This is a genomic window from Leucobacter weissii (assembly GCF_017565745.1).
Lineage (GTDB): Bacteria > Actinomycetota > Actinomycetes > Actinomycetales > Microbacteriaceae > Leucobacter > Leucobacter weissii.
This window is the reverse complement of record NZ_JAGDYM010000007.1, coordinates 114887-276369: the sequence shown is the minus strand read 5'-3', so window position 1 is coordinate 276369 and position 161483 is coordinate 114887. Positions and strand designations below refer to the sequence as shown.

General features: G+C 71.0%; 145 protein-coding genes, 4 tRNA genes and 1 riboswitch (1 of these 150 cut by a window edge). Of the genes, 57 read left to right on the top strand and 92 right to left on the bottom strand.

Translation table 11 applies throughout. The annotated features are described in order from the left end of the window. Window positions 1–83: 83 nt before the first annotated feature. From J4H92_RS07510 to mftD, 4 genes are read right to left on the bottom strand one after another with little or no spacing between them, the layout of a single operon-like run. A complete protein-coding gene (locus J4H92_RS07510) occupies window positions 84–1334 on the bottom strand; it encodes an ABC transporter substrate-binding protein (RefSeq protein ID WP_208097552.1) in 1251 nt (416 codons plus the stop codon). Between the two features lie 52 nt (window positions 1335–1386). Next, entirely contained in the window at window positions 1387–2688 is a 1302-nt protein-coding gene (locus tag J4H92_RS07505; protein ID WP_208097551.1) for an aspartate aminotransferase family protein, read from the bottom strand. A 33-nt stretch (window positions 2689–2721) separates the two neighbouring features. Next, window positions 2722–4155 (bottom strand): GMC oxidoreductase, encoded by a 1434-nt coding sequence (locus J4H92_RS15735; protein ID WP_208097550.1) that lies wholly within the window; start codon window positions 4153–4155, stop codon window positions 2722–2724. Between the two features lie 36 nt (window positions 4156–4191). After that, window positions 4192–5376 carry a pre-mycofactocin synthase MftD gene (mftD, locus tag J4H92_RS07495; protein WP_208097549.1) on the bottom strand — a complete coding sequence of 395 codons (1185 nt, stop codon included), beginning with the start codon at window positions 5374–5376 and terminating at the stop codon, window positions 4192–4194. Between the two features lie 215 nt (window positions 5377–5591). On the opposite strand from mftD, the gene J4H92_RS07490 reads away from it, so the two are divergent. After that, the gene (locus J4H92_RS07490) at window positions 5592–7088 is read left to right on the top strand and encodes an aminotransferase class I/II-fold pyridoxal phosphate-dependent enzyme (RefSeq protein WP_208097548.1); all 1497 of its coding nucleotides are present in this window, start codon (window positions 5592–5594) and stop codon (window positions 7086–7088) included. Window positions 7089–7159: 71 nt separating this feature from the next. Here J4H92_RS07490 and J4H92_RS07485 read toward each other — a convergent pair whose 3' ends face one another. Then, window positions 7160–8350, bottom strand: coding sequence for a RimK family alpha-L-glutamate ligase (locus tag J4H92_RS07485; RefSeq protein ID WP_208097547.1), 1191 nt, complete (start codon window positions 8348–8350; stop codon window positions 7160–7162). Between the two features lie 28 nt (window positions 8351–8378). On the opposite strand from J4H92_RS07485, the gene J4H92_RS07480 reads away from it, so the two are divergent. Continuing rightward, on the top strand, window positions 8379–8852 hold the full coding sequence (locus tag J4H92_RS07480) for an ATP-dependent zinc protease family protein (RefSeq protein WP_341783033.1): 474 nt from the start codon (window positions 8379–8381) through the stop codon (window positions 8850–8852). A 31-nt stretch (window positions 8853–8883) separates the two neighbouring features. Here the strand turns inward: J4H92_RS07480 and J4H92_RS07475 are convergent, their stop codons facing one another. After that, window positions 8884–9567: a TetR/AcrR family transcriptional regulator C-terminal domain-containing protein gene (locus tag J4H92_RS07475; protein WP_208097545.1), complete on the bottom strand. Its 684-nt coding sequence runs from the start codon at window positions 9565–9567 to the stop codon at window positions 8884–8886. A 125-nt stretch (window positions 9568–9692) separates the two neighbouring features. Between J4H92_RS07475 and J4H92_RS07470 the strand changes: the two genes are divergently transcribed. The 5 genes from J4H92_RS07470 to J4H92_RS07450 all read left to right on the top strand — a co-directional run bounded on the left by J4H92_RS07470 (window position 9693) and on the right by J4H92_RS07450 (window position 14330). Then, a complete protein-coding gene (locus tag J4H92_RS07470) occupies window positions 9693–10373 on the top strand; it encodes a DUF4386 domain-containing protein (RefSeq protein WP_208097544.1) in 681 nt (226 codons plus the stop codon). A gap of 159 nt (window positions 10374–10532) precedes the next feature. Next, window positions 10533–10967 carry a hypothetical protein gene (locus J4H92_RS07465; protein ID WP_208097543.1) on the top strand — a complete coding sequence of 145 codons (435 nt, stop codon included), beginning with the start codon at window positions 10533–10535 and terminating at the stop codon, window positions 10965–10967. Further along, complete coding sequence (locus J4H92_RS07460) at window positions 10967–11185, top strand: helix-turn-helix transcriptional regulator (RefSeq protein ID WP_208097542.1); 219 nt, start codon at window positions 10967–10969, stop codon at window positions 11183–11185. The genes J4H92_RS07465 and J4H92_RS07460 overlap by 1 nt, the downstream gene beginning before the upstream one ends. Beyond that, on the top strand, window positions 11182–12201 hold the full coding sequence (locus tag J4H92_RS07455; protein ID WP_208097541.1) for an NAD(P)-dependent alcohol dehydrogenase: 1020 nt from the start codon (window positions 11182–11184) through the stop codon (window positions 12199–12201). The genes J4H92_RS07460 and J4H92_RS07455 overlap by 4 nt, the downstream gene beginning before the upstream one ends. A gap of 155 nt (window positions 12202–12356) precedes the next feature. Continuing rightward, the gene (locus J4H92_RS07450) at window positions 12357–14330 is read left to right on the top strand and encodes a GDSL-type esterase/lipase family protein (protein ID WP_208097540.1); all 1974 of its coding nucleotides are present in this window, start codon (window positions 12357–12359) and stop codon (window positions 14328–14330) included. On the opposite strand, the gene J4H92_RS07445 is transcribed toward J4H92_RS07450, so the two are convergent. Continuing rightward, complete coding sequence (locus J4H92_RS07445; protein ID WP_208097539.1) at window positions 14312–14869, bottom strand: helix-turn-helix domain-containing protein; 558 nt, start codon at window positions 14867–14869, stop codon at window positions 14312–14314. The two genes, J4H92_RS07450 and J4H92_RS07445, sit on opposite strands and share 19 nt — an antisense overlap. 67 nt (window positions 14870–14936) lie before the next feature. On the opposite strand from J4H92_RS07445, the gene J4H92_RS07440 reads away from it, so the two are divergent. After that, window positions 14937–16496 (top strand): bifunctional NAD(P)/FAD-dependent oxidoreductase/class I SAM-dependent methyltransferase, encoded by a 1560-nt coding sequence (locus J4H92_RS07440; RefSeq protein WP_208097538.1) that lies wholly within the window; start codon window positions 14937–14939, stop codon window positions 16494–16496. A gap of 9 nt (window positions 16497–16505) precedes the next feature. On the opposite strand, the gene J4H92_RS07435 is transcribed toward J4H92_RS07440, so the two are convergent. After that, window positions 16506–17780, bottom strand: coding sequence for a DUF3500 domain-containing protein (locus J4H92_RS07435; RefSeq protein ID WP_208097537.1), 1275 nt, complete (start codon window positions 17778–17780; stop codon window positions 16506–16508). Between the two features lie 73 nt (window positions 17781–17853). After that, a complete protein-coding gene (locus J4H92_RS07430; RefSeq protein WP_208097536.1) occupies window positions 17854–18831 on the bottom strand; it encodes an intradiol ring-cleavage dioxygenase in 978 nt (325 codons plus the stop codon). Between the two features lie 258 nt (window positions 18832–19089). Between J4H92_RS07430 and J4H92_RS07425 the strand changes: the two genes are divergently transcribed. Then, window positions 19090–20046 (top strand): NADP-dependent oxidoreductase, encoded by a 957-nt coding sequence (locus J4H92_RS07425; protein ID WP_208097535.1) that lies wholly within the window; start codon window positions 19090–19092, stop codon window positions 20044–20046. Between the two features lie 123 nt (window positions 20047–20169). Here the strand turns inward: J4H92_RS07425 and J4H92_RS07420 are convergent, their stop codons facing one another. After that, window positions 20170–21270, bottom strand: a complete 1101-nt coding sequence (locus J4H92_RS07420; RefSeq protein WP_208097534.1) for a serine hydrolase domain-containing protein — start codon at window positions 21268–21270, stop codon at window positions 20170–20172. Between the two features lie 278 nt (window positions 21271–21548). Here J4H92_RS07420 and J4H92_RS07415 point away from each other — a divergent pair, with 278 nt between their 5' ends. Next, window positions 21549–22226 (top strand): alpha/beta fold hydrolase, encoded by a 678-nt coding sequence (locus J4H92_RS07415; protein ID WP_208097533.1) that lies wholly within the window; start codon window positions 21549–21551, stop codon window positions 22224–22226. Here the strand turns inward: J4H92_RS07415 and J4H92_RS07410 are convergent. From J4H92_RS07410 to J4H92_RS07365, 10 genes are all read right to left on the bottom strand, one after another. Further along, window positions 22168–22650 carry a GNAT family N-acetyltransferase gene (locus J4H92_RS07410; protein WP_208097532.1) on the bottom strand — a complete coding sequence of 161 codons (483 nt, stop codon included), beginning with the start codon at window positions 22648–22650 and terminating at the stop codon, window positions 22168–22170. The genes J4H92_RS07415 and J4H92_RS07410 overlap by 59 nt on opposite strands. Beyond that, complete coding sequence (locus J4H92_RS07405) at window positions 22647–22937, bottom strand: cupin domain-containing protein (RefSeq protein WP_208097531.1); 291 nt, start codon at window positions 22935–22937, stop codon at window positions 22647–22649. The genes J4H92_RS07410 and J4H92_RS07405 overlap by 4 nt, the downstream gene beginning before the upstream one ends. Window positions 22938–23133: 196 nt before the next feature. Beyond that, the gene (locus J4H92_RS07400; RefSeq protein WP_208097530.1) at window positions 23134–23898 is read right to left on the bottom strand and encodes an ABC transporter ATP-binding protein; all 765 of its coding nucleotides are present in this window, start codon (window positions 23896–23898) and stop codon (window positions 23134–23136) included. Beyond that, a complete protein-coding gene (locus J4H92_RS07395) occupies window positions 23895–24716 on the bottom strand; it encodes an ABC transporter permease (RefSeq protein ID WP_208097529.1) in 822 nt (273 codons plus the stop codon). The genes J4H92_RS07400 and J4H92_RS07395 overlap by 4 nt, the downstream gene beginning before the upstream one ends. Window positions 24717–24733: 17 nt before the next feature. After that, window positions 24734–25801, bottom strand: a complete 1068-nt coding sequence (locus J4H92_RS07390; protein WP_208097528.1) for an ABC transporter substrate-binding protein — start codon at window positions 25799–25801, stop codon at window positions 24734–24736. A gap of 44 nt (window positions 25802–25845) precedes the next feature. After that, window positions 25846–26697, bottom strand: a complete 852-nt coding sequence (locus tag J4H92_RS07385) for an alpha/beta hydrolase (protein WP_208097527.1) — start codon at window positions 26695–26697, stop codon at window positions 25846–25848. Window positions 26698–26699: 2 nt separating this feature from the next. Next, window positions 26700–28025 carry an NtaA/DmoA family FMN-dependent monooxygenase gene (locus tag J4H92_RS07380; RefSeq protein WP_208097526.1) on the bottom strand — a complete coding sequence of 442 codons (1326 nt, stop codon included), beginning with the start codon at window positions 28023–28025 and terminating at the stop codon, window positions 26700–26702. Window positions 28026–28316: 291 nt separating this feature from the next. Then, window positions 28317–29378: a pyridoxal-phosphate dependent enzyme gene (locus tag J4H92_RS07375; protein WP_208097525.1), complete on the bottom strand. Its 1062-nt coding sequence runs from the start codon at window positions 29376–29378 to the stop codon at window positions 28317–28319. A 171-nt stretch (window positions 29379–29549) separates the two neighbouring features. Further along, window positions 29550–29960: a hypothetical protein gene (locus tag J4H92_RS07370; RefSeq protein ID WP_208097524.1), complete on the bottom strand. Its 411-nt coding sequence runs from the start codon at window positions 29958–29960 to the stop codon at window positions 29550–29552. A 76-nt stretch (window positions 29961–30036) separates the two neighbouring features. Beyond that, window positions 30037–31350, bottom strand: a complete 1314-nt coding sequence (locus J4H92_RS07365) for a phosphotransferase (RefSeq protein ID WP_208097523.1) — start codon at window positions 31348–31350, stop codon at window positions 30037–30039. Between the two features lie 89 nt (window positions 31351–31439). Here J4H92_RS07365 and J4H92_RS15730 point away from each other — a divergent pair, with 89 nt between their 5' ends. Both J4H92_RS15730 and J4H92_RS07355 read left to right on the top strand, forming a co-directional pair. Continuing rightward, complete coding sequence (locus J4H92_RS15730; protein ID WP_208097522.1) at window positions 31440–32984, top strand: ATP-binding protein; 1545 nt, start codon at window positions 31440–31442, stop codon at window positions 32982–32984. A 4-nt stretch (window positions 32985–32988) separates the two neighbouring features. Next, entirely contained in the window at window positions 32989–33657 is a 669-nt protein-coding gene (locus J4H92_RS07355) for a response regulator transcription factor (protein ID WP_208097521.1), read from the top strand. A 21-nt stretch (window positions 33658–33678) separates the two neighbouring features. Here J4H92_RS07355 and J4H92_RS07350 read toward each other — a convergent pair whose 3' ends face one another. The 8 genes from J4H92_RS07350 to J4H92_RS07315 are packed head-to-tail and all read right to left on the bottom strand — an operon-like array spanning window position 33679 to window position 43339. Continuing rightward, window positions 33679–34734 (bottom strand): maleylacetate reductase, encoded by a 1056-nt coding sequence (locus J4H92_RS07350; RefSeq protein WP_208097520.1) that lies wholly within the window; start codon window positions 34732–34734, stop codon window positions 33679–33681. Between the two features lie 4 nt (window positions 34735–34738). Continuing rightward, window positions 34739–35614, bottom strand: a complete 876-nt coding sequence (locus J4H92_RS07345) for a dioxygenase family protein (RefSeq protein WP_208097519.1) — start codon at window positions 35612–35614, stop codon at window positions 34739–34741. Continuing rightward, entirely contained in the window at window positions 35611–36714 is a 1104-nt protein-coding gene (locus J4H92_RS07340; protein ID WP_208097518.1) for an ABC transporter permease, read from the bottom strand. Before J4H92_RS07340 ends, J4H92_RS07345 begins: the two co-directional genes overlap by 4 nt. Continuing rightward, on the bottom strand, window positions 36711–38261 hold the full coding sequence (locus J4H92_RS07335) for a sugar ABC transporter ATP-binding protein (protein WP_208097517.1): 1551 nt from the start codon (window positions 38259–38261) through the stop codon (window positions 36711–36713). The genes J4H92_RS07340 and J4H92_RS07335 overlap by 4 nt, the downstream gene beginning before the upstream one ends. Further along, window positions 38261–39421, bottom strand: coding sequence for a sugar ABC transporter substrate-binding protein (locus J4H92_RS07330; RefSeq protein WP_208097516.1), 1161 nt, complete (start codon window positions 39419–39421; stop codon window positions 38261–38263). The genes J4H92_RS07335 and J4H92_RS07330 overlap by 1 nt, the downstream gene beginning before the upstream one ends. 36 nt (window positions 39422–39457) lie before the next feature. After that, complete coding sequence (locus J4H92_RS07325) at window positions 39458–40414, bottom strand: alpha/beta hydrolase (protein ID WP_208097515.1); 957 nt, start codon at window positions 40412–40414, stop codon at window positions 39458–39460. A 55-nt stretch (window positions 40415–40469) separates the two neighbouring features. Then, a complete protein-coding gene (locus J4H92_RS07320) occupies window positions 40470–41810 on the bottom strand; it encodes an amidohydrolase family protein (RefSeq protein WP_208097514.1) in 1341 nt (446 codons plus the stop codon). Window positions 41811–41815: 5 nt separating this feature from the next. Continuing rightward, window positions 41816–43339, bottom strand: coding sequence for an FAD-dependent oxidoreductase (locus J4H92_RS07315; protein ID WP_208097513.1), 1524 nt, complete (start codon window positions 43337–43339; stop codon window positions 41816–41818). A 268-nt stretch (window positions 43340–43607) separates the two neighbouring features. Here J4H92_RS07315 and J4H92_RS15725 point away from each other — a divergent pair, with 268 nt between their 5' ends. Beyond that, the gene (locus tag J4H92_RS15725; protein WP_208097512.1) at window positions 43608–44414 is read left to right on the top strand and encodes an IclR family transcriptional regulator domain-containing protein; all 807 of its coding nucleotides are present in this window, start codon (window positions 43608–43610) and stop codon (window positions 44412–44414) included. A 31-nt stretch (window positions 44415–44445) separates the two neighbouring features. On the opposite strand, the gene J4H92_RS07305 is transcribed toward J4H92_RS15725, so the two are convergent. The 3 genes from J4H92_RS07305 to J4H92_RS07295 are packed head-to-tail and all read right to left on the bottom strand — an operon-like array spanning window position 44446 to window position 45724. After that, window positions 44446–44988: a YaeQ family protein gene (locus tag J4H92_RS07305; protein ID WP_208097570.1), complete on the bottom strand. Its 543-nt coding sequence runs from the start codon at window positions 44986–44988 to the stop codon at window positions 44446–44448. Between the two features lie 50 nt (window positions 44989–45038). Further along, the gene (locus tag J4H92_RS07300) at window positions 45039–45353 is read right to left on the bottom strand and encodes a DMT family transporter (RefSeq protein ID WP_208097511.1); all 315 of its coding nucleotides are present in this window, start codon (window positions 45351–45353) and stop codon (window positions 45039–45041) included. After that, window positions 45353–45724: a DMT family transporter gene (locus J4H92_RS07295; RefSeq protein ID WP_208097510.1), complete on the bottom strand. Its 372-nt coding sequence runs from the start codon at window positions 45722–45724 to the stop codon at window positions 45353–45355. The genes J4H92_RS07300 and J4H92_RS07295 overlap by 1 nt, the downstream gene beginning before the upstream one ends. 281 nt (window positions 45725–46005) lie before the next feature. Here J4H92_RS07295 and J4H92_RS07290 point away from each other — a divergent pair, with 281 nt between their 5' ends. The 3 genes from J4H92_RS07290 to J4H92_RS07280 all read left to right on the top strand — a co-directional run bounded on the left by J4H92_RS07290 (window position 46006) and on the right by J4H92_RS07280 (window position 47143). After that, window positions 46006–46344: a hypothetical protein gene (locus J4H92_RS07290; RefSeq protein WP_208097509.1), complete on the top strand. Its 339-nt coding sequence runs from the start codon at window positions 46006–46008 to the stop codon at window positions 46342–46344. 31 nt (window positions 46345–46375) lie between these two features. Continuing rightward, window positions 46376–46651 carry a hypothetical protein gene (locus tag J4H92_RS07285; RefSeq protein ID WP_208097508.1) on the top strand — a complete coding sequence of 92 codons (276 nt, stop codon included), beginning with the start codon at window positions 46376–46378 and terminating at the stop codon, window positions 46649–46651. A gap of 105 nt (window positions 46652–46756) precedes the next feature. Next, entirely contained in the window at window positions 46757–47143 is a 387-nt protein-coding gene (locus J4H92_RS07280) for a hypothetical protein (protein ID WP_208097507.1), read from the top strand. 115 nt (window positions 47144–47258) lie between these two features. Here the strand turns inward: J4H92_RS07280 and J4H92_RS07275 are convergent. The 6 genes from J4H92_RS07275 to J4H92_RS07250 all read right to left on the bottom strand — a co-directional run bounded on the left by J4H92_RS07275 (window position 47259) and on the right by J4H92_RS07250 (window position 50783). After that, a tRNA-Phe gene (locus tag J4H92_RS07275) sits at window positions 47259–47331 on the bottom strand. A 66-nt stretch (window positions 47332–47397) separates the two neighbouring features. Beyond that, window positions 47398–47474: transfer RNA gene (locus tag J4H92_RS07270), tRNA-Asp, on the bottom strand. A 29-nt stretch (window positions 47475–47503) separates the two neighbouring features. Next, a tRNA-Glu gene (locus J4H92_RS07265) sits at window positions 47504–47576 on the bottom strand. A 71-nt stretch (window positions 47577–47647) separates the two neighbouring features. Then, on the bottom strand, window positions 47648–47938 hold the full coding sequence (locus J4H92_RS07260; protein ID WP_208097506.1) for a hypothetical protein: 291 nt from the start codon (window positions 47936–47938) through the stop codon (window positions 47648–47650). Window positions 47939–47982: 44 nt separating this feature from the next. Further along, window positions 47983–49260, bottom strand: a complete 1278-nt coding sequence (locus J4H92_RS07255; RefSeq protein ID WP_208097505.1) for a M18 family aminopeptidase — start codon at window positions 49258–49260, stop codon at window positions 47983–47985. Then, complete coding sequence (locus tag J4H92_RS07250) at window positions 49257–50783, bottom strand: leucyl aminopeptidase (protein ID WP_208097504.1); 1527 nt, start codon at window positions 50781–50783, stop codon at window positions 49257–49259. Before J4H92_RS07250 ends, J4H92_RS07255 begins: the two co-directional genes overlap by 4 nt. A gap of 77 nt (window positions 50784–50860) precedes the next feature. On the opposite strand from J4H92_RS07250, the gene J4H92_RS07245 reads away from it, so the two are divergent. The 6 genes from J4H92_RS07245 to J4H92_RS07220 all read left to right on the top strand — a co-directional run bounded on the left by J4H92_RS07245 (window position 50861) and on the right by J4H92_RS07220 (window position 55406). Further along, window positions 50861–51985, top strand: coding sequence for an LLM class flavin-dependent oxidoreductase (locus J4H92_RS07245; RefSeq protein WP_208097503.1), 1125 nt, complete (start codon window positions 50861–50863; stop codon window positions 51983–51985). A gap of 143 nt (window positions 51986–52128) precedes the next feature. Beyond that, complete coding sequence (locus J4H92_RS07240; RefSeq protein ID WP_208097502.1) at window positions 52129–52767, top strand: class I SAM-dependent methyltransferase; 639 nt, start codon at window positions 52129–52131, stop codon at window positions 52765–52767. A gap of 10 nt (window positions 52768–52777) precedes the next feature. Next, the gene (locus tag J4H92_RS07235) at window positions 52778–53311 is read left to right on the top strand and encodes a dihydrofolate reductase family protein (RefSeq protein WP_208097501.1); all 534 of its coding nucleotides are present in this window, start codon (window positions 52778–52780) and stop codon (window positions 53309–53311) included. 207 nt (window positions 53312–53518) lie between these two features. Continuing rightward, window positions 53519–54244 (top strand): VIT1/CCC1 transporter family protein, encoded by a 726-nt coding sequence (locus tag J4H92_RS07230; protein WP_208097500.1) that lies wholly within the window; start codon window positions 53519–53521, stop codon window positions 54242–54244. A 14-nt stretch (window positions 54245–54258) separates the two neighbouring features. Further along, entirely contained in the window at window positions 54259–54624 is a 366-nt protein-coding gene (locus J4H92_RS07225; protein WP_208097499.1) for an MGMT family protein, read from the top strand. After that, window positions 54621–55406 carry a LysR substrate-binding domain-containing protein gene (locus J4H92_RS07220; RefSeq protein ID WP_208097498.1) on the top strand — a complete coding sequence of 262 codons (786 nt, stop codon included), beginning with the start codon at window positions 54621–54623 and terminating at the stop codon, window positions 55404–55406. The genes J4H92_RS07225 and J4H92_RS07220 overlap by 4 nt, the downstream gene beginning before the upstream one ends. 44 nt (window positions 55407–55450) lie before the next feature. Here the strand turns inward: J4H92_RS07220 and J4H92_RS07215 are convergent, their stop codons facing one another. The 4 genes from J4H92_RS07215 to J4H92_RS07200 are packed head-to-tail and all read right to left on the bottom strand — an operon-like array spanning window position 55451 to window position 59263. Beyond that, window positions 55451–56650, bottom strand: coding sequence for a hypothetical protein (locus J4H92_RS07215; protein WP_208097497.1), 1200 nt, complete (start codon window positions 56648–56650; stop codon window positions 55451–55453). Beyond that, window positions 56647–57255: an amino acid synthesis family protein gene (locus J4H92_RS07210; protein ID WP_208097496.1), complete on the bottom strand. Its 609-nt coding sequence runs from the start codon at window positions 57253–57255 to the stop codon at window positions 56647–56649. The genes J4H92_RS07215 and J4H92_RS07210 overlap by 4 nt, the downstream gene beginning before the upstream one ends. A 20-nt stretch (window positions 57256–57275) precedes the next feature. After that, the gene (locus J4H92_RS07205) at window positions 57276–57899 is read right to left on the bottom strand and encodes a cysteine hydrolase family protein (RefSeq protein WP_208097495.1); all 624 of its coding nucleotides are present in this window, start codon (window positions 57897–57899) and stop codon (window positions 57276–57278) included. Between the two features lie 2 nt (window positions 57900–57901). Continuing rightward, window positions 57902–59263 carry a purine-cytosine permease family protein gene (locus tag J4H92_RS07200; RefSeq protein WP_208097494.1) on the bottom strand — a complete coding sequence of 454 codons (1362 nt, stop codon included), beginning with the start codon at window positions 59261–59263 and terminating at the stop codon, window positions 57902–57904. A gap of 234 nt (window positions 59264–59497) precedes the next feature. On the opposite strand from J4H92_RS07200, the gene J4H92_RS07195 reads away from it, so the two are divergent. Further along, window positions 59498–60175 carry an IclR family transcriptional regulator gene (locus tag J4H92_RS07195; protein WP_208097493.1) on the top strand — a complete coding sequence of 226 codons (678 nt, stop codon included), beginning with the start codon at window positions 59498–59500 and terminating at the stop codon, window positions 60173–60175. Between the two features lie 5 nt (window positions 60176–60180). On the opposite strand, the gene J4H92_RS07190 is transcribed toward J4H92_RS07195, so the two are convergent. Next, entirely contained in the window at window positions 60181–61314 is a 1134-nt protein-coding gene (locus J4H92_RS07190) for a GTPase family protein (RefSeq protein WP_208097492.1), read from the bottom strand. A 243-nt stretch (window positions 61315–61557) separates the two neighbouring features. On the opposite strand from J4H92_RS07190, the gene J4H92_RS07185 reads away from it, so the two are divergent. The 10 genes from J4H92_RS07185 to J4H92_RS07140 all read left to right on the top strand — a co-directional run bounded on the left by J4H92_RS07185 (window position 61558) and on the right by J4H92_RS07140 (window position 66153). Next, window positions 61558–62064, top strand: coding sequence for an Asp23/Gls24 family envelope stress response protein (locus J4H92_RS07185; protein ID WP_208097491.1), 507 nt, complete (start codon window positions 61558–61560; stop codon window positions 62062–62064). Beyond that, entirely contained in the window at window positions 62061–62252 is a 192-nt protein-coding gene (locus J4H92_RS07180) for a DUF2273 domain-containing protein (protein WP_208097490.1), read from the top strand. The genes J4H92_RS07185 and J4H92_RS07180 overlap by 4 nt, the downstream gene beginning before the upstream one ends. Continuing rightward, complete coding sequence (locus J4H92_RS07175) at window positions 62249–62635, top strand: NTP pyrophosphohydrolase (protein WP_208097489.1); 387 nt, start codon at window positions 62249–62251, stop codon at window positions 62633–62635. Before J4H92_RS07180 ends, J4H92_RS07175 begins: the two co-directional genes overlap by 4 nt. Next, the gene (locus J4H92_RS07170; protein WP_208097488.1) at window positions 62636–63217 is read left to right on the top strand and encodes a DNA/RNA endonuclease G; all 582 of its coding nucleotides are present in this window, start codon (window positions 62636–62638) and stop codon (window positions 63215–63217) included. It begins immediately after the preceding gene. Beyond that, the gene (locus J4H92_RS07165; protein WP_208097487.1) at window positions 63214–63831 is read left to right on the top strand and encodes a hypothetical protein; all 618 of its coding nucleotides are present in this window, start codon (window positions 63214–63216) and stop codon (window positions 63829–63831) included. Before J4H92_RS07170 ends, J4H92_RS07165 begins: the two co-directional genes overlap by 4 nt. Window positions 63832–63896: 65 nt before the next feature. Next, complete coding sequence (locus tag J4H92_RS07160; RefSeq protein WP_208097486.1) at window positions 63897–64112, top strand: hypothetical protein; 216 nt, start codon at window positions 63897–63899, stop codon at window positions 64110–64112. 86 nt (window positions 64113–64198) lie between these two features. Further along, the gene (locus J4H92_RS07155) at window positions 64199–64372 is read left to right on the top strand and encodes a CsbD family protein (protein ID WP_208097485.1); all 174 of its coding nucleotides are present in this window, start codon (window positions 64199–64201) and stop codon (window positions 64370–64372) included. A gap of 229 nt (window positions 64373–64601) precedes the next feature. Next, window positions 64602–65168, top strand: a complete 567-nt coding sequence (locus tag J4H92_RS07150; RefSeq protein WP_208097484.1) for an RNA polymerase sigma factor — start codon at window positions 64602–64604, stop codon at window positions 65166–65168. Further along, complete coding sequence (locus J4H92_RS07145; protein ID WP_208097483.1) at window positions 65165–65788, top strand: Asp23/Gls24 family envelope stress response protein; 624 nt, start codon at window positions 65165–65167, stop codon at window positions 65786–65788. The genes J4H92_RS07150 and J4H92_RS07145 overlap by 4 nt, the downstream gene beginning before the upstream one ends. Further along, entirely contained in the window at window positions 65785–66153 is a 369-nt protein-coding gene (locus J4H92_RS07140; RefSeq protein ID WP_208097482.1) for a hypothetical protein, read from the top strand. The genes J4H92_RS07145 and J4H92_RS07140 overlap by 4 nt, the downstream gene beginning before the upstream one ends. Here J4H92_RS07140 and J4H92_RS15720 read toward each other — a convergent pair. Together J4H92_RS15720 and J4H92_RS07125 are read right to left on the bottom strand one after the other, a co-directional pair. After that, complete coding sequence (locus J4H92_RS15720) at window positions 66132–67058, bottom strand: DUF1990 family protein (protein ID WP_341783031.1); 927 nt, start codon at window positions 67056–67058, stop codon at window positions 66132–66134. The genes J4H92_RS07140 and J4H92_RS15720 overlap by 22 nt on opposite strands. Before the next feature lie 243 nt (window positions 67059–67301). Next, a tRNA-Lys gene (locus J4H92_RS07125) sits at window positions 67302–67374 on the bottom strand. Between the two features lie 131 nt (window positions 67375–67505). On the opposite strand from J4H92_RS07125, the gene J4H92_RS07120 reads away from it, so the two are divergent. The 4 genes from J4H92_RS07120 to J4H92_RS07105 all read left to right on the top strand — a co-directional run bounded on the left by J4H92_RS07120 (window position 67506) and on the right by J4H92_RS07105 (window position 71589). Then, window positions 67506–68135 (top strand): hypothetical protein, encoded by a 630-nt coding sequence (locus J4H92_RS07120; RefSeq protein ID WP_208097481.1) that lies wholly within the window; start codon window positions 67506–67508, stop codon window positions 68133–68135. A gap of 217 nt (window positions 68136–68352) precedes the next feature. Further along, window positions 68353–69228, top strand: a complete 876-nt coding sequence (ypfJ, locus tag J4H92_RS07115) for a KPN_02809 family neutral zinc metallopeptidase (RefSeq protein WP_208097480.1) — start codon at window positions 68353–68355, stop codon at window positions 69226–69228. A gap of 65 nt (window positions 69229–69293) precedes the next feature. Next, window positions 69294–71144, top strand: coding sequence for a glycerophosphoryl diester phosphodiesterase membrane domain-containing protein (locus tag J4H92_RS07110; protein WP_208097479.1), 1851 nt, complete (start codon window positions 69294–69296; stop codon window positions 71142–71144). 13 nt (window positions 71145–71157) lie between these two features. Next, window positions 71158–71589, top strand: a complete 432-nt coding sequence (locus J4H92_RS07105) for an L-lactate permease (RefSeq protein ID WP_208097478.1) — start codon at window positions 71158–71160, stop codon at window positions 71587–71589. A 7-nt stretch (window positions 71590–71596) separates the two neighbouring features. Here the strand turns inward: J4H92_RS07105 and J4H92_RS07100 are convergent, their stop codons facing one another. The 6 genes from J4H92_RS07100 to J4H92_RS07075 form a co-directional block, all read right to left on the bottom strand. Further along, a complete protein-coding gene (locus tag J4H92_RS07100; RefSeq protein ID WP_341783030.1) occupies window positions 71597–72307 on the bottom strand; it encodes a DedA family protein in 711 nt (236 codons plus the stop codon). A 9-nt stretch (window positions 72308–72316) separates the two neighbouring features. Continuing rightward, on the bottom strand, window positions 72317–73288 hold the full coding sequence (locus tag J4H92_RS07095) for a class C sortase (RefSeq protein WP_341783029.1): 972 nt from the start codon (window positions 73286–73288) through the stop codon (window positions 72317–72319). After that, entirely contained in the window at window positions 73285–74856 is a 1572-nt protein-coding gene (locus J4H92_RS07090; RefSeq protein ID WP_208097477.1) for a SpaH/EbpB family LPXTG-anchored major pilin, read from the bottom strand. Before J4H92_RS07090 ends, J4H92_RS07095 begins: the two co-directional genes overlap by 4 nt. After that, the gene (locus J4H92_RS07085; RefSeq protein ID WP_243752092.1) at window positions 74853–75806 is read right to left on the bottom strand and encodes a class C sortase; all 954 of its coding nucleotides are present in this window, start codon (window positions 75804–75806) and stop codon (window positions 74853–74855) included. Before J4H92_RS07085 ends, J4H92_RS07090 begins: the two co-directional genes overlap by 4 nt. Before the next feature lie 91 nt (window positions 75807–75897). Further along, window positions 75898–77406, bottom strand: a complete 1509-nt coding sequence (locus J4H92_RS07080; protein WP_208097476.1) for a SpaH/EbpB family LPXTG-anchored major pilin — start codon at window positions 77404–77406, stop codon at window positions 75898–75900. Between the two features lie 86 nt (window positions 77407–77492). Beyond that, window positions 77493–82214 carry a DUF7507 domain-containing protein gene (locus tag J4H92_RS07075; RefSeq protein ID WP_208097475.1) on the bottom strand — a complete coding sequence of 1574 codons (4722 nt, stop codon included), beginning with the start codon at window positions 82212–82214 and terminating at the stop codon, window positions 77493–77495. Between the two features lie 194 nt (window positions 82215–82408). Between J4H92_RS07075 and J4H92_RS07070 the strand changes: the two genes are divergently transcribed. Further along, the gene (locus J4H92_RS07070; protein ID WP_208097474.1) at window positions 82409–85027 is read left to right on the top strand and encodes a LuxR C-terminal-related transcriptional regulator; all 2619 of its coding nucleotides are present in this window, start codon (window positions 82409–82411) and stop codon (window positions 85025–85027) included. 11 nt (window positions 85028–85038) lie between these two features. On the opposite strand, the gene J4H92_RS07065 is transcribed toward J4H92_RS07070, so the two are convergent. From J4H92_RS07065 to J4H92_RS07030, 8 genes are all read right to left on the bottom strand, one after another. After that, the gene (locus J4H92_RS07065) at window positions 85039–85914 is read right to left on the bottom strand and encodes a bifunctional methylenetetrahydrofolate dehydrogenase/methenyltetrahydrofolate cyclohydrolase (RefSeq protein WP_208097473.1); all 876 of its coding nucleotides are present in this window, start codon (window positions 85912–85914) and stop codon (window positions 85039–85041) included. A gap of 7 nt (window positions 85915–85921) precedes the next feature. After that, window positions 85922–87205 carry a serine hydroxymethyltransferase gene (gene glyA / locus J4H92_RS07060; RefSeq protein ID WP_208097472.1) on the bottom strand — a complete coding sequence of 428 codons (1284 nt, stop codon included), beginning with the start codon at window positions 87203–87205 and terminating at the stop codon, window positions 85922–85924. Window positions 87206–87235: 30 nt separating this feature from the next. Beyond that, a riboswitch (ZMP/ZTP riboswitch) is annotated at window positions 87236–87338 on the bottom strand. A 50-nt stretch (window positions 87339–87388) separates the two neighbouring features. Further along, on the bottom strand, window positions 87389–88096 hold the full coding sequence (locus J4H92_RS07055) for an ABC transporter ATP-binding protein (protein WP_208097471.1): 708 nt from the start codon (window positions 88094–88096) through the stop codon (window positions 87389–87391). A 6-nt stretch (window positions 88097–88102) separates the two neighbouring features. Then, window positions 88103–89092 (bottom strand): ABC transporter substrate-binding protein, encoded by a 990-nt coding sequence (locus J4H92_RS07050; protein ID WP_208097470.1) that lies wholly within the window; start codon window positions 89090–89092, stop codon window positions 88103–88105. A gap of 43 nt (window positions 89093–89135) precedes the next feature. Beyond that, entirely contained in the window at window positions 89136–89951 is an 816-nt protein-coding gene (locus tag J4H92_RS07045) for an ABC transporter permease subunit (RefSeq protein WP_208097469.1), read from the bottom strand. 3 nt (window positions 89952–89954) lie between these two features. Beyond that, a complete protein-coding gene (thiM, locus tag J4H92_RS07040; protein ID WP_208097468.1) occupies window positions 89955–90740 on the bottom strand; it encodes a hydroxyethylthiazole kinase in 786 nt (261 codons plus the stop codon). Between the two features lie 121 nt (window positions 90741–90861). Next, the gene (locus tag J4H92_RS07035; RefSeq protein WP_208097467.1) at window positions 90862–91749 is read right to left on the bottom strand and encodes a sulfurtransferase; all 888 of its coding nucleotides are present in this window, start codon (window positions 91747–91749) and stop codon (window positions 90862–90864) included. Further along, window positions 91746–93107 (bottom strand): LLM class flavin-dependent oxidoreductase, encoded by a 1362-nt coding sequence (locus J4H92_RS07030; RefSeq protein ID WP_208097466.1) that lies wholly within the window; start codon window positions 93105–93107, stop codon window positions 91746–91748. Before J4H92_RS07030 ends, J4H92_RS07035 begins: the two co-directional genes overlap by 4 nt. Window positions 93108–93246: 139 nt before the next feature. On the opposite strand from J4H92_RS07030, the gene J4H92_RS07025 reads away from it, so the two are divergent. Together J4H92_RS07025 and purU are read left to right on the top strand one after the other, a co-directional pair. After that, the gene (locus J4H92_RS07025) at window positions 93247–93927 is read left to right on the top strand and encodes a GntR family transcriptional regulator (RefSeq protein WP_208097465.1); all 681 of its coding nucleotides are present in this window, start codon (window positions 93247–93249) and stop codon (window positions 93925–93927) included. A 31-nt stretch (window positions 93928–93958) separates the two neighbouring features. Next, a complete protein-coding gene (gene purU / locus J4H92_RS07020; protein WP_208097464.1) occupies window positions 93959–94867 on the top strand; it encodes a formyltetrahydrofolate deformylase in 909 nt (302 codons plus the stop codon). Window positions 94868–94889: 22 nt separating this feature from the next. Here the strand turns inward: purU and J4H92_RS07015 are convergent, their stop codons facing one another. Next, window positions 94890–95618 (bottom strand): TetR/AcrR family transcriptional regulator, encoded by a 729-nt coding sequence (locus J4H92_RS07015; RefSeq protein ID WP_243752091.1) that lies wholly within the window; start codon window positions 95616–95618, stop codon window positions 94890–94892. A 154-nt stretch (window positions 95619–95772) separates the two neighbouring features. On the opposite strand from J4H92_RS07015, the gene J4H92_RS07010 reads away from it, so the two are divergent. Both J4H92_RS07010 and J4H92_RS07005 read left to right on the top strand, forming a co-directional pair. Beyond that, complete coding sequence (locus J4H92_RS07010; RefSeq protein WP_208097463.1) at window positions 95773–97446, top strand: amidohydrolase; 1674 nt, start codon at window positions 95773–95775, stop codon at window positions 97444–97446. A 44-nt stretch (window positions 97447–97490) separates the two neighbouring features. After that, window positions 97491–98924 carry an APC family permease gene (locus J4H92_RS07005; RefSeq protein WP_341783027.1) on the top strand — a complete coding sequence of 478 codons (1434 nt, stop codon included), beginning with the start codon at window positions 97491–97493 and terminating at the stop codon, window positions 98922–98924. Window positions 98925–99055: 131 nt separating this feature from the next. Here J4H92_RS07005 and J4H92_RS07000 read toward each other — a convergent pair whose 3' ends face one another. Further along, on the bottom strand, window positions 99056–99895 hold the full coding sequence (locus J4H92_RS07000) for a biotin--[acetyl-CoA-carboxylase] ligase (protein ID WP_208097462.1): 840 nt from the start codon (window positions 99893–99895) through the stop codon (window positions 99056–99058). Between the two features lie 121 nt (window positions 99896–100016). Here J4H92_RS07000 and J4H92_RS06995 point away from each other — a divergent pair, with 121 nt between their 5' ends. From J4H92_RS06995 to J4H92_RS06980, 4 genes are all read left to right on the top strand, one after another. Further along, window positions 100017–101027: a hypothetical protein gene (locus J4H92_RS06995; protein WP_208097461.1), complete on the top strand. Its 1011-nt coding sequence runs from the start codon at window positions 100017–100019 to the stop codon at window positions 101025–101027. A 120-nt stretch (window positions 101028–101147) separates the two neighbouring features. Further along, the gene (locus J4H92_RS06990; protein WP_341783026.1) at window positions 101148–102764 is read left to right on the top strand and encodes an acyl-CoA carboxylase subunit beta; all 1617 of its coding nucleotides are present in this window, start codon (window positions 101148–101150) and stop codon (window positions 102762–102764) included. Window positions 102765–102784: 20 nt separating this feature from the next. Next, on the top strand, window positions 102785–103141 hold the full coding sequence (locus J4H92_RS06985) for a hypothetical protein (protein ID WP_341783025.1): 357 nt from the start codon (window positions 102785–102787) through the stop codon (window positions 103139–103141). A 9-nt stretch (window positions 103142–103150) separates the two neighbouring features. Beyond that, entirely contained in the window at window positions 103151–103852 is a 702-nt protein-coding gene (locus J4H92_RS06980) for an NUDIX hydrolase (RefSeq protein WP_208097460.1), read from the top strand. On the opposite strand, the gene J4H92_RS06975 is transcribed toward J4H92_RS06980, so the two are convergent. Continuing rightward, entirely contained in the window at window positions 103849–105291 is a 1443-nt protein-coding gene (locus J4H92_RS06975) for a PucR family transcriptional regulator (protein ID WP_208097459.1), read from the bottom strand. The two genes, J4H92_RS06980 and J4H92_RS06975, sit on opposite strands and share 4 nt — an antisense overlap. 150 nt (window positions 105292–105441) lie before the next feature. Between J4H92_RS06975 and J4H92_RS06970 the strand changes: the two genes are divergently transcribed. The 5 genes from J4H92_RS06970 to J4H92_RS06950 all read left to right on the top strand — a co-directional run bounded on the left by J4H92_RS06970 (window position 105442) and on the right by J4H92_RS06950 (window position 111303). After that, window positions 105442–106596 carry an alcohol dehydrogenase catalytic domain-containing protein gene (locus J4H92_RS06970; RefSeq protein WP_208097561.1) on the top strand — a complete coding sequence of 385 codons (1155 nt, stop codon included), beginning with the start codon at window positions 105442–105444 and terminating at the stop codon, window positions 106594–106596. Window positions 106597–106639: 43 nt separating this feature from the next. Beyond that, on the top strand, window positions 106640–108067 hold the full coding sequence (locus tag J4H92_RS06965; protein ID WP_243752090.1) for an APC family permease: 1428 nt from the start codon (window positions 106640–106642) through the stop codon (window positions 108065–108067). A gap of 122 nt (window positions 108068–108189) precedes the next feature. Then, window positions 108190–108519: a metal-sensitive transcriptional regulator gene (locus J4H92_RS06960; protein ID WP_208097458.1), complete on the top strand. Its 330-nt coding sequence runs from the start codon at window positions 108190–108192 to the stop codon at window positions 108517–108519. Window positions 108520–108607: 88 nt separating this feature from the next. Continuing rightward, the gene (locus J4H92_RS06955) at window positions 108608–110362 is read left to right on the top strand and encodes a phospho-sugar mutase (RefSeq protein WP_208097457.1); all 1755 of its coding nucleotides are present in this window, start codon (window positions 108608–108610) and stop codon (window positions 110360–110362) included. Continuing rightward, the gene (locus J4H92_RS06950) at window positions 110359–111303 is read left to right on the top strand and encodes an ADP-dependent NAD(P)H-hydrate dehydratase (protein ID WP_208097456.1); all 945 of its coding nucleotides are present in this window, start codon (window positions 110359–110361) and stop codon (window positions 111301–111303) included. The genes J4H92_RS06955 and J4H92_RS06950 overlap by 4 nt, the downstream gene beginning before the upstream one ends. Before the next feature lie 3 nt (window positions 111304–111306). Here the strand turns inward: J4H92_RS06950 and J4H92_RS06945 are convergent, their stop codons facing one another. The 3 genes from J4H92_RS06945 to J4H92_RS06935 all read right to left on the bottom strand — a co-directional run bounded on the left by J4H92_RS06945 (window position 111307) and on the right by J4H92_RS06935 (window position 119405). After that, window positions 111307–112302, bottom strand: a complete 996-nt coding sequence (locus J4H92_RS06945) for an SRPBCC family protein (RefSeq protein ID WP_208097455.1) — start codon at window positions 112300–112302, stop codon at window positions 111307–111309. 80 nt (window positions 112303–112382) lie between these two features. Beyond that, complete coding sequence (locus tag J4H92_RS06940) at window positions 112383–112727, bottom strand: ArsR/SmtB family transcription factor (protein WP_208097454.1); 345 nt, start codon at window positions 112725–112727, stop codon at window positions 112383–112385. Window positions 112728–112844: 117 nt separating this feature from the next. Beyond that, on the bottom strand, window positions 112845–119405 hold the full coding sequence (locus tag J4H92_RS06935) for a DUF5979 domain-containing protein (protein ID WP_208097453.1): 6561 nt from the start codon (window positions 119403–119405) through the stop codon (window positions 112845–112847). Window positions 119406–119702: 297 nt separating this feature from the next. On the opposite strand from J4H92_RS06935, the gene J4H92_RS06930 reads away from it, so the two are divergent. Beyond that, window positions 119703–121484, top strand: a complete 1782-nt coding sequence (locus tag J4H92_RS06930) for a sigma-70 family RNA polymerase sigma factor (RefSeq protein ID WP_208097452.1) — start codon at window positions 119703–119705, stop codon at window positions 121482–121484. 18 nt (window positions 121485–121502) lie between these two features. Here the strand turns inward: J4H92_RS06930 and J4H92_RS06925 are convergent, their stop codons facing one another. From J4H92_RS06925 to sdhC, 6 genes are all read right to left on the bottom strand, one after another. After that, entirely contained in the window at window positions 121503–123446 is a 1944-nt protein-coding gene (locus J4H92_RS06925; RefSeq protein WP_208097451.1) for a hypothetical protein, read from the bottom strand. Between the two features lie 217 nt (window positions 123447–123663). After that, window positions 123664–124617: a YihY/virulence factor BrkB family protein gene (locus J4H92_RS06920; protein ID WP_208097450.1), complete on the bottom strand. Its 954-nt coding sequence runs from the start codon at window positions 124615–124617 to the stop codon at window positions 123664–123666. Window positions 124618–125256: 639 nt separating this feature from the next. Beyond that, window positions 125257–126027, bottom strand: coding sequence for a succinate dehydrogenase iron-sulfur subunit (locus J4H92_RS06915; protein ID WP_208097449.1), 771 nt, complete (start codon window positions 126025–126027; stop codon window positions 125257–125259). Beyond that, entirely contained in the window at window positions 126027–127859 is a 1833-nt protein-coding gene (gene sdhA / locus J4H92_RS06910; protein ID WP_208097448.1) for a succinate dehydrogenase flavoprotein subunit, read from the bottom strand. Before sdhA ends, J4H92_RS06915 begins: the two co-directional genes overlap by 1 nt. A gap of 59 nt (window positions 127860–127918) precedes the next feature. Continuing rightward, on the bottom strand, window positions 127919–128374 hold the full coding sequence (locus tag J4H92_RS06905; protein WP_208097447.1) for a succinate dehydrogenase hydrophobic membrane anchor subunit: 456 nt from the start codon (window positions 128372–128374) through the stop codon (window positions 127919–127921). A gap of 14 nt (window positions 128375–128388) precedes the next feature. Then, complete coding sequence (gene sdhC / locus J4H92_RS06900; protein ID WP_208097446.1) at window positions 128389–128805, bottom strand: succinate dehydrogenase, cytochrome b556 subunit; 417 nt, start codon at window positions 128803–128805, stop codon at window positions 128389–128391. Between the two features lie 379 nt (window positions 128806–129184). Between sdhC and J4H92_RS06895 the strand changes: the two genes are divergently transcribed. Continuing rightward, complete coding sequence (locus tag J4H92_RS06895; RefSeq protein ID WP_208097445.1) at window positions 129185–130324, top strand: TetR/AcrR family transcriptional regulator; 1140 nt, start codon at window positions 129185–129187, stop codon at window positions 130322–130324. A gap of 57 nt (window positions 130325–130381) precedes the next feature. On the opposite strand, the gene J4H92_RS06890 is transcribed toward J4H92_RS06895, so the two are convergent. The 9 genes from J4H92_RS06890 to J4H92_RS06850 form a co-directional block, all read right to left on the bottom strand. Further along, window positions 130382–130744 (bottom strand): hypothetical protein, encoded by a 363-nt coding sequence (locus J4H92_RS06890; RefSeq protein ID WP_208097444.1) that lies wholly within the window; start codon window positions 130742–130744, stop codon window positions 130382–130384. A 227-nt stretch (window positions 130745–130971) separates the two neighbouring features. After that, the gene (locus J4H92_RS06885; protein ID WP_208097443.1) at window positions 130972–132099 is read right to left on the bottom strand and encodes a peptidyl-prolyl cis-trans isomerase; all 1128 of its coding nucleotides are present in this window, start codon (window positions 132097–132099) and stop codon (window positions 130972–130974) included. A 361-nt stretch (window positions 132100–132460) separates the two neighbouring features. Then, entirely contained in the window at window positions 132461–134503 is a 2043-nt protein-coding gene (locus J4H92_RS06880; protein ID WP_208097442.1) for an RCC1 domain-containing protein, read from the bottom strand. Between the two features lie 240 nt (window positions 134504–134743). After that, window positions 134744–135460 carry a hypothetical protein gene (locus J4H92_RS06875; protein ID WP_208097441.1) on the bottom strand — a complete coding sequence of 239 codons (717 nt, stop codon included), beginning with the start codon at window positions 135458–135460 and terminating at the stop codon, window positions 134744–134746. Between the two features lie 159 nt (window positions 135461–135619). After that, on the bottom strand, window positions 135620–137065 hold the full coding sequence (locus J4H92_RS06870; protein WP_208097440.1) for a hypothetical protein: 1446 nt from the start codon (window positions 137063–137065) through the stop codon (window positions 135620–135622). A 275-nt stretch (window positions 137066–137340) separates the two neighbouring features. Next, entirely contained in the window at window positions 137341–137643 is a 303-nt protein-coding gene (locus J4H92_RS06865) for a DUF2149 domain-containing protein (protein ID WP_208097439.1), read from the bottom strand. Beyond that, window positions 137640–138371, bottom strand: a complete 732-nt coding sequence (locus tag J4H92_RS06860; protein WP_208097438.1) for a MotA/TolQ/ExbB proton channel family protein — start codon at window positions 138369–138371, stop codon at window positions 137640–137642. The genes J4H92_RS06865 and J4H92_RS06860 overlap by 4 nt, the downstream gene beginning before the upstream one ends. 10 nt (window positions 138372–138381) lie before the next feature. Continuing rightward, window positions 138382–139413 (bottom strand): NEW3 domain-containing protein, encoded by a 1032-nt coding sequence (locus J4H92_RS06855; protein ID WP_208097437.1) that lies wholly within the window; start codon window positions 139411–139413, stop codon window positions 138382–138384. 28 nt (window positions 139414–139441) lie between these two features. Then, window positions 139442–142132: a DUF308 domain-containing protein gene (locus tag J4H92_RS06850; RefSeq protein WP_208097436.1), complete on the bottom strand. Its 2691-nt coding sequence runs from the start codon at window positions 142130–142132 to the stop codon at window positions 139442–139444. 297 nt (window positions 142133–142429) lie between these two features. On the opposite strand from J4H92_RS06850, the gene J4H92_RS06845 reads away from it, so the two are divergent. Next, entirely contained in the window at window positions 142430–143587 is a 1158-nt protein-coding gene (locus J4H92_RS06845) for a mannose-1-phosphate guanylyltransferase (protein ID WP_208097435.1), read from the top strand. Between the two features lie 331 nt (window positions 143588–143918). Here J4H92_RS06845 and J4H92_RS06840 read toward each other — a convergent pair whose 3' ends face one another. From J4H92_RS06840 to tilS, 12 genes are all read right to left on the bottom strand, one after another. Continuing rightward, window positions 143919–145127 carry an MFS transporter gene (locus tag J4H92_RS06840; protein WP_208097434.1) on the bottom strand — a complete coding sequence of 403 codons (1209 nt, stop codon included), beginning with the start codon at window positions 145125–145127 and terminating at the stop codon, window positions 143919–143921. After that, a complete protein-coding gene (lysS, locus tag J4H92_RS06835; protein ID WP_208097433.1) occupies window positions 145124–146731 on the bottom strand; it encodes a lysine--tRNA ligase in 1608 nt (535 codons plus the stop codon). Before lysS ends, J4H92_RS06840 begins: the two co-directional genes overlap by 4 nt. Before the next feature lie 83 nt (window positions 146732–146814). Continuing rightward, complete coding sequence (locus J4H92_RS06830; protein ID WP_208097432.1) at window positions 146815–147516, bottom strand: DUF2520 domain-containing protein; 702 nt, start codon at window positions 147514–147516, stop codon at window positions 146815–146817. Further along, window positions 147513–149255, bottom strand: coding sequence for a PH domain-containing protein (locus J4H92_RS06825; protein WP_208097431.1), 1743 nt, complete (start codon window positions 149253–149255; stop codon window positions 147513–147515). Before J4H92_RS06825 ends, J4H92_RS06830 begins: the two co-directional genes overlap by 4 nt. After that, window positions 149252–149749 carry a PH domain-containing protein gene (locus J4H92_RS06820; RefSeq protein ID WP_208097430.1) on the bottom strand — a complete coding sequence of 166 codons (498 nt, stop codon included), beginning with the start codon at window positions 149747–149749 and terminating at the stop codon, window positions 149252–149254. The genes J4H92_RS06825 and J4H92_RS06820 overlap by 4 nt, the downstream gene beginning before the upstream one ends. A gap of 41 nt (window positions 149750–149790) precedes the next feature. Then, the gene (locus J4H92_RS06815; RefSeq protein ID WP_208097429.1) at window positions 149791–150294 is read right to left on the bottom strand and encodes a DUF3180 domain-containing protein; all 504 of its coding nucleotides are present in this window, start codon (window positions 150292–150294) and stop codon (window positions 149791–149793) included. Further along, on the bottom strand, window positions 150287–150814 hold the full coding sequence (gene folK / locus J4H92_RS06810) for a 2-amino-4-hydroxy-6-hydroxymethyldihydropteridine diphosphokinase (protein ID WP_208097428.1): 528 nt from the start codon (window positions 150812–150814) through the stop codon (window positions 150287–150289). Before folK ends, J4H92_RS06815 begins: the two co-directional genes overlap by 8 nt. Then, window positions 150811–152175 (bottom strand): dihydropteroate synthase, encoded by a 1365-nt coding sequence (folP, locus tag J4H92_RS15715; protein WP_341783024.1) that lies wholly within the window; start codon window positions 152173–152175, stop codon window positions 150811–150813. Before folP ends, folK begins: the two co-directional genes overlap by 4 nt. Continuing rightward, on the bottom strand, window positions 152168–152746 hold the full coding sequence (gene folE / locus J4H92_RS06800; protein ID WP_208097427.1) for a GTP cyclohydrolase I FolE: 579 nt from the start codon (window positions 152744–152746) through the stop codon (window positions 152168–152170). The genes folP and folE overlap by 8 nt, the downstream gene beginning before the upstream one ends. Next, window positions 152743–154830, bottom strand: a complete 2088-nt coding sequence (ftsH, locus tag J4H92_RS06795; protein WP_208097426.1) for an ATP-dependent zinc metalloprotease FtsH — start codon at window positions 154828–154830, stop codon at window positions 152743–152745. The genes folE and ftsH overlap by 4 nt, the downstream gene beginning before the upstream one ends. A gap of 96 nt (window positions 154831–154926) precedes the next feature. Continuing rightward, window positions 154927–155484 (bottom strand): hypoxanthine phosphoribosyltransferase, encoded by a 558-nt coding sequence (gene hpt, locus J4H92_RS06790; protein ID WP_208097425.1) that lies wholly within the window; start codon window positions 155482–155484, stop codon window positions 154927–154929. A gap of 93 nt (window positions 155485–155577) precedes the next feature. Continuing rightward, window positions 155578–156642 carry a tRNA lysidine(34) synthetase TilS gene (gene tilS / locus J4H92_RS06785; protein ID WP_208097424.1) on the bottom strand — a complete coding sequence of 355 codons (1065 nt, stop codon included), beginning with the start codon at window positions 156640–156642 and terminating at the stop codon, window positions 155578–155580. Between the two features lie 223 nt (window positions 156643–156865). On the opposite strand from tilS, the gene ppa reads away from it, so the two are divergent. Then, on the top strand, window positions 156866–157357 hold the full coding sequence (gene ppa / locus J4H92_RS06780; protein ID WP_208097423.1) for an inorganic diphosphatase: 492 nt from the start codon (window positions 156866–156868) through the stop codon (window positions 157355–157357). Window positions 157358–157474: 117 nt separating this feature from the next. Here the strand turns inward: ppa and J4H92_RS06775 are convergent, their stop codons facing one another. Next, window positions 157475–158773 carry a M23 family metallopeptidase gene (locus J4H92_RS06775; RefSeq protein ID WP_208097422.1) on the bottom strand — a complete coding sequence of 433 codons (1299 nt, stop codon included), beginning with the start codon at window positions 158771–158773 and terminating at the stop codon, window positions 157475–157477. A 204-nt stretch (window positions 158774–158977) separates the two neighbouring features. Between J4H92_RS06775 and ppk2 the strand changes: the two genes are divergently transcribed. Continuing rightward, the gene (gene ppk2, locus J4H92_RS06770) at window positions 158978–159916 is read left to right on the top strand and encodes a polyphosphate kinase 2 (protein ID WP_341783032.1); all 939 of its coding nucleotides are present in this window, start codon (window positions 158978–158980) and stop codon (window positions 159914–159916) included. A 28-nt stretch (window positions 159917–159944) separates the two neighbouring features. Continuing rightward, on the top strand, window positions 159945–161483 hold the 5' portion of the coding sequence (locus tag J4H92_RS06765; RefSeq protein WP_208097420.1) for a SulP family inorganic anion transporter. Its footprint extends 114 nt past the window's final position; only the first 1539 of its 1653 coding nucleotides appear in the window; the start codon lies at window positions 159945–159947; the stop codon falls past the right edge of the window.

The window sequence follows — 161483 nt, the reverse complement described above, 5'->3', positions numbered from 1 at the left end:
GTAGACCGCGCGGTGTTAATACGGAGTTTTAGGGGGGGGGTGGGGGGGATGCCCGCCCCCGCACCCGCCCGCCTCACGCACGCTCAGGAGACGGAGCAGGGGTTCCCATCGCCGAGATCCGGGACCAGCCTCGCGGTGTGCTGCTCGACGAAACTCGCGGAGCCGCCGTCGACGTTCACGATCGACATCGGGAAGTCGATGATCTTGTGGCAGGTGTCCGAGAAATAGGTCATCTCGCCGATCGGCGTCGCCACCGGCCCGGCCGACTGCAGCGCATCGCGCAGCGTCGCACCGGAGCTCAGGTCCGCTCCGGTCAGCGCGTTCTGAATCGCCAGAACCATGTTGTAGCCGAGCAGGGCGTACGAGCTGGACGGGCCGGATCCGTTGCTCTCGGTGAAGTCCGCGACGAAGGCGTCGAGATCCTCCTGGGTCGCCGCGCCCGAGCAGTACTCATAGCAGGCGAAGGCCGTGTAGTAGACGTCGCCCGCTCCCCCGAGGATGTCGAGCAGCGTCTGCCCGTCGAGCGCGTTCGGGCCCACGAGCGGCACGTCGATGCCCGCCTCCCGGATCTGCTTCATCGCGGTCGCGCCGGCGGGATTCCAGCTGGCGACGTAGATGAAGTCGGGCAGCTCGGGCAGGGCCTTGATGCTCGAGATCTGGGCGCTGATGTCGATGCTGTCGCCCCCGGGGAAGCTGTCCTTGCCGACGATCGTGCCGCCGAGCTCCTCGAACGCGCCCGCGAAGTACGCCCCGGCCGACTTCGTGTACTCGATGCTCTCGTCCTGCAGCAGGTAGGCGCTCTCCCATCCCTGGTCGAAGGCCCAGGACGCGCCCGTCGCCCCCTCGACGTCGGAACCGGCGTTGGCCGTGAAGCTGAAGTCGCCGATGGTGGTCAGGTCGGCCGTCTTCGGATCGCCCGCGCAGATCGATATGGCGGGGACCTCGGCCGCCTGCGCGGCGATGAGCGCCGGAGAGCTCAGGTCGAAGTCGCACGGGGTCACGATGAGGTCGACCCCCTCCTGCAGGAACTCCTGAGCCACCACGCCGACGGTCTCGGGGTCGGAGGCGACGTCCTTCTGAATCACTCGGATCTGCTTGCCGTCGATGCCGCCATCGGCGTTGATCTGATCGACGGCGAGCTGCGCGGCCGCACCGGGCTCTGCGTCGAAGCCCGCCATGTTCCCGCTCTGGGAGAGCGCGAATCCGATCGCGATCTCGTCGCCGGACCCGCCCGGTTCGCCGTTCTCGGAGGACGAGCACCCCGCGGTGACGATGAGCGCCAGGACCGCGCCCGCGGCTGCTGCGCCGCGAAGGCGTTTCGCATTCCAGTTCATGTTGTCATTGCCTTTCTATACCTCTTTGAATAGAGCCTGATGGTATCTCGGGTCAGACCGCGGCCGCCGCCGCGAACGCGATCCGCGCCGCATCGACCGCACGGTCGATGTCGTCCTCCGTCGTCGACGCGTTCAGACGCCGGTCGCCGGTGGCCGACGTCGTCTCGAGGACGCCCTGCTCCAGCAGAGCCGCCTGATAGGCGCCGTAGCGAGCGGTGTCCACGTCCATGGTGTCGCGGAAGTTCTGCGGAGCCGTCGCGCGGAAGTAGACCGCCCACTCCGATCCGATGCCGGTCACGACGGCTTCGACACCGGCCTCCTCGATCGCCCGCGCATAGCCCGCGCGCAGCCGTTCGCCGAGCGCGTAGATTCGAGCGATCGTCTCCTCGCTCTCCATGATGCCGAGCGTCGCATTCGCCGCGGCGATCGCGTAGGGACTGGCGTTGTAGGTGCCGTCGATCGTCGCCTCCCCCCGGGTGTAGGCGCCGAGATGCCCCATGAACTCGTCGCGACCCGCGAGCCCCGCGAGGGAGTAGCCGTTGGCGATGGCCTTGCCGAACGCGGTGAGGTCGGGGATGACGCCGTTGACGGACTGTATGCCTCCCAGCGCGGCCCGGAAACCGGTCTTGACCTCGTCGAGCACGAACAGCACGCCGTGGCGAGTGCACAGCTCCCGGAGGAGCTCGAGGAAGCCGGCTTGCGGGGGGACGCAGCCGAAGCTGTGGATGTAGCCCTCCGCGAATGCGGCGGCGAGCTGGGATCCGTGTCGGTCGAACGCCGCGCGCAACCCCGCGGCGTCGTTCCATTCGACCACGACCACGTCCCCCGTCACTCCCGGATGCAGCCCGGCGCTGTTCACCGTCTCGAGCGGCGCGTCGACGGTGAGATCCGCGCGGGCTCCCCCGACCGCCACATGATCGCTCCATCCGTGATAGCTGCCGTGGAACTTGAGCACTTTGACCCGCCCCGTCGCTGCTCGAGCGATGTGCGCCGCATGCATGGTGGCGTCGGTGCCCGAGGTGCAGAACACCACCTTCTCCGCGGACGGCATCAGTTCGCAGACCTTCTCCGCGAGTTCGATCTCGCCCAGCTGCGGGCCGACACCGGTCAGATCGCAGGTGTTCGCGGCTTCGAGCACCGCCTGGTTCACCCGGGTGTCGGAATGCCCGAGGATGATCGGGCCCCAGGCGTTCAGGAAATCGAGGTAGCGGTTGCCCTCTCGATCCCAGAGATAGGCTCCTCCGGATCGGACGAAGACCTGCTTCCAGCCGAGCCGGTGCCCCGAGGAGGCTCCCCTGGGGATGACCTTCCTGGCGTGCTCCCAGCGCTGGGAGGAGGACGTTTCCTGTGACATTGAATCTCCTTCTTGACGTCGTTCTCTGGCTCGTCAGACGAGCGATCCGCTGCGGTGCGCGGCACTCAGGCGTTCGGCGAGCATCACGACCGGAAGATGGGTGTTGGCGCTCGGCACCTCTGGCAGGATCGACGCGTCCCAGACCGACACTCCTTCGAGCCCGTGCACCCTGCCGAGCTCATCGGTCACGGCATCGGGATCGTCGGCGCCGCCCATGCGCGCGGTCCCGACCGCGTGGAAGTAGTCGCCCACGTAGGTGGACAGCCACCGATCGAAGACCTCCTCGTCGCGCAGTGCGTCCACCGGCGTGCCGTGCTCATCGATAAAGGTCTGCTCGACGATCTCGGAGAAGGCATCGCCCGAGAGGACGGTCGCCACCGCGTCGATCGCCTCGCGCATCGCCCGGCGGTCGTCGGGGTGCGTCAGCATCCGCTCGTCGACGATCGGCGGCGCGAGCGGATGCTCCGGGTTGAGCGTCAGCTCGCCGCGCGATCGGGTGCGCATCACCGCGGCCATCAGCAGGCCGTGAGACGGCGGGGTGCTCGCGAGCAGCTCGCCGTGCAGCGGCAGGAGATGGAGGTCGCCGGCGCCGACGGACGACGAGAGGCGGAGCACGGATCCGATGCACGGAATGGCGCGATCCGCCGCGCGGTGCTCCGGCTTCATCGAGAAGTAGACCGAGGCCGCGGGGTGGTCCTGCAGCCCCCGGCCCAGCCCCGGCCGGTCGACGCCGCTGCGCATGAGCACGCACGGACTCTCGAACACCCCGGCGCAGAGGATCACCTGGTCGCCGCGGATCTCTTCCCCGTCGGCGAGGATCACCCCCTCCACCCGGGCGCCGTCGAGCAGCAGGCGGTCGACCTGACTGTTCGGACGAACCACCAGGTTGCCGCGACCCCGCGCCGGATCCAGCCACAGCTCGAGCGACGAGCGTCTCTCGCGCCGATCCGCCGTCCGGTAGAGCCGAGCGCTCCCGTCCTCAGGAGTGTAGGCGTCGACGTCGTCGGGGAGCCCGAGCACCGTGCCTGAGTCCAGCAGCGCGCGGTCCACCGGCGTCAGCTCCTCGTCGGTGGAGCGGACCAGCGTCGGCTTGAGCTTCGCGAACCACGGCTGGACCTCCGACCACGACCAGCGGGCGAGACCGTAGCGCTCGGCGTAGCCGTCGTAGTCCTGGGGAAGTCCGGGGAGCGCCAGCATCGCGTTGGTCGACGCGGACCCGCCGACGCCGCGGCCCCGCTGATAGAGACGGGCCTCGCCGCCCTGGACTTTGGTGGCGAACAGGTCGGGGTAGAAGACATCGCGGTGGCCGAGCGCATCGAGCCAGTTGAGCGAGCGCAGCTCGGGCTCATGGCCCCGGTCCTCACCCGCCTCCAACAGGATGACCGTGCGCTCCGGATCCTCGCTGAGGCGGGCGGCGGCGACGCAGCCGGCGCTGCCCGCGCCGACGACGATGACGGTTTCAGTCACGAGCGGTTTCCTCCTTGTGCTCTCTCGTGTCGGGGGCTACTGGGTCGGCGGGACGAAGAAGTCGCCGTTCAGGACCATCAGATCGTCGCGGGAGAGTTCGTGGATCGAGCTCTTCCCGATGCCGTAGAGGGTCTCTCTGATGCCGTTGCGCAGGATGTCGAGCACGTCGTGGACTCCCGCCTCTCCGGAGACCGCCAGGCCGTAGAGATAGGCGCGGCCGATGAAGACCGCTTTCGCGCCGAGCGCGAGCATCTTCACGACGTCGGATCCGCGGCGAACCCCGCCGTCGGCCATCACCTCGATCCGATCCCCGACGGCCTCCACGATGTAGGGAAGGTAGCGCAGCGGCGACGGGCTGCCGTCGATGTTGTTCCCGCCGTGGTTCGACACCGAGATCGCGTCCGCGCCGAGGTCGGCCGCGAGCCTGGCGTCCCGGATCGTGTTGATGCCCTTGACCATGAAGGGGCCTCCCCAGAGTTCCCGGATCCACTTGATGTCGTCCCAGGTCGGCGCGGGAGTCCGTTCGAACTCGCCCCAGGCGGTGCCGAAGGTCGGGATGTCGCGCTTGTCTCGCCCCCAGAGGTTCGGCACCTTCACATCGGGAATGCGACCTCTCACGAGGAATTTCGAGAACCACCGCGGGCGGGCGAGAGCGGAGGGACCGAAGGTCATCATCGTCTTGAGCCCCATGTTCGAGGGGGGCGCGGGCGGCACTCCCCAGTCCCTGCGGGGCGTATGCGACCAGTCGAGCGTCACGATCAGCCCTTTGGCTCCCTGCTCCTTCGCATCGACGACGCGCTTCTCGATGTCGGCCTTCGAACCCACCCAGTAGAGCTGGAAGAAGACGTCCTGATTCACCTTGAGCAGTTCCGACAGAGGGTCCGTCGCCCATGAGCTGAGTCCCATCGCCGTGCCGTGCCGGGCCGCCGCCCGCGCCGCGCCGACCTCGCCATCCGGATGAATGGCCTGTGCACCCACCGGAGACACGATCACGGGGATGTCGACCTTCGTCCCCATGATGGAGGTGCTCGTGTCGAACGACGTCGGGCGTTCGAACACCGTCGGGGAGAATCCCAGCTCGGTGAACGCCCGCTCATTGTCCGCGGGCGTCAGGCCCTGCTCGTTGCCGGCCTTGATCGCGAGCCACACCGGTTTCGGGAGTCTCCGCTTGGCGAGACGCTCGGCTTCGGCGAGGTTCTTGAACGGAACTCGTGTGGTCATGTCGTGTCTATCTCCATTGATTCCGTGTCACCATCGGGCGGCGACAAACGGTGCCCCGACCGAGGTGCACATGCTCTAAATTACGTTAGATGAAAGCGACCTACACACCACTATCTACCATTGATTAGAAGTTTTCAAGAGAACATTTTGCTTCAATGTGTCGAGAATGTAACAATTATAAAACTCAGCGAAGTCCCCAACGATGGAGTCCAGCGATGTCGCAGCCACCCGCCGATCAGACGACGACCCCCTACGCAACCGCCCTCGACGCCCAGTCGCGACGGGACACCGTGAACCTGATGGTCCCCGGCCACGGCGCCACCCCCGACGGGCTCTCGCACGAGCTGGGCGAGTTCTGCGGCGCGCGCGCTCTCGCCATGGACATCCCGCCGTTGATCGACGGGATCGACGTCGGACCCGACTCGCCGTTCGTGCAGTCGACGCGGCTCGCCGCGGAGGCCTGGGGCGCGAGACGCACCTGGTTCCTCGCCAATGGGGCTTCCCAGGCCAACCGGCTGACCGCCCTCGCTCTCGCCGGGCTCCACTCGGGCGACGCGGTGGTCGCCCAGCGCAGTGCGCACTCCAGTTTCACCGACGGCGTCCTCCTGGGAGACCTGCTGCCGCGCTTCGTGCTGCCGAGCATCGACGAGCAGCGCGGCATCAATCACGGTGTCTCGCCCCAGGCCCTCGATGATGCCTTGAACCGGGCCGCGGCGGACGGGGTCGCGGTCGCGGCGGTCTACATCATCACGCCGAGCTACTTCGGTGCCGTCGCAGATGTGGCGGCGCTCGCCGAGGTGTCGCACCGTCACGGCGCGCCACTCGTCGTCGACGGCGCCTGGGGGTCGCACTTCGGCTTCCACCCCGAACTGCCCGAGTCCCCCACCCGCCTGGGCGCCGACCTCACGGTGTCGAGCACGCACAAGCTCGGCGGGAGCCTCACGCAGTCCGCCATGCTCCACCTCGGCGACGGTCCGTTCTCAGACGCACTCGAGCCGATGCTCGATCGCGCCTACATGCTGACGCAGTCGACCAGCGCCAGCGCGCTGCTCCTGGGCTCGTTGGACGTGGCGCGGCATGCGCTGGTGCACGGCCGCGAACTCATCGCTCAGACGCTGACCGCCGTGGAGGAGCTGCGGCGCACCCTCCGCGAGGATGGCCGTTTCACCATCATCTCCGACGATTTCTCCGCCTTCCCCGACATCGTCGACCACGATCCGCTGCGGGTCCCCATCGATGTCTCCAGCACCGGGCTGAGCGGCCATCGCGTGCGCGACCTCCTGGGCGGCGAGCACGGCGTCTACCTCGAGATCTCCACGGCGCACGCGGTCGTGGCCTTCATCGGGCCCGGCAAGCAACCCGATCTCGGCCGGTTCGCCCGTGCGCTGTTCGACATCGCCGATGGCGCGCACGAAGCATCGACGGGCGTCGCGATCCCCGCGCTCCCCCACCCCGGGCCGATGACGATGCGCCCGCGCGCGGCCTACTTCGCGGAGCACGAGATCGTGCCGGCCGCCGAGGCCGCGGGACGCATCTCGGCCGACTCGCTCGCCGCCTACCCGCCTGGCATCCCCAATGTCATCCCCGGAGAGCAGATCACCGCGGAGACGGTGCGATTCCTGCAGACGGTGGCCGCGTCACCCATCGGCTATGTACGGGGCTCGCTCGACGCATCCCTCTCGCGTTTCCGCGTGGTCGTGGAGCGCGACTGAGCGCTCTCGCGAGGAGAGGCCGTGCCGGTACGGCTGAGCGTTCCCCTGTGCCCGGCAACGCCTCAGGTGGCTCACTGCAGTTCTTGCGCCTCGGGCGGCAGCTTGCGCACGCGGGCTCGGCGGCGCGGTCGGTCCGGGATCATCGACCGCATCTCCTCGAGCTTGCCGAAGCAGAGCAGCCGATCGTCGGGCTCCAGGACCACGTGCTTGCGCGGGTTCGGGATCACCGTCACGCCGCGGTGCAGGGTCAGCACCGTGATGTCGCGGTCCCAGAGATCGAGATCCCCGAGCCTCCTGCCGATCTGCTCGGCGCCCGCGTTCATCACGATCTCGGCGACCCCGTAGCCGGTCGACACGCTGAGGCGCTGCCGTACGTCGATCTCGGGGAAGGCCACCCGCCCCGCGATGTAGTCGATGATCGCTCCCGCCACGTCGAGCCCGGTCGCCTGCTCGACCCCCTGCAGTCCCGGCGAGGAGTTGACCTCCATCACCAGCGGCCCGTCCTCGCCCTCGAGCATGTCCACGCCCGCGACCCGGAGTCCCATGATCTGCGCGGCGCGCACCGCGGCCTGCTCGTAGGCCGCATCGAGCTTCAACGGTTCGACCGAGCCGCCCCGGTGCACGTTCGAGCGGAACTCGTCGCCGCTCGCACGGCGCCGCATGGCGGCGACGACCCGATCGCCCACCACGAGCGCGCGCACGTCGCGCCCCCGGCTCTCCGCCACGAAGCGCTGGATCAGCACGTTCTGCCGGGTGGAGTGCAGCGTCTCGATGATGGCCTCGGCCACCTTCACCTGCGGCGCGAGGATGACGCCGATGCCCTGCGTGCCCTCGAGCAGCTTGATGACGACCGGCGCGCCGCCCACGCTCTCGATGGCGGGGCGCACGTCGGCGCGGTTGCGCACGAACGCGGTCGGGGGCATATCGATGTTGTGCTTCGAGAGGATCTGGATCGCTCGCAGTTTGTCGCGCGCGTTGGAGATGCCGCTCGCGGTGTTGGGGGTGTAGACGTCCATCTGCTCGAACTGGCGGACGACGGCCGTGCCGAAGTAGCTGACCGAGTTGCCGATCCGGGGGAGGATCGCATCGAAGTCCTCGAGTTCCCGACCGCGGTAGCGCAGATCCGGGGCCTCATCGGCGAGATCGATGGCGAAGCTGAGCGTGTTGAGCACGTGCGCGGTGTGGCCGCGCTGCTCGGCCGCGGCGGAGAGCCGTTGGGTGGAATAGGACTGGGCGGCGCGCGAGAGGATGGCCAGCCTCACGACGCGGACCTGCCAAGATGGTGATGTGATCGCACCCTCCCATTCAAGCACCCCGACCGGGTGGCGGGAATGGGTGCGGCTCCCGGATATCGGCGTGCGGTGGATCAAGGCGAAGGTCGACACCGGAGCGCAGACCTCGGCGCTGCACGCCTCGGACATCATCGAGTTCGAGCGGGACGGCTCCGACTGGGTGCGCTTCACCGTGCATCCCTGGCAGGAGAGCGAGCTGGAGTCCGTGACGGTGGAGCTGCCGGTGCACGGGCGGCGGATCGTGCGCAGCTCCTCGGGCCATGCCGAGCCCCGCCTGGTCGTCCTCATGAGCGTCCTGCTCTGCGGACGCAAGGTGCGGGCGGAGGTGACGCTGACGAGCCGCGAGTCGATGGTGTTCCGCATGCTGATCGGGCGGGAGGCGCTGCAGCACGGCTTCGTCGTACACCCGGCCGCCTCGTACCTCGGCGGGAGGCCGAAGCGCTCCGTGCGCCGTCGCAACCGGGGCCACTGAAACGGCCGGAGCGGCAGGATACCGGGATCCGCTACCCGGAGCTCTCCCAGCCCGCGGCGCGCAGCCGTTCGAAGGCGTCGAGCAGCAGGTCGAGCGTGAACTCGAACTCGAACTGCTCGTCGCAGCTTCCGGAGGGATTGCGCGCCGAGGCGTCGAGGGCGATCGCCGTCACATGCGGGAAGCGCTCGCTCATCATCCTCAGGAGCGCCGCGGGATCGCCGTCCGGCTGCCCGACGTCGTCGCCGCCGTCGAAGGCCTCGGGGCTGAACCCCCAGACGCGGTTGCCGAGGGCGTGCATGACGTGGTGGGTCAGGTCGACGGAGAAGCCTCCGGCGATGAACTCCCCCGCGACCGCGTCCATGTGGCCGAGGACGGCGGCGCTGCGGCGCCGTCGCGACTGGATCGCCTCCCGCAGCCAGGGGTGGGCGAGGTGGGCCGCCCGGGCGATCAGCGCGCGCTCCCGCACGCGCTCCCGCCAGGTCCCGGTCGCGGCAGGCCGCGCGTAGCCGGCGATGACCGCGTCGACCATGCCGCCGATCAGGTCTTCCTTGTCGGCGACGTGCTTGTAGAGCGCCATCGGCACGACCTCGAGCCGTGCGGCGAGCGCGCGCATGCTGACCGCGTCGAGGCCGTCCGCGTCCGCGAGTGCGAGGGCCTCGGCGAGCACCCGGTCGCGATCGAGTCGTCGCCGCTGCGGTGATCCCGGCTCGGGCATCGCGTCACCTCCTTGACACGTGTACATCGTACACCTATCCTGGACCGCAAAGGCGTACAGCGTACACCTTTGCGGCGATTCCGCCCCCTCCCCACACTCAGCCGCCCCAGCCAACGGAGACGCCCATGCCCCTCACGACGCTCGACCGACGCGCGGCCCGCATCGTCGGAGCCCTCTACCTCGCCACCTTCGCAACCTCCTTCCCGGGACTCGCCCTGCGCACCGAACTGCTCCACGGCGGCGGCCCGGTCGCACTCGCCCCCTGGGCGGCACTGCTCGAGATCGTGCTGGCGCTGAGCTGCGTCGGCACCGCCGTCGCGCTGCTCCCGATCGCCTGGAGACGCGCACCCGCCCTCGGGATCGGCTTCGTCTCCTCCCGGCTGCTCGAGGCGTCCGCGATCCTCGTCGGCGCGCTCGCCCTGCTCTCGGTCGCGACCGTGCGCGGCGAGGCCGGCTCGGGCGGCTCGGGCGGAGAGATCGAGGGGGCGCTGATCGCCCTCCACGACTGGTCGTTCCTCCTCGGCCCCGGCCTGTTCCCCGCGGTGAACGCCCTGCTGCTGGGGGCGCTGCTGCACCGCTACCGGCTCGTGCCGCGCGTCCTCCCGCTGCTCGCCTTCATCGGCGCCCCGCTGCTGATCGCCTCGTTCCTCGGCACGCTGTTCGGTGCGCTGGACCAGGTCTCGCCGCTCTCCGGCCTCGCCGCCCTGCCGATCGCGGCGTGGGAGCTCGGCCTCGGCCTCTGGCTGCTGATCCGGGGCGTGCGCACCCCCGCCGGAGCCCCGGACTCCCCGCCGGAGCACCCCTGAGGCGCGAGAGCACCCGATGAACGCCCGTGGGCGTCGGGCACACCCGCGGGTTTCCGGCACACCCGCGGGCCCACCGACCGGGGTGTAAATAATTCTTGACATCTCATCGATGAGCCGCCTACGATTCAAATGTAAAGAATATCTGACATTGGAGCGGTGATGGGATACGGAGAACGCAACACCTGGGTCGGCATGGTGGTCGGCCTGCTGGGGCTGATCGTCTACATCGCGTGGATCGGACCGCAAGCGGGCGCGGGTCCGGTCGAGGAGATCGACTGGGTCGGCCCCATGCTCTGGACGATCGGCGGGGCGATCGCGATCGCCGTCGTCGGCGGGATCCTCTGGAGCATCGTCGCAGGCATGCGCGACCCGGAGGAGCGCCACATCGAGGATGTGCGGGATCGCGAGATCGCGCGCCTCGGCGATCGTGTCGGCCAGGCCTTCCTCGTCATCGGCATGCTCGGCGCGCTCGTCCTCTGCGCGGCGCGCGCCGACTGGTTCTGGATCGCGAACGCGCTCTACCTCGCCTTCGCGCTCTCCGCGATCATCGGCGGGATCGCGCGGGTGATCGTCTACCGGGGGGGCATGCCCTGATGGCCCGCCCGACCCGCGTCACCAACCGCCTGCGCGCGCTCCGGGAGCAGAGCGGACTCACCCAGGCGGAACTCGCCGCACGCGTCGGCGTGACCCGCCAGACCCTGATCGCCCTGGAGCAGGGCAAGTACTCGCCGACCCTCGAGCTCGCGTTCCAGCTCTGCCGCGTCTTCGGTGTGCGCATCGACGACGCCTTCGACTATCCGGAGGAACCATGAACACGCCCACCGCACCCGCGACCGCGACCGCCATGCGGGCCTGGAGCCAACGGCGGTACGGAGGCCCGGACGCCGTGCACCCGATCGAGAGCGAGGTGCCGCGGCCGGCCGCGTCCGAGGTGCTGGTCCGGGTGAGCGTCTGCGCCCTCAACTCGGCGGACGTGCGGCTCATGCGCGGCGACCCGCGGCTGATCCGGCTCGCCTTCGGCCTGCGGCGCCCCCGGGCCGCGGTGCAGGGCCGGGACGTGTGCGGCACCGTCGTCGCCGCGGGCGCCGACGTCGCGGGGCTGAGCCCCGGGGACCGCGTCGCCGGCGAGATCGACGGCGGCGGGCTGGCCGGGTTCGTTGCCGTGCCCCGCGCGAAGCTCGTATCCGTTCCCGCCGAGCTCGACGACGCCACCGCCGCCGCGCTCCCCCTCGCGGGCGGCACCGCCTGGCAGGCGCTCGATCTGGCCCGCGTCGGCGAGGGATCCAGAGTGCTGGTGCTCGGCGCCGGCGGCGGCGTCGGGATGTTCGCCGTGCGCCTGGCGGTGCTGCGGGGCGCCGAGGTGCACGCCCGCTGCAGTCCTCGTGCCGCCGAGGCGGTGCGGGAGCAGGGCGCCCAGCGGATCGAGGATCGCGACCGCGACCTCTCCGCCCTGCCCGCGCACGGGTACGACGCGATCCTCGATCTGGGCGGCCGCGCGCCGCTGCGGTCGCTGCGGCGGCTCCTCCGAACGCGCGGTTGCATCGTCGGGATCTCCGGCGGCGAGCATCGCTGGTTCGGCCCGCTCGGCCGAATGGCGCTCGGCGCACTGCTCTCGCTGAGCGGACGGCGGCGCTTCCGCCCCCTGGTCGCCACGGCGAAACCCGAGATCACGCGCGAGCTGCTCGCACTCGCGGCTTCCGGCGAGCTCGTACCGGTGATCGCGCACCGCTACCCGTTCGCCGAGGCGCCCGCCGCGCTCGCGCACCTGGACGACGGCCGCGCGGTGGGCAAGGTGCTGGTGCTGGGCAGCCCGCCGGACCCAGGGTGAGGGCTTCCGCGATGGCGTCGCCAGCAGCCCGGCGGCATTCACGCCGCGTTCATCTGAGCCGCCGGAGGTAACCGGCACGTGCCGATTCGGTGAACAATCGGTGCATCCGGTCCCGCGGGACCGCATTCCCGGATCGCAGCGGCGACGATAGAGGCGTGAAGATCGCGATCCTCGCCGAGTCGTTCCTGCCGCACATGAACGGAGTCACGGGTTCCGTGCTCCAGACCGCCAAGCATCTCGCGAACCGCGGTCACGAACTGATGATCGTCGCGCCGAACGCGGGGCCGATCCACGGGGATCTCCACGGCGCGGAGACGACGCTCCTGCCCTCCTTCCCCTTCCCCTCGTACCCGCAGGTGCGCGTCACGCCCGTCAGCGCGGGCAGGGTCGCGCGCCTGCTCCGGTCGTACGAGCCCGATGCCGTGCACCTGGCGTCACCGCTCGTGCTCGGCTGGGCGGGGGTGCGGGCCGCCGACGCGCTGCGCATCCCCTCGGTGGCGGTCTACCAGACCGACATCGCCGCCTACACCGAGAAGTACCGGATGCCCGGCGTCACCCCGCTCGCGGAGGCGCGGATCGCGCGCCTGCACCGGAAGTCCACCCTCACCCTCGCCCCGTCCAGTTCCGCCATCGACTTCCTGACCGGCCTCGACGTGGACCGGCTGCGGCGCTGGGGGCGCGGCGTCGACGCCGATCGATTCGCGCCGGAGCGCCGCAGCGAGGCGTGGCGCAGGAGCATCGGCCGGGGGAAGGTCGTGGTCGGCTACGTGGGACGCCTCTCGCCCGAGAAGCAGGTCGAGGACCTGGCGGCGCTGCACGATCTGCCCGGCGTGCGTCTCGTGATCGTCGGCGACGGCCCGAGCCGCCCGGCGCTCGAGCGGCTCATGCCCGACGCGCACTTCACGGGCTTCCTGGGCGGGATCGAGCTCGCGGAGGCGGTGGCGAGCTTCGACCTCTTCGTCCACACCGGCGAGAGCGAGACCTTCTGCCAGACCGTGCAGGAGGCGCTCGCGAGCGGTGTGCCGGTCGTGGCCACCGGCGTCGGGGGGCCCGTGGACCTCGTCCAGAACAGCGTGAACGGATGGCTCTACCGTCCCGGCGATCTCGCGGAGATGCGCGCGCGCGTCACCGACCTGGCCGGCGATCCGGCGAAGCGCGCCTCGTTCTCCGCAGCGGCGCGGCGGTCGGTGCTGGGCCGGAGCTGGGCCTCGCTCGGCGACCAGCTGCTCGCGCACTACGACGAGGCGATCGAGCTGCGCCGGATCGACGACGCGCTGCTCGCGAGGCCGCGGGTGCGGCCTCGGAGCGAGCCCCGCCCTGCGGCCGACCCGACCGTTCCGCCGAGGCGCTGGAAGCGGTACATCGCCCTCGGCGATTCGATCACCGAGGGACTGTGCGACTCCTCGCGCATGCCCCGGGGCGAATTCCAGGGCTGGGCGGCGAGGCTGGCAATGCTCCTCGCCCACAGCGGCCCCGACCGCGGCATCCGCTTCGCGAACCTCGCGGTGCGCAGCCGGCGGGTGAAGCACATCGAGGAGCAGGTCGACCAGGCGCTGCCCCTGCGGCCCGACCTGGTGTCGATCCTCGTCGGCGCGAACGACCTCGTCCTCTCGCGGCTCGACATCGACGATCTCGCGCACCGCCTCGAGACGCAGGTCGCCCGGCTCCGCGCCTCCGGTGCGGAGGTGCTGCTCGGCACGCCGTTCCTTCCCCGGCGCCGCGCGGCGCTGGTGCTCGCGAAGCGCTTCGCCGAGTTCAACACCCATGTCCGGCGCATCGCCCGTGAGCACGCGTGCCTGCTGCTCGACGTCGACACCATCCCCGAGGTGGGGGATCTGGAGATGTGGGCCGAGGATCGCGTGCACCTCACCTCGGCCGGGCACCGGCTGCTCGCCTACCGCGCGGCCGCCGTGCTCGGCGTGCCCAACGCGGCCGAGCTCGGCGGACTCGAGCACGCGCTCCACGACGACTCCGACGGCAGCGAGGAGGCGAGCGGGGTCTCCTGGCTGCGCGCGCACGCCCTCCCCTGGGTGTGGCGCCGCGTGCGGGGCCGCACGGCGGGCGACGGGCTCAGCGCGAAGCACACCGACTACGTCGAGCTGCGGCCGAATCAGCCCTCCACCGTGTGAGTGTGCATGCGCGCGCCGGCCTCGTTGAAGATGCTGACGACCTGAGCGGCGCGGCTCCCGGCCGCCCACATGGCGTGCGGGGTCCGCGTGTCGAACTCGGCCGCCTCGCCCCGACCGAGGACCAGATCCCGCTCGCCGAGCCGCAGCCGCAGCCGGCCCGCGATCACGTAGAGCCACTCGTAGCCGTCGTGGACGTTCAGCGGCGGGAGCGTCTCGACGGGCGGATAGGTGATCTTGTAGATGCGCATCGCCGAGCCCTCGGGTGCCAGTGGGGCGATGAGCATGCCGTCCTTCCGGATCACCGCGCGGCGGACGCGCGGATCCGGGACCTCCTGCTGCACGAGATCGTCGATCCGGATGCCGAGGCTCCTGGTGAGCGGGAGCAGGAGCTCGAGGCTCGCCTGCCGTTTGCCGGATTCGAGCCGGGAGAGCGTGCTCGCCGACATGCCGGCCCGCGAGGCGAGATCTTCGAGCGTCCATTCGCGCGACCGGCGTGCGGCGCGCAGTCGCGCTCCGACCTGATCGAGTTCTCCAGCCACCATCGTCTCCTTGCCATTTCTGCAAAACAGTTTGCGCTATGTCCAGTATGCCCCGCATTCTGGTGGCATGCATCGGAACATCTGGGACACCATCATCGTCGGCGGCGGCTCCGCCGGACTCTCCGCCGCGCTCATGCTCGGCCGCGCCCGGCGGCGCGCACTCGTCATCGACGCGGGAAACCCGCGCAACCGCTTCGCCGAGCACATGCACGGCGTGCTCGGATCGGAGGGGCTCCCGCCCGGTGAGCTGCTCGCCCGGGGCAGGGACGAGGCGTCGCGATACGGGGTCGAGTTCGTCGCGGGAAAGGCGACCCGGGTCGACGACCGCGGGGACGGCCTCGAACTGACCACCGGCGACGGCGCCATCCACGCGACGCGCTCCCTCATCGTCGCGTCCGGGATCGTCGACGATCTCCCAGATCTCCCCGGCCTCGCCGAGCGCTGGGGCCGGACGGCGCTGCACTGCCCCTACTGCCACGGCTGGGAGGTGCGGGACCTTCGCCTCGGCGTGCTCCTCGCCTCGCCGCTCGGCCTGCACCAGGCCGAGCTGGTGCGCCAGTGGAGCGACCGCGTGACGGTCTTCCCGGCAGCCCTCGACGGCCTCCCGGCCGAGACCGAGCGGCGCCTGCGCGCCCGCGGCGTGGAGATCGTGGCGGAGCCGATCCGCGAGGTGTTCGGCGACGAGCAGGCGCCGGCGTCGGTCCGCCTCGCGGACGGGCGCGAGGTACCGCTCGACGCACTGTTCCTCGCGCCCGCCGCGCACCCGGGCGACGCGTTCCTCGGCCCCCTGGGGCTCGACCGCGACGACAAGCCGTTCGGGAGCTTCCTCGCGGTCGACGAGATGGGCCGCACCGCCCACGAGCGCGTCTGGGCCGTCGGCAACGTCGTCGCGCCCTATGCCAACGTGCCCATGTCGATGGGAGCGGGATCGCTCACCGGCGCCGCGGTGAACGCGGCTCTCGTCGGTTGGGACTTCGAGACGGCGACGCACGATCCGCGGGCCTGGCCCGAGATCGCGGCCGCCGAATACTGGGAGGAGCGCTACGCGGGCTCCGAGCAGGTCTGGTCGGGAAGGGCCAATCGTGTGCTGAGCGACATCGCCGAGACGCTGCCGCCTGGGCGCGCCCTCGACCTGGGCTGCGGGGAGGGCGGCGACGTCATCTGGCTGGCGCAGCACGGGTGGGCGGCCACCGGAGCGGACATCTCTCCGACCGCGATCCGCCGCGCGCGGGAGGCCGCGCGCGAGGCCGGCGTCGCGGACCGGGCACGGTTCGTCGAGTCGGATCTCGCCCGGCTCCCCGAGGGCGAGGTCGATCTGGTCACCGCGAGCTTCCTGCACTCCCCCGTCGAGCTCTCCCGGGCCGAGATCCTTCGCCGGGCCGCCGAGCGCGTCGCCCCCGGCGGCCATCTGCTGATCACCTCGCACGCGGGAGCCCCGCCGTGGGCGGATGCGCCGCACGGCCACGAGCACCGCTTCCCGACCCCGGAGGAAGAGCTCGCCGACCTCGCTCTGGACCCGGCCGGCTGGGAACTCGTCACCGCCGAGACCCGCTCGCGCGAGGCGACCGGGCCCGACGGGCAGCGGGGCGAGCTCGACGACGTCGTGGTGCTGCTCCGGCGCCGCTGACGCCGGCGATCAGGAATCGTCGCCGGGCCCGCCCGAGGGCGGTGCGCTGCCGTCCCCGGCGCCGCCGGGCCCGCCGCCCATGCCGGATCCCGCCTGCTGCTCGACGCTGCCCGCGTAGTCGTTGCCCGGATCCCGGTAGATCGTGTGCACGTGACCCCACCCGGAGGTGTTCACCCCGTCGACGTCCGCGCCCGCCGATCCCTGCTGGGCCGCGAACTCGATGTACACGTCCGGACCCGAGATCTGGAAGTAGATGCCGTCGCCCTGCGACATGTCGTACTCGGTCGCTCCGGACCAGTTGACGGTGGTCTCGTCGAGGGTCGCCTCGATCTCGGCGAGCGCGGCCTCCGTGGTCTCCTCGTCGGCGAGGCCGACCCAGTTCGCGATCACGTCGAGCAGGAGCTCGCGCTGCTCGTCGGTGAGATCCGCCGCGGAGAGCCCGGTGCCGGTGGGGTAGTCGCAGGTGGAGCCGGGGGCGCAGACCATGCTCGCCACCGTCTCGCCCTGGTACAGCTCGCTCCGCTGCGCCTCGGAGAGACTGTCGAAGAAGGCGAAGGCCGTCTCGTAGATGGTGCCGAAGGGCTGCACCTCGTCGCCCTCGTCATCGGTGTAGACCGCGGGCTGGATGCCGAGGTGGGTGGGCGCGAAGGTGATCTCGTCGTCGGCCCCGTTCAGGTCGGCGTTGAGGCCCAGGTGATGGCCGCCGAACTGCAGCGCCCAGGAGGAGGCGTCGGAGGGGTCGCCGAAGAGTGCGAGGTAGTACTGGCCGAGCGATTCCTCGGTGCTGCTGCTCTCCTCGTGCAGGTACTCGTCGCCGCCCATGATGCCGGTGACCGTCGCGTAGGCCTCGTCGTTCAGCAGGGCCTCGAGCACGCGCATCGCGGCCTCCCGCTGCTCGTCGTCCAGGTCGGCGAGGTTGATCCCCGCGCGCTCGACGAAGGTGACCGGGAAGTTCGACCACGAGGTGCTCTTGGTCTCGTCGTCGTAGTCGTACAGCACCGCCTCCCGCTGCTCGTCGGAGAGCGTCGCCAGGAAGGCCTGCGCCGCCTCGGCCGCGGCGGCGATGGTCTCGCTCGTCGAGGATCCGGAGAGGCTGTCCGCCGCGACGACCGCACTCGTCGACGAGGTCTCGCCCGACCCCGTCTCCGCGCCCGCGACCGCGCTGCAGCCCGTCACCGCGAGGCCGGCTGCGAGCACCGCCGCCGCGATCCATCGGGGTGCCGTGCGGCCTCGCCCGTCGCGCTCCGCGGAATCATTCCCCCGCGCACTGCTTCGTCCCATCATGATCTGCTGCTCCTTCGTTCCTGTTCGATGTTCCGTGTTCGCCCGTTTCTCGGCCCGGGCGCCTCGGCCCGGGTCAGCCGCCGGGCGCCTCGCCCGGCCCACCCGGGGCCCCTCCGCCTCCGCCGGATCCGCCGCCCGGGGCGCTTCCGCCCGTGGGCTGCGTCCCGGTGTCGACGCGCGCGACCAGGGCGGCCGCGTACCCCGCGTCGACGCTCCCGGTGACGGTCGCCATCTGCAGGGCGCCGCCGTCCTCGCCGAAGACGTTGTCGCTCTCGAGCGTGATCTGCGACAGGTTCTGCGCCGAGCCGTCGTAGGCGGGCAGCTGATAGACGTCGTTCAGCACCGTCTCCGGGAACGCGAGCTGCGACGTCGCGATCGCATTGGCGCTGTCGGTGATCGCGTCGACATCGGGATAGACCTCGAAGTGGATGTGCGTCCAGCGCCCGGTGTAGCAGCCCGGCATCACCGAGGTGAAGGTCACCTGCCCGTCCGCATCGGCCACCTGCACGCCGCGGAGCCAGGTCTCGTTCTCGACGCCCTCCGAGTACATGGAGTACCGGCCCTGTGCGTCGCAGTGCCAGGCGTACACCGCGACTCCTTCGAAGGGGGCGTCGCCGTTCGCCATGTCGGTGATCCGGAGCGTGAACTCGAGCGGCACCCCGTCGACGGGATCGTCGGAGCCGATGCTCGAGCGGATGTCGCTGCGGACGATGCCCGACTGCTCGAGCACGTCCGGCCCGTTCGAGCCGTCGCCGGGATAGGGCCCGGCCGTCTCGTCGGGGATCTCGCCCGCGGGCAGGTCTCCCGTGGAAGGGGTCGTGGTCGTGGTCGACGCCGTGCCGCCCCCGCCCGCGGTCGACGTGCACGCCGCGAGGCTCAGCGCGCCGACGCCGATGCCGAAGGCGCCGATCAGCACGCGCCGGCTCATGAGGGTGCGCAGGTCGAAGCCGACGCCCTGGTCGACGACCTCTTCCTCGGGGCGGTCGAGCAGCCGTCCCTCGTAGGCCGGGCCGTCGGGGGTCTGGTCGGGTTCCGGGATCCGCTCTGCCATGCTCTGCTCCTTCGTTCCGCGGCGGAGGGACTCGCCGCTCCTGCCTTCGCTGACGAGTCTCCAGGATCGTGCTATGCGAAGACGATGTCCCGACTGGAAGCTTCCTGGACGCCGAGCCCGAGCCCCGAAGACCGCGTTGCGAATTGTGACGATGCGCGCACCGAGGCGGAACAACGGCCCGGCACCCGGCGTTGCCCCCGGTAGCGGCCCGGATCCGCGCGGATCATCGGAGCGGCCGGCATCGAGAAGGAGCACCCCATGAGCACGATCGTCCAGTACACCGAGAACGGCGACCTCGATCGCCTGAGCGTCGCGGACCGGGAGGCTCCCGACGCGGCTGCGGGCCAGGTCCGCGTGCACGTGCGCTACGCGGGGCTGAACCCCGTCGACTGGAAGATCCTCGGCGGCGCCTTCGGGCCGGTCCAGGGCACCGCTGGCAACGGCACCGACTTCTCCGGGGTGATCGACCAGGTCGGCGAGGGCGTGGAGGGCTGGAAGCCCGGCGAGCTGGTCTTCGGCGGCCACGGGGCGGGCGCCCAGGCGGAGCACCTCGTCCTCGATGATCCCGCGCAGTCGCTGCACCGGGTGCCGAAGGGACTCGGCCTCGACACCGCGGGAGGCCTGTTCATCACCGGCCGCACCGCGATCGCGGGGATCCGCGCCATCTCGCCGGCCGAGGGAGAGACGGTCTACGTCTCCGGGGCGTCGGGCGGAGTGGGCGTCATCGCCGCGCAGCTCGCCGTGAATCTCGGCGCGCGCGTCATCGGCAGCGCCAGCGAGGCCAACCACGGCCTGCTGCGCAGCCTCGGCGTCGAGCCGGTCGCGTACGGCGACGGACTCGCGGATCGCCTGCGCTCGCTCGCTCCCGACGGCATCCAGGCCGCCTACTCGACGCAGGACGCGAGCGAGATCGAGTTGCTGCTCGGACTGGGCGTGCCGGCGGACCGCATCAACGCGATCGGCGCGGGCCCGCGGGCGGCGGAGCTCGGCGTGCACGCCGACGGCACCGCGCACGCCCGTCAGGAGGATCTCGACTGGCTCGCCCAGGCCATCGCCTACGCGCACGTGATCGCGCCGGTCGAGCGGGTGTTCGCCGTCGACGAGGTGCGCGAGTCCTATCGCTTCCTCAAGGAGGAGCATCCCGCGGGCAAGGTCCTGCTGCGCTTCGAGGCCGCCCCGTTGAGCGAGGAGCAGCGCGCGGCGCTGCGCTCCTGACCCCTTCTCCCGCGCGGTCCCGTGCGCCCGCGCCGCGAGCGGGACCGCGTTCTACGAGCGGGACCGCGTTCGACGGGTACAAGCGGTCCCCCTCGTCATTGGGAGTCCCGCTCGCGCAGGAGTTCAGCCGGGGGCGGTCCGAGCGGCGCCCGAGGTGAGATCCCGCGCCGCGTCGCTGAGGCCGCTCAGGTACCTCCGCGCGCGGAGGCGCTTCTCGGCGAGATTCGAGAGGTAGACGAACACGAGATCCTCCCCGGGGTCGGCCCAGGCCAGGCAGATGTTCGACCCGTTGTGCCCGAACGCCGCGGTGCTGGTGCGGTCGCCGAAGGCGAGGCCCCGCCCGGGGAAGCCGAGTTCGAACCCCGTGCCCCAGCGCGCCCGGTAGAGCATCCCGCGGTCGAAGCGGCGGTCGTGGGCGAGCGCCCTCGTCGCGAGCACGGTCTCGGGACGGAGCACCCGCTCGCCCTCGGCGTTGCGGCCTCCGCGGAGCAGCATGGCGTAGAAGCGGGCGAGGTCGCGGGCGGTCGTGTGCAGCGAGGCGGCGGGAGCCAGTGCCGCGCGGACCTCCGTCCGGTTGAACACGTTTCGGCGGATCCGTTCGAGGGGGCCTCGCGAGATCAGCTCGACGGCGTCATCCGCGCGCTCCCGCGGCAGGCGGAGGAACGAATCGCGCATGCCGAGCGGGGCGAACAGCTCCCGCGAGACGAACGAGGTGAGCGGCTCCCCGGCGACCCGCTCCACCACCTCGCCCAGGAGGAAGCCGAAGCTCAGCGCGTGATACCAGGGGCGCTCGGCGGTCCACCTCCGAGCGAGGGGTCGTGCGCGCTCCGCGGCCCCTACGGAGGCGCCCCAGTCGGCGACGATGCGCAGGTCGCCCAGCACCGAGCCGGTGGAGTTGGGCGCCGGCGACCGGTGGGTCAGCACGTCCCGGATGGTCACCGTCTGCTTCCCGTGGACCGCGTAGCCGGGCCAGTGCCGGCTGATCGGATCGTCGAGCGAGAGCGCGCCCCGCTCGGCGAGCAGGTGCACGGCGACGGCCGTGATCGGCTTGCCTGCCGAGAAGGCGCAGAAGAGGGAGCGCTCCGACGCGTTCACGCGCTCCTCTCTCAGCGGCTCGCCGTCGCGCACGATCAGCAGGCTGGCCGCGAAGCCGGGAGAGGCGCTTCGCGAGGCAGGATCCGCGAGGCCCGCCGAGAGGTCGGCGGGAACTCTGCTCGGGGCCATGGACGGGGCTCCCCTGCGAATCGGCGGATAGGGGTCCGAGCGAGCCTAACCGCCTGGCCGGGCGGCCGCATCCGCGCGCGTCACACGGGCACACACTCGGAGGGTCCGGGAATCCGCCGGCGATCTTCCAGAGACCACCGCGCTCGACGCGATCGCACCGATCTGCAGGAAGGCACCTGCCCTTCGGGGCTTCTGAGTGCGATCACGCGGATCGGCGCGATCCTCGACGTCGGCGCAGACGAGACGCCGCGGGTGACCCGGCGGCTATCCTGGGAGCCATGGCCGAGACGTCGCGCGTGATCTTCGTCCACGGGCTCGGGGACTCCCCCGCTTCGTGGGCGCAGCAGATCTCGACCCTTCCCGCGGCGTGGGAGGGCGTCGCCATCGACGTGCCGGGGCTCGGCGCCGCGGGCGAGGGCGCGTTCTCGCTCGAGCGCGCCGCGCGGCGCGTGGTCGAAGCGATGGACGAGCGCGGATGGCGCGAGGCGGTCCTCTGCGGCCTGTCGCTCGGAGCGATGATCGCGCTCCGCGCCGCCGTCGACTTCCCGGAGCGGGTGCGCGGCCTCGTCCTCGCCGCCGGACAGGTGCGGCCGCCGCGCGCGCTCCTGCGCGTGCAGAACGCGCTCATCCGGGTGCTCCCGGCGAGGGCGGTCGCGAGCGGCGGGGTGGACAAGAGCAGGATCCTCTCGGCCGCGCGAGCCGTGATGCACGTCGATTTCGGGCCCGACCTGGCGCGGATCGCCTGCCCGACGCTCGTGCTCTGCGGGTCGAGGGATCGCGCCAACCTGCCCGCCTCGCGGAGACTCGCCGCCGAGATCCCCGGCGCGAGGCTGGCGATCCTCGAGGGCGCGGGCCATCAGTCGAACACGCAGTCGCCCGAGTCGTTCTCGGCGGAGCTCAACCGGTTCCTCGGCGGGCCGGCCGGCTGGACTCCAGGGGGGCCAGATCGTAGGTGACCCAGGGCGTCTGCCGGGCGACGCGATCGTAGAGGCTGCGCGCGACGGCGTTGTCCTCGGCGGTGATCCAGCGTACGAAGGAGGCCCCCTCCTCTCCGGCGATCTCGGAGAGCCGGCCGAGCAGGGCCGTCGCGGCGCCGCTGCCGCGCGCTTCGGGCGCGATGAAGAGATCGTCGAGGTAGAGGCCGTGCGCACCGTCGATCGGGCGCACGAAACTTCGGAAATGGGCGAGCCCGATCAGCGCGCCGTCGCGCTCGGCCATCACGGCCCGAGTCTCGTGCAAGGGGTGCATGAGCCACCCCCACACGGTGTCGAGCACGGCGGGGTCGTGCGGCTTCCCGTAGAAGTCTCGGTATCCCCGGTAGAGGGCGGCCCAGGCGTCGCGGTCGGTCTCGGCGATCGGGCGCACGACGGTGGCGCTCATGAGAGCCGCTCCACCTCGACGAAGACGATCGGTCGATCCGAGTGCGGGTTCCTCACCTCGTGCGCGAAGCCGCCCGACCGCGCGTAGCTCTCGCCCTCGGTGAGACGCGCGACGGACTCGCGCCCGTCCGAGTCGATCACGAGCATGGTGTCGCTCACGAGCGGGACGACCACGTAGGCGCGGTCGTGACGGTGCAGAGGGATGGCGCCGCCGGGCGGGATGGTCCACCTGGTGACCCGGAAGTGCTCGTTCTCGAGCTGCAGTTCGCCGATCGCCGCCGCGCCCATGTGTGTTCCTCTTCGAATCGTCCCCGCGTGTGTTCGCCCCGCACCCGGTGCCGCGGGAACTCGCCCCGCGACTCCGTCGGCCCGGCCGGGCCGACGGAGCGGTGAGTTCAGGGTACCGATCAGGAGGAGGATTGGCCAGGGCCGGAACGGCGGCGACCGGGCGCGCGAGCCCCGTCGCAGGGGGGCGCCGCACCGATCACCCGGCCCGAAGCGGGTCCTCCACCCCGAGCGCGGCGAGGATCTCGCGCCTCGTGGCATCGAGCCGGGCTCGGGATCCGTCGTCGGCATCCGCCCGCGGCACGGGGGTGTCGATGATGAAGCGTCCGGCTTCGAGCACGATGATCCGGTCGGCGAGGGCGATCGCCTCGTCGACGTCGTGGGTGATGAGGAACACGCCGGGTCGATGCACACGGACGAGTTCGCGCAGCAGTGCGTGCGAGCGGATCTTGGTCAGCGCGTCGAGCGCGCCGAACGGCTCGTCGAGCAGCAGGAGGTCGGGCTCGCGCACGAGCGCCCGCGCGAGCCCGACCCGCTGCGCCTCGCCTCCGGAGAGGGTGGCCGGCCAGCTGTCGGCCAGACGCTCCAACCCGACCTCGGCGAGCACCTGCAGCGCTTGCTCGCGCAGGGCCCGTCGGGACCCGTCCAGGCCCAGGACGACGTTCTGCCAGACCCTCCGCCACGGCAGGAGCCTCGGCTCCTGGAAGACGACGGAACGGCGCGGCGGGACGCGGATGCCGCCGCTGTAGTCGGTGTCGAGTCCCTCGAGGAGCCGCAGCAGCGTGCTCTTCCCGCCGCCGCTCCGGCCCAGCAGCGCCACGAACTCGTCGCGCCCGATGGTCAGGTCGACTCCCCGGAGCACCTCGTGGTCCCCGAAGGACTTGACGAGACGGTCCACGACCACCACGTGCTCGTCCCCCTCCACGGCTTCGAGGAGCGGCGGCGTCGCTTCCGAGATGCTCATGATCCGTCGTACTCCTTCCGCCAGGGCAGCACCAGCTTCGAGATGCCCACCACGAGCGCGTCCGAGAGCAGCCCCAGGATCCCGTAGAACAGCAGCGCCGTCATGATGATGTCCGTCCTGAAATAGCGCTGCGCCTCGGTCAGCAGGAAGCCGAGTCCCGCCGTGGAGTTCAGCTGCTCGACCACGACGAGCAGCAGCCAGGAGATCGACGCCGAGAATCTCAGCCCGACGAAGAACGACGGCAGAGCCGACGGGATGAGCACCGTGAGGATGAGGCCCTTGCGGCGCAGGCCCGCGACGGCTGCGAGCTCGACGAACTTCGGATCCACGCTGCGTATGCCGTGGAGGGTGTTGGTGTAGACCGGGAAGAACGTCGCGAAGGCGACCAGACTGATCTTCGTGAACTCCCCGATCCCGAACACGAGGATCGCCAGGGTGATGAGCCCGGTCGCCGGGATCGGGAGCAGCAGCCGGGCGATCGGATCCACGGTGTGGTGCCCGAACCGCCACAGTCCGGCGATCAGCGCGGCGATCGCACCGAGCACCGTGCCGAGCAGCAGCCCGCTGATCGCGCGGAACGACGACGTGAGGAGCGCGGCCTGGAAGGAACCGTCCTCCCAGAGTTCCGCGATCGTCAGCGGGATCTGATGCGGCGGGGCGATCACCTTCCCGTCGAGGAGCCCGCCCAGCACGGCGAACTCCCAGACCAGGATGAGCAGGATCGGGCTCGCCAGGCGCTTCACCCAGGTGGGGACCCGGTTCGGTCTGCTCTCGACGGCGAGCGGAAGGACCGGCTTCGAGATCTCGGTGGTGGACATGCGGGGAGTCGCTCCGGTTAGTGGGCGCCGATGACTTCCGCTACGGCATCGGCGAATCGGGTGTCGAGGATCTCCTCGACCGGCAGCGGTTCGTCGATGTAGCCCGCAGCCTGATAGTCGGCGATGGTCTGAGCGAGATTCTGCTCGGTCGTCGCATCGAGCTGGAGCGGGAGGGTCGCGTTCTGGGTGTACCCCCAGACCTTCTGCCCGACGTCCACGGGCAGGTTGCCCACCGAGTTGAGGATCTCGGCGTAGGTCTGCTCGTTCGCCGGATCGGCCTTCCAGTAGGCGGTCTCGGCCACGCGCTGCACGAAGTCCTCGAGCGCCGCCTCCTTCGCCGGGTCGGAGAGCGTCTGCTCGTTGGAGACGACCAGGCGGTTCACCGGGCTGAACTGGTTCTCCCAGAACAGCACCTCGATGGTCCCGTCCTCGAGGGCGCCGACGATCTGCTCGCTGGCGATGTTCCCCGCGAACGCCTCGACCTCGCCGTTCAGCAGCGCCGAGATCTGCGAGGTCTGGTCGGCATCCGGGTAGCGGATCACCTCGACGTCGTCCTCCGAGAGCCCGCCGTCGAGGAGCGCCCCGTTGAGGATGTTGTCGAAGGTGGTGCCGGCCGATCCGGTCGCGATCTTCGCGCCCGCGAGATCCGCCGTCGTCTCGATGCCGGCGTCCGAGCGCACGAAGACGTTCAGCGTGCCGGACTCGGCGGCGGCCTCGTCCTGCGCGCCGAGCAGCGACACGAACTTCGCGCCCACGCCGTTCTGCACGGCCTTCACCGCATTCGAGTCGAGACCCCAGTACCCGACGTTCAGCGCATCGGACGCGATCGAGGAGTAGATCGCGCCCCAGTCGGTGATGTAGGACCACTCGATCGTGTAGGGGACGTCCTCGAACAGCCCCGACTCCTCGAAGAACGCACCCTCCTGGTTGCTCGTGCCGACCACGAGCGTGACGTCCTTCGTCAGCTCGACGCTGCCGGAGCCGTCCGTCGGAGCAGGATCGCTCGCGGGGCTGGAGCACCCGGCGAGCAGGACCGCCGAGGCCGTTGCGGCCACGGCTGCGGCGAATAGGGATCTCTTCTTCATGACATGCCTTTCAGTGGGTTGTGGAGACGAGGGGTTCGCTCCGTCTACGACGGCGGGGCGGAGTGCTCCCGCACGAACGCCGAGACCGCGTCGAGCGCCAGACCGCGATGGAACCAGGGCGAGCCGTGATCGGCGTCGCTGTGGAGGACGAGCGTGGTCGGCACGCCCTGGCTCGAGAGCGTGTCGTAGAGCAGGAGCGACTGGCTGAACGGGACGTCGGTGTCGTTCGAGCCGTGCTGGATGAGATAGGGCGGAACGTCCGTGGGGACCAGCTCGCGATACGAGTCCAGGAACGGTGAAGGGGAGAGCACCGGATCCGGTCCGAGCAGGGCCTGCCCGAACTGCGCGGGCCTCCCTCCGGTCGATTCGAGACTCCAGGCCGCGAAGGTGCCCGGAGCGGGCGGGCCAGCTGCGAGCTTGGCCGCGTCGTACTCGAGCGGGTTCGCCACCGGGTAGATCACGATCACGCCGCGCACCGGCGGGAGCGCGTCCCCGTGCCTCCGCCGGTAGCGCCGGAGGTTGACGCCGACGAGCGATGCGATGTGACCGCCCGCCGAGCCGCCGCCGACGAACACCCTCGAGGTGTCGAACGAATAGCCGGATTCTGGATCCGACAGCCACGCGAGCGCGTCGAACGCGTCGTCGAGCTGCGCGGGGTGATTCGCCTCTCCCGACAGCCGGTACCCGACCGAGACCACCGTCAGGCCGGCCCGCGCATAGGGCCAGAGGATCTTCTCCTCCGAGGCTCGACGGCCGCCGCGGGTCCATCCTCCGCCGTGGAACCAGAGCAGGACCGGGTGCTCGTCCGCGCTGCCGGTGAAGTGCAGGTCCACTGCGAGCGATCCGCCCCCGCGCCCGGGGAGCTGCACGTCGTAGACGTGTCGTATCCCGCTCATGATCAGAACTCGTTCAGATTCTCGCGCAGGGAGGTGGATCCGTACTCGGTGCGCAGCAGCCCGCGACGGCGCAGCACCGGCACGAGCGGCACCAGCGTGCCGAACAGGCTCTCCGGGTCGACGTTGAAGTCGAAGAGCACGCCGTCGAGCGCGGTCGTGTCGACGAGCTCTTCGACGTGGTCGGCGATCTCCTCGGCGGTGCCGACGATGTCCCCGGACTGGCCGTGCGTGCTTCGCGCGGCGAGTTCGCGGAACGGCGCCGTCTCCGGATCGTCGACGGTGCTGAGGAAGGCTCCGACCACCCCCGCGCTGACCGGGTTCGACGTCCACTGCTCGTGCAGCTCGCGCGGCAACGGCTCATCGAAGTCGAGGGTGGTCAGGTCGTAGTCCAGGATCACCGAGAGCAGCGGGAGCTCGCGGAGCAGCGACTCGTCGCTCCGGCGCCAGCTGAGGTATTCCTCCTTCTCGGCCCGGGATCCGACGACCTTGGGAGAGATGGCGGTGAACACCTTCACCTCGCGCGGATCGCGCCCGTCCGGACGGGAGGCTCCGTCGATGCCGGATCGGATCCGGGCGATGTGCTCGGGCTTCGTCGCGTAGCCGAACTGCACGTCCCCGTGCTCGCCGACGAACTGCAGGCCGCGCGGTGAGTTGGACGGCGCCACGATGAGCGGCCCGTCGTCCTGGAACGGGAGCGACACTCCGGGCCCCGCGACGTCGAAGAACTCGCCCGAGAAGTCGATCCGGCGCGTCCGCTCCGCGAGCGCGTAGACGCGGCCCGCCTCGTCCTCGATCACCGCGTCGCGGTCCCAGCTCTGCCAAAGCTGCTTGACGATCGTGATCCACTCCGTGGCGCGGTCGTACGTGCCCCGGGAGTCGAGCTGCTCATCGAACAGGCTGAAGTTCTCGAGCGCGTTCGGCCCTCCGCTCGTGACCACGTTCAGGCCCACGCGAGGCGTGTCGAGGTGGGCGAGCGTGGCGATCTGACGTGCGGCGATGTAGGGGTCGTAGTGGGAGCTGTTCAGGGTCGGGACGATGCCCAGGTGCGTGGTCGCCCGCAGCAGCAGAGGGACGAGCAGCAGGGGCTCGTGCCGCGGGGCCGCCTCCGCGCTGGCCAATCCGATCCTCCTGCTGGCCTCGGTGCCGGTGAAGACGGGACCGTCCTTGAGGAGCAGGAAGTCGAACCCGGCCTGCTCCAGCACGCGGGCCGCCTGCTCCCAGATGTCGGGCTGATACCAGCGGTAGCCCCAGCGCGAGCTGTCCTTGCGCCAGCCCTGGACGCCGAAGCCCTGGCCGACGAACCAGCCGAAGTGGATGGGCTCTGACATGGGAGGACCTGCTCTCTTGCTCCGTGATCGCGGTGCGCCGCGGCGCGACTCGTGGAACATGCTAGGCGCAGGAGACGGCGGCGCTCCCGGCGCGCGGTAACAGTGGGCAACCGTGCTTCACGCGAGGAAACCGAGCGTCACACGGCGACAAGAACGAGCCCCGGGGACGAGGGCGAGAGCGCGGAACCGGGCGCGCGAACTCGGCGGAGGACGCGCCGACGGCGCTCATCGCGACGGCGAGCGATGCTCCAGATCGAGCACGAAAGCGTGCGGGTCGAGCACGCTCTCGCTCTAGTGGCGGGGTTCGTACTTGTCGGCGATCTCGCCGTAGCCGTTCGCCCGCAGCCAGTCGGCGTTGTATTCCCGGCTGGTGTAGTCGCGGCCGCTGTCGGCGGAGAAGCTGACGATGACCGAGCCCGGAGGCACCCGATGGGCGAGATCCACGGCGATGCGCAGGCTCAGCACGGACGAGGGCCCGAGCACCAGCCCCTCGGTGCGGGCGACGTGCCAGCCGTAATCGATGACCTCCGCCTTGCGCCGCGATTCGAAGCGATCGAGCACGTCGAGCTGGAGGTTCTCGGGGAAATCGCGTTCGAGCTCTTCCCAGCCCTCGGCCCGGTCCAGGATCGGCAGCAGGTTCGTGACCTCGACCTTCTCGGTGAAATCCGTCGCGATCACCGACACCTCCGGCTTCCTGGACTTCAGATACCTGCCGGTGCCGCTGACCGTGCCCCCGGTGGCCACGGCCGCGATCCAGTGGGTGACGCGACCGCCGGTCTGATGCCACACCTCGGGGCCGGTCGAGTCGACGTGGGCGTCGGGATTCGCGGGCGTCGAGACCTGCCTCGCCCACCAGTTGCTCGGGTCCTCGCGCTCGTAGCGCTCGGCGATGGCGGCCCAGTTCCGCGGGTCGTCCGGGGGCACGTCGTGGCGTCCGGGCACGAGATCGGCACCGAGGAGCCGGAGGAGGCTCGCCTTCTCCGGCGACAGTTCCGGGTTGTGCACGATCGTGACCGGGTGTCCCGTGGCCAGCCCGGCGAGCGCGTATCCGATCGCGGTGTTGCCCGCTCCGAAGTCGACGATGCGCTGCCCCGGTCTCAGTTCGCCCGCGGCGATCGCCGAGCGGATGATGTTCAGGCCGATCCGGTCCTTCGAGGATCCCCCGACGTTGAACTGGTCGAGCTTCACCCAGATCTCTCCCGGAGCCCCGGGGGCCAGGCGGTTCACGCGCACCAGAGGGGTGGCGCCGACGTTCTCGAGCACGTCGGCGAAGACCGGGGATTCGGCTGGGTCGCGGAAGCCGGAGGGGAGCCTCCACTCGGACGGGTTCCGAGCTGCGGTGTCGTCAGGCACTGCGGCCTCCCTTCGCCGATCTCGCGGATGAGGCGCAGGCGCCCGGCGCCGGCCTCACTTCTCGTTCCCTCAGCGTACGGACTGTCGCAGCGAGGCCGAAGCGGCTCGGAAACAACCGGTAACACGCGCGACCCCGGCGCGCTCAAGGGCGCGGCGGGGTCACGGAACCGTTCAGAGGGAGCCGGCGGAGGCCGCCGAGGCGGGCGAGGCCGCACTCGGCGGGCTGGCGGGGGTCGGCGCCGATTGGGCCGAGGGGGCCGAGGCCGGGGAGGCGGGCGAGGCGGGGGTCGGCACCGAGACGGGCGTCTGCGCCGACGGAGCGGACGCGGCCGAGGCCGGCGTGGGCACCGAGGCCGCGGAGGGGACGCTGACGACGGTCACCGACGAGTCGACGGCGGTCTCCTGCGCCGGCCCGTTCACCGCGACGGTCCGGCCGTCGTCGGTGATCGCGCCGCCCGGCACGACGGTGCCGTCGGTGGTCCGCAGTTCGAGGGCGTTCGCCGCCACGACGGCGCCGCCCGCGAACAGGCTCAGGCCGAAGACGCCGGTGGTCCCATACAGAATCCACTTCTTCTTGTCCATGTCGTTCTCCTTCGTCTGGTCGGGAACGGCGGTCGGCCGCGCCCGGATGTTGCACTCTCAATACTCCCGGCCGGGGTTAAACCGTCTCCAAGGGACGGGTGAGAGCATTCTTAGGCTCGTCGGCCGCCTGCGGAGCCCCGGAGGGCGGGTCGCCGCGGAGCACCGCCTCGGCGGCGCCCAGCAGGCGGGCGGCGCCCGGAGGGTCGTCGCGGTCGGCGGCGGCGAGCGCGTGGCCGAGCATGTGGACGGCGAAGCGGGCGCGCACCCCGCTGTCGTGCGCCCAGCGCGCCGCGGCGCGGTCGGCCAGGTCCCAGACGCGGCGGCGGCGCTCCGGCACGGTGAGGAGCGCGCTCGCCACCGCATGACCGAGGAAGGCCGCGGGATCCTCCCCGGGATCGCCGACGCCCAGGGTGTCGACGTCGACGAGGCCCGTGATCGAGCCGTCCGGTCCCAGGAAGAGCTGGCCGAAGTGGAGATCGCCGTGGACGACCGTTGCCGCTCGACCGGACTCGCCGTCGAGGATCGCTCTCGCCCGTGCCGCGATCCTCGCCGCGCGCTCCGAGCCCGCGAAGCGGTCCGCGTACCAGTCGAGCCGCTCGGCGATGCCGCGCACCGCTTCAGCGGTGGGAACCGCTGAAGACCGCGCAGCACCTACCGGCCCCGAACGTCCGAGAACGTTCGGGGCGGAGGTCTCGACCTCGGCGATGCTCTCCCGCAGACGGGCGACCCGGTCCAGCAGGTCATCGGGCTCCCAGTCCGCCGAGGCCGCGGGGATCCCGTCGGCGTCCGCGAGCAGCAGCACGCCCGCCGGCGACCAGCCCAGCACGGCCGGGGTGGGCAGGCCGGCCTCGTCGCAGGCCGCGTGAGCGGCGGCGATCCGCTCGGCACGCCGCGGGCGCACGACCTTCACCCAGACCGTGCCGTCAGCGGTGTCGATGCGGAGCACCGCCCGACGACCGGGGCGGTAGGCGACGAACTCGGGCGCGGAGCCGCCGGAGACGCCGATCCGCGCGAGCAGCGCCTCCGCCGCGCCGTGGAAGGCGACCGCGGGGAGCGCCGGCAGGTGCGGATCGGCGGGGTGCAGCCAGATCCGCGCATCGGGACCGCCGGGACCGTCGGGCGCTCCGAGGGCCAGCCCGGTCTCCCGCTCGACCGCGAGCCGGGAGGTGTCGACGTAGTATCGCAGCCGGGCCGGAGCGGAGTCGTCGGCGTCCACGCTCACGTCGAAACCCGCCGCGGACCCGGCTCCCAGCGGCTCCCGCGACACCGCCGAGACGGCCTCGGGCCCGATCCCGAGCGCTTCGCGGAGCAGTTCGAGCTCCGCGAGGGATGCGGCGGCCGCGCCGCGAGGGGACCCCGCGGTCGACGCCCGCTCGCCCTGTCCGCTCATCCTTCAATTGCATCACGTCCGCGGGCCGCCGGGGATGAGATATCTCTTAGAGTGGCTCCTCCGGGCCCGCACCTCGTAATACTGGATAGGTGAGTACGACGACCAAGCGAGGCGGCCGCCAGCGCGCCCTCTCGTTCTCCGTGCGCACCCGCATCATCGCCGTCATCACCGTGGTGACGGCCCTCGGCCTGCTCGCGGTGGGCGTGTCCGTGTATCTCGTCGAGCGCTACCGCATCCTCGAACAGGTGGACGTGCGCCTGCGCGCGAACCTCGAATCCGCCAGGTACATCGTCACCGAGGGGCATCCCGACTCGGGGAGGTGGGCATCGGCGACCGATGCGCTGACTGCGGTAGTGGAGCGGATGAGCCCCGACGACAACACCGGCGCGCTGGGCATGGTGGACGGCCGGATCGCCATCGTCCCCGGCGTCGACCTCGATCTGGACCTGCAGGGCGAGGACGCGTTCGCCGCGCACGTCGCCGCGATGACGGAGGGCGACGATCCGCGGATCGGCACCTATGCGGAGAACGGCGTGGCCTGGCGCTACCTGTCGACCCCGATCCGGGTCGAGGGATCCTCGGGCTCGGCGGATACCACGTTCGTCATGGTCTACGACCTCGACCGGGAGCTCGCGGAGTTCGACGAGGCGGCGCGCATGTTCGTGGTCGTCTCCGCCATCGTGCTGGTGGTCGTGGCCGCCACCGGAACGATCGTCGCGACCCGGCTGCTCCGGCCCCTGCGCCAGATGAGGGAGACCGCGGACCGGGTGTCCGCGAGGTCCCTCGACGAGCGCCTGCCGATCGTCGGCAACGACGACGTGGCCGAACTCGCCGACACCATGAACAGCATGCTCGACCGGCTCGACGACGCGCTCGAGTCGCAGCGCCGGCTGCTGAGCGACGTCGGGCACGAGCTGAAGACCCCGATCACGATCGTGCGGGGCCACCTCGAGGTGATGGATCCCGACGACCCGGACGACACGCGCGCGACCCGCGAGCTCGCGATCGACGAGCTCGCGCGCATGGCCCGGCTCGTGCAGGATCTCGCCGACTCCGCCGCTCTGCACGGCCCGAGCCCGGTGCAGCCGCGGCCCGTCGACGTCTCGGACCTGGTGCATCAGATCGCGCGCAAGGCGAGCGGCATCGCCGGAGCCGAGGTCTCTCCGGGAGTCGTGGCCGACGGGGTCGCGCTGCTCGATCCGGCGCGGATCACCCAGGCGGTGCTGCAGCTCGTGCAGAACGCGGTCACGCACGGCGGCGGCCGCGTCGAGATCGGCAGCCGCACCGACGTCGACCCCCGCACCGACGAGTCGCGGCTGCTGCTCTGGGTGCGCGACCACGGCCCCGGCGTGGACGACGACGCGAAGGCGCGCATCTTCGAGCGCTTCACCCGCGGCAGCGCGGCGGGCGAGCGGGTCGGCAGCGGCCTCGGCCTCAACATCGTGCAGGTCATCGCGCGGGCGCACGGCGGGGAGGTCTGGGTCGAGGACGCCGCGGGCGGCGGAGCGCGCTTCGTCATCGCCATCCCGGAGGGCGGCGAGCGGCCGGCCGGCTCCTCGGAGGACCCTGCGCCGCCGCCGGGCGCCGAACGCCCGCAGCCGGCCGACATCGGCCGAACCGGAACAGGAGAGTGACACCTTGGCATCGATTCTCATCGCGGACGACGAGCCCCGCATCTCGGGATTCGTCGAGAAGGGCCTGCGCGCCGCGGGATTCGCGACCCGGGTCGCCACGACCGGGCCGGAGGCGCTGCAGCTCGCGCTGACCGACGAGTTCGACCTGATGGTCCTCGACGTCGGCCTGCCCGGCTTCGACGGCTTCCACGTGCTGGAGCAGCTGCGCGGCTCCGGATCGCGGCTTCCCGTGATCATGCTCACCGCCCGCGTGGAGCTGCACGACACGATCGCCGGCTTCGAGCACGGGGCCGACGACTATCTCGGCAAGCCGTTCTTCTTCGACGAGCTGCTGGCCCGCGTCCGGGCGAGGATGCGCGTGGACGGCGCCGCGGCGCCAGCCGATCTGACCTGCGGCGACCTGCGCCTCGACATCCGCACGCGGCGCGCGCACGTCGGCGAGCAGGCGATCGAGCTGTCGGCGCGCGAGTTCGCGCTCGCGGAGGAGCTCGTGCGCCATGCGGGGCAGGTGCTCAGCCGCGAGCAGCTGCTGAGCCGCGTCTGGGGCTACGACTTCGACCCCGGCTCGAACATCGTCGACGTCTACGTCGGCTACCTGCGCCAGAAGCTGGGCTCGAGTCGCATCGAGACGGTGCGCGGCGTCGGCTACCGGCTCGCGGCCGGACCGACCTGATCCGGCGCCGGGCCCGCGGTTCTAGACCTCGGCCCCCGAGAACGCGTTCCGGACGATCGCGGAGGCCGCCGCGGCATCGACCGGCCGCGGATTGGCGTAGGGCTGCGCGAGCACCTGCTCCACGACCGCCGCGACGTCGGTCTCTCGCATGCCGAGTTCGGCCAGAGAGCCGGGGGCGCCGAGCTCGCGGGCGAGTCGCTGCAGCTCCCGCGCCGGATCGTCGACGCCGAGCGCCTCCTCCAGCGATCGACGCGCGTCGCCGGCGACCGGCTGGTTGAACGCCAGCACATGCGGCAGCACCACGGTATGCGTCTCGGCGTGCGGAAGGTTCAGTCTCCCGCCCAGCACATGGCAGAGCTTGTGATGCAGGGACATCGTGGTGGCGCCCAGCACCGCGCCGCACAGCCAGGATCCGCGGAGCGCGTCGGCGCGGGGCGCCACCGCGCCGGGCTCCGCGACGATCGCCGGCAGCGAGCGCGAGAGCGCTCGCACGCCCTCCGCCGCCATGAGCGAGATGATCGGCGACCGATCGGGCGCGTAGAGCCCCTCGACGGCATGCGCGATGGCGTTGAACCCGCTGACCACGCACATCCCCGTCGGCAGCGTCCTGGTGAGCTCGGGGTCGTAGACGACGCTGGTCGGCAGCACCCTCCGATCCCGCCCGGTCTTCTTCTCGCCGCCTTCGGTGATCCCCCAGATCGGGGTCATCTCCGATCCTGCGAACGTGGTGGGCACGGCGATGATGGGGAGTCCGTATTCGAGCGCGATCGCTTTCCCGAGGCCGATCGTCGAGCCTCCGCCGACCGCCACGCAGGCGTCGGCGCCCAGTTCTCCGGCCGCCGCGCGCGCCTTGGCCGCGACCTCCACCGGTACATGCATCTCCGCCTCCGAGAAGACGCCGGCGCTGAGTCCGCCCAGCTGCCGCGAGAGGTTCCGGGCCAGTTCGGCCTGGAACGGGGTGGAGAGCATCAGCACGCGGCTCAGGCCCAGATGACGGATCTCGTCGCCCACCGCCTGGGCGGCCTCGGCGCCGAACCGCACGCGCATCGGCAGTGCCTCGTAGGAGAATTCGATCATGGCTTCAGTCCTCGCTTTCGGTGTGGAGCACGATATCGAAACCGGCGAGACGGAACGGCGCCGTCACGCCGAAGTCGGCCGCCAGCTCGGCCGAGTCCACGGGTTCGAAGGACTTGACGAGGCTGTCCTTGACCGCGAAGACGGCGTCGGAGTCGATGTACTCGCTTCCGGCGACGAAGATGTGCGTGGTCAGCTCCCGGTAGCCCGGAGCATCCACGATGAAGTGGATGTGCGCGGGCCGATACGGGTGCCGCCTCGTGGCGACGAGCAACTCCCCCACCGGCCCGTCGGTCGGGATCGGGTAGTGGGCCGGGATGATGGTGCGGAACCAGAACCGCCCCTCCTCGTCCGCCCGGAACAGGCCTCTCCCGTTGCCGACCTCCTGGACACCGCTCTGCTGCACGTCGTAGAAGCCCTCCGCGTTCGCCTGCCAGACGTCGATCACGGCACCGGGAACGGGACGCCCGGTCGTGTCCACCACCCTGCCCCGCACGACGGTCGTCTCCCCCCGGCTCTGCGGGGAGACGTCGTCCCCCAGCGCCCGCGCGGGCGACTCGACCATGTGGAACGGGCCCAGCACCGTCGAATCGGTGGCGTCGGGGGTCTCGGCGTCGTTGATCGTCTCGACCAGCATCGAGACCCCGAGCACGTCGGAGAAGAGGATGAACTCCTGCCGCACATCGGTGCAGGTCTGGCCCGTCCGAGTGAGGAAGTCGATGCCGGCCTCCCACTCCTCGATCGTCGGCGACACCTCGTTCACAAAGGCGTGCAGGTGCCGGGCGAGGCTCTCGAGCACCTGGCGAAGCCGCGGGTCGGGGGTCTCGGCGAAGCTGCGCACCACCTGCTCGGTCAGTTCTCGACCGCGAAGATCCGAGGTCATCGGCTCATCTCCTTCACTCTGTTCCCGTCGCCGACGCTACTCGCCGCGGTCCTCTTGCGATCGCGCGCGGCGGCGCGTCTGCCGGGGGTGTTCATCCGCCGCCTGGACAGCGCCGTCGAGAGCGCGATCGCGGCGATGAGCGCCGTCCCGTTGAACACGGCGGGAAGCCAGTCCGCAGCCCCCGAGAGCCGGAGTCCGCTCACCGAGACCGCCACGAAGAGCACGCCGATGACGACGCCGATGACGTTGTACCTGCCGGGCGTGATGGCGGTCGCGCCCAGGAACACGGCGGTCAGCGCGGGGAAGAGCAGATCGGTCCCGTCGCCGACCAGCCCGCCGCCGTTCCTGGCGGTGAGCACGATGCCGGCGAGGCCCGCCAGCGCCCCCGAGAGGAGGAAACTGGCGAACGCGACGCGGTCGACCCTGATCCCCACCAGCTTGGCGGCGGCCGCGTTGATGCCGACCGCGTAGCTGCGGCGGCCGAAGGGGGTCTGAGTGAGCAGGTACCAGCAGACGACCGCCACGCCGAGCAGGAGCCAGATGGAGCGCGGCAGGCCGAGCCACTGCTGCGAGCCGAACTCGCGCAGGGGCTGGGCGATGTTGCTGGTGATGTCGACGCCGCCCGTGTACCAGTGCACGACGCCGGGGACCAGGGTGGCCATGCCGATGGTCACGACGAACGCGTTCAGGTGCAGTCCGGCCACGAGCGCCGCGTTGAGAACGCCCACGACGGCTCCCGCCAGCACGCCGGCCGCGATGGCGAGCGGCAGCGGGAGCTGGAAGTGGGACTGCGCCGCCGCGCAGACGATGGAGCTGAGCACCGCCGTGGCGCCCACCGAGAAGTCGAAGTGCCCGCAGATGAGCGGGAAGATGGCGGCGATCGCGACGATCGTCACCACGGGCAGGTTGGCGAGGATGACCTGGAGATTGGCCGCGGAGGTGAAGGCCGCCGAACTCGACGGCAGCAGCGCGAACATCGCCCAGACGAGGGCGACGAGGATCAGCAGGCCGAATCGCTCTCCCAGATCGGCGAGACGTGCGGCAAGCGCGCTCCCCGGCGCCTCGTCGGGGAGTGGGATGGTGTTGGAGGTGGTCGTCATGGTGATCCTTGCTCGGCGGTTGCGGGCGTGTTCGAGTACTCGATGAGCGTCGGAATCGACGCCTCGTCGTGGGTGAGGTCGGCGACGATCCGGCCGTCGCGCAGCACGACGACCCGGTCGCAGAGGTTGGAGAGCTCCTCGTAGTCGGAGGAGGCGATGATCACCGCTCGGCCCTCCGACGCGACCGATCTGAGCAGGTGGTAGATCTCCGCCCTGGCCATCGCGTCGACACCCTGGGCCGGCTCGTCGAGCAGCACCACCGCGGGCGAGCGCTGCAGCCACCGCCCGAGGATCACCTTCTGCTGGTTCCCTCCGGACAGGCCCGTGATGGGAAGCTCCGGAGAGGCGGCCTTGACCTTCAGGCGATCGCTCATGTCCGCATAGGCCGCCGCCTCCCGGCCCCGCCTCAGCTGAGGTCCGTCGCTGAACTCGTCCAGCGCGGCGATGGTGGCGTTCTCCACCACCGACATGGTGCTGAAGAGCGCCTCGCCCGGCCGGTCCTCCGGGACGAGGGCGATGCCCTGCTCCAGGGCGCGGTGCATCGACCAGCCGTCGAATTCACGACCGTCGACGACGACGCTCGCCCCGGTGGGCAGCGCCCCGAAGATGGAGCGCAGCAGGGTCGAGCGGCCGGAGCCGAGCAGTCCGGCGATCCCGAGGATCTGTCCGCCGTGGGCCGCGAGCCGCACGTCCCGGAGCGGACCGGCGGTCAGCCCGCTGATCTCGAGCAGCGGGCGCGGATCGGCGACGGGCTCCGGGATCGGCGGATAGAAGTCCTCCAGCGGCTCCCCGGCCATCAGCTCGACCATGTCATGCTGAGACAGCCCCTCCACCGAGCGGTCGGCGACGACGACGCCGTCCCGGAGCACGGTGATGTCGCTCGCGATCGCCTTGACCTCGGAGAGACGATGACTGACGTAGAGGATCGTCTGCCCCAGTCGCGCTCTCCGGCTCAGCGCCTCGAGCAGCACGTCGACCTCGTGGGCCGGCAGGCTCGCCGTCGGTTCGTCGAGCACCAGGATCCGATCGCCGCCCTCCTCATCGGCGAGGGCCCGGGCGATGGCGAGCATGGTCTGCGCCGCGGGCCGCAGTTCTCTGGCGAGCTGATCCGGGCGCGCCATGATCTCGTAGCGATCCAGCAGTTCGGAGGTGCGGCGACGCAGCCGCCTCCAGTCGATGCCACCGGCGCGCAGCGGGAAGTCGAGGGTGAAGCCGAAGTTCTCCGCGACGGTGAGGTCGCCGAAGATCCCCGGATGCTGATGCACGAAGCGCAATCCCAGCGCGCGGGAGTTCTGCGGGCCGAGGTGCGCGAGCGGTTCCGTCCGCTCCCCGACCGTGACCGTGCCGCCATCGGCCTGCTCGACCCCGGCGAGGAGCTTGATCAACGTCGACTTGCCCGAACCGTTGCTGCCGGCCAGCGCGTGGATGGCGCCGTGCTCGATCGACAGCTCGACGCCGTCCAGCGCCGGGATGCCTCGATACCTCTTGGTCGCCCCGGCGACCCGCATCGCGGGCCGCCGGGGCACAACCGTCGAGACGGGGGCCATCAGACTCCCCACGCCTCGCGGTAGGCGGATTCGTAGTCCACGGGAGGCACGTACCCGCCCTCGTCGGGAAGGTTGTGCTCCGCGTCGACGATCTGGAAGCTCATCCCCTGCGGCACCGCGGACTCCCCGTTGAACACGCGGTTGATGGTGTCGATCGCGCCGTAGCCGTACCATCCGATCGGCTGGCCGACCGACGCGGATTGGCCCTGGTCCTCGCGGATGAGATCGAGGTTGGGCGGGAAGCCCTCGCCGCCGATCAGGGAGATATCCGAGGAGCGGGGTGACGACGCGACCGCCTGGGCGGCGCCCAGCAGGACGAGCGATTCGAGCGGGATCGCGACCCACTCGGCCGCGGGGTGCTGCAGCAGCGCGGACTCGACGATCTGGCGCGCGTCGCCGAACGTCTGATGCGTCACGTCGACCGTGTGCACCGTGCAGGATCCGCAGCTCTCGATCGCGTCGTGGAATCCGGCGGAGAGCACTCCGCCGATGTTGGTCCCCTTGAACTCGAGTTCGATGATCTCCGCCTCGCCGCCCGACGCCGCGATGATCCATTCGGCGCGGGCCTGCCCGACGGCGAACTGATAGTCCTCGTTGCTCGCATACTCCTCGGAGGGCTGCACCGAGGCGGAGAAGAGCGGATCCCCGGCGGGATTCACCCCCTGGTCGCAGTCGAAGCCCCAGAAGTTCACGGTGACGATGTCGGCGGCCTCGGCCTCGCGCAGCGGATCCTGGATCACGCTGCAGTCGATGGCCTCGGTCACGATGCCGTCCACGCCGGCCGCGATGCCCTGGCGGACGCAGTCCGCGAACGCTCCGCCGGCGTTCAACTGCCCGTCGCAGACCTGCGCGGTCCAGCCGAGCGACTCGGCGGCCTCCTTCGCGGATTCCGCTCCGATGGCGCAGCCGATCGCGTTCTGCCCGCACGAGACGATCCAGATCGACTTGTCCTCGGCGATCGGGGGCGCGCTCGTCGGCGGCGCGCCGTAGTCGCCCGCGGCCAGTTCCTCGAGGCTGACCGGGCTCGCCGAGGCCGTGGGGGCCTCGTCTCCTCCGTCGGTGGTCGAGGCGGATCCTCCGCCGGCGCACGCGCTGGTGAGCAGCGCGGCGACGGCGAGCAGTGCCAGCGCACCGTTGCGCCGACGTTCTTTGAGACTCATTCGTCTGTGTCCTTTCAGGTGAGTGATATAAGTGGTCTACGCCGAGGCGGGGACCAGAGCCGACCGCTCGATCGCGGCGGAGAACAGGGCGATCAGCTCGTCCCCCGCCGCCCGAGCCGCCGCCGAGACTCCGGCCATGCCGAAGAACGGGTGGATGAGTCCGGGGAAGACCCGGAGCTGCACGGGCACGTCGGCCTGCAGCAGTTTCGCCGCGTAGACCGTTCCGTCGTCTCGCAGGGGGTCGAAGCCCGCGACGCCGATCACGGCCGGAGCCGTGCCCGCCAGATCGCCGCGCGCGGGAGAGGCGTCCGGGAGCCTCGCCGCCTCGGCGTCGGGGAGGTAGGTGCGCCGGATCAGATCGAGGTCGGCTTTCGAGAGGAAGAAGCCGGCGCCGTTCTCGAGCGCGGACGGGTAGTCCCTCGAGAAATCGGTGTACGGCGACGCGAGGAGCTGGGCCGCCACCGGGATGCCGCGATCCCGCATCGCACGCGCGGCGACGGTGGCGAGGTTGGCGCCGGAGCTCTCCCCCGCGACGGCGAGCCTCGCGGCATCCCCTCCCAGCTCGGAGATGTGCGCATGCGCCCAGGCCGTCACCTCGACGGCGTCTTCGGGCGCGGCGGGGAACGGATGCTCGGGAGCCAGTCGATAGTCGACGGAGACGATCACGGCCTCCATCTCGTTCGCGAGTCGCTGGGCCACGTCCTGCACGAGCCGCGCCGCGCCGACGATGAATCCTCCGGGATGGAAGAGCACGACGGTGGGGACGCTGGCCTTCTCCGTCACCGGCCGTACGATCTGCACCGGGGTCGGGATCGATCCCACCTCCTGCTCCGATACCGAGGCGACCGCCGGGAAGGCGTCGCGATCCCATCCCCCCTCGATGGTCTCCGCCATCCGCAGCCTGGCCTCCTCCGGCGTGCCGTCGAACGTCGAAGGGGCGCCCACCTCCTTCAGGAAGGAGAGGAACCCGGCGAATTCTGGATCGAGTGTCATGCGTGCTCTGCTTTCTTGCTGTCGATATCTGGTGGTCGGGTCTCGGTCATCCGTCTCAGTCGCGCAGGAGCCGATCGTGGGACTCCTGAGCGGCGGCGCGCACCCCCTCGAGATCGCGGCCCACCAGCGCGCCGGCTCGTTTCAGGAAGCGCCCGGCGACCATGACCGAGTCGACGTTCCCCGGATGGGCCGCCGTCACCACGGCCGCGATCGGATCCGAGACGGGGTGCAGATTCAGATCGGCCCCGCGGATGAGGATGAGATCGGCCTGGTAGCCGGGGCGGAGCACTCCGACGCGATCGGCGATTCCCAACGCCTCCGCTCCTCCGAGCGTGGCCATCCGGAACACATCGGCCGCAGACAGCGGCTCGGGCACCGGCACGGCGCGACTGCGGCCCTCGTTGACGACGCTCCGTTGCGCGGCCAGCGCCGCGCGCATCTGCACGAACAGATCCGCCGGACCGACCGCTTCGGTATCGCTGCTGAGGCCGATGCTGATGCCCCGGGCCTGACAGCGGTCGATCGGGCTGTAGCCGATCCCGCCCATGATGAACTCGTGCTGGGGGGCGAGCGAGATGCTGATGCCGTGCTCGGCCATCAGGTCCAGCTCGGCGTCGCTGCTCTCGCTGCAGTGGACGAAGTTCAGGTCGGATCCGAGCAGTCCGGCCTCCCCGAGCTGCGCGATCGCGGCGAGCTCTCCGCGCTCCACGCCGCACCCCATGTGGATGGAGGTGCGGATCCCGAGGTCTCGCGCCATCGCCAGGTCGGCGCGGGTCGCCTCGATCGTGGCGAGTTCGGGGCCGCGTCCCGCGAGCTGCAGGGTCACGAGCGCCCCATCGTCCGAGAGGCGGCTCTCCCGGATCCGTCTCACGTCGTCCGTGTGCGGCAGTGCGCTGTCGGCGATCCAGTCGAAGAGATCGACGCACGGCCAGCCGTGCCCGAAGATCGCACGGATCCCCGATTCCTGGAGGGCGTCGATCGCCCGGTCGCTGTGCGCGGGCGAGTTCTGGATGTGCGACCAGTCCATCAGCGTGGTCGTTCCGCCGTCGATCGCGGCGAGCGCGCCGAGGAGGTTCCCGATGTAGACGTCTTCCGCGGAGTATCTCGCCCCCCGGTTCGCGAACATCTCGCCGAAGTAGGGGTTGAGGTCGATGTCGGTGCAACGATGCCGGATCGCGGACTGCCAGGTGTGCTTGTGCGTGTCGACGAGCCCCGGCATGACGATCATCCCGTCCGCCTCGACGATCTCGGCCCCCTCGGCTTCGAGGGAGCGGCCGACCGCGACGACGATCCCGTCGTCGACGAGCACCTCGCCGCGTTCGATCGCTTCGCCCGCCTCGGCCCCGGCGATGACCGTGCCTCCGCGGATCAGGGTTCTGCGCGAAATGGTCGCCATGATGCTCACACCCCCGCCCCGGCAGTGGCGGTCGGGGCCTTCGCCCGCCGCAACGAACGGTCATGAGCCTCCCGGATCTCGCGGTCCGCGGGAGCGTCGGCCCACGCGTGGCCGATGTAGCCGTCGGGCCTGACCAGCAGCGCCTCCGCCCCTCGCGCCGTGGTGCTCGCGGGAAGATCGCGAACGGTTCCGTAGGCGGTGCGGTCCGGGAGACTCCTCGCGGAGTCCGGGGCCTGCCGCTCGATGAGCACGAAGTCCGCGGTCGCGGCGAGCTCGGCGTAGCTGCGACCGTCGTCGAGCGTGAGCCGGCTCACGCGTTCTCCGATCGCGGGGTGCGCGTCCTCCTCCCGGTGATAGCTGGTTCCGAAGCCGCTCAGCCGGTCCCGGAGGATCCGGTTCACCTCGGGGATCGGCACGAGCTCCTCCTCGAAGAACTTCTGCAGCTGCCTTCCCGCCTCGGAGAAGTTGAAGTTCAGCGACGTCTGTGTGTCGACATCGGCCATGAGCTTCTGCAGCACGGGGTAGCGCTCCTCGTGATAGCTGATCAGGAGATCCTCGGTTGCCCGCCCCGTGGCCACGGCCCCCAGCTTCCATCCGAGGTTGAAGGCGTCCTGGATGCAGTAGTTCATGCCGATGCCGCTCGCGGGATAGTGCACCCGGGTGGCCTCGCCCACGAGGGAGACCGCCCCCCGTGTCAGGAGGGGCACCGTCTTGTGGTCGTCCCCGTAGCGGGACATCCGCTTCGCCGACCGGATCTCGAAGTCCGTGCCCGCGATGGCCCGCAGATGCTCCGTGACCTCGTCGAGGGTGACCGCGACCGACAACGGAGTATGCCGGGCCGCCTCCGCGACGATGATGAAGCGCGTGGTGTTCTTGCCGAACGGATAGGAGAGGATCCATCCGGCGCCGTTCTTGAACATCTTCATGCCGACCGGCCAGGGGAAGTCGAGATCCGCGTCGACCGAGAGAGCCGTCAGCGTGGTCTCCCGCCCCTCGAAGGGTATGCCGGCGGCCGTTCTGACCTGGCTGCGGGCCCCGTCCGCGCCCACCAGGTGGCGGCCCCCGACCGTGATCGTCTCGCCGTTCTGGTCCTCGAAATCGACCGAGACCCCGTCTGCTTCTTCGCGGTGCCCGACGTAGGTGACACCGCGACGGAGCTCGGCGCCCTGCTCCTGCGCCCATGCGCGGAGCAGATGCTCGGTGGTGGTCTGAGGGAGGATCAGCGCGTAGGGGAAGTCGCTGTCCATCTCGTGGTATCTCAGGCCCAGCTGGCCGGCGTACATGTAGAGCGGGACCTCGAAGTCCGGTCGCCATTCCGCTGCCGCCTCGCGGAACCGGCCCATCATGCCGCGCAGCGCGAGCTGCTCGAGCACGCGCGGCTGGATCACCCCCGCCCGGGACGGAGAGTCGCCGGTCCGTTTCTCGGCGACGAATACGGAGGCCCCCGCTCTCGCGGCCTCCGCGGCGACGGTGCTGCCCGCCGGGCCGGCCCCGACGACGACGACATCGAACATGTCAGACAGATCCAAGATCCACGCTCCTCTTCATTGAGTTCATCGACTCCTCATTGAGTTCATCTACCGCCCTAGTGTTCGCTCAGCGGGCACTATCGGCGCATTTCCGATTGTGATCCACCCCAACCGCTTTGTCAAGTCCGATGAATATCTTGATATTCCGGGAATACCGGTGAGTTTTGAAAACTGGCCACTCGTTCGCTGAACGGCAAAACCGTGTATTCTTATACTGGTGAAACTCGAAATTCTCGAGATGCATAAGGAAGAGTGAGGAGCCGCTTCGGTGTCGCGGAATGAGGTGGGGCCCGACTTCGTCGAAGCGGTGGCTCGAGGTGTCGAGGTGCTCCGGAGCTTCGGCGACAGCAAACGTCCGCTCACGCTCCGGGAGGTCGCGACCTCCACCGGCCTGGCGCGGGCCACCGCCAGGCGAGTCATCCTCACCCTCGAGCATCTCGGTTACGTGCGCAGCGAAGAGGGCGGCTACACCGTCACCCCCCGCGTACTCGAACTGGGCATGGCCCACGTGCTGCGAAGCGGCGTATGGGCCGCGGCGCGGGCCCATCTCGCGGATCTCGTGAAGACGACCAACCAAGCCGCCTCGATCGCTCAGCTCGACGGCGCCGACATCATCTACGTGGCCAGAGTCGAGATCCCCAAGATGGTCGCGCTCTCGGTCGACGTCGGCACTCGCCTGCCGAGCGAGAGCACCGCGCTCGGCAAGGTGCTGCTCGCGTCGCTCTCGCCGGAGCACCTCGAGACGACCCTCGCGCTCGCCCCCCGCTCCCCCGTGATCCCGCACCATCCGATCGACCGCCGCATGCTCGAGGAGCAGCTCCGGGAGATCAGGGCACAGGGCTGGGCCGCGACCGACGAGGAGATCCATCCCGGAGTCCGCTCGGTCGCCGCTCCGCTGCGCGATGGCGAGGGTCGAGTCTTCGCCGCGATCAACATCGCGGCGATCTCCTCGGAGCTCAGCCATCGGCAGCTCATCGACGAGTGCCTACCGCTGCTGCTGCGCACGGCGAGCCAGATCAGCACGGACTACGCGCAGCTGGCGGCGGCCCCGCAGTTCACCGTGAGCCCGGGATGAGCCCCGGCGGGTCGGCACCCGGGTCGGCGCGTCAGCCGAGCCGGTGCTCGTGGATCGGCGAGCTGAGCGCCGTGCCGTTGCATTCGAGGTAGAGCTGCCCCTCGGTCGCCGAGAGCGTCAGCGCGTTGCGCCGGGCCAGCGCGGCGACGATCGCGTCGACGAAGCCCGGGTCGAACGAGCGCAGGACGATCTCCTCGGCCCGGTGGATCGTCTTCCCCGACCATGCCGAGAGCAGCTTCGCGGGATCTCGGTGGGTGTAGACCGCGACGCGGTCCGCGAGCTTGCTGCCGAAGTGGAGGCGCTGCGCATCGGGAGCCCCGATCTCGATCCAGACGGTGACCCGGCCGGTGAGATCCCGCACCAGCACCGCCGGCTCGTCCGACGACGAGATGCCGCCCGCGCCGAAGGCGATGCCCTCCTCGTACTCCAGGCAGTAGGCGAGCAGACGGGTCGCCAGGAAGGCGCCGGTCTCCGAGGGGTGCTGGGCCAGGCGCAGCGAGAACTCCTCGTAGACGCCCCGGTCCACGTCCGCCAGCTCCACCTCGCAGGTGCGGATCGTCGCGCCAATCGCCATGTTCACCGAGCTTAGCGTCCCGCCGACGCGTGGATTCCGGACGCCGCGCCCTATCCCAGGCGCACGAGCGCCACGCCGACGACGATCAGCGCGATGCCGACCAGCATGCGCCGGGTGAGCGGATCCTTCCAGATCACCCGCGCGAGAATAGCCACGGCCGATATTCCGACCGCCGTCCAGATGCCGTAGCCCACCGCGACCGGCATCCCCTCCCGCAGGGAGAGCGAGAGGAGGAGGAACGCTGCGGCGTACCCGAGCGCGACCGGCGCCAGCCACCTCTTCTTGCGCAGGCCGTCGGATGCGCTCAGGCAGAGCGTCGCCGCCACCTCGAACACTATGGCGGCGAGCAGCCAGGTCCAGGCCATCACGAGAGCCCCCGTTCGAGACCGCCGGATTCGGCTCCGCCGGCAGGAGCGCTCCGTCTGCCCGCGCCGGTCTCGACGAGGACCACGCCGAGCACGATCACGCCGATGCCGAGCAGCTGCGGAATGCTCAGTCCCTCGCCGAACAGCGCGATGCCGAGGATCGCCGTGGCGACGACGCCGACCGCGCCCCAGATCGCGTAGGCGACTCCGACGGGCATACCGGCGCGAAGCGCCAGGCCGAGGAGGGCGTAGGAGACGACGTATCCGAGCGTCGCAGCCAGGTACCAGCGCGAGTCGTCGACTCCTGCTCGGAGCGACACCGTGGCGAACACCTCGAAGCACACCGCGCCGAGCACCCAGACCAGCGCCATGTCTGCCACCCACCCTCTTGAGGAACACCGAGCGGAAACCCGGACGGAACCGCCTCGCATCGCGCTGCCGCGGATCGGCGACGGCGAGCGCCGGAGCCGGAGAGCAGCGGGCCCACGACGGTCTGCGCGCGCATGAGCAGATAGTAGCCGATGATCGAGGACGCGGCGGCCGATCGCGTCGCGAACCCGACTGCGGCGGCACAGCCCCATCGGGGCGGCAAGGCCTTGAGGGCGCCCGAGGGGTGGGCTATGGTCTCACCACGGGCAGGGGGAGGGAATCCGTGTATCTGCAGGAGCTGGGAACCGGTCAACTCGTGGAGTTCGCCGGGTTGCTCGTAACCCTCATGATCTTCTTCAGCATCGACGCCAAGTACCGCTTCAGTCGAACGGGCGGCACCGCACGGATCCTGTTCCACGGCGCGAGCATCGTCGGGGGGATCGCCACCGCCGTCGGGCTCGTCGTGGTGTGGATCGAGATGTTCCTTCCGGAGGAGGACCGGACGATCCACCTGCTGATGTATTTCGTGCCCGCGAGCGTCTCTGTCCTCGCGGCCCTCGTCCTCGCCGTCGAGGTGATCTTCCTGCGCAGGGACCAGAGCGAGCGCGAATCGGACGACTGAGCTCGCGCGCTCCGCCGCCTATCCTGAGAGGATGACGGAGACGACTCCCGCACGGACGCCCCACCTCATCGCACTCGTCGCCGGCATCGCCGCGATGGGCATGCTCTTCGCCCTGCCGGGCGGGATCCCGGACTACCTGATCCTCGTCGCGATCGGTGCCGCGGCCGTGATCATCGGGCATCGCGCGATGCGGCGACGCGGGCCGCTCATCTGGGCCGCGGTCCTCGGTCTCGTCCTCGCCTATCTCGAACTGCTCGTCTCCGCGGGCCTGCTCGCTGTGCGGCTCACTCGCACGCTCGCAGGCTGAGGGCTCCCGACGCGAGTCCGACACCCCGGTATCCGCCGGTGATACCCGGCCGCGCAGCGATACGCTCGTGCTGATCGACTTCCCACGCGACGAACAGGAGCCCCGATGCGAGAGATCGACGGCGAGAGGTTCGGACGGTGGAGCCTGCGTCTCGACGCCCTCTACTGCGCGGTGCTCGGCACGGCCGTGGCCCTGTTCGCCGGGCGGATCGCCGACGGCCTCGCGCTGCCCCCGCCGCTCATCGCGGTCGCCGGTGCCGCCGTCGTGGTGTGGGCCGGCGGCATCGTGTGGATGCTCGCACGGCTCTCCCTGCGCGCGGCTCTGCGTTCCGTGATGATCGTCAACGTGCTCGCCACCGTCGCCGTCGGGTTCGCCTCGGCGACCGCGGCGACGCTGCTCATCGTCGCCGCGGTCGTCACCGTGGCGATCGACATCGCCCTCTTCGCAATGAGCCAGGCGATCGCGTTGCGGGCACTCCCCGCTCGCGGCTGAGGAACCGGGCCAGCGGAGCGGGCCGCACAACCAGCTCCTGACCAGGGGGAACACAAGAGAACCCCCGCAAGTAGAAGCCTTGCGAGGGTTCGGTAACGGTGTAATAGCCGCTACGTGGCTCCGACCGGCATCGATCCGGTGACCTTTCGATTTTCAGTCGAACGCTCTACCAACTGAGCTACAGAGCCGTGGCGGCCACCATGCGACGACCGCCGAAGATGAAGAAGCCCTTCCGAAGAAGGGCCTCTTTCATCTGGCGACCCTGACGGGACTTGAACCCGCGACCTCCGCCGTGACAGGGCGGCGCGCTAACCAACTGCGCCACAGGGCCATGGTGTATTCAATTGTTGTGGTAGTCAGTGACCCCAACGGGATTCGAACCCGTGTTACCGCCGTGAAAGGGCGACGTCCTAGGCCACTAGACGATGGGGCCGTGAACGCTTGCGCGTCGTTGGCTACCGAATAGATAGCTTACGTTGTTCCGGCGCATCGACGCAAATCGGCTCAGCCGCGATCGAGCGCTCTGCGGACCCGCTTGAACGAGACGTCCTCGTGGATCTCCACGCCCGCACTGGTGCGCTGCTCGAAGGTGAAACCCATCTTGCCCTGCCGCAGCACCCCGATCAGATACGGCTCATCCGCGTTCCACAGCACCCAGGTCGGCTGACCGTGGGTGTTGTTGCCGAGGAAGGTCGCCTCGATCTCACGATTGCCGATGCGGTGCAGCGTCGGAACAAGCGCGCGCGTCGAAAGAGTGATCTCATTCGATTGCGCCTCTGCCGCCAACTCGCTCATACCGTCATCATAGTAAAACCGCGCGAGAATCGGGAAAGGCCCGCTCAGCTCCCGGCGAAAAAGGCTGCGGTCGCAGCGGCCAGGCCGCGCAGATCATCGACGTGCGCGAGTTCGCGTGCCGAGTGCATCGAGAGCAGCGGCACCCCGACGTCGACCGTGCGGATCCCGATCCGCGTGGCCGTGAGCGGCCCGATGGTGGAGCCGCAGGGCACTCCGTTGTGGGACACGAACTCCTGGGCCGGAATGCCCGCGGCCTCGCAGCACCGGCGCCACAGCGCGGCGCCGTGCGCATCGCTCGCGTAGCGCTGCTTGGCGTTCAGCTTCAGCATGGGTCCGCCGCCGGCCCGCGGGCGGACCCGCGGGTCGTGGCGATCGGGGTAGTTGGGATGCACGGCATGTCCGGCATCGGCCGAGAGGCACCAGGATCCGGACAGCGCCCGGGCCCGCTCCTCCGCGCCGGCGCCGATCCCGGAGAACAGCCGTCCGAGCACCTCTTCCAGGAAGGGCCCGCTCGCCCCGGAGCGGGATTCCGACCCGAGCTCCTCGTGATCGAACGCCGCCAGCACGGCGATCGTGCCCGGCGCCGGTTCCGTCTCGACCAGCGCTCGCAGACCGGCGAACACGGAGCTCAGATTGTCGAGGCGGGGCGAGGCGAGCAGCTCTCCCGCCGCGCCGATCCGCGCCGGCGGCTGCGCATCGGCGAGACGCACGTCCGCGCCGGCGATGTCGTTCGCGGACACCCCCGCGGCCGAGGCGAGCAGCTGGTGGACGGAGGCTCCCGCGCCCGCGACGCCGAGCACCGGCTGCGTATGCCGCTGCTTGTCCAGCACGAGCCCGCTGCCGACTTCGCGGTCGAGATGGATCGCGAGCTGCGGGATCCGGGCCACCGCCCCTGTCCGCACCAGATGCTGGACGCCCTCGCGCGTGACGACGCGCCCGGCCAGCGCGAGGTCGCGGTCGAGCCAGGAGTTCAGCAGCGGGCCGCCGTAGATCTCGACGCCCGCCTGCGCCCAGCCCTCGGCCTCGAAATCCGGTCGCGGTTTGAGCACGAAACCCGGCGAATCCGTGTGGCAGCCGAGGATCCGCACCGGGCTCGTCGCGGAGAGTCCCTCGCCGGCCCGCCAGGCGATCAGCGCCCCGTCCCGGATGGTGAGACCGCGGGAACCGGCGCGGAGCGGATCCCACGACTCGTCCTCGCGCACCCGACGGAAGCCCGCGGCGGCCAGCGTCGTGCCCAGCGCCGCGACCGCGTGATACGAGCTGGGCGAGTCGGAGACGAAGTCGATGAACCCGTCGACGTAGGCGTCGCGACTCCCGATCATCGCTTCGGAGCCTCGAAGCCGGTCGCGAACTCGGCCAGCAGCCGGGCGCCGAAACCGGTCGACCCCGTCGAGCGCCAGAGGTCGTCGCTCTCGGCCTGCATCGTCCCGGCGATGTCGAGGTGCCCCCACGGCAGCTCGTCCACGAACTCGTTCAGGAACAGCGCGGCGAGGATCGCGCCCGCGTACTGGCCCCCGATGTTCGAGAGATCCGCAACGCTCGACTTCAGCTGGTCCCGGTAGCGGTGATCGAGGGGCAGCCGCCAGATCGTCTCGTCGGTGGTCTCCGCCGCGGCCTCGAGCTGCGCCGCCACCGCGTCGTCGTTGGCGAGCATGGCCGCGCTGCGCGTGCCGAGCGCGGCCATCGCCGCGCCGGTCAGCGTCGCGATGTCGACGATCGCGTCGGGTCGCCGCGCCTCCTCGGTGGCGAGCACGAGGCCGTCGGCCATCACCAGCCTCCCCTCGGCGTCGGTGTTCTTGACCTCGACCGTGGTGCCGCCGCGGATCGTGAGCACGTCTCCCAGCTTGGTCGCGCTGCCCGACGGCATGTTGTCGGTGCACATGAGCCAGCCGGTCACCGCGGTCTGCGCGCCGAGCTCGCGCAGTGCCGTCATCGCGGAGAACACCGCCGCGGCGCCCATCATGTCGAGCTTCATCGCCGCGTGCATCGCGTTGGACGGCTTGAGGCTGATGCCGCCCGAGTCGTACATGATGCCCTTGCCGACCAGGGCCAGGTGCGGGGCGTCGCCGCCGGACCCCTCGGGCGAGAAGCGCAGCTTCACCATCCGGGGCTCCTCGACGCTGCCCGCGTTGACGCCGAGCAGCCCGCCGCACCCCAGTTCGATGAGGGCCTCGCGGTCGAAGACCTCGACCTCGAGGCCGAACCGCGGGCCGAGTTCGCGCGCGATCTCGGCGAATTTCACGGCGCTCAGATGCCGGGGCGGCGTGTTGGCCAGATCCCGCGCCAGGCTCGCGGTCCGGGCGAGGACCAGTCCGCGCTCGACCCCGAGATCCGCCTGCTCCTCGTCGGCCTCGTCGACCACGATCGTGAGGCTCGTGAGCTGCACCGTCTTCGGGTCGCTCGTCAGCGCGTCGTAGCGGTACCGGGAGAGGATCGCCCCCTCGGTCGCGGCCTGAGCCGCCGCGAGCGGCTCCGCTCCCGCCGAGACCGCATCCCCCAGCGGGACCACGAGCGCCTCCGATTCCTTCGCCGCGCGGGTGAGCGCGGCCACCGCGTCGCGCACTGCGGCCGCCGTCGAGAGCCCCGAGCCGACGCCCACCAGCACGCGGACCGGAGTCCCGGGCAGCGCGAGCGTCTGCCCCTTCTTGCCGGTGAAGCCCACGGCGGCGAGCGCCTCCCGATCCAGATCGCCGGGCAATCCCTCAGGCAGCGCCCCCTCGTCGGCGACGAACACGGCGAGCGCCGACGGGGAACGGCCGGCATCGGCGTTCACCGCCACCGTCACCTCGACCTCGCGTGCGAGCGAGGGAACCGGATTGAAGTCTGAGTCGATCACAACGGTCATGGGACCACCATACTCGCGCGCACCGACATCGTTGACCCGTCAGGAATAGATGCAAATGCATACATGTTTCACCCGACATGAAAGCATTCGGATTCCTCTCCTTCGGGCACTACGGCAACGTTCCCGGATCTCGCACCCGTACCGCCGGCGACATGCTGCGCCAGACCATCGAGCTCGCCGAGGGGGCGGACGAGCTCGGCGTGAACGGCGCCTACCTGCGGGTCCACCACTTCGCGAAGCAGGCGGCCTCGCCGATCCCGCTGCTCACCGCGATGGCCGCCCGCACCGATCGCATCGAGGTCGGCACCGGCGTGATCGACATGCGCTACGAGAACCCGCTCTATCTGGCCGAGGAGGCCGCGGCGCTCGACCTGATCGCATCGCGCAGGATCGCACTCGGCATCAGCCGGGGCTCCCCCGAGACCGCGCTGCGCGGCTATGAGGCCTTCGGCTACACCGGAGCGGAGGATCCGAAGGGCGCCGACCTCGCGCGCGACAAGTTCGACCTCTTCCTGCGCGCGATCGACGGGGAGACGGTGGTCGACGCCGACCCGCAGATGGGACCGGCGGGCCGGCTCGCGATCGAGCCGCGCTCCGGCGGGCTGCGCGACCGGATCTGGTGGGGCGCCGGCTCCCGCGCGACCGCCGAGCAGACCGGCCGGCTGGGCCTCAACCTGATGAGCTCGACGCTGCTGACCGAGGCGACCGGGCAGCCGTTCCACGAGTTGCAGCGCGAGCAGATCGAGCGCTTTCGCACCGCGTACCGCGAGGCCGGGCACAGCGGAGCGCCGCGGGTCAGCGTGAGCCGCAGCGTGTTCCCCCTGATCACCGAGCAGGATCAGCTCTACTTCGGTCTGCGCTCGCGCGAGAACCAGGATCAGATCGGCGTCATCGACGGCTTCCGCTCGACGTTCGGCAAGACCTACGCCGACACGCCGGACCGCCTCGTCGAGCAGTTGCGGGCGGATGAGGCGGTCATGGCGGCCGACACGCTCATGCTCACGATCCCGAACCAGTTGGGCCCCGAGTACAACCTGCACGTGCTGCAGGCCTTCGCGGAGCACGTCGCCCCGGCGCTCGGATGGCAGCCGAACACCGAGGGACCGGTGCAGGGGATGGGGTCTGAGCACGCCGGCCTCGGCGGCTCACCGGGGGTGAGCGGCGGCGCTTCGGGCGGAGATCGCAGTCCCGGAGGATCCTGAGCCGAGAAGTCCTCCGCCCGAGCTGCGATCTCCGCCCGAGCCGTCGGCGAGCCACCCCGATCACGAGCACGGCCGCCCTTCGGGACGGCGCGCCGGTCGCCGGGGAACCGATCGGGACGCGCGTGCTCGCTACCATTGACCGCATGAGCTTCGAGCAGGTGCGGGCCGCCTACGCCTCGCTCGCCGGGGAGTACGTCGAAGCCGTCGGAAGGATCGGGCACGCCTCGGAGGCGGATCGCGAGTGCGTCGGCGCCTGGGCGACGGGACTGCGCGGTCGCGTGCTCGACGTCGGCTCCGGGCCGGGGCAGTGGACGGATCATCTGCGGCGCCAGGGGGTGCGGATCGAGGGCGTCGAGCCCGTGCCGGAGTTCCTGTCCGCGGCGCGGCGGAGCTACCCGGAATCGCGCTTCCGAGCGGGCCGGGCCGAGCGGCTGGGGGTGGCGGATGCGAGCCTCGCCGGCGTGCTCGCCTGGTACTCACTGATCCACATGGAGCCGGAGACCGTCGACATCGCACTCGAGGAGTTCGCCCGGGCCCTCGCCCCCGGCGGCTCCTTGCTGGTCGGCTTCTTCACGGGGGCCGAACTCGAGCCCTTCGAACACGCCATCGCGACGGCCTACTACTGGCCGGTCGATCTGCTCGGCTCCCGGATCGAAGCCGCCGGGTTCGCCGTCGGCGACGTTCGCGCGCGCCTCGACCCCTCGGCGCGCCCCGTCCCGGGTCGGCGGCCGGAGGCGATGATCGTCGCGACCCGCACGAGCGGGGGGTCACGAGCGCGCTAGGGTTGCGCCTGTGACCACGCACTTCTACACCGCTTCGAGCCTCGACGGCTTCATCGCCACGCACGACCACTCGCTCGACTGGCTGTTCGCGCAGGAGTTCGACTCCGACGGTCCGATGGCCTATCCGGCCTTCGTCGAGCGCATCGGAGCGCTCGTCATGGGCGCGTCGAGCTACGAATGGCTGCTGCGCAACCAGGAGGGCTGGGTCTACGATCAGCCGGCCTGGGTGTTCACCCACCGCGAGCTGCCGGTGCCGGACGAAGCGGACGTCCGCTTCGCGCGGGGCGACGTCCGCGGGGTCCACGCGGAGGCCGTCGCCGCGGCCGGCGGGAAGGACGTCTGGATCCTGGGCGGGGGCGACCTCGCCGGCCAGTTCGCCGATGCCGGCCTGCTCGACGAGCTGTGGGTCCAGTTCGCGCCGGCGACCCTCGGCTCCGGCCGGCCGCTGCTGCCCCGCCCCCTCGCCCTCGAACTCGTCGACACGGCGCGCAACCGCGGCTTCGTCTGCGCGCGCTACCGGGTGCTGCGCCCCGGCGACTCCTGAATCCTCCGTCGCGAGTCGAGCAAGGAGCATCCGAGTCGTCGGCGCACCGCGCGCGACTTCGGCGCGGCGTACTCCCCCGGAACGGAGCAGCGAGCTTCACGAGCCGGTTCTCACCAAGTCGTTTTGCTTGCTAGCGTTGCCTCTCGGCCGCCAGGATCCGCGCCCGGATCAGGGTGCGAGACCGCCGTTCGAACCACAGGAGCCGCCGTGCCCGACTACGACATCGCCAAGCCGCACGAGTACGACCACAGCCACTCGTCCTCGGCCGGATCCGGCTGGCTGCGCGCCTCGGTGTTCGGCGCGATGGACGGGCTCGTCTCGAACATCGGACTGATCTCGGGCATCGCGGCCGCGGGCGCGAGCAGCGCCATCGTCGCGATCACGGGCATCTCGGGCCTGATCTCCGGTGCGATCTCGATGGCGCTCGGCGAGTACACCTCGGTGCGGACCCAGAACGAGCAGCTCGCCGTCGAGGTGCAGACCGAGCGCGCGGCGCTCGACCGCAACCCCGAGGGCGAGGAGGCGGAGCTCTCGGTGATGTTCACCCACCTCGGCATGGACGAGCGGACCGCGCGCACGGCCGCGTCCCAGGTGCACGCCAACACCGAGCAGGCGCTCCGGGTGCATCTCGCGCACGAACTGGGACTCAGCCCCGATGAGCGCCCCTCCCCGATGGTCGCGGCCGGCGCCTCGCTGCTCGCCTTCAGCGCCGGGGCCGTGATCCCGGTGCTGCCCTTCCTCCTCGGCTTCGGGACCCTCTTCTGGGGTCTGCTGTTCGGCGGCGTCGGCCTGCTGCTGGCCGGTTTCATCGCGGCGCGCTTCACCGACCGGAACCCCTTCGCCGGCGCCGGCCGTCAGCTGCTGTTCGGCGGCATCGCCGTCGCGGTGACCTACGGCATCGGCAGGCTGCTGGGCGTCTCGGGCCTCGGCTGACGTAGTGTAGGAGCATGCCAGGCCCCGAATTCGTCGACAACGATTTCGTGAGCGCGGTGCTCGATCTCGTGAGACGCGTCCCTCCTGGCCGCGTCGTCACCTACGGCGACCTGGCCTGGGCCCTCGGAACGAACGCGCCCCGCGCGGTCGGCCGCGTCATGGCCTACTACGGCCACGCGGTGCCGTGGTGGCGGGTCGTCCCCGCGAGCGGCGGCCCACCGCGGGGTCACGAGCGGCTCGCGCTGCCGCACTATCTCGAGGAGGGCACCCCGCTGCGCGAACCCCGCGGCGGCGGGGATCTCGCGGACGGCTACCGGATCGCGCTCTCCTCCGCGCGCCTGGACTACGACCACGAGATCTACGCCGAGGCGGCGCCGTGAGCTCCGGCCGGCCGCCGGCGGGGCGATCGGCGTCCGCCGCGTCGGCTCCGGAACCGGCGCCGCTGAGGCTCGGCTTCGTCCGCGGCATCGCCCCGGGGAAGTGGGCGCGGCGCTGGCACGAGCGGACGTCGACTCCGCTCGAGCTGATTCCGTTCTCCTCCGGCGAAGCGCCCCCGGCGGCGGATGTGCTGCTCGAGCGCGCCGCGCCGGGCGCACGGCCCGCGGGAGCGGAGCCGCCGACGCAGGATCGCCACGCGGTGCGCCTCTACACCGAAGAAATCGCGCTCGTCGTCGCGGCCGAGCACGAAGTCGCCGAGCAGGCGACGATCGACCGGGCGACGATCGAGCTGATCGAGCTGATCGGCCATCCGGATCATGCGGCGGCGTGGCCGCCTCCCGGGCCCCGACCGGACCCCGCATGGGCTCCTGCGGATGCGGGCGAGGCCCTGGAGTTCGCAGCGACGGGCACCGGAGGCGTGCTGCTCCCCCTGCCCCTGGCCCGTCATCTGGCGGAGAAGGGCCGCCACGCGGTGCTGCGCGTCGAGGCCGATCCCCCGCTCGCGGGCACCTCCGTCTGGGCGACCTGGGACGTCGAGCGGGACGCGGACGATGTGCAGCGGCTCGTGGCGATCATGCGCGGACGCACCGCGCGCAGTTCGCGCGCCTCCGACGCGGAGGCGGAGCCGGAGACTCCGAGGAGGACGCCGGCGGCCCGCACCCCGGACGGCCGCGGAGCCCGGCGCCTCCCGCGCGCGCGGAGCCGACCGCGCCGGAGGCGGTAGGGCGCCGGAGCCGGAGCGATCCGGCGGCGCGGATCACCGGCCGCTCAGATCACCGGCCGCGCCGGAGGCGGCGTCGTGCTGCTCCTGCGCACCGCGACCTCCCCGTCCACGACGACCAGGGCGACGGCGGGGAGATTCCCCCGGCGCATCGACTCCGCGGCGTCCTCCGACTCCGAGCCGAGCGCCGGCGCGAGCACCACGAGGTCGGCGGCCGCCCCCGCCGCGATCCGCCCCAGCCCGCGCTCGGACCCGGCGCCCCCGGAGGCGCCGGGGGGCACCGGTGCGACGAGCCCGTAGCGCTCGGCGGTGACGCCGGTCGCGGCGCACAGCGCGTCGACCGGATCGAGGCCTCCGAGGCTCACCGCCTCGGTGACGGCGCGGAGCAGCCCGAGCGGCACGACGCCGGTGCCCGAGGGCGTATCGGTGCCGAACTGGAGCCGATGCAGCTCCCCCCGCTCGGCGAGGTTCCGGGCGATCGTCGCCGCCGCGCGGCTGTTGCCGGCGAACACGAGCTCGATGGCGGCGTCGGTCTCCTCGATCAGCTCCAGCACCTCCTCGACCGGGCGCGCCGTCGGGCCGCCGTTCGCGTGGCTGATGACCGTCGGGGCCACCGCACGGGCCAGGTCGCCGTCGACGACGCTCGAACCGGGTACCGACGCGCCGCCGAAGTGCAGCGGCGCGACCCAGCCCAGCGAGCGAGCGAAGGCGACGAGCGCCGCGATCCGGCCCGGATCCTTCTCCGAGCCGAGGCCGATCTCGCCGAGCCTGCGGACCCCCAGTCGATGCAGCGCCTCGATGTCCGACTCCTCGATCCCGCGGTCGAGCAGCAGCGCGCCCCCGAACACCCGCGAGCAGCCCGGCTGCCGGGACCGCGAGGTCAGGTGCGCGGCGGCGCAGATCGCGGCGGCTTCGACGCCGTCCTTCAGCCGCCCGGGCCAGTGGGTCTCCCCGGCCGACACGAGCGAGGTGACCCCGCCGTGCAGCGTGCGCGAGGTCCATCCGAGCGCGTTCTGGCGGGGTGTGAAGTCGCCGACGACGGGGTGCGCGTGCGCGTCGATCAGTCCGGGGGCCACCAGCCCCCCTCGGACGTCGATGACCGTGTCGGCGCGATCGACGTCGATCCGCGGGCCGAGATGACGGATCGCGCCGTCCTCGACGACCACGGCGTCGGCCTCGACGAGCGGCGCGGTCAGATCGCCGGAGACGATCCCCCCGCAGCCGATCAGGTGGATCCGGCCGCTCAATTGACGCCGTCCTCTCCGACCGCGTCGGCCTCGCGCAGCCCGCCCATGCGGGGGTGCGGGCGCGGTCCGTCCGTCACGGCGAGCAGCAGCAGGAGCTCGTCGGAGAGCGGAGCGTCGGCCACGCTGACCGTCACCGAGTCGAAGTAGTCCCGAATCTTCATCGCGGTCTTGTGGTGCACCGGGATGTCGACCGTGCAGCCGGTGCCGCCGCGCTTCTTGACGCTCGGCAGAATCGAGATCCCGCCGGCGATCTCACGCGTGGGCCCGCCGAAGCGCGGGTGCAGCAGCGCGGCGACGTGCTCGAGCTCTCCGCTCTCCCCCACCACTCCGGCCTTGCCGTAGGCCTTGACCTCGCCGGGGAGCAGGCCCACGGCCACGGTCATGGCCCACTCGCCGAAGACTCCCCCTGCTTCCTGCAGGAGCTCGAGTTCGTCGTCGACCACTCCGGCGAACGGGTTCCGGAGCACCGCGCCGACCACCGCGCGGTGCACGGGCCGCTCCACGGCGCGCCCTCCGTCCGCGACGACGCTCTCGAGATGGATGACGGTCTTCCGCACCGGCACCGTGCCTGCGGCGGTGACGATCTGGGTGAGTTCCTGATGCATGCGTGTTCCTCCGACCTGGTTCAGTTTCGTTCGAGGCGGCCGACGGTCTCGTCCAGCGGGAGGACGGTTCCGAAGTGGGTCGCGATGTCGTAGAGCGACGATTCGTGCTCGCGCGGGCCCGTGGCCTGGCACGCGTCTGCTACGACGAACACGTCATAGCCGTTGAAGAACGCGTCGTGCACGGTGCTGCGGACGCAGATGTTCAGGGCCACGCCGCAGACCAGCACCGACCGGATGCCGTGCTCGCGCAGATAGAGGTCGAGGTCGGTGCCGAAGAAGGCCGAGTAGCGGCGCTTCCTGACGATCTTCTCGTCGTCCGCGGGGTCGAAGGCGGGGTGGATCCGCGCACCCCCGTCCTCGCCGATCGCGTGCGGGATCCGGATGCGGAAGAGCCCGTCGGCCTCCTCGGTGTGGCCCGGCCGCACCCAGATCACCCGCCCGCCCGCCGCGCGGGCGGCCGCGATCAGGCGCAGCGCTGCGGCGATGACGGGCTCCGGATCGGCGACCGGCATCTCGCCCTCGGGGTCGAGATACGCCTGCACCATGTCGACGACCACGAGCGCGAAGGCGGAACGGTCGATCTCCGGCGGGGCCTTCTGCGCCATCTTGTCGGAGAAACCGTCGAGTTGTCGGGCGATCGTCATGATCATGCTCCCTTCACGTAGTATTTGCCGTTGGTCGCGCGAGCCATGACCGCCTGGACGACGACGGCCACCCCGAACCCGATATAGGCGGCGAAACTGCTGACCGGTCCGAGGCCGGGCGCGAACAGCAGCACCGAGCCGATCACCACGGCGGTCACCAGGGCGGTCGGCCCCACGGGGTTGATCGAACGCACGCGCTCGCGCTCGAAGACCAGTTCGCGCGGCACGATGCCGAGCAGTCTCCGGACGATCAGGAGATCCGACACCACGCATCCCACCCAGGCCAGCAGGAAGACGCCGTTGAAGGCGAGGAACGGCAGGATGTACTGCACGATGTCGATGGCCATCAGCGGGATCGCGGCGATGCAGATCACGGTCGTCCAGATCTTGCGGGCGTGCTCGGAGTGACGGACGCGGTTGCTCACGCTGGTGAGCGCGATGGATCCCAGATGGATGTTGGTGAGATTGATGCGGATCTGCGAGATCCACGCGAGCAGCACCGCGAGCAGGGGCCCCAGCAGGGCTGCGAACATGGAGGCCGGGTTGCTGTCCCCGGTGGCCGCGGCGAAGAACATGCCGAGCGGCATCGCGAAGAAGAACATCAGCGCGTAGGGCAGCACGAGGGAGATCCAGAAGGATCGCCGGAACTTGTCGGGGTGGATGTAGCGGTTGTAGTCGGCGGCCTCGATGGGGTTGAGGCCGATGGTGCCGGCGAGTCCCGCGAGCACGCCCGAGAGCGCGATGCCCGCCGCCATCCCGCCCGGGGCCTCGGCGGTGAAGATCTGGGTGGGGAACCCGCCGTTGAGTCCGAGTGCCCGCACGATCGCGACGGTGATGAGGATGACGTAGACGGGGATCGTCAGCCACATGAGCCAGGTCAGCTGGGTGGTCCCCTTCCAGAGCAGCGGGATGAAGATGAGCCCGGCGATGATGTACCAGACGATCGGGGGGAGCGGGATCAGATGCGCCGCGGCGTCGGCGAGGATCTGCCCCTCGATCGCGGTGTAGAAGATGAACGTCACCGCGTAGATCAACGAGGTGAGGATGGTGCCCGCGTAGCCGAAGCCGCAGGCGCGGGTGATGAGTTCGGCGGTGAGCCCCTCGCTCGATGCGGCGCGCGAGACGACCACCGCGAGAAGCACGAGGACCACGAAGCCGATGGCGAGTCCGAGCCAGGTGGCCCAGGCGCCGTAGGCGGTGAAGTAGGAGCCTCCCGTGGCCAGGAAGAAGAAGGCGGTCACGATCCCGAACAGGATCATGAAGATGGACGAGTGCCCGCGCCGTTCGGCGAGCGGGACGCGGACCGAAGCGAAGTCGTCTGCGCGGTCGCTGCGGTGAAGATCTGGATGGGCGTCGTTGGCCATGCGGACTCCTTTGGTCGGCGGGGGCGATGATGACCCCGTTGGACGAGAACTCTAGCCAGCCGGGGCCCGCCCGTGCGGGACCGGTGGCGAACATCCGGCGGGGGCGCACGGTCCCGTCCGCATACCGGACGGCGTCCGCCCTGCGCCGCACGCGGTTCGGGCATGCCGAACCGCGCGCCCTCCGACCGCGGCCGCGCCCACCGTCGCCGCCGGGTCGTCTGCGATACTCGGAGCATGGCCGACAGCGGAGACGCGAGAACGAGGATCCTCACCTCGTCGCTGAAATGCCTGCAGCTGCTGCGGCTGCTCGCCGGGCAGTCGACGCCGATGTCGCTCAGCGCCCTCGCCGAGCTGTCGGCCCAGCCGAAGGGCTCGGTCCACCAGCAGCTCCGCACGCTGGTCGAGGGCGGCTACGCCACGCAGAACGCCAACGGCGGCTATCAGGTGTCGCTCGAGACGATCACCCTCGGGTCTTCGGCCCTGCAGCAGGGCGGCATCGGGCCGCAGGTGGCCGTCCGCGTGGCGGGGCTCGCGGCGCGCTCCGGCGAGACCGCCAGCCTGTCCGTCCTGCGCGGCGACGATATCTTCATCCTCTATCGGACCACGATCGACAGCTCGCTCATGACCGATCTGGCCGCGGGTCGCACGATGCCCGCGCACTCCTCGGCGTCGGGAGGCGTGCTGCGCGCCTTCGCAGACGATCGGCGGACGCCTCCGGACGAGGATCTCGCCGGTATCCGACGCCAGGGATACGCGGTGGTCTCGGACGAGTTCCTCGTGGGCATGACCACGATCGCCGTGCCCGTCAGGCTGCCGGGTCTCGAGCTCGCCGCGCTGTCGCTGGCGGCGCCCACCTTCCGCTTCGATCAGGAGAAGCTGCTCGCTCTGCTGACCCGGTCCCGGATGTTCTGAGCGCCCTACTTCCCGCCGCCCCGCAGCCTGGTGAACCAGGCCATGACCTCGGATCTGAACAGCTTCCGCACGGCGCCGTCGTCGAGCGCGCCGTCGACTCCCTTGAGCCGGCCCTGGGTGAGCTGGCTGCACACCGTGGCCCAGGCGTAGCCGATGGCGAGCGTGAACGTGCTGGCGGTGGCGGCGCTGACGGCCCCTCCGACCACGATGCCGGCGCCGGGGATCAGCTTGAGCAGCCCCACCACGGTGCCGCGGCCGGCCGTCGTGGCCACCGTCGCCGCCGCGATCGCGGCCACCGAGGCGAGTTCCGGCCGGATCCCGTAGATCGCCGAGACCGAGCCCATGAGCCCGAGCTGGATCGGGACGAGCAGGGCCGCGTCGGCGACGGGGATCGGGATCGCGCCCACCGCGGCGGCGGCCGTCCCGGCGGTCGTGATGGCGGCCTGCGCCTCCTTCCACTTCCGATCCAGGTCGATCTTCTGCGCGGCCGCGAGCGCGCTGCTCACCCCCTCCGGAGCAGCGCGAAAGGTGGCATCGAGGAGATCCTTCACGCCGTGCTGGATCTGGCCGGTGAAGTCGTCGCCCTGCGCCATCACCAGGATGGGCCGCCCGCCCTCGATGGGCAGCCCGAGCCCGGCGATGTGCTCGAACATGGCGAGGGCGTCGGCGTGGTACCGGGCGTTCCGCGACGGCACCTGCGTCAGCACGACGATGACCGGCAGGCCGAGCTCGTGCAGGCGGCGGACGAACTCCGCCTCGGTGTCCTCGAAGCGCCGGTCGGTGGCGCGCACGCAGTACCAGGCCGCGTGGATCTGCTCAGAGAGCGGCTGCCGTCGCATCCGTTCCACGTACCGGCCGAGCTCTCCGATGAGGGTCTCGGTGTCGACGCCGATCTCGAGACCCCGAGTGTCGAGGAGGCCGAAGAACCCCGAGCGGTGCAGATAGAGGTGCTCGTCCATCGTGACGGGCTCGCCGATGCCGGTCGCGGCGACCTCGTCGCCGAAGACGGCGTTGATCAGCGTCGACTTGCCGACGCCGGTCTTGCCGAACACGGCCAGGTTGAAGCGCCCGATCTTCTCGGCCTGCTCGCGGTACTTCGCGTGGAACTGGTCCTCGTACGAGCCGTCTCTCGCGTCCATCGGCCACCTCCAGAACGGGCCATGGATCCGGGCCGCGCCTCGATCGCTGAATGATCCTGCCAGCAGCCTAACAGCCCCCCGGGAGCGGGCGTCGAGGCCGTCGGGTATCCAGGAGCGAAGGCGTCGCGAAGAGATTTGTGACGTTTCCCCGGCGCGGACCGTCTCATAGGCAGAGCGGTCTTCTCCGCTCGTTCGGACGGCGCGACCGGAGAGCTCGCGCCGATGACACTGGAGGTGGCTCAGATGGCTACGACTGACACGGACACGACGGCTGCGCCCGAGACGACGGCGCCGAAACCGGCCAAGCCGCTCGCGGCGACATCGCGGGTCGATCGCGCTCCCGCGGCGCCGCGGCCCGCCGCGGAGGCCGACTCGGCCGGTCGCACGACGATCGCGGAGGGCGTCGTCGCGAAGATCGCGGGGATCGCCGCTCGCGAGGTCCCCGGCGTGCACGCCCTCGGCGGGGGCGGAGCACGGGCGCTCGGCGCGATCCGCGACGCGGTCAACGCGAAGGATCTGGCGCAGGGCGTGAAGGTCGAGGTCGGAGAGACCCAGGCGGCGGCGGACATCACCATCGTCGTGGACTACCCGACGCCGATCCAGGACGTCGCTGATCAGGTGCGCACGGCGGTCGCCGACGCGATCACGCGGTTGGTCGGTCTCCAGGTGGTGGAGGTCAACGTGGACGTCGACGACGTGCGCCTCCCCAGCGAGGACGCCGACGACGACGCCGAGCCCCGCGTATCATGAGCTCCACCGTCGTCGGCGCGCTCGTCGGCGCGACCCTGGCGTTCGCAGCGCTGATCTTCGGGTTCTGGGGCTTCCTCCTCGTGGCGCTGCTCATGGGGATCGGCGCGCTCACGGGCCGCGTCGTCTCCGGACGTCTCGATCTGCGCGCCCTCGCGGGCGCGTTCACCGGCCGGCGCACGTCGTCATGAGCGCGGCGACCGTCGGTTCCCCGGCGCTCGCGGACCCCGCGAGCCCGCCGGAGGCGCGCGGCTGCATCCGGGTGCACGAGCGGGTGATCGAGAAGGTCGTCCGGGAGGCCTCGGCATCGGCCGTCGGGATCCCGCGACGCGACGCCGAGGTGCAGGTCGCGGAGTGGAGCGGCGGCCTGGCCGTGCGGATCGCCGCGAGGCTCCCGATCCCGGACCTGGGCGATACCGAGGCGATCCGCACGGAGACGCCGATCCTCGAGCGGATACGCGGGGTGCAGGGCGCCCTCGCCGAGGATCTCGCCCGGCTGACGGGCCGCCGGATCAGCCGGGTCTCCGTGACCGTGACGGGAGCGGTCGCTCCCGAGCGAAAGAGGGTGAGATAGATGACGGATGCGGTGCTGAAACGGGTGGTGCGCCGAGAGACCCACTCTCCGCGCACGGTCGCGACCGTGATCGTGCTGATCGTGGCCGCCGCCGCCGCGGTCCTCGCGGGCATCGAGATCGTGCGACGTCTGCTGGGCGCGGCGCCCCTGCTGTGGTCGCCCGGGTCGGCACTCGGATGGCTCGCAGAGCTGCCCGAGCTGCAGCCGGCGCCCGCCGCCGCCGCCGGGGCGCTCCTCGCCGCCGCGGGGATCGGCCTGCTCTGGTTCGCGGTGGCCCCCGGCCGGCTGGCCAGGCATCGGATGGAGGTCTCCTCGCACGCGGTCGTCGTCGACAACGGCGTGATCGCCTCGGCGGTCGCGGAGCAGGTGCGGCGGGAGTTCGATCTCTCCCCCGGCGGCGTGGTCGTGGGGATCGGCCACCGGGCCGCCGACGTCACCGTGCGCCCGGAGCCCGGTCAGATCCTCGACCCCTCCGGGGTGCGCGCCGCCGCCGAGGCGTCGCTCGCGGCCCACGATCTCTCCCCGCGGCTCGCGGTGCGGGCGCGGGTGAGGCCCCGCCCCGAGACGGGAGCGGCGCCGTGAACGCGACGAACCGAGGGGTGAACCGCACCGTCCTCCTCGTCGCCGGCCTCGTGCTCGTGGTCGTCGGCGGATCCGCGGTCGTGGCGAGCCTCTGGCCGCCCGCCGGCGAGATCTGGGAATCCGGGCTCTCGTCGGCCGCGACGTGGATGCTCGACGCCGATCGGGCCACGAGGATCTCCGAGTCGACCGCGGCGAGCTGGTTCGCCGTGGCGCTGCTCGCGCTGCTGCTCCTGATCGTGCTGATCGCCGTGGTCGTGATCGCGAGGCTCGGCGGCGGCCGGAGCGGGGTGGTGATCCGCGCGGAGTCCGGCGAAGGCGCCCAGGGGCCGGTGACCATCCGGCAGGGATTCGTCGCCGATGCGATCACCCACGCGCTCGCGGAGCACGACGAGGTCCTCTCCTCGCGGGTGAGCGCGCACCGGGTGCGGGGCGCGGACGTGCTGCACGTGCGCGTGACGCCGCGGCAGAACGCCTCGCCGTCGGATCTCGCGGAGACGGTGGCCCGCTTGCTCGACAACCTCGCCGTGCTCACCGGCCGCGAGATACCGAGCTGCGTGTCGATCCGGTCCGGTGTGCGCTCTCGCCTGGCCGCGGATCAGGCGCGAGTGCGCTAGCGGACCTCCCCGGAGGACCGGGACACCAGTATGAGGACGAAGAAGAACGGAAGAGGAGTGATGACATGCGGAAGAACCTGTTGATCCTCGGGGTGATCGCCGTCGCCGCCTACCTGGTCGGCGTCGAATCGGCGAAGTCCCGCGGCAGGAACTACGAGGACCTGCGGCACCAGCTCGAACGCCTCTGGACGAGCCCGGACGCGAAGAGATCGCGGCGACGGCTGGCGAAGCGCGCGCGCAAGTCGATCGAGCAGACGCGCAAGGCCCTGCTCGGCAAATGACTCGGACGGAGCACCCCTCCGCCGTGGAGCGGATTCCCGAAACCCGGGGCCCGCAGAGATGAGAAGAGAAGAAAGGAACGCGCATCATGAGTGCAGGAGACAAGATCAAGGCCGCCGCGGACAAGGTCGCCGGTCAGGCGAAGGAGACCGTCGGCAAGCTGACCGACGACGACAAGCTCGTCGCCGAGGGCAAGGCGGACCAGGCCAAGGGCCAGGCCAAGGAGACGGTGGAGGACGTCAAGGACGTCTTCAAGAAGTGATCCGGTCGGCGGAGCGGGCTGCCGAGGCCCGCTCCGCCGCAGCCGGCGAGCGCCTCGCGGTGTCGCTCATCTACGGATGGACCGCCGGGAGACGCGGCCGGATCTGCAGGGATGGCACAAGAGCGGGACGCCGACCGAGCGAGGTCGGAGAGGATGAAGGCATCGGAGGCACCGGAGCCTTCCGGGGACTCCCGCCGGGAAGGACTCCTCTCACGGGGAGGGATGAGGCATGGACGCTGATCGCCCGAGCGGCTCGCTCGCGGACGCCGACGACCGGATCCTGGCCGGCCGCGCCGCGGACGGAGACACGCATGCGTTCGGGGTGCTCGTGCGCCGCTACGCGCCGATGATGCGCGCGTACGCCCGCCGGATCCTTCCCGGAACGGCCGAGGTCGACGATGTGGTGCAGGACGCCTGCATCGCCGCGTGGGACCGGCTGCCGAAGCTGGAGGACCTGGACCGCGTGAAGGCCTGGCTGATGCGGATCACCGGCCGCAAGGCCATCGACCGGATCCGGGCATCCCGGGCGCACGCCGACATCGCGGAGGTCGACCCTCCGGCGCCGGAGCACGTCGCCCCGCCCGAGCGCGTCGAGGCCCGGGCCGGCGTCGCAGCGCTGGGCGCCGCTCTGCAGGAGCTCCCCGACACCCAGCGGGAGTGCTGGGTGCTGCGGGAGATCGGCGGCTACCGCTACGAGGAGATCTCCGAGGAGCTCGACCTCCCCCTGCCGACGGTGCGGGGACAGCTCGCCCGAGCCCGGAAGTACCTCATCGTTCGAATGGAGCAGTGGCGATGACTCACGCACACGACGCCCGCGGGCCCGGATCCTGGGGGGTGGAGCCGGACGACCTCGACGGGCACACACTGGAGGAGCTCGCCGAGTATCTCGACGGCGGCCGCACCCCCGCGAACCCGTCCATCGACGCGTCGCCCGGATGCCGACTCGCGCTGGACGCGCTCGCACGCCTTCGAGCGCTGTCCCCGGAGCTGCTCGCGGCAGACACGGCCGACGAGCCCGTGCCCGACGAGCACTGGGTGCAGGGCATCCTCGCGGGCATCCGGCTCGACGCGCGAGCCGGGCGCCGCATCCCGATCCCCGCCGCGGAGGCAACCGCCGACCTGGGGGTCACCGAGGGCGCGGTGCGCGGGCTGATCCGGGCCGCCGAGGAGACGGTGCCGGGAGCGCTCGTGGGACGGTGCAGACTCTCCGGAGAGGTCGCCGAGGCGGGCGCTCCGATCCGGGTGCAGCTGGAGGTCAGTGTGCCCTACGGCGACCCGATCCCCGGGCTCGTCGAGCGCCTGCGAGCGGAGATAGCCGCACGGCTGGCGCTGCACACCCCCCTGAACGTCGCCGGGATCGACATCGCCGTTCAGGACGTCCGACGGCTGCAGGACTCGTTGGGAGGCGCACGATGAGCACCGCATCGGAGCGGGATCTCGCCGCAGGCGTCGAGGCCGCGGTCCGCGCGGTCCCGGGCGTCTCGACGGTCTTCCAGACCGGTGGCAGCGCGTCGAAGGCCGTCGAGGCCGGGGGGCGCCTGCTCGGGATCCGCGATCGGGACGCACCGCTCGTGCGCGTCGAGGACACCGCCGATGGAACTCGGGTGGAGGTCGCGATCGGCGTGCGCGCATCGGCGGCCGCCACCGCCCACCGGGTGCGGGCCGCGATCGAGGGCGTGCTGTCGCGGGAGCGGCGCCCCGCTGCGGGGGTGCGCATCACGGTCGTCCACATCGATGAGCATCCGCCGGCGGCAGCCGTTCAGCGGAGCGCCCGGAGATAGCGGCGGCGCGCGATCGCCTGGGCGATCCGGAGCAGCGGGTGGAGCGCCCGCCACGGCTGCGTCGGCGCGGCAGCGGTCAGCGATCGGATCGTGAGGACGACCGCGTCGCCGTCCCGATGCGCGATGAACGCCTCCTCGCCGCTGACCGGGTGCCCCGGCAGCGTGCGATAGGAGAAGCCCACCCGGGAGGCGGTCTCGACGACGGTCTCGACCCGCACCGGCTCACGGATCACGCGCCCGGCGAAGCGGACCGTGATCATGGGTTCGGCTCCGGGCGAGGCCGGCCGGGCGCCGTCGACCGCGAACCCGCTCCGGGTCTTCACCTTCCAGTCGAGCACCTCCTGCGACACGCGTTCCCAGCTCGCGTCTCCGTGCCCGACCACGGTCGACGCCTCGAATCGGCGGAACGGGCGGGTCTGCCCGGGCCTCCACACGGGCGACTCCGGCGCGGTTCCCGGCGCCCCGCCCAGGGAGGCGAGGAGGTGGCGGTTCCGGATTCGGATCAGCCGGCGCAGGTAGGGGACGAGGGCCGCACGCTCCGCCAGGCGGCCGAGGATCGGCGACGCGACGGTCACGGTGTCGACCATGACGGTCTCGTCCCCGTCCCGGGTGAAGACGTGCTCGTGGCGGAACGAACGGAAGGGTCCGCGAAGCTGCTCGTCGACGAACCGGGCGGGTCGTTCGAGCTCGGAGATCCACGACGTCATCGTGAACCGGATCCCGAAGTGCCTGGCGCGCCAGGTGACGGATTCGCCGCGCCCGATGGTGCCGCTGGTGACTCCGCCGATGGCGCGCTCGCCCGAGCCCGACATCGACGCGAGGTGCGCGTCGATGCTCAGGCTCTCATCGAACAGGGCCGCGACCGGCACCGCCGTGCGAGTCTCGATGGAGAAGGAGCTGGCCACGCACCGATTCTGTCACGTCGTGCGCTGCAGGGTCGGGACTCGGGGTCCACGAGCGAAGCGAGTGCTCCTGATGCTATGCATCATTCGACAGACGTCAATCGCCTCGGTCAAGCAAGCGAGCTTGCTTTCCACTCGGCTCAATCGTCTGTGGGCCCCGTGGGCACGGAACCCTCAGGAGGGAAAGCAGCGCTTTCTCTCGTGTTCCGTGTCGAGCCCCGGAACGGGGTCCACGAGCGCAGCGAGTGGGCCCCGTGGGGCTCGAACCCACGACCCGCGGATTAAAAGTCCGATGCTCTACCGACTGAGCTAGAGGCCCCTCCGAGATAATCTATCGTGTCGGGATCGGTGCCCGCTGCACGCGGGCGGGCGGGCACCGCGTAGACTCGCTGGGCCGGGAATCACGGCGCGGGGCAGACGAGCCGTCGAGCACGAGGAGAGGAGCGCGCTATGGCACGCGACTATCAGCGCCCGCTCCTGCAGCCCACCGACGACTTCGACTGGATCATCGGCTCCGACGAGCCCGGAGCCGCCCACCGGATCGCCCAGGAGACCTCGTGGGCGCTGCTCGACCGTGTGCGCAGCGTGGCCGACCCGGAGGTGGTCGAGCGCGTCGTCGCGCTCGCGACGGATCAGGGCATCGACGATATCGCGGAGCTCTGGGCGGACGCGAGCGCCCACTCGCTCGCCGGCCAATTGTGGCGCATCTACCTGCTCCGCCTCATCTCTGCACGGGATCCGGAGGGATCCGCCGAGCTGTTCCGCATCGGCCTCGGAGCATCCGTCACCATCGACCCGGTCGTCGCCGGCGTCGAGGAGCCGATCGATCCCGACTCGATCGGCGCGCTGTGCGACACGATCCTCCGCGGCGTCTTCAGCGGCGATCTCGCCACCGCCCTGGACCGGGCATCGAGCTACTGCAGGATCATGTCGCTCGGCGCGGCCTCGCTCGCCGACGACCGGGACGCCCTCGACGACGCGCACGCCGGGCTCCTCACGAAGCGTTCACTGCGCTACGCCGCGTTCGCGGATGAGCTCCGCGCCGGCTCGCGCCGCTGGCGCGACGGCACCCTGGACTGAGCGCTGCGGGGCCGGGGACGGCGGGGATCGGCGTCGGCCGACGATTCGATACGCGTTCGTGAGTTTCGGTCGCTTCGAGCGGGCGTTACACTGGAGGTGCCGGGCCGCAGTAACCCCGGGCTCCAATTTTCGCCGCCGCGAGCGGCCTTCCGCCGAGAGGCGTTCTGCGGCTCGGTTCTCTGTTCGAGAAGCGCTGCGCGCGATTCAAGGAGCCGGTATGACGTTCAACGACGACGCGCGCATCGATACCGGCAAGGTCACGCGGCGACGCGGCGGGAAGGCCGCTGCGATCGGCGGCGGCGGTCTGATCGGGGTGCTCGTGCTCGTGGTCGCCTCGCAGCTGTTCGGCGTTGATCTGACGCCCCTCGCGAGCACGCTGACGGGCGGCGCCACCGCTCAGGAGGAGACGGTGGAGCTCGAGGACTGCACGACGGGCGCCTCCGCGAACGCCGATGACGAGTGCCGGATGGTCGCGGCGACGGATTCCCTCGACACCTTCTGGCAGGATCAGTTCAGCAGCGGATACCGCAAGCCCGAGGTGATCCTCTACAGCACCGCGACCGAGTCGGCCTGCGGGAGCGCCTCCGCGGCCGTCGGTCCGTTCTACTGCCCGGCCGACGAGTCGATCTACCTCGACACCGCCTTCTTCACGACGCTCCGCACGGACTTCGGAGCGACCGCGGGCCCGCTCTCCCAGATGTACGTGCTCGCCCACGAGTGGGGGCATCACATCTCCAATCTCACGGGGCAGCTCTCTCAGGTCGGACGCGAGACGGGTGCCTCGTCGGGGTCCGTGCGGCTCGAGCTGCAGGCCGACTGCTATGCCGGCGCCTGGGTGCGCGACGCCTCGAACGTCACCGACGATCGCGGTACGGCCTTCATGAAGCCGGTGACCGAGGAGGAGATCGCCGACGCCATGAACGCGGCCTCGGTGATCGGGGACGACTACATCCAGCGCCGTTCGGGCCGGGACGTGAACCCCGACAGCTTCTCCCACGGCAGTTCGGAGCAGCGCCGGCGCTGGTTCCAGACGGGGTACCGCAGCGGTGCCACCGCCTGCGACACCTTCTCGATCCCCGCGGGCGAGCTGTGACGATAGTGTGAGAGCCGTCGGCGCCGCCCCGGCGGCGCCGACGGCGCGCGAGGAGGTGTGCGGGTATGAGCGCAGTCGGGACGGCGCGGTTCTGGGCGACGTGGGGAGCCCTGCTGCGCGAGGGCTGGGCTGCCGTTCGCGCCGGGGGCGCGAGACTGATCGGGGTGCTGTTCGCGTTCCAGGCGATCTCCCTGCTGCTGGCCTTCCCCCTGATCGGATGGCTGTTCCGGCAGGCGCTCCGCGCGGATGGGATGACCGCGGTCGACCTCGGCGCGCTGCGCCCCGGCGGGGGCGTCACGATCACGCTGGGGCTGCTGATACTGATATCGCTGCTCGTCTTCTGGCTGGTGGCGCTCCAGTTCGCCGTGCTGGTGCTGCTGCTCAGCCGTCTTCGCCGGGGTGTGGAGCTGGCGGCGACGGACGTGCTGCGGGATCTGGGCCGGGTCGCGCGGAAGCTGCTGCGTCCGTCGTCCGCGCCGCTCGTCCTCTACCTGTTCGTGCTGCTGCCGCTCACCGGGTTCGGGTTCACGACGGTCTTCGCCCAGGGGATCGCCGTCCCGCCGTTCGTCTCGGGCGAGCTCATGAAGAGTCCGACGACCGCCGCGCTGCTCACGGCCGTCTTCGTCGCGCTCGCCCTGCTGAACGTGCGGCTCGCCCTGACCGTTCCGGTGTTCGTGCTGACCGAGGCGAACGGCGGTCGCGCGATGCTGGCGAGCTGGCGGCTCACCGGCTTCCGGGCCTCCGGAGCCCTCGTCGGCGCGGTGCTCACGGTGATGCTGCTCGCCGCACTCGCCACGCTCGCGCTGGTCGCGGCGACGGTCCTTCCCACGGCCCTCAGCGATGAGCTGGTTCCGAGCGCGTCGCCGGTCGTTGCGGCGTTCTCCCTGGGTGCCGCCCAGGTGCTCGGCTCGCTGCTGACCTCGCTGGTCACGGCCGCAGTGGCCGCGATGCTGGTGGTCCTGCTGGATCGGCGGTCGGCCGCCGCACGGCTCGCCTTCGCGCCGCATGCGACCGGCGGGCGGACCCGCCTCGGCGGGCGCTCCGCCGCGCTGCTGGTGACGGGCTCCGTCGTGCTCGCATCGCTCCTGCTCGGCGCCGTCGACATACCGGTGATGCGCAAGCTGGCGGAGCAGCCGCAGGCCCTGGTGCTCGCGCACCGGGGATTCGACGGCGACGGCGGCCCGGGGGGCGTCGAGAACACCATCGGCGGGCTGGAGGCCGCCGCGGAGGTCGGCGCCGACCTGGTCGAGATGGACGTCATGCAGACGAGGGACGGGCGCTTCATCGTCATGCACGATGCGAGCCTGTCGCGACTGGCCGGCATCGACGCGATGGTGAAGGATCTCGCCTTCGACGAGCTGGTCGGCACCCGGGTGCGCGACAGCGCCGGCAACGAGGGGACGATCCCGGGCCTCGCCGACTACGTCACCCGGGCAGGGGAGCTCGGGATGCCGCTGCTCATCGAGATAAAGCTCGGCGGCGCCGATACGCCCGACCACGTGTCGCGGCTGGTCGGAGAGCTCGAGGACCTCGGTGCGCTGGACGATCACATCTACCATTCTCTGGATCCGGGGAGCGTCTCGGATCTCAAACGTCTGCGACCGGATCTGACCGTGGGCTACACGATGGCGTTCGCCGGCGCGGGCGCCCCGGACACCCCCGCGGACTTCATCGTGGTGGAGGAGTGGTCGGCGTCCCAGGACCTGCAGGACGCGGCCGGGGGCGAGGGACTCGGCTTCATGGTCTGGACCGTCGACGAGGAGACGACGATGCGCGAGCTGCTGCGGCGCGGCGTCGACGGGCTGATCACCGACCGTCCGGGCGCCGCGCTGGACGCGAGGGCGAGCATGCAGCACGAGACCGGCCTCTCGAACACCCTCATCGACGCGCTCACCTCGTTCGTCGTGGTGTTCTGAGGGGGTCGAACCCGTGCCGGCTGTGCTCGCCTCGGCCGTGGCCAGCCTCCCCGTGTTCGCGGGAACCGGGAGCGCCGCGGCGCTCCTGGTGGCGGAGCGGGGCCGGCGACTCGGGGCGCTCCGGGCCGCCCTGGCCTCGGCCCTGGTTCTCCGGTTCGGCGCACTGGGCGGGTTCATGACCGGATCGAGCAGCGGGGCCAATGCGATGTTCGCCGCACCGCAGGCGGAGGCGATCGCGGCGATCGGCGGCGACGCGCTGGCGGCGATCGCCGTGCACAACGTCGCGGCCGGGCTCTTCATGATGGCCGCGCCCGCCAGAGTCGAGTTCGCCGTGCAGCTCTGCCCCGATCGGTCGACCGCGCGGCCGGTGCAACGCGCCGTGCTGCTGGTCGATCTGTCGATCCTCGCGCTGCTCGCCGTCGCCCTGCTCCTCGTGCCCCGGTGAGCCGTCCTCAGCGCTCGTCCGCGCTTCCGTCTGCGCCCTCGGCCGCGCGGCGACGGCGCAGGATCCTCCGCACTCGGGCGATCACGAACCACAGGAGGAGCAGGAGGATGACGACGACGACCGCGTCGCTGATCAGGCCGCTCCACTGCTCGAGCACCGGTTTGATCGCGGGGCCGAAGGCATAGCCCAGCCCGATCCAGATCCCGTTCCAGACGCCTGAGCCGACCGCGGTGTAGAAGACGAACTTCACGAGGGGCATGCGCTCGATGCCGGCGGGGATGGAGATGAAGGAACGCACCAGTGGGACGCATCTGCCGAGCAGCACAGCGAGGGCGCCCCACCTGAGGAAGAATGCCTCGGCCCGGTCGAAGTCATCGTATTCCATGAGCGGAATACGCCCGACGACTCGCCTCGTGCGGTCGCGCCCGAACGCCGCGCCGATGAAATACCAGGCCAGAGCGCCGACGAGTGCGCCGAGCGTCGCCAGCGCCCAGGCGAGCCAGAAGCTCATCCGCCCCTCGTACGCCAGGAAGCCCGCTCCGGGGAGCACCGCCTCTGACGGGATGGGCGGCACGAAGGTCTCGATCAGCACCGCGAGGCCGACGCCGACCTCCCCCAGCGTCTCCATGAGGCTCAGGACCCAGCCGATGAAGCCCTCGTACTCGGCGCTCGGGGCGGTCTGCAGCGGGAACAGGATCGGAGTGAGGCTTCGGGGCACGAGACCAGCTTATGAAGAGAGCCCCGGCTCGGGCGCGGCGGCGCGCCGCTTCTTCCGCGGCGGCGCGAAGAGCACCCAGGCGACCACCGCGGATCCGCCGGCGAACCAGACCGCCCACCACGGGAACCCCGGCGGGATCCCATCGCCGCCGATGGCCTCCTGCTGATCGGACTGCGGATCCGCGATGCGCACCGCGTGCACCATGAAACGGTGACTGTTCACGCCGATGGGCGTGCAGGTGAACAGCGTCACCCAGTCCTCGCCCTCGATGATCTCCAGGGATTCGGTCTCCCCCGGGAGGACGGTCTCGGTCCTCTCGACGCGGTAGTGGTGATCCTCGCCCAGCACGCTGATCCAGAAGGTGTCCCCCACCTCCGCCTCGGGGAGACGCGTGAACAGCTGCGACTGGGGCAGGCCGGAATGAGCCGTGAGCACCGACCGCGTGGACGGACCGCCGACCGGCAGCGACGTGCCGTAGAGGTGACCGACGCCCTTGGAGATGGTCGCGTCTGCGGTGCCGTGATAGACCGGCAGGCCGATGTCGAGACGGGGGTAGCTGAGCGTGCCGATCGTGTCGGTGCCGCTCACCCGCAGCATCCGCTCATAGGCCAGGTACACGTCCGAGCGCAGCGCCTCGTCCTCGTGCTGAGCGACGTAGGGATCGGTCAGCGGACCCGGCTCGAGCTCGTCGTTGTAGGCGTAGGCGGCCTCGAGGATCCCCCGTCGCTCTGCGGAGGGCGTGGCCTCCACCCGTTCCACGTAGCCGGAGATCTCGGCGTTGTGGCCGAGCCGGGCGAACCAGTCGGCGGCGTCGGGGTAGACGAGCAGACCGATGCCGACCATGGCGAGAAGCTGCAGCACGGCGCTCCACAGCGCCCGCGTCCGCTTGCGCGCGGGCCGGCGCGCGTCTCGCGGGATCCGGGGCGGATCCTCGGCGCGCCGCTCCGCCGTCGCCACTCCGCCGGGTTCGCCGATGCTCACTGCTCGGTGTTCTCCCGGCCGCTCGGCTCGGCGCTCTCCCCGCGCTCGCGCTCGCGGCGTCTGGCGACGAGCAGGATCCCCACGCCGCCGAGGAGGACGGCCAGCAGGACGAGGCCGGTCGTCTGGGCGCCGGTGATCGCGAGATCGCCGCCATCACCGTCGTCGCCGTCGTCACGGCCGTCATCGCCGTCGCCGTCGTCATCATCGTCTCCGCCGTCGCGCCAGAGCTCGACGACGGCGACCTCGGCCTCGGTGGTCGAGGTCACCGTCAGCGCGATGGGATGCTTCTCACCGGAGTAGCCCTCGGGGATCTCGGTGAGGATCACGTAGTAGAAGCGGAAGAGCGGATCGCTCTCCTCCCGTTCGAGCCCGTCGACGAAGTCCGAGAAGCGCAGGCCGTGGATCACGATGCTGCCGTCGGCGTCGGTCGTCCACTCGTCGGCACCGTCCACGGTGATCGGGTTGCGTCCGCGGCGCGCGTCCTCCGCCGAGAGGAAGAGCTTGAACTTCGCGCCCGGGATGAGGTTCCTCGGCTTGCCGCGCTCGTGGACGAGGATGGCGAGCGGCCCCCACTTCGTCAGGGCGGTGTCGCTCACCGGGCCGGGCGCGCCCGGCGCGCCGTCGATGATGGCGCGGCTGGCGGCGAGCTCCGCCCGCACCCGGTGCTCTCCCTCGGCGAGCACCCGGGTATCGACCCGGGTCACGACCCGCGCCTCGGGATGCGCGGCGACGGCCGCCGCGAGAACCTGGCGCCCCGCGGCGGTGAAGTCGATCGCCAGGGTGCGCGTTGCGGCGTCGAGGGCGCGGGTGTAGTGCACACCCGCGATGAGCTCCGGGCAGGCGGCCGCGCCGCATTCGACGGCGACCGCGGCGGCGGACGCGCCGCCGGTCACCTCGAGGCCGGACGGGAAGCGCAGGCCGATGCGGTAGCCGTCGATCTCCGGCTGGTTCGGGATGTCGCTGCGCGCCGTCCAGCGCACGGCGTCGCCGAGCTTCACCGCATCGGCATCGGCGATGCTCAGATCGATCGACACCGGGGCGTTCTTGGGGTACACGTGAACCGTGGTGAGCCAGCCGTCCCGGTTCACCGGATCGGTGAGCGGCAGTGCCACGAGGAACGGCGCCGATCCCACATAGCCCGCCGGAGTCGCGGTCTCTTCGACGTAGTAGAGTCCCACGCCGAGGGGCGCGAGCGTCGCGTTCCCGGCCGCATCGGTCGTGTCCTGCGCCGCGGCGGGCAGTCCGGCGACGAGCGCCGCCGCCTCGGCCGGGGTCAGCGCCGCAGCCGCGGCCTGGCCGGCGCTCGTCGTCAGGTCGATGCCCGGCACCGGTTTCGCGGTGAACGAGGCGCCCGCGACCGGGATCAGTCCGGCGGTGTCCTGCGGCAGGCCGGAGGCCGGGTCGCCGATGCGGTCGGGCTGCTCGAACTTGTGCACCTCGATCGCGGTGACGGCGGACGGATCGATCGCGACGGCGGGCGCGACCCCGACGCCGAGAAGGCCGAGCAGCGCGGCCAGGACGAGCCCGGGAAGGGCGGCCGGGCGGCCGCGGATTCCGGAGGTTCTCATGTCGTCTCCTCCGGTCCCGCGCTTCGAGGCCTCCGAGGACGTGCGCCTGGCCGCTTCCTCGAAGGTGCGAAGAGCAGATAGGCGGTCACGGCGGATCCTCCGACGAAGGCGACCGCCCACCAGGGGAAGCCCGCGCTTCGACCGTCGATTCCCGACGCCTGCGCTCCGCCGCCGTCAGGCGCCGGCACACGGCTCCCGCGCACGAGCAGGCGGTGGCTGTTGACGCCGATCGGGGTGCAGGTGATCAGCGTCACGTAGTCCTCGCCCTCGACGATGCTCAGCGACTCGGTCTCCTCGGGCAGCACCGTCTCGATGCGGTCGACCTCGTAGTAGCGGGTCTCGCCCAGCACCGACACCGTGAAGGCGTCGCCGACCCTCGCGTCGGGCAGCGGGGTGAAGAGCGACGCGTTCAGGAGACCGGAGTGCGACGTGAGCGCGGCGTGCGTCGAGGGTCCGCCGACCGGCAGCGACGATCCGTACAGGTGGCCGACGCCCCTCGAGAGCACCTCGTCATCGGTGCCGTGGTAGACGGGCAGGACGATGCCGAGCCGCGGATAGCCGAGCTCGCCGATCACTCCGCGGTCGCTCACCCGCAGCACCTCCTCGTAGGCGCGGTAGGCGGCGGTCTCGGCTTCGGCGTCGGCCGCGGTGCTGTAGGGGTCGCGGAGCACGCCCTGCGGCAGGTGCGCGTTGTACTCCTGCGCGATCGAGAGCTCCTCCTCGGCGATCCCGTCGGGCAGGGCCTCGACCTCTTCCGCGTAGCCGGAGATCTCCGCATCGTGGTTCAGCGTGGCGAACCAGTCGGCGGCGCTGGAGTAGACGAGCGCGCCGATGCCGAGCATCGCTCCGATCTGCAGAGCGATCGGCACCGCCCTCCCCGTTCTGCGGGCGGCGGGCGGCGCATCCGGGCCGGGGGCGCCCGGGGCGTCACGTTCGAGCAGCTGAGTCATCGGGCACCTCCTTTCCGTGTGCGTCGGGATCCGCGATTCGGGATCCCGCGGCTCCGCCGGCGTCGCCGGCCTCTCGCGGGATCCCGGGCGGTTACTCCGCGCTCGCCTCCGCGGTGCGGCGGCGACGCGCGACGAGCAGCACGATCGCGAGGATCGCGATGCCGCCGATGGTGAGGATCAGCGTGCCCGTGCCACCGGTGAGCGGCAGCTCGAAGCCGCCCTCGGTCTCGACGTCGGCGATCTCCCACACCTTGGGGCTGCCGCCCTCGAGCACGACCTGGACCTCGATCGGGCCCGGCACGAGCTGGTGGCCCGCGGGGGCCTCGGTCTCGACCAGGTAGAAGGATCGGAAGTCCGCGGGGGTCGTGGTGAGCCCGCCGTCGACGAAGTCGCTGCGCAGCAGACCGGAGATCACGATCCGGCCGTCGACGCCGCCGACGGTCTGCGTGGTCCACTCACTCACGCCGTCGATCGAGATCGCACCGGTGCCGCTCGTCGCGTCGGCCGCGGTGCGGTACAGCTTGAACTTGGCGCCGTTCAGCGGGGTCTTGGTCGAGCCGCTCTGGCCGACCTTGCTCAGCACGAGATCGCCGTAGACGATCTCCGCATCGTTGGTGTCGATCTCGTTCTCGTTGTTGATGGTCACCTTGGCGTCGTTGGTGATCGCTCCGGTGAGCGGCGCGACCGTCGCGCTGACCGCGGTCGTGAGCTTCACGGAGAGCTTGGTGGTCGGCGTGGCCGACCCCACGCTCTGGAGCTTCGCCAGCCCGGGCGACAGGAAGGTGATGGTCACGAGCCCTCCGGAGGCTGCCACGGTGTAGTCCGTGTCCTTGACGAGCGGATTGGCGGCGTGAATGGCGTTGTCGACGAACCGCACCGCCGGATCTCCGACGAGCGCGAGGCGGCTGTCGAGCTGGTCGGTGATCACATAGCCGGTCAGCGGCTGGTTCTGCGCGAACTGCGGCGCATCGGTCAGGATCTCCCACTCGATGTTCTCGCCGACCACGCGTGCGGTGCCCTCGTCGACGCTCTTGGTGGCGGTGACGTTCGCGGCCTTCGGGTAGGCGTAGACGGTGCTCAGCCACTCGGCGCCGTCGTCCGGGTTGGTCAGCGGCAGGGTCAGCAGGAACGGTGCGGACTTCGTCTGCCCGGCGGGCACGTCGATCTCGCGCACCACGTACTGACCGGCCGGCACCGAGGTGCTCGCGGTGGCGCCGTTCGCGCCGGTCGGGCCGAGCGTCAGCGCGGTCGTCGACTCGGTGCCGCCGACCAGCGCGCCTCCGGAGTCGAGGGAACGCCCCTGAGCCGCGAGCAGACCGGCGTTGGTCAGCGTGCTCGACGATCCTCCGGCGGCGGTGTTCGCGATCAGGGTCAGCTGGAAGGTCGCGCCGGGGAGCCCGCCGGTGACCGTCTCCTGCGTGCCGTCCCCGACGGCGAGGGTGCCGCCCGGGTTGGTGACCTTGGTGATGACCACGTTCGTGCTCGCGGGCGGATTGGGCGGGGCCGCCTGCGCCGCCGCGCCGCCGAGGGCGAGCGCCGCGGCCGTCGCGAGCGCGCCCAGCGAGACGAGCAGCCCTCGCTGCTTCTTGTGGGTGTTCATGGTGTTCCTTTCGTGGAAGAGCCGGTGTGAGAGTCGTTCGATGATTCGTGCGGTCGGAGGGGTCGCGCGGGGCGCGGGGTGCGAGGTCAGTGCGCACCACCGCCGTCGCGGTCGTCGCCGAATGCGCCGCGGGGCTCGTCGGGGAGCGGTGCGCCGTCCGCGAGCGCCGCCCGACCCGCCTGCCGTCTGCGCCACCAGACGATGCCCGCGAGCACGGCCGCCAGGAGCACGCCTCCGACGATCAGCAGCCAGAATCCCGATCCGCCCGAGAGCGGCAGGGCGACCGATCGGGTGTTGACCACTCGCAGCGTGTAGCTGTAGTCGCCCTCGGCGCCTGTGCGCACGAGGGTGACCTGCGGGTTGGGCAGGGCGTCGACGGCGATCACCCCGCCGAGGGAGACGTTGATGAGCACGTCCTGGGTGAGCAGCTGATGCCCCGGCAGAGCCGCGGTCTCGCGCAGCCAGTACGCACCGGGCGGGATCCCCGTCGCCGTGAACCTGCCCGGCTGCCCGCTCACCGGCTGCACTCCTGGCGACACCGGGGTCGATCCAACCGCGCCGTTCTCGTCGGGGAAGAGCGCGAAGCTCGCGCCGCCCGTCAGCGTCGTGCCATCACTCGCGTATTTCTCGACCCAGAACTCCGCCGCCGGAATAGCGCAGTCGACGAGGGTGTTCGAGAGGCCGAGCCGGGAGATCGTGCCCGACGCCAGAGATTGGTTTGCCCACGTCGACGTGCTGGCGTTGGGATCGGACTTGACGCGCACGGTGGCGGTGTTGGACTGCGCCCAGTAGAGCGAGCCGTTCGCGCCGAGCCTCACCGCTCCACCGTTGTTGCTGCTCGGCGCCGTGGCGTGCACCGAACCGAAGTTGTTGCCGAGCGACGTCGCGGTCACCGTTGCGCGATACAGCACGCCCGCGGTTCCGCTCACGGAACCATTGCGAGAGGCGAACAGGTACCCGCCGCCAGGCGAGAAATCCAGGCTGTACCCGTGGGTGTTGCTCGAGTTCGTGAACGTCCGATTGGTACCCACTCCGCTGATGCTTCCCGTCGCGGCGTCAAAACTCATCAGCCGAACCCGGCTGGTGGTGCTCGCGGAAGCGAGGACCGCGAATTGCGCGACGCCGCTCGAACGCGCCAGACCGGCGTTGTATCTGATGTCCTCGTAGTTGGGGTTGCTCGCAGCCGTGTTGGTGCCGACCGAGGAGGCCCGGCTCGTGCCGGTGTAACCGCTCGCATCGAAGAGGTGCGCATCGATGTTCGCGTTCCCCCGGCGAGGGCTCAGCACCCAGTATCCTGTTCCGTCCGCGTTGGGCACCGCGGTCACGGCGGTGGATGCCGCGGTTCCGCCGAAGGCCGTCGCTCCGCCCACGAGTCCGAGTCCTCCGGCCAGCGCCATATCGACGCTCCGCCAGCTCAGCTGTCCGGCGCCGGTGGCGGTCGCCGAGGTCGTGATCACGATGAACCTGCTGGTTCCCTGACCCGCCGGGATGACCGCGACGGGTGAGGCGCCGATGAGTTGACTGCCGAGCACGCTCGACCCCGCCATGGGCGCACCGGTGCTGGTGCGAATCACCGCGCTGTTCGCGGCACCGGTGCCGCTATCGACCACGAAAAGCAGCTTGCCCTTCGAATCGGTCACGGTGAAGGAGCCGTGCGTGCTCGACAGGTCCGGCATAGCGCCGGCCAGCGTGGTTCCGCCGAAATCGAACCGCGCGGCGGTGCCGAAGCCCCAGAACCGGTCGCTCTCGCTCGACTGATCGACCGTGCACGCCATCGTCGGCACGGTGCTGATGTTCACACTCAGCGTGGACTCGTCCCAACCGCCGTAGAGGTTCGAGACGCGGTATCTGAGCGGCGTCACGGTGTGGTTCGAGCCGCCGTTGTGCACGAAGGTCACGCGACGGTTCGCATCGACGCTCCAGGTGCCGTTGCTCGCCGCGATGCTCGTGCTGCCGCTCGCGGGAGCCGGCACCCATGCGGAACCGTTCCACACCTCGAGCGTCAGGCGGTTGGGATCGTCGGGCCTGACGATGCCGAGCGTGCTGCCGTGCTTGATCACCTGGAAGGCGGCCGTTCCGCCCGGCGCGATGACCCGCAGGGCCGGGTCCGCCTCCGGGTTCACCGGAACCGTCGCCGAACTGGTCGCCCGCAGGTTCCTGGGGGCGCCCTCGCTCGAGGAGATCGAGCCCACGGCCGTCGCGGTGTTCGGGATGCGGCCGGCATCGCGCTGGCCCTCGGTGACGGTCAGGGATCCGGTGCACTCCATGCTCTCGAAGCGGTCCAGCGTCGTGGTCGGGCAGACGATGTTCGGGATGAGCGGATCGGTCACCGCGATGTTGTAGACCTCGGTGAGGCCGACGGCGTCCTCGGAGGTCGCGTTGTGCACGACGAACTTGTAGCTGACCGTGTCCCCCGCGTCGAAGCCGGTCTTGCCCTCGTCCCGGGGTGTGCTGTTCTCGTAGTCGACCGCCTTGGTGAGGCTCAGCTCCTTCATCGGCAGCACCGTGCCGACGCGCACCGCGTCGATGAGGTGCGCCTGCTTCGAGCCGCCGGTCGCGCCGAGGAAGCCGAACTTGATGAGCGGAGGCACCGGCTGGGGCATCACCTGGTCGATCACCGTGCGGAAGTAGCCCTCGTTGAAGTCGATCTCGACCGTCACCCGCGGATTCGTCTCGCCCTGCTGCATCGGATGCACCGTCACCCGGACCTTGCGCTTCGCGGCGTCGAGCGCGGTGCGCACGCCGGCGTCGTAACCGGAGTTCCCGCTCGCCGGAATCCCGGCCGACGGGTGGTCGAGCGTCTTCGAGAGCGGCGACGCGGAGATCTGGTTCTGCCCGACGAGGCAATAGCCGCTGCGCAGGTTGCCGGGCCCCCGGAGTCCGACCGACTGCGGGGTCTGGAGGGAGGAGGACCCGTCGCAGCTCGAGGTCGGGGCCGCGTGGGACGTGTTCACGAAGTTGCCGTACACGTCGAGGCCGACGCCGAGGTAGCCGTGGGCGAGGCCGTTCGTGTTGTAGACGTTGCTGGTGCCGCTCGGCCGGTAGGCGTAGCCGAGCGCACCGCCGGAGTCGCCGGGCTGGGTCAGGTTGTAGGAGCCGTCCGAGAGGAAGAAGCCGATGCCGTCGGCGCCGCCGCTGTCGTTGCCGTACTGGTAGCTGGTGAACTCGACGACGAGGCCGTCCTGCGAGGGGAGGGCGCGGTTGTACAGCGCCGCGCCCACCTTGTCGTTGCTGTCGTCGGTGAGCTGCAGGAACCCCTTCGGCGTGCCCACCGGCGCCTGGAAGGAGGTCGCCGGGCTGTTGACCCGGTTGGAGCAGTAGCCGAGGCCGTTGGCGGGCGTCGATCCGCTCGGGGCCCGCGTCAGGCAGGCCTGGCTGAGTCCGCGCCAGCCGGGATCGTCGACGCTGGTCCCGGAGAAGTCCTCGTCGAGCATCCAGGTCGAGCAGCCGATCTCGACCAGCGGGCTCGGCGCGGACGAGCGGAAACCGGTCTCGCCCTCGGGGGCGGCCCCGCGGGACGCGTAGGTCTGCACGCGCAGATAGCCGTCCTGCGTGCACGCGTTGAGGGTCGTCGCGAGCGTGACCGCGTAGGTGAGCGTGGCGCCGGCGGGCAGCGTCGCCGTGCCCGAGAACACGGTGTCGGCGGCCTCTCCCGCGTGGTCGTGGACGATCGTCCGGCTCGTGCCGCCGACGTCGGGGCAGCTCGCGCCGCCGGAGGGGGTGCAGGTCCAGGCGGCCTCGGTGACGTGACCGGTGAGCGGCACGTAGTACCGATAGGAGATGGGGACGTTCAGCGTCCCCGAGCTCGTGTTGCGCCAGGTCGCCGTGAAGACCCGCGCGTCGCTCGAGAGCACCCGGCTCGGGTTGCCGGCCGGGCCGGGCGAGGTGACCGTGTTGGTCATCGTCACGGATCCGTTCGGGCAGGGCGTCGCTCCCGAGATCTGCCCGGCGCTCGAGGCGCTCGCGACGATGTCGTCGGGCGCCTCGAAGCCGGCACGGCCGAATCGCGCCCAGCCTCCGATCATGACGGTGTCGCCGTAGCTGCAGACCGCGGTGTCGAGCACCGGGGTCACCACGATGGTGAAGGTGAGCTTCTGGCCGATCGCCAGGTCCGCGACCCCGGCGAAGGTGTTCGCGTACTCCCCGCTCTGGCCGCTGAGGCTCAGCGCGCCCGTGGGCACCCAGTCCGGGCACGATCCCGCGGGCGTGCTCGCGCAGCTGACCGTGTAGGTGGTGTCGTGAGCCGCCTCGATCATGAACTGGTGCCAGAGCCGGGCGTTGGAGATCGGGGCGGTCTTGTCGTTCTCGTAGCTCACCGTGAACGTGCGGGGCTCGCCGGACGCGGATCCGCCGTCCGGCGTCCAGGTGCTCGTGATCCGGGGCTCGGGCCCCGTCCCCTCGGGAACGTCCTCGTCCGGAGCGCTCGCGCCGCTCAGGGACGCCGGGCCGGATCTGCTCGCACGGGGATCCGGTGCGGGCTCCTCCGGAGCCGGTTCGTCGGGCTCGGGGCTCGCCTCGGACGACGGCTCCGGGGAGGCCTCCCCGGGATCGGGCTCGGGGGTGCTCGGCTGCTCGGGGGCCCCGTCGCCCGGCGGCGCGGACGGCGGCTCCTCCCCCGTCGGCGTGGCGTCCGCTCCGCGCGCGTCCTCGCTCAGGCGGAGCGCCGACGCGGGCGTCGCGTGGTCGACGGGAACGGCGACGCCGATCAGCAGCGCGAGGGCGATGAGCGGGGACGCGAGACGGAATGCCCGCGCGCGCTCGGGCGGCGTCGCTCTCCGAGACGCACGCGGCGTTCCACTCCGCCTCAAACTCACTCCCAACGATGGTCTGCACGTCGCACACACCATCCGAGAGGCGGGGGTCGCGCGATTCAGGGCCGATACGGCAATCTCGTTCAAAATACGGCATAGAATCTTCCGTAACGCGACCGGCGGGGCGATCTCCCCCCGGAAATTCCCCTTTTCGGTCGCGCACCGTCCGCCCGCTCACGAAGGGGGTGCCCATGCCGCTCTCGCCCAGTCCGAACGGCGCACCGGCGACCGCCCCGAGCACCGCGCGGCTCGTGCTCTTCAACGCCCCCGCCGGCCACGGCAAGACCCGGACCGTCGTCGAACGGTACGGCGACGGCGGCGACCCGCGGGAGCCGGTGCGCTGGATCCGCTGCGCGCCGGGATCGGTCGACACGGTCTGGGCGGACCTCTCCCGGGCGATCGCCTTCGTCACGGGGTCGTCGCCCGACGCCGAGGATCCGTCGCCGGAGACCGTCAAACGCGCGGCAACCGAGCTCGCCGCGCCGTGCACGGTGGTGATCGACGACTACCATCACGCCACGAGCGCCGCGAACGACCTCGCCCTCGCCGATCTGATCGAGGCGGCGCCCCGGCTCTCGCTCGTGGTCGCCGGGAGGCGCGTGCACCTGCTCGACGGCCCGCTCGTCACCGGGCGCATCGCGGTGCACGTGCTCGGGCCGGAGGACTTCGCCGTCTCCGCCGGCGAGGCGATGCGGATGGCCGCCGAGGCGGGGCTCCCCGAGACCGAGCGGCTGCGTCTCGCAGTCGAGCAGACGCGGGGCTGGCCGCTCGCCGTGCGGGCGGCGCTCGGCCCGGGAGCCGATCCGATCGCGAATCTCACCCGCTTCGCGCTCCACCACCTCGAGCTCCTCGACGATCCGAGCCGGCGCATCATCCTCATCGCCTCCCAGCTCGACGCCGCCGGCCTCGATCAGCTCGCCGAGGCCGCCGAGTGCCCGATCGCCGAGGCCCGCGCCTGCGTGCACGATCTGCTGGAGCGCGGTCTGCTGCTCGCGGCGCACCGTTCGGAGATCACGGAGTTCCGCTGCCACCCCGCGGTTCAACCCGCGCTCGCCGCGCGATCCCTCCGCTCCAGCTCGCCCGCCCGCCGCGCCGCGCTCCTTCGCGACCGGGCCTCCCGCATCGCGGCGGCCGCGCCGTTCACGGCCTTCACCCACCTCTGCGCCGCGGGCGCCTACCCGGAGGCGGAGGCGGTGCTGGCGCAGCACTTCACCGCGATCACCGACGAGGGCGAGGAGGCCGCCCGGCTGCTCCGCGCGCTCCCCGAGAGCGCCCTCGCCGCGCACTCCACCTTCGTCGCGGCCCGCCTGCTCCTCGAGGGCCCGGATCCGGCGGCCCCGCTGCCGATGCTCAGGCGACTGCTCGAACAGGCCCTCCCCGCGCTGCGGGAGCGGATCCTCGCGGAGGAGGCCGCGCCGACCGAGATGCATCTCCCCCTGCTCGTCCAGGCCATGACCTTCGAGCGCTTCGTCGGAGACGCGGACACCGCCCACCGCATCGCCGAGGACGTCGAGGCCCGCCTCAACGACACGGCGCCGGACGAGGCCCACCCCGCGGCGAGGGGAGCGCACGGCGCCTCGGTGTCGCGCAGCGCCTTTCCCATGCACGCCAGGGAGATCGCGCTCTCCGCGCTCCGAGCCGGCGACCTCCCCCAGGCCCGGCGGAACCTTCGCCTGCTCCGCGCCCACGCGGAGCAGCTCATGGGCGGCTCGGCGCTCGCGGGCGGGAGTCCGGCGCTCGCGACCGTCAGCGACGCGGAATCCGGACGACGGTGGCTGCTGGCCGCGCTGAACGAGCTCGCCCTCACCGAGCTGCTGGACGGCGATCTCCGCTCGGCCGCGGAACTGCTCGAGCAGTCGGAATCACTCGGCGCGTCCGGGAGCGGGAAGGCTCCCGGCAACTCCCGCCTCAGCGGGGAGATCGCGCGCGCGGTGCTCGCCAGCGAACAGGGCGACGAACGCATGTTCGCCCGCGCGGAGGAGCGCATCGCCCCGATGCGCGACCGGGTCGAGCAGTGGCCGCTCGTGCTGCTCGCCGAGGCCGAGATGGTCCGCCGGAGCCGCGGCGCGGACTGGGCGCTGTCCCAGCTCGACGCGAGCGTCGTCCAGGCCTCCGAGAGCGGGCGCCGGCTCTCCGGCGCCTGGTACGAGCATCTCGTGTGCTACCGGGTCATGCTGCACACGGTGCTCGGCGACGTCTCCGCCGCGGCGCAGCGCCTCGCGGACCTGCCCGACGCCCGCCCCGATGCGCAGATCGAACGCGCGCGCATCGCGCTGTTCTCCGGTGATCCCGTCGGATCCCTGCTCCTCGCACAGCGGATCGGCGACGCGGGGACGACGAGGAGGCAGCAGCTCGACCGCTGCCTCGTCTCAGCCGTCGCGGCGTGGGACTGCGGGCGGACCGACGAGTCCCTCAGCGCGCTGCGCAACGCGGGCCGGCTCATCCGGGGCGGCGCGCCGACGTCGACGCTGGCGGGCGTGCCGCACTCCTCGCTGCGCGAGATCGCGGAGGCGGCGAGCGACGCCGGGGGGTGCGAGCTGCTCGACCTGATCGACTCAGTGCCCGAGCCCGCCCGCCCGCGACGCTACGAGCGGCTCACCGGGATGGAGCTCCGCACGCTCGCGACCATCGCCGAGCATCGCACCTACAACCGGGCGGCCGCGGCGCTGTACGTCGCATCGAGCACGGTCAAGAAGCATCTGGCCTCCGTCTACCGGAAGCTCCACGCGAAGAATCGCGACGAGGCCATCCTCGTCGCGAAGCGGATGGGGCTCCTCGACGGCGAACCGCCCGCCCGCGAGTCGGCCTGAGCGCGGGGCGTTCAGAATCGCTCGGCTATCTCGACCACGTTCTGGAGGAGGAGCGCGCGGGTCATCGGACCGACCCCGCCGGGGTTCGGCGAGACCCAGCCGGCCACCTCCGCGACCGCGGGATCGACATCGCCGACCACGCGGCTCTTGCCGGTGCTCGGGTCCACCCGGCGCGAGACGCCCACGTCGAGCACGATCGCTCCCGGCTGCACGTCCTCCGGCCGCACGATGCCCTCCACGCCGGCCGCGGCCACGATCACGTCCGCTCGGCGCAGTTCGGCGCCGAGATCCGCGGTGCCGGTGTGGGTGAGCGTGACCGTCGCGTTGAACTCCCGGCGGGTGAGCAGCAGCCCGATCGGGCGACCGACCGTGACCCCGCGGCCGATCACCGCGACGCGCCTGCCCGCCCACAAGAGGCCGTTCCGCTGCACCAGCTCGATCACGCCGCGGGGCGTGCACGGCAGCGGGGAGACGATCGGGGCGTTCGCGTTCAGGACCAGCCGACCGAGGTTCGTCGGGTGCAGCCCGTCCGCGTCCTTCCCCGGGTCGATGCGCTCCAGGATCCGGTCCGTGTCGATGTGCCTCGGGAGCGGCAGCTGCACGATGTAGCCGGTGCAGGCCGGGTCGGCGTTCAGTTCGTCGAGCACCGCCTCCAGCTCCTCCTGCGTCACCGTCTCCGGCAGATCCCGGCGGATCGAGGCGATGCCCACCTCGGCGCAGTCGCGGTGCTTGCCCGCGACGTACCACTGAGAGCCCGGATCCTCGCCCACCAGCACCGTGGCCAGACCGGGGACGATCCCGCGCTCCGCGAGGGCCGCGACCCGCTCGGCGAGCTCGGCCTTGATCTGCGCCGCCGCGGCCGTGCCGTCGAGCTTGCGCGCCGTCATCCCTCGATCACCAGTTCTCGAGGCCGGGGTAGAGCGGGAAGGCCTCGGCGAGGCTCGTCACCCGCGCCCGCAACGCCTCGACATCGCCGGCCCCCTGCAGGGTCTGCGCGATGATGTCGGCGACCTCGGCGAACTCGGCGTCGCCGAAGCCGCGGGTCGCCAGCGCGGGGGTGCCGATCCTCAGCCCCGACGTCACCATCGGAGGGCGCGGATCGAAGGGCACCGCGTTGCGGTTGACCGTGATGCCGACGGCGTGCAGCGCGTCCTCGGCCTGCTGCCCGTCGAGCTCGCTCTTGCGCAGGTCGGCGAGGACGAGATGCACGTCCGTGCCGCCGGTGAGCACGTCGACGCCCGCCGCCTTCGAGGCGTCGTCGGTCAGCGCCTTCGCGAGCAGCTTCGCCCCGGAGACCGTGCGCGCCTGGCGGTCTGCGAACTCCTCGGTGGCGGCCAGCTTGAAGGCGGTCGCCTTCGCCGCGACCACGTGCATGAGCGGCCCACCCTGTTGTCCGGGGAAGACGTTCGAGTTGAGCTTCTTGTAGAGGTCGAGGTCGTTCGTCAGGATGAAGCCGGAGCGCGGCCCGCCGATCGTCTTGTGCACCGTCGAACTGGTGACGTGCGCGTGCGGAACCGGGCTCGGGTGCAGCCCCGCGGCGACGAGACCGGCGAAATGCGCCATGTCGACCCAGAGCGTCGCGCCCACCTCGTCGGCGATCGCGCGGAACGCCGCGAAGTCGAGCGTGCGGGGGTAGGCCGACCAGCCGGCGATGATCACCTTCGGCTTGTGCTCGAGCGCCTTCTGGCGCACGACGTCGATGTCGACGAGGAACGTCTCGGGGTCGACCCCGTACGACACGACGTTGTAGAGCTTGCCGGAGAAGTTGAGCTTCATCCCGTGGGTGAGGTGACCGCCGTGGGAGAGCTCCAGCCCGAGGATGGTGTCGCCGGGCTCCGCGATCGCCGAGAGCACCGCCGCGTTCGCGGAGGCGCCGGAATGCGGCTGCACGTTCGCGTACTTCGCGCCGAAGAGCGACTTCGCGCGCTCCCGGGCGAGCTCCTCGGCAACGTCGACGAACTCGCAGCCGCCGTAGTAGCGGCGGCCGGGGTAGCCCTCAGCGTACTTGTTGGTGAGGACCGAGCCCTGCGCCTCGAGCACCGCGCGCGGCACGAAGTTCTCGCTCGCGATCATCTCGAGCGTGCTGCGCTGGCGGTCGAGCTCGTTCTGCAGGACCTCGGCGATCTCCGGGTCGACCGATTCGAGCGGCTCGTTGAAGAATGCTGACTGGTTGGACACGTGCGTCTCCCTTGTTGAGGTGTTTCCAGGATCTGCGGCCCAGGCGAGCGGCCTTGTTGTGCGCGGCTCGTATCCCCGCGCGTTTCGTCGTTCCCCGATGGTGACCATCTGTACGCCAGTCGCGACGAGACAACTCTAGCAACCCGACGGGCGGTCCGTGAATCCCCGCCCCCGGAGCGCCGCCTAGGCGGCGCCGTCCACGCCGAGAGCGCGCAGGAGCCGTCCGCCGAGGGCCGCCAGCTCCGGGTCGTCGGGATGGCGCGGCCCGCGGCCGGGAACCGGCACCTCGGCCTGGATCCTCCCCTCGCCCAGAACGATCACGCGATCGGAGAGCCGCACGGCCTCGTCCACGTCGTGCGTCACCATGACGACCGTGAGGTCGTGGTCGTTCCGCAGCCGCCCGATCAGCTCCTGCAGCCCCAGTCGGGTCAGCGCGTCGACTGCTCCCAGGGGCTCGTCGAGCAGCAGGATGTCGGGCTTCCGCGCCAGCGCGCGGGCCAGCGACGCGCGCTGGGCCTGACCGCCCGAGAGCGTGAGCGGCCAGGCCCGCTGCTTGTCCTCGAGGCCGACCTCGGCCAGGGCCCGCTCCGCGACGACGGCGCGGTCCCGTCCCGTGAGCCCGAGCGTGAGGTTCCTTCCGACGGAGAGCCAGGGGATGAGCCGGGGCTCCTGGAAGGCGACGGCGAGCTCGCCGTCGATCCGCACCTCGCCGCCGTCGGGCTGCTCCAGCCCGGCGACGATCCGGAGCATCGTCGACTTGCCGGTTCCGGATCTGCCGACGATCGAGAGGAACTCGCCGGATCGAACGGTCAGATCGAGGCGCTCGAGGATCGACTCCGTTCCGAAGCGCTTGTCCACCGCCCGGAAGCGGATACGGGGCCGGGCCGCCATGAGCGGCTACTGCGCGCCGAGATCGACGACTGCAGCGCTCACGTCGGGTGCGGCGTCGAGGAATCCGAACTCCACGTACTGCTCGGCGAGCTGCTGCAGGGCACCGGTGTTCTCGGCGTCGAGCGGCTCGATCGTCGGCACGTCGAAGGTCGAGATGACCTCGACCACCTCGTCGGTCGCTCCGAACTCCGTGTAGGCCCGGGTGATGACCGTCGGGTCGGCTTCGGCCCTGGCGGCCTCAGCCACGAGTCCGTCGTAGGCGGCCTGCAGCGCTTCGGGATGCTCCTCGGCGAAGGAGCGGCTGGCGATGTGGATCGACCAGTTGTACGAGGGGAGCTCCGCGCCGGTGACGAGCACCTCCGACCCCGGCGTGGCGATCGCGGCGGCGAGGTTCTGGTCGTACGAGGCGATCGCGTCGACCTGGCCGCTCGCGAACGCCGTCGCGAAGCTCGTCGTGTCGAGGGTGACCTTCTCGACCTGCTCGACGTCCAGCCCGGCTTCCGCGAACGCGAGGTTGAGCAGGTAGTCGCCCGTCGCGCCCGGCCCGTCGATGCCGACCTTCTTGCCGTAGAGGTCCTCGAGCTCCGTCACCCCGGACTGCTCGGTCGCGACGATGCCCTGGCTCGCGCCCGAGTACTTCTCGAGCGCGAACGCCACCCACTGATCGCCCTGGGCGGCCAGGTTCACGAAGTAGCCGGTCCCGGTCGACGAGGCATCGGCCTCTCCAGCCGTCACCGTGTCGTACGCCGTGAACGGATCCATCGGGCCGAGGAACTCCACGGTGCCGCCGACCGCTTCCAGCGACTCGTCGATCAGACCGGAGTCCTTGGCGGTGGTGAGGAAGTTCGCCGTCGGGAGGTAGGCGGCGCGGAAGGTGACGTCTTCCGCCGACGCGGGAGCGTCGGCGGCCGGCTCGGCGCTGCTCGAGCATGCGGCGAGCGCGGCGACGGCGAGGAGCGCGGCTGCGGCGCTCGTCGTTCTGCGGAGGATGGTCATGGGGTTTCCTTTCGATGGGCGAAGCTGCCCGGGGTCGGATCGGTCAGGTTTCGAGGATGGAGGGGCGCCAGCGCAGCAGGCGGGACTCGAGCAGGCGCACCACCCAGTCGGTCAGCACGCCGAGCACCGCGTAGGTGACGATGCAGAGCAGCACGATCTCGGGACGCACGAACCGCTGGGCCTGCGTGAGCAGGAACCCGATGCCCGCGTCGGTGTTGACGGTCTCGCTCGTCACGAGGGCGATCCAGGCGATCGCGAGCGAGAAGCGCAGCCCGGTGAGCACCGAGGGAAGCGCGCCGAGGAGGAGGATGCGGGTGGTGACGATCCACCGCGGGTAGCGGTAGACCCGCGCGAGCTCCAGCAGCTTGGCGTCCACCCCCCTCACACCCGCATACGTATTGAGATAGATGGGGATCAGCACGCCGACGGCGATGAGCAGGACTTTCATGCCCTCGCCGATGCCGAAGGCGATGATGAAGAGGGGCAGCAGCGCGTTGAAGGGAACCGCGCGGAGCATCTGCAGCGGACGGTCGAACACCGCCTCGCCGATCCGCGAGTAGCCGGAGAGCAGGCCGAGCACGAGGCCGATCGAGAGGCCGAGCACGGTGCCGGCGAGCACGCGCCCGAGGCTCGTGAGCATCGCCGCGGGGAGGGTGCCGTCGCTGGTCAGGTCGACCGCCGCCTCGACGACGCCGAGCGGGGAGGGCAGCACGTTCCCGCCGATCGCGCCGGTGGCGGAGCCCGCCGCCCAGAGCAGCAGGATGGCGAGCGGGCTCAGCCAGTAGACGTACGGCCGCGGCGCGGCGCGGGAGCGGCTCCCCCGGGCCGGCGCCGCCGGGCGAACCGCGCCGACCGGCACCGCTCACGCCTCCAGCAGCGAGAGCTCGTCGACGAGCGCGGTGACGAACGATCCGGTGCCGCGGGCCGTTCGACCCGCTCGAGCGGCGGCCTCGGCGAGCGTCGCGTGAGCGCCCGCAGCGGCGTCGAAGGGATCGAGGCCGCTGCCGAGATAGGCCGCCACGAGAGCGCCCAGACCGCAGCCGGTGGCCGTCACCCGGGTGAGGAGCTCGTGACCGCCGGGGATCAGCACGGAGCGCGTGCCGTCGGTGATCAGATCGACCTCGCCGCTGACCGCGACGATCGCACCGCTCGAGGCCGCCAGTGCCACCGCGGGCTCCAGCGCCTCCTCCGGTGTCGCGGTGGAGTCGACGCCCTTGCTCGTGGCCGCGCCGCCGGCGAGCCCGATGATCTCGCTCGCGTTGCCCCGCACGACGGCGGGACCGATGGCGAGCAGTTCGCGCGCGAAGTCGTCGATCCTCGGGGCGCCCGCCCCGACGACCACCGGATCGAGCACCCACGGAGTGCCGCTCCCCGCGGCGGCCCTCGCCACGGAGACGAGTTGCTCGGGCGTGTCGGTGATGAGCGCCGCGAGGTTGATCCACGCTCCTCCGGCGATCGATGCGAGATGCTCCGCGGCGAACGCGATCGCGCCGATGGCCGGCGAGGCGCCGACGGCCAGGACGAAGTTGGCGCTCTGGTGGGCCGCGATGTAGTTCGTCAGGCCGTAGGTGAGGGGCTGGGCCGTCCGCACGGCGCGCAGCGTCGACCGGACGTTCCGATCCTCCCAGGTCAGCTCCTGCAGTGCCATTTCCATTCCTCCGCAGATGTGAATACTGCTGTATGCAGTTGAGTGTAGGTGTGTCCAGCAGTGATGCCTCCCAGTAAAGCCGCAAGCTCCCGCATCGACGAAATCGGGCTGTCTCATTCGGTCACAAAACGACGGACCCCGGAGGCCGGTCGAGCCGGCCCTCGCCGCTCCCGCGCTCCAGCGGCAGTGCGGGATCGGCCGCCCACTCGCTCAGGGAGCCGTCGTACAGGCGCACGTCGTCGAAGCCCGCGACGTGCAGCGCCAGCGCCAGCCCGGCCGCGTTGATGCCGCCGCCGCAGTAGAGCACCACGGGCTCGCCCCGCTCCCGGAGACGGGCCGCGAGCTCGCCGGCGCGCCCCCGGTCGATGCGGCCCTCGTCGTCGAGCAGCGAGAGGTACGGCACGTTGACGCTGCGGGGGATGTGCCCGCTCCGGGGGTTCGCGCCGGCCTCGCCGCCGAACTCCTCCGCGCGCAGCGCGCACACGAGCGTCGCCGCCTCCGCGCCCTCGGCGTACCCCCGCACCTGCTCCTTCGACGCGAACCACGAGCGGTCGAGCGCGAGGTCGTAGCGGGCCCGCGGCGGAGCCTCGGTCTCGCCGTAGGCGACCGGCCGGCCGTCCCGGACCCAGGCGGCGAAGCCGCCGTCGAGCACCGCGACCTCGGCGTGCCCGAGGGCCCGGAGCAGGAACCAGACCCGGGCGGCCCACGCCCCGGAGAGCCGGTCGTAGACGACCACGCGGTCCCCGGGCGCGATCCCGAGCGCCCCGAACGCGCGCTGCAGCTGCTCCTCCGCCGGCAGGGTGAAGGGCAGCCCTGAGCTCGCGTCCGAGAGCTCCGTCAGCAGCTCGGCGTGACGCGCCCCGACGATGCGGCCCTCGACACGGAACTGCCCGCGCCCGGACGCGTAGCCGTCCGGGGTGCGCAGGACCGTGGCGTCGAGGATGACCGGGGCCCGGCCCCGCTCGATGTCCGCGTGCAGACCGGCGGCGTCGACCAGGGCCGCGCTCATCGCGCGCCCCCGCTCCGCGCCCGGTTGCGCCACTCCCCGCGTTCCGGGCGTCGGAGCCCGAGGTGCTCTCGGAGCGTGGTGCCCTCGTACTCCTCCCGGAACACGCCACGGCGCTGCAGCTCGGGGACGACCTGCTCGGCGAACTCCGCGAAGGCCGTCGGGACCTGAGTCGCGATCACCATGAAGCCGTCGGCGGCCCCCGCCTCCACCCAGAGCTCGAGGCGGTCGGCGACCTCGGCGGCCGAGCCGAGCATGTCCCCCTCCGTGCGGGCCCCGTACCAGCTGCCGAGCTGCCGGATCGTCATCCCGGTGCGGCGCGCCCGCTCGACGACCTCCCGGTAGTGCCCCTGGACCCCCTGGACGTCGATGTCGGGGAGCGGACCGTCGAGGTCGTAGGCGGTCAGGTCGAAGTTGATGTGATAGGCCAGCCTGGAGAGACCCGCGACCGGATCGACGAGCCGTTCGAAGACGCGGTGCTTCTCCTCCGCCTCGGCGCGGGACGGGGCGAGGATCGGGGCGATCGCCGGCAGGATCTTGATCTGGTCGGGATCCCTCCCGTGGTCGGCGGCCCGGCGCTTGACGTCGGCGTAGAACTCCACCGCCGACTCGAGGGAGTCGTGGCTGCAGAAGATCACGTCCGACCAGCGGGCCGCGAAGTCGCGCCCCTCGGGGGAGGCCCCGGCCTGCACGATGACGGGGTAGCCCTGCGGCGACCGCGGCACTCCGAGCGGCCCCTGCACCGAGAGATGGCGCCCGACGAAGTCGATGGCGTGCACGGTCTCCGCGTCGCCGAAGACCCCGCTCGCCCGGTCGGCGATCACCGAGTCGTCGCCCCAGCTGTCCCAGAGCCGGGTGACCGCCTCGAGGAACTCCTCCGCCCGGGCGTAGCGCTCGGGCCGAGCCGGCAGCGCGGGCTGGCCGTAGTTCTGCGCCTCGGCGTCCTGGAAGCTGGTGACCACGTTCCAGCCCGCCCGCCCGCCGCTCAGGTGGTCGAGCGTGGCGTAGCTGCGGGCCACCGAGTAGGGCGCGCTGTAGCCGGTCGAGCTCGTCGAGACCACGCCGAGTCGAGAGGTGACCGCCGAGATGATCGAGATCACCGGGATCGGATCGAGGCGGGGCGTGCCCGCGCCGTGGGTCACCGCGGGGGCGAAGCTTCCACCCAGGCTCCGCGGCACCGCGAGCGAATCGGGGATGAATACCAGGTCGAACTTCGCCGCCTCGAGCGTGCGGGCCACGGAGGTGTAGTACTCGGCGGTCAGGAAGCCCGGGTCGGCCTCCGGATGCCGCCACCCCACCGTTCCCATGGGCCCCGCGTTCATGAACGCGGCGAGATGGATGCGCTTCTTCGACGTCGGCATGGGACCCCTTCTCCAGTAGCTGTATTCAGTTGGATACTAAAGCGTCGAACTGTATGCCCCGTCCACCGGAGACATGGAGCGACATATACGATGGTGAAACCGTTCCCGCCCCGACCGCCTGCACGAAAGGAACCCGCCCATGGCTCCGACCGCGCGCGCCTCGGTCTACGACACCCTGCGCACTCGCCTCGCCTCGGGCCACTACGCCCCCGACGCCGTCCTCGTGCCGAACGCACTGAGCGAGGAGTTCGGCGTCTCGCGCACCCCGGTGCGGGAGGCCCTCGCGTTTCTCGAGCGGGACGGACTGCTCTCGGCCGCCCAGCGCGGCTACGGCATCACGCACCGCAGCCAGGAGGAGATCCTCGAGCTGTTCGAGGCGCGGGCGAGACTGGACGCGTTCGCGGCCGAGGCGGCGTCGGCCCGGCGCTCCCCCATCGACCTCGCGAGCCTGCACGAGCTCAGCTACGGGCCGCGCACCTCCGGGGATCCCTCCGAGGTGCGGGCGACGCTGAGCGCCTGGCACGAGCGGGTGCGCACCGCGGCGCACAACTCGACGGTCACCGAGCTGCTGGGCCGGCTCGACGACCAGATCAAGGTGAGCATGCTGCGCTACGGCGACGTGCGGCAGCGCGAGCTCCAGATGTGCCTCAGCGAGCACCGGGCGGTATTCGAGGCGATCCGCGAGAGCGACGGGGCGGAGGCCAACCGGCTCATGCTGACGCACCTCGAGCACGACCGGGATCTCCGCATCAGGCACTTCGCCGAGCACGAACCGCTCTCCGCCCCGAGACCGTTCGCGCTCGCGAGCGCCGGCGCCTGAGCCCGTCGCCGCCGCGGATGATCCACTACCCTTGTACAGCGTGAACGCGATCGCAACCTCCGCAGAGCCGCCCCAGTGGGTGCTCACCCTCTCCTGCATCGACGGACCGGGGATCGTCCACGCCATCAGCGGCGCGGTCGTCGCCGCCGGCGGCAACATCGAGGAGAGCCAGCAGTTCGCCAGCCGCGACACGGGCCGCTTCTTCATGCGCCTGCAGGTGGGAGCCGTCGCGCCGGGCGGACCGGAGGCCCCCGCCCCGTTCGAGGAGCGGTTCGCGCGGGCGCTCGCGCCCGTGACCGAGCGCTATCGCATGACCTGGCGTCTCGACACGGTCGGGCGCCCGGTCCGCACCCTGCTCCTCGCGAGCACGGCCACCCACTGCGTGAACGACCTGCTCTACCGTCAGCGCAACGGGCAAGTGCGGATCGACGTGCCCCTGATCCTCTCGAACCACACGACCGCGCGCGACATCGCCGACTTCTACGGCGTCCCCTTCGAGCATCGCGCGATCTCGGGCGCCGAGGACAAGGCGGCCTTCGAGGCGCGCGTGCTGGACGTCGTCGAGGAGCAGCGCATCGAGCTCGTGGTGCTGGCGCGCTACATGCAGATCCTGAGCCCGGGGCTGTGCGAGGCGCTCGCCGGGCGCGCCATCAACATCCACCACTCGTTCCTGCCTGGCTTCAAGGGCGCCAACCCCTACCGGCAGGCCCACGCCCGCGGCGTGAAGCTGATCGGCGCGACCGCCCACTTCGTCACCACCGACCTGGACGAGGGCCCCATCATCGAGCAGGACGTCGTGCGCGTCGACCACTCCTACTCGCCGGCCGAGCTCATGCAGCTGGGCCAGGACGAGGAGGCCCGGACCCTGCGCCGAGCGGTCACCTGGTTCGCCGAGAACCGGATCCTGCTCGACGGGGACCGCACGATCATCTTCCGCTGACCGTGCTCCGCCGACGGCGGCGCTACGCTTCGCCGACGGCCGAGCCGCCATCCGGCGAGAGCGCAGCGCCCCCCACCGGACCGGCGCCGGCGAGTTCGGCCCCCAACCCGGCCAGGAGCGCGTCGAGCCCGGTCTCGAAGGCGGCATCGCTGGCCCGGCGCTCCGCGAGCCCCCGCGCCCTGGCCGCGTAGGCCGCCCGGAAGTGCTGGAGGTCGTCACCGTCTCCGGGGTCGAGCATGTCGTCGGGCGCGACCTGGTCGAGGGCGGAGCCCAGGATGAACGACTCGAGCGCCACGACCACCGTGAGCACGCGCTCCTCGGGCCAGCCCGCGGCGAGGAACCCCGCGCACACCGCGTCGTACATCCGACCCGTCCGGGAGCCGGGGACGAGCGGGCGGACCGCGAGCAGCGCGATGGTCGGCGGGTGGGCCGCGAAGGCCCGGCGGTAGGACCGCGCCCAGAGCCGCACGGCGGCGTCCCAGGGCAACGAGCCGAAGCCGTCGACGTCGATGCGGTCGCTCACGAGTTCGCGCAGTCCCGCGATGATGTCGTCCTGACCGGCGACGTGGTTGTAGAGGGCGGACGGACGGACGCCCAGTTCGCGCGCGATGTCGCGGATGCCGGCGCCCTGCTCCCCCCGCTCGTCGAGCAGGCGGAGCGCGGTGCGCAGGATCAGCTCCCGGTCGAGCACGGCCTGCCTGGGCCGGCCGGATCCGCGCGTCGCCGCGACGCGATTCGCAGATGACATCATCGACCTCTTCTCTCCCCGCCGAGGCTACCGCACGTGAGGGGCGGAGATCGGGGTTCGCAATCCTCCCACGATGCTCTACAATAACGAACACTGTTCATTATTTCTGCGGGGGCACAACGTCCGCGCTGGCAGCGGAGCCGAGGAGCGGAGCGGTATGGGTGTCACGGTGTTCATCGGCGGAACCGTCGTGGTGGAGGCGTCTCGCGACGGCCGGACGACGACGAGCGACGCCGTCGCCTTCTCGTCGGGGCGCGTCGTCGCGCTGGGCCGGGAGGCGTCCGCGCTCGCCGAAAGCGCAGAGGCGGAGGTCGTCGACCTCGACGGCGGCACGCTGATCCCCGGGCTCGGGGAGGGGCACGCCCATCCGGTGCTCGGCGGGCTCGAGGCGGCCGGTCCCCGGGTGCGCGAGGCGTCCGATCTCGCGGGCATCATCGCAGCGGTCGCCGAGTGGAAGCGCGACAATCCGGAGGCCGAATGGATCGTCGGCGCGAGCTACGACGCGACCTTCGCGCCCGGCGGGCGCTTCGACGCGCGATGGCTCGACGAGGTGACCGGCGACACCCCGACCGTCCTGCGCGCCTGGGACTACCACACCGCGTGGGCGAACTCGGCGGCGCTCGCCGCGGGAGGCATCACCGCGGCGACGCCGGATCCGGAACTGGGCCGCATCGTGCGCCGCGAGGACGGCAGCCCGCTCGGCACGCTGCAGGAGGCGGCGGCGAACGATTTCCTCGCCGGGGTGGCGCCGCCGTTCGCGCTCGACGCCCGCGTCGCGGCGATCGAGTCGGCCACCCGCGAGTACGCCGCCCAGGGCACGACCTGGGTGCAGGACGCCTGGGTCGACCCGGCGGATCTCGAGACCTATCGCGTGGCCGCCGCGACCGGGCGACTCCACACGCGCGTGAATCTGGCGCTGCGGGCGGATCCGGCCGGATGGCGCGATCAGGTCGCCGAGTTCACCGCGGTGCGTGATGAGATCCGGGGTCTGGGCCGCGAGCGGCTGAGCGCCGAGACGGTCAAGTTCTTCGTCGACGGGGTGATCGAGAACCATACGGCCGCGCTCACCGCGCCCTACGCCGACCGCCCGGACGACCGCGGTCTGCCGAACTGGACGCCCGAGGAGCTCTCCGCCGCCGCGATCTCCTTCGCCGCCGCGGGCTTCCAGCTGCACCTCCACGCGATCGGCGACGCCGCCAACCGGCTCGCGCTCGACGCGCTCGAGGCCGTGCGGGCGCAGGACGCCCCGGACGAGGTGCGACGCGGGCGCTCCGGCGCCGCGGATCGCGCCCACGTGATCGCGCACGTGGCGATGCTCGCGCCCGGAGACGCCGAGCGCTTCGCCCGGCTCGGGGCCATCGCGAACTTCGAGCCCTACTGGGCACAGTGCGACGCCGTGATGCGCGAGCTCACGATCCCGCACATCGGCCACGATCGCGAGGGCTGGCAGTACCTCATCGCCTCGGTGCTCGACGGCGGCGCGACCGTCAGCTTCGGCAGCGACTGGCCGGTGACCACGAAGGACTGGCGGCCCGCCTTCTCGACCGCCGTCCTGCGCCGCAGCCATCTCGACTCGGACGCGCCGGCCTGGCTGCCGCACGAGCGCATCACCGCCGGCGCCGCGCTCGCCGCCTACACCACCGGAATCGCCCGCCAGGCGCTCGCGCCCGACCGCGGCGCGCTCGCCGTCGGGATGGCGGCCGACGCCGCCTGGCTCTCGGCCGATCCGCTGCGCGTCGATCCCGCCTCGATCCCGGAGATCGAGGTGCTCGGCACCTGGCTCGCCGGCGAGCGGATCCATCCCCTTCCGCCGGCCGGGCTCGGCCGCTGACCCCCGCCTCCCCCTCCGCCCCACCATCCATTCGAAGGAGAATCGTGTCCGACCCCATCAACGGCGCCGCCGAACCGCCGAGGCTCAAGCGCGCGCTCGGCCTGACCGGCCTCACCCTCTTCGGCGTGACCTACATGACCGTGATCACGGTCTTCACCACCTACGGCATCGTCAACCAGGTCACCGACGGCCACCTGCCCGCCGCCTACATCGTCGCCGTGGTCACCATGCTCTTCACCGCGGCGAGCTACGCGGCGATGGTGCGCCGCTACCCGGTGGCGGGATCGGCGTACACCTACACCCAGCAGTCCTTCGGGGGCACGGCCGGCTTCCTCACCGGCTGGGTCATGCTGCTCGACTACCTCTTCATCCCGATGATCAACTTCATGCTCATCGGCATCTACCTGAACACGCAGTTCCCGGCGATCCCGGTGTGGGTGTTCACGCTCGTCGCGCTGCTGCTCGTGCTGCTCTTCAACGTGCTCGGGATCACGCTCGTGAACAAGGCGAACTTCGTGATCATCGGGCTCTCGGTGGTGCTGGTGATCGTCTTCGTCGTGCTGGCCTTCAAGCAGTATCTGGGCGGCGACCGCAGCGTCAGCCTGATCGAGCCCTTCACCTTCGGCGAGGGCGGCATCGGCGCGATCGCGTCGGGCGCCGCGATCCTCGCGCTCTCCTTCCTCGGCTTCGACGCCGTGTCGACGCTGTCCGAGGAGGCGAAGCAGCCGCGCCGCGACATCCCCCGCGCGATCATCCTCGCCACCCTCGTCGGCGGGTTCTTCTTCATCCTGGTCTCGTGGACGGGCGCTCTCGCCTTCTCCCCCGACTGGGCGACGCTCGACGACGCCCAGATCGAGGCGGCGGGCACGACCGTCATGGACAGCTTCGGCGCGAGCTGGTTCACGGCGCTCTTCGTCGCGATCTACGTGGCGGGCGCCTTCGGCTCGGGCATGACCGGCCAGGTCTCCGTCTCGCGCATCCTCTACGCGATGGGCCGCGACGGCATGCTGCCCAAGCCGCTCTCCCGGCTGCACCGCCGTTTCGGCACCCCCGTCGTCGCCGCGTGCATCGTGTCGGTCTTCGCGCTCTCGGCGCTGTTCCTCCCGCTCGACGTGGTGGCGTTCATGATCAGCTTCGGCGCGCTCGCGGCCTTCGCGATGGTGAACCTCTCCGTGATCCGCACCTATCTCTTCCCGAAGGGCGGGCGGCGCGAGCCGGCGACCGCCGGAAAGGTGATCCGCTACGGCGTCGTCCCCCTCATCGGCTTCGGGCTGACCTTCTGGCTCTGGACCTCGCTGCAGCCGCTGACCTGGCTGGTCGGCGCGATCTGGATCGTGGTCGGCCTGGTGATCATCGCGATCGTCACCGGCGGGTTCCGCCGCCCGGTGCCGAAGATGGACTTCTCCGAGGCCGAGCCGACGACCGAGCAGATCGACCAGCTCGGCGAGGAGTATCCGTTGGAGGGCGACCGCGCCTAGCGCCGCCCACCACGCGCTGACCCCGACTCCCGAGGTTTCGGGGACGCAAATGCCGGATATTCGGGCTCCGAAACCGTCATCTGCGTCCCCGTTTCCGAGGGGGGACGCGACGCGGAAGCAAGCGCTCGACGTCAGCGGAGGTGCTCGACGTCGGCGGCGGTGACGGTCAGCGCGCCGCCGGTCGGCAGGTCCACGATCAGCGCGCCGTCGTCGTCGAGGGCCCGGGCGCGCCCGTCCACGACGCGGGCGTCGGGCAGGTGGACGCGCACCTCCGTGCCGAGCGTCAGGGAGTGGCGCGTCACCGTGCGCCGCGCGGCGTCCGGGTCGGAGCGCGACAGCTCCACGATGCGCAGCAGTTCCCCGGCGACCCCCGACAGCACCCGATCGGCGAGCCCGCGCCCGGCGGGATCGGCGAGCGATTCGGCGCCGCCCACGTCGCCCCCGGCCGCGAGCACGGAGGTCGCGCGCTCGGAGGGCAGCTGCCACTCCGGGATGAGCAGGTTGACCCCCATGCCGACGACCACGGCCGTCTCGTCGCCCCCGGCAGGCACCGCCTCGCAGAGGATCCCGCAGAGCTTGAGACCCGGGCGCCCGTGCAGGGCGTCCTCCTCGTCGCGCACGTGCACGTCGTTCGGCCACTTCAGCCCGACGCGCCGGCCGGGCGGGAACAGCGGCTGCAGCGCTGCGGTCACCGCGGAGCCCGCGAGCAGCGGCAGCCAGCTGACGGGCAGCCCCCCGGTGCCGGCGTCCCGGATCAGGACGGAGATGGCGAGCGCCGTGTCGGGCGGCATCGTCCACCCCCGGTCCCGGCGGCCGCGTCCCGACGTCTGCTCGGCCGTCGCGACGAGGGCGCCGTGCGCAAGCCCGCCCTCCTCCCGCAGCAGGAGATCCCGCAGCGCGGCGTTCGTCGACCCGACCGAGTCGAGCCATTCGACTCTCGGCAGCGACGCGCGGGTTCTCGGGAGATCCATGGCCCCCATCCTGCCAGGCCTTACCCAGGCTCTCCCCCTGCCACCTTCAGGATGTGCTGGAAAAGTTTCCCAAGACATCTGATCTCAGCCGCTCGGCGGCCGGTTCGAAGGGGTGCGGCACGTGCGTTGGAACGCGTTTCTCGATGCCTATTCTCGCAGCGCCCCGCGCCGACGGGCCCGATTCACGGCATTCGCAGAGGTGCTCGCCCCATCGGACGACTACGCGACGCGCTGGGGCGAGCTGCTGTTCGACACGCTCTCGGGCCGTCCTCCCCGTCTGCAGGAGCTCGCCGCCCTCAGCCAGGAGTACTCGGCCTGGGTCAACGAGACGGTCGCGTTCATCGACGCCAATCTGGAGGAGGTCGAGGCGCTGATCCGGGATGACGAGAAGCTCGGCGGCCTCTTCATCGCCGAAGCGGGCTTCCACCGCCTCAACGGCCACGCCCAATGGTCGTGGGCCGCCCTGATCGACCTCGATCACACGCTGCACATGCACGACATGCTCACGACACGGACGCGTTTCCTGCTCGCCACCCAGGGATTGGCGATGTCGAACGGGCGCGAGCGGGCCGTGAAGGAGGACTTCTACTTCGACCGAGAACTCGACTCCCCGCGCGCCTGGGGCATCGGCAGGGGGACGGAGATCGACGCGTACATCGCGCTCCTGGACCTCAGCAGGCGCGATCCGGCGCTGGTCGTGCTCCCGGCGCCGCCGCAGTTCGAGCGGCTCGCCCACCGCAACAACGCCGACTTCATCGTCGTCGACACCCGAGCGCGCCGGGCGCGCGGGGTGCAGGTGAAGACCTCGGTCCGGGCGGAGCACCGCTCCGCCTACGATCCCGCTCGGGTGACGCTGATCGACGGGACCGCGGATCTGCACAACACCCGAGCGATGCGCACCAACCCGCTCAGCTCCGATCGGAAGGCCGTGGCCTGGCCGGGTCTCATATCGGCCCACTTCGTGCTCGAGCTCCCGATGAAGGCGTCGCACGGCTGGATGGATGAGCGGGAGATCGTGCGGTACAAGCTGGCGGCGCGGCACTTCGCCGGATCGGTGCCCTCGCGGAACCGACTGGCGTTCGCGACGATCGGCGAGCGCATCCTGCGCGATCTCCGCGCGGAGTCCGGTTGACGCCGGGGCCCGCAGATGGCGCGACCGGGACCGGCGTTGGAGGGTTCCACAGGCGAAACCCCCGACCCTTTGGCGATTACCTCCGATATCCGAGACCGCTCCCGCGCTAGGCTGGCAGGCGTGACTGCAGAGACAGCCGTGCCCGGGGCGACCGCGCCCCCGGCCGCACCCACGACCGCCGAGAAGATCACCGACCATCGGCGCAAGTACCAGGAAGCCGTCGGGGACCGCGATGCCGCCGCCGCCGCCAAGCAGCATCCCCGCGGGAAGATGACCGCCCGCGAGCGGATCGCAGGCCTGCTCGACCCGGGGTCCTTCGTCGAGTTCGACAAGTACGTGCGCCACCGCAGCCACGGCTTCGGCATGGAGGACAACCGCCCCTTCGGCGATGCCGTCGTGACGGGGGCGGGGACCGTCCACGGCCGTCAGGTCGTGGTCTACTCGCAGGACTTCACGACCTTCGGCGGCTCGCTCGGCGAGGTCGCCGGAGAGAAGATCGTCAAGGCGATGGAGTTCGCGCTCAAGACCGGGGCGCCCATCATCGGCATCCTCGACTCCGGGGGCGCCCGCATCCAGGAGGGTGTCGTCGCGCTGAGCAACTACGCCAGGATCTTCCGGCTGAACACGGCGAGCTCGGGCGTGATCCCCCAGATCTCCATCGTCATGGGCCCCTCGGCCGGGGGCGCCGTCTACTCGCCGGCGCTCACCGATTTCGTCATCATGGTCGACCGCACGAGCCACATGTTCGTGACCGGCCCGGACGTCATCAAGACGGTCACCGGCGAAGAGGTCGGCTTCGAGGAGCTCGGCGGTGCGCTGACGCACAACACCACCAGCGGCGTCTCCCACTATCTGGCCAACGACGAGCACGACGCGCTCGACTACGCGCGAGCGCTCATCAGCTTCCTGCCCGACAACAACCTGGCGGAGGCGCCGATCTACGACAGCGACACCGCGCTCGAGATCACCGACGCGGATCGCCGGCTGAACAGCATCGTGCCGGACAGCCCGAATCAGCCGTACGACATGCGCGTGGTGATCGAGACGATCCTCGACGCGGGCGACTTCCTCGAGGTGCAGCCCCTCTTCGCCCCCAATATCCTGATCGGCTTCGGCAGGGTCGAGGGTCGGACCGTCGGCATCATCGCCAATCAGCCCTCGCAGATGGCCGGCACGCTGAACATCGACGCCAGCGAGAAGGCCGCGCGCTTCGTGCGGTTCTGCGACGCCTTCTCGATCCCGATCCTCACGCTCGTGGACGTTCCCGGATACCTGCCCGGCACCGACCAGGAACTGCAGGGCGTGATCCGGCGCGGCGCGAAGCTGCTCTACGCCTACGCCGAGGCCACGGTGCCGCTCGTGACGATCATCACGCGCAAGGCCTACGGCGGCGCCTACATCGTGATGGGCTCCAAGCAGATGGGCGCGGACTTCAACATCGCCTGGCCCACCGCGGAGATCGCGGTCATGGGCGGCGCGGGGGCCGTCAACATCCTCTACCGCAAGGAGCTGAAGGCCGCCGCTGACGCGGGCGAGGACGTCGAGGCGCTGCGTGCGGACCTGACCGCCAGGTATCAGGCCGATGTGACGGGCCCGTTCCTCGCCGCGGAGCGGGGCGAGCTCGACAACGTGCTCGAGCCGGCGGGCACGCGGCTCGCGGTCGTGAAGGCGCTGCGGGGCCTGCGCGGCAAGCGGGTCGAGCAGTCGACGCGCAAGCACGGGAACATCCCGCTGTAGGCGGAGGACCGAGGAGCACCGTGGACGATCAGGCCCCCACCCCGAGCACCCCCATCTTCGACGCCCTCGCACAGCGCCGGGCGGACGCGCCGCTTCCCGCGAGTTCCGAGGATCCGCTGCCCCCGGACGCCGCGGAGCGCGACGCGGCGAGGCGGCAGCAGGCGAACCCCGTCGACGAGACCGTCTCGGAAGAGGGCTTCCGCTTCGTGACCGGAGGGGTCCGCGACCACGAGAAGGCCGCGGTGATCGCCGTCCTCAGCGCGGTGCGGGCGGAGGAGACCCAACGGGTGCGCCGCATCGAACGACGGGAGCACGAGCCCTGGGCGCGGTCCCAGCGCGTCCCCGAGGGCATCGGGGAGCTGCTCGCCGGAGAGTAGAGTATGCGGATGGCGGAATCGGCTGAAGCTGCGCGGCGCGAACTCGTCGAAGCGCTCGGCCGCGGCCTGGGATCCGGCTTCGCTCCGCCGCTCGAGCTGCCCTCGGACCGCGAGCTCCGCCGCTCCGCGGTGCTGATCCTCTTCGGGGTGCTGGATCGCGTCCCCGCGGATCGGCCGGCCGCAGCCGTCGCCGGGGAGCTCGATGTGCTGCTCACGCGGCGCGCGAGCGGGTTGCGCACGCACGCGGGGGAGATCGCGTTCCCCGGCGGCGGGGTGGAGGCGGGCGACGCGGATCGGGCGGCGACCGCGCTGCGCGAAGCCCAGGAGGAGACCGGGCTCGATCCGGGCGGGGTCGACGTGCTCGGCTCACTGCCCGTGGCCAGGATCCCCGTGAGCAACAATCTCGTCACCCCGGTGCTGGGATGGTGGCGCCGGCCGAGCGAGGTCGACGCGGATCACCGCGAGTCGGTCGAGGTGTTCCGCGTGCCGGTGGCCGAGCTGCTCGACCCCGCGGCACGGGGCACGGCGACGCTGCGGCGGGGGCGGCTGACGCACCGGAGCCCCGCTTTCCGGCTCGGGCCCCGGTTCGGCGGTCACATCGTGTGGGGATTCACCGGGATCCTCCTCTCCGGCATCTTCGACGGCCTCGGCTGGGCGGTGCCGTGGGACGGCGATCGGACCTTCGAGCTCGAGGCGCGGGACGCGCTCTAGCGCCCGAGCGCGCGGAGGGCGAGCCAGGCCGCGGCGCGGTCATCGGCCCGGTCCATCGACAGACCGGTGAGGGTCTCCGCTCGCCGGAGTCGCGCGACGAGGGTCTGGCGATGGATGCCGAGCTGCGCGGCGCTCCGCCGATGCGCGCCGTGCTCCGAGAGGAAGACCCGCAGGGTCTCGGTGAGCGCTCCGTGCTCGCCGGAGGGCTCGCGCAGCCCGTCGAGCGCTCCGGCGAGGTGCCCGACCGCCTCGCCGGAGAGGCCGTCGAGCACCAGTCCGACGGTGGGGAGCTCGGCGTAGCGCACCACGGGGCGCCGATCCTCGAGCGCCGCGTCGAGCGCCTGCCGGGCCTGCACCGCGCTGCGGCGGAGCCCGTCGACGGGGGCGGGCAGGCCGAGGCCGAGCCGCACCGCACCGCCGGTGAGCGGCGTGGGCGCCGTCACCCGTTCCGACAGGTCGTCGACGAGCGCCTCGGGGACGAAGCCCTGGGTCAGTCCCGAGGTGCTCACGAACAGGTGCTCGGAGCCGAGCTCGTCGAGCCAGCGCTTGATCAGCCGGTCCAGGTCGACGGTGCGCGTGCGCGTGCCGAGCGCGAAGGCGGTGAGGCTGCCCTCGCGGATCTCCCATCGCGCGAGCAGGTCGACGGCCGGGGGTCCCCCGGCGAGCAGGATCTCGAGCAGCGCCTCCCGGCCCAACCGCTCGGTGATCGACGGATCCCTGGTCTGGAGCAGGAGGTCGAAGAGCGCGGCGGCCTGCGATCCGAGATCCCGGATCCGGCTGGTCGCGCTCGAGCGGGAGGCGATCACCAGATAGCCGGAACGGTCCCGGTCCGATCCCACCTGGTGGGTCTGCAGCCCGTGATGCCGCACGCGCACCGGTCGCCCGAGCGCGACCGCCACGGCGTCCTCGATGTGGAGGCGCCCCGCCCCGGCGCTCGTGATCAGATGCCCGTCGGCGTCGAGCAGCACCGCCCAGCCGCCGATGCGGTGGGCCAGCTCGGCGATCACGGCGGGGGCGCCGCCGCGGCGGGCCACCTGGGTGAGCACCTGGGTGCCCGCCGTCACGAGCCGGTCCGCCGCGGCCTGGTCGTTCGCCAGCAGCGCCGCGATCTCGGCGTGGAGGCCGGATGCTCCCGCCCCGACGCCGAGGATCGCGGTCATGCCGTGCCGTTCCAGAAGGCCGCGCAGGCCGATGCTGTCGGCCCGGCTGACGAAGACCGCGCGCTGCATGAGCTCGCCCTCGCCGCTGCCGCGGTCCTCGCGGAGGCGGCGCCCGAGCTCGTCGACCGTTCCGGTGACGAGCGTCGTGAACTCGGGGTTGCCCGCCACCACGTAGTCCTGGATCTTCGCGAGTCCGTCGACGGGCGTGAGCGCGGGGATCCGCTGCTCGACGACGTGGCCCCCGACGGCGCGGACGACGGCTTTGAGATCGAGCGTCATGACTGAATTGTACCGTTCGTCGATCAAGCATGTTCAAAACCTTCATTTGGCACAGTGACAATCGTGCGCCGATCTCCGTAACATCTCCACAGTCGCCCGCACGCGCATCCGGTCGTGCCGCACGTCATCAACGAGGAGATGGATCGCAAGATGAAAGCCGTCGTGTTCCGAAACCCCCAGACCCGGGTCGCCATCGCCGATGTGGCGCTCGCCGCACCGAAAGCCGGCGAGGTCCGGGTGAAGATCGCGGCGGCGGGAGTCTGCCACTCCGATCTGCACGTCAAGCGCGGGGAATGGGACGCTCCGGCGCCGATGATCATGGGGCACGAGGGCTCGGGCGTGGTCGTGGAGCTGGGCGAGGGCGTCACCTCGCTCGCGGTCGGGGATCACGTCGTGCTGAGCTGGGTGCCGCCCTGCGGCGAGTGCCGCTACTGCCTCCAGGGCCACGAGGCCCGCTGCCAGAAGGTGGCGACCGTGGTGGCTCCCCGGGGCGTGCTCTTCGACGGCACCTCGCGCCTCAGCCTGCCCTCCGGGGGCGGGAGCATCGAGAACGGCGACCCCGGGAGCGCCGCCGAGCCGCTGCACCACTACCTCGGCGTGTCGTCCTTCGCCGAGGAGGTCGTCGTGCCCGCCTCGGGCGCGATCAAGGTCCGGGACGACGCCCCGCTCGACGTCATCGCCGTCGTCGGCTGCGCGGTGGCCACGGGCGTCGGCGCGGTCATGAACACCGCGGCGGTCGAGCCCGGCTCCACGGTGGCCGTCATCGGCTGCGGCGGCGTGGGGCTCAACGTGGTGCAGGGTGCCAAGCTGGCCGGAGCCGAGCGGATCGTCGCCATCGACATCGTCCCCGAGAAGACGCGCATGGCGCTGCAGTTCGGCGCCACCGAGCGCATCGACGCGTCGCAGGGCGACGGCTCCGGCAAGGACGCCGTGGAGCAGCTGTTCGACCTGCTGCCCGACGGCGTGGACTACGCCTTCGACGCGATCGGCCGCACCAGCACCACCGAGCAGGCGATCCGGATGCTCGGCCTCGGCGGAGCCGCCGTGATCGTCGGCCTGCCGCCCACCGGGGCGCGCGCCTCGTTCGAGCCCCTCGTGCTGGCGGAGGCCGACCAGCGGATCCTCGGGTCGAACTACGGCTCGGTCCGCCCGTCCATCGACATCCCCGCCCTGGTCGACCGCTACATGGACGGTCAGCTCAAGCTCGACTCCCTCATCTCGGGCCGGCGCCCGCTCGACGAGGCCGCCGAGGCGCTCGACGCCCTTGAGGCCGGCGGCGTGCTCCGCACCCTGCTGATCCCCTGACCCCGCACGCAACCCACCGCACTCACTCAAAGGAGAGACCACCATGTCCGACACGATCCCCAGAAAGACGGATGCCGGCCTGCGCGAAGGCGTGATGTCCGGCCCCGAGCTCGCCGCGCAGGCCATCGCGAGCATCGCGCCGAGCGCCGTGATCGCGTTCACCGCCGCCGCGATCTTCCTCGGCGCGGGCAACGGCACGATGCTGGCGTTCGTCCTCGCCACCATCGTCATCCTCTGCGTCGGCTACATCGTGTCGGTCTTCGCGCGGAAGCACGCCTCGGCGGGCTCGCTCTACACCTACGTCGCGCAGGGCCTCGGCCCGACGGGCGCGTTCGCCGCGGGCGTCGCGCTGCTGATCGGCTCCTGGGGCATCGCCGCCGGCTCCCTCGGCGGCGCCGTCTCCTACGCGTCGGATCTGCTCCAGATCTTCGGCGTCGACGCGACCGGCACCGTCTGGCTGATCGTCCTCACGATCGTGATCGGCGGGCTCGCGACCTTCTTCACCATCAAGGGCATCCGCATCTCGGCGCGCGTGTCGCTCGTGCTCGAGCTCGTCTCGGTGGCCATCATCATCATCATCCTGCTGATCTCTGCGCTCGCCTGGCTCGGACCCGACGCCTGGGATCCCGCGCAGTTCTCCTTCGAGGGGGTGCCCTTCCAGGGGGTCGCCGCCGGCATGGTGCTCGGCATCCTCGGCTTCGTCGGCTTCTCCTCGGCGGACGCGCTGGGCCGGGAGGCGCGGAACCCGCACACGGCCATCCCCCGCGCGATCATGTGGAGCGCGGTGACGGTCGGCGTGCTCTACGTGTTCGCCGCCTACACGCAGATCGCCGTGCTCGGCGACGAACTGGGCGAGGTGGCCAGCCCGCTGCAGGCGATCAACGACCGGATCGGCATGCCGGTGTGGTTCGCCCCCGTGCTCGTCTTCGGCGTCGCCGCTTCGTTCTTCGCCGTGGTCGTCGCGCCCCTCAACGTGGTCGGCCGCATCATCTACGTGATGGGCAAGGAGGGCATCGCGCCCGAGAGCTTCGGCCGCACCCACGAGACCCTGCTCACGCCGCACCGCGTGCTGCTGGTCGCTGGTCCGGCGGCGATCGTGCTCGACATCATCCTGCTGCTCCTCGGCACCCACCCGATGGACATCGTGGTCTGGGTCGACACCTACGGCACCTACGGCTACATGGTCGCCTACTCCCTGGTCGCCGTGGCCGGCATCATCTACACGAGGCGGGTCGGCATGAAGAACACCCTGGTGTGGGTGTGCGCCGTGATCGCCGTCGTCGCGATGGCCTGGGTCTTCTTCGCCAACGTGTGGCCGGTCCCGGCCTTCCCGCTGAATGTGATCCCCTACCTCTTCGTCGCGACGATGCTGGCGGCGTTCGCCCGCTTCTGGTGGATCAAGGCCAAGCGCCCCGAGGTGCTCGATCGCGTGGGCAAGACCCATATCGAGGAGCTGACCGGCATCGGGTAGCCGCCGGTCGCTCCCCGCGGTCGCGCCGACGTGACGCTCTGTTACGTCGACGCGGCCGCGGAACATCGCGAATGATACCCGCAGGAGTATCATGAGGGCACTCGTCACCGAGAGGAGCCCCCATGAGCACCGGAAGCGTCAGCGGCGCCGACGCGGCATCCGCGAACGGCACCGACGCGGAGGCGGAGGCGCTCGAGCGCGCCGAGGCCAAGCGCAAGATCGTCAACCGCCTGCGCCGCGCCCACGGGCAGCTCGCCGCGGTGATCACCGCAGTGGAGTCGGACGCCCATTGCCGCGATGTCGTGCAGCAGCTCAGCGCGGTGTCGAAGGCGCTCGACCGCGCGGGGTTCCTCGTCGTCTCGACCGCGCTCAAGGACTGCCTGACGGCGCCCGAGGGCGAGGGCGAACTCGACCCCCAGGAGCTCGAGAAGCTCTTCCTCTCCCTCGCCTGACGGCCGACTCGGGGAACCCTCCCCCGGCATCGCGCGCTTCCGGAAGAAGAGCGTGTAGCGTGTGGAGGATATGGCGGGAGGAAGCGGCATGACGGACAGCGGTCGCCGAGAGCTGCACCGGCGCGTGCGGGACTGGATCGCGATCGATCCCGACCCGGAGACCCGCGCCGAGGCGGAGTCGCTGCTCGCAGCCGCCGAGGACGGCGACGCCGGAGCCTCCGAGCGGTTGCGCGACGCGTTCGACGGCCGGCTGTCCTTCGGCACGGCGGGCCTGCGGGCCCGCCTCGGCGCGGGTCCGCGCCGGATGAACCGGGTCGTGGTCGCGCAGACCAGCGCGGGGATCGCCGCGTTCCTCCGAGCTCGCCCGCGAACGGGCGGCACCGTGGTCGTCGGACACGACGCGCGGGTGAACAGCGAGGTCTTCGCGCGCGACGCGGCCGAGATCCTGAGCGGCGCCGGACTCGACGTCACGCTCGTCTCCGGGCCCGTGCCGACGCCGATCCTCGCCTTCGCCGTGCGGCATCTCGACGCCGCGGCCGGCGTGATGATCACCGCGAGCCACAACCCGCCCCGCGACAACGGCTACAAGGTGTTCCTCGGCGGACCCGACGCGGGCGCGCAGGTGATCCCCCCCGTCGACCGGGAGATCGCCGACCAGGTCGAGCGGGCCGCCGCGCTGCCGTTCGCCGCGCTGCCGCGGTCCGACTCCTACGCCCGGACGGACGAGTCGCTGCGCAACGCCTACGTCGCGGCGACGGCGCGCTCGATGCTCGCGGCGCCGCAGCCGGCCGGGTCGGACCCCGCGAGCACCTCCGACGGCTCAGGCGCTGCGGGCGAGCCGTTGCGGATCGCCTACACGGCGCTGCACGGGGTGGGCGCCGGCATCGCGGAACGGCTCTTCGCCGCGGTCGGCCTGCCCGCGTTCACGTCGGTGCCCGAGCAGCACCGCCCGGACGGCCGGTTCCCCACCGTCGACTATCCGAACCCCGAGGAACCGGGTTCGCTCGACCTCGCCTACCGCACGGCTCGCGAGATCGGCGCCGAGCTGGTCATCGCCAACGACCCGGACGCCGATCGCCTCGCCGTGGCGGTGCCCGACGCCGGAGCGCCGGGCGGCTATCGCCGGCTGACCGGCAACGAGCTCGGCCTCCTGCTCGGCTGGCGGGCGGCGGAGCGCGAGCGCTCGCGGGCGCTGCGCACCGGGGAGGACCCAGCGGGCACGCTCGCCTGCACCATCGTCTCCTCGCCGTCGCTGCGGGCGGTCGCCGCCGACTACGGTCTCGACTATGCGGAGACCCTGCCCGGGTCGAAGTGGCTCTCGCGCGTGCCCGGGCTGATCTTCGGATACGAGGAGGCGCTGGGATACCTGACCCAGCCGGCGGTCCTGCGCGACAAGGACGGCATCGCCGCCGCCGCCGAGGCGGCGGCGATGGCGCGCGAGAGCGGTTCGCTGCAGGGGCTGCTCGACGAGGCCGGCGAACGGTTCGGGCACTTCGCCAGCTCGCAGGTCGTGATCCGCTTCGATTCCGAGCGGGAGGCGGAGCGGATCGTCGAGCGGGTGCGACTCGATCCTCCCGCCGCCTTCGACGGGGTCCGGGTGACCGGGGTGCGGGACTTCTCGGAGCGCGGCCTCGCGCCCGAGCCCGCGAACGTGCTGGCCTACGATCTCGAGAACGGATCGCGGGTGATGCTGAGGCCCAGCGGCACCGAGCCCAAGCTGAAGGTCTACCTCGACGTCTTCGGAGACCGCGGCACCGCGACCGAGCGGCGCCGGGCCGCGGCAGGCGCGCTGCTCCCCCTCGAGCGCGCGCTGCGCGCCTACCTCGAGGGGCTGCGATCATGATCCGCTGGACGCTCGACCGTGCCGCCGACCGCTTCGCCCGGCCCGACGCGAGTTCGGACAAGTACCGGCGGGGCGTGCTGGGGCTGCGCACCGGATCCGCGGCCTATCCCGGGGCCGCGGTGCTGACCGCCGAGGCCGCCTGGCGCACGGGGATCGGCCTCGTGCGCTATGCGCCCCAGCTCGACGACGATCCGCCCGCGCTCGGCCTGCCGTCCCCCGCGGCCGCGGTGCTCGCGGCCAGGCCGGAGACGGTGTTCCCGCCGCGACCGGCCGGCGATGGCTCCGGCGACGCCTGGTCGACCGATGCTGCCGACGCCTGGCTCGTCGGCAGCGGCACGGACCCGGCGCGGCGCAGCTTCGCCGAGCGCGAGGCGGTCCTCCGTCTCCTCGCCTCCCCCGCACCGGTCGTGCTCGACGCCGGTGCGCTCGGCCTCGCCCTCGACGCACCGGCCTCCGCCCCGTCGGTGCTCACCCCGCACCGCGGCGAGTTCCTCTCCCTGTGGCGCGCGTCGGGGCTCGGCGTCCGACCGTCCGGCTGGGCGGAGGATCGGGAGCGGCTCCCCGCGGAGACCGCGCTCGCCGACGCGGCGCTCGCGCTGGCCGAGCGGCTCGGACGGTCGGTGCTCCTGAAGGGCTCGCTGAGCATCGCCGCGACCCCCGGCGGGTTCTGCGCGGTGTCCGGACCTGCGACGCCCTGGCTCGCGACGGCGGGGACGGGCGACGTGCTGGCCGGCCTGCTCGGCGCGCTCGTCGCCACGCACGCCGAGCAGGTGCGGGCGGATCCCGAGCTGCTGGGACCGCTGGCGGCCAGCGCGGCGGTGCTGCACGACGCCGCTGCCGGGCGCGCGGGCGCCCCGATCACCGCCCTCGACCTCGCCCGGGCGATCCCGGGCGCGGTCTCAGAGATGATCGGGACGAATCCGGGCGCGCAGCCGGCCTGAACGTCAGCCCGCGGCGAGGATCTCGTCCTCGAGGCGCCGGTAGCTCGTCTCCATCCCGTCGACCATGCCGGTCGCGAGGATCATCTCGCGCGTGTCGGTGTCGGGGTAGGTGATGAGGAGGCTCAGCAGGGTGCCGCCCTCGACGGGGGTGAGGGTGAGCTCGTTCCTGGTGCTCGGGCTCTGGGCGCCGTCCGGATCGTCGGGCGTCACCATCGCTTCGGTCGTCACGGCGCGATGCGGGGCCGAGACCTCGAGGAGTTCGCCGGTGAACCCGAAGCGCTGCCCGCCGTCGGCGTCGACCCATTCGTTGCGGTAGCGCTGGCCGGGCACGGTCGCGACCTCGCAGACGGGCATCGTCCATCCGTCGGGTCCGAGCTGCCAGCGCCGCAGCAGTTCCGCGTCGTGGTGCGCCCTCCAGACCTGCTCGACCGAGCCGCGGATGATGCGCGAGGCGCGCGCCTGATTCGCACCGATCAGCTGCAGCTCGGTGCCGCGCCCGGCCGCGAACGAGGCGAGATCCTCGACCACGGCATCGATCTGCTGCATGGCGGCCTGCAGGCCCTCCTCCATGCCCATGGCTCTCAGCTGTTCGAGCTCCTCGAGGGAGGTGAAATAGGTGGTCGTGGTGAGGCGCGAGCCGAGGGCCGTCTCCGCGAAGTCGAAGACCATGCGCATCGACGGCAGCTCGGTGCTGGGCTTCCCCGTCTCGTCCGCGAAACCGTCGCGCACCTCGAAGGAGTTCGGCGCGTCGACCGAGATCCACTCCCAGTATCCGCAGCTCTTGTCGCCCTCCGGCCCGGTCATCTGATAGTCGGTGCGGCCGCCGGGGTACCCGTCGTGCCGGAGGAACGTCGAGGGGTACTGGGGCGGTCCCCAGAATCTCTCGATCTGCCGCGGATCGAGATAGGCGTCCCAGAGCCTGCGCACGGGAACGGTGAAATCGGCGATCACGGTGAGCGTGAGCGATTCGGGGTCGGTGACCACTGAGGTGACGGGCATGGGCTGGCCTTTCGGGGATTCGTGCGTCGATCTTCTGACTTCGTCGGCATCGGATGGTGGACGGGGCGTTGCGGGTGCGCTCAGCCGGGGGGCGACTCCTCGGCGAGGAGAGCGTCGAGCCGATCGATGCGTCCCCGCCAGAGCTGCTCGAAGTGGCCCAGGAGCTCCTGCGCCCGGCGTATGGTCTCGGGCCTGCCCCGGATGATGCGCTCCCTCCCCCGCGGAATCTTGGCGACGAGTTCCGCGGCCTCGAGCACGGTGACGTGCTTCTGCACCGCCGCGAAGGACATGTCGTATGCGCGCGCCAGCTCGGAGACGGAGGACTCGGCCAGTAGCGTGCGGCGCACGATGTCCCGGCGCGTCGCGTCGGCGAGCGCCCGGAACATCCGGTCCACCTCGGCGTCTGAGAGCGTTTCTGTAACCATTTGGTTGTATGTTACGTCGCGTCCACGTCCGCGTCAAGCATTGCGGCGATCCCCGCGCACGCCCGAGGGCCCCGGCTCACCCCGGGGCCCTCGGTGCGCTCGGCTCGAACCGTCGGGTCAGCGCTCGGCAGTGCGACGGCGGCGCAGGAGCAGGACGCCCGCCCCCGCCCCGAGCAGGATCATCGCGGCGACGGCGATCCAGGCGACCTGCGCGCCGGTCACGGGCAGCCCGTCCCGGTCCCCGTCGGTGCCGTCGATCTCACCGCGGTCGCTGATCACCGGATCGCTCGGGTCCTCGGGGTCCGTCGGCCGCTCCGGCTCCTCCGGCGGCGGCGGCCCGTCGAAGACGTTGGAGACCAGCACGTGGGATCCCTCGCCGGCGACGACGATGCCGTCGCGGGTGGCGCCCTCGGTCTCCTCGCCCGACACCGTGATCGTGGTCGACAGCGCGGCCCCGGTATCGGTCTCGGTCAGCGTGCAGGCCGCGCCCTCGGGCAGCCCGGTCTCCCGGTGCTGCTCCCCGGCCTCGAGCGAGAAGGTGCGCCGCACCTCGCTTCCGCTGCCCGACACCGTGCAGACCAGCTCGAACGCGAACGACCGCTCGAGCTGCTCGTCGCTCAGGTCGTGCTCGTTGCCGCTGATCGACGACTTCTCGACGATCAGCTCGCCGAGCGTGTAGGTGTTCGCCAGGTTCAGCAGCGCGGCCTCGCCGTCTCCGTGCTCGCGGATCTTGATCGTCGCGGAGAGCCCGTCGCTCGCCGGGGTCACGCCGGGACCGGAGGCGATGGAGCGGCCGGTCTCGCCGTGGGCGCCCACCGCGCCCGATTCGCGGGCGGAGCAGTCCGCGCCGATCGGGATGCCGGTCACCGCGACCGATCCGCCGTTCGGCACCTCGAGCTCTGCTCGGTCGCCCAGGTCGAGGGGCACCCGCTCAGGGTCGGCGACGCCGCTCGGCACGGTGCACTCCAGCTCGACCGCGAAGGAATCGGGCGCGTGCTCGGCGCCGTCCCCGAGCACCGTCTTCGAGATCTCGAGCGACCCCGTCTGCACGGTCACCCCGGCGCGCTGCGGAGCGGCCGGCAGATTGACGCGGTTGCCGAGCGTGTCCCAGCCGATCACGCCGTTCTGATTCCACGCGAACTGACGGTCCTCGAACTGAGCGAGGCTCGGCTCGAGCCCGTGCGCGCCCGTGCCCAGGACCCGGTTGACGGTCTCGAACTCCACGACCACGCTGCCCGCTGGCTGCAGGGGTTCGCTCGACAGGTCGACGTCGATGCGAAGCCCCGCGATGTCCTGCACATCGCCGGTGTAGTCGCTCAGCGGCGTCCAGACGTTGCCCGGATTGGTCGCGCTGTCGGAGCACTCGGGATCCGCCACCCACAGCGACTCGCCGGGCACCGGACCGACGCAGGCGGTCGGGTTCGTCGTGACGTCGATCGTGTATTCGGCGCCGGCCGGGAGACCGGAGACCCGGATCGCTCCCGGATCGACGAGCACCGGCTGGAAGGTCGAGCCTCGCGACGCGCCTCCGGCCAGCATCTTGTCGCCCGGCTGCGGGAGCAGATCGACGATCACCAGGCGCGAGAGCGCGTTGGTGCCCGAGTTGATGTGCTCCAGCTTCCAGGAGTCCGTCGCCCCGACGGCCGTGTACGAGGCGCAGGGGTTGCGGGTGTAGTCGGAGCCGATGGGGCGGTAGTTGCCCGGCGCGCACGCCTCGCCCGTGCGGACGTCCATCGCGCCGCTGACGAGATCCTCCCCGAGCGTGTCGACGACCTCGCCGTTCACGGTCTTCACCGCGCCGACGACGGTGCCCGAGCGGGGCTGCACGAAGTTGGTGTTGCCGCACTCGTCGGCCGCCGCGGGAACGCTCGGGTGCTGCCCGAAGTTCGTCGGCTGGGTGCAGCTCGCCAGCGGCACCCCGGTGGCGACGGTCACCTCGTTCGTCGCGCGCTGCCCGGTCGGCAGGGGCTGCAGGATCAGGCCGAGTCCGATCGTCATGGTCTCGCCCGGGTGCATCCGCGACCCCGCCGGCCACTCGAACACGAGGCTGCGCCCGTCCGGGGCGAGCGTCACCCCGACGTCGGCCGGGTCGTCGCTCAGCCCGGTCGCTCCGTCCGAGCCCGGGGCGCTCTCGAACGTCGGCGCCTCGCCGTCCCAGCTCAGCGACTCGGGCAGAGCATCGGTCACCGCCGTGATCGGCAGGTAGCCGGTCCCGGTGTTCGTGAACACGAGACGCCAGGGCTGGCTCGTGAGCGGGGTCACCTGGTGCGTTCCGGTGTCGTTCGGCGCGCGCTTGATCACCTCGATGCGGTGGGTGCCGGGCGAGAAGTCCACGTCTGCCTCCGCGGTCGTCGAGGCACGGCCGTACTGCTCGTTGTTGGCGATGACGGAGGCCACGTTCTCCTCCTCGTCGCCGCTCCAGTCGACCGCGGCGCCGCTGCGCAGCTCGACGGTGAACGGCAGCGTCGCGGTGCCCCAGGAGGCGTTCCAGGAAGTCGCGCCCTGTGGGAAGAGGCCGCCGTCGGCGCGGTCGAACACGACTCCCGCGCCCCTGATCTCGGCGAGATCACCGTCGTAGCCGTCGAAGTCGATCCAGTCGCCGCCGACCTTGATCTTGAGCGTCGCCCGGTCCGCGCCGGTCGGACGGCCCGGTTCGCCGAAGGAGACGAAGGCGAAGCGCTCCCAGAAGGAGGCCGTGTCGTCCTGGATGCTCAGGTCGTTGAGCGGCGCGGTCGAACCGGCAGGATCGGCCGTCAGCGTCACGCTCACGGGATCCTCGGGCGCGGCCTCGTAGACCGTCCCGTCGCTCGAGTCGCCGTGGTCCACCTCGATCGACTTGTCGAGATCGACGAGCACCCGCGCCTGCCTGAGCGAGACGTTCGCCTCGTCGGTGTCGGTGGGCTGATTCGCCGGCGCCACCACCGCGTCCCAACCGCGCGCGAGCGCCTCGTTCGGCACGTTCACGACGCTGTCGAGGCCGCCGCCCCGCACGGGGTCGCCGCTCAGCCGCTCGGTCGCTCGCAACCGGACGTCGAGGTGCACCGTGAGATCGTCGCCCACGGCGATGCGGTTGCCGTTCGTCTCGGGGTCGGCGCTCGAGAACGTCACGGCGATACCGATGACGTCGCCGAGCAGGGCGTCGGCGTCTCCGTCGATCACCTCCTGCAGCGTGAACACCCGGGTGGTGCCCGCGGCCGTGCCATCGTGGAGCCACAGCTCCACCGCGCTGTCGGCGGTGTCGATGTAGCCGGGCAGCGCCCCGAAGGCGATACCGGTCAGGTCGAAGACGTCGAAGTGGTTGCCCTCGCTGCCCGCGACCTCGGTGGCGAAGTCGCGGCCGGCGAAGGGGCTGGTGTGGATGTCGAACGCCGGCGCCGGGGTCAGCTGATGGGTGGACGTGTCGGTCACCCGGATCTTGCCGAGCTTCATGGCGCCGCGCGAGCCGTCCGGCGCCGTCGATACGTTCCGGGCGGTCAGGGTGTAGCGGGCCCGCGGGAAGTCCTCCTGAGCGAGCTCGCCGGGATTCGGCACGACGAGGCCGATGCCGTCGGCGAGCGCGCCGTCCGGCGACTGCCGCACCTGCTTGCTGAGGCCCACGTTCGTCACGCCGTCGATCAGCTGGATCGTGTCGTTCGACGTGCTCGTCGCCGGGGCTCCGGTCTCGGGGATCGCGGTGAGCCCGAAGACGTTGTCGATGCAGCCGTCGTCCGCGCCGCAGTTGAAGGCCGTGCCGTTCTCCTTCACCCATTTCAGCGATCCGTCGGCGGCGCGAGCGGTCTCGCGCAGCTGCCAGTCGAGACGGTACGAGCGGATCTGCGCGGAGGCCGAGACGCCGCTGCCGGCGGCCGGCGCGGTCAGATCCCCGGCGTCCTCGGCGGCCTGTCGCGCGGCGGTGTTCTCCTCGAGCACGAGACGCACGCCGAGGGTGCTGCCGCGCTCAGCCCCGCTCAGGGCGTATCCCGTGAAGCCGTTCGCATCCATCCAGCTGCCGCCGGGAGCGGCCACGGTGCGCCACTCCTCGCCGTCCCACAGCTGCACCGCCGTGACGACGTCCCAGCGCAGCGAGGGGTCGACCGTGCCGGAGGTCGGCACCCCGTCGAACCGGATCGGCCTGATGTGGGTGAGGTCGAAGGCCTCGAACACCGTGCCCGCGCCCGTGGCCGTCGGCGCGGCCGGATCCTGCAGTCTCACCTGCTCGTAGCCGTTCTCGGTCAGCGCCCAGGACTGGGTGGTCCAGGTGGTCGCGCTCGACTGCGAGGTGAGCGTGTCGTGAGCCCAGTCCTTGGCGGTCCAGACGCCGCCCGGCCCGGGGCCGGTGCCGCCTCCGGTCCCGCGCACGCCGACGTTGACCTCGTCCCGGTCCCGGCCCGTCACGACGCGGCCGTCGAGGTGTCCGGTGGCCTCCGCCGTGGCGACGTTCTCGTAGAGCTCCGGCGCGTCGAAGGCGCCCGCGGTCGGGCTCCCGTCGCTGCGCAGGGCGCCGCGGGCGGTGAACGAGATGTTCGGCTTCACGTAGGTCGCCTGGGAGAGTCCATCCGGATTGCTGTAGACGAAGCGGAGCCCGGTCGCGCCCGACGGCACCGCCACCGGGGTGTTCTCGTCCGGATTCGTCACGAGGAGATGCCAGTCGCCGGCGGCGTCCCGGTACCGGATCGCGAGATCGGCCTGGGTGGCCGGGCTGCCGCTGCCCACCGGGCGGGTGATCGGCGGCAGGATCTCGCGGGCGTCGAAGGCGTCCCAGAAGGTGCCGTCGCCGCTCAGGGCGTCCTCGACCACGATCTCGGTCGGCTTCGTCCGGCCGCCGACGGTCTGCGCCGAGGCGTCGAGCTGGACCACGACGGTCTGGCCCGCCAGCACCGTGCTGGGCCCGACCCGCTTGTCGATCGTCACGTCGATCCGGGGCGACACGAGGGAGAGATCGGCGTGCGCCGAGGCCGTGTCGTCGGGGAGGCCGTCGCGCGCGCCGACCACGTCGATGACGTTGCGGAACGGGCCGGCGGTCGCGCCGGGCGCGACGAAGGCGTCGTCGGCGCTGGTGGCCAGCCGGTACCTGATCTCGCTGTAGGCGCCCGGCTCGATCGAACCGGCGAAGGCGATCTCGAACCCGGTGACGCCCGCGGGCGCGGTCGGGAGCGCGGCCCCGGCGCTCAGGTCGACGGTCGTCGGCCCGCCCGGGTGGTCCCAGCGCAGTTCGGCGCTCGTGGCGCCGGCGGGCCAGACCGTCGCGGCGTCGTCGAAGCCGTCGAAGCGGAGGTGATCGCCGAAGTACTCGGCGTGCGAACCCGCGCCGGGCTCGCGGATCACGAGGCGGTCGAGCGTCGTGCTGCGCGGCGCGGTCTCGTTGATCGCACGGAGGACGACCCCGACCGTGTCTCCCGCGGTCACGCCCGTCAGGTTGGTGGTCTCCGAGCCGCTCGGCAGCGTGCGGAAGCGCTTCTGAGCCGAGACGTCGATCTGCTCCGGCGCGACCGCGAACGGGGCGTCCGTCTCCTTCGACACGGGATCATGGCCCGGCACCTCGACGGTGGCCCTGACGTCGTTCACGAGGTCGTAGCCCTCGGAGACCGCGGCACCGGTGCCGCGGTGGGTCGAGCGCTGCTCGACCGTGAAGCCCTGGGAGACGGAGGTGCCGGGCGGGATCGCTCCGGCGTAGGCGATCCGGACGCCGCCGATCTCGCTGTTCGGGATGCTCGCGTTCCAGCTCGTCCAGTTCCATGCGCCCCCGCTCAGGCGATAGACCTCGACCGTCGCCGAGTCGGCTCCCGTCGGCAGATCGGCGGCCGGGTCGGCGGGCGCGGTGAAGCCGGCGAAGTCGACGTGGGTGAACGGGTTGTCCGCGGACAGCGAGGTCGCCCCGTCGGGGGCGCTCGCCGGGTCCTGCAGGCGGAGCACCGCGGCGTCGACGTTCGAGGTCTGCCTCGCGCCGATCGTGACCGTGGAGCTGCGACCCGGCTCGTAGCTCTGACCGGCGGGGGTCCAGCTCTTCCGGGGCTCCACATCGACCGCGATGGGATTGTCGACCGAGATGACGGCGCTGTCGGAACGGCTGAGATCCTGCGCGCCGGCCTTCGCCGAGAAGGTCGCCGTGTTGGTGAGATCGCGGCGCAGCAGCGGATCGTCGGGCGACAGATCCTCCGGCACCGTGAGCGTGTACTCGAGCTCGCCCGTGTGTGTGGTGGGCATGCCGAGGCCCGAGGCGTTGCCGGCACCGGCCTGCACCGGGCGCTCGACGCCGACGGTGATCGTGCGCTCTGCGGCGCTCGCACCGATCGTTCCCTCGACCGGGCCGGAGGGCGCGTCGCCCGCGGCGATACCAGGCAGATCCAGGACGACCCCCGAGGCGGAGCCGCCGACGAGCGCCGTGAGTCCGGTGATCCGCCATCCGGCGAACTCGGCGGGCAGCTCGTCGACCACGCGCACCGGCGCGTCGGCGTCCTCGTCGTTGACGCGGAACTCGATCTTGTAGGTCACCGAATCGCCGGGTCGGAGATCCCGCTCGGCCTTCTTGCCGTTGACGGTCTTCACGAGGAGGAGCGAGGCTCCCTCCATCGCGGCGGCCGGCAGCACGCCGCCCGTCGCCGAGGCGGTGCCGAACAGCAGCAGGGCCAGCACGCTCGCCAGCCAGCCGCGGCCTCCGCCGCGCAGGCGCCGTCCGGCTCTCGAAGTCTTCGCACTCAACGGTCTCATCTCCGGTTCCTCTCCTTCGGATGCGGTTCTCCTGGATCTGCGCATCAGACCCGGCCCCCGCACTGGGGTATTCCTTGGGGGGCAATGCGGGGGCCGGGCACCTATAACACAGGGAAGCTGCCGAATCGTGACGCGCGTTTGAATATTTCTTTGAATCTTTTCGTCGGGTTTGGAATTGTGCGGGGGTGGACGGATACTGGAATGAGGTGAGCAGCCGGTCCGGGGCGACAGATCCTCCCGCACAGTGGACGCGGAACGACTGGTATCGACAACGTGGGGATGTGATTCGTGGTGTTTCTCAACCGCGAAGCCGAGCTGTCTGACAGCGACCTGCTGAACGCGTGCCGCAACGGGGACACGGAGGCGTACGCGGCCCTCTGGGAGCGCCACCACCGCGCCGGACTCGCCGCCGCTCGGAGCATGGCGCCCGGCCTCGACCCGGACGACCTCGTCGCCGAGGCGTTCACCCGCATCCTCGACCTCGTGCGCGACGGTCGCGGCCCGCAGCTCTCCTTCCGGCCGTATCTGTATCGCGTGATCAAGTCGCTCTCCGCCGACTGGTATCGCCGCCCCGAGGACGCGAACGACCAGTTGGACGCGATCCCCGATCTCTCCGAGGCCAACCCCTGGGAGGACGGCGCGTTCGACCGCAACGCCGCCGCACAGGCGTTCGCCTCGCTGAACGAGCGCTGGCAGACCGTGCTGTGGTACACGGAGGTCGAGGGGCTGCCGCCGCGCGAGGTGGCCGCACTCATGGGGCTCTCCGCGAACGGCGTCTCGGCGCTCGCCGCACGGGCCAAGGAGGCCCTGCAGTCGGCCTGGGTGGAAGCGCACGTCGACCGGGAGCTCGCCGACGCCGCCTGCCGCTCGACTCTCGAGCATCTGCAGCGCTACCAGCGCGGAAAGCTGACCGCCGCGCTGAGCCGCGAGGTGGCGGCCCACCTCGATGCCTGTCCGAGCTGCGCGGCGGCGGCCGCCGAGTACTCGTCGCTCAACCGGCAGCTGGCCCTCGTGCTCGCCACCGTCTTCGTCGGCGGCGGCTCCGCCCTCGCGCTGCTCGGCGGGTTCGGGCAGTCCGCACCCGCGATGGCCGCGAGCACCGCCGCAGTCGGCGGCGCGGGCGGGCCCTCCGGTTCCGGGGGCTCTTCCGGCGGCGCCGGAGGATCCGGCGGCGGAGCGGGCGCCGGCGGCGCCGCAGCGGGCGCGGCTTCCGGTCTCGCGGCTCCCCTGGCGATCGCCGCCGCCGCGGTGCTGGCCATCGCGGTCGGAGGTTCCGCGCTGATGCTCCTCAACCCGTCCGAGGCCGCCCCGCCCCCGGGACCGGTCACTCCGAGCAGCAGCGCTGCGGAGACCTTCCGCCCGAACGGCGCCGTCTCGGACGGGCGCGACGGGCGCCGCGATGCCGCGGACGAGCAGGGGGACGACGCCCTCGCCGCCGCGAATCCGGGAGCCGGCGAGCGGCCGGGGCCGGCGGTTCCGGCCGATCGGCCGGACCGGACCGCGCAGCCGGGCGGACCGGACGCGGCGGGCCCGCGCGACCGCGGCGATTCCGCAAGACCGGACCCCGCCCCGAAGCCCGAACCGACGCCGGAGCCGAAACCCGTACCGGAGCCGGAGCCCGAGCCGGAACCGGAGCCCGAACCGGAGCCGGAGCCCGAACCGGAGCCCGGGCCGGTGCTGGACCCCTCCCTGCAGGTCGGGTTCGACTGCTACCTGGCGGGATCGGCCTACATGGGAGTCGCCAACGAGTACGGGGTCATCCGAGCCCGCGTCACTCCCTCCGGAGCCGATCCGATCGAGATGTTCCAGCCGGAGTTCGATCCCGCAAACTGGCCGGACGGCGTCTTCGACGACGGACGCGGCAATACCTTCGCATTCGGTTTCTTCACCGGAACCGACCCGGAGCCGTCGCTGGGCTGGTGGGCCCCTCCGTTCTCCTCGCTGCCGCAGTGGGAGGGCTGGGACAGCCTGGGTCTGCGCATCGAGCTGAGCCTGGTCACGCCCGACGGCCGCACCTCGCCGTGGACGAGCATCAAGGAGCCGGGCACCTCGTCCGCGCAGCTCTGCTGACCCCGGACGAGCCGCCCGTCAGCGGAGCCGCACGGTGCGGCTCGTCGCCGTGCCAGAGGCGTGGCCCGCGCGCTTCGCCGTGACGGTGACGCTGAGCTTCCCGCCGCGCTCGCCCGCCCGCACGGTGAAGGTCTTCGCCGAGCCGCGCGCGCCGCCGACCTTCTTGCCGTTCAATCGCCAGCGGAGGCCGTGCGAGGTCGCCTTCGGCGACCACCTCCCGAGCGAGACGCGGACGGTGGATCCCGCCCGTTTCGCGCCGGTGATCGCCGGACGCTTGGTCGCCCTCAGCTTCGCCCCGACCCCGACCTTCGCCGATGCGGGCGAAACCGAGGTCGCGGCACCCCGGGGGTTCGTCGCGACGACCGTGCAGCGGAGCCGCTTCCCGCGATCCTTCGCCCGCGGCGTGTAGGACGCGGCACGGCCGACGACCTTCGATCCGATGCGCCAGGTCGTCGTGCGCGACGCCGCGTGCGACCAGTGCGCCGAGCAGGTGAGCGCCGATCCGACGCGCGGCGTGCCGCGCACCTTCGCATTCGCGAGCAGGGCCATCGGCGGCACCGGCGTCGAGCGGACGAGGAGCTGCGAGGTGTGGTCGCGCTCACCGGTCCGGTCGTGGGTCCTGATCCAGAAGACGCTCATCTCGCCGCTCGGGCCGAGCACCGTGAGCGGATTCGAGTTCCACCAGGTCGTCGTCGCCCCGTTCTCCGAGATCGGGCCGACGGCTCCGCCCCATCCGCCCCCGCCGAGCACGCGCACGCGCAGTTCCGGCCTCGCCGTGGAGCCGACGGCCCGCGTCGCCCAGGAGAGGGCCGCGTCACCGCCCGGGCCCGCCGCCAACGACCACTGGAACTCCGCCGCCTGGTTCGCGCCGACCACGCTGCCGGCCGCCGACCAGGCGCTCGCCGAGGAGAGTCTCGTCGTCGACTTGACCGACAGGCCTGCGTCGAGGGACTCCTGCCACGCGAGGATCGCGGTCCCGCTCCCGGTCACCCCCGATTGGAGCACGCGGCTCGGCGTGGCCGAGACCGTCTCGGCGGCGCTCCACGACGCACCGGTCTTCGCCAGCGTCCGCGCCGTGATGCCGCCCGGGCCGCTCACCGGCGCCCAGGCGACGACCATGCGGCCGCCCCGGCCGATCGCCTGGGTGAGGTGCTGATTCGCGCCGAGATCCTTCGCGAGGGTCGCGACCGGGCTCCAGGCACCCGAGCGGCCGTTCGTCGTGCTGACATGCACATTCTGTTTGAAGCGCCCGGTCTCGGTGGTCCACACGAGCGCGAGGTGCCCGTCGCCCGAGGTCCGCACCTGCACCTCGTGCACCGATGAGCCCTTCGGGGAGATCCGCTTCGCCGACCTCCACTCGCTCTTCGCACCCGCCGGGCGGAAGAACGAGTTCAGCTGATTCGCCCCCTCCCAGCTGGCACCGATCGCGGTCACCGCACCGTTCGGCGCGACCGTGACGCCGGTCACGTTTCGCGAACCGATCTCGTGCGGGTCCGTCCACGACCTCGTGCCGCCCGGGCGCACGCTCGCGTAGAAGCCGCTGTAGGTGTTCCACGAGACCGCGATCGTGCCGTCGGCACCGACCGAGACGCGCGGCGCCCAGGCCGTCTTCACCGTGTACTTGCCGTTCCCCAGCGGCCACCTGCTCAGCTGGCGCGGGGCTCCCCACTTCGCACGGCCGGGCTCGCGCACCGAGACGTAGACGCCCCCGCCGTTGGCCTCCTGCCAGACGACGGCGGCGGTGCCGTCGGCGCCGATCGCCGCCTCGTGCTGGCCGGAGGCGTAGATGGACCCCGTGCGCTCGGCGATCCGCTGCGCCGGCTCCAGCTGCGCCGCATCCGGTGCCGCATGCGCGGCGGGTGCGGTCGCCGGGAGCGCCGCGGTCAGGGCGACCGCGAGCGCGAGAGCGCCGGCGCCCAGGACCCGCAGGCTTCGAAGCGCGACCCGGTTCTGCTCGTTCATGATGGATGACGTCCCTGTCTCGATGATCCGGATCTTGGCGCGACCCCTTCAGAGTAGGCGAGCGCACGGCGCAGGGTCAATCATGATCTGAGGACGGTCCCCGACGCGCCGTCCCCCCGCTCGCGATGGCCGGAGTCTTCCGGGCCGGCTGAACCCGGCGCCGGCGTCCTTCGGGTTCCCCCGTCCCCGACGACTGACGCCCCCGACGACTGCCGGATCACGCCTGGTTCGGCAGGCCGAAGCTCCGATCCACCCCCGTGGCGATCCACGCGGCGGTGAGCAGCAGCACCCGGCAGATGAAGTTGAACCAGATCAGTATGCCGATCAGCACGGCGAAGGAGGCGAGCAGCGGATTGTTGCCGGCGCCGCCGAGCAGCGCGGTGCCGAGCACCTTCAGCGCCAGCAGCGCCAGGCCGCCGAGCAGGCAGCCGGACAGCAGCTTCCGCCAGGGCACCCGCACCTCGGCGAGATAGCGGTGCATGGCGACGAGCACGATCACGTCGAAGAGGGTCATGGTGCCGTAGCGCAGGAGCGTGCCGAGCGTGCCGAGGAACCAGCTCTCAGGGTCCCAGCCCAGCCACGAGAACATCACGTCGGTGACGTTCGAGCTGAGCACCGTGAGTGCCGCGGAGACGATGATGGCGGCGAAGAACGCGATCGCGAGCACGAAATCCCGCAGCTTCAGCAGCGCGGCGTTGCGGTACTGCTTCACGTCGAGGCCGAAGATGATCCGGATCGCCCGCCGCGTGCCGGTGAACCAGTTCAGCGCCACCCACAGCAGCGCGAGCCCGGCGACGAAGCTCGTCCAATCCAGACTGCGCGCCTCGAGCAGCGTTCCCAGCTCCACCACGCCGTCCTCGCCGAGCAGGCCGGGCACGAAGGCATTGATCTGATCGACGAGCGTCTGCAGCAGCTCCGGCCGACTCCGCAGCGATATCCCGGCCACGCCGAAGCCGACCCAGAGACCGGCGAACACCGCGAAGAGCGCCTGGTAGCTCATCCCGGCGGAGAGCACGCTGCCGCCCATGTCGGTGAAATGCGAGAACGTGCGCCAGGGCCGGGTGCGCTGGGCCCACTGCCAGAGCCGACGACCTCGGTCGAGGAGGCCGGCCCGGGTCGGAACCGCCGGGGCCTCGCCGGGCCGGTCGGCGGGCTCTTGGCCGATGATCATGGCGACCAGCCTAGCGACGGAACCGCTCCGGTGGGCGCGGAGGGGCGGCTCGACCGCAGCGTGCACGCGCACAGCGCTCCGTGCGGGGCCGGCGAGCAACGGTCGGATCCTTGCACGGTTCCTGCAAGATGAGTGTCGAGAGTCGGTAACGCTGCACTGACCGGTTCCGCCGTGAATGTCGGCGGTGGGGTGTGTACTGGTGGCATGAACGATCAGCAGCACCTCGATTCCGCGGATCGCCCGGCGGGCAGGGACGCCGGTGTGCTGGGCGCAGACCCCGGTGCGGTGGGCGCGGACCCCGGTGTTTCAGAGCATCCTGATGAGGACCTGCTGGTCTGGTTGGAGCGCATCGAAGTGCGGCGGCGCGAGCTCGACGCGACCCGGCTGATGCTGATCGCCGCCGCGCTCGATCAGGCCACCTCCGGAGCATCCGAATTCGCGTACCGGTCCCTGCGTGCAGAGCTCGCGGCTAACACCACGGGCGGAGGCACTGCGTCGGATGAGATCGTGGCCGAGGCGGGAACCCGGGAAGTGGTGACCACCCACCCGAGCACTGCGAGCAGTCCGGCGGACCCCCAAGCGCGAGAGCAAGGTGCACTTCCCGCTGCCCTCGGAACCCGACTCTCCGTGGTAGCTCCGCTACTTGACCTTGCCGCTGCGGATCGCCGACTTCACCTCGGCGATCGCCTTCGTCACCTGGATGCCGCGAGGGCAGGCGTCGGTGCAGTTGAAGGTGGTGCGGCAGCGCCACACGCCCTCCGTGTCGTTGAGGATGTCGAGACGCACCTCCGCCTGATCGTCACGGGAATCGAAGATGAAGCGGTGCGCGTTCACGATCGCCGCCGGGCCGAAGTACTGCCCGTCGGTCCAGAAGACCGGGCACGACGTGGTGCAGGCCGCGCAGAGGATGCACTTGGTCGTGTCGTCGAAGCGCTCGCGATCCTCGATCGACTGGACCCGCTCCTTGCCGGGCTCCGGCTCGGATCCGGCCACCAGGAACGGGTTCACGGCGCGGTAGGCGGCGAAGAACGGCTCCATGTCGACGATGAGGTCCTTCTCGAGCGGCAGGCCCTTGATCGCCTCGACGTAGATCGGCTTCGAGATGTCGAGGTCCTTGATCAGCGTCTTGCACGCCAGCCGGTTGCGCCCGTTGATGCGCATCGCATCCGAGCCGCAGATGCCGTGCGCGCAGGAGCGGCGGAACGTCAGGGTGCCGTCCTGATCCCACTTGATCCGGTGCAGCGCGTCGAGCACGCGATCGGTGGGATACATGGGCACGTCGAAATCCTCCCAGTACGCGTCGCGCCCCGACTCCGGGTCGTAGCGGCGCACCAGCAGGGTGACGTTGAACGGCTGCAGGCCCGCCTCTTCGGCGGGGGTTCCGGGAGCCTCGGAGACGACGGTGCTCATTAGTACTTCCTCTCCATCGGCGGGTAGTTCAACTCGCCCTGCTCGTTCCTCGTGAACACGACGGGCTTCCAATCCAGGCGGATGTGGTCTTCCGGGTTGGGCGAGTGCGGATCGCCCGTGAGATAGGCCATCGTGTGCTGCATGTAGTTCTCGTCGTCGCGATTCGGATAGTCGTCGCGCATGTGCCCGCCGCGGCTCTCCTTGCGGTTGCGGGCCGCATAGGCGAGCACCTCGGCGAGGTCGAGCAGGAAGCCGAGCTCGATCGCCTCGAGCAGATCGGAGTTGTAGCGGCGGCCGCGATCCTGGATCCCGATGTTCTGGAAGCGTACGCGCAGGTCGTGGATCACTCCGAGCACTTCGGTCAGCGACTCCTCGGTGCGGAACACCTGCGCGCCGCGATCCATCGCCTCCTGCAGATCCTTGCGGATGTCCGCGATGCGCTCGGTGCCGGAGCTCTCGCGCATCCGCTCGACCAGCTCGCGGATCTCCCGCGCCGGATCGTCCGGCAGCGGCACGAACTCGGCGGTGACGGCGTAGTCGGCGGCGTTGTTGCCGCTGCGCTTGCCGAACACGTTGATGTCGAGCAGCGAGTTGGTGCCGAGGCGGTTCGAACCGTGCACCGACACGCAGGCGCACTCGCCGGCGGCGTAGAGGCCGGGCACCACCGTGGTGTTGTCCGAGAGCACCTCGGCGTCGTTGTTGGTCGGGATGCCGCCCATGGCGTAGTGCGCGGTGGGGAACACCGGCACCGGCTCGGTCACGGGATCCACCCCGAGATAGGTGCGCGCGAACTCCGTGATGTCGGGCAGCTTGGTCTCGAGCACCTCGGCGCCGAGGTGCGTGCAGTCGAGGTAGACGTAGTCCTTGTGGGGCCCGGCGCCGCGGCCGTCGAGCACCTCCTGCACCATGCAGCGGGCGACGATGTCGCGCGGCGCGAGATCCTTGATCGTCGGCGCGTACCGTTCCATGAAGCGCTCGCCGGAGGCGTTGCGCAGGATCGCGCCCTCCCCGCGGGCGCCCTCGGTGAGCAGGATCCCGAGCCCCGCGAGGCCGGTCGGGTGGAACTGGTAGAACTCGATGTCCTCGAGCGGCAGGCCCTTGCGCCAGACGATGGCCACGCCGTCGCCCGTCAGCGTGTGCGCGTTCGAGGTGGTCTTGAACACCTTGCCGAAGCCGCCGGTCGCGAACACGATCGACTTCGCCTGGAACACGTGCAGCTCGCCCGTGGCGAGCTCGTAGGCGACGACGCCCGAGGGCTTGCGATCCGCGCCCTCGCCCGTCATCACCAGGTCGAGCACGTAGAACTCGTTGAAGAAGTTGACCCCCAGCTTCACGCAGTTCTGGAACAGGGTCTGCAGGATCATGTGCCCCGTGCGGTCGGCCGCGTAGCAGGCGCGGCGCACCGGGGCCTTGCCGTGGTCGCGGGTGTGCCCGCCGAAGCGGCGCTGATCGATCCGGCCCTCGGGGGTGCGGTTGAAGGGCAGGCCCATGTTCTCGAGGTCGATGACGGCGTCGATGGCCTCCTTCGCGAGGATCTCCGCCGCGTCCTGATCGACGAGGTAGTCGCCGCCCTTGACCGTGTCGAAGGTGTGCCACTCCCAGTTGTCGTCCTCGACGTTCGCGAGCGCCGCCGCCATGCCGCCCTGCGCCGCCCCCGTATGCGAACGCGTCGGGTAGAGCTTCGTGATGACCGCGGTCCTCGCCTTCGGCGCCGCCTCGATCGCGGCGCGCATGCCGGCGCCGCCGGCGCCGACGATGACGACGTCGAACTGGTGGTAGGTGACGCCGTCCTTGACGGTCACCTCCTCGCCCTCATGGGTGTTGGTGGTCACAGTGTTCCTATCTCGGTTCAGTCTTGGCGGGCTCGCGCGACGGACTCACTCGGCGCGGGTCACGCGGTGCAGAAGGAGGCGAGCAGTTCGGGGTCGGCGCCCGCGGGGCAGGGCTCGAAGGTGAAGATCACGAGGGTGCCCAGCAGGATCAGCAGCGCCGCCGCGAGGAACAGGGCCGTCTTGAGCCCCTTGGCGAGGCCCGGCCGTTCGACGTAGTCGTTGACGATGGTGCGCATGCCGTTGGCGCCGTGGATCAGTGCGAGCCAGAGCAGCAGCAGATCCCAGACCTTCCAGAACGGGTTCGCCAGCTTGCCTCCGACGAAGCCGAAATCGATCGCCGAAATGCCGTCGCCGACCATCAGGTTCGAGAACAGGTGGCCGAAGATGAGCACCACCAGCAGCACGCCGGAGGCGCGCATGTAGATCCAGCCCCACTTCTCCCAGTTGATGCGCTTCTTCTTATTCGGATTCCCGGGAGCGGAGGCCTTCGCGCGGGGAGCGTCGATCGTCGTCATAGCGGTCACTCCCCTCAGTGCGAGAACACGTTGATCAGGTGACGCGGCGTGAAGCCGAGCATCACGACTACCCACAGCGCGATCACGATCCAGAACATGGTGCGCTGGTACTTGGTGCCCTTGCTCCAGTAGTCGACCAGGATGATGCGCAGGCCGTTCAGTGCGTGAAAGGCGATCGCGCCGACCAGCCCGACCTCCCCGATGCCCATGATCGGGGTCTTGTAGGCGCCGATGACCGCGTTGTAGGCCTCGGGGCTCACCCGGATGAGCGCCGTGTCGAGCACATGCACCAGCAGGAAGAAGAAGATGGCCACGCCGGTGATGCGGTGCAGCACCCACGACCACATCCCCTCGGCGCCGCGGTAGAGCGTGCCCCCGGGGCGACGCTTCTTCGTGGCCGCGGGCTGCGCCTCGGCGACTGGGGCTGACACGGATCGTCCTCCTTGGGTCGGGTTGCACCGGGCAGGCCGGTATCCGATGCGGAACGCCTAGCGCGAGGATGGCACCCCGTGGCTGAGAACATGCCGCGAACCCATTATGGCACCATTCTGCGGTCGTCCTGACATCAGTGCGCACCACCATTCATCGGATGAAACCATGGTTGAACTGGCATCGAGGGGCGGTGCGCGGGCGACGCGACGCCGGGAGGCCGTCCGCAACTGATCTCGAAATCATAGAGAGGAATCGCGGGGAGCGCCTGCCTGCTATCAGGGAGGATCGCTACGGTGTAACTTTGTTACCGGCGCAGAGATTCGGCGATACCCGTTCCCCGGCCTCGTGCACCGCCCCAGTCGTCTGCAAAGGAGTTACATGGTCGAGAGCGCGCGATCCGCCGTCGCGGGCGCTGACGGGCAGCGAGGCCAGCGTCTGCCGCCCGGGCCGCGCGTGCTCTCCCGCGAGGTGATCGACGCCCACCAGCGCAACCGGATCCTCGACGCCATGCTCGAGTTGATCATCGACCAGGGCTATGAGGCGAGCTCCGTCTCCCGCGTCTCGAAGCACGCGGGCGTCTCCACCGCGACGTTCTACCAGCTGTTCGGCAATCGGGCCGACGCGTTCTGGCAGATGTACGACATGGCGCTCGAGTCTCTGCTGCGACCGGCGCTCGACATCTGGGAGGAGTCGGAGGCCTCCGTCGACGGGTCGACGCGGCTTCGCGCCAGCCTCAGCACCCTGCTCTCCACCATGGCGGCGAAGCCGGATCTGGCCCGCGTGGTGATCGCCGAGGCCGCTTGGCTCGGCCCCGAGGTCTTCGAGCGTCGGGAGCAGCAGCTTCGCCCGCTCGCCGAGCGGATCGAGCACGCCATCGGCGATCAGAACGGCAGCAGTTCACCCTTCGCGGCCCGAGCCATCGTGGCAGCCGCCTGGGAGATGATCGAGGAGCACGTCGCCGCGGGCACCGTCTCGAAACTGCCGGAGCTCACCGACGACCTGTACGACGTGGGACGCGCGGTGTTCGATCACACGGGCCAGGACTCCTCCGGCCGGATCAGCGCGGGGGCGCTGGCCAGGTATCAGCGCGTGCTCGATCAGGTGTACGGGGCGAGCCGCGAGCTCATCCTCGCGGCGCCGAGCTGGCAGGCCGGGCTCTACGCGTCGCTCCGCGGCTGCTACACACAGATGCGATCCCACCCCGAATCGCTGTGGCTGCACTTCATCGAGACGGATCAGGAGGAGACCGTCGCGGTGCGCTCGGCCCACAGCGCGAGGCTGCTCACCCTGCTCCACGAGCTGCGCGAGGACGCCCCCTCGAAGCAGGAGGGCAGCGACCTGCTGAAGCAGATCCACGGCGCGATGCGCGAGTCGATCCTGCAGAACGGCGATGCCATCGATCTGGACGCGGCCGAGGGGACCTTCGCCCACCTGCTCTTCCACCACGAATCGCAGGTCGAGGGAGATCCCGCGGCCGCTCGCACCGGCACCGGCGCGCAGCGCGCGGACGGCGAGTAGCGCGGCGGACCCGACGCGCGTTCCCCCGCGCCTCAGCCGCGCTCGTCGTCCCGCGGCTCAGCCGCGCTCGTCATCGAAGACACGGCGGGAGAGCGCTTGCACGTCGCGGTCGAGGTGGGTCAGCTTGTCCTCGACCCGACCGATCTTCGCGTCCATCGCTTCGAACCGCGCGTCCATCGCCTCAAACCGTGCGTCGAACTTCGCATCCATCGCTTCGAATCGCAGGTCGACCGCTTCGAACTTCGCGTTCATCTCGCCGCGCAGGCCGTCGATGCGGGCGCCCAGGCTCTTCTCCACGCCCTCCATCGAGACCTTGATGATGCGCCCGAGCAGCGTGGTCGACAGCGTCATGGCACCGAGCATCACGACGGCGAACACGCCGATCAGCGTCCACACCTGGGGTTCGTTCAAGGTGTCCATCTCCTCAGTATCACAGCTTCGCCGAGTATCCAGAAGAGGGTTCTCCGGAACTCACGGGTCCAGTGTGCCCGCGGCCCGGGGGCGCCGAGGCGCTCACCCCGTATCTGTGGATGACTCGGGAGGCGGGCGCCTGGGTCACAGGCTGTGAGGGGCGGAACGGACGGGGAGGCAGGCACGCCGCACCCCAGCAGGCGGCCTGCGGGATCGGCAGCGGGTCATGGGACGGGTCAGGCGCCGCAGTAGCCCTCGACATAGTGCTCCGGTGCGCAACGGATCTGCGGCAGCCACTCGGCGCGAGTCTGCTCCTGATACGCCTGCCACGCCCAGTCGGGCTTCTCGGCCGCGGCGACCTTCTCGAGCTGGTCGCCGTGCTCCTCCTGCGCCTGCTCGAAGGTCAGATCCCGGCGAGGCGTGATGCCGTCGACGCGCACGACGGCCCAGCCCTCCTCGATCCGCGTCACCTCGCCGAGCACCCCCGTCTCCGCGGCGAACACCAGTTGCCCGAGCCCGGACGAGAGTTCGCTGAAGCGCAGGCCGCTGTGGTCGCCGCTCGCCGGGTCCGCCTCTTTCGACAGCTCCTTCGGGAGGTCTGCGGCGACCGTCTCGAACGAGTCGCCGGCCTCGATGCGCTGCCTCGCCTCCGTCGCGGCCTCTTCGGTGTCGGCGACGATGTAGCCCGCATCCCTGGTCTCGGGCTCGGCGACGAACGCGCCCGGGTTCTCGTCGTAGTAGCGACGCTGCTCCGCTTCGGTAGCGGAAGATGTGTCGGTGTCGGATTTGACCTTCGCCCTAACGGCTTCTTCGAGCAGCGACTCGCGCAACCGTTGACGCACGTCGGTATCGGTGATGCCCGCGGCACTCTCCAGAGTGCCGAGTTGATCCTCTCCGCCGATGACCGTGGTGAACTGCTCGACCCGGGCGTCGAAGGCCGCCTCGTCAACCTCGACATCCAGCGCAGAAGCCGAGGCCTCGGTCAGGCGCGCAGAGAGCAGCTGCGCGAGGGTGTCGTCGTGCAAGCCGCTCGCGGCGCTGGTGCAGGCATCGCGCAGCTGCTCGTCGGAGGCGGCAGCCAGCGTCTCCTCCGATGCGTACTCGCGCACCCAGGATGCGCAGACCTCTGGGTCCTCTTGGAGCGGGACGAGATGCAGATCGGCTTTCTGGAACCCCTGCGCGCCCACGAGCGCGATGGTCCGCTGATACCGCACCAGGCGCTGCTGGATCTCGAATTGCTCCTGGGTGATGTCGGTGTCGCCCACCCGCGCGGCCACCCCCTCGGGCAGCGCGTTCGCGCTCGCGACCAGGTGGCTCGTCAACGCCCAGCCCCCCACGACGACAGCGACCGCGACGACGATCACGACGATGCGCCACCGCCCCAGCCGGGCGAACCAGCCCCGCCCGGAACCTGAACCCGCACGCTCCCCTGAACCCGCACCGTCCTCTGAGCTTGTCGAAGGGGACAGCGCCAACGACGAAGCGGACGCAGCCGATGACTCGCTATCGCTCTCGGCGTTCTCTGAGGCATCAGAGCCTTCTGAAGTCTCACTCATCGTCTCAACTCACCTTCCTCCAGACGGTAACGGGCGAGGGGCCGGATCACGGTTCTCATCCCTCCGGAGCGTCCTGGCGACGCGGCCACCGAGTGTGCCACGCCGCCAGACCGCTCAAGTGACAAGAACCGCAATCCGGCCCCTCACCCTCAGCGAAGCCGTCCCCCCGCTACTTCGTGACCTTCACCTTCACAGTGCGCTTCACGGTCTTGCCTGCGATCTTGGCCGACACGGTCACCTTGTGAGTGCCGAGCTTGGCCTTCTTGCCGACCTTCAGCTTCACCTTCGCGGTCACGGCCTTGCCTGCCTTGACGGCCTTCAGCGACGCCGTCTTCTTGCCGGTCACCCGCAGCTTCGACGGGGTCTTCGCCTTCAGCGTCGACTTCGCCACGGTCGTGCTGGTGCCATTGACCACGATGAACGGCAGCGACGCGGTCTTGCCCCGCTTCACCGTGACCGTCGACTGCGCCGCAGCGAACGCGACCACGCCGGGCGAGGCGGAATCGCCTTTGTCACCTTTGTCACCCTTATCGCCCTTCTCGCCGGGAAGGTTGCCGGGCAACTCGGTGCCGTAGCCCTCGAGCCTGAAGGTGAGCGTCTCGCCCTCCACCGTCTTCACGACCAGCGCTGCCTTTCGCGTGCCCAGCTGCGATGGGGTAAACCGTATCGATATCGGGAGGCTTGCGCCCGCGTTCAGGGTGTAGGGCAGGTCATAGACGTGGAGCTGGGGGATGGAGAAGTCGTCCCCCGCTAGCTCGGCACTGCTCGCGGTGCTGTCGGTGGAGATCTTGATGCTGGCGATCGTAGCGGTGCCACCGGAGGCCGAAACCCTCACGACCTTCGAGCCGCTCGCCGTGCCGAGCGGCTGCGTCAAGAATGAGAGGATACCGTTGGCGTCGTCCCCCTGTGCCCGCCGCAGCACCGAGTCGACAAAAGCGATCTGCTGAGCACCCGAAGGCCCTGTCGCCAGAGCGGTCACACCCGTGATGTTGCCCACCTGCTGCGGGGTCTCGGTCCGGGGCTGTCCCGACGTGCCCGGAGCGCCGGTGTAGGGCAACGCATACTCCGCGGGAGCAGAGGAGGCATAGCTGCCGGTGTTGAAGAGGCCGCCGTCGAGGGTGCCCCAGCCGTACACCAGACCCGTCGTCGTGCGGGCGAGCACCGTATTATTGTTGATGACGATCTGAGCGAACGGCGGATGCGTCGCGGCCGGAGTGCCTGCGGCGGGTGCGGTCGGCGTCAGCACGTTGTCGGTCGAGCCGGAGCTGAGCCCCAACGCCCCTCGGCTGGCCCGGCCCCAGGCCAGATGGGTGCCGTCGGAGAGCAAGGCGAGGCTCGCCCAGGCGCCGGCGGCGATGCCGGTGACCGTGACGCCGCTCGGCAGATCGGCGGGGGCGAGCACCACGACCGGTTCGATGACGGCCGTGGTGCTGCCGTCGCCGATCTGCCCGTAGTCGTTCGCACCCCAGGCGGCGACGCTGCCGTCGTCGAGCCGCACCAATGCCTGTTCATATCCGTCGACGACCTCTACCGCCGTGCGGCCCTCGGGCAGGCGCACCTGCACGGGGGTGCCGGTGTTGCCTGCCGCGGCGGCCTCAGCGTTGCCGAGCAGCCAACCGGAACCCCACGCCCACAGCGTGCCGTCGGACTTGATCGCGAAGCTGGCACCGCCCGCGGCGATTGACGTGACCCCATCAATGCCCTCGACCTTCGTCGGCGTGTAGCGCGGCTCACCGACCGTGCCGCCGGCAGTGCCGTCGCCGTTCGCGCCCCACGCCCAAACGGTGCCATCCTCGCGCAGCAGCAACGACTGCCCGTTCGTCCCTTGAGCGATAGCCGACACGTCTGCGGTGTTCGGAATCAGGGTGGGATCGGCGGCCGGCGAGGACTGTCCGAGCCCCGAGTATTGGTTCGGCGCGACGGTGTAGACGCCTTCCGGGGCGAGCAGCAGCGATCTGCTGCTTCCGACCGCTGCGGTAGTCACAGAAGACTCCGCACCACCGAGGTTCAGTGGGGTCTTGGTGACGGTCACGTTCGCGCTGAGCGAGGCGCCGAGGTTCGCCTTGTTTCCCCAGCCGGAGAGCGTCTTGGTGCTCGTGTCGTCGGCGCCGGCGGGCGTGACGGCGAGCGGCGCGACCAGTGCTCCGGCGGTGAGAGCGAGGGCGGTGAGCAGACCCGCGGCGCGGCGCGGCTGTTTCTGGAGTATCGGCATCGGGTTGGATCCTTTCGGGTTGGGGTTTCTCGGGGATGGATCAGTTATTGAGGCTGAGTGCCGCAGCATCTCCGAACCATGAGAACGCGCGGGTTTCTCAGGGCACGCAGATCCTGCGACGCGGCCTGGTAGGTGCAGGGTGGGGTGTGACGAACTGTTACACTGACCGCAGCCTCCGGGGCTTGTGCCTACTTCCATTAGGCACAAGCCCCGGAGGGGTTCCGCGTCAGCCGGCTCCGGTCAGGAGTGGAGGCCCTCCAGGTGGAACTGCGCCTCGTAGCCGTCGAAGGCGTCGGCCGAGACGATGTTGGTCCGCCACTGCAGCCAGTACAGATCGTTATTCGTCCCCGAGTTGTCCTGGTATCCACCGGTGAGCGCGTCGAGGTAGATGCCTCCGGTGGTCGAGCTGCCGCCCACGTTGTAGGTGTTGCCGCTGCCAGCCGGGTACTCGATCCGGAAGCCGGTCAGATCGCTGGCGCTCGACTGCACCAGCTGATCGTAGCCGGCGACCACGTTGCTGTCGTCGAAACGCAGCGTCGCGGCGGAGAGGAGGTTCGCGTCGAACTGGAACGTTCCGTTCGGCCCCGCGAACTGCGTGTTCGTGCTGAACGCGCCGCCCGACTGCGTCGTGCCCAGTTTGAGCCCGCCGTTGGCGGTGCCGACGCTGTCGATCGCCGTGTACTCGCCGGATCCCGTGCGCGAGGCCGCGTTGCTGAAGTACGCCGTGGTCGAGCCGTCCTCGGGCAGCTTGACCCAGCTTCCCTCGCCGAGGTCCGGGGTCGGGTTCGCGACCGAGCCGAGGTTGCCCACGGCCTGGGTGATCGACAGGGTGCCGCTGTTCTTGTCGTAGGTCGCGGCGTGGGCGGCGGCCGGGAGGGCCACCGCGCCGAGCACGATGCCGGTCGTCGCTGCGGCAGCGACCAGGTTGCGGGTAATGATGGACTTCTTGACACTCATGATGTTTTTTCCTTTTCTGTGAGAGTGCGTTCGAATGTGCTCTGGGTACTTTGCGCTCCGTGGAGCGCAACAGTCGCTGATGTCAGGGCCTGTGATGCGGGGTCCTCCTTTCGTTTCGTGGGTGGTGCCTCCTCGCCGTCCGGCCGGCGGGGAGGAGTCTCAGTCTTCTTCTGCCGCGGGCTCGAAGGTGCCCTCCAGGTACCAGTGGCCCCAGGCACCCTGGAAGGCACCGCCGTAGATGCGGCTCGTCCAATGCAGGGTGTAGTGCTTCGTCGCCGGATCGTAGGTTCCGGTCAGCGGCGTCGCAGGCCACCCCGCGGGTGTTCCCTCGGGCTTGGGAGATCCCTGGTTGAACCAGGATCCGTTCCAGCTCGCCGTCCAGCCGGTCACCTGACCGTAGAGCTTGCCGTCCTTCTCGTAGATCTCCGGCAGCGGCGAGGGGACATCGGTGCCGAAGTCGCTCTTCGACTGCGCGTCGAACGGGGCGGTCGAGATCGAGAAGCCGACGCCGAAGAACTTCTGCGGCTGCGTGATGCGGTTCGCCAGCGCGTTGCCGGGACGGAAGCCGTCCGGTCGCAGCTCGCCGTCGAAGGCCGGCTCCGGCGGCTCCTGGTACTCGGTGGTCGAGAGCCCGCCATCCGTTCCGGGTCGCAGCAGCGTGTAGGTCTTGTCGCGAGCAGGGGAATCGTCGTTGGTGAACGGCAACCCGGTGCCCCCGATCATGCGGAAATAGGTGCCCCACGTCTTGCCCGAGGCGTCATCCTGGCCGGGGTCGAAGCGGAACAGGCCCTCGAGCTTGCGGGCGCCGGCCGGGATATCCGTCTCGACCGACACCGCGTTCGTCCGCTTGGCCGCGCTGCCGCTGGCCTTGCCGCTCACCCGCGCCTGCGCGGTCACCGTAACCGGCCCCGACAGCGCCGTGGTCTTCTTCACCGTGTATTTGCGGGAAGCGTCGATCGTCGCGGTGAACGACTCCTTCGCGTTCGTGTAGTCCGTCAGCGTCACCGCGACCGTCACCTTCTTGCGGTTCGCCGCCGTGTTCTTCAACGCCGCGGGCAACGTCACCCGCCCGGCCACCGTCACATCGCGCTCGTTCGCGAGCGTCACACTGCCGATCGTCACCGACGCTGCGGCGACCGTGACCGCGTTCTTCTTCGTGACCTTCTTGCCGCTGTTCTTGCCGCGGATCTTGGTCTGGGCGACCACGGTGAGCTTGCCGGTGAGCTTCGTCGTCTTACTGGCCGAGTAGCTGCGGTTCTTCGTGATCTTCGCGGTGAAGGTCTGCTTCTTGCCCGCACTGTCCTGCAGCGTCAGGGCGACCCGCACCTGCTTGCGGTTCTTCGCGGTGTTCGTGAACTTCTTGCCCTTCACCTTCGACGGCAGCGTCACCTTGCCCCGCACCGTGACCTTCGCCGCCTTCGCGGTGACCTTCGCAATCGTGACCTTCGCGGTCTTGCCCGCCGCGTGCGCCGGCGTCGCTGCCGTGTTCACGGCGGCGAAGAGACCCGCGACCAGGGCGAGCACCGCCAGCAGCGCCAGCAGCAGCGTCGGACGGCCGGGCCGGCGCGCCAGCAACCGGTTGTCGGGAACCAGAGGGTGTGACATCAGTGCTTCTCCAAGTGGGTGTTCGGGTGGTGTGCGGGCCGTGCGGCCAACGCCGTTCGGCTTCGAAATACGCTCGTTCAGATTTCGAATTGACTTGACGATAACTCGCTTCGACCGCGAGGCAAATACCCCCGAGACACACGAGGAAACATTCGGTAGTGTTATCTCTTTTATTACGCGAACGAATACCCCAGGGGGTGCGATTGCGCGCGGAATCGCGGTTTCATGACGATGCGCCGCACACCGTCGCGACCGTGTGGCGCCGCGCCCGACGGCTACTCCCCCTCGCCCTCCGGAGTGACGATCACGAGGGTGCCGTCGTCGAGCTGGTAGACCTCGCCCACCGAGGTGCCCTCGCCGCTGACCTCCGAGGTGTCGTCGGGAATGGTGATCTCGGTCTGCTCCTCGCTGGGGGCCGCGCTGTCCGCCGGGCTCGCAGCGCTCGCCACCGAGAGCCCCGCGACCAGGAAGGCGACCGCCAGCACGAGCCCCACGTCGAACATGTTGACCATGCTGTCGAGCGGGTCGCCGGCATCGGTGTCGCCCTGACTGTGCCTGCCGAGGCGGATCCTGCTCATCGCAGCCCCCGCCCGTGCGCCGGCTCGGCCACGGGCACGACCGCTGAGGGTCGTTGCACATGCTTGGCGACCGCGCGCTCGAGCGCGATCAGATCCTCCGAGTAGAGCCGCATCCGCACCTGGGTGATCGCGAAGGCCGCAGTGCCGACGAGCAGGCCGATCACCGTCGCCGCGAACGCCACCTGCAGATGCTCGGCCAGCAGCTGGAAGTTGCCCTCGCCCAGTTCGGCGAGGCCGGGGGTCAAGGGGATCAGCGTGCCCATCAGCCCCGCCGCCGGACCCGCCCGCACCAGCAGCCGTCCCGCGCCGAGGCGCCGCTGCACGGCCAATTCGTAATCGGCCAGCACCGCCTCGAACGCGGCGGCACCGCCGTCCGCGTCGAGAGCCGCGCCGCGCGCGGCCGCCCCGAGCCCCAGCACCGCCCGTTCGGCCAGCGGCCCGGGCGCCTTCCGCGCGAGCTCCCCGGCCCCCTCGGGACGGGCGAGCGCCTCGCGCGCCACGTGCTCCAGGCGGTTCGACCCGGACCCGGGGCGCACCCGGCGCCACCCCTCCGCGACGATCCGACCGAACTCGAACACGAGCACCACCAGCATCACCAGGATGAGGACGTGCATCGAATCACCGAGGGCGGACGAGAACAGCGAGAGGGTGTCGCTCACGACCCCCGAGGCCTCGACCAGCTCGGCGCCCTCGTCGGCCGAGGAGCCCAGCTGCGCAATCACGGCCATGTCGGAACCCCTATCTCACCCTGACGGTCACGGTGCGCGAGATACTCTTGCCACCGGCCTTCCAGATCAGCTGCACCTTGTGCTTGCCCTTCTTCGCCTTCTTGCCGACACTGAGCTTCAGGTTCACCGTCTTGTTCGCACCGCGCTTGGTCGCCGACACCGAAGCCGTCTTCTTCTTCAGCCTCAGATTCTTCGGCGCGGAGATCGAGATCTTCGTCTTCTTCAGGTTCTTCTCGGTCCAGTTCGACGCGGTCGCCTTCACCTTCGCCGTCTTGCCGCGCTTCACCGACACCGACTTCTTCGCCGTCTTCAACCCGATCGTGTTGTCGGCGAGCACGCCCTCGAGGGTCCACTCGCCCGTGAAGTTGTTGAACGGACCGCCGACGATCAGACTGCGCCACCGGATCTTGAACTTGTGGGTGCTCTTGTTGTAGGTGCCGCTGAGAGGCGAGGTGTATCCGGGGTACTTGTCGTCACCCGGTTTGGGCGAGCCCTGATTGAAGTAGATGCCGTTCCAGCCCGGCGTCCAGGCGCTGAAGTCGCCCGTCAGCTTGTTGCCGCTCAGCTTCAGCGACGGGGCGGGAGTGGGCAGGCCGCTCTGCGCGTCGGTGGGCGCCGTGTTCGGACTCCAGTAGGTGCCGAAGAACTTCTGCGGCTGCGTGATCCGCTTGGCCAGCGAGTTGAGATTCGCATCGAAGGGCTTGCTCGGCACCCGCTGGTACCGCCCCAGCTGCAGGCCTCCGTCGGTGCCCGGCTTCAGCAGCTGGTACGTCTTGTCCGGAGCGCTGGAATCGGCGTTCACGAGATACCGGTCCGTGCCGCCGGGCTGCAGCATGCGGAAGATCGTGCCGCTGTATTTCTTCGTCGTCTTGTTGTAGGTGCCCGGATCGAGCACGAGCGTGCCCTTCAGATCGGTGGCCGCCTCGGCAGCGGTCTCCGCTCCGCCGATGGGCACGAGCACCCCGGCCACCAGCGCGGCGGTGCCGGCCAGTGCGAGGGCGGCGCGGGCGAGGCGCCCGCTCAGGGTTGTCGCGTGTGTCATATTCGATCACTCCTTCAGTGAATCCGCTTTACGGCGTCGGTTGTTTGGGTTTTTCGAGTTCGGTGGTGTCGATGCGGTCGAGATCCCTGCGGTCGAGATCCCTGCGGTCGAGATCCCTGTCGAACCGGGCCGCATCGGGATCCCAGTCCGGCGCGATGTTCGCCGCCGCCCAGGCGTCCGGGGGGAGCGTCGCATCGTCCTCCGGAGGAGCGATGACCGTCCTTCTGCGGCGCCGGGTCCGCCAGATCGAGCCGAGCACGACGAGGACCAGGATCAGCCCGGCCCCGGTGAACAGCCAGGGGAAGAGCCCGAACGCGGGCACCGACGCCACCGCCTCGTAGCTCGTCACGTTGTCGCTCATCACCCCCAGCAGCGGGGTGAAGTCCTGGGTGACCGTGACCCAGCGCTCGCTGAAGGCCGTCACGGCCGGAATCTCCTTCTCGACCTTCTCGGCGCTGTAGCCCGCCTCCTGCAGTTGGGCGCCCAGCATCTGCAGACCGGCGGAGGCCATCGTGAGGTCGCCGAAATGCCCCTGGAGCTGCGTCACCTGCTCCTCGTTCTCGATCGCCGCGAACTCCTCGATCAGCTGAGCGCCCGCCGGGGCGCGATCCCAGAGCGAATACGCTGCGGGAGCGACGACGAGGCCGATGCCGATCGCCAGGGCCGCCCAGCGCAGCACCGGCCAGCTCCGACGGTGCCAGAACGTCGGGATCAGCGCCGCCAGCCCGATGAGGACGAGCAGCGCACCGGGGACCACGAAGAACCACGGGAACGCCGCGAACGGCAGCGCCGACACCTTCTCGAAGTTCGTCAGATTCGCGCTGACGGTCCCGATGAGGTTCTGGAAGTCGTCGTTGATCTGCGGCCACGTCTCCGCGAACGGCGCGAGCAGCGATTGGTCCTGCGCGAAGGACTCCTGCGCGGCGGCCTCGTCGGCATCGGGATAGAGCAGTTCGGGGCCTCTCTCGAGCGCCTCCGTCACGCCGGCGTCGAGCACGTCGACGTCCTCCTGGTAGTCGGCGAGGCGCTGCTCGGTCATATGGGGTTCGAAGGCGGCGAGCATGGCCGCCCCCTGCGGCGCCTTGTCGAACAGACCGGTGGCGAGCGGGAACAGCACCAGGGCGACCCCGACGATCGCGGCCGCCGCCGGGGCGAGCGCGCCCCGTACCCGCGCCTGCGTCCACGCGTCCGCCGTGGCCTGGACGCCCGTCGCGACCGCCGAGCGCTGCTCGAGCCGCTGGCGGCGCGCGGCGCCGATCCCGCCGAGCAGCAGCGCGGCCACGAGCACGGCGCCGAGGGCGATCGCCGCCTTCTCGGAGTCGGAGAGCCCGGCCTCATCGCCGGCCGAGGTGACGAGTTTCGGGGCCGCACTCACAGCCTGACCGGTCACGTCGCCCGAGCCGCTGCTGCTCGTCTCGCCATCGCCGTCGCCGTCCGAGTCCTCGTTCGTCGAGTCGTCGTCGGACTCGGATGTCTGCGCCTCCTGGTAGGCGCCCAGATCCTCCTCGGCGCCGTCATCGATGTTGCTGACGCCCTTCTTATCGTCGTCACCGCCGCCCGAGACTCGCTGTTTGTCCTTGTCGCCCGAATCCTCGTCGTCGTCCTTGTCCTTGTCGCCCGAATCCTTGTCCCTGTCGCCGTCGTCACCATCGTCGGGTGTCTTCCCGGCCGCGTTCTTGAATGCCACGGTCGACGCCGGTACCAGCCGCGTGCCGTTGAAGGCGGGGAACGCCTGCGCGGTGTCGAGGATCGACGGCTTATAGCTCGGGTCGATCTCCGCCACGACGTACCCGACCCCGTTCAGCAGGCCGCCCGATTTGCGATCCTGGTAGTCGGCGAGGCCGTCGAGCACCGTCTTCCCCTGGCTGGCGGTGAACGTCGCCAGATCCAGCGCCTTGAGCGCCTGCGCCGTGAAGGCGGTCGCGGCGACCTCGCCGGGCGCGGAGTTCTTGTCGGAGCGGATCGACGCCGCGATCGAGCCGTCGTTGATCTGCGCATCCTTCAGCACCTTGGTGGCGTCGGTGACCACCCGGTCGCCCTTCTTCGCGACGCCGGTCTCGGCCAGCGCCTGCAGCACCAGCGCGGTCGCGGCGCTGGTGGATCCTTTGCCGGGCTCACCCCAGCCGCCGCCCTGCGTCTCGTCGAGCAGCGATTCCGCGACGGAACGCGCCTGCGCCCTGGCCCCGTCGCTGCCCTCCGCCCAGAGCCCCAGGATGCCCAGCGCGGCCTGATGCGGATCCTTTCTCGCCGCCTCATCGGTCAACGCGGCCGCGAGCCGCCCCGCCGGATCGCCGAACGCATCGGCCGAGACGTTCTGGGTGCGATCGGACTTCGCCTGCACGATCGTCAGCAGTCCCAGCTCTTCCAGCGAACGGTAGGACGAGGCCTCCTGCGCGAGATACTCCCCCAGCTTCTTGCCGCCGATCAGCCACTCGTCATCCGGATGCTTGCCCGCGGAGAGCAGCGCCACGGCCGCCCACAGGCTCGCCTTCGGATCCGACTTCGCGCCCAGCCGGGCGCCGAAGCCGCCGTCGGTGTTCTGCCCCTCCTCGATGAAGCCGGCCGCGGCCGAGGCGTTGCCCTTGGCGTTCGCGCTCGCCGGCGCGCTGCCGCCCAGGATCCCGAGCACCAGCGCGAACACCACGACGGCCCCGACCAGTGCCCCGGCGATCGCTTCGGAGACACGCCGCCGCCCCGCACTCGGACGCCCTGGGATCATGTCTGCCTCTTCTCGGTGCTCCTGCACGGTGCCCGCACGGTGCGTCTGCTCGGCGACGCACTCGGGCGCACCCCTACTGGGTCAATGGGTCGAATAACTGGAACTTATTTCTCCAAACGTAATCGTTTATAACATGAGTGCCGAGAAACCGCCGCTCCGGACCCGCTGTGTTAAGGGGGATGACACGGAGGCCGTCGCTCAGCGCGACCCGAGCGGCGACCGAGGGCGCGACGCGCCCCGAATCCGGCACGGGTCTCGTCACGACCGGCGGATACGCGGGTGCCGTAGGCTGTTCCCATGACTGAGACCCCGACGGCGGCCGGCGGCACCACGAGCAGCGGCACGCCGGCGATCGACCGCTTCACCTGCGTCATCCCGGCCGGCGGGGTCGGCTCCCGGCTATGGCCGCTCTCCCGCGCGAAGGCCCCGAAGTTCCTGCTCGACCTCACGGGCAGCGGGGATTCCCTGCTGCGGGCGACCTGGAACCGTCTCGCGCCGATCGCGCCGCCCGAGCGGATCATGGTGGTCACCGGCAACGCCCACCGGGACTCGGTGGTCGAGCAGTTGCCCGGTCTGCTCCCGGACAACCTCGTCACCGAGAGCGAGCCCAAGGACTCCTCAGCGGCGATCGGCCTCGCCGCCGCGCTCCTCGAGCTGCGCGACCCCGACGCCATCCTCGGCTCCTTCGCCGCGGATCACGTCATCCGCGGCAGCGTGCTGTTCCAGCGCGCCGTACGCACGGCCGTACTGGCGGCCGACCGCGGATACATCGCCACCATCGGCATCCATCCGGGCCATCCGGCGACCGGTTTCGGCTATATCAAGTGCGGCTCCGCCCGCGGCGATCTCGCGGCCTTCGACGTGTACGACGTCGAGGAGTTCGTGGAGAAGCCGGACGAGGCGACCGCCCGCGACTACCTCGCCCGCGGCGGATACCTCTGGAACGCGGGCATGTTCATCGCCCGGGCGAGCGTGCTGCTCGACCAGATGGCCCTCACGGAGCCCGAGCTGGTCGCCGCGCTGCGCGAGATCGCGGAGGCCTGGAGCAGCCCCAAGCGGGCGGCAGTGGCCCGGGAACGGCTCTGGCCGAACCTGAAGAAGATCGCCATCGACTATTCGGTGGCCGAACCGGCGGCCGCCGCGGGCAAGATGGTGTGCGTCGCCGCGCACTTCGAGTGGGACGACGTGGGCGACTTCGCCTCGATCGCCGACCTGCTCACGCGGGGTCGCAAGGGCGACTTGGCGGTGCTCGGAGACGGTGCGCAGGTGCTCTCCGACGCGTCGAGCGGCATCGTCGTCTCGGAGAGCGACCGGCTCGTCGCTCTGGTCGGCATGCAGGATGTCGTGGTGGTCGACACCCCGGACGTGCTGCTCGTGACCTCGAAGCAGCACGCCCAGGACGTGAAAGGGCTCGTCACCCGGATGAAGGTGTCGGGCGGCGGCCATCTGCTCTGAGCGACCGCCGCTCGGGGCGCGCAGCACCTCGATGAGGCGCCGACGGCGAGACCGCCACGTTGCCGCGCGAAAGCTACGGTGGCTCTCTGCGCGGTAGCACTCTTGGCGAACAGGGCGACCCGGGTCCCGATGGCAAGGACGGGGGTAAGCCGATTGATGCAGCGACGGTAGGCCGATTGATGCAGGACATCCCACGCGTGATCCGATTGCGCGTCGGACAAGGCGAGATCCTGCGACCTCGCGCAGGATGACGGACGACGCTGTCGGCCGACACGTCACGGGCGGGAAGAGGATCATCTCGCGGACGAGCCGCCTCGGCACGACTCCTGCCTCACCCGTCGACCGCGCGCAGGCCGCCGCGGCCCGCGGCGTGCGCCCAGGCGAGCGACGCGGCCAGGATCGAGACCGCGACGATCATCGCCACGACTCCCGGCCACCCCGCCGCGAGGAAGGCGTAGCCGCCGGCCCAGCCGAGGAGGGTCGATCCCGCGTAGTAGCCCAGGTAGTAGAGAGAGGGGGCCAGACTCCTGCCGCTGCCGTCGGCGCGCCGACTCACCAGGGCGAGGGCGATCGAGTGCGCCCCGAAGAAACCCGCGGTGAAGACCACGAGGCCCGCGACGACCGCCGGCAGCCCGTGCAGCAGCGTCAGCGCGAGCCCCCCGAGCATCACGGCAACGCTCGCCAGGAGGAGCCCGACCGGCGGCAGCCACCTCGCGCACACCCACACGCCGCGCGATGAGAGCGCACCGCCCACATAGGCGAGGAACAACCACGACGCCTGAGAGAGGCTCAGTTCGAACGGCGCCGCCTGCAGCCTGAAGGCCAGATAATTGTACGCTGCGACGAAGCCGCCCATCAGCAGCAGCGCCTGTGCCACCATCACCATCACCCCGGGATTGCGCAGGTTCTCGAGCATGGCTCGGAACAGCGGCAGACCCGGCGGCGGTGCGATCGCGGTCGGCGGCATCAGCAGGAGGAACAGGATCGCGGAGACGGCGGCGAGCAGCGCGACGGCGAACAGTCCCCAGCGCCAGCCGAAGCACTCGCCGACGTTGGTCGCGAGGATCCTACCGAGCAGGCCGCCGATCGTGTTGCCCGCGACGAAGCTGCCGACCGCACCGCCGAGGACCAGGGGGCTGACCGTCTCCGAGAGTGCGACGACCCCGATGGCCGGAAGCCCCGCGAGGAGCAGTCCCTCGACGAGACGCGCCGCGATCAGCCACTCGAAGGTCGGCATGAAGGGGCCGGCCAGGCCGACCGCGACCGCCGCGCAGATCGCCCAGCGCAGCGCGGCGACCCGCCCGATACGGTCGCTCAGCCGCCCCCAGGGCAGCATGCCGACGGCCAGGCCGATGGTCGTGGCTCCCACCGCCAGCGAGGAGGTGCCGGCACCGACCCCGAACTCGTCCGCGAGCTCGGGCAGCAGGCCCTGCGGCGAGTAGATCTGGGCGAAGGTGGCGATGGCCGCGCAGAACAGCGCGACGAGCGCACGGCGGTATCTCGAGCTGCCCGCGGAGGCCCGCGGATCGGTCTCCGTCACTTCACGAGCGGGAAGAGGATCGTCTCGCGGATGCCGAGGCCGGTGAGCGCCATCAGCAGGCGGTCCATCCCCATGCCCATTCCCCCCGACGGGGGCATCGCGTGCTCGAGGGCGCGCAGGAAGTCCTCGTCGATGCGCATCGCCTCGTCATCGCCGCGCGCGGCCTCGGCCGCCTGCTGCACGAAGCGCTCGCGCTGCACCACGGGATCGACCAGCTCCGAGTAGCCCGTCGCCAGCTCGAAGCCGCGCACGTAGAGATCCCACTTCTCGACCACCCCCGGGACCGAGCGATGATGCCGGGTGAGCGGGCTCGTCTCCACGGGGAAGTCGAGCACGAAGGTGGGCCGGGTGAGCCGATCCTTCACGAAGTGCTCCCACAGCTCCTCGACCAGCTTGCCGTGGTTCGGCAGCCTGACCTCGACGCCCTCGCGGTCCGCGATCGCCTGCAGCTCCTCGACCGCGGTATCCGGGGTGATCTCGCGGCCGACGGCCTCGGAGAGGGTGCCGTACATCGAGATGCGATCCCACTCGCCGCCGAGATCGAAGAGCGTGCCGTCCGCCCACTCGACCACGTGGCTGCCCGCGCGCTCCGTGCCCTCGTTCACGGCGAGCGCCGCGTGCTGCACGAGCGCCTGGGTGAGATCCGCGATGCCGCGGTAGTCGCTGTAGGCCTGATAGGCCTCGAGCATCGCGAACTCGGGGCTGTGCGTGGAGTCGGCGCCCTCGTTGCGGAAGTTCCGGTTGATCTCGAAGACGCGCTCCAGCCCGCCGACGGCGGCTCGCTTCAAATACAGCTCCGGCGCGATGCGCAGGAAGAGCTCGGTGTCGAAGGCGTTCGAATGCGTGACGAACGGGCGCGCCGAGGCGCCCCCGTGCATGGTCTGCAGCATCGGGGTCTCGACCTCGATGAAGTCGCGCTCTGCGAAAGTGCGGCGGAGACTCGCCATCGTCTTCGCCCGGGTGACCACGTTGACGCGCGCCTGCTCGCGCTGGATGAGATCGAGGTAGCGCTGCCGCACCCGCGTCTCCTCGCTCAGCTCGGCGTACATGTTCGGCAGCGGCGCGATCGCCTTGGCCGCGATCCGCCACTCGTCGACCATGATCGAGAGCTCCCCGCGGCGGCTCGAGATCACCTCCCCGGCGACGAAGAGGTGATCGCCGAGATCGACGAGCTCCTTGTAGCCCGCGAGCGACTCCTCGCCCACCTCGGCGAGGCTGACCATCGCCTGGATCCGGGTGCCGTCCCCCGACTGCAGCGACGCGAAGCAGAGCTTGCCGGTGTTGCGCTGGAAGACGACACGACCGGCCACGCCCACGCGCTCGCCCGAGCGGCTGTCGGCCTCCGCCTCGAGGCCGCCCCACTTCTCGCGGATCCCCGGGATCGTCGCGGTCACCGGAACCGTCACCGGATAGGCGCCGCCGGCGAGATCCTCCCCCGCGAGCTCGTTCAGCCGCTCGCGCTTCTCCAGCCGGACGCGCTTCTGCTCGAAGACCTCCGCCTCGCTCGCCCCATCGAGAGGCGAGGGGGCGCCGTTCGGCTGTGCGGTGTTCGGCGGTGCCGAGGCGTCATTCGACGGTGCGGCGGATGCCGGCTGCTCGCTCATCGGGCTGGTTCCTCCGGGGGTCACGGGTGTCGCGCGACACGGTGTCGCGCGACGCTTGGGCGCACTGAGTCAGTCTAGGGCGTTCAGTCCGGGCGGGGCACGGCGGCGCGCAGCGCCTCCTCGACCGCGGCTCGCACGAGCCCGCCGATCACGCGATCCGGGCGCTCGACGCCCACCTCGCGCAGCGCGTCGGTCGCCTGCCGCACCACGGCTCCCGAGAACTCCGTCGCGGCCGCGATCGCATCCGCATAGGCCGCGCGATCCGAGTCGGCGACGATGACCGGCTCCGCCCCCATCTCCACGGCGAGCGCCTGGCCGATCGGCTGCACCGGGGGCGGAGCGGTCACCGCCACCGTCGCCCCGGCGAGACGCGACAGGTCGAGACTCGTCCCCGTGAACACCATCGCCGGGTGCAGCGCGAGAGGGATCACCCCGGCGCCGAGCGCCGGCGCGAACACCCGATAGCCGTGCTCCGGTGCCGTGTGCGCGGCGATCTGCCCGGGCTGCCAGGCGCCGGTCTCGGTGAGCCCGTGCACCAGCCCCGGCAATTCGGAACCGGGAACGGCGAACAGCACCAGCTCGCTCCGGCGGACCACCTCCGGAGCCTCGAGCACCGGAACCCCCGGCAGCAGGAGCTCGGCGCGCTCCCGGCTCTCCGCACTGATCGCGCTGAGCGCGGTGACCGAGTGCCCCGCGCCGGCGAGGGCGAGAGCGAGCACGGATCCCACGCGCCCCGCACCGACCACGCCGACACCGAGACGCCCCTCCCGTTCCGCGGCGCTCACGACTCGCCACCCGCCCGCGAAGGCTCGACCGGCGCCGTCGGGGCGGCCGCGGCGAGCCCCGCGGCCGCCGAGACCCCTGCGGCGTCCGCGCGATCGGCGCTCTGCACGCGGACCACCAGTCCGCCGAGCAGATCGAAGACCCGGCGCGCATCGTCGAGCGCGAGCCCCCGCAGCTCCATCCGCACCGGCCCCAGCACCGTGTGCGCCTGGATCGAGGCCAGCCCGATGGCGCGGTGGACCGCGGGCCGGCGCAGCTGCACCGACTGCGCGCGCACGAGCGGCATCGCGCTCAGCGTTCGGGTGAGCGCCCCGCGCCGGATCCGCAGGATCGCGCGCTCGTCGAGATCGGCGATCGCCTCGGCCTCGGATCCGGTACCGGCATCTGGGCCGATACCGGATCCGAGGACCACCCCGTCGATGCGGAGACCGGCGCGCCTGCGCGCGAACCACAGCACCCAGCCGGCCCCCCGGCCCGCGCCCAGATATCCCCTCCCCGAGCCGACCAGCGCGTCGCGCAGCTCGTCCGCCTCGGCAGCGCCCATGCTCCCGGGCAGCACCGTGTCGAACACGCGGAGCACATCCTCGACCAGCCCGACCGGCAGCACGGAGTTCTGCAGCTTGTTCTGACCGCCCTGCGCCAGCGAATGCCCGGCGGTCGTGATGCGCACCTTCCACCAGCCGAACGGCCGCCAGAGAATCGGCTGGAGCGCCTCGATCGCGTGGATGCGGCCGAGAGGAACCGTCTCCGTGTTCGTCGAGGTGAGGCCCGCTCCCACACGGATCCCGTCGACGCTGCGCGAGAGCACGAAGCCCCAGCCCCGGTTGAACTGATTGAACGCGATGCTGAAGGTCGCGATGACGGACGGGATGAGCAGCGCGATCAGGAACGGCTGCCAGACCAGCGCCGCCACCAGCACCCCCACGCTGATCAGCGCCGGGATGAGCAGCTCCCACCCCAGCAGGATGCTCCCGATCAGCCTCGACACCGGCACCCCCACCAGACTGCCGAGCCGGGCGGCGTCCGCCTCGATATCCGGGTCGACGAAGTCGCGCGCCCGCCGCTCGAGCGGCGCGACGAGACCCGCACGCCCGCCCGCGGGAGGCGAGTCCTCGGCGTCGCGGACCTCCCCCACCCGGTTCAGGATCTGCTCCCGCACCCGCTTGGCCTGCGCCTGGCCGAGATAGCGCAGCGACACGCGACCGCCCTGGCCCGCCGTCTGCACATCGACCTGGGTGAGACCGAGAGCGCGCGCCAGCAGAGGCCGCTGCAGGTTGACGCTCTGAATGCGATCGAGCGGAGCGCGACGGTGCTGCCGGAAGACGATGCCGCTGCGCTCCTCGACCGCCTCGCCGGAGACGCGGAAGGTGCGGAAGCGCCAGCTCAGCCAGGAGAAGAACACGATGAGCAGCAGCACCGCGAGCACGGCGAGCAGCGCGAGAATCGCGAGCCCCTCGGCGAAGACGTAGTCGATGAACTCCGTCTCGGGCGAACTCACGTCGATCTCGACGTCGACGTCCGGCCCCACGCCGCCCACGAACGGATCCGCGAAGAAGAGCTCGACCACGCGGTCGCGGAGGCTGGCGATCACGATGCCGAGGATGACCACGAAGGCGAGCCCCCCGCGCAGCAGCGGCGAGAGCGGATGCAGGCGACGCCAGTCCGCAGCATCCGCGCCGCTCCGGTCGGCCGCAGCCCCGACCTCCGCGCCCGAACCGTCGGAGCCACTCCGGTCGGTCATAAGCCCGACCTCCGTGTCTCGGCAAGCTGGACCAGCCGGTCTCGCAGTTCCTCCGCCTCGGCGAGCGTCAGGCCGGGCAGCTGCACGCCGGTGGCGACGCTCGCGGTGACGAACTTGAGCGAGGCGAGGCCCAGCGCCCGCAGGAGGGGCCCCCGTGTGACATCGACCAGCTGCAGCCGGCCGTAGGGCACGGCGACGTAGCGCTCGAAGAGGATCCCGCGCCGGAACAGCAGGTCGTCCTCCCGGAGCATGTAGCCGATGGCCCGCACTCTCCGGAAGGCGAGCACGGCGTTGAGGAGCAGGGCAAGCGCGACCGCGGCGAAGAGCAGCTGCGGGAGGAGGGGCAGCGGCTCGCCCCTCGAGATCACGATGATCGCGAAGACGGCGATCACGGCGAGCGTGAACAGCAGGCCCAGCGTCAGATCTGCCCAGGCGTACTTCGGAGAAACCCGCTGCCACTGCGAAGACTCGACCGGCCATTCCTTATCGCTCATGCTTCAAGCCTAGGCGGAGTTCCCCGGGCGTGCCGACACCGTCAGGCGGGCTGCTCGCCGGGATCGACCTCGGGCTCGGAGGTCGAACCGTCGTCGGGATCGTCCGGCGGCACGCGGCACAGCGCCTCGGCGACGACGCCGCACACGAGCAGTGCGATCCCGGCCGCGAGCACCAGGAGCATCGGCACCCAGGTCGCCGGGGGCGGCGCGACGCTCCGGCTGAGCAGTTGGAGCGCCAGGCCGGCTCCGAAGCCCGCGAACAGCGACCCGGCGAACTGGCCGGCCCGCGCGCCGGCCAGCAGCCGGACGGCGTGGAACGGATTGACGCCCCCCGCGGAGGCGCGGGTCACCGCGCGGCGGAGCATGATCCCGAGCACGAGCAGCACGGCCGCGATCACGCCGAGTGTGGCCGCGAGCGAGGTCGGCGGAACGAACGGCGGGCTGCCCTGCGAGGAGAGGAGCACCTGCAGCAGCAGGCCGACCGCGGCGCCGATCGCGGCGAGGGCGAGCAGCCAGAGCGGCGAGGTGCGCTGCAGCTTAGGCATGGTCGTCATTCCCGAACGGCGTCGTCGTGTCGCCGACGCGGGCGAGCAGCGCGTCGACGCGGCCGTGCCCGAGCAGCACCGCGTCCGGGTCGAGGTCGAGCCAGGGCGAGAGCACGAAGTCGCGCTCGTGCGCGCGCGGGTGCGGCACGGTCAGTCGCTCATCGGCGACCACCCGCCCGCCGTAGAGGATCAGGTCGACGTCGAGCGTGCGGTCGGCCCAGCGATCGGCGGGATCGCTGCCGCGCGCGCGGCCGTGCCGGGCCTCGACGGCCTGGAGCAGGTCGAGCAGCTCATGGGGGTTCAGCGAGGTCTCCGCGAGCGCGACGCCGTTCAGGTAGCGGGGCGCATCGGGGTCCGGCCCGTCGACCGTGAGCGCCACGGTCTCCCGCAGAGGGGAGGCCCGGAGCGCGCGCACGCCGGGCGCCGCCCCGATCTCCCGCTGGGCGGATGCGATCGCGCTCCGCCGATCGCCGAGGTTGGCGCCGAAGGCGAGGAGGATCGGGACGATCTGCGCGATCATGGCGCGCCTCCGTGCTGCTCGCGCGCGTGGGGCGTTCCGTGAGCCTCTCGCACCACCGTGACCGACACGTCGGCGAACTCGGCTCGGATGGGGGCGTCCGGTTTGTGCACCGTCACGCGCGCCTCGGACACCCGGCCGAAGCCGAGCGCGACCTCGGCCACGCGCTCGGCGACGGTCTCGATGAGGTCGACCGGGTCCCGCCGGACCGCGGCCACGATGGCCTCCGCCAGTTCGCCGTAGTGCACCGTCGCGGCGAGGTCGTCCCCGCCCGCGGCCGGCGCCAGGTCGAGGCTCAGCTCCGCGTCGATGAGGAATCTCTGCCCGTTCGCCCGCTCGTCGGCGTACACGCCGTGGTGCGCGAAGACCTCGAGCCCGGTCAGGGCGATGCGGTCGGCTCCGCCCGCCCGGATGGGCGCGACGGGCGCGGGGCCGGAGGACCGCCGGCCCGCGGCCCAGGCCTCCGATACGGCGAGCGCGCGAGCCGTCGACGCCGCCTCGTGCACCCGCACGCCCCAGACGCCGGCACCGGCGGCGAGCGCGCTGACCACCGCGGTGCCGAGATCGAGGTCGCGCTCGGACCCGGCCTCCGTCGGTCTCGAGGAACCCGACGGAGGCGCCGCGCCGGCCGGGGACACCCGGGAGGCCGCCAGGGTCTCGGCGATCATCCGCTTGCGGGAGATCCCGACGAGCACCGGATGTCCGAGCCTGCGGAGTTCCGGGATACCGGCCAGCAGTCGCCACCCCTGCTCCGCGGTCTTGTCGAATCCGAGGCCGGGATCGAGCACGATCCGCTCGGGGGCGATTCCCGCGGAGACGGCGGCCTCCGCCAGGCGGGCCAGCTCGTCGGCCACCTCGAGCACGACGTCGGCGTAGCCGGAGCGGCGGTGCGCCGGATCCGGGATGCCTCTCCAGTGCATCGCGATATAGGTGACGCCCGCGTCGGCCACGACCCCGTGCATCGCGGGATCGTGCAGTCCTCCGGAGACGTCGTTGACGATGCTCGCTCCGGCGGCGACGGCGGCCCGGGCGGTCTCGGCGTGCAGCGTGTCGATCGACACGGCGACGCCGTGCGAGGCGAGCGCCTCGACGACCGGCACCACCCGTCTCTGCTCCTCGGCGGGCGGCACGGGAGCGGCCCCGGGACGCGTCGACTCGCCGCCGACGTCGACCACGTCGGCGCCCTGCGCGGCCAGTTCCAGACCGCGGGCGACGGCGGCCCCGGTCGCGAGGAATCTGCCGCCGTCGCTGAACGAGTCGGGCGTGACGTTGAGGATCCCGAGCACGAGCGGGCGGGCGCCGTCTCGCGCGAGGCCGGGCGGCGCGTCGGGGACCCGCCCGTGCTGCACGATCCGTTCAGGCACGATCCGCCCCGATCAGCGCCAGCACCTCGGCTCGCTCTCCGGAGCGGGCGAGCGATCCCCGCGAGGCCAGCGAGACGGCGAGAGCCTCGGTCTGCCGCACGCCCCGGTCGGCGACGCAGCCGTGCGACGCTTCGAGCACCACCAGCACCCCCTCCGGCTCCAGTCCGGCCTCGATCGCCTCGGCGATCTGCTCCCCCAGCCGTTCCTGGAGCTGCGGGCGCGCGGCCAGCGTCTCCACGACGCGCGGGATGGCCCCCAGGCCGACGACCCTCCTGCCCGGCCGGTAGGCCACATGGGCCCGGCCGCGGAACGGCAGCAGGTGGTGCTCGCACACCGAGCGCAGCGCGATATCGCGCACGATCACCAGCTCGCCGGTCTGCTCTCCGACGGGGACCGCATCGCGCAGGTGCACGAGCGGATCCGCGCCCACCCCCGCGAAGAACTCGGCGTAGGCCTCCGCCACCCGGGCGGGGGTCTGGGAGAACGCCTCGTCGTCGGGATCCTCGCCGATCGCGCTGAGCAGCTCGCGCACCGCCGCGGCGACGCGCTGTCGATCGACGCGTGCGCTCACGGCTGCTTCGGCTCCGTGTCCGCCGGACCGCCGCTCCCGGGTTCCCGCCCGATCGAGCCGTGCTCGGCCGGGTCGGGGGCCTCGTTCCCGTCGGGGGCCTCGGTTTCGTCGTGAGCCTCGGCGGCGCCGGTCTGCTCGAGCGGCCCGTCGGTGCGGACGATCTTGGGCACCTCGATGGGCGGGAGATCGCTGACCGGGCGGTCGGCGCTCGAGAGCCACTGCGGCCGCGGAGGCAGCTTCACCACGTCGGCGAAGATCTCCGCGATCTGGAGATGGTCCAGCGTCTCCTTCTCCATCAGCTCCCCGGCGAGGCGGTCGAGCACCGCCCGGTTGCTCACGAGCGCCCGGTAGGCCTCGTCGTGCCCCTGCTCGATGATCGCGCGGACCTCCGCGTCCAGCGACACGGCCACGCCCTCGCTGTAGTCACGGGTGCTGCCGAACTCGCCGAGATACGGCGAAGCCTGCGCCTGCCCCAGCTTGACCGGACCCAGGGAGGCCGACATGCCGTAGTCGGTCACCATCTTGCGCGCGGTCCCGGTCGCCTTCTCGATGTCGTTGCCCGCGCCGGTGGTGGGATCGTGGAAGACCAGCTCCTCCGCGACACGGCCGCCGAGCGCGTAGGCGATCTGGTCCTGCAGCTCGTTGCGCGAGACCGAGTACTTGTCTTCGAGCGGAATCACCATCGTGTATCCCAGGGCACGGCCGCGGGGCAGAATCGTGATCTTCGTCACCGGGTCGGTGTGGTTGAGCGCCGCCGCCACGAGCGCGTGCCCGCCCTCGTGGTAGGCCGTGATGAGCTTCTCGCGGTCCTTCATCACCCGCGTGCGCCGCTGCGGGCCCGCGATGACCCGGTCGATCGCCTCGTCGAGCGCCCGGTTGTCGATCAGCTGGGCGTTCGAGCGCGCCGTGAGCAGCGCCGCCTCGTTGAGCACGTTCGCGAGGTCGGCGCCCGAGAAGCCGGGGGTCTTGCGCGCCACCACGTCGAGGTCGACGTTCTTCGAGAGCGGCTTGCCCTTGGCGTGGACCTCGAGAATGGCGCGGCGGCCCTTCATGTCCGGCGCGTCCACGCCGATCTGCCGATCGAAGCGTCCGGGTCGCAGCAGCGCCGGGTCGAGCATGTCCGGCCGGTTGGTGGCCGCGATCAGGATCACGTTGGTCTTCGGGTCGAAGCCGTCCATCTCGACCAGCAGCTGGTTGAGCGTCTGCTCGCGCTCGTCGTGCCCGCCGCCCATGCCCTGCCCGCGGCGCTGCCCGACGGCGTCGATCTCGTCGACGAAGATGATCGCCGGAGCGTTCGCTTTCGCCTCCTTGAACAGATCGCGCACGCGGCTGGCGCCCACGCCGACGAACATCTCGACGAAGTCCGAGCCGGAGATCGAGTAGAAGGGTACCCCGGCCTCGCCCGCGACCGCGCGCGCGAGCAGGGTCTTGCCCGTGCCGGGGGGGCCGTAGAGCAGGACGCCCTTCGGGATGCGGGCGCCGACCGCCTGGAATCTCGAGGCGTCCTCCAGGAAGTCCTTGATCTCGTAGAGCTCGTCGACGGCCTCGTCCGAGCCCGCCACGTCGGCGAAGGTGACCTTGGGCGTGTCCTTCGAGATGAGCTTGGCGCGCGACTTGCCGAACTGCATCACCTTGTTGCCGCCCCCCTGCATCGAGGAGAGCATCCACCAGAAGAAGAGGCCGATCAGCAGCAGCGGCAGCAGGAAGCCCAGGATCGACCAGAGCGCGTTGGGCTGGGGCACCTTGTCGTTGTACCCGTCCGCGGGCTTCGCGGCGGTGACCGCCTCCACCACCGCGTCCCCGCGCTGCGAGACGTAGTAGAAGAACAGCTCCGTCGCCCCCGTCTCGGAGTCGGCCTCCGAGAGCGTCAGGTTGACCCGCTGATCCCCGTCGATGATCTCGGCCTTCGACACCGTGCCGGAGTCGAGCACCTCGAGGCCGCGCTGAGTGGTGATCTCGCGCACCCCGGATCCCGACAGCAGGCTCCAGCCGAGCAGGACGATGAGCGGGGCCAGGATCAGGTAGAGCAGCGGGCCCTTGAACAGCCTCTTCGCCGTCGATCCCTTGTTTGCGGTTTCAGCCAATGTGCGGCCTTTCTGGGGTGGTGAACTGCCCCAAGCGTAGCCGCCGCCGCCGACATCGCCGCTGTGCGTCCGCTGGAGGCGGACACCGCGCGCGGACTATTCCGCGTAGACGTGCTCGGCGAGCACCGCGACGTCGCGCAGGTTGCGGTAGCGCTCCGCGTAGTCGAGCCCGTATCCCACCACGAAGTCGGTGGGGATGTCGAAGCCGACGTAGGCGACGTCGACCTCGACCTTGGCGGCGTCGGGCTTGCGGAGCATCGTGCAGATGCGCACGGAGCGCGCCCCGCGCGACGCGAGATTCTCCTGCAGCCAGGAGAGGGTCAGCCCGGAGTCGATGATGTCCTCGACGATGAGCACGTCGCGGCCAGCGATCTCGGTGTCGAGATCCTTGAGGATCCGCACCACGCCGCTCGACTTGGTGCTCGCGCCGTAGGACGACACCGCCATCCAGTCCATCTCCGCGTGGAAGCGGAGCTCCCGAGCCAGATCGGCCATCACCATGACGGCGCCCTTGAGGACCCCCACGAGCAGGGGCGGCTCGTCGGCGGAGTAGTCCGCCTCGATCGCGCGCGCCAGCTCGGCGAGGCGGGTCTTCAGCTCGGCCTCGGTCACCAGGATCCGCGCGAGGTCGTCGCCCAGGCTGTTCGCGTCCATGCGCCAATCGTATCGCCCGCCCACGTTGATCCGGCGGCAGCGGGGGCCCGTGCCGCCCGAAACGCCCCACGACTGCCGGATGACACGGCCGCCTCAATCGAGGCGCGTCGCACGGAGGACCAGCCGGCCCCCGCGGCGATGCGCCACGAGACCGGGCGCGTGGATCGGCCCCTGCCCGCGCCAGTCGACGGCGAGCGCGGCGACCGCGGTGGTGTGCACCCGTCCGAGCTGCGAGCCGAGCTCGGCGGCGACGGCCCGGATGATGCGGTTGCGGATCGCGGGGGGTCGGGCGGCCAGGTCGGCGACCGCGATCGACGCCTCGCCGTCGCCCCGGATCACGACCCCGGCGGCCGCCGCGGTCCGCTCCTCGGCGAGAGCGTCGAGCGCATCGGCGTCCTCGCGCGCGAGTTCGGCGGTGCGGGCGAGGTTCGCGGCGACGCCCGGGCCGATCTCCTGTTCGAGCAGGGGGATGATCCGCTCCCGCACGCGCGAGCGCGCGAACGACGGATCCGAGTTGTGCGGATCGCGCCAGGGCTCGAGTCCCTGGGCGAGGCAGGCGCGCTCGGTGCGTTCGCGGCTCACCGCGAGCAGCGGCCTCAGGATCGGCCCGCGCCGCGGCGGGATGCCCGCGAGTGCGCGCGTGCCCGAGCCGCGCGCGAGCGCGAGCAGCACCTGCTCGGCCTGGTCGTCGCGGGTGTGGGCCGTCAGCAGCGCATCGGCGCCCAGCTCGACTCGAGCGGACTCGAGCGCCGCGTACCGCGCCGCGCGCGCCGCGCCCTCGGGGCCGTCGGGGGCGTCCGTCGGCACCGCGACCCGCCGCACGACGACGGGACCGAGCCCCAGTCGGCGCGCCTGATCAGCCGCCCGCGCCGCCACCGTCGCCGACGCCGCCTGCAGGCCGTGATCCACCACCGCCGCCCCGGCGCGCCAGCCGAGACGCGGGGCCTCGAAGGCGAGCGCCGCCGCGAGGGCGAGCGAGTCGGCCCCGCCGGAGAGCGCGACGAGCACGAGCGGCCCCGGATCCCGCTGCTCGCTATCCTCGTCGCCGAGAGGCTGGCCGCCCCGCAGCTCGCCGAGCGCGTGCCGCACCGCGACCCGGATCTCGGCGACGGCGGGATCCGGCCTGCCCCGGGTCCGCGCAGGCTCGTTGCTGCTCACCCCTCCAAGCTACCCCCTCGCTCCCCTCTCCCCTGCTCTCTCGTCCGCTCCCCGCTGCGCACCGACGCGTGGACCCGTTCTGCCCTTTCATCCCTCGGGAAGGGGCGATACGGGTCCAATCCCGGGGGTCGGCGAGCAGGACATCCGGGGTAGGGTGGTTGAGCGGGCGAGAGGCAGGCCCGTCAGGAGCACCTCACCGAGCACAGAACACAAGGAGACGCGCGTGACCGCAGCATTCGACGCCGTGATCGAGATCCCCAAGGGCAGCCGCAACAAGTACGAGGTCGACCACGAGACCGGGCGCGTGTACCTCGATCGGGTGCTCTACACCGGATTCGTCTATCCGGCCGACTACGGCTTCTTCGAGGAGACGCTCGGCGAGGACGGCGATCCGCTCGACGTGCTCGTGCTGCTCGACTACCCGGTGTTCCCGGGGGTGGGCGTGAAGGTGCGCCCGGTCGGCGTGCTGCGGATGAGCGACGAGGCCGGCGGCGACGACAAGGTCGTCGCGGTGCAGCACAAGGATCCGCGCTGGGCCCACATCCAGGATGTGGCCGACATCCCGGAGTACACCCGCAAGGAGATCGAGCACTTCTTCGAGCACTACAAGGATCTGGAGCCGGGCAAGTGGGTCAAGGTCGACGCCTGGGGCTCGGCCGCCGAGGCGGAGCGGTTGATCGCCGAGGCGCGTGAGCGCCTCGCGAACGAGCACTGAGGCTTTCTCGCAGTGCCGTTCAGGCGCTGCGAGGCGCGTGAGCGCCTCGCAGAAGAACACTGAGGCCGTGCGCGGGGCCGCCAGGCCCTGCGCTGCACGGCTCTGCGGGGTCTCGACTCAGATGTAGTTGATGGGGTTCTGGAACGTTCCCTGGAGCAGCACCTCGTAGTGCAGGTGGCATCCGGTGCTTGCGCCGGTCGTGCCCACGTATCCGATGATCTGTCCCTGGTTGACGTGCTGGCCCAGGCTCACTGCGAAGCGGCTCAGGTGCGCGTATCGCGTCTGGTAGCCGCTGCTGTGATCGAGATAGATCATGTTGCCGCCGAGCGGATCCAGCCAGCCCACTCCCGCGATGGTGCCGGAGCGCGCGGCGACGATCGGGGTTCCGCAGCCGTTCACCAGGTCGATGCCGGTGTGGCCGGACCACTGCTGGTAGTAGGTCGAGATGTAGCTGTATGGGATCGGAACCGCCCAGCCGGAGCTGCTGGTGCCGCCCCCACCGCCACCGCCGGTGCTGCCGCCTCCACCGCCACCGGTGCTGCCGCCACCGCCACCGCCGCCGCTGGTGCTCTGCTGGCGCGCGGCCTCTTCGGCTCGCCGCCTGGCCTCTTCCTCGGCCTTGCGGCGACGCTCCTCTTCGATGCGCAGGCGCTCCTTGTAGCCCGCCACCGTCTTCGTCGTCGTGTCCTTCAGCGCGGCGAGCTGCGTCTCGAGCACTTCCTGCTGCGCTTCCTGCGCGGTGATCTTCTCGAGCTGGCTCGCCGCCGCTTCGGCGGCGATCTTCGCCTGCGCCTCGGCCTCGGCGCTGAGGCGTTCGCGTTCGGCGCGAGCGACCTCGGCCTGCTCACCCAATGAGGCGGCCGTGTTCATCGACTGCTCGGCGTGCTCGGAGATCTTGGTGTTGCGCTCGGAGGCCTTCGACATGGTCGCGAGCCGCTCGAGCAGCGCGTCCGCCGTGTCCGCATCGGTTTCGAGGAACAGTTCGAGACTGCGGTCCACGCCTCCCGAGCGGTACATCTGCGAGATGAAGGATGCCGCCTGCTCCGCCGCGGCTTCGGCTTCCTCGCGGCTCTCCTCCGCCTGCTCCTCGAGCGTCTCCGATTTCACGGCCGCCTCCTGGAAGGCCAGCTCGGCCTGCCTCGCCGCCTCCGTGGCCCGCGCGGACTCCTCGCGAAGCCGCTCGAGTTCGACCTCGCTCTCGGCGATCAGCCCTTCGATCTCCTTGACCTTCCGGTCCGCGCTCGCCTGGTTCTTCTTCGCCGCCTCGACGTCCTCCCAGGTGGGAAGGTCGAGGGCGCGAGCCGGGGCGGAGCCGGCGAGCCCCGCGATGCCGGCGAACACGACGGTGCAGGCGAGCAGGAGGACGCCGAGCAGCGCCATCCGCCGCTTGCCGACGACTGCGGCTTGAATTGCCATGATCCGATCACACTCCCAAGGTTCAGGCTACCATTGAAGGTCAAGCTTTCAGGGCTCCAACCCGCCGAGTCGCGGACCCCTTTTTGAGGCGTGGAACGCACGGGCGTATTCTGACTGCATGCCGCGCGCTCGAGTGCGGCGGGACGAAGGAGACGCGTGGACCGCACGGAGAAGCATACGGATCGGCCTGTCGAGGAGACCGCGGTGTCCGGGGGCGAGTCGTTCCTGGCTGCGAGCCCCGATCAGATCGACATCACGCCCGAGATCGACGAGATCGCGGAACTCCGCCGCGCCGGCAAACACCAGCCCAAGGACGACGGGCCCGACGCTCCTTGGAGGCAGGGGCATCCCTACGACACCAAGGTGTCGCGACGCCGCTACGAGCGCGAGAAGCGTCGGCTGCAGATCGAGTTGCTCAAGCTCCAGGCCTGGGTGAAGGAGCGGGGCGAGAAGATCGTCATCCTCTTCGAGGGTCGGGACGCCGCCGGGAAGGGCGGCGCCATCAAGCGCTTCACCGAGCACATGAACCCTCGCGGAGCGCGCGTCGTCGCGCTCGAGATCCCCACCGATCGCGAGCGCACCCAATGGTATTTCCAGCGCTACGTCGCCCACCTTCCGGCAGGCGGGGAGATCGTCATGTTCGACCGCTCCTGGTACAACCGCGCCGGGGTCGAGCGCGTGATGGGCTACTGCACCCCGCAGCAGTACCTGGAGTTCACCCGTTCGGCGCCCGAGTTCGAGCGGATGCTCGTCAACTCCGGCACCCACCTCATCAAGTTCTGGTTCTCCGTGGGCCGCGCGGAGCAGCACAGCCGCTTCGTCTCGCGCGGCAACGACGAGGTCAAGCAGTGGAAGCTCTCCCCGACGGATCTCGCGAGCCTCGACAAGTGGGACGACTACACCGAGGCCAAGGAGGCGATGTTCTTCTACACCGACACCCCGCACGCGCCGTGGACCGTGGTGAAGTCGAACGACAAGAAGCGCGCCCGGCTCGAGGCGATGCGCTGGGTGCTCTCCCGCTTCGACTACCCGGACAAGGACCACAAACTGGTCGGCTCGCCGGACCCGCTGATCATCGGCAGCCCGGCGACGGTCTACGACGAGGGCGAGACCCCGACCGGCTCGTTCCCGGTCATCAGGTGAGCGGGCGCGCGGGAAGGAGACCGAACCGGTGAACACGGCCCGCTCACGCCTCGGCGCGCTCCGCTCGCTGCTTCCCGCGGCGGACGACTACCGCGGGCTGAGCCGCTCGTGGCGCGCCGATCTGCTGGCGGGGGTCACCGTCGGCATCGTGGCGCTGCCGCTGGCGCTCGCCTTCGGCGTGAGCTCGGGTGTGGGCGCCGAGGCCGGCCTCGTCACGGCGATCGTGGCGGGCCTGGTGGCCGCGGTGTTCGGCGGATCGAACGTGCAGGTCTCCGGTCCCACCGGGGCGATGGTCGTCGTGCTCGCGCCGATCGTCGCGGCGCACGGCGCCGGCGCCGTGGTCTACGTCAGCATCCTCGCCGGCGTGATCGTCGCGGCCGCGGGCCTGCTCCGTCTCGGACGAGCGGTGAGCTACATCCCCTGGCCGGTCATCGAGGGATTCACCGCGGGAATCGGCGTCATCATCTTCCTGCAGCAGGTGCCGTCGGCGCTGGGGGTCGGGATCGCCGGGCACGCGAGCAATGCGGTCGTGGCGGCGGCTCAGGTGGTCGAGGAGAGCACCTGGCCGGGAGCGCTGCTGCCGCTCGGCGCGGTGGCGGCGGTCGCCGTCATCATGCTCGTGCTCGGCCGCTGGCTGCCCTCGGTGCCCGGCTCGTTCGTCGCCATCGTGCTCGTCTCGGTGCCGGCCGCGCTGCTGGACCTGCCGCTCGCGACCATCGGCGCACTGCCGAACTCGCTTCCTGCGCCGGGCCTGCCGCCGGTGGATCTCGCGCTCCTCACCGCGCTCGCCGGTCCCGCACTGGCGGTCGCGGCGCTCGCGGCGATCGAATCGCTGCTCTCGGCCCGCGTGGCCGCGAGCCTCGCGAACACCGGGGGCCTCAACGCGGATCGCGAGTTGCTGGGGCAGGGCCTCGCCTCGATCGCGGCCGGCTTCTTCGGCGGCATGCCCGCGACGGGCGCCATCGCCCGCACGGCCGTGAACGTGCGCAGCGGCGCCAGGACGCGCGTCGCCGCGATCGTCCACGCGCTGCTGCTGCTCGCGGTCATCCTCGTGGCGGCGAGCATCGTGTCGAGGATCCCCCTGGCGGCCCTCGCCGGGGTGCTGATGGTGACCGCCGCGCGCATGGTGTCGATCTCCACCTTCCGGCGCGTCGCCCGCTCGGGCGGCGCGAGCGCGAGCGTCTTCCTCGTCACCGCCTTCGTCACGGTGGCCTTCGACCTGGTCATCGCGGTCGGAATCGGCATCGCCGCTGCGGCGTTCTTCGCGCTGCGCGCCCTCAGCCGAACGAGCGGCGCTCATCGCGAGGACCTGCCCGGCGCTCCCGAGCCCGGGGATGAGCGCATCGGCCTGTTCCGCATCGAGGGATCCCTCTTCTTCGGCGCCGCGGAGCGCCTGATCGACGAGGTCGCCCGGCACGATGTGGAGGTGGTGGTGCTGCGTCTCTCCGGCCTGCAGCTCGTCGACGCCACGGGGGCCAACGCCCTCGGCGAGATGGTGACCGCCTTGGAGCGCCGGGGCGCCACCGTGCTGATCAAGGGCGTGCGCCCCGAGCACCGGTCGCTGCTC

Excerpts from the sequence above, each read along its gene's own strand:
- J4H92_RS07510 (WP_208097552.1), bottom strand. The coding sequence starts at position 1,334 with ATGAACTGGAATGCGAAACGCCTTCGCGGCGCAGCAGCCGCGGGCGCG.
- J4H92_RS07505 (WP_208097551.1), bottom strand. The coding sequence starts at position 2,688 with ATGTCACAGGAAACGTCCTCCTCCCAGCGCTGGGAGCACGCCAGGAAG.
- mftD (WP_208097549.1), bottom strand. The coding sequence starts at position 5,376 with ATGACCACACGAGTTCCGTTCAAGAACCTCGCCGAAGCCGAGCGTCTC.
- J4H92_RS07490 (WP_208097548.1), top strand. The coding sequence starts at position 5,592 with ATGTCGCAGCCACCCGCCGATCAGACGACGACCCCCTACGCAACCGCC.
- J4H92_RS07475 (WP_208097545.1), bottom strand. The coding sequence starts at position 9,567 with ATGCCCGAGCCGGGATCACCGCAGCGGCGACGACTCGATCGCGACCGG.
- J4H92_RS07470 (WP_208097544.1), top strand. The coding sequence starts at position 9,693 with ATGCCCCTCACGACGCTCGACCGACGCGCGGCCCGCATCGTCGGAGCC.
- J4H92_RS07465 (WP_208097543.1), top strand. The coding sequence starts at position 10,533 with ATGGGATACGGAGAACGCAACACCTGGGTCGGCATGGTGGTCGGCCTG.
- J4H92_RS07460 (WP_208097542.1), top strand. The coding sequence starts at position 10,967 with ATGGCCCGCCCGACCCGCGTCACCAACCGCCTGCGCGCGCTCCGGGAG.
- J4H92_RS07455 (WP_208097541.1), top strand. The coding sequence starts at position 11,182 with ATGAACACGCCCACCGCACCCGCGACCGCGACCGCCATGCGGGCCTGG.
- J4H92_RS07440 (WP_208097538.1), top strand. The coding sequence starts at position 14,937 with ATGCATCGGAACATCTGGGACACCATCATCGTCGGCGGCGGCTCCGCC.
- J4H92_RS07435 (WP_208097537.1), bottom strand. The coding sequence starts at position 17,780 with ATGATGGGACGAAGCAGTGCGCGGGGGAATGATTCCGCGGAGCGCGAC.
- J4H92_RS07430 (WP_208097536.1), bottom strand. The coding sequence starts at position 18,831 with ATGGCAGAGCGGATCCCGGAACCCGACCAGACCCCCGACGGCCCGGCC.
- J4H92_RS07425 (WP_208097535.1), top strand. The coding sequence starts at position 19,090 with ATGAGCACGATCGTCCAGTACACCGAGAACGGCGACCTCGATCGCCTG.
- J4H92_RS07420 (WP_208097534.1), bottom strand. The coding sequence starts at position 21,270 with ATGGCCCCGAGCAGAGTTCCCGCCGACCTCTCGGCGGGCCTCGCGGAT.
- J4H92_RS07415 (WP_208097533.1), top strand. The coding sequence starts at position 21,549 with ATGGCCGAGACGTCGCGCGTGATCTTCGTCCACGGGCTCGGGGACTCC.
- J4H92_RS07410 (WP_208097532.1), bottom strand. The coding sequence starts at position 22,650 with ATGAGCGCCACCGTCGTGCGCCCGATCGCCGAGACCGACCGCGACGCC.
- J4H92_RS07405 (WP_208097531.1), bottom strand. The coding sequence starts at position 22,937 with ATGGGCGCGGCGGCGATCGGCGAACTGCAGCTCGAGAACGAGCACTTC.
- J4H92_RS07400 (WP_208097530.1), bottom strand. The coding sequence starts at position 23,898 with ATGAGCATCTCGGAAGCGACGCCGCCGCTCCTCGAAGCCGTGGAGGGG.
- J4H92_RS07395 (WP_208097529.1), bottom strand. The coding sequence starts at position 24,716 with ATGTCCACCACCGAGATCTCGAAGCCGGTCCTTCCGCTCGCCGTCGAG.
- J4H92_RS07390 (WP_208097528.1), bottom strand. The coding sequence starts at position 25,801 with ATGAAGAAGAGATCCCTATTCGCCGCAGCCGTGGCCGCAACGGCCTCG.
- J4H92_RS07385 (WP_208097527.1), bottom strand. The coding sequence starts at position 26,697 with ATGAGCGGGATACGACACGTCTACGACGTGCAGCTCCCCGGGCGCGGG.
- J4H92_RS07380 (WP_208097526.1), bottom strand. The coding sequence starts at position 28,025 with ATGTCAGAGCCCATCCACTTCGGCTGGTTCGTCGGCCAGGGCTTCGGC.
- J4H92_RS07370 (WP_208097524.1), bottom strand. The coding sequence starts at position 29,960 with ATGGACAAGAAGAAGTGGATTCTGTATGGGACCACCGGCGTCTTCGGC.
- J4H92_RS07365 (WP_208097523.1), bottom strand. The coding sequence starts at position 31,350 with ATGAGCGGACAGGGCGAGCGGGCGTCGACCGCGGGGTCCCCTCGCGGC.
- J4H92_RS07350 (WP_208097520.1), bottom strand. The coding sequence starts at position 34,734 with ATGATCGAATTCTCCTACGAGGCACTGCCGATGCGCGTGCGGTTCGGC.
- J4H92_RS07345 (WP_208097519.1), bottom strand. The coding sequence starts at position 35,614 with ATGACCTCGGATCTTCGCGGTCGAGAACTGACCGAGCAGGTGGTGCGC.
- J4H92_RS07340 (WP_208097518.1), bottom strand. The coding sequence starts at position 36,714 with ATGACGACCACCTCCAACACCATCCCACTCCCCGACGAGGCGCCGGGG.
- J4H92_RS07335 (WP_208097517.1), bottom strand. The coding sequence starts at position 38,261 with ATGGCCCCCGTCTCGACGGTTGTGCCCCGGCGGCCCGCGATGCGGGTC.
- J4H92_RS07330 (WP_208097516.1), bottom strand. The coding sequence starts at position 39,421 with ATGAGTCTCAAAGAACGTCGGCGCAACGGTGCGCTGGCACTGCTCGCC.
- J4H92_RS07325 (WP_208097515.1), bottom strand. The coding sequence starts at position 40,414 with ATGACACTCGATCCAGAATTCGCCGGGTTCCTCTCCTTCCTGAAGGAG.
- J4H92_RS07320 (WP_208097514.1), bottom strand. The coding sequence starts at position 41,810 with ATGGCGACCATTTCGCGCAGAACCCTGATCCGCGGAGGCACGGTCATC.
- J4H92_RS07305 (WP_208097570.1), bottom strand. The coding sequence starts at position 44,988 with ATGGCGATTGGCGCGACGATCCGCACCTGCGAGGTGGAGCTGGCGGAC.
- J4H92_RS07300 (WP_208097511.1), bottom strand. The coding sequence starts at position 45,353 with ATGGCCTGGACCTGGCTGCTCGCCGCCATAGTGTTCGAGGTGGCGGCG.
- J4H92_RS07295 (WP_208097510.1), bottom strand. The coding sequence starts at position 45,724 with ATGGCGCTGGTCTGGGTGCTCGGCGCGGTGTGCTTCGAGGTGTTCGCC.
- J4H92_RS07285 (WP_208097508.1), top strand. The coding sequence starts at position 46,376 with ATGACGGAGACGACTCCCGCACGGACGCCCCACCTCATCGCACTCGTC.
- J4H92_RS07280 (WP_208097507.1), top strand. The coding sequence starts at position 46,757 with ATGCGAGAGATCGACGGCGAGAGGTTCGGACGGTGGAGCCTGCGTCTC.
- J4H92_RS07260 (WP_208097506.1), bottom strand. The coding sequence starts at position 47,938 with ATGAGCGAGTTGGCGGCAGAGGCGCAATCGAATGAGATCACTCTTTCG.
- J4H92_RS07255 (WP_208097505.1), bottom strand. The coding sequence starts at position 49,260 with ATGATCGGGAGTCGCGACGCCTACGTCGACGGGTTCATCGACTTCGTC.
- J4H92_RS07250 (WP_208097504.1), bottom strand. The coding sequence starts at position 50,783 with ATGACCGTTGTGATCGACTCAGACTTCAATCCGGTTCCCTCGCTCGCA.
- J4H92_RS07245 (WP_208097503.1), top strand. The coding sequence starts at position 50,861 with ATGAAAGCATTCGGATTCCTCTCCTTCGGGCACTACGGCAACGTTCCC.
- J4H92_RS07240 (WP_208097502.1), top strand. The coding sequence starts at position 52,129 with ATGAGCTTCGAGCAGGTGCGGGCCGCCTACGCCTCGCTCGCCGGGGAG.
- J4H92_RS07225 (WP_208097499.1), top strand. The coding sequence starts at position 54,259 with ATGCCAGGCCCCGAATTCGTCGACAACGATTTCGTGAGCGCGGTGCTC.
- J4H92_RS07210 (WP_208097496.1), bottom strand. The coding sequence starts at position 57,255 with ATGCATCAGGAACTCACCCAGATCGTCACCGCCGCAGGCACGGTGCCG.
- J4H92_RS07205 (WP_208097495.1), bottom strand. The coding sequence starts at position 57,899 with ATGACGATCGCCCGACAACTCGACGGTTTCTCCGACAAGATGGCGCAG.
- J4H92_RS07200 (WP_208097494.1), bottom strand. The coding sequence starts at position 59,263 with ATGGCCAACGACGCCCATCCAGATCTTCACCGCAGCGACCGCGCAGAC.
- J4H92_RS07195 (WP_208097493.1), top strand. The coding sequence starts at position 59,498 with ATGGCCGACAGCGGAGACGCGAGAACGAGGATCCTCACCTCGTCGCTG.
- J4H92_RS07190 (WP_208097492.1), bottom strand. The coding sequence starts at position 61,314 with ATGGACGCGAGAGACGGCTCGTACGAGGACCAGTTCCACGCGAAGTAC.
- J4H92_RS07185 (WP_208097491.1), top strand. The coding sequence starts at position 61,558 with ATGGCTACGACTGACACGGACACGACGGCTGCGCCCGAGACGACGGCG.
- J4H92_RS07180 (WP_208097490.1), top strand. The coding sequence starts at position 62,061 with ATGAGCTCCACCGTCGTCGGCGCGCTCGTCGGCGCGACCCTGGCGTTC.
- J4H92_RS07175 (WP_208097489.1), top strand. The coding sequence starts at position 62,249 with ATGAGCGCGGCGACCGTCGGTTCCCCGGCGCTCGCGGACCCCGCGAGC.
- J4H92_RS07170 (WP_208097488.1), top strand. The coding sequence starts at position 62,636 with ATGACGGATGCGGTGCTGAAACGGGTGGTGCGCCGAGAGACCCACTCT.
- J4H92_RS07160 (WP_208097486.1), top strand. The coding sequence starts at position 63,897 with ATGCGGAAGAACCTGTTGATCCTCGGGGTGATCGCCGTCGCCGCCTAC.
- J4H92_RS07155 (WP_208097485.1), top strand. The coding sequence starts at position 64,199 with ATGAGTGCAGGAGACAAGATCAAGGCCGCCGCGGACAAGGTCGCCGGT.
- J4H92_RS07150 (WP_208097484.1), top strand. The coding sequence starts at position 64,602 with ATGGACGCTGATCGCCCGAGCGGCTCGCTCGCGGACGCCGACGACCGG.
- J4H92_RS07145 (WP_208097483.1), top strand. The coding sequence starts at position 65,165 with ATGACTCACGCACACGACGCCCGCGGGCCCGGATCCTGGGGGGTGGAG.
- J4H92_RS07140 (WP_208097482.1), top strand. The coding sequence starts at position 65,785 with ATGAGCACCGCATCGGAGCGGGATCTCGCCGCAGGCGTCGAGGCCGCG.
- J4H92_RS07120 (WP_208097481.1), top strand. The coding sequence starts at position 67,506 with ATGGCACGCGACTATCAGCGCCCGCTCCTGCAGCCCACCGACGACTTC.
- ypfJ (WP_208097480.1), top strand. The coding sequence starts at position 68,353 with ATGACGTTCAACGACGACGCGCGCATCGATACCGGCAAGGTCACGCGG.
- J4H92_RS07110 (WP_208097479.1), top strand. The coding sequence starts at position 69,294 with ATGAGCGCAGTCGGGACGGCGCGGTTCTGGGCGACGTGGGGAGCCCTG.
- J4H92_RS07090 (WP_208097477.1), bottom strand. The coding sequence starts at position 74,856 with ATGAGAACCTCCGGAATCCGCGGCCGCCCGGCCGCCCTTCCCGGGCTC.
- J4H92_RS07085 (WP_243752092.1), bottom strand. The coding sequence starts at position 75,806 with ATGACTCAGCTGCTCGAACGTGACGCCCCGGGCGCCCCCGGCCCGGAT.
- J4H92_RS07080 (WP_208097476.1), bottom strand. The coding sequence starts at position 77,406 with ATGAACACCCACAAGAAGCAGCGAGGGCTGCTCGTCTCGCTGGGCGCG.
- J4H92_RS07070 (WP_208097474.1), top strand. The coding sequence starts at position 82,409 with ATGCCGCTCTCGCCCAGTCCGAACGGCGCACCGGCGACCGCCCCGAGC.
- J4H92_RS07065 (WP_208097473.1), bottom strand. The coding sequence starts at position 85,914 with ATGACGGCGCGCAAGCTCGACGGCACGGCCGCGGCGGCGCAGATCAAG.
- J4H92_RS07055 (WP_208097471.1), bottom strand. The coding sequence starts at position 88,096 with ATGGCGGCCCGGCCCCGTATCCGCTTCCGGGCGGTGGACAAGCGCTTC.
- J4H92_RS07050 (WP_208097470.1), bottom strand. The coding sequence starts at position 89,092 with ATGACCATCCTCCGCAGAACGACGAGCGCCGCAGCCGCGCTCCTCGCC.
- thiM (WP_208097468.1), bottom strand. The coding sequence starts at position 90,740 with ATGGCACTGCAGGAGCTGACCTGGGAGGATCGGAACGTCCGGTCGACG.
- J4H92_RS07035 (WP_208097467.1), bottom strand. The coding sequence starts at position 91,749 with ATGAGCGCGGCCCTGGTCGACGCCGCCGGTCTGCACGCGGACATCGAG.
- J4H92_RS07030 (WP_208097466.1), bottom strand. The coding sequence starts at position 93,107 with ATGCCGACGTCGAAGAAGCGCATCCATCTCGCCGCGTTCATGAACGCG.
- J4H92_RS07025 (WP_208097465.1), top strand. The coding sequence starts at position 93,247 with ATGGCTCCGACCGCGCGCGCCTCGGTCTACGACACCCTGCGCACTCGC.
- J4H92_RS07015 (WP_243752091.1), bottom strand. The coding sequence starts at position 95,618 with ATGATGTCATCTGCGAATCGCGTCGCGGCGACGCGCGGATCCGGCCGG.
- J4H92_RS07010 (WP_208097463.1), top strand. The coding sequence starts at position 95,773 with ATGGGTGTCACGGTGTTCATCGGCGGAACCGTCGTGGTGGAGGCGTCT.
- J4H92_RS07000 (WP_208097462.1), bottom strand. The coding sequence starts at position 99,895 with ATGGATCTCCCGAGAACCCGCGCGTCGCTGCCGAGAGTCGAATGGCTC.
- J4H92_RS06980 (WP_208097460.1), top strand. The coding sequence starts at position 103,151 with ATGGCGGAATCGGCTGAAGCTGCGCGGCGCGAACTCGTCGAAGCGCTC.
- J4H92_RS06975 (WP_208097459.1), bottom strand. The coding sequence starts at position 105,291 with ATGACGCTCGATCTCAAAGCCGTCGTCCGCGCCGTCGGGGGCCACGTC.
- J4H92_RS06970 (WP_208097561.1), top strand. The coding sequence starts at position 105,442 with ATGAAAGCCGTCGTGTTCCGAAACCCCCAGACCCGGGTCGCCATCGCC.
- J4H92_RS06965 (WP_243752090.1), top strand. The coding sequence starts at position 106,640 with ATGTCCGACACGATCCCCAGAAAGACGGATGCCGGCCTGCGCGAAGGC.
- J4H92_RS06960 (WP_208097458.1), top strand. The coding sequence starts at position 108,190 with ATGAGCACCGGAAGCGTCAGCGGCGCCGACGCGGCATCCGCGAACGGC.
- J4H92_RS06955 (WP_208097457.1), top strand. The coding sequence starts at position 108,608 with ATGACGGACAGCGGTCGCCGAGAGCTGCACCGGCGCGTGCGGGACTGG.
- J4H92_RS06950 (WP_208097456.1), top strand. The coding sequence starts at position 110,359 with ATGATCCGCTGGACGCTCGACCGTGCCGCCGACCGCTTCGCCCGGCCC.
- J4H92_RS06945 (WP_208097455.1), bottom strand. The coding sequence starts at position 112,302 with ATGCCCGTCACCTCAGTGGTCACCGACCCCGAATCGCTCACGCTCACC.
- J4H92_RS06940 (WP_208097454.1), bottom strand. The coding sequence starts at position 112,727 with ATGGTTACAGAAACGCTCTCAGACGCCGAGGTGGACCGGATGTTCCGG.
- J4H92_RS06925 (WP_208097451.1), bottom strand. The coding sequence starts at position 123,446 with ATGAACGAGCAGAACCGGGTCGCGCTTCGAAGCCTGCGGGTCCTGGGC.
- J4H92_RS06920 (WP_208097450.1), bottom strand. The coding sequence starts at position 124,617 with ATGATCATCGGCCAAGAGCCCGCCGACCGGCCCGGCGAGGCCCCGGCG.
- J4H92_RS06915 (WP_208097449.1), bottom strand. The coding sequence starts at position 126,027 with ATGAGCACCGTCGTCTCCGAGGCTCCCGGAACCCCCGCCGAAGAGGCG.
- J4H92_RS06905 (WP_208097447.1), bottom strand. The coding sequence starts at position 128,374 with ATGACGACGATCGACGCTCCCCGCGCGAAGGCCTCCGCTCCCGGGAAT.
- J4H92_RS06895 (WP_208097445.1), top strand. The coding sequence starts at position 129,185 with ATGGTCGAGAGCGCGCGATCCGCCGTCGCGGGCGCTGACGGGCAGCGA.
- J4H92_RS06890 (WP_208097444.1), bottom strand. The coding sequence starts at position 130,744 with ATGGACACCTTGAACGAACCCCAGGTGTGGACGCTGATCGGCGTGTTC.
- J4H92_RS06880 (WP_208097442.1), bottom strand. The coding sequence starts at position 134,503 with ATGCCGATACTCCAGAAACAGCCGCGCCGCGCCGCGGGTCTGCTCACC.
- J4H92_RS06875 (WP_208097441.1), bottom strand. The coding sequence starts at position 135,460 with ATGAGTGTCAAGAAGTCCATCATTACCCGCAACCTGGTCGCTGCCGCA.
- J4H92_RS06870 (WP_208097440.1), bottom strand. The coding sequence starts at position 137,065 with ATGTCACACCCTCTGGTTCCCGACAACCGGTTGCTGGCGCGCCGGCCC.
- J4H92_RS06865 (WP_208097439.1), bottom strand. The coding sequence starts at position 137,643 with ATGAGCAGGATCCGCCTCGGCAGGCACAGTCAGGGCGACACCGATGCC.
- J4H92_RS06860 (WP_208097438.1), bottom strand. The coding sequence starts at position 138,371 with ATGGCCGTGATTGCGCAGCTGGGCTCCTCGGCCGACGAGGGCGCCGAG.
- J4H92_RS06855 (WP_208097437.1), bottom strand. The coding sequence starts at position 139,413 with ATGACACACGCGACAACCCTGAGCGGGCGCCTCGCCCGCGCCGCCCTC.
- J4H92_RS06850 (WP_208097436.1), bottom strand. The coding sequence starts at position 142,132 with ATGATCCCAGGGCGTCCGAGTGCGGGGCGGCGGCGTGTCTCCGAAGCG.
- J4H92_RS06845 (WP_208097435.1), top strand. The coding sequence starts at position 142,430 with ATGACTGAGACCCCGACGGCGGCCGGCGGCACCACGAGCAGCGGCACG.
- lysS (WP_208097433.1), bottom strand. The coding sequence starts at position 146,731 with ATGAGCGAGCAGCCGGCATCCGCCGCACCGTCGAATGACGCCTCGGCA.
- J4H92_RS06825 (WP_208097431.1), bottom strand. The coding sequence starts at position 149,255 with ATGACCGACCGGAGTGGCTCCGACGGTTCGGGCGCGGAGGTCGGGGCT.
- J4H92_RS06820 (WP_208097430.1), bottom strand. The coding sequence starts at position 149,749 with ATGAGCGATAAGGAATGGCCGGTCGAGTCTTCGCAGTGGCAGCGGGTT.
- J4H92_RS06815 (WP_208097429.1), bottom strand. The coding sequence starts at position 150,294 with ATGCCTAAGCTGCAGCGCACCTCGCCGCTCTGGCTGCTCGCCCTCGCC.
- folK (WP_208097428.1), bottom strand. The coding sequence starts at position 150,814 with ATGATCGCGCAGATCGTCCCGATCCTCCTCGCCTTCGGCGCCAACCTC.
- hpt (WP_208097425.1), bottom strand. The coding sequence starts at position 155,484 with ATGGACGCGAACAGCCTGGGCGACGACCTCGCGCGGATCCTGGTGACC.
- J4H92_RS06775 (WP_208097422.1), bottom strand. The coding sequence starts at position 158,773 with ATGGCAATTCAAGCCGCAGTCGTCGGCAAGCGGCGGATGGCGCTGCTC.